The sequence below is a fragment of the Anaerosacchariphilus polymeriproducens genome (assembly GCF_003363435.1).
Lineage (GTDB): Bacteria > Bacillota > Clostridia > Lachnospirales > Lachnospiraceae > Anaerosacchariphilus > Anaerosacchariphilus polymeriproducens.
Map to the genome: position 1 here is coordinate 1 of NZ_QRCT01000012.1, position 230,686 is coordinate 230,686.

The 230,686-nt window shown below is 33.9% G+C and carries 239 protein-coding genes, 9 tRNA genes, 1 pseudogene, 1 riboswitch and 1 other annotated feature (1 of these 251 cut by a window edge); of the genes and pseudogenes, 196 read left to right on the top strand and 53 right to left on the bottom strand.

All coding sequences use genetic code 11. The features are described from left to right. Positions 1–119 precede the first annotated feature (119 nt). The 15 genes from DWV06_RS02750 (at position 120) to DWV06_RS02820 (ending at position 11,783) form a co-directional block, all read left to right on the top strand. Positions 120–191: transfer RNA gene (locus DWV06_RS02750), tRNA-Asn, on the top strand. 111 nt (positions 192–302) lie between these two features. Next, positions 303–374: transfer RNA gene (locus DWV06_RS02755), tRNA-Glu, on the top strand. A 36-nt stretch (positions 375–410) separates the two neighbouring features. After that, positions 411–482, top strand: a tRNA-Cys gene (locus tag DWV06_RS02760). 485 nt (positions 483–967) lie between these two features. Further along, positions 968–1,666: a LytR/AlgR family response regulator transcription factor gene (locus tag DWV06_RS02765; RefSeq protein ID WP_115480650.1), complete on the top strand. Its 699-nt coding sequence runs from the start codon at positions 968–970 to the stop codon at positions 1,664–1,666. Positions 1,667–1,852: 186 nt separating this feature from the next. Further along, complete coding sequence (locus DWV06_RS19075) at positions 1,853–1,996, top strand: LytTR family transcriptional regulator DNA-binding domain-containing protein (protein WP_408608132.1); 144 nt, start codon at positions 1,853–1,855, stop codon at positions 1,994–1,996. A 266-nt stretch (positions 1,997–2,262) separates the two neighbouring features. Next, positions 2,263–2,739, top strand: a complete 477-nt coding sequence (locus DWV06_RS02775) for a cysteine peptidase family C39 domain-containing protein (protein ID WP_115480652.1) — start codon at positions 2,263–2,265, stop codon at positions 2,737–2,739. Between the two features lie 434 nt (positions 2,740–3,173). Continuing rightward, complete coding sequence (locus DWV06_RS02780) at positions 3,174–3,377, top strand: hypothetical protein (RefSeq protein ID WP_115480653.1); 204 nt, start codon at positions 3,174–3,176, stop codon at positions 3,375–3,377. Between the two features lie 77 nt (positions 3,378–3,454). Then, on the top strand, positions 3,455–3,721 hold the full coding sequence (locus tag DWV06_RS02785; protein ID WP_115480654.1) for a hypothetical protein: 267 nt from the start codon (positions 3,455–3,457) through the stop codon (positions 3,719–3,721). A gap of 325 nt (positions 3,722–4,046) precedes the next feature. Continuing rightward, entirely contained in the window at positions 4,047–5,558 is a 1,512-nt protein-coding gene (locus DWV06_RS02790; protein WP_115480655.1) for a DUF6034 family protein, read from the top strand. Beyond that, positions 5,558–6,328, top strand: coding sequence for a hypothetical protein (locus DWV06_RS02795; protein ID WP_115480656.1), 771 nt, complete (start codon positions 5,558–5,560; stop codon positions 6,326–6,328). Before DWV06_RS02790 ends, DWV06_RS02795 begins: the two co-directional genes overlap by 1 nt. Before the next feature lie 10 nt (positions 6,329–6,338). Next, a complete protein-coding gene (locus DWV06_RS02800) occupies positions 6,339–7,247 on the top strand; it encodes a hypothetical protein (RefSeq protein ID WP_115480657.1) in 909 nt (302 codons plus the stop codon). Then, a complete protein-coding gene (locus DWV06_RS02805) occupies positions 7,247–7,882 on the top strand; it encodes an ABC transporter ATP-binding protein (protein WP_115480658.1) in 636 nt (211 codons plus the stop codon). Before DWV06_RS02800 ends, DWV06_RS02805 begins: the two co-directional genes overlap by 1 nt. Continuing rightward, positions 7,879–9,366 carry a COG1361 S-layer family protein gene (locus DWV06_RS02810; RefSeq protein ID WP_115480659.1) on the top strand — a complete coding sequence of 496 codons (1,488 nt, stop codon included), beginning with the start codon at positions 7,879–7,881 and terminating at the stop codon, positions 9,364–9,366. Before DWV06_RS02805 ends, DWV06_RS02810 begins: the two co-directional genes overlap by 4 nt. Before the next feature lie 148 nt (positions 9,367–9,514). After that, the gene (gene pdxA / locus DWV06_RS02815) at positions 9,515–10,540 is read left to right on the top strand and encodes a 4-hydroxythreonine-4-phosphate dehydrogenase PdxA (RefSeq protein ID WP_331463279.1); all 1,026 of its coding nucleotides are present in this window, start codon (positions 9,515–9,517) and stop codon (positions 10,538–10,540) included. 28 nt (positions 10,541–10,568) lie between these two features. Continuing rightward, the gene (locus DWV06_RS02820; RefSeq protein ID WP_115480660.1) at positions 10,569–11,783 is read left to right on the top strand and encodes a CapA family protein; all 1,215 of its coding nucleotides are present in this window, start codon (positions 10,569–10,571) and stop codon (positions 11,781–11,783) included. A gap of 17 nt (positions 11,784–11,800) precedes the next feature. Here the strand turns inward: DWV06_RS02820 and DWV06_RS02825 are convergent, their stop codons facing one another. The 8 genes from DWV06_RS02825 to DWV06_RS02860 all read right to left on the bottom strand — a co-directional run bounded on the left by DWV06_RS02825 (position 11,801) and on the right by DWV06_RS02860 (position 19,909). Then, the gene (locus tag DWV06_RS02825; RefSeq protein ID WP_115480661.1) at positions 11,801–13,237 is read right to left on the bottom strand and encodes a sensor histidine kinase; all 1,437 of its coding nucleotides are present in this window, start codon (positions 13,235–13,237) and stop codon (positions 11,801–11,803) included. A gap of 17 nt (positions 13,238–13,254) precedes the next feature. Beyond that, complete coding sequence (locus DWV06_RS02830) at positions 13,255–14,142, bottom strand: glycosyltransferase family 2 protein (protein ID WP_115480662.1); 888 nt, start codon at positions 14,140–14,142, stop codon at positions 13,255–13,257. A gap of 19 nt (positions 14,143–14,161) precedes the next feature. After that, the gene (locus tag DWV06_RS02835) at positions 14,162–15,136 is read right to left on the bottom strand and encodes a glycosyltransferase family 2 protein (protein WP_115480663.1); all 975 of its coding nucleotides are present in this window, start codon (positions 15,134–15,136) and stop codon (positions 14,162–14,164) included. Between the two features lie 11 nt (positions 15,137–15,147). Then, positions 15,148–16,128: a glycosyltransferase family 2 protein gene (locus tag DWV06_RS02840; RefSeq protein WP_162300553.1), complete on the bottom strand. Its 981-nt coding sequence runs from the start codon at positions 16,126–16,128 to the stop codon at positions 15,148–15,150. Positions 16,129–16,261: 133 nt separating this feature from the next. Continuing rightward, the gene (locus DWV06_RS02845; RefSeq protein ID WP_115480665.1) at positions 16,262–16,996 is read right to left on the bottom strand and encodes an amino acid ABC transporter ATP-binding protein; all 735 of its coding nucleotides are present in this window, start codon (positions 16,994–16,996) and stop codon (positions 16,262–16,264) included. Beyond that, positions 16,993–17,670, bottom strand: a complete 678-nt coding sequence (locus tag DWV06_RS02850) for an amino acid ABC transporter permease (RefSeq protein ID WP_115480666.1) — start codon at positions 17,668–17,670, stop codon at positions 16,993–16,995. Before DWV06_RS02850 ends, DWV06_RS02845 begins: the two co-directional genes overlap by 4 nt. A 28-nt stretch (positions 17,671–17,698) precedes the next feature. After that, positions 17,699–18,535 carry a transporter substrate-binding domain-containing protein gene (locus DWV06_RS02855; protein WP_235828882.1) on the bottom strand — a complete coding sequence of 279 codons (837 nt, stop codon included), beginning with the start codon at positions 18,533–18,535 and terminating at the stop codon, positions 17,699–17,701. Between the two features lie 219 nt (positions 18,536–18,754). Continuing rightward, positions 18,755–19,909, bottom strand: a complete 1,155-nt coding sequence (locus DWV06_RS02860; protein ID WP_115480667.1) for a PucR family transcriptional regulator — start codon at positions 19,907–19,909, stop codon at positions 18,755–18,757. A gap of 149 nt (positions 19,910–20,058) precedes the next feature. Here DWV06_RS02860 and DWV06_RS02865 point away from each other — a divergent pair, with 149 nt between their 5' ends. The 9 genes from DWV06_RS02865 to ablB all read left to right on the top strand — a co-directional run bounded on the left by DWV06_RS02865 (position 20,059) and on the right by ablB (position 30,858). Continuing rightward, entirely contained in the window at positions 20,059–21,033 is a 975-nt protein-coding gene (locus DWV06_RS02865; protein WP_115480668.1) for a glycosyltransferase, read from the top strand. Between the two features lie 4 nt (positions 21,034–21,037). Next, positions 21,038–22,597: a glycosyltransferase family 39 protein gene (locus DWV06_RS02870; RefSeq protein WP_115480669.1), complete on the top strand. Its 1,560-nt coding sequence runs from the start codon at positions 21,038–21,040 to the stop codon at positions 22,595–22,597. A gap of 89 nt (positions 22,598–22,686) precedes the next feature. After that, positions 22,687–23,793: a DegT/DnrJ/EryC1/StrS family aminotransferase gene (locus DWV06_RS02875; RefSeq protein ID WP_115480670.1), complete on the top strand. Its 1,107-nt coding sequence runs from the start codon at positions 22,687–22,689 to the stop codon at positions 23,791–23,793. 9 nt (positions 23,794–23,802) lie between these two features. Further along, a complete protein-coding gene (locus tag DWV06_RS02880) occupies positions 23,803–24,759 on the top strand; it encodes a glycosyltransferase (RefSeq protein ID WP_147289828.1) in 957 nt (318 codons plus the stop codon). Continuing rightward, a complete protein-coding gene (locus DWV06_RS02885; RefSeq protein ID WP_115480672.1) occupies positions 24,744–25,724 on the top strand; it encodes a glycosyltransferase family 2 protein in 981 nt (326 codons plus the stop codon). The genes DWV06_RS02880 and DWV06_RS02885 overlap by 16 nt, the downstream gene beginning before the upstream one ends. A gap of 12 nt (positions 25,725–25,736) precedes the next feature. Beyond that, a complete protein-coding gene (locus tag DWV06_RS02890) occupies positions 25,737–26,717 on the top strand; it encodes an ATP-grasp domain-containing protein (RefSeq protein ID WP_115480673.1) in 981 nt (326 codons plus the stop codon). A gap of 40 nt (positions 26,718–26,757) precedes the next feature. Then, positions 26,758–28,203 (top strand): lipopolysaccharide biosynthesis protein, encoded by a 1,446-nt coding sequence (locus tag DWV06_RS02895; RefSeq protein ID WP_115480674.1) that lies wholly within the window; start codon positions 26,758–26,760, stop codon positions 28,201–28,203. Positions 28,204–28,694: 491 nt separating this feature from the next. Then, the gene (gene kamA / locus DWV06_RS02900) at positions 28,695–29,981 is read left to right on the top strand and encodes a lysine 2,3-aminomutase (protein ID WP_205027747.1); all 1,287 of its coding nucleotides are present in this window, start codon (positions 28,695–28,697) and stop codon (positions 29,979–29,981) included. Between the two features lie 40 nt (positions 29,982–30,021). Beyond that, complete coding sequence (gene ablB / locus DWV06_RS02905) at positions 30,022–30,858, top strand: putative beta-lysine N-acetyltransferase (protein WP_115480675.1); 837 nt, start codon at positions 30,022–30,024, stop codon at positions 30,856–30,858. A 52-nt stretch (positions 30,859–30,910) separates the two neighbouring features. Here the strand turns inward: ablB and DWV06_RS02910 are convergent, their stop codons facing one another. Beyond that, complete coding sequence (locus DWV06_RS02910; protein ID WP_115480676.1) at positions 30,911–31,543, bottom strand: orotate phosphoribosyltransferase; 633 nt, start codon at positions 31,541–31,543, stop codon at positions 30,911–30,913. Positions 31,544–31,745: 202 nt separating this feature from the next. On the opposite strand from DWV06_RS02910, the gene DWV06_RS02915 reads away from it, so the two are divergent. Then, positions 31,746–31,819 (top strand) — tRNA-Met (locus DWV06_RS02915). Between the two features lie 585 nt (positions 31,820–32,404). On the opposite strand, the gene DWV06_RS02920 is transcribed toward DWV06_RS02915, so the two are convergent. After that, positions 32,405–34,009 (bottom strand): Ig-like domain-containing protein, encoded by a 1,605-nt coding sequence (locus DWV06_RS02920; protein WP_162300554.1) that lies wholly within the window; start codon positions 34,007–34,009, stop codon positions 32,405–32,407. Positions 34,010–34,289: 280 nt separating this feature from the next. Between DWV06_RS02920 and srtB the strand changes: the two genes are divergently transcribed. From srtB to DWV06_RS02970, 10 genes are all read left to right on the top strand, one after another. Then, on the top strand, positions 34,290–35,087 hold the full coding sequence (gene srtB, locus DWV06_RS02925; RefSeq protein WP_162300555.1) for a class B sortase: 798 nt from the start codon (positions 34,290–34,292) through the stop codon (positions 35,085–35,087). A 24-nt stretch (positions 35,088–35,111) separates the two neighbouring features. Beyond that, the gene (locus DWV06_RS02930) at positions 35,112–35,831 is read left to right on the top strand and encodes an NAD-dependent protein deacylase (RefSeq protein ID WP_115480679.1); all 720 of its coding nucleotides are present in this window, start codon (positions 35,112–35,114) and stop codon (positions 35,829–35,831) included. 21 nt (positions 35,832–35,852) lie between these two features. Next, on the top strand, positions 35,853–36,041 hold the full coding sequence (locus tag DWV06_RS02935; protein WP_115480680.1) for a DUF951 domain-containing protein: 189 nt from the start codon (positions 35,853–35,855) through the stop codon (positions 36,039–36,041). A gap of 97 nt (positions 36,042–36,138) precedes the next feature. Further along, entirely contained in the window at positions 36,139–36,426 is a 288-nt protein-coding gene (gene rpsF, locus DWV06_RS02940) for a 30S ribosomal protein S6 (RefSeq protein WP_115480681.1), read from the top strand. 22 nt (positions 36,427–36,448) lie between these two features. Continuing rightward, complete coding sequence (locus DWV06_RS02945; RefSeq protein ID WP_115480682.1) at positions 36,449–36,883, top strand: single-stranded DNA-binding protein; 435 nt, start codon at positions 36,449–36,451, stop codon at positions 36,881–36,883. A gap of 27 nt (positions 36,884–36,910) precedes the next feature. Next, positions 36,911–37,171 carry a 30S ribosomal protein S18 gene (gene rpsR, locus DWV06_RS02950; protein ID WP_115480683.1) on the top strand — a complete coding sequence of 87 codons (261 nt, stop codon included), beginning with the start codon at positions 36,911–36,913 and terminating at the stop codon, positions 37,169–37,171. A gap of 292 nt (positions 37,172–37,463) precedes the next feature. Continuing rightward, on the top strand, positions 37,464–39,503 hold the full coding sequence (locus tag DWV06_RS02955; RefSeq protein WP_115480978.1) for a DHH family phosphoesterase: 2,040 nt from the start codon (positions 37,464–37,466) through the stop codon (positions 39,501–39,503). Then, positions 39,500–39,946 carry a 50S ribosomal protein L9 gene (gene rplI, locus DWV06_RS02960; RefSeq protein ID WP_115480684.1) on the top strand — a complete coding sequence of 149 codons (447 nt, stop codon included), beginning with the start codon at positions 39,500–39,502 and terminating at the stop codon, positions 39,944–39,946. Before DWV06_RS02955 ends, rplI begins: the two co-directional genes overlap by 4 nt. 11 nt (positions 39,947–39,957) lie before the next feature. After that, positions 39,958–41,286, top strand: coding sequence for a replicative DNA helicase (gene dnaB / locus DWV06_RS02965; RefSeq protein WP_115480685.1), 1,329 nt, complete (start codon positions 39,958–39,960; stop codon positions 41,284–41,286). A 151-nt stretch (positions 41,287–41,437) separates the two neighbouring features. Continuing rightward, positions 41,438–42,037: a MerR family transcriptional regulator gene (locus DWV06_RS02970; RefSeq protein ID WP_115480686.1), complete on the top strand. Its 600-nt coding sequence runs from the start codon at positions 41,438–41,440 to the stop codon at positions 42,035–42,037. A gap of 58 nt (positions 42,038–42,095) precedes the next feature. Here the strand turns inward: DWV06_RS02970 and DWV06_RS02975 are convergent, their stop codons facing one another. Continuing rightward, a complete protein-coding gene (locus DWV06_RS02975) occupies positions 42,096–42,266 on the bottom strand; it encodes a DUF362 domain-containing protein (RefSeq protein WP_115480687.1) in 171 nt (56 codons plus the stop codon). A gap of 276 nt (positions 42,267–42,542) precedes the next feature. Between DWV06_RS02975 and DWV06_RS02980 the strand changes: the two genes are divergently transcribed. Next, a complete protein-coding gene (locus DWV06_RS02980) occupies positions 42,543–42,749 on the top strand; it encodes a DUF1858 domain-containing protein (protein ID WP_115480688.1) in 207 nt (68 codons plus the stop codon). A 103-nt stretch (positions 42,750–42,852) separates the two neighbouring features. Here DWV06_RS02980 and DWV06_RS02985 read toward each other — a convergent pair whose 3' ends face one another. Next, on the bottom strand, positions 42,853–43,653 hold the full coding sequence (locus tag DWV06_RS02985) for an adaptor protein MecA (RefSeq protein WP_115480689.1): 801 nt from the start codon (positions 43,651–43,653) through the stop codon (positions 42,853–42,855). A gap of 479 nt (positions 43,654–44,132) precedes the next feature. Here DWV06_RS02985 and DWV06_RS02990 point away from each other — a divergent pair, with 479 nt between their 5' ends. The 12 genes from DWV06_RS02990 (at position 44,133) to DWV06_RS03045 (ending at position 54,514) form a co-directional block, all read left to right on the top strand. Then, positions 44,133–44,348, top strand: a complete 216-nt coding sequence (locus DWV06_RS02990; protein ID WP_115480690.1) for a hypothetical protein — start codon at positions 44,133–44,135, stop codon at positions 44,346–44,348. Between the two features lie 239 nt (positions 44,349–44,587). After that, on the top strand, positions 44,588–46,354 hold the full coding sequence (locus DWV06_RS02995) for a glycosyl hydrolase family 18 protein (RefSeq protein ID WP_235828883.1): 1,767 nt from the start codon (positions 44,588–44,590) through the stop codon (positions 46,352–46,354). 92 nt (positions 46,355–46,446) lie between these two features. Next, positions 46,447–47,142, top strand: coding sequence for an N-acetylmuramoyl-L-alanine amidase (locus tag DWV06_RS03000; protein WP_235828884.1), 696 nt, complete (start codon positions 46,447–46,449; stop codon positions 47,140–47,142). 86 nt (positions 47,143–47,228) lie between these two features. Continuing rightward, positions 47,229–48,296, top strand: a complete 1,068-nt coding sequence (locus DWV06_RS03005; RefSeq protein WP_115480691.1) for an L-threonylcarbamoyladenylate synthase — start codon at positions 47,229–47,231, stop codon at positions 48,294–48,296. Positions 48,297–48,299: 3 nt separating this feature from the next. Next, a complete protein-coding gene (locus DWV06_RS03010) occupies positions 48,300–48,767 on the top strand; it encodes an arsenate reductase/protein-tyrosine-phosphatase family protein (protein WP_115480692.1) in 468 nt (155 codons plus the stop codon). Next, the gene (upp, locus tag DWV06_RS03015; RefSeq protein ID WP_115480693.1) at positions 48,755–49,384 is read left to right on the top strand and encodes a uracil phosphoribosyltransferase; all 630 of its coding nucleotides are present in this window, start codon (positions 48,755–48,757) and stop codon (positions 49,382–49,384) included. The genes DWV06_RS03010 and upp overlap by 13 nt, the downstream gene beginning before the upstream one ends. A 19-nt stretch (positions 49,385–49,403) precedes the next feature. Then, positions 49,404–49,889 carry a deoxycytidylate deaminase gene (locus DWV06_RS03020; RefSeq protein ID WP_456297931.1) on the top strand — a complete coding sequence of 162 codons (486 nt, stop codon included), beginning with the start codon at positions 49,404–49,406 and terminating at the stop codon, positions 49,887–49,889. 369 nt (positions 49,890–50,258) lie between these two features. Next, positions 50,259–51,416 carry a cell division protein FtsZ gene (gene ftsZ / locus DWV06_RS03025; RefSeq protein ID WP_115480695.1) on the top strand — a complete coding sequence of 386 codons (1,158 nt, stop codon included), beginning with the start codon at positions 50,259–50,261 and terminating at the stop codon, positions 51,414–51,416. A gap of 197 nt (positions 51,417–51,613) precedes the next feature. Beyond that, positions 51,614–52,345 carry a LytR/AlgR family response regulator transcription factor gene (locus DWV06_RS03030; protein WP_115480696.1) on the top strand — a complete coding sequence of 244 codons (732 nt, stop codon included), beginning with the start codon at positions 51,614–51,616 and terminating at the stop codon, positions 52,343–52,345. Beyond that, positions 52,332–53,612 (top strand): sensor histidine kinase, encoded by a 1,281-nt coding sequence (locus DWV06_RS03035; protein ID WP_115480697.1) that lies wholly within the window; start codon positions 52,332–52,334, stop codon positions 53,610–53,612. Before DWV06_RS03030 ends, DWV06_RS03035 begins: the two co-directional genes overlap by 14 nt. Positions 53,613–53,767: 155 nt before the next feature. After that, positions 53,768–53,914 carry a cyclic lactone autoinducer peptide gene (locus tag DWV06_RS03040; protein WP_115480698.1) on the top strand — a complete coding sequence of 49 codons (147 nt, stop codon included), beginning with the start codon at positions 53,768–53,770 and terminating at the stop codon, positions 53,912–53,914. 3 nt (positions 53,915–53,917) lie between these two features. Then, on the top strand, positions 53,918–54,514 hold the full coding sequence (locus DWV06_RS03045) for an accessory gene regulator B family protein (protein WP_115480699.1): 597 nt from the start codon (positions 53,918–53,920) through the stop codon (positions 54,512–54,514). 95 nt (positions 54,515–54,609) lie between these two features. Here DWV06_RS03045 and DWV06_RS03050 read toward each other — a convergent pair whose 3' ends face one another. Beyond that, positions 54,610–55,086, bottom strand: a complete 477-nt coding sequence (locus DWV06_RS03050; RefSeq protein ID WP_115480700.1) for a DUF402 domain-containing protein — start codon at positions 55,084–55,086, stop codon at positions 54,610–54,612. A gap of 169 nt (positions 55,087–55,255) precedes the next feature. On the opposite strand from DWV06_RS03050, the gene DWV06_RS03055 reads away from it, so the two are divergent. From DWV06_RS03055 to DWV06_RS03080, 6 genes are all read left to right on the top strand, one after another. Next, a complete protein-coding gene (locus DWV06_RS03055; RefSeq protein WP_115480701.1) occupies positions 55,256–55,606 on the top strand; it encodes a cupin domain-containing protein in 351 nt (116 codons plus the stop codon). Positions 55,607–55,726: 120 nt separating this feature from the next. After that, entirely contained in the window at positions 55,727–56,833 is a 1,107-nt protein-coding gene (locus DWV06_RS03060) for a DUF362 domain-containing protein (RefSeq protein WP_115480702.1), read from the top strand. A 144-nt stretch (positions 56,834–56,977) separates the two neighbouring features. Further along, entirely contained in the window at positions 56,978–58,471 is a 1,494-nt protein-coding gene (locus DWV06_RS03065) for a sensor histidine kinase (protein WP_115480703.1), read from the top strand. After that, positions 58,464–59,153: a response regulator transcription factor gene (locus DWV06_RS03070; protein ID WP_115480704.1), complete on the top strand. Its 690-nt coding sequence runs from the start codon at positions 58,464–58,466 to the stop codon at positions 59,151–59,153. Before DWV06_RS03065 ends, DWV06_RS03070 begins: the two co-directional genes overlap by 8 nt. Before the next feature lie 20 nt (positions 59,154–59,173). Further along, on the top strand, positions 59,174–59,869 hold the full coding sequence (locus DWV06_RS03075) for an RluA family pseudouridine synthase (protein WP_115480705.1): 696 nt from the start codon (positions 59,174–59,176) through the stop codon (positions 59,867–59,869). Positions 59,870–59,920: 51 nt separating this feature from the next. Beyond that, the gene (locus DWV06_RS03080) at positions 59,921–60,958 is read left to right on the top strand and encodes an AI-2E family transporter (RefSeq protein WP_115480706.1); all 1,038 of its coding nucleotides are present in this window, start codon (positions 59,921–59,923) and stop codon (positions 60,956–60,958) included. Between the two features lie 55 nt (positions 60,959–61,013). Here the strand turns inward: DWV06_RS03080 and DWV06_RS18770 are convergent, their stop codons facing one another. Further along, the gene (locus tag DWV06_RS18770; RefSeq protein WP_235828885.1) at positions 61,014–61,946 is read right to left on the bottom strand and encodes a L,D-transpeptidase family protein; all 933 of its coding nucleotides are present in this window, start codon (positions 61,944–61,946) and stop codon (positions 61,014–61,016) included. A 10-nt stretch (positions 61,947–61,956) separates the two neighbouring features. Then, positions 61,957–63,339, bottom strand: coding sequence for a fibronectin type III domain-containing protein (locus DWV06_RS03090; RefSeq protein WP_115480707.1), 1,383 nt, complete (start codon positions 63,337–63,339; stop codon positions 61,957–61,959). A 960-nt stretch (positions 63,340–64,299) separates the two neighbouring features. On the opposite strand from DWV06_RS03090, the gene DWV06_RS03095 reads away from it, so the two are divergent. The 4 genes from DWV06_RS03095 to DWV06_RS03110 all read left to right on the top strand — a co-directional run bounded on the left by DWV06_RS03095 (position 64,300) and on the right by DWV06_RS03110 (position 70,115). Further along, positions 64,300–65,223: a sensor histidine kinase gene (locus DWV06_RS03095; RefSeq protein ID WP_162300556.1), complete on the top strand. Its 924-nt coding sequence runs from the start codon at positions 64,300–64,302 to the stop codon at positions 65,221–65,223. A gap of 390 nt (positions 65,224–65,613) precedes the next feature. Next, positions 65,614–66,924 carry a sensor histidine kinase gene (locus DWV06_RS03100; RefSeq protein ID WP_162300557.1) on the top strand — a complete coding sequence of 437 codons (1,311 nt, stop codon included), beginning with the start codon at positions 65,614–65,616 and terminating at the stop codon, positions 66,922–66,924. Between the two features lie 118 nt (positions 66,925–67,042). Further along, positions 67,043–67,255, top strand: a binding site (T-box leader). Between the two features lie 64 nt (positions 67,256–67,319). Then, entirely contained in the window at positions 67,320–68,756 is a 1,437-nt protein-coding gene (gene proS, locus DWV06_RS03105; RefSeq protein WP_115480710.1) for a proline--tRNA ligase, read from the top strand. A 21-nt stretch (positions 68,757–68,777) separates the two neighbouring features. After that, a complete protein-coding gene (locus DWV06_RS03110; RefSeq protein ID WP_115480711.1) occupies positions 68,778–70,115 on the top strand; it encodes a CCA tRNA nucleotidyltransferase in 1,338 nt (445 codons plus the stop codon). A gap of 78 nt (positions 70,116–70,193) precedes the next feature. Here the strand turns inward: DWV06_RS03110 and DWV06_RS03115 are convergent, their stop codons facing one another. Genes DWV06_RS03115 through DWV06_RS03125 form a run of 3 tightly spaced genes read right to left on the bottom strand, consistent with a single transcriptional unit; the run spans position 70,194 to position 73,240 of the window. Then, positions 70,194–71,999, bottom strand: coding sequence for an FUSC family protein (locus DWV06_RS03115; RefSeq protein WP_115480712.1), 1,806 nt, complete (start codon positions 71,997–71,999; stop codon positions 70,194–70,196). Beyond that, positions 71,971–72,870, bottom strand: a complete 900-nt coding sequence (locus DWV06_RS03120; RefSeq protein ID WP_115480713.1) for an ABC transporter ATP-binding protein — start codon at positions 72,868–72,870, stop codon at positions 71,971–71,973. The genes DWV06_RS03115 and DWV06_RS03120 overlap by 29 nt, the downstream gene beginning before the upstream one ends. After that, positions 72,854–73,240: a GntR family transcriptional regulator gene (locus DWV06_RS03125; RefSeq protein ID WP_193725991.1), complete on the bottom strand. Its 387-nt coding sequence runs from the start codon at positions 73,238–73,240 to the stop codon at positions 72,854–72,856. The genes DWV06_RS03120 and DWV06_RS03125 overlap by 17 nt, the downstream gene beginning before the upstream one ends. Positions 73,241–73,410: 170 nt before the next feature. Here DWV06_RS03125 and DWV06_RS03130 point away from each other — a divergent pair, with 170 nt between their 5' ends. From DWV06_RS03130 to DWV06_RS03220, 19 genes are all read left to right on the top strand, one after another. Beyond that, entirely contained in the window at positions 73,411–74,403 is a 993-nt protein-coding gene (locus tag DWV06_RS03130; RefSeq protein ID WP_162300558.1) for a CotS family spore coat protein, read from the top strand. A gap of 158 nt (positions 74,404–74,561) precedes the next feature. Next, positions 74,562–76,013, top strand: a complete 1,452-nt coding sequence (locus DWV06_RS03135) for a PEGA domain-containing protein (RefSeq protein WP_147289829.1) — start codon at positions 74,562–74,564, stop codon at positions 76,011–76,013. Positions 76,014–76,023: 10 nt separating this feature from the next. Further along, positions 76,024–77,757 carry a phospho-sugar mutase gene (locus tag DWV06_RS03140; RefSeq protein WP_115480716.1) on the top strand — a complete coding sequence of 578 codons (1,734 nt, stop codon included), beginning with the start codon at positions 76,024–76,026 and terminating at the stop codon, positions 77,755–77,757. Positions 77,758–77,771: 14 nt separating this feature from the next. Next, entirely contained in the window at positions 77,772–78,455 is a 684-nt protein-coding gene (locus DWV06_RS03145) for a MazG family protein (protein ID WP_115480717.1), read from the top strand. 166 nt (positions 78,456–78,621) lie between these two features. Beyond that, positions 78,622–78,897, top strand: coding sequence for an HU family DNA-binding protein (locus DWV06_RS03150; RefSeq protein WP_115480718.1), 276 nt, complete (start codon positions 78,622–78,624; stop codon positions 78,895–78,897). A gap of 147 nt (positions 78,898–79,044) precedes the next feature. After that, the gene (locus DWV06_RS03155) at positions 79,045–79,284 is read left to right on the top strand and encodes an RNA-binding S4 domain-containing protein (RefSeq protein ID WP_115480719.1); all 240 of its coding nucleotides are present in this window, start codon (positions 79,045–79,047) and stop codon (positions 79,282–79,284) included. 105 nt (positions 79,285–79,389) lie between these two features. Continuing rightward, complete coding sequence (gene yabP / locus DWV06_RS03160; protein WP_115480720.1) at positions 79,390–79,674, top strand: sporulation protein YabP; 285 nt, start codon at positions 79,390–79,392, stop codon at positions 79,672–79,674. A gap of 3 nt (positions 79,675–79,677) precedes the next feature. Then, positions 79,678–80,118 carry a spore cortex biosynthesis protein YabQ gene (gene yabQ / locus DWV06_RS03165; RefSeq protein ID WP_115480721.1) on the top strand — a complete coding sequence of 147 codons (441 nt, stop codon included), beginning with the start codon at positions 79,678–79,680 and terminating at the stop codon, positions 80,116–80,118. Between the two features lie 41 nt (positions 80,119–80,159). Then, a complete protein-coding gene (locus DWV06_RS03170; RefSeq protein WP_115480722.1) occupies positions 80,160–80,480 on the top strand; it encodes a septum formation initiator family protein in 321 nt (106 codons plus the stop codon). A 189-nt stretch (positions 80,481–80,669) separates the two neighbouring features. Further along, on the top strand, positions 80,670–82,511 hold the full coding sequence (locus DWV06_RS03175; protein WP_115480723.1) for a SpoIIE family protein phosphatase: 1,842 nt from the start codon (positions 80,670–80,672) through the stop codon (positions 82,509–82,511). Between the two features lie 117 nt (positions 82,512–82,628). Further along, complete coding sequence (gene tilS, locus DWV06_RS03180; RefSeq protein ID WP_115480724.1) at positions 82,629–84,056, top strand: tRNA lysidine(34) synthetase TilS; 1,428 nt, start codon at positions 82,629–82,631, stop codon at positions 84,054–84,056. Then, complete coding sequence (gene hpt, locus DWV06_RS03185) at positions 84,040–84,564, top strand: hypoxanthine phosphoribosyltransferase (RefSeq protein ID WP_115480725.1); 525 nt, start codon at positions 84,040–84,042, stop codon at positions 84,562–84,564. The genes tilS and hpt overlap by 17 nt, the downstream gene beginning before the upstream one ends. 18 nt (positions 84,565–84,582) lie before the next feature. Then, positions 84,583–86,406, top strand: a complete 1,824-nt coding sequence (ftsH, locus tag DWV06_RS03190) for an ATP-dependent zinc metalloprotease FtsH (RefSeq protein ID WP_115480726.1) — start codon at positions 84,583–84,585, stop codon at positions 86,404–86,406. Between the two features lie 335 nt (positions 86,407–86,741). Further along, on the top strand, positions 86,742–88,862 hold the full coding sequence (locus DWV06_RS03195; protein ID WP_115480727.1) for a glycoside hydrolase family 13 protein: 2,121 nt from the start codon (positions 86,742–86,744) through the stop codon (positions 88,860–88,862). A 148-nt stretch (positions 88,863–89,010) separates the two neighbouring features. Next, positions 89,011–89,092 (top strand) — tRNA-Tyr (locus tag DWV06_RS03200). A gap of 19 nt (positions 89,093–89,111) precedes the next feature. Continuing rightward, positions 89,112–89,197: transfer RNA gene (locus tag DWV06_RS03205), tRNA-Leu, on the top strand. Between the two features lie 74 nt (positions 89,198–89,271). After that, positions 89,272–89,344: transfer RNA gene (locus DWV06_RS03210), tRNA-Phe, on the top strand. Between the two features lie 24 nt (positions 89,345–89,368). Next, positions 89,369–89,439, top strand: a tRNA-Gly gene (locus DWV06_RS03215). Positions 89,440–89,608: 169 nt separating this feature from the next. Continuing rightward, a tRNA-Gly gene (locus tag DWV06_RS03220) sits at positions 89,609–89,680 on the top strand. A gap of 536 nt (positions 89,681–90,216) precedes the next feature. Here the strand turns inward: DWV06_RS03220 and DWV06_RS03230 are convergent. The 8 genes from DWV06_RS03230 to DWV06_RS03265 form a co-directional block, all read right to left on the bottom strand. After that, complete coding sequence (locus tag DWV06_RS03230) at positions 90,217–91,800, bottom strand: carbohydrate-binding domain-containing protein (protein ID WP_115480728.1); 1,584 nt, start codon at positions 91,798–91,800, stop codon at positions 90,217–90,219. Positions 91,801–91,866: 66 nt separating this feature from the next. After that, positions 91,867–92,532 carry a DUF4956 domain-containing protein gene (locus tag DWV06_RS03235; protein WP_115480729.1) on the bottom strand — a complete coding sequence of 222 codons (666 nt, stop codon included), beginning with the start codon at positions 92,530–92,532 and terminating at the stop codon, positions 91,867–91,869. Then, positions 92,525–93,238, bottom strand: a complete 714-nt coding sequence (locus DWV06_RS03240; RefSeq protein WP_115480730.1) for a polyphosphate polymerase domain-containing protein — start codon at positions 93,236–93,238, stop codon at positions 92,525–92,527. Before DWV06_RS03240 ends, DWV06_RS03235 begins: the two co-directional genes overlap by 8 nt. 295 nt (positions 93,239–93,533) lie before the next feature. After that, entirely contained in the window at positions 93,534–94,817 is a 1,284-nt protein-coding gene (locus DWV06_RS03245; RefSeq protein ID WP_115480731.1) for a sensor histidine kinase, read from the bottom strand. Further along, on the bottom strand, positions 94,814–95,488 hold the full coding sequence (locus DWV06_RS03250) for a response regulator transcription factor (protein ID WP_115480732.1): 675 nt from the start codon (positions 95,486–95,488) through the stop codon (positions 94,814–94,816). Before DWV06_RS03250 ends, DWV06_RS03245 begins: the two co-directional genes overlap by 4 nt. Positions 95,489–95,674: 186 nt before the next feature. Then, complete coding sequence (locus DWV06_RS03255; protein WP_115480733.1) at positions 95,675–95,890, bottom strand: hypothetical protein; 216 nt, start codon at positions 95,888–95,890, stop codon at positions 95,675–95,677. 3 nt (positions 95,891–95,893) lie between these two features. Beyond that, a complete protein-coding gene (locus DWV06_RS03260) occupies positions 95,894–96,904 on the bottom strand; it encodes a phosphodiester glycosidase family protein (RefSeq protein ID WP_115480734.1) in 1,011 nt (336 codons plus the stop codon). Further along, complete coding sequence (locus DWV06_RS03265; RefSeq protein ID WP_115480735.1) at positions 96,901–97,959, bottom strand: bifunctional glycosyltransferase family 2/GtrA family protein; 1,059 nt, start codon at positions 97,957–97,959, stop codon at positions 96,901–96,903. The genes DWV06_RS03260 and DWV06_RS03265 overlap by 4 nt, the downstream gene beginning before the upstream one ends. A 238-nt stretch (positions 97,960–98,197) precedes the next feature. On the opposite strand from DWV06_RS03265, the gene DWV06_RS03270 reads away from it, so the two are divergent. From DWV06_RS03270 to DWV06_RS03295, 5 genes are all read left to right on the top strand, one after another. Next, entirely contained in the window at positions 98,198–98,782 is a 585-nt protein-coding gene (locus DWV06_RS03270; RefSeq protein ID WP_115480736.1) for a sugar O-acetyltransferase, read from the top strand. 126 nt (positions 98,783–98,908) lie between these two features. Next, the gene (locus DWV06_RS03275) at positions 98,909–99,496 is read left to right on the top strand and encodes an RICIN domain-containing protein (RefSeq protein ID WP_115480737.1); all 588 of its coding nucleotides are present in this window, start codon (positions 98,909–98,911) and stop codon (positions 99,494–99,496) included. A 549-nt stretch (positions 99,497–100,045) separates the two neighbouring features. Next, entirely contained in the window at positions 100,046–101,302 is a 1,257-nt protein-coding gene (locus DWV06_RS03285; protein ID WP_235828886.1) for an MFS transporter, read from the top strand. A 248-nt stretch (positions 101,303–101,550) separates the two neighbouring features. Then, positions 101,551–102,141 (top strand): RICIN domain-containing protein, encoded by a 591-nt coding sequence (locus DWV06_RS03290; RefSeq protein ID WP_115480738.1) that lies wholly within the window; start codon positions 101,551–101,553, stop codon positions 102,139–102,141. Between the two features lie 123 nt (positions 102,142–102,264). Further along, positions 102,265–102,852 carry an RICIN domain-containing protein gene (locus DWV06_RS03295; RefSeq protein ID WP_115480739.1) on the top strand — a complete coding sequence of 196 codons (588 nt, stop codon included), beginning with the start codon at positions 102,265–102,267 and terminating at the stop codon, positions 102,850–102,852. 112 nt (positions 102,853–102,964) lie between these two features. On the opposite strand, the gene DWV06_RS03300 is transcribed toward DWV06_RS03295, so the two are convergent. Both DWV06_RS03300 and DWV06_RS03305 read right to left on the bottom strand, forming a co-directional pair. Then, on the bottom strand, positions 102,965–103,882 hold the full coding sequence (locus DWV06_RS03300) for a DMT family transporter (protein ID WP_115480740.1): 918 nt from the start codon (positions 103,880–103,882) through the stop codon (positions 102,965–102,967). Positions 103,883–103,921: 39 nt separating this feature from the next. Continuing rightward, a pseudogene (locus DWV06_RS03305) lies at positions 103,922–104,511 on the bottom strand (HDIG domain-containing metalloprotein). 212 nt (positions 104,512–104,723) lie between these two features. Between DWV06_RS03305 and DWV06_RS03310 the strand changes: the two are divergent. From DWV06_RS03310 to DWV06_RS03350, 10 genes are all read left to right on the top strand, one after another. Beyond that, positions 104,724–105,683, top strand: coding sequence for an IS110 family RNA-guided transposase (locus tag DWV06_RS03310; RefSeq protein ID WP_235828887.1), 960 nt, complete (start codon positions 104,724–104,726; stop codon positions 105,681–105,683). 171 nt (positions 105,684–105,854) lie between these two features. Continuing rightward, on the top strand, positions 105,855–106,433 hold the full coding sequence (locus DWV06_RS18780; RefSeq protein WP_235828888.1) for a GntR family transcriptional regulator: 579 nt from the start codon (positions 105,855–105,857) through the stop codon (positions 106,431–106,433). A 384-nt stretch (positions 106,434–106,817) separates the two neighbouring features. Beyond that, positions 106,818–107,006, top strand: a complete 189-nt coding sequence (locus DWV06_RS18785) for a hypothetical protein (RefSeq protein ID WP_235828889.1) — start codon at positions 106,818–106,820, stop codon at positions 107,004–107,006. A gap of 62 nt (positions 107,007–107,068) precedes the next feature. After that, positions 107,069–107,185, top strand: a complete 117-nt coding sequence (locus DWV06_RS19000) for an ATP-binding cassette domain-containing protein (protein ID WP_235828893.1) — start codon at positions 107,069–107,071, stop codon at positions 107,183–107,185. Between the two features lie 928 nt (positions 107,186–108,113). Next, positions 108,114–108,506: a hypothetical protein gene (locus DWV06_RS03325; protein ID WP_115480741.1), complete on the top strand. Its 393-nt coding sequence runs from the start codon at positions 108,114–108,116 to the stop codon at positions 108,504–108,506. A gap of 82 nt (positions 108,507–108,588) precedes the next feature. Continuing rightward, on the top strand, positions 108,589–109,593 hold the full coding sequence (locus DWV06_RS03330) for a hypothetical protein (RefSeq protein WP_115480742.1): 1,005 nt from the start codon (positions 108,589–108,591) through the stop codon (positions 109,591–109,593). Between the two features lie 15 nt (positions 109,594–109,608). After that, entirely contained in the window at positions 109,609–110,388 is a 780-nt protein-coding gene (locus tag DWV06_RS03335; RefSeq protein ID WP_115480743.1) for a hypothetical protein, read from the top strand. Continuing rightward, positions 110,381–111,229, top strand: a complete 849-nt coding sequence (locus tag DWV06_RS03340; protein ID WP_115480744.1) for a hypothetical protein — start codon at positions 110,381–110,383, stop codon at positions 111,227–111,229. The genes DWV06_RS03335 and DWV06_RS03340 overlap by 8 nt, the downstream gene beginning before the upstream one ends. A gap of 20 nt (positions 111,230–111,249) precedes the next feature. Further along, positions 111,250–111,897, top strand: a complete 648-nt coding sequence (locus DWV06_RS03345) for an ATP-binding cassette domain-containing protein (protein ID WP_456297932.1) — start codon at positions 111,250–111,252, stop codon at positions 111,895–111,897. Positions 111,898–112,007: 110 nt separating this feature from the next. Then, the gene (locus DWV06_RS03350; protein ID WP_115480746.1) at positions 112,008–112,406 is read left to right on the top strand and encodes a hypothetical protein; all 399 of its coding nucleotides are present in this window, start codon (positions 112,008–112,010) and stop codon (positions 112,404–112,406) included. A 550-nt stretch (positions 112,407–112,956) separates the two neighbouring features. Here the strand turns inward: DWV06_RS03350 and DWV06_RS03355 are convergent. Continuing rightward, the gene (locus DWV06_RS03355) at positions 112,957–113,421 is read right to left on the bottom strand and encodes an IS110 family transposase (protein WP_331463282.1); all 465 of its coding nucleotides are present in this window, start codon (positions 113,419–113,421) and stop codon (positions 112,957–112,959) included. 267 nt (positions 113,422–113,688) lie between these two features. Here DWV06_RS03355 and DWV06_RS03360 point away from each other — a divergent pair, with 267 nt between their 5' ends. The 8 genes from DWV06_RS03360 (at position 113,689) to DWV06_RS03395 (ending at position 120,242) form a co-directional block, all read left to right on the top strand. Next, on the top strand, positions 113,689–114,252 hold the full coding sequence (locus DWV06_RS03360) for a TetR-like C-terminal domain-containing protein (RefSeq protein WP_115480747.1): 564 nt from the start codon (positions 113,689–113,691) through the stop codon (positions 114,250–114,252). A gap of 118 nt (positions 114,253–114,370) precedes the next feature. Beyond that, entirely contained in the window at positions 114,371–116,065 is a 1,695-nt protein-coding gene (locus tag DWV06_RS03365) for an oleate hydratase (RefSeq protein WP_115480748.1), read from the top strand. 150 nt (positions 116,066–116,215) lie between these two features. Continuing rightward, a complete protein-coding gene (lepB, locus tag DWV06_RS03370; protein ID WP_193725992.1) occupies positions 116,216–116,749 on the top strand; it encodes a signal peptidase I in 534 nt (177 codons plus the stop codon). A 200-nt stretch (positions 116,750–116,949) separates the two neighbouring features. Further along, on the top strand, positions 116,950–117,849 hold the full coding sequence (locus DWV06_RS03375) for a substrate-binding domain-containing protein (protein WP_115480750.1): 900 nt from the start codon (positions 116,950–116,952) through the stop codon (positions 117,847–117,849). A 27-nt stretch (positions 117,850–117,876) separates the two neighbouring features. Next, on the top strand, positions 117,877–118,422 hold the full coding sequence (locus DWV06_RS03380; protein ID WP_115480751.1) for a GNAT family N-acetyltransferase: 546 nt from the start codon (positions 117,877–117,879) through the stop codon (positions 118,420–118,422). An 84-nt stretch (positions 118,423–118,506) separates the two neighbouring features. Next, positions 118,507–119,247 (top strand): ATP-binding protein, encoded by a 741-nt coding sequence (locus tag DWV06_RS03385; RefSeq protein ID WP_115480752.1) that lies wholly within the window; start codon positions 118,507–118,509, stop codon positions 119,245–119,247. Between the two features lie 31 nt (positions 119,248–119,278). Further along, complete coding sequence (locus tag DWV06_RS03390) at positions 119,279–119,611, top strand: cupin domain-containing protein (RefSeq protein WP_115480985.1); 333 nt, start codon at positions 119,279–119,281, stop codon at positions 119,609–119,611. A gap of 169 nt (positions 119,612–119,780) precedes the next feature. Then, positions 119,781–120,242, top strand: coding sequence for an HD domain-containing protein (locus DWV06_RS03395; RefSeq protein WP_115480986.1), 462 nt, complete (start codon positions 119,781–119,783; stop codon positions 120,240–120,242). Between the two features lie 81 nt (positions 120,243–120,323). Here DWV06_RS03395 and DWV06_RS03400 read toward each other — a convergent pair whose 3' ends face one another. From DWV06_RS03400 to DWV06_RS03410, 3 genes are read right to left on the bottom strand one after another with little or no spacing between them, the layout of a single operon-like run. After that, positions 120,324–121,061: an aminotransferase class IV gene (locus DWV06_RS03400; protein ID WP_162300560.1), complete on the bottom strand. Its 738-nt coding sequence runs from the start codon at positions 121,059–121,061 to the stop codon at positions 120,324–120,326. Between the two features lie 14 nt (positions 121,062–121,075). Further along, positions 121,076–122,449, bottom strand: coding sequence for an aminodeoxychorismate synthase component I (pabB, locus tag DWV06_RS03405; RefSeq protein ID WP_115480754.1), 1,374 nt, complete (start codon positions 122,447–122,449; stop codon positions 121,076–121,078). Next, positions 122,446–123,051: an anthranilate synthase component II gene (locus DWV06_RS03410; protein WP_115480755.1), complete on the bottom strand. Its 606-nt coding sequence runs from the start codon at positions 123,049–123,051 to the stop codon at positions 122,446–122,448. Before DWV06_RS03410 ends, pabB begins: the two co-directional genes overlap by 4 nt. Before the next feature lie 1,162 nt (positions 123,052–124,213). Between DWV06_RS03410 and DWV06_RS03415 the strand changes: the two genes are divergently transcribed. Together DWV06_RS03415 and DWV06_RS03420 are read left to right on the top strand one after the other, a co-directional pair. Next, on the top strand, positions 124,214–125,458 hold the full coding sequence (locus DWV06_RS03415) for an ammonium transporter (protein ID WP_115480756.1): 1,245 nt from the start codon (positions 124,214–124,216) through the stop codon (positions 125,456–125,458). Between the two features lie 13 nt (positions 125,459–125,471). Continuing rightward, entirely contained in the window at positions 125,472–125,810 is a 339-nt protein-coding gene (locus DWV06_RS03420; protein WP_115480757.1) for a P-II family nitrogen regulator, read from the top strand. Between the two features lie 80 nt (positions 125,811–125,890). Here DWV06_RS03420 and DWV06_RS03425 read toward each other — a convergent pair whose 3' ends face one another. Then, positions 125,891–126,574, bottom strand: coding sequence for a Crp/Fnr family transcriptional regulator (locus DWV06_RS03425; RefSeq protein ID WP_115480758.1), 684 nt, complete (start codon positions 126,572–126,574; stop codon positions 125,891–125,893). Between the two features lie 493 nt (positions 126,575–127,067). Between DWV06_RS03425 and nadA (DWV06_RS03430) the strand changes: the two genes are divergently transcribed. The 3 genes from nadA (DWV06_RS03430) (at position 127,068) to DWV06_RS03440 (ending at position 129,785) form a co-directional block, all read left to right on the top strand. Next, positions 127,068–128,177 carry a quinolinate synthase NadA gene (nadA, locus tag DWV06_RS03430; protein ID WP_162300561.1) on the top strand — a complete coding sequence of 370 codons (1,110 nt, stop codon included), beginning with the start codon at positions 127,068–127,070 and terminating at the stop codon, positions 128,175–128,177. A gap of 81 nt (positions 128,178–128,258) precedes the next feature. Further along, positions 128,259–129,305, top strand: a complete 1,047-nt coding sequence (gene nadA, locus DWV06_RS03435; RefSeq protein ID WP_147289831.1) for a quinolinate synthase NadA — start codon at positions 128,259–128,261, stop codon at positions 129,303–129,305. Positions 129,306–129,326: 21 nt separating this feature from the next. Further along, positions 129,327–129,785: a PCC domain-containing protein gene (locus DWV06_RS03440; protein ID WP_115480761.1), complete on the top strand. Its 459-nt coding sequence runs from the start codon at positions 129,327–129,329 to the stop codon at positions 129,783–129,785. Positions 129,786–129,919: 134 nt separating this feature from the next. Here the strand turns inward: DWV06_RS03440 and DWV06_RS19080 are convergent, their stop codons facing one another. From DWV06_RS19080 to DWV06_RS03455, 3 genes are read right to left on the bottom strand one after another with little or no spacing between them, the layout of a single operon-like run. Then, the gene (locus tag DWV06_RS19080) at positions 129,920–130,168 is read right to left on the bottom strand and encodes a YgjV family protein (RefSeq protein ID WP_115480762.1); all 249 of its coding nucleotides are present in this window, start codon (positions 130,166–130,168) and stop codon (positions 129,920–129,922) included. A 6-nt stretch (positions 130,169–130,174) separates the two neighbouring features. Continuing rightward, complete coding sequence (locus tag DWV06_RS03450) at positions 130,175–130,579, bottom strand: NUDIX hydrolase (RefSeq protein WP_162300562.1); 405 nt, start codon at positions 130,577–130,579, stop codon at positions 130,175–130,177. A 21-nt stretch (positions 130,580–130,600) separates the two neighbouring features. Continuing rightward, complete coding sequence (locus DWV06_RS03455; RefSeq protein ID WP_115480764.1) at positions 130,601–131,269, bottom strand: hypothetical protein; 669 nt, start codon at positions 131,267–131,269, stop codon at positions 130,601–130,603. Between the two features lie 267 nt (positions 131,270–131,536). Then, positions 131,537–131,719, top strand: a riboswitch (cobalamin riboswitch). A 155-nt stretch (positions 131,720–131,874) separates the two neighbouring features. Between DWV06_RS03455 and cbiD the strand changes: the two genes are divergently transcribed. The 30 genes from cbiD to DWV06_RS03605 all read left to right on the top strand — a co-directional run bounded on the left by cbiD (position 131,875) and on the right by DWV06_RS03605 (position 159,692). After that, entirely contained in the window at positions 131,875–133,029 is a 1,155-nt protein-coding gene (gene cbiD, locus DWV06_RS03460; RefSeq protein ID WP_115480765.1) for a cobalt-precorrin-5B (C(1))-methyltransferase CbiD, read from the top strand. A gap of 10 nt (positions 133,030–133,039) precedes the next feature. After that, positions 133,040–133,726 (top strand): precorrin-2 C(20)-methyltransferase, encoded by a 687-nt coding sequence (cobI, locus tag DWV06_RS03465; protein WP_115480766.1) that lies wholly within the window; start codon positions 133,040–133,042, stop codon positions 133,724–133,726. Next, a complete protein-coding gene (cobM, locus tag DWV06_RS03470; RefSeq protein ID WP_115480767.1) occupies positions 133,723–134,484 on the top strand; it encodes a precorrin-4 C(11)-methyltransferase in 762 nt (253 codons plus the stop codon). Before cobI ends, cobM begins: the two co-directional genes overlap by 4 nt. Before the next feature lie 14 nt (positions 134,485–134,498). After that, the gene (locus DWV06_RS03475) at positions 134,499–135,548 is read left to right on the top strand and encodes a cobalt-precorrin 5A hydrolase (RefSeq protein ID WP_115480768.1); all 1,050 of its coding nucleotides are present in this window, start codon (positions 134,499–134,501) and stop codon (positions 135,546–135,548) included. Continuing rightward, a complete protein-coding gene (cobJ, locus tag DWV06_RS03480) occupies positions 135,541–136,272 on the top strand; it encodes a precorrin-3B C(17)-methyltransferase (protein ID WP_115480769.1) in 732 nt (243 codons plus the stop codon). Before DWV06_RS03475 ends, cobJ begins: the two co-directional genes overlap by 8 nt. After that, positions 136,265–138,271 (top strand): precorrin-6A reductase, encoded by a 2,007-nt coding sequence (gene cobK, locus DWV06_RS03485; RefSeq protein ID WP_115480770.1) that lies wholly within the window; start codon positions 136,265–136,267, stop codon positions 138,269–138,271. The genes cobJ and cobK overlap by 8 nt, the downstream gene beginning before the upstream one ends. Continuing rightward, entirely contained in the window at positions 138,268–139,623 is a 1,356-nt protein-coding gene (locus DWV06_RS03490; RefSeq protein ID WP_115480771.1) for a cobyrinate a,c-diamide synthase, read from the top strand. The genes cobK and DWV06_RS03490 overlap by 4 nt, the downstream gene beginning before the upstream one ends. Then, positions 139,613–140,662, top strand: coding sequence for a nicotinate-nucleotide--dimethylbenzimidazole phosphoribosyltransferase (gene cobT / locus DWV06_RS03495; RefSeq protein WP_115480772.1), 1,050 nt, complete (start codon positions 139,613–139,615; stop codon positions 140,660–140,662). Before DWV06_RS03490 ends, cobT begins: the two co-directional genes overlap by 11 nt. A gap of 17 nt (positions 140,663–140,679) precedes the next feature. After that, a complete protein-coding gene (locus DWV06_RS03500; protein ID WP_115480773.1) occupies positions 140,680–141,216 on the top strand; it encodes a bifunctional adenosylcobinamide kinase/adenosylcobinamide-phosphate guanylyltransferase in 537 nt (178 codons plus the stop codon). Further along, positions 141,213–142,007 carry an adenosylcobinamide-GDP ribazoletransferase gene (locus DWV06_RS03505; protein ID WP_115480774.1) on the top strand — a complete coding sequence of 265 codons (795 nt, stop codon included), beginning with the start codon at positions 141,213–141,215 and terminating at the stop codon, positions 142,005–142,007. The genes DWV06_RS03500 and DWV06_RS03505 overlap by 4 nt, the downstream gene beginning before the upstream one ends. Then, entirely contained in the window at positions 142,004–142,384 is a 381-nt protein-coding gene (locus tag DWV06_RS03510; RefSeq protein ID WP_115480775.1) for a bifunctional adenosylcobinamide kinase/adenosylcobinamide-phosphate guanylyltransferase, read from the top strand. Before DWV06_RS03505 ends, DWV06_RS03510 begins: the two co-directional genes overlap by 4 nt. Next, entirely contained in the window at positions 142,377–143,339 is a 963-nt protein-coding gene (cbiB, locus tag DWV06_RS03515) for an adenosylcobinamide-phosphate synthase CbiB (protein WP_115480776.1), read from the top strand. Before DWV06_RS03510 ends, cbiB begins: the two co-directional genes overlap by 8 nt. Before the next feature lie 13 nt (positions 143,340–143,352). Next, positions 143,353–144,399, top strand: coding sequence for a pyridoxal phosphate-dependent aminotransferase (locus DWV06_RS03520; protein ID WP_115480777.1), 1,047 nt, complete (start codon positions 143,353–143,355; stop codon positions 144,397–144,399). A 3-nt stretch (positions 144,400–144,402) separates the two neighbouring features. Then, positions 144,403–145,917 (top strand): cobyric acid synthase, encoded by a 1,515-nt coding sequence (locus DWV06_RS03525; protein WP_115480778.1) that lies wholly within the window; start codon positions 144,403–144,405, stop codon positions 145,915–145,917. A 15-nt stretch (positions 145,918–145,932) separates the two neighbouring features. Then, positions 145,933–146,565, top strand: a complete 633-nt coding sequence (locus DWV06_RS03530) for a precorrin-8X methylmutase (RefSeq protein ID WP_115480779.1) — start codon at positions 145,933–145,935, stop codon at positions 146,563–146,565. Between the two features lie 28 nt (positions 146,566–146,593). Beyond that, a complete protein-coding gene (locus tag DWV06_RS03535) occupies positions 146,594–147,382 on the top strand; it encodes a sirohydrochlorin cobaltochelatase (protein WP_115480780.1) in 789 nt (262 codons plus the stop codon). Positions 147,383–147,398: 16 nt separating this feature from the next. Next, entirely contained in the window at positions 147,399–148,631 is a 1,233-nt protein-coding gene (hemA, locus tag DWV06_RS03540) for a glutamyl-tRNA reductase (RefSeq protein ID WP_115480781.1), read from the top strand. Further along, positions 148,618–149,085 (top strand): precorrin-2 dehydrogenase/sirohydrochlorin ferrochelatase family protein, encoded by a 468-nt coding sequence (locus tag DWV06_RS03545; protein WP_115480782.1) that lies wholly within the window; start codon positions 148,618–148,620, stop codon positions 149,083–149,085. Before hemA ends, DWV06_RS03545 begins: the two co-directional genes overlap by 14 nt. 8 nt (positions 149,086–149,093) lie before the next feature. Next, positions 149,094–149,987: a hydroxymethylbilane synthase gene (hemC, locus tag DWV06_RS03550; protein WP_115480783.1), complete on the top strand. Its 894-nt coding sequence runs from the start codon at positions 149,094–149,096 to the stop codon at positions 149,985–149,987. Continuing rightward, positions 149,974–151,521, top strand: a complete 1,548-nt coding sequence (cobA, locus tag DWV06_RS03555) for a uroporphyrinogen-III C-methyltransferase (RefSeq protein ID WP_115480784.1) — start codon at positions 149,974–149,976, stop codon at positions 151,519–151,521. The genes hemC and cobA overlap by 14 nt, the downstream gene beginning before the upstream one ends. After that, positions 151,499–152,482, top strand: coding sequence for a porphobilinogen synthase (gene hemB, locus DWV06_RS03560; protein WP_115480785.1), 984 nt, complete (start codon positions 151,499–151,501; stop codon positions 152,480–152,482). Before cobA ends, hemB begins: the two co-directional genes overlap by 23 nt. Then, entirely contained in the window at positions 152,482–153,753 is a 1,272-nt protein-coding gene (gene hemL / locus DWV06_RS03565) for a glutamate-1-semialdehyde 2,1-aminomutase (protein WP_115480786.1), read from the top strand. Before hemB ends, hemL begins: the two co-directional genes overlap by 1 nt. A 365-nt stretch (positions 153,754–154,118) precedes the next feature. Further along, positions 154,119–155,192, top strand: coding sequence for an Ig-like domain-containing protein (locus DWV06_RS03570; RefSeq protein ID WP_162300563.1), 1,074 nt, complete (start codon positions 154,119–154,121; stop codon positions 155,190–155,192). Positions 155,193–155,535: 343 nt separating this feature from the next. Then, positions 155,536–156,201 carry a DUF4176 domain-containing protein gene (locus tag DWV06_RS03575; protein ID WP_115480788.1) on the top strand — a complete coding sequence of 222 codons (666 nt, stop codon included), beginning with the start codon at positions 155,536–155,538 and terminating at the stop codon, positions 156,199–156,201. After that, on the top strand, positions 156,194–156,499 hold the full coding sequence (locus DWV06_RS03580) for a hypothetical protein (RefSeq protein ID WP_115480789.1): 306 nt from the start codon (positions 156,194–156,196) through the stop codon (positions 156,497–156,499). Before DWV06_RS03575 ends, DWV06_RS03580 begins: the two co-directional genes overlap by 8 nt. A gap of 29 nt (positions 156,500–156,528) precedes the next feature. Continuing rightward, the gene (locus DWV06_RS03585; RefSeq protein WP_115480790.1) at positions 156,529–156,738 is read left to right on the top strand and encodes a hypothetical protein; all 210 of its coding nucleotides are present in this window, start codon (positions 156,529–156,531) and stop codon (positions 156,736–156,738) included. 11 nt (positions 156,739–156,749) lie between these two features. After that, positions 156,750–157,151, top strand: a complete 402-nt coding sequence (locus DWV06_RS03590) for a hypothetical protein (RefSeq protein WP_115480791.1) — start codon at positions 156,750–156,752, stop codon at positions 157,149–157,151. A 119-nt stretch (positions 157,152–157,270) separates the two neighbouring features. Beyond that, the gene (locus DWV06_RS03595) at positions 157,271–158,485 is read left to right on the top strand and encodes a hypothetical protein (protein WP_115480792.1); all 1,215 of its coding nucleotides are present in this window, start codon (positions 157,271–157,273) and stop codon (positions 158,483–158,485) included. 1 nt (position 158,486) lies between these two features. After that, positions 158,487–158,990, top strand: a complete 504-nt coding sequence (locus tag DWV06_RS03600; RefSeq protein ID WP_115480793.1) for a hypothetical protein — start codon at positions 158,487–158,489, stop codon at positions 158,988–158,990. Positions 158,991–159,485: 495 nt separating this feature from the next. After that, positions 159,486–159,692 carry a hypothetical protein gene (locus DWV06_RS03605; protein WP_115480794.1) on the top strand — a complete coding sequence of 69 codons (207 nt, stop codon included), beginning with the start codon at positions 159,486–159,488 and terminating at the stop codon, positions 159,690–159,692. Positions 159,693–159,767: 75 nt separating this feature from the next. Here the strand turns inward: DWV06_RS03605 and DWV06_RS03610 are convergent, their stop codons facing one another. Further along, on the bottom strand, positions 159,768–161,213 hold the full coding sequence (locus tag DWV06_RS03610; RefSeq protein WP_115480795.1) for a methyl-accepting chemotaxis protein: 1,446 nt from the start codon (positions 161,211–161,213) through the stop codon (positions 159,768–159,770). Positions 161,214–161,425: 212 nt separating this feature from the next. On the opposite strand from DWV06_RS03610, the gene DWV06_RS03615 reads away from it, so the two are divergent. Then, positions 161,426–161,740 (top strand): PadR family transcriptional regulator, encoded by a 315-nt coding sequence (locus DWV06_RS03615; protein ID WP_115480796.1) that lies wholly within the window; start codon positions 161,426–161,428, stop codon positions 161,738–161,740. A gap of 76 nt (positions 161,741–161,816) precedes the next feature. Further along, positions 161,817–163,181 carry a DUF2812 domain-containing protein gene (locus DWV06_RS03620; protein WP_115480797.1) on the top strand — a complete coding sequence of 455 codons (1,365 nt, stop codon included), beginning with the start codon at positions 161,817–161,819 and terminating at the stop codon, positions 163,179–163,181. Positions 163,182–163,220: 39 nt separating this feature from the next. On the opposite strand, the gene DWV06_RS03625 is transcribed toward DWV06_RS03620, so the two are convergent. After that, a complete protein-coding gene (locus tag DWV06_RS03625) occupies positions 163,221–164,276 on the bottom strand; it encodes a GGDEF domain-containing protein (RefSeq protein ID WP_115480798.1) in 1,056 nt (351 codons plus the stop codon). A gap of 247 nt (positions 164,277–164,523) precedes the next feature. Between DWV06_RS03625 and DWV06_RS03630 the strand changes: the two genes are divergently transcribed. Further along, positions 164,524–165,306, top strand: a complete 783-nt coding sequence (locus DWV06_RS03630; protein WP_115480799.1) for a leucine-rich repeat protein — start codon at positions 164,524–164,526, stop codon at positions 165,304–165,306. Between the two features lies 1 nt (position 165,307). Here DWV06_RS03630 and DWV06_RS03635 read toward each other — a convergent pair whose 3' ends face one another. Then, entirely contained in the window at positions 165,308–166,096 is a 789-nt protein-coding gene (locus tag DWV06_RS03635; protein ID WP_115480800.1) for an amidohydrolase family protein, read from the bottom strand. Positions 166,097–166,218: 122 nt separating this feature from the next. Between DWV06_RS03635 and DWV06_RS03640 the strand changes: the two genes are divergently transcribed. Beyond that, complete coding sequence (locus DWV06_RS03640; RefSeq protein WP_115480801.1) at positions 166,219–166,554, top strand: winged helix-turn-helix transcriptional regulator; 336 nt, start codon at positions 166,219–166,221, stop codon at positions 166,552–166,554. Positions 166,555–166,606: 52 nt separating this feature from the next. Here the strand turns inward: DWV06_RS03640 and DWV06_RS03645 are convergent, their stop codons facing one another. Then, positions 166,607–169,075: a S8 family peptidase gene (locus DWV06_RS03645; RefSeq protein ID WP_115480802.1), complete on the bottom strand. Its 2,469-nt coding sequence runs from the start codon at positions 169,073–169,075 to the stop codon at positions 166,607–166,609. 218 nt (positions 169,076–169,293) lie between these two features. Here DWV06_RS03645 and DWV06_RS03650 point away from each other — a divergent pair, with 218 nt between their 5' ends. The 3 genes from DWV06_RS03650 to DWV06_RS03660 are packed head-to-tail and all read left to right on the top strand — an operon-like array spanning position 169,294 to position 172,408. Then, positions 169,294–171,063 (top strand): B12-binding domain-containing radical SAM protein, encoded by a 1,770-nt coding sequence (locus DWV06_RS03650; RefSeq protein WP_115480803.1) that lies wholly within the window; start codon positions 169,294–169,296, stop codon positions 171,061–171,063. Next, positions 171,060–171,701 (top strand): endonuclease III, encoded by a 642-nt coding sequence (gene nth, locus DWV06_RS03655; RefSeq protein ID WP_115480804.1) that lies wholly within the window; start codon positions 171,060–171,062, stop codon positions 171,699–171,701. The genes DWV06_RS03650 and nth overlap by 4 nt, the downstream gene beginning before the upstream one ends. Next, on the top strand, positions 171,698–172,408 hold the full coding sequence (locus tag DWV06_RS03660) for a 3'-5' exonuclease (RefSeq protein WP_115480805.1): 711 nt from the start codon (positions 171,698–171,700) through the stop codon (positions 172,406–172,408). The genes nth and DWV06_RS03660 overlap by 4 nt, the downstream gene beginning before the upstream one ends. Here DWV06_RS03660 and DWV06_RS03665 read toward each other — a convergent pair. After that, the gene (locus DWV06_RS03665) at positions 172,385–172,993 is read right to left on the bottom strand and encodes a hypothetical protein (RefSeq protein WP_115480806.1); all 609 of its coding nucleotides are present in this window, start codon (positions 172,991–172,993) and stop codon (positions 172,385–172,387) included. The genes DWV06_RS03660 and DWV06_RS03665 overlap by 24 nt on opposite strands. Positions 172,994–173,349: 356 nt before the next feature. Between DWV06_RS03665 and DWV06_RS03670 the strand changes: the two genes are divergently transcribed. The 5 genes from DWV06_RS03670 (at position 173,350) to DWV06_RS03690 (ending at position 178,236) form a co-directional block, all read left to right on the top strand. Next, positions 173,350–174,969 (top strand): VanW family protein, encoded by a 1,620-nt coding sequence (locus tag DWV06_RS03670; protein ID WP_115480807.1) that lies wholly within the window; start codon positions 173,350–173,352, stop codon positions 174,967–174,969. Positions 174,970–175,053: 84 nt separating this feature from the next. Continuing rightward, positions 175,054–176,034: an AIR synthase family protein gene (locus DWV06_RS03675; RefSeq protein ID WP_115480808.1), complete on the top strand. Its 981-nt coding sequence runs from the start codon at positions 175,054–175,056 to the stop codon at positions 176,032–176,034. 53 nt (positions 176,035–176,087) lie between these two features. Continuing rightward, entirely contained in the window at positions 176,088–176,570 is a 483-nt protein-coding gene (locus DWV06_RS03680; protein ID WP_115480809.1) for an Lrp/AsnC family transcriptional regulator, read from the top strand. Continuing rightward, the gene (locus DWV06_RS03685; protein ID WP_115480810.1) at positions 176,567–177,736 is read left to right on the top strand and encodes an aminotransferase class I/II-fold pyridoxal phosphate-dependent enzyme; all 1,170 of its coding nucleotides are present in this window, start codon (positions 176,567–176,569) and stop codon (positions 177,734–177,736) included. The genes DWV06_RS03680 and DWV06_RS03685 overlap by 4 nt, the downstream gene beginning before the upstream one ends. Continuing rightward, positions 177,736–178,236 (top strand): tRNA (cytidine(34)-2'-O)-methyltransferase, encoded by a 501-nt coding sequence (locus tag DWV06_RS03690; RefSeq protein ID WP_115480811.1) that lies wholly within the window; start codon positions 177,736–177,738, stop codon positions 178,234–178,236. The genes DWV06_RS03685 and DWV06_RS03690 overlap by 1 nt, the downstream gene beginning before the upstream one ends. Before the next feature lie 2 nt (positions 178,237–178,238). On the opposite strand, the gene DWV06_RS03695 is transcribed toward DWV06_RS03690, so the two are convergent. The 3 genes from DWV06_RS03695 to DWV06_RS03705 are packed head-to-tail and all read right to left on the bottom strand — an operon-like array spanning position 178,239 to position 182,767. Continuing rightward, positions 178,239–179,666, bottom strand: a complete 1,428-nt coding sequence (locus tag DWV06_RS03695; protein WP_115480812.1) for a sensor histidine kinase — start codon at positions 179,664–179,666, stop codon at positions 178,239–178,241. Next, a complete protein-coding gene (locus DWV06_RS03700; protein ID WP_115480813.1) occupies positions 179,666–180,364 on the bottom strand; it encodes a response regulator transcription factor in 699 nt (232 codons plus the stop codon). Before DWV06_RS03700 ends, DWV06_RS03695 begins: the two co-directional genes overlap by 1 nt. A 24-nt stretch (positions 180,365–180,388) precedes the next feature. After that, positions 180,389–182,767 (bottom strand): endonuclease MutS2, encoded by a 2,379-nt coding sequence (locus tag DWV06_RS03705; protein WP_115480814.1) that lies wholly within the window; start codon positions 182,765–182,767, stop codon positions 180,389–180,391. Between the two features lie 236 nt (positions 182,768–183,003). Here DWV06_RS03705 and DWV06_RS03710 point away from each other — a divergent pair, with 236 nt between their 5' ends. From DWV06_RS03710 to DWV06_RS03785, 16 genes are all read left to right on the top strand, one after another. After that, positions 183,004–184,305, top strand: a complete 1,302-nt coding sequence (locus tag DWV06_RS03710) for a S1C family serine protease (RefSeq protein ID WP_115480815.1) — start codon at positions 183,004–183,006, stop codon at positions 184,303–184,305. A gap of 64 nt (positions 184,306–184,369) precedes the next feature. After that, positions 184,370–185,320, top strand: a complete 951-nt coding sequence (locus DWV06_RS03715; protein ID WP_115480816.1) for a 3'-5' exoribonuclease YhaM family protein — start codon at positions 184,370–184,372, stop codon at positions 185,318–185,320. A gap of 3 nt (positions 185,321–185,323) precedes the next feature. After that, the gene (rlmD, locus tag DWV06_RS03720; RefSeq protein WP_115480817.1) at positions 185,324–186,682 is read left to right on the top strand and encodes a 23S rRNA (uracil(1939)-C(5))-methyltransferase RlmD; all 1,359 of its coding nucleotides are present in this window, start codon (positions 185,324–185,326) and stop codon (positions 186,680–186,682) included. A gap of 257 nt (positions 186,683–186,939) precedes the next feature. Beyond that, the gene (locus DWV06_RS03725) at positions 186,940–187,185 is read left to right on the top strand and encodes a hypothetical protein (RefSeq protein ID WP_115480818.1); all 246 of its coding nucleotides are present in this window, start codon (positions 186,940–186,942) and stop codon (positions 187,183–187,185) included. Between the two features lie 9 nt (positions 187,186–187,194). Next, complete coding sequence (locus tag DWV06_RS03730; protein ID WP_115480819.1) at positions 187,195–187,455, top strand: abortive infection system toxin AbiGii family protein; 261 nt, start codon at positions 187,195–187,197, stop codon at positions 187,453–187,455. Between the two features lie 19 nt (positions 187,456–187,474). Then, complete coding sequence (locus DWV06_RS03735; RefSeq protein WP_162300564.1) at positions 187,475–187,777, top strand: hypothetical protein; 303 nt, start codon at positions 187,475–187,477, stop codon at positions 187,775–187,777. Beyond that, positions 187,746–187,979: a hypothetical protein gene (locus tag DWV06_RS03740; protein ID WP_115480821.1), complete on the top strand. Its 234-nt coding sequence runs from the start codon at positions 187,746–187,748 to the stop codon at positions 187,977–187,979. Before DWV06_RS03735 ends, DWV06_RS03740 begins: the two co-directional genes overlap by 32 nt. A gap of 82 nt (positions 187,980–188,061) precedes the next feature. After that, positions 188,062–188,361 (top strand): type II toxin-antitoxin system RelB/DinJ family antitoxin, encoded by a 300-nt coding sequence (locus DWV06_RS03745; RefSeq protein ID WP_115480822.1) that lies wholly within the window; start codon positions 188,062–188,064, stop codon positions 188,359–188,361. Continuing rightward, positions 188,351–188,665, top strand: a complete 315-nt coding sequence (locus DWV06_RS03750) for a type II toxin-antitoxin system RelE/ParE family toxin (protein ID WP_115480823.1) — start codon at positions 188,351–188,353, stop codon at positions 188,663–188,665. Before DWV06_RS03745 ends, DWV06_RS03750 begins: the two co-directional genes overlap by 11 nt. A 224-nt stretch (positions 188,666–188,889) precedes the next feature. Continuing rightward, entirely contained in the window at positions 188,890–189,363 is a 474-nt protein-coding gene (locus tag DWV06_RS03755) for a hypothetical protein (protein WP_115480824.1), read from the top strand. A gap of 50 nt (positions 189,364–189,413) precedes the next feature. Then, positions 189,414–189,824 carry a DUF3795 domain-containing protein gene (locus tag DWV06_RS03760; RefSeq protein ID WP_115480825.1) on the top strand — a complete coding sequence of 137 codons (411 nt, stop codon included), beginning with the start codon at positions 189,414–189,416 and terminating at the stop codon, positions 189,822–189,824. Between the two features lie 77 nt (positions 189,825–189,901). Continuing rightward, positions 189,902–190,429, top strand: a complete 528-nt coding sequence (locus DWV06_RS03765) for a GNAT family N-acetyltransferase (RefSeq protein WP_115480826.1) — start codon at positions 189,902–189,904, stop codon at positions 190,427–190,429. Positions 190,430–190,701: 272 nt separating this feature from the next. Further along, complete coding sequence (locus tag DWV06_RS03770) at positions 190,702–190,968, top strand: CD3324 family protein (protein WP_115480827.1); 267 nt, start codon at positions 190,702–190,704, stop codon at positions 190,966–190,968. Between the two features lie 243 nt (positions 190,969–191,211). After that, positions 191,212–191,802, top strand: coding sequence for a DUF1062 domain-containing protein (locus tag DWV06_RS03775; protein ID WP_115480828.1), 591 nt, complete (start codon positions 191,212–191,214; stop codon positions 191,800–191,802). Beyond that, the gene (locus tag DWV06_RS03780; RefSeq protein WP_115480829.1) at positions 191,792–192,688 is read left to right on the top strand and encodes a GNAT family N-acetyltransferase; all 897 of its coding nucleotides are present in this window, start codon (positions 191,792–191,794) and stop codon (positions 192,686–192,688) included. The genes DWV06_RS03775 and DWV06_RS03780 overlap by 11 nt, the downstream gene beginning before the upstream one ends. Before the next feature lie 330 nt (positions 192,689–193,018). Further along, entirely contained in the window at positions 193,019–194,323 is a 1,305-nt protein-coding gene (locus tag DWV06_RS03785) for an amidohydrolase family protein (RefSeq protein ID WP_115480830.1), read from the top strand. Positions 194,324–194,521: 198 nt separating this feature from the next. On the opposite strand, the gene DWV06_RS03790 is transcribed toward DWV06_RS03785, so the two are convergent. Then, positions 194,522–195,127: a TetR/AcrR family transcriptional regulator gene (locus DWV06_RS03790; RefSeq protein ID WP_162300565.1), complete on the bottom strand. Its 606-nt coding sequence runs from the start codon at positions 195,125–195,127 to the stop codon at positions 194,522–194,524. A 322-nt stretch (positions 195,128–195,449) separates the two neighbouring features. Between DWV06_RS03790 and DWV06_RS18885 the strand changes: the two genes are divergently transcribed. From DWV06_RS18885 to DWV06_RS18970, 6 genes are all read left to right on the top strand, one after another. After that, positions 195,450–195,578, top strand: coding sequence for a hypothetical protein (locus DWV06_RS18885; protein ID WP_268877867.1), 129 nt, complete (start codon positions 195,450–195,452; stop codon positions 195,576–195,578). Continuing rightward, positions 195,575–195,817, top strand: a complete 243-nt coding sequence (locus DWV06_RS19085; protein WP_408608133.1) for an SDR family NAD(P)-dependent oxidoreductase — start codon at positions 195,575–195,577, stop codon at positions 195,815–195,817. The genes DWV06_RS18885 and DWV06_RS19085 overlap by 4 nt, the downstream gene beginning before the upstream one ends. Continuing rightward, on the top strand, positions 195,775–195,957 hold the full coding sequence (locus DWV06_RS18235) for a hypothetical protein (RefSeq protein WP_147289832.1): 183 nt from the start codon (positions 195,775–195,777) through the stop codon (positions 195,955–195,957). The genes DWV06_RS19085 and DWV06_RS18235 overlap by 43 nt, the downstream gene beginning before the upstream one ends. After that, positions 195,947–197,191 carry an acyltransferase family protein gene (locus DWV06_RS03800; protein WP_115480833.1) on the top strand — a complete coding sequence of 415 codons (1,245 nt, stop codon included), beginning with the start codon at positions 195,947–195,949 and terminating at the stop codon, positions 197,189–197,191. Before DWV06_RS18235 ends, DWV06_RS03800 begins: the two co-directional genes overlap by 11 nt. 54 nt (positions 197,192–197,245) lie before the next feature. Then, complete coding sequence (locus DWV06_RS03805; protein WP_205027748.1) at positions 197,246–197,824, top strand: hypothetical protein; 579 nt, start codon at positions 197,246–197,248, stop codon at positions 197,822–197,824. Positions 197,825–197,990: 166 nt separating this feature from the next. Continuing rightward, a complete protein-coding gene (locus DWV06_RS18970; RefSeq protein WP_235828890.1) occupies positions 197,991–198,197 on the top strand; it encodes a DUF4143 domain-containing protein in 207 nt (68 codons plus the stop codon). Positions 198,198–198,536: 339 nt separating this feature from the next. Here the strand turns inward: DWV06_RS18970 and DWV06_RS03815 are convergent, their stop codons facing one another. Further along, the gene (locus tag DWV06_RS03815; protein ID WP_162300566.1) at positions 198,537–199,160 is read right to left on the bottom strand and encodes an HAD family hydrolase; all 624 of its coding nucleotides are present in this window, start codon (positions 199,158–199,160) and stop codon (positions 198,537–198,539) included. Positions 199,161–199,486: 326 nt separating this feature from the next. On the opposite strand from DWV06_RS03815, the gene DWV06_RS03820 reads away from it, so the two are divergent. The 5 genes from DWV06_RS03820 (at position 199,487) to DWV06_RS03840 (ending at position 203,401) form a co-directional block, all read left to right on the top strand. Further along, positions 199,487–200,413 carry a helix-turn-helix domain-containing protein gene (locus DWV06_RS03820; RefSeq protein ID WP_115480835.1) on the top strand — a complete coding sequence of 309 codons (927 nt, stop codon included), beginning with the start codon at positions 199,487–199,489 and terminating at the stop codon, positions 200,411–200,413. Between the two features lie 114 nt (positions 200,414–200,527). After that, a complete protein-coding gene (locus DWV06_RS03825; protein WP_115480836.1) occupies positions 200,528–201,169 on the top strand; it encodes a MerR family transcriptional regulator in 642 nt (213 codons plus the stop codon). Next, on the top strand, positions 201,150–201,467 hold the full coding sequence (locus DWV06_RS03830) for a YbjQ family protein (protein WP_115480837.1): 318 nt from the start codon (positions 201,150–201,152) through the stop codon (positions 201,465–201,467). Before DWV06_RS03825 ends, DWV06_RS03830 begins: the two co-directional genes overlap by 20 nt. Position 201,468: 1 nt before the next feature. After that, positions 201,469–202,275: a YhfC family intramembrane metalloprotease gene (locus DWV06_RS03835; RefSeq protein WP_115480838.1), complete on the top strand. Its 807-nt coding sequence runs from the start codon at positions 201,469–201,471 to the stop codon at positions 202,273–202,275. Between the two features lie 166 nt (positions 202,276–202,441). Next, positions 202,442–203,401 (top strand): carcinine hydrolase/isopenicillin-N N-acyltransferase family protein, encoded by a 960-nt coding sequence (locus tag DWV06_RS03840; RefSeq protein ID WP_115480839.1) that lies wholly within the window; start codon positions 202,442–202,444, stop codon positions 203,399–203,401. Positions 203,402–203,509: 108 nt separating this feature from the next. Here DWV06_RS03840 and DWV06_RS03845 read toward each other — a convergent pair whose 3' ends face one another. Further along, positions 203,510–204,376, bottom strand: coding sequence for an AraC family transcriptional regulator (locus DWV06_RS03845; protein WP_115480840.1), 867 nt, complete (start codon positions 204,374–204,376; stop codon positions 203,510–203,512). 138 nt (positions 204,377–204,514) lie between these two features. Between DWV06_RS03845 and DWV06_RS03850 the strand changes: the two genes are divergently transcribed. Continuing rightward, positions 204,515–205,075 carry a flavodoxin family protein gene (locus tag DWV06_RS03850; RefSeq protein WP_115480841.1) on the top strand — a complete coding sequence of 187 codons (561 nt, stop codon included), beginning with the start codon at positions 204,515–204,517 and terminating at the stop codon, positions 205,073–205,075. Between the two features lie 89 nt (positions 205,076–205,164). Here DWV06_RS03850 and DWV06_RS03855 read toward each other — a convergent pair whose 3' ends face one another. From DWV06_RS03855 to DWV06_RS18600, 3 genes are read right to left on the bottom strand one after another with little or no spacing between them, the layout of a single operon-like run. Next, entirely contained in the window at positions 205,165–206,199 is a 1,035-nt protein-coding gene (locus DWV06_RS03855; protein WP_115480842.1) for a TlpA family protein disulfide reductase, read from the bottom strand. Next, on the bottom strand, positions 206,177–207,055 hold the full coding sequence (locus tag DWV06_RS03860; RefSeq protein WP_235828891.1) for a 4Fe-4S binding protein: 879 nt from the start codon (positions 207,053–207,055) through the stop codon (positions 206,177–206,179). The genes DWV06_RS03855 and DWV06_RS03860 overlap by 23 nt, the downstream gene beginning before the upstream one ends. Beyond that, on the bottom strand, positions 207,048–207,197 hold the full coding sequence (locus DWV06_RS18600) for a CD1871A family CXXC motif-containing protein (protein ID WP_193725993.1): 150 nt from the start codon (positions 207,195–207,197) through the stop codon (positions 207,048–207,050). Before DWV06_RS18600 ends, DWV06_RS03860 begins: the two co-directional genes overlap by 8 nt. Before the next feature lie 293 nt (positions 207,198–207,490). Between DWV06_RS18600 and DWV06_RS03865 the strand changes: the two genes are divergently transcribed. From DWV06_RS03865 to DWV06_RS03885, 5 genes are all read left to right on the top strand, one after another. Continuing rightward, the gene (locus DWV06_RS03865; protein ID WP_115480843.1) at positions 207,491–208,144 is read left to right on the top strand and encodes a response regulator transcription factor; all 654 of its coding nucleotides are present in this window, start codon (positions 207,491–207,493) and stop codon (positions 208,142–208,144) included. Positions 208,145–208,147: 3 nt separating this feature from the next. Further along, positions 208,148–209,581 carry a sensor histidine kinase gene (locus DWV06_RS03870; protein ID WP_115480844.1) on the top strand — a complete coding sequence of 478 codons (1,434 nt, stop codon included), beginning with the start codon at positions 208,148–208,150 and terminating at the stop codon, positions 209,579–209,581. Continuing rightward, positions 209,574–210,338 carry a hypothetical protein gene (locus DWV06_RS03875; RefSeq protein ID WP_115480845.1) on the top strand — a complete coding sequence of 255 codons (765 nt, stop codon included), beginning with the start codon at positions 209,574–209,576 and terminating at the stop codon, positions 210,336–210,338. The genes DWV06_RS03870 and DWV06_RS03875 overlap by 8 nt, the downstream gene beginning before the upstream one ends. Before the next feature lie 52 nt (positions 210,339–210,390). Further along, on the top strand, positions 210,391–210,741 hold the full coding sequence (locus DWV06_RS03880) for a DUF2200 domain-containing protein (protein ID WP_115480846.1): 351 nt from the start codon (positions 210,391–210,393) through the stop codon (positions 210,739–210,741). A 118-nt stretch (positions 210,742–210,859) separates the two neighbouring features. Beyond that, positions 210,860–211,891, top strand: coding sequence for a transglutaminase domain-containing protein (locus DWV06_RS03885; protein WP_115480847.1), 1,032 nt, complete (start codon positions 210,860–210,862; stop codon positions 211,889–211,891). A 118-nt stretch (positions 211,892–212,009) separates the two neighbouring features. On the opposite strand, the gene DWV06_RS03890 is transcribed toward DWV06_RS03885, so the two are convergent. Then, the gene (locus tag DWV06_RS03890; protein WP_115480848.1) at positions 212,010–212,423 is read right to left on the bottom strand and encodes a CBS domain-containing protein; all 414 of its coding nucleotides are present in this window, start codon (positions 212,421–212,423) and stop codon (positions 212,010–212,012) included. Between the two features lie 209 nt (positions 212,424–212,632). Here DWV06_RS03890 and DWV06_RS03895 point away from each other — a divergent pair, with 209 nt between their 5' ends. The 16 genes from DWV06_RS03895 to DWV06_RS03970 all read left to right on the top strand — a co-directional run bounded on the left by DWV06_RS03895 (position 212,633) and on the right by DWV06_RS03970 (position 229,182). Next, entirely contained in the window at positions 212,633–214,591 is a 1,959-nt protein-coding gene (locus tag DWV06_RS03895; RefSeq protein ID WP_162300567.1) for a methyl-accepting chemotaxis protein, read from the top strand. Between the two features lie 163 nt (positions 214,592–214,754). Next, positions 214,755–214,970 (top strand): hypothetical protein, encoded by a 216-nt coding sequence (locus tag DWV06_RS03900; RefSeq protein ID WP_115480850.1) that lies wholly within the window; start codon positions 214,755–214,757, stop codon positions 214,968–214,970. Further along, positions 214,960–215,154, top strand: coding sequence for a helix-turn-helix transcriptional regulator (locus tag DWV06_RS03905; protein WP_115480851.1), 195 nt, complete (start codon positions 214,960–214,962; stop codon positions 215,152–215,154). Before DWV06_RS03900 ends, DWV06_RS03905 begins: the two co-directional genes overlap by 11 nt. Positions 215,155–215,224: 70 nt before the next feature. Then, complete coding sequence (locus DWV06_RS19005; RefSeq protein WP_115480852.1) at positions 215,225–215,590, top strand: YkvA family protein; 366 nt, start codon at positions 215,225–215,227, stop codon at positions 215,588–215,590. A 157-nt stretch (positions 215,591–215,747) separates the two neighbouring features. Further along, the gene (locus tag DWV06_RS03915) at positions 215,748–218,159 is read left to right on the top strand and encodes an AraC family transcriptional regulator (RefSeq protein WP_162300568.1); all 2,412 of its coding nucleotides are present in this window, start codon (positions 215,748–215,750) and stop codon (positions 218,157–218,159) included. A 225-nt stretch (positions 218,160–218,384) separates the two neighbouring features. Then, the gene (locus DWV06_RS03920) at positions 218,385–219,488 is read left to right on the top strand and encodes a Gfo/Idh/MocA family protein (protein WP_115480854.1); all 1,104 of its coding nucleotides are present in this window, start codon (positions 218,385–218,387) and stop codon (positions 219,486–219,488) included. Positions 219,489–219,500: 12 nt separating this feature from the next. Continuing rightward, the gene (locus DWV06_RS03925) at positions 219,501–219,929 is read left to right on the top strand and encodes a C-glycoside deglycosidase beta subunit domain-containing protein (protein ID WP_115480855.1); all 429 of its coding nucleotides are present in this window, start codon (positions 219,501–219,503) and stop codon (positions 219,927–219,929) included. A 9-nt stretch (positions 219,930–219,938) separates the two neighbouring features. Next, a complete protein-coding gene (locus DWV06_RS03930; RefSeq protein WP_115480856.1) occupies positions 219,939–220,925 on the top strand; it encodes a sugar phosphate isomerase/epimerase family protein in 987 nt (328 codons plus the stop codon). Positions 220,926–220,982: 57 nt separating this feature from the next. Next, positions 220,983–222,386, top strand: a complete 1,404-nt coding sequence (locus DWV06_RS03935) for a PTS transporter subunit EIIC (RefSeq protein ID WP_115480857.1) — start codon at positions 220,983–220,985, stop codon at positions 222,384–222,386. Then, positions 222,379–223,752, top strand: a complete 1,374-nt coding sequence (locus DWV06_RS03940; RefSeq protein WP_115480989.1) for a glycoside hydrolase family 1 protein — start codon at positions 222,379–222,381, stop codon at positions 223,750–223,752. The genes DWV06_RS03935 and DWV06_RS03940 overlap by 8 nt, the downstream gene beginning before the upstream one ends. Before the next feature lie 69 nt (positions 223,753–223,821). Further along, a complete protein-coding gene (locus DWV06_RS03945) occupies positions 223,822–224,742 on the top strand; it encodes a sugar phosphate isomerase/epimerase family protein (RefSeq protein WP_115480858.1) in 921 nt (306 codons plus the stop codon). A 39-nt stretch (positions 224,743–224,781) separates the two neighbouring features. Continuing rightward, a complete protein-coding gene (locus DWV06_RS03950) occupies positions 224,782–225,831 on the top strand; it encodes a Gfo/Idh/MocA family protein (protein WP_115480859.1) in 1,050 nt (349 codons plus the stop codon). Between the two features lie 16 nt (positions 225,832–225,847). Beyond that, on the top strand, positions 225,848–226,819 hold the full coding sequence (locus tag DWV06_RS03955; protein WP_115480860.1) for a flavodoxin family protein: 972 nt from the start codon (positions 225,848–225,850) through the stop codon (positions 226,817–226,819). A gap of 357 nt (positions 226,820–227,176) precedes the next feature. Then, on the top strand, positions 227,177–227,647 hold the full coding sequence (locus DWV06_RS03960) for a PTS sugar transporter subunit IIA (RefSeq protein WP_268877871.1): 471 nt from the start codon (positions 227,177–227,179) through the stop codon (positions 227,645–227,647). Positions 227,648–227,760: 113 nt separating this feature from the next. Next, positions 227,761–228,114, top strand: a complete 354-nt coding sequence (locus DWV06_RS03965) for a YkvA family protein (protein ID WP_115480862.1) — start codon at positions 227,761–227,763, stop codon at positions 228,112–228,114. A gap of 249 nt (positions 228,115–228,363) precedes the next feature. Beyond that, a complete protein-coding gene (locus DWV06_RS03970) occupies positions 228,364–229,182 on the top strand; it encodes an MBL fold metallo-hydrolase (RefSeq protein ID WP_115480863.1) in 819 nt (272 codons plus the stop codon). 53 nt (positions 229,183–229,235) lie between these two features. On the opposite strand, the gene DWV06_RS03975 is transcribed toward DWV06_RS03970, so the two are convergent. After that, positions 229,236–230,444, bottom strand: a complete 1,209-nt coding sequence (locus DWV06_RS03975; protein ID WP_115480864.1) for a M20 metallopeptidase family protein — start codon at positions 230,442–230,444, stop codon at positions 229,236–229,238. Positions 230,445–230,588: 144 nt separating this feature from the next. Then, positions 230,589–230,686 carry the end of a bifunctional metallophosphatase/5'-nucleotidase gene (locus DWV06_RS03980; protein WP_115480865.1) on the bottom strand. The gene runs 2,206 nt beyond the window's last position, so only the last 98 of its 2,304 coding nucleotides appear in the window; its start codon lies beyond the right edge, outside the window; its stop codon occupies positions 230,589–230,591.

Here is a 230,686-nt window from a genome sequence, read left to right on the forward strand (position 1 = left end):
TTGACCTAAGAAGGAGAGGAAGGATAAGATCCGGACTCGAATCAAGGTCTGACAGGCTAACGGATGCATGTCAATCTAGGAAATCCATGTGGAGTTTTGAAGGTATAAAAACCTTATGATCCTCGATAGCTCAATGGTAGAGCACACGGCTGTTAACCGTGGGGTTGTAGGTTCGAGCCCTACTCGGGGAGCTGATAACGTGTAAACGTGAATTAAGAATGCGAGAACCACACCCATACGGAGCTTAACAAATGATAAGGTTAAGAAAAAGTATAACAGTTGTCGTGATTTAAGAGTAATAAGGCTCCTTGGTCAAGCGGTTAAGACATCGCCCTTTCACGGCGGTAACACGGGTTCGATTCCCGTAGGAGTCATTTTTTATGGCAAAGTGTCAAATATAAAATTAATATGGCGCAGTAGCCAAGCGGTAAGGCAATGGTCTGCAACACCAGTACGCGCCGGTTCAAATCCGGCCTGCGCCTCGATAGTAAACCTAGAAAGTATATTTTCTAGGTTTTTTTATTATATATACAAAGGTTTAATAAGATAAAATTGAATATAATTTAGATGAAATGCTAAGTCCAGCTCTGAAAGGTTAATTTTTACCGACATAATAAAATATATTGATAGATGCTAAAAAATTCTTAAACAATCTCTGAGTTGAAAACCGTAGACATATTTATATATTTATGTTAATCTATTAACGCTGGTATATGATGGAATTAAGTATAAAATATATAATTAAATCTGTAAATTTATGGATACATAACTTATCTAATCTATGATCTTTCATCCTTTAAGGTTTCGTGAATTTCTTGATGTATCCGCCAGATACACCTGAGAAATCGCTGCAACCTTATAAATCAAATCTCATAAGGTTAGATAATCAATTTCCATTTTATAAACCTGGTTCAATGTTTTTTCGTAATGACATAAGTGAAAAGATATTACATAGGGAGGTAACATTTTGAGAATTGCAATTTGTGATGATGAAAAGGTTTGGATTGATATCTTAAAAAAAGTAGTAGAGGAGTATATGAATTCTTCTGATTATGCTGTGGAGATATTTTGTTTTAATTCGGGAGAATCATTGTTAAATACAAAAGAGAAATTTGATTTAATATTCTTAGATGAAGAAATGGAAGATCTAAATGGGTTAGAAACTGCTAAAAGACTAAGAAAATTTGATCAAGAGGTAAAAATTGTTTTTGTTACCTGTCATATGGAGGTTATGCAAAAAGGATTTCATGTAAATTCGTATCGTTTTTTAGAAAAAAGATTCTTAAAAGAGAGTGTTGTAGAATGTCTGAACGATTATCTTACAGAAATTAAAAACGATAAACAAATTGAAGTTGATTTTACTGGAACAATAGTTAAAATAAATCAAAAGGATATTATGTATATTTCAGCTATTAGGAATGGCACTTTTATATATTGTAACAATGAACAATTTGTTAGTAAACTTCCATTGAAAGATTATGAAAGTATGTTAGATAAAGAGTTATTTTATCGATGTCATAGAAATTGTATTGTAAATATTTCGTATATAGATTGGATTGATAAAAAGATTGTACTGTATAGAGGATATTCCGTTAGATATTCCAGAAGGAAGAAGGCTGAGTTAGTTGAATTATATGTCAAATTTATGACTGATAATAAAAGTTAATTAAAAAATTTAGAAGTATCGTTCAGCATCAAAAACAACCACTCAGCCTTCTGGTGGTTCTTTTTTGACATTTATTAAGGCTCTAAGTCAATAGTTAGGATATGACTCTCTGTATTACGCCTAAGGATTTCACTAATGGGTTTCGTTTTTTAGAAAAAAATTATTAAAGAGAGTGTTGTAGAATGTCTGAACGGTTATTTTACAGAAATTAAAAACGATAAACAAATTGTTAGTAAACTTCCTTTGAAAGATTATGAAAATATGTTAGATAAAGACTTATTTTATCGATGTCATAGAAATGCTATTTTAGATGTTTCTTATGTCGATTGAATTAATAAAGAGATTATACTATATAAGGACACCCAGTTAATTTCCATTTAAATACTTGTATTCTCTACTATGACCGTTTAGCATCAAAAACAACCACTCAGTCTTTTGAGGGTTGTTTTTATTTGTTCTATTTATTAATATAGTTGAAGAAGGAATATGAAAATGTACTTATTATTTATTTTAACAAGAATTTTCAATTAAAAATAGTTATTAACTTACCATAAAAAATTAATAAATTTGAAGAAAGCTTTGAAAGGAGTAACGGAATGAAATACACATTTGTAAAGCAGCATGATGCTACAGACTGTGGAGCGGCCTGTTTAGCAATGATTTGTCTGTACTACAAGAAAGAGACAACCATCACAAAGCTTAGAGATATGATGGTAACAGATTTAAAGGGGACTAATTTAATAGGATTAAGTAAATGTTGTGATGAACTCGGTTTTACGTCGCAGGCTGTTAGGGTAGATAGAGAGGGATTTCTTAGCAAATATACATTGCCAGCTATTGCTAATGTAATTACAAAAGAAGGATTAAGTCACTTTGTGGTGATTTTTAAAATAACGGATAAACACGTAATAATAGGGGATCCCGCAAAAGATTTAATGCGGATGGGAATTGATGAATTTTATATAGATTTCACGGGGACGCTATTTGTTTTAAGCCCTAATCAGAAGTTTTCAGAAGATAAAATAAAAAGTGAAAAAACATTTGATTATATTTCAAATAAACTATGGGAATGAGTTATGAGAGAGGAATAAGTATTTGTTTGTGGTGAAATCGGATGAGGTGTCTTTTTATAGAATATGAATTAGTTTTCTAATGTGTTAAAAAATTTTACAAACAAATGTGGAATATTTAATTAAGGATAAAAAATTGAACAATATATAAATAACTATAGGTGCCGCAATACTTAATACTGCTATTCGTTTGGCGTTAGGGGGGGTGTGTTGCTGGAGGTGTTGCCGCTTATATAAAAAGTAAAGGGAAAAAAGAAGTTGCAAAGCTCTTGTCCAAATGCTTGGATAGTAAATCAAAGGTTATTAGATAACTGACTTGAGCCCATAACTTTGAAAAATTAGCCGCCTGTTAAACTTATTCCACAAGTAATGTTCTAGAATTTCTTTAAACAGTAGAAAAAGAAAGTTTATCAGATTGAAAGGAATAGGGTGTTAATATGAATAGAAGAAAAGGTATCATACAAAAAAATAAAATTTTTATAATGATTTTATTTTTTTGTTTTTTATTTGCAATGAATTATATATTTGATTTATATATCAGACCTAATAACATTGATATAGTTAGAAATTGCAGTGTGGCATTTGGAATATCATTAGGAATAGGAATTGTATGGATAAAAAGTGATAAAAATAAAAATTAGTAACGAATACCTTTAATTTTTTGTGTAAGTGGGAAGTCAAGCAAAAAGTGTAATATATGTAAGGAGTTGAAAAAAGAATGAATATATTTGAAATAGTAGTTATATTTATAACGAGTATGTTATTGACAATTATTATGTCTAGTAGTATTAGATTATGGATAGAAAAGAATAGAAGACATTCAATAATTTTATTTATATTATTATGTGTTATTTATATTTTAGTAATATTAATAAGTGAAGTAAAAGGGTTATACTTTGAATTGATAATATTACCATTGTACTCGTGGTGGGAATATAGAAGTACTAAAAAGAAAATTGAAGAAATAGAAAATAATAGAAGATAAAGTTAACTAATCAGATAAAGAATTAATAATTTTAAGAAAATGTTAAGAGTGCAATAGTTGACATAATATGGCGAAACAGATACAATTTTAAGAGCGTTATTGAAGGGAAAATGATAGTGATATAAGGATATACAAAAGGATTATGGAGTATAAGTTTCTTTTGTGCTATAAAAGCACAGTCTTATAAATCGTTATTTGAAAGATAATCATAAATTTCTAAAAACATCAAAATTCCCAAACACAATATAGACTAGAATTATTCATGATACCATACAAAGAAATTTATTTGATTCTAGTAAAATATAAGCATAAGGAAGGATAAGACATGAAATTTAAAAATGTAAGTTTACTTTTAATGTGTATTTGCGCAGGGCTGTTATCAGGCTGCAAATCAACACCAAAGAAAGAGGCAATTTCTCAAAAACAAAGCATTGTAAAAGTTGTAGAAAAAAATAAGACAAAGGCAGGAAATAAGGAAATTCGTTCGGAGATAAATGCCCCCGAATCTGAAAAATTTGATGTGAAGTCAAAAGATGGTAAGACTACTATAAATGTAAATGCAAAAGTTAGTGTACCAGAAACGAAAAGTATTCCTGCAGTAAAAGTTGTAAACAGAGATTTATCAAAGTTAGATTTAAAAGGACTTTCTGATTTTTTCTTTGATGGAAAAGAGTATAGAAATATTATAAAGTATGAAGATATGTCAAAAGCACAATTGGCTGAATTAATTGAAAATCAAAAGAAAGAAATGGAAAAAGCAGATTATGAAGGAATGACGAAAGAAGAGAAAGAAATAATAATGAAATCTAGTCAGGATTTTCTTTTAGAACTGCAAGGATATTATGATAAGGCACCGGAAAAAGTAGAAGAAAAGCCTGTTGATTTTGTTCTCAAGGAAGATAAGACTGGTGAAATGGGTGAAAATGCGAAGAATTTTTCTGTTCAAAGTAAAAAAGAAGGAGATCAGAACATTTTTTCTGTCTCTACTGGAGAATACATGAATAGTGTGATTTATATTAGTAACAACGGCATGGGGATTTTTGAAGGTTATTTTGATGGATACGAAAATAAGTGTAAATATAGTGAGGAAGAAGCGAAACAAAAAGCAGAAGAGCTATTAAAAAAGTTAGGTGGTACAGAAGAATATAAACTGGTTAAATGTGTACCTACAGTTGCCAAGGATGATAAGACTTTTGAATCAAAAGATTATTATAATGGGTATCAGCTTATCTATAAAAGAGTCGTAAATGATGTAGAGGAGGCATATGATGCAACGCCTATTATGAATAAAGAAGCTATGAGTCAAGATCCGGAAAATTTTTCAATGGCATCTTTACCAAAACAATATGAATCTATGCAGATTATGTTTAGTGAAGAAGGGTTATCCACTTTTATGTGGAATGAGCCTATGACAGTGGATTCTATTTTAGCTGAAAATGTAAAATTAATTTCCTATGAAGAAGCAATAAAAATTTTTAAAGATAAAGTATTTTTGAATAGTAGTCTATTGTCTACAGATATAAGTGAAGGTAAAGAGCCAATAGAAACGGCAGATACAGAACCTTCAAGTAAGGAAGATTCTGATTTGAAAATGGCAGTAGGTGGGACTGAAAAACAAAAGGCTGATACTGAAAACATGAAGTGTAAAATCGATGAAATAAAATTAGGTCTTATGAGAGTTAAAAACCAAGACAGTGATGGAGAGTATACATTAGTTCCGGTATGGGATTTCTATGGTTCCTACAGCTATAATGAAAAAGGCCCTAATGAGCCGATGAGCTTCTTAACCATAAATGCGATGGATGGAAGTATTATTGATAGAGGATTAGGTTACTAATGAAAAAGTTATGGAATGTTTTAAGCGTAGATTTAGAATATGGGATTTTTTCAGTCCGTTTTTTCCTTGCTGTGATTGGAACGGCATTGGTGATTCTTTTAGGCGGAAGTCAGATGTTGTTTTTATCAAAAGATCAATTGAAACAAGGAATTGAAGCAGGGTATCATTTCAAAGTAGTTTTAGAAGGAGTGGGAGCGGAAAGTTTTGTTTTTGCTATTCCCATTTTAAGTACGATTGCTTTTGGAACACGTTTTTTAGAGGAACAAGGTCACGGATATTTGAAACATTATTTACCTAGATGTAATAGAAAAAACTACATTTTTTCAAAGGTTACTTCGACTGCATTTGGAAGTGGGCTTAGTGTGTTTTTAGGAACGTGGCTTAGTGCTGGAATTTTATTCCTGGCACTAAGCCCTTTAGAATTAACAAAAGCAAAAGGTGCTGAAAACTTTTTATGGCAAGTATCCAAAATTTCATTTTTGGCTTTTGCCTTAGGAATGTTATGGGGAACCATAGGGGCATGTTGTGCTATTGGATTTCATAATCGATATATGGCATATGGAGGTCCATTTTTAATTAGCTATCTATCAATCATACTTTTTACTAGATATTTCTCCGGAATCTATGTGATAAATCCAAGAGAGTGGGTAAGTCGGCAACATGATTGGGGAGATACCATTTTAAGTATTCTTGGAATTTTGGTAGAGCTTTCTGTGATTGCTGTAATGGTATATGCAACTTTGTTGAAACGTGACATTGATTGTGAGTAAGGAGAAAATAATGAAAAGTTTATATTTAATTTGGAAAGTATGTACCTATCATTTTTATCGATGGAAACGGAATAAACGTGTTGTTGTAAGTTTTTTACTGGCTGGAATTTTAAGTTTTTTGTTAACAGAAAAAATAATGAATTTTAGCTTTGAAAAAGGAACCGTGATTCAGATTGTAGAGCCTTTTGTTTGGAGTTTTGGAGATGGAACTTCCGTTTTATTAGTTTCTTTGATATTAATTTTATTATTTGCGGACATGCCTTTGTTAGATGGATCAGTGCCTTATGCATTGATAAGAACAAATGCCAGAATATGGACCTTAGGACAGATGTTATATTTGACATTGTCCTCTTTCTTATATATTTTATATATTTTTGTTATAACCACTCTTTTGTGTTGCAAAAATGCATTTATTGGAAATCAATGGAGTGATACAGCAGAGCTTTTAAGTTATACAGATTATAGTAAAGTATTATCGATTCCAGCAACGTTAAAAACAGCACAGATGTCTCGCCCGTATGAATGTATGATGACTATTTTTATTTTGATGCTTCTTTATATCTTGATATCTGTTTTTGTGATGCAATACATAATTATAAAAAAAGGAAAGACAGCAGGTGTAATCGGTATATTTATGTTTCATCTGGTAGGATTCTTATTAAAATCTGATTTTATTAGTGGTATTTTGGGGTTGAAGGATAAGTATAAGTTTATCGCAGTTATACTACGTGGTTGGATTTCGCCTTTGTCTCATGTGACGTTTCCTATGCACAACTTTGGATATGATAATCTGCCTCGTTTAAGAGATAGTTATCTTATTTTTGGAGGGGCCATTTTATTATTATTAATTATGATAATACATGCCATGCGCCGATATAATTTTATGTTTATAGGGGCAGAAAAACAGGAGGGTATTTAATGATAGAAATTTCAAAAGTAAGTAAAAAGTTTGGAGAGGATTTAGTTGTGAAAGAGTTATCTCACCATTTTAAGGCAGGACAGGTTCATGGAATTATTGGAAATAATGGTTCTGGAAAGACGGTATTGTTTAAATGCATCTGTGGTTTTTTAAAGCCTTCCACTGGTTTCATTAAAGTAGGAGGTAAGAGAGTTGGAAAAGATATAGATTTTCCGGAAAGCATCGGAATTATTATTGAAAGTCCGGGTTTTCTTCCATATGGAACAGGGTTTCAAAATCTACAAATATTAGCAAAGCTTAGAAATAAGATAAAAAAACAAAGAATAATTGATACCATAGAACGGGTAGGACTAGACCCTAAATTAAAAAAGCCTGTAACCAAATATTCTTTAGGAATGCGCCAAAGACTGGGAATTGCGCAGGCCATAATGGAGAATCCGGATTTACTAATTTTGGATGAGCCTTTTAACGGTCTGGACAAACATGGAGTAGCAGAGATTCGGAAGTTATTACTTGAATTAAAAGCAGAAGGAAAGACAATTTTATTAGCCAGCCATAATTCAGAAGATATTGATATATTGTGCGATACCGTATGTGAAATGGATGGTGGCATTTTTAAGGAGATAAGAACATGAGAAGAAAAATAAAAAGAATCGCATTATTAATTATTACAAATATCTTCGTACTGTTACAGTGTTTACCAGCAAATGCTACAGACGATTTAGTCAATCCGATGCAGACGTATTTATCGATCGAAACAAAACTAAAATATGAAAATATGATGCAGTCTTATCAGAAAGGTTATGAACCAATCGTTGAGGATGAAAAAGTAATATTAGTCTTACCTTTAAAAGTGGAAAAAGGAATAAAATTAGACAGTAATAAGTTAACAGCATCCATTAAAGTGAACGATGGAACAACAATACCATTTAAAATGCGAATTTATGAAAAAGTTTTTAACCTAGAAACAGTAAAGTCTAAATCAGGAAAAAGTCAAGAATTATATCTAGTGACGTTTTCTCTGCCCTTAGATGAGAATAGAATTAATGGCTCTTATCCGGTTAATATTCAGACGAAATATAAAGTAAAAGGTCAAAATGTAGTTCAAGATTTTGGCTTGTATATAAATATAAAAGATGGGACTGAAGCAGAAAGTAGTTCTAGTACGGATGCAATGAGAACGGAAAATAATTTGGAAGTACCAATGAGTGAACCTGCGGTTTCCCTAGGTGGAAATACAAGTGATACGACCGGAAGTGAAAATCAGGAAAACAGTGGGGCTCCTAAAATTGTAGTTACAAAATGTAGCGTTTCACCAGAAAAACCTATAGCAGGTCAAGAAATGACTTTCCAGTTAGTGTTAGAAAATAAAAGTAAAATGGAAGCAAAAAATCTAAAATTGTCGTTTGATAGTGAGTTAGGTGAAATAGTTCCGGTTGGAATGCAAAATAGTATTTTTATTGATACATTAAAAGCAGGTGGAAGCCAAACCGTTTCGTTTACAATGAAAGCACAAGAGGCAATCACAAAAGTAAATCAAAAGATAACATTATCGCTTAAATATGTAGATAAAAACGGAGCGGAACTTACAGATGATCAAATCTTATTTGTCAAATTAGGTCAGCCAATTTCCATATTAGTTGATAAGGCTGTTATTAATGCGGAAGTAGAAAGTGGTAAAAAAACAGATGTTACTATAAAAGTTTTTAATACTGGTAATACCACGATAAAAAACTGTATGTGTTCTTTAGACGTTGACGGGCTGACCGATGGGGGAATCACTTTTATCGGAGATATTGAGCCTGGTGCATCGAAACAAGGTAAGATTACTGCGGCAGTAACACAGAAATCATTAGGAAAAGAAGGGGCTACAGAAGACGAAAAATATGGTTCAACAGAAGGGACTCTAACGGTAACGTATGAAGATCCAAGTGGAACCAGTTATCAGGAAGAGCGTTCAGTAAGAACAAAAATTAAGAAGTCTTCCAAAGAAGATTCGGATGACAAAAAGTCAGTAAAAAGATCTTCTCAATGGAGTGTTTCACTTGTAATTGGGATGCTATTTATCTATATAATGACAGCCATTGTTCTTTTTATAAGGAAAAAAAGACAACCATAGTGAGTAATTGCTATGGTTGTTTTTTGAAATATGTATAATGAGACATCTCCAAAATAAATAGTTATTATGCTATAATTGTGAAGAAGATTATGTGTTAAGTGTGTTTGTTTTGACGATTATCTTATTTATAATAAAAAAGAAGGAAAGGATGAAAAGAATGTACGAAAAAGAAGAAAAACCGGTCATAGCGATTACTATGGGTGATCCATCAGGGATTGGACCTGAAATAGTAGTAAAGACTATGCTTTCACCAGAAGTTTTCAGATATTGTAGACCTTTTGTTATTGGAAGTACTGAAGTTCTGCTAAAAGCAGCCGATATATTACACAAAGAGATAAAATGTAATCAAATAGTTGATCCCCAAAAGGCAAAATTTGAAATAGGTACGTTAGATGTTTTAGAAACGGGAGTCTACGATATTGAAAAATTAGAGTGGGGAAAAGAACAAGGATTAGCAGGTCAAATGGCTATGGATTATATTTTAAAATCGATAGAATTGGGTTTGTCAAAAAAAATTAATGCGGTATCTACAGCGCCTATTCATAAAGGAGCCATTAAATTAGCTGGCGTATCACAGTCAGGTCATACGGAAATTTATCAAGAAAAGACAAATTCTCCGTATGCATTAACAATGTTTTCCTGTCATAAATTAAGAGTATTTTTTGTTAGCCGTCATATGTCGGTTATTGATGCTTGTAAGTATATTACAAAAGAAAAGCTTCTGGAAACAATGATTCACATAGATAAAGAGTTGAAAAAAGTTGGTATTCAAAAACCATACATTGCAGTAGCTGCGTTGAATCCTCATGGTGGAGATAATGGCTTATTTGGAAGGGAAGAAATAGATGAAATAATTCCAGCAATGAAAGAGGCACAGAAAATAGGAATAAATGCTGTGGGGCCTTGTCCGGCTGATTCTGTATTCCATAAAGGTAAATCAGGCGAGTATGATGCAATTTTATCTTTATATCATGATCAAGGACATATTGCATGTAAAACATTAGATTTTGATAAGTCAATTACATTGACATTTGGTCTTCCATTTATTAGAGGCTCTGTAGATCATGGAACAGCTTTTGATATTGCAGGTAAGGGTATGGCAAAACCTATAAGCCTAATTGAAGCAACCAAAATAGCAGCAGAGTATTCGAAAAAAGTAATGTTAAAAAATTAGCTGATCAGTTTTAGTTGAAAGGAGAACAATGGGGACGAAAAGAAACAGAAAACTACGAGAGAAACAAAAGAAAAGACGCCGTGTTCGTATGTTTTATAGAGTTTTAAGAATTATTATTGTTTTATTCTTATTAGGGATTACTTATTTATTGGTTCAAAAGTCTGCTAATCAGACAAAACAGAATAAGGAAGATACTTCCACTTCCCAAATTAGACAAGAAACTGATGTGAAAGATAATAAAAGTACAGATAAAAAGCCTGTAGAAAAGAATGATAATCCAGCTAAAACAAATGAAAAAGAAATTAAGGATTTTACAATACTTTTTACAGGGGATATACTATTTAGCCAGTATGTTCTAAATAATGAAAGCAATGCAGGAATCGATGGAATCATAGCAGATGATTTACAAAAAGAAATGCAGAATGCAGAGATCACAATGGTTAATCAGGAATTTCCATTTAGTACTAGGGGAGCACAGGCAGAGGACAAGCAGTTTACATTCCGTGTGAATCCTCAGAAGGTTGATTTATTTAAACAATTAGGAATTGATATTGTTACGTTAGCGAATAATCATAGTTTAGATTTTGGTGTAGATGCATTAGTGGATTCATTTGCCACATTGGATCAAGCCGGAATTAAATATGTAGGCGCAGGAGATTCCTTAGAGAGAGCAAAACAATTGGAGATTATAAATGCAGGAGGAAGGAAAGTGGGATTCCTTGCAGCTTCAAGAGTGATTCCCGAAGTTAGTTGGAATGTAGAAAATAAAACACCTGGAGTATTTTGTACTTATGATTCTACCATGCTGGTAAATGAGATTAAAGAGTCTAAGAAAAAATGCGATTATACAGTTGTTTATGTACATTGGGGAGTCGAAAGGAATAATACGCCGGAAGAGTATCAAAAACAATTGGCAAGAGAATATATTGATGCTGGTGCAGATATTGTTATTGGAAGTCATCCCCATGTTTTACAAGGAATCGAATATTATAACGGAAAGCCTATTATTTATAGCCTTGGGAATTTTATATTTGGTAGATCAATAGAAAAGACCGCAGCTTTAAAAGTAACAATAAATTCTAACCAGGAATCACAGTTACAAGTGATACCTTGTAGTGCTTCAAATGCCTATACAACAAAATTAGAGGATCAAAATGCACAGAATTTATATGATTACCTCGAAGGAATCTCCTATAGTATTTCGATTAATGAAGAAGGAAAAGTAATTAGAAATGAAGAATAAGCGTAAGGGTTACCCCCTTACGCTTTGCTATCTAATTCAAACCAAAATTCGACTCCGTTATCGTAATTAATTACGCCACATTCCCGATGGAAAGAATCCATAATCGCACGTACAATAGATAAACCGATGCCACTTCCACCATATTCACGGGTCCGGGCTTTATCTACTTTGTAAAATTTAATCCATATCTTATCTAAATCTTCTTCAGGTATGGGAGTTCCTGTATTGAAAACAGAGATACGAACAGTATCTTTTTCTTTCATGATTTTTACTTCAATAATATTTTCATTATCTACATAATGAATTGCATTACTGAGAAAGTTGGTAAGGACCTCTTCCACCTTAAACTCATCAGCCCAGACATAAATGGGAGATGGTTCATGAAATATGATCTTAGCATTCTTTTGTTCTGCCAATATTTGAGAGGCTTGAATCAATCCCTTTGTAAGACCAACGATATCAAAACGTTCCATGGTTATTGTGTCATTACCAAATTCGATTTGATTTAAAGTTAAAAGCTGTTTTACCATTTTGTTCATTTTATCCGCTTCGTCCATAATTACATTACAATAGAAATCGCGGCTTTCCGCATCATCATTGACACATTCTTTCAGACCTTCTGAGTAACCCTGAATAATAGCAATCGGTGTCTTCAATTCATGAGAGACATTAGAGAGAAATTCTTTTCTCATTTCATCAATCTGTTTTTTCTTTTCTATATCTTCAAGGAGCTCATTGTTAGCAGTTTTCAATTCAGAAATCGTGTGCTCCAATGAACTGGAGAGTTGGTTAATATTAGCACCCAATAGACCTATCTCGTTCTTAGTTTTATTTGTATACTTTGCATCGAAATCTAAGTTTGCCATTCTGGCAGAAATGGAGACTATTTCAAGTATAGGGTCGGTCAGCTTTTTCGTAACGAACCAGATGATAAATGCACTGATTCCGATGGCACAAAGACTGATATAAACTAGAAAACGGTTGGAAAGACTGGCACTTTCTTTAATACTCTCTATAGGAGTACGAAGCAGTATATAATCACCACTGTCTAATACACCATATAGTTCCAGAAAATCAGTACCTAATCGTGCATCTTTATCCTTCCCGACCACTACTTGAGAGTCAGATACATCAAATTCAAATTGATAATAACGCAAACGATATATTAAGTAATCACTGTCAGAATAGGAATGTTTGGTAATTCTGCCACTGGAATCGCAGATAACAAAACCGATATTTCCTTTCGAACAGGTACGTAGAAATTCAAAAGGAATACCGTAACCATTTAAATCAGTTGCTTTTATTTGGGCGAAGGCTTCTTTAAGAGTATTTTTCTTATTATTCTGATAATAATTAACTAAGAAAACGGCATTTACAAGAAGACACGAGAAAATAGTACCTGCGAATAACAAAATAAATACAGTTGCAATCTGCTTTTTTATTGAATGACGCATGAACAAAACTCCTTTCCTTAGATTTTACCTAATAGCATTAACAACCGCATGGAAATCTCAGACGCAAAGTCGGGACGCCAGCGTTTCGGATAACAAGCTTTTTTTAGTGAAGTAAGGAGCTGATATCGTTCTTTTGTAAAAAGAGATAAAATTGTTCTGTGTTCCAATGACAAATCTCGAAAAAATATTCTTTCAAATTCTAAGGCACGCTGCCGTATATCAGATTCTTTCTTGAAATTTTCAAAAAACCATTTTATTTTTTTGGAAAATGATATACGAGTTAAACTTTCACTGCTTCTTCGGTATTGGGCACTAATAGTAGAATCAAAATAAGATATGCCGAAGGCTTTTGCAATCATTTCCATCCACCAATCATGATAATCGATATTATCAGGTTTTCCTTTTAATAACAAATCTCTAGAGACATTATTAATAACGCAGGAAAATCCAGAATACCAGTTTTCAGTAATAGAACGCCTGAAATCAATGTTATAATTTGGTGGGAGGTAATCCTGTTTATGAATTAAATTTTCATCGACTATTTCATATGCCGATTGAAACAACAATGGTATTTGATTATTTTGTTTTTTCAACCAATCTACGGAAAGAGAAATTTTGTGAGGCAGCCAGACATCATCTTGATCACAAAAGGCCCAATAATCTCCGGAATCAGCAATTGATAACAACTCAAAAAAACTTTTCATGAAACCAATATTTTGCCCTTTCATTATGGATATAGGATATTTTGATGAAAAGTTTTCAAGAATAGAAAGAGTTCCATCGCTGGAACCATCGTCTCGAATATATAAGTGTATATTGGGGTAAGTCTGACGATTGATGCTTTCAAGTTGTTCCAGCAAATATTTCTCACCATTATAAGTTGATAGTAGTATATTAACAAGCAAAAGTGATACCTCCTATAGTTTAAGAAAACCTTTTAAAAAATTTCATAAGAAGACGTTTTTTCTTCATTGACATTTTAACCATAAGCCAAACAAACAGCCGTATAGATACTTGTTCACCCTTTGGTGAAAATACTCCCAACAACTGATTGGTCATGTAGCCAGGCAAATTTGAATCCAACCATTCAAAATATTGTTGCATTGACTCGTAAAGCTGATCTGTTGTAACTGTTTTAGCAATATGAGTCAGATGAAACATTAAATACTTAATGATAAAATAATCTAATTCATTTTTTGTGATGTTTCTACAAACTTCATTTCTATTCAGTAGCCCTTCTAGTAAAGGAAATGGATCAGAAACTGCTTGTTTCTGAACAGTATTAGAGACTGATTTTGGATGGTCGACCCAATGATAACCAATATAATCAGTAGTAACAATTTTGGGACTGGCATTGTAAGCAGAAATGGTAAAATAAGCATCTTCGCCTAGTACGAATTCACCAAATTTTAAATGATTTTCCAAAACAAAGCGTGTCCGCATAATACGTCCCCACGGTGTTGTCATTCTAAATTTTGACCAGGCATGTGCATTTAGCCGATGTTTAAAAATTGTTTTACCGGATTCAGTAACACGATGACATCCCCCCACTACCATATCGGAATCTGTTTTCTTTATTAGGTTTACCATAGTTTCAATATAATCCGGTGACATCGTGTCATCGTTGTCTGCAAACATCAAATAAGTTCCGACTGCATAGAGAATTCCACGATTTCTGGTAGCCCCTGTTCCCATATTTTCCTGATGATAAATGCGTATGATAGAAGGATGGTCTTTCTGTAATATTTCTAAAATCTGATATGAATTATCGGTAGAGCCATCATCTATTAAAATAATTTCAATATTTTTATAAGTTTGGTTTAAAATGCATTCCACACAGTCTTCAAGAAAAGCCTCGCTGTTGTATACAGGAATGACAATAGATACTTTCTCTGACATAAAAATCCCCTCTATTTTCTATACTTTATCGATAGCCAAAGATTCCAAATATTCCGGGTAAAGGTAATTCCAAATATGGAAGCGAAAGCAAGGCACCGGTAATCAAAAGCAGATGATTTATAAAATATAAATTTAAAACGATTCTTTCTAATAATTGACCAGGCAACAGCCACACAATCGTTTAGATCTGCCTGATCTTTTTTTGTCTTCAAAACGATTTCAAATGCAGCCGCAAATAACCGATATTCGGCTGGTAGAACGAAAGAAGGATAGTTTTCTTTCATAAAGGTGACAAGTTCCTTCGAAAAATATACAGAGTCCATATGTAATCTGGAAAATTTAGAATTTAATATACTTTGAGGACGCTGTATATAAAAATATTTTTCGGAGTCTCCATAAATAATACGATCTGCTTTTGCGACTAATTGATAAGTAGTCGCCAAATCTTCATATAAATGTCCTGCAGGATAAGAGATATCTTGAAATAATTCTTTGATAAATAACTTGCCCCAACAGGAATTATTTAATTTCTGATTAAAAAGAAGGTTGTAAAGAGCTTCCTTTCGGGAGTACTCAAAAACTTCTTCTGTAGCGGTGCAAGGAGTCAGACGCTTTCCGGTCAGATCAACGTTTTTCTGCCCGCATGCAGATATTTGTCCATTATATTTCGTAAGTAGATGATATAAATACTGTATGTAATCACTTGCAATATAATCGTCACTGTCAACAAAAGCTATGTAATCTCCAGTGCTATTTGCCAGACCGACGTTACGGGCATTAGCCACACCTGCATTTTCAATATGAAATACTTTGAATCGGGAATCTTTTTTGGCAAAATCATCGCAAATTTCAACGCTTCTGTCGGTTGAACCATCATCAATTAAGAGAATCTCTAAATTCCTATAGTTTTGTTCCATTATGCTAAAAAGACATTTTTCAAGATAGCGTTCCACTTGATTAATAGGAACGATAATACTAATTAAAGGTTTCAAGTCTATCTCCTTTCATGGCACAGCTGTGCGCTGTAGACATAGAGAAATTATAGCAATTTAATATGTGTTTGTAAACTTAAATCAATATGAAAGAAGCACTTAATTCAAGCTATAGAATTAAGTGCTTTCAAAATCAACTAAATGTCATACTATTTAAAAAACTTTGTAATCTTTCATTTTGGGGATGTTCAAATACTTCTTCCGGGGTACCTTCTTCAGCGATTTTTCCTTCATGGAGAAAAATAACTCGGTCGGATACTTCTTTTGCAAATCCCATTTCATGAGTTACAATCACCATAGTCATCCCTTCTTTTGCCATATCCTGCATAACAGAAAGAACTTCTGCGACTAACTCAGGATCAAGTGCAGAGGTAGGTTCATCAAAAAGAACTACATCCGGAGACATTGCCAATGCTCTGGCTATTGCGACTCTTTGTTGTTGGCCTCCGGATATTCTTGCTGGATATTCGTTTGCTTTATCTAACATACCAACTTTTTCTAATACTTCTTTTGCTGTTTCTTCGGCTTTTGTTTTTTCCATTTTGTTTACAATGCGTAATCCGCTCGCTACATTATCTAAAACTGTCATATTTTGAAACAAATTAAAACTTTGGAATACCATACCAACATGTTTTCTTAATTCAGTGATTGAGGAGGCCTTATTTTCCACTTTTTTTGACTGGTAGATAATATCTCCTTTATCTTTTTTCTCTAAGAAATTCAAACATCTTAGAAACGTACTTTTTCCAGAACCACTAGATCCAATAATACTGATTACCTGACCTTGTTCAATGGAAAAATCAATTCCTTTTAATACTTCTAATTTATGAAATTTTTTATGTAAATTTTTTGTTTCTAAAACTTTCATCGTTCATTCACCCTCAATCTTTTTTCAAGTTTTTTTAGTAAAAAACTAAGCGTATACGTTAAAACCATATATATACATGCGGCATCAAAATAAATTGGGAATATGGAAAATGTCGCCGTAGCTAACTGTCTTGCAAGCATCATAGTTTCTGTAATTGTAATTACACTTGCAAGAGAGGAATCCTTAATTGCCAGTAAGAATTGATTTCCCAAAGCAGGAACTGCATTTTTAAATGCCTGAGGGAAAATTACATGGCGGAATGATTGTAGTTTCGTCATACCAATAGCTTTCGCAGCTTCGCTTTGACCTTTAGGGATAGATAAAATGGCACCTCTGAATATTTCGCTGATATATGCACCATTGTGAAATGAAAGTCCTAATACTGCAGAAGTAAACCGGTCAAGATTAATTCCCATACGAGGAAGGCAATAAAACATAAAGAACAATTGTAATAGTAAAGGTGTTCCTCTTACTATTACAACATAAATGTCGGCTAATAAAACGAGCGGTCTTACTTTTGCCATTTTCATTAAATTCACAAGAATACCGATTAACGTTCCCCCAACAATTGATAAAATTGAAAGGAGTAAAGTTGCTATAATTCCTGGTAAAAAGTTAGGTAAATTTTTAAATGCGATCTCAAAAAATTCTGCTATACTATGTAAAAGTTCCATAATTGACTCCTGTCTATTGATTTTTACTCTATTCTTTATTTAGAATATTGGTACCAAAATATTTATTACTAATTTCTTCATAGGTACCATTCTTAATGATAGCAGCCAGTGCTTCATTTAATTTATCTAAGAACTGCTTATCCTCTTTTCTGACAGCAATAGCAATATCTTCGGAATATAATAGTTCACCAACAGGTACTAAGTTATACTTTTTTGGAGCCTGTAAACCAACGAAACGACTTGTGACCAAACCATCCGTATATTTATTTTGTACTGCCATAAAGTTTTCAATATCACTGGTGAATTGTAATACTTCAGATACGTTTGGATATTTCGCCAGCTCTTCCTGGAATGTAGTTCCGGTAACGACTCCTACTTTTCCATCTTTCATGTCTTTGATTGAAGTATATCCTTTTGATTTAGGTGCAAAAAACTGAGCGCCGTCGTAATAATAAGGGGAGGTAAAACTTACTTGTTTTTTTCGATCATCTGTAACAGCCATACTTCCAATGATACAATCAAAACGTTTACTTGTCAGACCTCCAAGAATTCCATCCCACTCAGTAGTAATTCCTTCTGCTTTTACCCCCATTTCTTTTGCTAAGGCATTGGCAATATCTACATCAAAACCAACTAATGAATGATCTTTTTCATCAATGTAGTTAAATGGTGGATAGCCTCCTGAACACGCATAAGTAAATGAACCATCTTTTTCAATTTTGCTCCAGGCAGCCTGTTCTTTTTTTGAACAGCCAATCATTGAAATTGTTATTACTCCTATAAGAGCTAAAATCATTAAAATTTTTATTTGACTGAACCTTGTTACAAATTTTGTCTTCTGAATCAGTTGCTTTTTAATTATCATATTCTTCTCCTTTAATTTACTTATTTTTGAGATTTTCAATTTAATAATAACGTACAATAGTTACTTGTAAAAAAGTCATTTTTAAATCAATAAAAAGATTTAAAAATGACACCTAGCCTTTTATTATTGTAGATTATTATTAAATTTATTAAATTATAACATTTCAGCATTTAAAAACAACCGATATTTGACCAAAACTATTTGTGCAATTGCACAGAGTTATAGTATTCTTTCAATTTTTAAAGCAAGCATGATCTTAAATAAATCCTCCATTTTACTTAAATCGTAGCCAATTAATTTTTTTATTTGTTTTAGCTTATAATTAATTGTATTTCGATGAACATATAGTTCGTCTGACAATTTTCGGATACTTCCATTATATTTGATATATATTTTGACAAATTCCACATAATCGGTTTTATTTATTTCATCAATGTTTTCAAGAGCGCCTATAGATTCTTGATAGATGTTAATTAATTCAGATTTTTTCCCATCAAGGAGAATTTTATAGATTCCGATATCTTCATAATTAATTATCTGTTTCTTCCATTTAGTAGCCAGCAATAGAGTTTCACGAGAACTCTCATAACTTTCAACGAGATTATTTAATTGAGGGATTATCTTACCAACACCAACTCTTATAGAAAGTGTATATGTAGTAGAAAAAAACTTTTTTATTTCATTGATAATTTCAGACAGTTGTTGTTTATTAACGTCACATAAAATTATGATGATCGTTTTGTTTTTTACAAAAACACTGTGATTAGCATAAGCTCTATTTAGAATTTGTATTACATTATTTTTTACAAATTTAGACTGATTAAAGGTAATTTGAGGTGTTCCGGAAACGATAGTCATGGATAGAGTACAATAACTTGAATCTGCATCATATCCAAATTCCTTTAACTCTTTACGATATTTTTCACTTTTAACAGAGGAAAACAGTATTTCTTTGAAGATAGTTGAAGCATTAAAATCTAACTGCTTATCCTTTACAATTAGACTGCAAATATCTTTTGTAATGTCAACTAAGTAAATGTTCCAGGGTATTGTAAATAGTGGAAAATGTTGCTTATTACAGTAATCAATAACATCTTTTGGAATTTCTTTAATATAAGGTCCAATGTTAATGGCTAACCCACTCGCATGAGAATTGTATAATCCTTTCACAAATTCAAGTAATCCAACTTTGTTCTCGAAGATTATTCCGGTAGTAAAAACAAACTCATTTCCTTTTACATAGCCATTTACGGAAACACTTTCCAGAATATGTACCCAGCTTATATGATTCTTTAGACCATCTTTTCCAGCCAGTAACTTCATATCATAATTTTTCTTTGAGTTCTTATAAACTTTTTCCACTTCTAGTTCCATTAATTTCCCTTCTTTCACTATTTGAGCTATAATTTACCAATAAGTATAACATAAGATATAGATATTGAAACCCTGCATTGACCTTTTAACGGCAGGTATGTATAATAAGAAGCGAAACTAGAAGATAAAGGAAAAGAAAGAGTTAATCTATGAAAGAATTAGTATCTGTCATTGTTCCCATATACAATGCAGAGTCTTATATGACAGCATGTATTGAGTCTGTTCGAAGCCAGACTTATACGAATATTGAGATAATATTGGTGGATGATGGTTCGTCAGATGGAGGACCATCTATTTGTGATACATATAAAGAATTGGATGCAAGAATTCAGGTCATACATAAAAATAATGGAGGGGTTTCATCAGCCAGAAATACAGGACTTAAAATGGCGAAAGGAACTTATATTTCGTTTATAGATGCAGATGATACGATAAGTCACCAGATGATAGAAAAATTAGTACAGGCATTAGAAGGAAATAGGGTAGAGTTGGCTGTTTGTGGTTTTTCTATGATAAATGAGGCAGGAGAGACTCTGCGCGAAACAGCGGTAAAAGAACTTCTATTATCAGAAGACGAAGCTCTATGTTATATGTTAGAAGATTATGATTTTCAAATGGCTGTTTGGAATAAATTATATATCCGTTCTATTATTGAAGAGAATCAGATTCGGTTTCAAGAACAGATAACGCATGGTGAGGATGGTTTATGGCTGTGTACTTATCTTACCAAATGCAAAAAAGTTTATTGGACTGGGGAACCTTATTATAAATACCTTCAGATAGAAAGTTCTGCAATGCATATGATGCAAAGTAGTAGGAAGTTTGATTATAGGCAGCTTAGTGTATTAGAGTCCTTAGATTTGACTTTAACTGAAATAAAAAATAAGCATAAAATCGTTTTAGATACATTTTGGGCACATTATGTAGGGATATCGGTAGGTCTTATGATTTATGCTCTTAAGTTTGCACCAGAAGACAAGCTTTTAATACAGAAATTAAAAAAAAATATTAAGAATTATCTACAAAATTTCTTAAAAAGTTCTAAGTATAGTAAGAAGGATAAGTTGACAGCCATATTGCTCAGTACTTGTCCGACTCTACTCAAAAGCTTTTTGAAAGGATAAGAAAATGACAATTAGAAAGAAAAGTTTACTATATATTAGTTTGATTATGATCATATTTGTACAAATGGGCATGATGGTATATTTTGGAACGAAAAAGACAGATTTCCATGAAGATGAATACTATACATATGGCTTGTCTAATGATCAAGGCACAGGATTTCTGCAGATTCCGGACAGAACATGGCAGGGCCCCGCTCTATTTGCTGATTATTTGACAGTCAATGAGAACCATCGTTTTGATTATCCAAACGTGTGGAAAAACCAGGGAAATGACGTGCATCCTCCTTTGTATTATGTGTTTATTCATACATTATGTTCGTTCACACCAAACGTTATGTCAAAATGGATAGGAATCAGTTTTAATCTTCTGATGTTCGTACTTTGTATGGGGGTTCTTTTTGGGACGGCCAAAAAGCTTACGAAGAGTGATTTGGCAGCATGGTTATCATGTGTCATGTTTGGATTTTCCATAGGAGCAGTTAGTGCAGTTATTTTTATTCGTATGTATATGCTGTTTACTTTATGGGTGTTGTGTGCGATGTACTTGATTATATGGCAGCTAGAGAGAAGACGGTGTGATCGTAGATTTTATCTATTGCTTTATGGAATTACAGTTTTAGGAGTGATGACACAATACTATTTTTTGATTTTTATGTTTTTTTTATCTGCTGCTTTTTGCATTCTTTTAATGTATCAAAAACGTTGGAAAGAATTTGCAGGGTATGTTCTTTCTATGGCAGCAGCAGGCGTTTCCTGTATTGTGATCTTTCCAAGTATGTTGAATCACATATTTTTTGGTTATCGGGGAACAGAAGCGATTACCAATGTCAAAAATACAAGTGGAATACTTAATGAATTGGTGCAAATGATAGCAACCGTAAATAATGAATTATTTGGAGGTTATTTACTTGGATTATTAGTGATCTTACTTATATGTTTAGGAATATTATTTGTTTTGAAAAGTAAGAATTATAAATTTTCCATGATTCTTACAAAGGCATGGCTTTTTACTTTCCTTCCCTGCTTTGGCTATTTTTTAGTAGTGACAAAAGTAGCTCCGTTTAAAACGGATCGATACATCTTTCCTATTTTTCCCTTGATCGTTTTGCTGTTCATAACAATAAGTTGTACAGTAGTAAATCTATTGGTCGAGAACAAAAAAATAGCAGCCGGGATTCTGGGAACTTTGGTCTTTATATTGACTGTTGTTGGGTTTACCACACAAAAAGTAAATTATATTTATGAAGACAGACAGATAAGACATGATGTGACAAAGGCTAATAAAGGGCTTAATACGGTTTATATTACAGATGGTGAAGGTTGGAAAGTGATTGGTTCATGTACAGAACTTATGAATACAGATAAGGTGTATTATGTTGACGGAACGAATAAAGAGCCTGTAACGGATGAAGAGTTGAATAGGGCAGAAGAATTATTAATTTATGTTGATTCTGGTTTTCAGGCTGAAGAGATAATAAAAAAACTATTTCAGAATAATAAATACTTGAAAAATTATGAACTTTTATATGAAGGATTTTATTCCAAGGTGTATCGAGTTTACTGATTGACACAAATAATTTTATTTTGTAAGATACACTAAAAGAATTGATTTTACCAGATTGTGACATGAGAGCACAAGTGAGAGGAGACAGTATGTCAGAGAAAAAATCTCCCATTTATGTAACCAAATCATCTATGCCCAAATACGAAGAATTTATCGAAGCGATTAAACCAATTTGGGATTCTGCATGGTTAACGAATATGGGTGAATTTCATAACCAGTTGAACCAGAAATTAATGGAATACTTAGGGGTGAAAAAGTTATCACTTTTTGTAAACGGACATATGGCGTTAGAGCTTACACTGCAGGCATTTGAATTAGAAGGGGAAGTGATTACAACACCGTTTACGTTTGCATCAACGACACATGCAATTGCACGAAATAATTTGACACCTGTTTTTTGTGATATTAATGAAGATGATTATACCATAGATGTAAAGAAACTTGAGAATTTGATTACGGACAAGACATCAGCTATTGTACCGGTACACGTATATGGAAATATTTGCAATATAGACGAGATAGATAGAATAGCAAAGAAATACAATTTAAAAGTAATATATGACGGAGCTCACGCATTTGGAGAAACGTTGAATGGAGTTGGTATTGGAAATTTCGGCGATGCTACGATGTTTAGTTTCCACGCGACCAAGGTATTCAATACCATAGAAGGCGGGGCGGTTGCATTTCGGGAAGAGAGGATAGAGACATTACTGTATTATTTGAAAAATTTTGGTATAACTGGAGAAGAAACGGTTGAATTTATAGGTGGAAATGCCAAAATGAATGAATTTCAGGCAGTAATGGGAGTATGTAATCTGATGCATATCGAAGAAGAAGTGGCGAAGAGAAAAGCAGTCGTAGATAAATATGAAGAGCTGCTTTCAGGAATAGAAGGAATACGGCTTAATGTCAGTCAGCAGGGTATAAAAAGAAATTACGCTTATTTCCCGGTTGTTTTTGAAGGTTATAAAAAGAATAGAGATGAAATTTATAATGAACTAGCCAGTCATAATATTTTTCCTAGAAAATATTTTTATCCTTTGACAAATAGTTTTGAATGTTATAAGAGTAATTTTCAGATACAGGAAACCCCTGTTGCAGAGCGTATTGCAGGTTCGATATTGACCCTGCCCTGTTATGCGGATCTAGCATTAGAAGATGTAGAACGTATTTGTTCTATTATAAAAGAGGGATAGGTGAGCGAAATGAATCCAATAGTTAGTATTAGTGTTCTGACCTATAACCATGAAAACTATATCAGACAGGCACTCGATAGTTTTTTAGTTCAGAAAACTAACTTTCCTTTTGAAATTTTAATCCATGATGATGCATCTACAGATAAAACTCAGGATATTATAAGAGAATACCAGGAAAAATATCCAGATAAGATTTTTCCGATCTGTCAGAATGAGAATCAATATAGTAAGGGGATTTTTACGGTAAGTGCAAATTTTAACTTTCCGAGGGCAAGAGGGAAGTATATTGCATTCTGTGAAGGAGATGATTACTGGATTGATATGGACAAGCTTCAAAAGCAGGTAGATTATATGGAGGGGCATGAGAAATGCAGTATGTATATACATGCGGCAGATTTAGTGACAGTCAATAACGAATATATTCGGGATTCAAGACCTTTCTTAAAGGATTGTGAATTGTTGATAGAGGATGTCATTGATGAAAGAGAATTATATCCTTCTGCATCTATGTTGTTCCGTACGGATTATGTGAAGACACTGCCGGATTTTTATTATCATGCTCCTGTCGGTGATATCCCTTTACATCTTTATATGTCTACAAAAGGTTATATTTATTATAAAAATGAAAAAATGTCAGCATACCGTTTAGGTGGAGCCGATTCATGGACTACCAATATTCTGGCAGACAAAACAAGAGAAAGAACAAGGCAGCACAATCTGAAATTGCAAAAAATGTTTGAGGAATTTGATGAATTTACTAGGTTTAAATACCATGAGATAGTGAATTATACAATAAAAAGGTTGCAATTAGGTTATCTTTTAGACGGGGAAGAATTTAGAAAAGCCCTATCCTCTAAATTTAAAGACCAGAGGAGAAAGGAATTAACGAAAAAAGAAATATTTTATATTTATTTTCGTTTATTGATTCCCAAGGAGGTATATAAGAGAATATGGAAAAGAAATTAGATAAAAAATCAAAGTTATTGTCTGTTATCGTCCCTTGTTATAATGAGGAGCAAATGGTTCCAATCTTCTTTAAAGAGATTTGTAAAACTGCAGAAGAGTTTAAAGAAAAAAACGTAGAGTTTGAATTTATATTTGTGGATGACGGATCAAAAGACAGAACGCTCGAAGAGTTGAAAAAGATTCGGAAACTGGATTCCAGAGTGAGATATTGTTCTTTTTCCAGAAATTTCGGAAAAGAGGCGGCGATATATGCAGGGTTACAAACTTCTAAAGGTGATTATGTGGTTTTAATGGATGCAGATCTGCAGGATCCTCCCGCTTATCTGATGCAAATGTATCAGGCGATTACAGAAGAAGGTTATGATTGTGCGGCGACCAGGCGTATGGACCGCAAAGGAGAAGCGAAATTACGCTCTTTCTTTGCTCGGTTATTCTATAGAATCATCAATAAAATTTCCAGTGCCGATATTATGGATGGTGCAAGAGATTATCGTTTGATGAAAAGGCAGGTCGTAGATGCGATTTTGTCTATGTGCGAATACAATCGTTTTACAAAAGGAATATTCGGATGGGTAGGATTTAAAACGAAATGGATTGCATATGAAAATGTGGAACGTGTTGCAGGTGATACGAAATGGTCATTCTGGAGCCTGTTAACATATGCTTTAGATGGAATTATTGCATTTTCTACTACACCATTAGCAATTGCCTCATTTTCCGGCGTTTTATTGTCAGGCATAGCGCTTCTTTTTATTATCGGGATAATTCTTAGGACGTTAATTCTGGGAGATCCGGTTGCAGGCTGGCCATCATTAGTTTGTATTATTTTATTGTTAAGCGGAATTCAATTACTTTGTATGGGAATTATTGGACAGTACCTTGCGAAAGCCTATATGGAGACCAAAAAACGTCCGGTCTATATTTGCCGCGAGACAGAAGAGACGGAAGAAGAAGAGGAAGATTAAAGGAGATTTTGCATGGAACGTATATTAGTGACGGCAATCGGTTCATTGTCTGCCGATATTACGATAAAGACATTGAAACAAATGGGATTTTTTGTTGTAGGATGTGATATTTATCCACAACCCTGGGTAGTTGATGCATATGAGGTCGATGTATTTGTACAGACCCCGGGAGTGAAAGAAGAATCTTATTTATCTTTTTTTGAGGAATTGTGCAGTCAGCAGCAGATTTCCTATATAATACCATTAATAGATTTGGAAGTTGATGTACTAAGTGTTCATAAAGAAAGATTTCAAAGTAAAGGAATTACGATATGTACTTTATCCGAAATTTGCGCAAAGCAGTGCAGGGACAAGTATCAGCTTCCGCGGCAATTGAGCAGTTTAGGTGAAAAATATGGAATCCGAATGCTAATGGGAAACCTGTTAAAAGATATTAATGTTGATGAACTGACTTTTCCTGTTATCGTAAAGCCGAGGAATGGGCGAAGCAGCCAAGGGTGTCAATTAATATATAACGAAAAAGGGATTGAATATTTATCTACAATTGATACAGAACAAAATTTATTAGTTCAAAATTATGTGAAAGGGCAAGTAATAACAGTAGATGTTGTCTGCGATAGTCAAAGGAAAGATGCTGTTGCAGTGGCAAGAAAGGAATTACTTAGAACAGCCAATGGTGCCGGAACGACTGTATCGATCATCAGAGAGCCTATAGTGGAAGAGTTCTGCAGACAGGCGGCTATCCATTTACAAATACAGGGAGCAGTAAATTTTGAATTTTTGGTTGATGAAGAAAAGAACTATTATTTTTTGGAAATCAATCCTCGTTTTTCGGGCGGTGTGGAATTTACACATTTAGCCGGTTATAATGTTATAAAAAATCATATGAATTGTTTTCGAAATGTGACAATCAATACATGCGAAGAGATTAAAGAGATGACCGTTGCAAGAAAATATGAAGAATACATTACAGAGGGGTCAGATAAGGTTTAAGGTTTGACTTCTTCTTTAAAACTTTAGTTTGGGAGATAACATGGAGAATAAATTGAAAAATAAAGTTCTTTCAGGTCTTTTTTGGAAGCTGATGGAGAACGGGGGGAATAACGGGATACAGCTAATTGTATCTATTGTTTTGACAAGATTGTTAGTTCCGGATGAGTATGCAGTAATAGCATTGCTTTCTATGTTTATTATGATTGCGAATGTATTTATTCAGAATGGTTTTACGACCGCATTGATACAGAAAAAAAATGCGGATGAAACTGATTTTTCATCCATATTTTATTTGAATTTGGTGGTTAGTTTCATACTATATGGAATACTATTTCTGGCAGCTCCATACATCGCAGAATTTTATCAACGTTCTGAGATAATACCAGGTCTTAGGGTTTTATCAATTGTTCTTATTATTGGTTCAGTGAATGCGATACAAAATGCAGTAGTGGTGAAGCAGTTAAAGTTCCGCCAATTATGTTACAGTGGTTTTGCATCCAGTATTCTTTCAGGTATTGTGGGAATTTCTATGGCTTATATAAAACCGGATTACTGGGCTTTGATTGCGCAGCAGATAGTTTATCAGTTGGTACTGGCAATTTTTCTTTGGGGATTTGTTAAGTGGAGGCCAAAATTATTATTCTCCACAGAGCGTGTTAAAACATTATTTCATTTTGGTGGAAAGTTATTATTATCATCTGTCATAGACACAATTTATACGAATATCTATGGTATGGTAATTGGAAAACGTTATTCCAGCTCACTGTCATTTTATAATAAAGGAGACAGCTATCCGTTATTTATTTCAAACAATGTCAATGGGGCGATTCAGTCAGTAATGCTGCCAGCATTATCTTTAGAGCAAAACAATATTAATAAATTAAAAAGTATGGTGCGCCGTTCTATTGTGACCAGTTCATTTATCATGTTTCCAATTATGATAGGACTTGCAGCAGTGGCAAAACCTCTTATAGCAATACTTTTGACAGATAAATGGCTTCCATGTGTGCCGTATATGCAGATCATGTGTTTCTCTTATGCATTATGGCCGATTCATACTGCAAATTTGCAAGCGATTAATGCAGTCGGAAGAAGTGATATATTCTTAAAATTAGAAATAGTAAAAATCATGATTGGTATCGTAGTATTATGTATCAGCCTGCCGTTTGGTATTATGGTGATGGTAGCATTTAAACCGGTAGTATCTCTTATTTCTAGTTTTATTAATGCATATCCAAATAAAAGGTTATTAAATTATAGTTTTGGTGAACAGTGGAAGGATATTTTCCCATCTTTTCTTTTAGCACTTATTATGGGAGCGTTGGTATATGCAGTTCAGTTCTTAGGACTGAATGTCTGGGCTACTTTGTTGATACAGATAGGAACAGGAGTAGTTATTTATATAGGATCTGCCTATTTAATTAAGATGGAATGCTTCTTTTATTTAATTAACACAATGAATGAATTAAGGGGAAAGAAACAGTAATTACAAGGGTCTCGTTTTCCGCCAATTTGACATATTATCTTTATTGTGTTATAATTTAAAAAAATTATATATGATTTTTTTAATGAAGTAGATAAGATGAGTAGCTGGTTTATGAGTTTGTTTACGTATTATATTATCTGATATAATATAATGTGGGAATGAATAAGTTTACCGAGATAGTGAAAATTTTATTGAAAAATAAGTATTAGAACTGGGGTTTGGTTAGGATCAGATGGTCATAACCTATACTATAATAATGGTATAAAGTGAACTGTTAAACAGGAAAGCTTAAGCACTCTAACTCTATTAAAGAGTTAGGGTGCATTTTTTAATTATAGGAAATACTTTGCTAGTTTAAGTGATAAAGTTTGTATTTCCTATAATTAAAATGCTCTGCAGGCTGTACAGTGCTTAAGGTGTTGTAAATCTAACCTAAAATCTATGTTCTAAAAAACATGTAAATTTATTTATTTGAAGGGAGATTTCTTATAATGAATCCTATGATTGAAGTGACAAAACAGAAATTAGATCAAGAGACACCGACAGATGAAGCATTAAAAAAGTGGAATGACTGGAAATGGCAAGAACAAAATCTGATAAAAGATGTAAAGACAGTAGAAAAAATATTGAACATAAAATTTACCGAGGAAGAAAGAAAAGATATTCAAGAGACGATTGACATATTTCCAATGTCTATCACGCCTTATTATCTTTCATTAATTGACTCAAAAGATTATAAAAATGATCCGATTTTTAAACAGGCGTTTCCTGATAAAAGAGAGCTGCATATAGCGAAATATGATATGTTAGATCCATTGGCGGAGGATAAAGATAGTCCGGTTTCTGGAATTACCCATCGTTATCCGGATCGTGTTTTATTTCATATCAGTAACGTCTGTGCAATGTATTGCCGACATTGCACCAGGAAAAGAAAAGTTGGTGATAAGGACTGTATTCCATCAAGGGAACAGATGGAACAAGGACTCGATTATATTAGAAACACACCGGTAATAAGAGATGTGCTCCTATCTGGTGGAGATCCTTTTATGCTTTCCGATGAGTTGCTAGACTGGATATTAGGGGAATTAAATAAAATAGAGCATGTTGAAGTGATTCGAATTGGAACAAGAATACCGGTAGTATTACCATTTAGAGTTACGGATAATTTGGTAAACATACTTAAAAAACATGGAACTGTTTGGATTAATACACATTTTAATCATCCTAAAGAAATAACCAATTCTGCCAAGGAAGCGTTAAGAAAACTGGCATTTGCGGGAATACCTCTTGGAAATCAATCTGTTTTATTAGCAGATATTAATGATTGTCCTAGGATTATGAAACGTTTGGTCCATAAGTTAGTTGAAAACAGAGTCAGACCATATTATTTATATCAATGTGATCTATCAGAAGGCTTAGAACATTTCAGAACTTCTGTTGGTAAGGGAATAGAAATAATGGAAAGCCTAAGAGGACATACCAGTGGTTTTGCAGTTCCTACCTATGTTATCGATGCTCCGGGCGGTGCAGGAAAGATACCAGTTATGCCAAATTACCTTATGTCTTGGTCTACGAATAAAGTAATTCTTAGAAATTATGAAGGTATGATCTCAACTTATCAAGAGCCAAGTGATTATAGACATGATGTTTGTGATTTGAATTGTGAGACATGTAATTTGCAGCTGAAATGCCAAGAAGGAGAAGAGAAAGAAGCAATCGGAATTGCAAAATTGATAGCAGATTATAATGAAGTTATAACATTAACACCAAGCGAATAATATTAAATTTGTTGAATAGATTTAAAGTAAGAGGAAGATTATGAATGACGTTATACAAAAAATAGGGAATTCTATTGTACATCATGGGAAACAAAGTAATAGAATTTATTTGATGTCTTTGGATTCTTCAGATACACCATCAATAGTAGATAGATTAAATGAATATGCACAAAAAGAGAACTATACAAAGATTATAGCCAAGGTGCCTTCAAGTGCTAAAGACACTTTTTTGAAAAATGAATATAAAGAAGAAGCAATGGTTCCTAATTTTTATCACGGAAAAGAAGATGGTTTGTTTTTAGTAAAATATCTGGATGAGAACCGGGCTGTGAATCAATTAGAAGAACAGTGCGATCATATTTTGAAACTTGCCGAATCTAAAGAAGTTTTGAAAGAAGGTATCCCTTTAGAGAAAGATTTTTGCTGTCGTAAAGCAGAAGAATCGGATATCGAAGATATGGTTGAGGTATATAAGAAAGTGTTTAAGACATACCCATTTCCTATCTATGATAAAAAATATATAGCAGAAACCATGAAAGATAATGTGATATATTTAGGAATTTGGTTTAAGGAAAAGTTAGTTGCAATCTCATCTATTGAAGCGGCATATAAATATTCTAATGCCGAGATGACAGATTTTGCAATACTAGAAGAATATAGAGGGAATGGATTTGCTGGATATCTCCTGAATGAAATGGAAAAGATTCTTAAAGATTTAGGAATAAAAATGGCATATACTATTGCAAGAGCAACTTCTGCAGGTATGAATATGACATTTTCGAAACATGGATATTTATATTCCGGCACATTGATTAATAATACTAATATAGCCGGACAGATAGAAAGTATGAATGTCTGGTACAAATTAATAATATAATATAATTACGAAAGCTGAAGTATCTTATACCTCAGCTTTTGTATATCTCATATTAAAATTTAGAACCGCTAAAGTTAATAATGCCGTCTAACGGAATTTTTTTCTTGCAGTAAGGACACTCATGATAAAAGTAAGTTTGATAATCAGGTATATCATTTAAATTAAAAAGACTATTGATAGAGATATTATTTATGGAATCAATAGCACTGAAAATGGCAGAGATTCCCATAACTTTTCCACCATGATAATCGATATATTCAAAAACTCTTCTAATGGTAGTGCCGGTGGTAGTAGTAGCTGTCAAAAGTAATATATTGTGGTTTTTAATTTGTGGCAGTAAAGTTTCATCAAAGATTGTCTGTCCATTAGAATTAAATTTTGGTGAGATTATAAATAATTCTTTTTGAGGGTCAATGGAAATCTTTTCAATTAACTCTTGGGCAAGATAAGTTCCGATAATCTCACAATAATCGATGCATACAATCGTTTGGATGTCGGTATCTATGCTGTAAGCTTCAGACATAGCTTTTGCAGCAGCTTTTGCGCCGACTGAACTTGTTTTTAAATAGGATAAATCAATGAAATAGTTTACGTGTGAGTTAGCGGTTGCAAAATGTCCAGGGGTAACATTTAATTCAAGTTTCTGTTTTCCCTTAGAATATATTTTCATCACCCGATTGCTCATAACCATTCCCCCTTTTATTTAAAAATTTAAATTACAACGTGTAGCTTTATTATAATATAAAACGAATAAAAATGTAATAAAAATCTGACTATTTTAGTGAGAAATTAAAAAATGGAAAATATTTCATCAAATAAGTAGAAAAGAAGTTCGAAAGAAATTTGACAAACCTAAGTAAGAGGCTTATAATAAAAGTAACAATTGACGCGGGGTGGAGCAGTCTGGAAGCTCGTCGGGCTCATAACCCGAAGGTCATAGGTTCAAATCCTGTCCCCGCTATTATGAAACCATTTTCATCAGAGATGAAATATCTTTGTTTGGAGATGGTTTTTCAGTTTTGGTTTTTATTAGTTTGATTTATTAGAAAGCAGAACTTACAGATAGATTTAAAATGTATTCCACAACGCTTGTCGTTAAAAAAGTGAATATGCTGTTGTTCAACAAAAAGCCTTTTGTTATAATAAGAACGTGCTAGCATTACGGTAGGCGGTTTGGTCCTCATCCAGAGGGCGCAAGTCCTCTGCTTCTATACATACTTCAAAAGAAGATGCTATTAAGGAGGAATTGCTATGGTGACATTTACGGATTTATTTCAATATACTATTGTGTTAGTCGCGATAGTAGGCATGACTTATAAATTGACCAAAAGAAAATAACCGCCCCCCTACCAAGGTTACGGTTATTTCAAATAATAATCTAAAAAGGGCTAGACCGTTTACTGATAGCACCTTTTTATTGTATTGTTTATCGAACTCAAGTAAATATCCTACAATTTAAGATGAATTATTATCTTTAAATATATATTATTCTTATCGTATATCTTTGTCAAGTATAATTTCTATACTATGTTCTTATGAACCAAATCTAAAACAACTTATTATCCGAAGTAATAATATCCACACCTGCAGTCTTTACAACTCTATAGGCGTCAGCATAAGAATTCACAGTATAAACGATAGATTTACGCCCATTTGCATGTAAGGTTGATACAAAAGAAGGATTTACATATCGATAATCACAGTTCAATTCAATTCGGTTTTCTATACAATATTTTACTGTGCTATCAACCGGGTTTTTAATTAAATATTGAAGAGAAACCGTATCACCACCTAATTGTTTCAGTGTACGTATGGTAGTAAGATTATTTGCTTTAAAGGAAATAATATTAACCCGATCCATCATATGATAGCTGTTAAGTAATTCTAATAAATGCGTTAATGATTCTTTACTTAAAGATTGTTTTATTTCTATGACAGGTCGTATATATGGATATTGAGCAAAGATATCTAATGCTTGTTTCAAAGCAGGAATCTTCTGATTCGGATAGGAAGAAACATTATTAGCATTAACTATTGTATAACTGGTCGCCTGCTCCAGAGTCAAATCAGTAACATTAACAGAAACGCCACATCTAGCCAGTAACGAGTTATTATGTGTTACTACAAATTCATGATCAATTGTTTCCCATATGTCAAGTTCAACGCCCCAGAAGTTGCTTTGACATGCTAACTGAAAAGCAGCAAGTGAATTTTCAGGTGCCATAGCGCTATAACCTCTGTGGGCGACTAGTTTGGTAGTGCTTGCATTCAAACAATCTACAATAATTTTAATCGTTGTGGATTTGTTGGATCCATCTGTAGAGAATGCTGTAATAAAAGTAACACCTGAATTTACTGCAGTTACAACACCTAAATTGTTTACTATAGCGACAGTAGGGTTACTGGAAGACCAGTTTAAAGTGGTTTTTGATGCAGTTTTGGGAAGAATAGAGGCGTTTAATGATAGCGTTGCACCTTTTTGTACCAGGGTATTTCCTGATGGCGAATATAAACAAACAGAAGAAACAGGAGTGAATACTTTGACTTTACATGTCTGCTTTTTATTTGTACCATCCGTTGAGCATACCGTTATTTTGGCAGTGCCGTTTCTTTTTGCTTTTACGACTCCGGAAGAAGAGACTTGAACAACAGAAGAATTGCTGGAAGTCCAAGAAAGTTTTTTATTGGATGCTGATGATGGTGAGATGGAAGCTTTGAGTTTATAAGTTGAACCTGCTTTTAAAACTGAAAGCTTTCGAGAATTTAAAAATTTTACAGATTTCACTTTTTTACCTACCGTTACTTTACATTTTATTTTTAGATTAGAGCCGTCTGTAGTTCGGGCTGAAATAGTGGATGTTCCTTTTTTTCTGCCGGTAACTACCCCATTTTTTGCAACAGAAACAACAGAGGGTCTGCTTGAAGTCCAAATGAGTTTCATATTCGCTGCATTGGAAGGCTTACGGGTGACTCTAAGCTTTTTAGATTCTTTTTTTGATACCGTAACCGTTTTACCGACTGTTTTAAATTTCAGTGATTTGATTTTCTTTATCTTCGCAGCTTCTACTTTATTGCTAGGATTACCGGTATAAAGTATTAGAAAGCAGAAAGATAATAAAATAAAAAATAGGTAGTTTTTCCTTTTTTTCATACTTATACACTCCATTCTTATTAGTTATTCATAACATTTATACGTAGATAAATAAAACGTAGTGTTAAATTCAGTTTAAATATAAATGTCCGCCCAAAGAGATTATGAAATAAAACCCATGAAATGTCAAATATTGGTGAAAATTGCAAACAACGGTTTTACTTGCCATAATTTAAAGAAATGATATAATGAAAAAAGAATTTATTAATGTTCACACTTCAGCTAACGTGAGGTGTTTTTTACATTAAGTACGCACAGTTTATTTAGGGGAGGGATAAGTGTGAAGAATCAAGACCGAGAAAAGAATAGAGAAATTTGCAGAGAAAGAATACGCAAACTAATTTTAGTAATAGCTTTGGCAGTTTTTTTAATCTCTGCTTACAAATTATATTCCATTTTTTCTGAATATCAGAAAGCAGTGGATGAATATGACAACTTACGTGATGAAGTAGTTATGGAACAGACTTCTGATGTTGAAGACAGAAAAGACAGGCAGACAGATACCTATAAAAAAATAGTGGATTTTGATAAGTTAAAAAAGATGAATGACAATATAAAAGGGTGGATTGAGTTTGAATTGATTCCAATTAGTTACCCAATAATGCAGGGCACTGATAACGACTATTATCTGCATCATACATACAGAAACACAGAAAATACATCCGGAAGCATTTTCTTGGATTATCAAAATAAAGAGTTATTCAAAGCTCAAAATACTTTTATTTATGGTCATAATATGAAAAATGGTACGATGTTCGGGAAATTGAAACAGTATGAACGGAAAGAGTTTTATGACAAAAATCAATATATTTGGATCTATACTCCAACAGCAAATTATCGATATCGCATTTTTTCCTGCTATATTGTTCGGTCAGATGGTGACAGTTATCAAACAGATTATAAGGATAAGAAAGAATATGAAAATTATCTTAAGATGATTCAAAATTACAGTAGTTATGATACTGGAATAAATTTGAGTACGGATGATTCCATAATTTCATTATCCACTTGTACCGCAAATCCGGATAACCGGTTTTTGGTACACGCAGTCAGAGTAGAAACTTATGAAGAAAAATAAGTAATTCGAAAGGAATGAGTGTTTATGGAGCAAATAAGATGTTTACAGGAAATCATTACAAACAGTGATAATATCGTTTTTTTTGGAGGTGCAGGTGTATCGACAGAAAGCGGACTTCCTGATTTTAGAAGTGTTGACGGTCTATATCATCAGGAATATGATGAACCTCCGGAAACAATTTTAAGTCATACTTATTTTATGAGAAAACCAGAAGAATTTTATCGGTTTTATAAGAAAAAAATGTTATATTTAGATGCAAAACCGAATGCAGCTCATCTAAAATTGGCTGAAATGGAGCGTTCCGGGAAATTAAAAGCGGTAATCACGCAGAATATAGACGGACTTCACCAACTGGCTGGAAGTCAGGAGGTATTGGAGCTGCATGGCTCTGTGCATAGAAACTATTGTCTAAAATGTCGTAAACAATATAATGCAGAGGATATTATTAATTTTCAGGGGGTTCCTGTCTGCAGTTGCGGAGGAATAATTAAACCTGATGTTGTATTATATGAGGAAGGTCTGAATGAAGAAACATTAAAAAGAGCAATCTACTATCTTCAGAAAGCAGACGCTGTTATTATTGGGGGAACTTCATTGGCGGTATATCCGGCAGCAGGTCTTATTCAATATTATAGTGGGAATAAACTTATATTAATCAACAAATCGACAACACCAATGGATCATGAAGCAGATTTATTAGTGCAAGGTAATATAGGAGAAATTTTAAAGCAGATTAGAATATAAAAAGAAGGAGTAAGAAGTCTAATGGAATATAATGTTGGTGATATTGTTACATTGAAAAAACCACATCCGTGTAAAAGTTATGATTGGGAAATTATGAGGGTAGGTGCAGACTTTCGTTTAAAATGTATGGGTTGTGGACATCAGATCATGATTTCAAGGAAATTAGTAGAGAAAAATACGAAAAAAATACGTAAAAAGCTTGATAACTAAGTAAAATTATGGTATCATTTTAACTTGTGATATATTATAATTCCTTGTTCCCTAACTAAGAGTAGGGGGCCAGAGACCAAAAGGAGGTACGATTAGCATGAACAAATATGAATTAGCACTTGTTGTTAATGCAAAGATCGAAGATGAAGCAAGAGTAGCGACCGTAGAAAAAGTGAAAGAATATATTTCTCGTTTCGGTGGTACAGTTACGAATGTTGATGAATGGGGTAAGAAAAGATTAGCTTACGAAATTCAGAAAATGAAAGAAGGTTTTTACTATTTCATTCAATTCGATTCAAATCCTGGTTGTCCAAGCGAAGTTGAAAAAAATATTCGTATTATGGAAAATGTAATCAGATATTTATGCATCAGACAAGAAGCATAGAGATAAGAAAAGAGGAGATCCGATGAATAAAGTAATTCTGATGGGACGTTTAACACGTGATCCGGAAGTAAGATATTCTCAAGGTGATAATGCAATGGCTATTGCAAGGTATACACTTGCTGTAGATAGACGGTTTAAAAGAGATGGAGATGCAACCGCTGATTTTATTGGATGTGTAGCATTTGGTAAACAAGGTGAGTTTGCAGAGAAATATTTTCGTCAAGGCACAAAGATTGCTGTAACAGGACGAATTCAGACGGGCAGTTACACCAACAAAGATGGTCAGAAAGTATATACGACCGATGTTGTTGTTGAAGAACAAGAATTTGCTGAAAGCAAAGCAGCTGCCAGTGAAGGCGGATACCAGCAGGCATCCAGACCCGCTCCTAGTGAAGCGGCAGGAGATGGCTTTATGAATATTCCAGATGGAATTGACGAAGAATTACCATTTAACTAAGAAAAATTAGGATTAGGAGGTAACATCATGGCATATAATAGAAATGATAGAGGTGATTCTCCAATGAAAAGAAGAGGCGGACGTAGAAGAAAAAAAGTTTGCGTTTTCTGTGGAAAAGATAGTTCTATTGAATATAAAGATGTAAATAAATTAAAAAGATATGTATCAGAAAGAGGGAAAATTCTTCCTAGAAGAATCACAGGTAACTGTGCGAAACATCAAAGAGCTCTTACTGTTGCAATTAAAAGAGCAAGACATATTGCTTTAATGCCATACGTAATGGATTAAATTTAATATTTATTGAATTATTTACCGTCATACCAGTGTTCTGGCATGGCGGTTTGTTATTATACTCAAAAATGCTCTTTAATCACTGTAAAATAAGTTTTGAATTTATATAAAAATTTGCGAGGGAGTACAAAAAATGATATTATATAAATAATTAGACAATGCTATTTAGAGGAGATATGAATGAAGGAACTAATCAATCGCAGAAAAACCTTTTCTATACTACATAAAAATGGTATAATATAATTGTTTGCGTATAATGATTTACTAATCCAAGGGGAAATTACAAGTGATGAATAAAAAAATCAAGTTAAAAGGTCAGTTAAAAGTATATATGCGTTGGCCATTGTTGCTGACAGCTTTATTAATTGCAATGAACATTTGGATTTATGCTATTGATATAAATGCAGGAATTCTTATGTCTCTTTTTGTTGTAATCTATGTGTTAGTTGTATTATTATTATATATTCAAAATAAGCCGACGATAATGAACGAACTTATTAACTTTGCAACACAATATGGTCAGGTACAAAAGCAATTATTGGCTGATTTGGACATTCCGTATGCTCTTTTAGATAACAAAGGAAAATTTTTATGGATGAACCATAGCTTTGCTAAAACAGTTAAAAAAGAAAAAAATTATTATAAATCTATTACAGCAATTTTTCCGAGCATTACTCAAGATGTATTGAAAAAAGAAGAACCAGTTCATTTTAAGTTCGGAGACAATTACTATCGTTTAAATATTACAAAGATTGCTGTTGATTTTGTGACTCAGAATACGGATTTGATAGAAACAGATATGAATGAAGATTATATAACAGCTGTGTATCTTTTCGATGAAACAGAACTTAACCATTGTATAAAAGAAAATCAAGATCAGAAGTTAGTTACGGCGCTTGTTTATCTGGATAATTATGAAGAAGCTTTAGAATCGGTTGAAGAAGTGAGACGTTCTTTATTAATAGCTTTAATTGAACGTAAAATAAGTAAATATTTTGTTAGTGTAGACGGACTTGTACGTAAAATCGAAAAAGATAAATTTTTTGTGGTTATTAAACAAAAGTATTTAGATACATTAGAAAAAGATAAATTTAGTATTTTGGAAGAAGTAAAAACGGTCAATATTGGAAACGAGATGGCGGTTACTTTAAGTATTGGAGTAGGTGTAAGCGGTGGAACTTATATCCAGAATTATGAATACTCTCGAATGGCAATTGATTTAGCATTAGGCAGAGGCGGGGACCAAGTCGTTATTAAGAATAATGAAAATATTTCATATTATGGAGGTAAGTCAAAACAGGTAGAGAAGAGCACTCGCGTAAAAGCAAGAGTAAAAGCCCATGCACTTCGTGAAATCATGGGAACAAAAGATAAAATTGTAGTTATGGGACATAGTATTGGAGATGTGGATTCCTTTGGAGCTTCCATTGGAGTTTATAGAGCAGCCGAAGAACTCGATAAAAAAGCATATATTGTGATCAACGAAGTAACCACTTCGGTGAGACCTTTGATGAATTGTTTTATTAATAATAAAGACTATAATGAGGAAATGTTTATCAACAGTAATGAGGCGATGGATATTGTAGATAACAATACCGTAGTAGTTGTGGTTGATGTGAACAGACCTAATTTTACGGAATGTAAAGAAATACTCACAAAATGTAAATCATTAGTTGTATTAGATCATCATAGACAGAGCAGTGAGACGATAGAGAATGCTACATTATCCTATATAGAGCCTTATGCCTCCTCTACTTGCGAAATGGTAGCTGAGGTACTTCAATATTTTTCCGAGAATATGAAACTCAGACAGGTAGAGGCAGATTGTCTTTATGCGGGAATTATGATTGATACGAATAATTTCATGACAAAAACAGGCGTCCGTACATTTGAAGCTGCAGCTTATTTAAGACGAAGTGGTGCGGATGTTACAAGGGTTAGAAAGATGTTCAGAAATGATATTACGGCCTATAAAGCAAGAGCAGAAGCGGTCCGAAGAGCTGAGATCTATAGGGATTCATTTGCTATCAGCATATGTCCAAGTGATGGGATTGAAAGTCCGACAATTGTTGGGGCACAGACAGCCAATGAATTGTTAAATATAATAGGGATACAAGCTTCGATTGTTTTTACCAATTATAATGGAGTTATTTATATTAGCGCAAGGTCAATTGATGAAGTGAATGTTCAATTAATCATGGAACGTATAGGTGGCGGCGGTCATATGACGATAGCAGGAGCACAGCTGTCAGGCTATACAATAGAAGATGCTGTTAACACTGTGAAGGATACGATAGACGACATGATGGAAGAAGGAGAGATAAAATGAAAGTAATTTTAATTGAAGATGTTAAATCTCTTGGTAAAAAAGGAGAATTAGTAAATGTTAATGATGGATATGCCAGAAATATGTTGTTTCCTAAAAAGTTAGCGATAGAGGCAACGTCAAAAAATTTAAATGATTTAAAATTACAAAAAGCAAATGAAGAAAAATTAGCTGCAGAACATTTGGCAGCTGCACAGGAAATCGCAAAAAAAGTTGAAGAAATAACAGTAGTATTATCCATAAAGACCGGAGAAGGTGGAAAGACATTTGGCTCTATTGCATCTAAAGAAATTGCAAAAGCAGTAAAAGATCAATTTAAGATGGATATTGACAAAAAGAAGCTGCAGTTGTCTGACACAATTAAAACATTGGGAATGCACCAAGTAACTGTTAAAATACATCCAAAGGTTTCAGCTGTCTTAAAAGTTAAAGTTATTGAAGAATAGGAGGAACCTATATGGAGGAAAATCTGATAAAACGTATACTACCGCATAGTATAGAGGCGGAGCAAGCGGTGATAGGTTCTATGATTATGGATAGAGAGGCAATTGTTATTGCCTCTGAAATCATTTTTAGAGATGATTTTTATCAGCAGCAGTATGGAGTATTATTCGAATCAATGGTAGAACTTTATAATGAGGGGAAACCGGTAGATTTAATAACGTTACAAAACCGGTTGAAGGAAAAAGATGTGCCTCCGGAAATCAGCAGTCTTGAATATGTTGGAGATTTGGTAACGAATGTGCCTACTTCTGCGAATATAAAGTATTATGCTAATATAGTAAGCGAAAAGGCAATGCTTCGTAGATTAATAAGAACAACGGAAGAGATTGCAAATCGTTGTTATCTGGATAAAGATCAGTTAGAAGTGATTTTGGATCAAACGGAAAAAGATGTATTTCATTTATTACAACGAAGAAGTACTGGAGATTATGTGCCAATTAAAGAAGTAGTTATTAATGCGTTAGAAAAGATTGAAAAGGCGTCAAAAACAAAAGGTACAGTAACCGGAATCCCAACAGGGTTTGTAGATTTGGATTACAAAATGTCCGGGCTGCAGCGTTCAGATTTGATTTTGGTTGCAGCGAGACCATCCATGGGAAAAACTGCGTTTGTATTAAATATTGCTCAGCATGTGGCTTTTCGTGCAAACCAGACTACGGCAATATTCAGCTTGGAAATGTCAAAGGAGCAATTAGTGAATCGTTTGTTTGCTTTAGAATCAAAAGTAGATTCACAATTGCTTCGAACCGGAAATTTAGGAGATTCTGATTGGGAAAAGCTGATTGAAGGAGCAGGTATCATTGGAAGGTCACAATTAATAATTGATGATACACCAGGAATCTCTATATCTGAGTTAAGGTCAAAATGCAGAAAGTATAAACTTGAACATCAATTAGACTTAGTAATCATTGATTATTTGCAGCTAATGTCTGGAAGCGGAAGAAGTGAGTCACGTCAACAGGAGATTTCAGATATTTCCCGTTCGTTAAAAGCATTAGCCAGAGAATTAAGTGTTCCGGTCATAGCGTTATCCCAGTTAAGCCGTGCAGTGGAACAAAGACCGGATCATCGTCCAATGTTGTCAGATTTACGTGAATCTGGAGCTATCGAGCAAGATGCCGATGTAGTTATGTTTCTGTATAGAGATGACTATTATAATAAAGACTCTGAGAATAAAAATATAGCAGAAGTAATAATAGCAAAACAAAGAAATGGTCCTATTGGGACTGTAAATTTAGTATGGTTACCAAATTATACAAAATTTGCAAATATGGAAAAATAGAAACTAAAAGCAGATGCTGTAAGTATGAGTCAGCGCCTGCTTTTTTTTGTCTCAAACCCACGATGACTAATGGTTGAAGCACGTATGCTCTATGATATAATATATACAATGAGAGTTAAATAGATTCCGAAAAAATATAAGGAGGAGCGATATGACAAAGGTACGTTATATGATTTCAGACGCAGCTAAGTTAGTAGATGTTGAAGCTCATGTACTACGTTACTGGGAAGAAGAATTAGAATTGGATATCCTTAGAAATGAAATGGGACACCGTTATTATACAGAAGAAAATATAAGGCAGTTTAAAAAGATAAAAGAATTAAAGGAGCAGGGTTTTCAATTAAAAGCGATAAAAATGCTTATTATAGAAAATGATTTATCAGTTCCGATGGAGAGTAAAAAAATGAAAAATAGCCCTAATGTAACAGCTGCTCAAAGTGACAAAATGAAACAATTTCAAGCTATGATGAATAGCATGATCGCAAAAGCTTTATTAGAGAATAGTGAACAATTGAGTAAAGAAGTTGGACAACATGTAAGCAGTCAGGTAATTAAAGAGATGGATTATTTGTTGAGGCTTCAGGATGAACAGGACGAAAAAAGATTTCAGAAAATTAACGAAGCGTTACATAGTAAAAAAGGTGAACAAGTAAAAAAAGAGGTTAAAAATTCTGTAGATGATGGAAAGAAAAAGAAAAAGTTTGGATTTCTTAGAAAAGAAGGTAAAGTTAAATCTGAGGCTATTTCATAATCAATTAGCCATTTAAAAGAGCTGTTACAAGAAGATGCAACAGCTCTTTATCTTTAAATTATTCAGCAGAAATTGCACCAGTTGGGCAACATCCTGCACATGAACCACAGTCGATGCATGTGTTAGCGTCAATTACATATTGTCCATCGCCGGCAGCAATTGCTCCTACTGGACATTCTCCTTCACATGATCCACAGCTTACGCAAGCGTCAGAAATTACATATGCCATAAATTTATCCTCCTTAAAAAATCTTACTATACGTCTAGCTTATGTAGACTTTATTTTATTTTAATACAAAAGCACTTTTAATACAAGTAAAATATTAGTTTTCGTGCTAATTATTTTCTGAAAAATTGTCAAAAATATAAAAGTAAAAATATTGTATTTAGTGTTATTAGAGTTAAAATAATTGATTTAGAATGTTTGACAAAAACATAAGAGAATGATAATATTTCACTTAGACGTTAGTTATGCGTTTTAATTCAAAAAAAAGGAGGCTATGTCATGGTACAAGTATCTAAAGATATGTTAATTGGAGAAGTTGTAAGAATGAGTCCGGTAATAGCACCGATTCTTATGGAGGCCGGAATGCATTGTTTGGGATGTCCATCTGCTCAAGCAGAATCAATTGAAGATGCAGCAGCAGTTCACGGTATGGATGCAGATGCGTTAGTTGCGAAAATTAATGAAGGTCTTGCAGCAGCTGAATAAATACCTGTTAGGGGTGCACAGCGCTGCCTATCTGCGGGTTGTGCATAAATAAAAGACCTACCGAATGCTATTCGATAGGTCTTGTTTCTGATAATCTAATTTTTCATAACGTTGCAAGTACTTGAAGAGCATTTTCGTTAATTAATACTTCAAGATGTTCTTGGAAAAATGCCTCGGTAGCTTTTGTATATTTTTCTTGTTGTGCATATTCTGATAGAATATTACAAATCTTATTAAACTCTTCTGGAGTGTGTGAATCCTTGTGAAGAACGAGATAATATATTCCTAAATCTCTATTTTTATATAATGTGTTAGTTCCGTCGTAATAAAAATTTAAGACATGAGCCAGTTTATTAACTTCTTCTAAATGGTTAAATGCATATAGTTTCGTCAAGTTAACAGGAACCAGTATATCTTCAGAAGCCTTTTCTTCCTCTGATGTTACAGAAGTTTTGGATAATGCTTCTTCAAGAGGAATAAATTCTTGCTGTTTTTTATCAGTCTCTTTCGCTTTTCGCTTTTTCTCATGGATTTTTTGAAATAATCCAAGTACATCATCCGCACCTTCAAAATTGAGTGAATCCATCATATCCTCTGTAGTATCAGAGTCATCGTTAGAAGGAGCAAACTTGGAAAAACGAGTATCTAATTCTTCTGGATATTCCACTTTCGTAATAATAAGTGTGATACAATCTGAGGACAAAGGTATTGCCTCAATCATTAAAGGAATGTCTTCTGCTTCAAAACCAAATTCAAAAGCGGCTTGCTGCATCATATCGCGAAAAAGTGTTTTTGCTTTTTCAGTACCATAAGCTAATTCGCTAAGTTTTAATTGACGATTGGCTAAATCTTCTCTGGTTAGTGTGCAACGTATTTGATTATCATTGACCTTTTCTATCTTCATATTATCACATCCTTACTTATCAAGAATAATAGAATACATAACTAGTTTACACTAGTTTAGATAATTATAAACAAAATTATATGGAATGTAAAGCAAATCCAATGAAAGTTTTTCTAAAGAATTCATAAAAAATTAAAAAATAAAAAGTCAAAATTTGTTGCAAAAAAGAAATAGGTTGTTTATAATGAGCTTGAAGCTTATGCCAGTGTCTTGCACAAAAGGGGTGAGGCATACATCAAAATTATAATTTTAACTTCTTAATTCAAAACAATGAAAATAATTCTAAAATTCTATATGACGCTTATCTGTCATAATTCCACGCAAATTCCAAATTAAACAAATCAAATAATTGCAGGTACATGTGGTGTGACTTCAAAGAATTTTTATTAAATTCATGAAATATAGAACTAATAATATATCACAACGTATCTCTTTTTATACATGTTCTAGTTTCATGGGAAAGGAGAGTAATGTCAATAATGAAAAAGAACAAAGGTAAAGAACGGCTTCAAATTGAGTTGGAAGCTGTGTCACGCAGAGGAATTACATTATGGCTTGGTGAAGAATTGAGCAACCCTGAAGAAATAGCAGAAGCTCACACAATTGCCGAGCCGGGGGAGTATATGCGTGATTACGTACAAAATAAAGATGGCAAAATTACAAAAATAAGATTTGATAAAATTAAAAATCAGTAGTTGATATTAAAGTATGCCATGATGTATTAAATTGAGAACAGGGAAATGGTAAATGAATAAGAAAAACAAAAGAGCCGAAAGATATACCTAGATAAATTCGTTTACTATATGGGTACTAGAGTTAATTACAGTGGAGGGAAATCTGTATCAATTTATTAAAAAAAGTATAAAAAGAGAAAAAAATGTAAGGAAGGAGTGTTAAACTGTGTTATAATATTACTTAATAAGGAGGAAATAGAATGAAAAAGAAAAAAAGAGCGAACAGACCGATCAAACAATCTGTGAAACCAATTTTGGCAGGAGTATTGTTTGTATTTATAGTGCTTCTGATAGCCTTATTGAGTAATATAATTAAAAAGTATACACCAACAAGTGAGCATATAAAGCTGGCAAAGTATTTCAATATAGAAACAGAAGACCAGGTAGGACTTGTAATACAAGATGAAATTATTGAAAAAAAAGCAAAGTTGATAGATGGAGTCGTGTATTTAGAGTACAATTTAGTTCGTGATAACTTGAATGAACGATTTTATTGGGATTCTAATGAGAATAAATTGCTATATGCGCTTCCGCAAGATTTGATTAGCGTAGATGTAGGAAGTAAAGACTATTATGTTGGTAAGAAAAAAAATACTAAGAATTATGCCATTATAAAAGTAGAAGGTGATACTGCTTATATTGCTGTTGATTTTATTAAAGAATATACAGATATGGATTATAACTTTTTTAAGGAACCTAATCATGTCATGATAGTGAATGAGTGGAACGAAGTATTGGAAACGTCCTTAAAGAAAGATTCAGAAATCAGATTGCTAGGTGGAATCAAAAGTCCAATTGTAGAAGATTTGAAAAAGGGCGAAACAGTAACACTGCTTGAAAAGGGTAAAACTTGGAGTAAAGTAAGAACGAAAAGTGGATTTTTAGGTTATATTAAAAATAATAAATTAAATCAAGCAAAAGAAGTAAAAGTAAACAGAGAATTTAAACAACCGGAATATACTAATATCAAAAAGGATTATACCATTAATATGGTATGGCATCAAATTACCAACGCGGATGCCAATGGTACACTTCTTGAAGCAATTGCAAAAACAAAAGGTGTTAATACAATTTCACCAACGTGGTTTGCGTTATCAGATGAAGAAGGCAATATATCTTCATTAGCAAGCCAAAGCTATGTCAATTATGCGCATCAGCTTGGCATAGAAGTTTGGGCTCTGGTTAGCAATTTTGAAGTAGAAGTTGATACGAATAAAGTGTTATCTTATACTTCAAAAAGAGAGAAATTAATTAATCAATTAATTGCAGAAGCCATTGAGTACAATTTGGATGGTATTAATGTAGATTTTGAAGAACTAAGTAAGGAGACAGGAGACGCTTTTCTACAGTTTATACGTGAGTTGTCTATTAAGTGTAGGAATAATGATATTGTATTATCGATAGATAATTATGTACCTATGAGTCATACAGCATTTTATAATAGAAAAGAGCAGGGAATCGTTGCAGATTATGTAGTAATTATGGGGTATGACGAACATTACGAAGGTTCAGAAGAAGGCTCCGTTGCTTCTAAAAGTTTTGTGGAAACGGGTATTATAAATACATTGAAGGAAGTACCGGCTGAAAAAGTGATTCTTGGTATACCTTTTTATACAAGAATCTGGAAAGAAACACCTAAGACAAAAGAAGAAATTGCAAAAGAAGACCCCAATACAGATTATGTTCCTTACAACTTGACAAGTGTACCAGCAGGTATGGAAACCGTAGAGAAGATGTTGAAAGGTTATAATGTAACACCTGTTTGGGATGAAAAACTTGGACAATATTATGCTCAGATATTAGAGAAGAATGAAGGTTGTACTTATAAAATCTGGCTTGAAGCAGGAAAATCTATAGAAGAGAAATTGAAGCTTATGAAGACTCATAAATTAGCAGGAGTTGCGGAATGGAAGTTAGGTCTTGAAAAAAGTGAAATTTGGGATATTATATTAAAGTATGTTAACTAAATTTTAAGTTTTGTTTTCTATTATATAAACTTTGAATAAAGAACCTCTCTCTGGCATATGTTTAAAGTGAAACATATTATTTGGAGGTTCTTTTGCTGCTCAATAAAAAATTAGAGATATGTATGGGAATTCTTATGATTCTCTGTATGAGCTTAATGGTGAAGCCAGGTATGAAAATTGTAGCAAAACTTAAAGGAGAAGAGAGTCAAAAGTTAACGATTGTAGTTGACGCCGGACATGGAGGAAAAGATCCGGGAAAAGTCGGAGTTAATGGTGCGCTTGAAAAAGACATTAATCTTAGTATAGCAAGAAAACTAAAAGCTTGTTTTGAAGAGGAAGACATAGAAGTTGTTTTGACCAGAAAAGATGATATGGGGCTTTATCAAGAGAATACTAGGAATAAAAAAGTAGAAGACATGCAAAATCGTTGTAAGATTATAAATAAAACGAAACCCGCTATAACGATAAGTTTACATCAGAATAGTTACCAGGAACCAAGCGTATGTGGTCCACAGGTCTTCTTTCATGGACAGTCAAAAGAAGGTGAAGAACTGGCTAATGTAATACAAGATACACTAATTCATGAGTTAAAGCCATCAAAAGAACGTTCCGCAAAAGCAAACGAAAGTTATTATCTGCTAACGAAAACAGGGGTTCCAACCGTTATAGTAGAGTGTGGGTTTTTAAGTAATAAACAAGAGGCAGATTTATTGATAGCAGAAGATTATCAGCAAAAAATGGCTGCAGCAATATGTTTGGGAGTTATGGAATATTTAGATAGTAAATAGAAAGGTTGTCTTTCTTTAAGAACGTGTTATAATAGTATTCATAGAACTATGGAAAATATTGAAAAAAGTACTTAACAGGGGTCATTATGAACACTCAGATAGTAAAAGTTGATATACAACATTTAGAAAAAGATATAGATAAAATTCAAGCTGCCGGAAATATTATTATGGAAGGCGGCTTAATTGCGTTTCCAACCGAAACAGTATATGGTTTAGGGGCGGATGGTCTGAAAAAAGAGGGCTCATCGAAAATATATGAAGCGAAAGGGCGCCCGTCTGATAATCCCTTGATTATTCATATTTCCAGAATACAGGACTTAGAAGAAATAGTTTTGGAAATGCCTGGTAAGGCTAAAGAGTTAGCGAAAGCATTTTGGCCGGGTCCTCTTACAATGGTTTTTAAAAAAAGTAAAAGAGTACCTTATGAGACAACAGGTGGATTGGAGACGGTAGCTGTACGCATGCCCAATCATCCGGTCGCATTGGCATTAATAGAACATGGAGGCGGATATATTGCAGCACCAAGTGCTAACACATCAGGAAAGCCAAGTCCGACGTTAGCATCTCATGTTGCAGACGATTTAAATGGTAAGATAGATATGATTTTGGATGGTGGACCGGTTGGTATAGGGATAGAATCAACAATTCTTGATATGACTACCGTGCCTCCTATCATTTTGCGTCCGGGATTTATTACAAAAAATATGATAGAAGAAGTGATTGGGTCGGTAGAAATTGATCCGGTGGTTTTGGGAGATACCAGCCAGGATTTCAAACCGAAAGCTCCTGGTATGAAGTATAAGCATTATGCACCAAAAGCCGATCTAATAATTCTTGAAGGAAATATGGAACATGTTATTAGTAAAATAAATCAGTTAATCGTAGAAAAGACAGAACAGAATATGAAAGTTGGAGTAATTGGAACAGATGAAACCATTTCTTTTTATACTGGAGGTCAAGTGAAAAGTATAGGGTCAAGAGAAGATGAAGAAACCATAGCAAGACGACTGTACCGTATTTTAAGGGAATTTGATAAATTGGATATAGATGTTATTTATTCAGAATCATTTTCTACACCTCAAATGGGACAGGCTATTATGAATCGTTTATTGAAAGCTGCGGGTCACCAGATTTTAAATGTTAAAGGAGTGTAAAGAATGAACGGTTTAAATCAAATTATATTCGTCTGTGCGAATGATACTTGCCGAGGGCCGATGGCTGCAGAAATCATGAAAAGTAAGTTTTTGCATAGTCCGGTAAAAATATGTTCTCGAGGTCTTGTTGTTCTATTTCCGGAGCCGCTTAATCAAAAGGCAGAGGCTGTAATGATTCGTAATGGTATTATGTTGGATAAACATGAATCAGTACAATTAAGAGAAGCAGATTTTGGAGAAGACCACTTAATTATAACGATGGATTTACAAGCAAAAGAAAAGATAATAGAAGAGTTTGAAGGTGCTCAAAACGTATATGTTTTAAATGAAGTCGTAGGTGAAGAAGGAGAAGTTCCGAATCCTTATGGAGGGCCACTAACTGATTATGGTAAATGTTACGACATTTTAAATAAATTAATTACAAAATTAGTAAAAAAACTAAACAAGGAGGAGCTGGAATGTCTAAAGTAAAGGTGATGGATCATCCATTGATTCAGCACAAAATAGGGATAATTAGAAGAAAGGATACAGGGACCAAAGATTTCCGACAGATGATTAGCGAAATTGCTATGCTTATGTGCTATGAAGCAACTAGGGAAATGAAACTGATTGATGTTGAAATTGAAACACCGATTATAAAAACGAAGGTGAAACAATTAAAAGGGAAAAAATTAGCAGTCATTCCAATTTTGCGGGCAGGCCTGGGAATGGTTGATGGTATGCTGCAAATGATTCCAGCAGCAAAAATTGGACATATTGGTTTGTATAGAGAACCCGAAACTTTGGAAGCAGTAGAGTACTATTGTAAATTACCGGAAGATTCCCATGAAAGAGAGATATTTGTGGTAGATCCTATGTTGGCTACTGGAAATTCAGCTGTTGCTGCGATTGAATTACTTAAAGAAAAAGGCGTAAAAAAAATTCATTTTATGTGCATTATAGCTGCACCGGAGGGTGTTGAAAAAATGCAAAAAGTTCATCCAGATGTGGATATTTATATAGGCGCATTAGATGAGAAATTAAACGATCATGGTTATATTGTTCCTGGTCTGGGAGATGCAGGAGATCGTATTTTTGGAACAAAATAAAGAAAGAGGGTATGTTTTTTTGGGAAATAAGAGAAAAGACTACATAACTTGGGACGAATATTTTATGGGAGTAGCGAAATTATCTGGTATGCGTTCAAAAGATCCAAGTACACAGGTAGGCGCTTGTATTGTAAGTGAAGATAATAAGATATTGTCAATGGGATATAATGGTTTTCCCAGAGGATGTATTGATGATGAATTCCCTTGGGGAAAAGAAGGGGATGAACTTAATACAAAGTATATGTATGTTACCCATAGTGAATTAAATGCGATATTAAATTATAGAGGGGGAAGCTTGGAAGGTGCTAAGATATATGTATCCTTGTTTCCCTGTAATGAATGTGCAAAAGCAATTATACAATCTGGAATCAAAACGATTGTCTATGAAAAAGATAAATATGCGACAACTCCTTCTGTTATTGCATCAAAAAGAATGCTGGATGCAGCCGGAGTAAGGTATTATGCATATAGTCATACAGGGCGGGAAATACATTTTGAACTTTAAAAAGAAGAAATGTTGCCCTCAGAATGCTAAAGTCTCATAAATTAATAAATTAAAATAAATAGCGTGTGAATTATTGGTAATAGAGATAACGTGTCTTTTATTGGATAATAATCGCACGTTATTTTTGTATAGCTAAAATATGATACAATATAAGTAAAAATACTATAAATTGACAATTATTTCATTGTATTTATCCACATATTATCAACATTTTGTGCATAAGATTGAGAAATGTCGGAAAATGAATAAAACAATAATAGTAGTTTACACGCTGAAAAAAGAAGTGTATACTTAAACGGAATAAAAAATTATGATAATTTTTGAAATATTTAAAAATAGATTAAGAAAATGTAGTAGGGAGGCATCCAAATGTTAGAATTATTTTCAAATGAAGCCAATAGTAATGCCAAAATCCTTGTGATAGGAGTTGGTGGTGGTGGAAATAACACAATTGACCGAATGATTGAAGAAAAAGTGGACGGAGTAGAATTTTATTGTATCAATACAGATAAGCAACAATTAAATAAATGTAAAACAGCAAATGTTATACAAATTGGTGCACAGGAGACCAGAGGTCTGGGAGCAGGTGCGAATCCGGAAGTGGGAGCAAAAGCTGCTATGGAGAGTGCTGAAGCGATTCAAGAAATAGTAAAGAATGCTGATATGGTTTTTGTGACATGTGGAATGGGTGGAGGCACCGGAACCGGAGCCGCTCCAGTAGTAGCAGAGATCGCCAAAAATAGTGGTGCGTTGACAATAGGTGTAGTGACAAAACCGTTTGCTTTTGAAGCCAGGACACGTATGAATAATGCACTTATGGGAATTGAGAAACTGAAGGAAAGTGTTGATACGTTAATAGTAGTTCCGAATGATAAATTATTACAAATTGTAGATAGAAAGACAACAATGCCCGATGCCTTGAAAAAAGCCGATGAAGTATTGCAGCAAGGCATACAGGGGATTACAGATTTAATAAATATTCCTGGATTAATAAACTTGGATTTTGCAGATGTCCGGACCGTAATGCAGGATAAAGGGATAGCCCATTTCGGTATCGGTGAGGCTTCAGGAGTTGATAAATGTATTGAGGCTGTTAAAAAAGCCGCCAACAGTCCATTATTAGAAACATCAATATCAAATGCAAGCCATGTAATAATAAATGTATCCGGTGATGTAAATCTTATTGATGCGAATGATGCAGCGGAATATGTACAACAGCTTGCAGGAGAAAATGCTAATATTATTTTTGGTGTAGTGTATGATGAAAGTGTTACTGATTCAGTAAGAATTACGATAATAGCAGCAGGATTGGAGAACAAGAATTTCGATAAACCGGTTTTTACCAGTGTTGTGCCGGGGAGAACGGAAGCGCCACATTATCAGACGACTTCACAAACAACTCAATTTGCTAAGCCAGAGAACAATACAAGAACGACATATACGAACATACAGGATAGACCGCAAATTCAACCCAAAAGAGAGTCAGCAGGAATTAGAATTCCGGATTTTTTGAAAGGAAATAATTAATTATATACATTTAAATTATTAAACGAAAGTTGCATTGGGGAGAATGAAGCTTTCGTTTTTAAGTTTAACTATACCTTATTCACATTTTTTATAGAGCAAATCATTTCACAATTTATATACCAAATACTAGAGCGTAAAAAGGAAGAGAAGCAAGCGGGATAATAAGTGTTTTGTTTGTTGTGAAAGGAGAGGTTACAATGTTACGCATAGCGGTTTGCGAAGATGATATAGCAATGTGCACATCTTTAGATAATTATTTATATAGTTTAAGAAGAAACTTAAAAATTGAAATTGATGTAGAGAGTTTTTTTACATACGATGGACTTTATGAGAGTTTAATGCGCGGAGAAAGATATGATATTGTATTTTTAGATATTGTGTTGGGAGACAAGAACGGCATAGATTTAGGCAAAATAATACGCGATAAGTTAAAGGATGAAGATACATATATTGTTTTTATTTCTTCGCAAGAATGCTATGCGATGGAATTGTTTGATGTAAGACCTTTTCATTTTTTAATTAAGCCGTTAAATAAAGACAGGGTCTTTGAGGTTGTAGAAAAAATCGTTGAATTATTAGACCATACAGAGAAGTATTTTATTTATAAAAAAGCAGGAGAAAGTTGTCGTGTACCAATAAATGACATCCTTTATTTTGAAAGTGAAAATAGAAAGATACACATTCATACCATCGATGGGATAAAAGATTTTTATGGAAAATTACCCGAAGTTTATGAAAAACTGGATAAGATGCAGTTTATTTATATTCATAAATCATATCTGGTTAATGATCATCAGATTGTCAAATTAGAATACGAACAGGTTACATTAAGTAATGGGGAAGTGTTGCGTATTAGTCAATCAAAAAGAAAAGAAGTTAGGGAAATACAAATGATGGTTGAGAGGAGGAGACGCATTGTTGGAAACTAAAGTATGTTTATTATATCTAGTCTCATGTGCTTTACATATATATACAATTTATTTGTACATAAGACTTTTCTTTGAAGGAAAGGCAAAGAGTCAGAAATATTGTGTTTTCTTTTATATTATTGCTTACATCAGTAATTATATTGCTTGCACTTTTATAAGAATACCTTTAGCTACATTGCTAATTAATTTTATTATTATCTTTCGAATGACTTATCAATATCATGCTAAGCTACAAAAAAGATTGTTAATAGTAATAAATACCCTTGCAATTTTACTTATAAGTGAATTGATTGTTACTGTATTATTGGGATATCTTAGTACTCATAATTATATAGTGCAGCAATATATAAGTCTACCAATTGCGGTACTAGCAAGGATTGTTTCATTAATTGGCGTTTTATTACTAAAGAGATTTAAACACATAAGAAATGAATTCCGCTTTTCAGCTAAATATTGGCTAGCACTTTGTATTATTCCAGTAAGTTCAATTTATTTGATTTTTATATTACTACTGACATCTGATTTAGGGAATATGAAAATAGTTTTTGGATTAATTTTTATTATGGTAATAGACTTATTTGCATTTTATTTATATGATGTGCTAAACCATTATTACAAAGAAAAAATGGAAAAAGTCTTATTAGGTGAACGGAATGTTTATTATGCAGAAAGAATTTTATCCATGAAAGATTCTGTACAATCAGTACGTAAGTTACAACATGATTGGAAAAATCATCTGATTGAACTTGGAATACTAATTCAACAGAACGAGAAAGAAAAAGCACTAGATTATTTAGAGAAAGTAAACGGAGCGATATATGCTGTTAAATCCTTTGTTAATACTGGGAATATGGATGTAGATGGAATCTTAAATTATAAATTGCAAGAAGCATATAACCAAGGGATACATATTGATTTTCAAACAAATATACCGGAAGAAATAAATATATCACCATTTGATTGTGCGATAATTTTAGGAAATTTATTAGATAATGCAATAGAGGCCGCAAAGGCAAGTGTTATTAAAAAATTTATAAAAGGACGGCTTAGTTTTAATAAGGGTTCGTTGTTTATATTATTAGAGAATTCGTACGCAGGGAATATCCAATGTAAGAACGATGAGATCATTACAACCAAAAGTAATAAAGAAAATCACGGATTAGGTTTAAAAAATGTAAAGACAGCAGTTGAAAAATATTCTGGAACACTTGATTTGTTCTATAATGCGTCTGTTTTTAGAGTTGAAATAATTTTATATTTAGGATAAATCTTGCTTAAGAAGTCGTTTTAATACAAACAATCCAAGGAAGTATTTAGTTTTTCAGATTTCTACAAAATAATATATAGATTTCAACCTTTTGTTGTAGAAATATTATTGTAATGCTAAACTAAATTATTAAAATGTATAGGGGGTGTTAAAATATGCAGAAAAATTTTAAAGAAAAAGTTGGACATGCGATTGTTTCTATTTCCAAGTTTATGGCCAGTGCGAATGTAAATTCCACTTGCGTAATGACCTCTCATCAGGAAAAAATACCAGAGACAGTTAAAAAATTGAGGAAATTTTAATTTATGGAGAAAGTATTTAATCGTTTTTTACAGAAACAGATTTTATATGGTAACATAACGGAAGAAGACAAGGAAATTTATTATTTTGGTCTAAAGCAGACAGTTATTTTTTTTATTAATGTAATTACAAGTATAATTGTTGGTTTATTGATGAAAAGTGTGTTAGAGGCTATCATAATTTTGCTATTCTTTATTCCATTAAGATGTTCGGCAGGAGGTTATCATACTAGACATAGGACTAGCTGTTATATCTTATCAACTCTGATGGTGGCTGGAATGATTTGGGGTGCAAAAGAGTCATCCTGGTCTGTAATCAGTATGGTTCTTATCAGTATAATCTGTGGAACTATTATATGGATGTTATGTCCAGTAGAAGATGAAAACAAACCGTTATGTGAGTTGGAATGCAAGGTCTATAGAAAAAGAACAAGAGTAATATTATTGCTGGAAATGCTTTTTATGATATTGATGAGTGTGTTTTTAGAAAATAAAAGCATAATTTTAGCAATAGAGTTTGTATTTATAGGGCTAACCGTGTCACTGGTTTTAGGAAAATTAAAAAATGTATTTAATAGTAAAAAGAACAACGAGGAATCTTAAAGTATTCAAACTCATAAACAAATTTGAAAAAGAAAAAGCTAAGTTATCTATCTAAACGAAATAACTTGGCTTTTTTCTTTTTATAAATTGATAGTTTATTCAAATTGTTCTAAAAACTTTATAGTCTGTTCAAATTTACCATTATAAATTCGTCCTAATAAGGTATCCAATGATGTCAAAGAATATTTAAGTTGTTCTATTGTTATGATATTTTGGTCCATAGCAATAGAAAGCTCGTCCAAATCCACAACTTTAACAAATCCATTGGGATAGATAATAACATCTGCTAATAAGTCGGTAAAGATATAAGTATTCTCCAGAGCATTATAATTTGTCTCAATGATATCACAATACCAGGACAAAAAAGTATTGTTTTTGTCATAGAATTTACTTACTTTATATCCATAATCCAAGTAATAACAGGAAATGCCATGATGTAAAGTTTTTTTGGGTTTCAGCGTATTCCAGTTTGTGACGATTTGATGCTCGTCTTGATATAAAATTGTATCGTCTTTCAGCCAGATACATTCTTCTGGAATAAGACGTTTCCGATATAATTTTATAGATTTCATAATGCGCCTTTCTTTGAAACTCATTATTAGCACTTTTCAAGATTATAGCAATTAAAAGTAATGAGGTCAATAAAATAATAGGAATATTATATGAAAGACTTCTCAAGGAAGGACATGTGGTGTAAAATGTAATAAATGAAAACATATGGAAAGGCAGGGAGAAAGATAAATGGTTAGAAAAGAAAAGGCAGTTATCGTAGATGGACTGGCAGGAGGTAAAGGCCAGGCAGAGGTTTATCATGTTGTATCAGAAGAAGAAATGATGGGACATGGAAGGTTATATGCCAGGGTAGTATTAAAACCCAATAGTTCGGTTGGATATCATCAGCATGTTGGAGAAACAGAACCATATTTAATTCTGAAAGGAAAAGGAACTTTTATTGATAATGATGGAAGCAGGACGGAAGTTGGGCCTGGTGATGTCTGTATTATTGATGTAGGTCACAGTCATGGTTTAGAAAACAATTCTGATGAAGATTTAGAGTTTATGGCATTGGTTTATATGGATGAAGTAAAATAAAATTAAAGTATTAAGAAAAAGGAGATTTGAAAGTCTTCTTTTTTTCTGGCTGTTTTTAGCAAATAGAACGTGTGCGATTTGTCATTTATGTTATAATTATTCTAAAAAGGGAGGGATTGGATGAGACAATCAAAGGTATATTATACAAACTTCAGAACAACATTTCAGGAAAATTTATTACAGAAATTAAGACGCTTAATTAAAACTGCAGGAATGGATCATATTGATTTTGAGAAGAAATATACAGCGATTAAAATACATTTTGGAGAAATGGGGAATCTAGCATATCTTAGGCCAAACTACGCAAAAGTTGTTGCTGATTTTGTCAAAGATATGGGTGGAAAAGTCTTTTTAACAGATTGCAATACTTTATACGTTGGAAGTAGAAAAAATGCTTTGGATCATTTGGATACAGCCTATGCAAACGGTTTCAGCCCTTTTTCTACAGGGTGTCATGTTGTTATTGCAGATGGTTTAAAGGGTACGGATGAAGCATTGGTATCTGTAGAAGGTGGCGAATATGTAAAAGAAGCCAAGATAGGACAGGCCGTTATGGATGCAGATATTTTCATTTCTTTAAATCACTTTAAAGGTCATGAGGCAACGGGATTTGGTGGAGCCTTAAAAAATATTGGAATGGGATGTGGTTCTAGAGCCGGAAAAATGGAGATGCATTCAGAAGGAAAAGCAGAAGTGAATCAAGACAGATGTATTGGTTGTGGAGCATGTATAAAGAATTGCGCTCATAGCGCAATACAGATTGAAAAGAAAAAAGCTTATATAGAACCCGATAAATGTGTGGGGTGTGGACGTTGTATAGGGGTCTGTCCGGTAGATGCGACACATTCGGGGAAATCGGACTCTAATGATGCGTTGAACAAAAAAATAGCAGAGTATTCCTATGCTGTTTTAAAGGATCGTCCACATTTTCATATTTCGTTAGTTGTAGATGTATCTCCATATTGCGATTGTCATGCTGAAAATGATGTACCAATTGTCCCTGATGTTGGAATGTTTGCTTCGTTTGACCCGGTTGCATTAGATATGGCTTGTGCCGATGCTGTTAATCGTCAGCCGGTTATTGAAGGCAGTATGCTAAGTGAAATGGAACACCACCATCACGATCATTTTACGAATACCCATCCTAGTACAAATTGGAAAGTTGCTTTAGAGCACGCTCAGAAACTTGGCATTGGGAATATGGAGTATGAATTAATACAAGTTTAAAGAAGGTTTGATTTAATTCTGTGTTTTTTCCAGAAGAACACTAGATTTTATGAAAAATTTAGAATTATTTAGAGGGATTCCATAGTATTCAATTTTCTCTGTGATATAATAATGACATAAATGAAAGAAAATGGAGAGAGTGAAATGAAATTAAAAACAAGGTTATTAGTCTCATTTCTTACAATTATTTTTGTGCCGGTGGTCTTGGTATTGATTGTGGTCTGGGGATTAGGTAAATATCAGCTCAAGTCTATTGAATCAAATTATGGAATAGAGAATACTACGTATGAATATCTATCGAACTCGATCCAGGTAATGAGTGAGTCTACAGAAAATATATTTAAGAGACTTCAACAGGAGACACGGAATGATCCGGATAAATTTATGGATTGCACATATCTGGATAGTATAAATAAAGAGTTAAGAGAAAAACAGTCTTTTCTGGTAATCCGCAAGGATGACGATATTATTTATACCGGAAGTAAGATTTTAGGGGAAAAACTCAAAGATACATTACCAAAATACGAAGGAAATCATGTTGGAAGTGATAGTGGAATTTATTTAGGCGGGAAGGTTCAGATGCTTGTGAAACAAGTTGATTTCAGAACACAGGATCAAAGTAAAATCAGTTTGTTCATTATTACTTCTACGAAAGAAATAGTTCCGCAAATCAAGTCATTAGTGCTGGATATTTTGATTTCAACGGTTGTAATTTTAATATTGACAAGCAGTATTCTTACCATGTGGATTTATCGTGGCATTGTAACTCCGTTACATAAGCTGCGGATGGCAACGACAAATATCAAAGAAGGAAATTTAGACTTTACATTAAGTGTAGAGCATGAGGACGAAATAGGCGAGTTATGTAGAGATTTTGAAGAGATGCGACACAGGTTAAAGGTTTCAGCTGAGGAGAAAATTGAGTTCGATCAGGGAAACAAGGAATTAATCAGTAATATCTCTCATGATTTGAAAACACCGATTACTGCAATTAAAGGATACGTCGAAGGAATTATGGATGGTGTTGCAGACACACCGGAAAAAATGGATCGTTATATCAAAACTATTTATAATAAGGCGAATGATATGGATCGTTTAATCAATGAGCTTACATTTTATTCAAAAATAGATACCGATCGTATTCCATATACATTCAACAAAATTAATGTGTCCAGTTATTTTGAAGATTGTATTGAAGAAGTCGGATTGGATTTAGAAGCGAAAAACATTAATTTGTCTTATTCTAATTATGTAGACGAAGGGGTTCAGATTATTGCGGATGCAGAGCAGTTAAGAAGAGTGATTAATAACATTATTGGAAATTCAGTTAAATACATGAATAAGCCCAATGGCTTTATCAATATAAGAATTCAGGATGTGGGCGATTTTATTCAGATTGAAATCGAAGATAATGGAAAAGGGATTGCACAGAAGGATATTTCTCTTATTTTTGATCGATTTTATCGGACAGATGCTTCCAGGAACTCATCACAAGGTGGAAGTGGAATCGGGTTGTCTATCGTCAAAAAAATCGTAGAAGATCACGGAGGGAAAATTTGGGCTACGAGCAAAGAAAATATCGGCACTGTTATGCATATTGTGATTAGAAAATATCAGGAGGTACCAGTTAATGAGTAGAATTTTAATTGTAGAAGATGAAGAAAGCATTGCAGATTTAGAGAAGGATTACTTGGAAATCAATGGTTATGAGGTTGAAATAGAAAACCGGGGTGATGCTGGATTAAAAAGAGCGTTGGAAGAAGATTTTGATTTATTTATTTTAGATTTAATGTTACCGGAAGTGGATGGATTTGAAATTTGCAAACAGGTTCGTCAAACTAAGAATATTCCAATTTTAATGGTATCTGCCAAAAAAGATGATATTGACAAAATCAGAGGCTTGGGTCTAGGGGCAGATGATTATATTACAAAACCGTTCAGCCCTAGTGAGCTGGTAGCAAGAGTCAAAGCACACTTGGCAAGGTATGAACGTTTGATAGGAACGAATGCACAGGAAAATGAAATGATTGAAATCCGCGGGATAAAAATTGACAAGACAGCAAGAAGAGTCTGGGTTAATAATGAAGAAAAGAGTTTTACTACAAAAGAGTTTGATTTACTGGCATTCCTGGCACAAAATCCAAATCATGTTTTTACAAAAGAAGAATTGTTTAGTAAAATCTGGGATATGGAATCAATAGGAGACATTGCAACAGTCACTGTTCATATCAAAAAAATAAGAGAGAAGATTGAATATAATACGGCAAAACCACAGTATATTGAAACAATATGGGGTGTTGGATATCGTTTTAAGGTTTAAGATGTGAAAGAGAGTAAAGAATGGCTAAATTAAATGTAATATTCGAAGATGATGCAATTTTAGTTTGTAAGAAAGAAGCAGGAATACCGACTCAAAGTGCTAAAGTAAGTGAAAAAGATATGGTAAGCATTGCGAAAGGGTATTTGTTTGAAAAGAACTTTCAAAAAGGGGAACCTTATTTAGGGTTAATTCATAGATTGGACCAACCGGTTGAAGGAATACTGCTTTTAGCTAAAACCCCTGAAAGTGCTAAGTTATTAAGCAGGCAGATTCAAGAAGGGAAAATGCAAAAAAAGTATCTTGCAGTAACATGTGGACATATTTCACAGAAAAAGGATGTGCTTACTAATTATCTGATAAAAGAGAATAGATCAAATTTGTCAAAAGTAGTGGGTGAAACGGTTAAAGATGCTAAATTAGCCAAATTAGAATATATAATATTAGAAGAAAAGGGCGAACAAAATTTAGTAGAGATTAATCTGTTTACAGGCAGACATCACCAAATACGTGTACAATTAGCTCATATTGGAATGCCGCTTTGGGGAGATACGAAGTATAATCCTTTATTTAAAGAGCGCAGTGGCTGGTTTCAAATTGCTTTATGTGCATATCAATTGGAATTTGAGCATCCCATAACAAATAAAAAAATGATTTTTAACATAATGCCCACATCGGATAGTTTTAAAAAATTCGATTTCATTAAAAAGAAGGAATAGAAGACACCTATATTTGCGAACAATAATGTAAAAGGCAAATGAGGTGAAAGGATGGATAAGAAGGGGCATTTACACAATGGTATAAAGATATTAGGGATTATCGCATCAGTGTATTTTGTAATGAAATATATTGTGCCGCTGATAATTCCTTTTTTGTTTGGTATTAGTTTGCTACTTATGACCAGACCTGCAATTTTATGGATTCATCGGCATATTCGAATATATAAAGGGGTGCTTGGATTTCTAATTATTGCAATATTTCTTGGATTATTATGTACCGCTATTTGTGTCTTGGTACATACCGCTTTTGTTCAGTTGCATGGATTGCTGGAACAGAAAGATGTAATTATAGAAAAATATTGTGGAACTTATGAATATTTATGCAATAAACTTTGCGGTATTATGGGTAAAAATAAAGAAGAAATTCATAAAATGTTAGAAATGTATTTTTGCCGTGCTTGTGATATGTTAAAAAAGACTTTATGGCCCAACTTGATGTCAAAGTCGATCGTTTGCTTAAAATTTTTATTGAAAATGATAGGTGTTTTTGTTATCGGTATTATTTCGTTTTTTTTACTATTAAAAGATTTTGATAATTTAAAAGAAAAAATGGAGCAAAATACTTATGGAAAAAAGGTGATTTCTATTAGTAAAAATATACTTAGTGGAATTACTGCTTATCTCAAAGCACAGGGAATTATTATGGTTATTATTGGTTCTATTTGTAGTATCGCACTATTTTTTATGGGAAGTTCCTATGCTATTTTGCTTGGAATCTTAATCGGTCTACTAGATGCATTACCTTTCATAGGGACAGGTATCATTTTGGTACCATGGGCAGTTTTTGTAATGATTCAGGGAAATTTTAGACAAGGGTTATCCTATCTTGGCTTGTATTTAGTATGTAGTTTCACAAGGGAATTTCTTGAAGCAAGATTAGTAGGAAATAAGTTAGGAGTTCCATCATTTATGATTTTGGTATCAATCTATGTAGGGGTTCAAATTTATGGAGCTGGAGGATTTTTCCTTGGCCCACTATCTTATATGATTATTTCAAGTATTATAAAAGAAGAGAAGATATATTTATAAATCAAAAAGCAGCCGTGTTACCTTAATGGTAATAGACTGCTTTTATGTTTTTTAATTAGTAAATCACAATTTTAGCATTTCTGTTCAGATGTCTAAGTACATACACCATACTGTTTTTTGGAATTGAAACACATCCTGCTGTTGTAGTTCCAGATATACAATGTAAAAAGATTGCAGATCCTTTGCCTGGGATGTTCTTAGGATTATATTTGATGTGAACAGCATAAGCATAAGCAATTGGATAATCAATAAGGTGTTCTGCAGAAGTCCAATCTATAGTAACATCTTTTGTGCTGACAAATTGATTATAGTATCTTGATTTTGAATCATCTACCCAATAATGAGAGCTATTTACTTTGGTATAAGTGATTTTTGTGCCGGGACTTGGATTTACTCCAAACGCTCTGCCGAAAGAATATATTCCAGCTGGTGTTTTTCCATCTCCTTCACGTGTTTTACCGATTCCATTACGTCCAACATAACCGTATGTTGACATAATTTGTTTCCATACACCTTTGGAATTGCGTTGGTGCATCGTAACAGTGGCCGAACTGCCGGAAGCTTTCACTACAATCAATTGATTCGTTCTTTGCGCTACTTTCCACTTGGCAACAAAAGAACCGGCATATTTGGTTCTTGCGGGGACTGTTTTAGAATATGGACCATATATATTTTTGCCGTCTATCTTTCTTACGGAACGTATTTTGTAATAATATATAGTACCAGCTTTTAAGTTTTTATCTTTATAACGTAATTTAGAAGTAGTAGCAATTTTTTTATATTTCCCTTTTTTGGAAGTACTTCGATAAATAAGATATTTCTTTGCACGGGAACTTTTTTTCCAGCTTAATTTAACAGAATGGAATGTTACAGTTGAAACAGAAGGTTTTACTTTAGCAGGCGCCAATGACGCAGCTTCTGATTCTGTACTAAAAGATAATAAAAATAGTACAATTAATAAAGCCGATGATATACTTTTCATTTTCATAACTCTCTCCTTAGTTCTTGAATAAATCTTTTAAAATTTTTGAAGCAGACATGGTTGTATATTTATCGGGGTCTGTCATAATACTTTTTCCGCTTATATCCCAGTGCATTTGACTATAATGGGATAAATAGGACAAACCTTTGCTGCAATTTGGATATTTTTTATACCATTTTGGATAATACTTTTTCATATATTTATTGGCAAGTTTAATTGCTTCACTTTTATAGCTTCCGCTGGGAGTTACAGTGCCATTTATTTGAACTCCGTCGGGACTTGAATGAACTAAAACTACACTTCTATCAGAACATGAGCCAAGTACGATCCAAACATGACCGCAACAAGTGCAGGCAGAACTCATAATATCACCTGCTTTATAATTTTTGACGCTGGATCGTGAAACATAAGTACCCCATCCACGTGATGCAAAATTTGAAGTGAATTCTCTGGATTTCATAACATAACCTTTTTTGCCGCTAGTTGTATTTAAAATATTATAAACAGTCCATCCAACATAGCCGGAACAATCCAGACCGTTCCCAAGTTGATATCGGGTATTATTATAATCATAGGATGATGTTTGTTTATTGAAAAACTTATGCCATTGAGGGCTTACACTTATTCTTGTAGCATCTTCTCCTGCACCGGTGTCTGCTTCATTCCAACCTCCACCCCAAATATACATAGTTGAGCCGACTGGTTGTAGAGCCGTTTTTAAAAAAGTTTTAATTGTTGAGACACCTGCTGTAGAAAGTGTAACAGAGGTTTTGCCGGAAAACCGGCTAAAATACGTTTTACCATCTACTTTTCTATAAGCTCTGATTCTAAATTGATAAGAATTACCCTTATCTAAATTTTTAACAGTGTAAGAATTTGTTTTTCTAGCTGTAATTGCTACATATTTTTTCTTTGTTGTATCATATTGATAGACTTTATATCCGGTGGCAAGATTTACCTTTGACCAAGTTAATCTTACCTTTTGCTTGATTCCGGTTGATAAAACTCCTTTTGGTCTATTCACGATTACAGTCGGGGTTGCATAAACTGCTTCAGTAAATTTGCTATAGTAGTTCTTTTTATTTACTCGCTTATATGAGCGAATTTTAAATTGATAGGAAACATCATTGGTCAGTTTCGCTATTTTAAATCTGGCTTCTTTCGTATAGCCTATTTTTTTAAAAGAATTTTTTTTCGAGTTATACTGAAAAATTTGATAACCTGTGGCATTTTCAACTAAGTTCCATTTCAAAGTAACAGTTTTGTTCCCGACAGCAGTTCTTAAGTTCTTTGGCTTTGCCGGCTTTTTATCAGAGGCAAATGCTGTTGTCGCAGCGGAACAAAACACGATTATAAAACATATTAGTACAGATAACATAGATAGCTTTAATTTCCTCATCTCTCATTTCCCTTCATAATAATATACGTAATTATATAGTAATTGTACCTTATTGTGAGTTAGGTGACAATAGAATTAAATATAGATACTTTATGATTATAATACAGCAAATAATATATGATCATATATTCAGCAAAGAAATTAATAACTGAAAATTATGTGATTATTCTTTGGATAACAATTAGTTTTAGTTTTATTTTAAATTACTTATATGCAGCGAAAAATAAAAGATTAAATAGTATATTAAAAAATAAGCATCATAAATTTTGCATGTTTTTTTGTATTATAGAAGGTACGATATTATAAATTATGATAGCCGTAGGGATAAGTAGTCAAAATTCTTGGATAGTAGGAAGTGAAAATGAAATATTACGGTATGCAGTAATTGGTGCAGGCGTAATGATAATACAGGCAACCATGTTAATTCCAAAAAAGATATAATAATAAAAGTTTAACTGTAATAATAGTTAGGCTTTTTTTACGTCATTTTTTGTGTCTAAAGTTGACAATAAAAATAGGTTGTAGTAAGATTTTACCATGATATCGTAAAGACTAGATATAAGTTAGGGGCATATGATGTTAGATATATTGTTAAGTTTTTCTACATTATTTGTAGAAGCATTTATTTATTATAGAATAATGAATTATAAATTAGAGTTTAAGTTTAAGAATAAGTATAGAATATTTGTGTTTCTGTTAAATTACGGAATGATGTGCCTGCGATATTTAGTTCTTAATCGAATCGATAATTTTACCTTAGAAATTATAATGCGCCTACTAATTTACGTTAATATTTTTGTTCTCTCTTATAGTTTCTATAAGGGTTCTATTCTTAAGAGAACAATATATCCTTTTCTATTTTTATTATTATTAACAAGCGTTGAACTAATCGTTTTTTGGATTTGGAGTATCATATTTGGAAAGTTGCCTACAGATATATTAAAAAACAGTAAAACAAATATGATTTTAATAATTTTCACAAAGCTCATTGAAATTATTATTACGGAGTTTTTAATTAGAAATAAGAAAGTTAGTATATCATTTCCAAAAAAGTTTATGAGAGAAACAACAGCTCTTGCTGGGATTGATTTAATTTTTATTATATTTGCTGTAGTTCTGTGGCATATGCCAAAGAATTCAAGTACGATTAACAATGAAGTTGTCATAAGCATTATGCTTGGTGTAGTGTTAAGCATTTCGTTTCTGACTTTTCTAATATTATATAAATTAACGAAAAGAGCAGAAAATGATATGGAAATAAATATGAGAATGCAGCATATTGAAATGTCAAATAAATTAAACCAGGATATGACCAGTGTGGTTGTTAGTTTAAGAAGTTTAAGGCATGATATGAATTCTCATATGGGAATAGTTAAAGGGTTACTGGAATTAGCCCAGTATGATGAGCTTTCTAAATATTTAGATTCAATCTATGAAGACTTAAATATATCCAATCATTTTATTATAATTAATAATAGGGTATTATCTGTGCTTATAAATGGAAAAATGTCTAAGGCTATGGATAGAGGGATTAATTTTCTCACCAGTATTTCTGTGAATAAAATAGTTATGTCAGAGAGAGACATGTGTGCGTTGATCAGTAATATCATTGAAAATGCAATTGAAGCGACAGATAAAGTTGATCAAAATAAGTATATAAAGTTAAGAATGAAAGAACAAGAAAATCAATGTCTTATATATTGTGAAAATACATATGCTGTAAAACCGATTATGAAAGGTGAAAATTTTCTAACAACTAAAACAGATAAGGGTTGGCATGGAATCGGGATAAAAACAATTAAGTCTATTGTTGAAAAATATAATGGATTAATGAAAGTAGAAGTAGAAAAATTATTTATTATTAGTATTATTATACCTGATTAGTATTGATATGCATTACATGATTCTGTTGCTTTAGAATGATTATCATATATTAAATAACCAGACTTGTATAAAATTTAAAAAGGTACTCAAAAATAAAAAAGTACGCAAATTTTTAAAAACATAAAAAGCTTGGAGCTTCCTATTTACAAGAGATTCCAAGCTTTTTGGGTATCATAACTGTCAAAGATGAGATAGTAATTGTACCTTATTGTGAGTTAGATGACAATAGAATTAAATAGAGAGATTTTTTGATTATAATACAGTAAATAAATATAGTGTTTAACAAATCAAACAAAATATGCAAGTGTTATATAGTTGAAAATAAAAATGTATTATAGTAAGATTTACCATAAAAATGGGGATTTTATAACAATAGTCAGGAGGGGTTTGATGTCAGATATACTGTTAAATTTTCTTACATCATTTGCAGATGCCTTTATTTATTATAGAATAATGAATTGTAAATTAGATTTTAAGTTTAAAAATAAGTATAGAATCTTTGTATTTCTGTCCCCTTTCGTAATGATGTGGCTTAGATATTTCATTCGAAAGAAAGTTGTTAATTTTACGTTAGAAATTATAATGTGCATAATAATTTATTTGAGTACTTTTATTCTCTCTTATAGTTTCTATAAGGGTTCTATCTTTAAGAGAACAATATATCCGTTTCTATACACATTATTTTTAATGAGTGTTGAAAATATCGCTTATTTGATTAGTAGTATTATTTTTGTAATGTTACCGACTGATATATTAAAAAGCAGTATAATAAATATGATTTTGGCAATATTCACAAAAACTTTTCAAATTATTATTATAGAACTTTTAGTTAGAAATAATAAAGTTAATTTTTCATTTCCAAAAAATTTTATGAGAGAAGCGATAGCACTTGTTTGTCTTGAGTATACTTTTATTATATTCTTTGTTTCTTTGTGGAATATGCAAAAGTATAATACGATATCAATTAGTATAGGTTTTGTGATAAGTGTTACAATTGTGGTAAGTTTAAGCATGAAATTTCTTACATTTTTGATATTATATAAATTAAAGAAAAGAGCTGACAATGATAAGGAAGAGAATTTGAGAATGCAGCAAATTGAAATGTCAAACAAATTAAATCAAGATATGACCAGTGTGGTTGATAGTTTAAGAAGTTTAAGGCATGATATGAATTCTCATATGGGAATTATTAAAGGGTTACTGGAATTAGCCCAGTATGATGAGCTTTCTAAATATCTAGATTCAATCTGTGAAGACTTAAATATATCCAATCATTTTATTATAATTAATAATAAGGTATTATCTGTGCTTATAAATGGAAAAGTGTCTAAGGCTATAGATAGAGGGATTGATTTTCTCACCAGTATTTCTGTGAATAAAATAGTTATGTCAGAGAGAGACATGTGCGCATTGATTAGTAATATCATTGAAAATGCAATTGAAGCGACAGATAAAGTTGATCAAAATAAGTATATAAAGTTTAGAATGAAAGAACAAGAAAATCAATGTCTTATATATTGTGAAAATACATATGCTGAAAAACCGATTATAAAAGGTGAAAATTTTCTAACAACTAAAACAGATAAGGGTTGGCATGGAATCGGGATAAAAACAATTAAGTCTATTGTTGAAAAATATAATGGATTAATGAAAGTAGAAGTAGAGAAATTATTTATTATTAGTATTATTATACCTAATTAGTATTGATAAGAGATAATGAGTTAGATACGTTTTCCGGCGCAGATTTTAATAAAAGTTAATAATTCACTATTTCCGTTGACAAACACCTCAATTTAGAATAAAATTAGCATGATTCATACAAAAGACCTTGAAGAGGAATAGTACATATGGGACGATTTACAGAGAAGAGATTATTGGTGTGAGATTTCTAATTGGAAAGTATGGAACCTACCTTGGAGTCTCCTATGAAAATAGGGCGTAAGCTGGCGTTAACAGCTTGAAAGAGAGTTTGTATCCGTAACGAAGAAACAGACTAATTAGGGTGGTACCGCCGAAGTATTCGGTCCCTTTGGGGATGATACTGAGGCTTTTTTTAGTTTAAAAATATTGTAAATAATAAAGAAGAGGAGAAAGAGATGGCTAAGGAAAAAAAATTAGTAGAAGCAATTACATCTATGGAGACTGATTTTGCGCAATGGTATACGGATGTAGTAAAAAAAGCAGAGTTGATTGATTATTCAAGTGTAAAAGGATGTATGATCTTAAAACCGGCAGGATATGCCATTTGGGAAAATATTCAGGCTGAATTGGATAGAAGATTTAAAGAAACAGGTGTAGAAAACGTATATATGCCAATGTTTATTCCAGAAAGTTTATTAGAAAAAGAAAAAGATCATGTGGAAGGTTTTGCACCTGAAGTAGCCTGGGTGACGCATGGGGGACTGAATCCATTGCAGGAAAGAATGTGTGTAAGACCGACTTCGGAAACACTTTTCTGTGATTTTTATGCGAATGATATTCAGTCCTATAGAGATCTTCCGAAGGTATATAATCAATGGTGCTCCGTTGTACGTTGGGAAAAAGAGACAAGACCTTTCCTTCGCTCTAGAGAGTTCTTATGGCAGGAAGGTCATACGGCTCATGCAACAGCAGAAGAAGCAGAAGAAAGAACGCAGCAAATGTTGAATCTGTATGCGGATTTTTGTGAAGAAGTATTGGCTATGCCTGTAATCAGGGGAAGAAAATCAGACAAAGAAAAATTCGCAGGTGCAGAAGCGACTTATACAATTGAAGCATTGATGCATGATGGAAAAGCTTTACAGTCAGGAACCAGTCATAATTTTGGAGACGGATTTGCAAAAGCTTTTGGAATTCAATATACAGACAAAGAAAATAAATTACAATATGTTCATCAGACCTCTTGGGGTATGACAACTCGTTTGATTGGTGCTGTTATCATGGTTCATGGTGATGATAGTGGATTAGTATTACCGCCTAAAATTGCGCCAACTCAAATAGCAGTTATTCCAATTATGCAAAAGAAAGAAGGCGTTCTTGATAAAGCATATGAATTAAAAGAACGTTTATCTGATTTCCGGGTAAAAGTGGATGCAAGTGACAAGAGTCCGGGTTGGAAATTTGCGGAACAGGAGATGAGAGGTATTCCGATTCGTATTGAATTGGGACCAAAAGACATTGAAGCAAATCAATGTGTAATTGTACGTCGTGATACGAGAGAAAAAGAAGTGGTTTCTCTTGACAATGTAGAAACAAAAGCAGGTGAAATTCTTGCTGCAATGCAGAGTGAAATGTTGGAACGTGCAAGAGCGCATCGCGATGCTCATATCAGTGAGGCGAGAAATTATGATGAGTTTAAAGATGCAGTTAATAATAAACCTGGTTTTATTAAAGCAATGTGGTGTGGAGATGAAGCCTGTGAAATAAAAATTAAAGAAGATACGACAGCAACCTCCCGGTGCATGCCGCTTAAAGAAGAACAACCGATATCAGATGTCTGTGTTTGCTGCGGGCGCCCAGCTAAAAAATTAGTTTACTGGGGCAAAGCATATTAAATTATATAGGACGGTGAACAAATGGTAGTAAAATTACCCCAAAAAGTGAAATACATTATAGATACCTTGACAGAACATGGATACGAAGCATATGCGGTAGGAGGGTGCGTTCGTGATTCCGTTTTGGGAAGAATTCCTGAGGATTGGGATATTACTACTTCGGCAAAGCCTGATCAGGTTAAAGAAATTTTTCGTAGAAGCATTGATACAGGTATTGTTCATGGAACTGTGACGGTAATAATTGCAAATGAAGGCTTTGAAGTAACGACTTATCGGATTGATGGTGAGTATGAAGACAGTCGGCATCCCAAAGAAGTCACTTTTACCGCTTGCTTGGAAGAAGATTTAAAACGAAGAGATTTTACAATTAATGCAATGGCTTATAACGAATCCCAGGGTATTGTAGACAAATTCGAAGGTCTGGAAGATTTGAAAAAAGGAATCATTCGCTGTGTTGGAAATGCAGAAGAAAGATTTCAGGAAGATGCACTTAGAATGCTGCGTGCTGTTCGCTTTAGCGCACAGCTGGGATTTGATATTGATGAAATGACAAAAGAAGCAATAAAATGTCTAGCGCCTGCATTAAGCAGGATTAGTGCAGAACGGATTCAGGTCGAGTTGGTTAAACTATTGATATCAGATCACCCGGAACAGATACTAACTGCTTACCAAACAGGAATTACAAAAGTAATTTTACCCGAATTTGATACGATGATGGAAACACCTCAGAATACTCCTCATCATAAATATTGCGTTGGAGAACATACAGTAAAAGCAATGCAGGGAATTAAAGCAGATAAAGTTTTGCGTTTGACGATGCTTCTGCATGATGTAGCAAAACCTGCGTGCCGGACTGTCGATAAAGCTGGGATTGATCATTTTTACAGACATCCTCAAAAAGGTTCTGAAATGGCAACGGAAATATTGAAGCGGTTAAAATTTGATAATGAAACGATACGTTATGTTTCAAAACTGGTTTATTGGCATGATGATCAGCCCAAATTAACAATGGCTGGAATTCGTAAAGCTATATACAAAGTCGGTGAAGATATTTTTCCATTACTATTTATGGTAAAGTTTGCAGATATACATGCACAAAGTGACTACCATCAGGAAGAAAAGCAATATGAAATAAAAAAGATGATGGAGATTTATGAAAAAATAATAGAGCAAAAAGACTGTATTTCTCTTAAAGATTTGGCTGTTTCTGGTAAAGACTTAATAGAAGAAGGAATAAAACCAGGAAAAGAAATTGGAAATTTATTAAATAAATTATTAATGATTGTAATAGAGGATCCATCTAAAAATGAGAGACAACAGTTGATTTCTTATGTGAGAGAATTAAATAAAGCAAAATAAAACACCGCCTGGCTAATTCGTTTAAGCCAGGCGGTGTATTTATACGGAAGGGGTTTATCCACCGTTTAATATCTATAATTAATTATAATCTGTATATGGTCTCAAATCATCAACAGATTTAAGATAACCGGTATCTACTAAAGCTTTTAAAGTATGTTTCGCATTATATGGAATTGTAAATGTGTTATTATAATAATTTTCTGATACACTTTCATCAAACTCAACCCAAATAGAACAGGAAGAAAGAGAGGATTCTTTATTCGTAGAATCGTAATTATTTTTTATAATTCCATCTTGTATATCTTTTATGATAGCATTGTATACAATAAGTGCATCTTTACCTGTAATAGAATGTGTTTTTACTTGTTGTTTTGTATTAAGATAATCAAGGTTGATTGCATCTAATTGTTTTGGACTTTGAATAGGTGGAAAGTTGGTAGCGATTATTTGTTCTGGTCTGTTAATAAATTTATCTATTTTACTATAGACAGAATTTTCCTCATAGTTCATATTTGGATCGACCATAAAACTATAATGACGAGATACTTTCTTTCCGTTTTTCAATTCATAAGTAAATGAGATATTGCTATTATAGGTAATTTCAGATTCTATGAATGCCTTTTTAGAATCCTTTATTATTTTATCTTTGTTTTCTATTATTGATTTATGAATATCTATAATATCTCGTGGATTTTCTGATTTATTAAATATATTACCATGTTCATAATTTATGTCATAAGAAACGGAAGAAATATCTTCGGCTTTCGGTATCCAAGAAGCAATTCCAAATATATCACTATTAATAAAAAACATGAAAGCGACAATAATGACAGAGTAACATATCCAGCCTCGAAATCCTTCCTTTATTACTCGGAAACTTTTTAATAAAATCATTTTTGCAATAAAATACCCAAAGAATCCGCCGATAAACATACAAATGACTAAAGGTATAATTGACTCATGTTCACTGCCTGAATTGAGTACCTTTAAGATAAAGAGAGAAAAACATATGGAAAAACAAAATGTAAATCCATAAAGGAAAATAGGTTTTACCCATTTAATACAAACATAGTCTCCTGCAGTTTCCAAGTTTCTTTTTTTATAAATAAAGAGAGAAATTAGAATTAGTACAACAGCAGCTATTGCATATATCCAAAGAAAATTCCAGTGGGTTTTATAGACTCCTGGCGAAGGATTTTCTATAAGCAAACGATTAAGAATATAATAACCCGGCGAAAACATATCTGTTTTTGTGCTGCCAATATTACTATAACCATATAAGAGGCCTGAGAATAGAAGCCCGACAATTGATTCTACGCTTACAGTCAAAAAGTTTAATATCATATAAAATATAGGCAATGCTAAAATATTTCCGGTAAACATTGCACAGAAAACAGCAAAAGAATAAAAGAAAATACTCATAAGTACAGTTGCTCCCAGCCAATGAGTCAAAACAGTCAAGTCAAGGCAATGAAAGAGAGAACCAATAATCATAATAAGAAAGAAAGTTAAAACTAAAGGAATTAATAAAAAACATAATCCTGAAAATAAATTAGAGAAAAATAGTTGTTCTCGGTTAACCGGAAGTGCATGATACATATTGCAGCTTCGACTCTGAAATAAATAGGAAAAAGTAATCATTGCAATTATAATAGCCGCTAAAACAATCAAAATAGAAAATGTGCCTTTTAGTACAATACCTTTAAAAGTGTCTGATAAGTCTATAGCGTTTCCCTGAGCAATTTTAATATTACTTAATCGATTATACAAAATAGTTGGAAGACTGATACACCAAAGTAATGTATAAGCAATTAATATCGGATAATATCTGGAAAAGTTATTTTTAATAATTGCACTATGGTAAAAGGATTTCTTTAACTTCATAATGTTCCCCTCCTAACTCATAAATAAAGATTTCTTCTAATGATAAAGGAATTGCATCTGCAAATACAGGTGAAACCGTAGAAATAAGTTTCTGGGCGATAGCAGGATTCCCTTTCACAATTAACGTATGGATACGACCGCTGATAGTACGGTTCAGAACTTCAAGTCCTTCGGGAATCTTCGGTTCTCCCTCATAAACCACTTGTAATTTTGTTATATTCCCTTGTAGTTCAGATAAAGAACGTTCCAAAAGAACTTTACCTTTGTTCATAATTCCAACATAATCGCAGATATCTTCCAGCTCTCGTAAGTTATGAGAAGATACCAGTACGGTAATTCCGTATTCTGCAACATCTGACATCAAAAGACTCCAAACCTGTCGTCTCATTACAGGATCCAGACCATCTACCGGTTCGTCTAAAACAATGATTTCAGGGTGTAAGCAGGTTAGAAGCCAGAAGCCGACCTGTTTTTGCATTCCTTTTGATAATTGGCGGATTGGACGTTTGGGGTTGATGGATTCAAAAACCTCTTTTAATTTATTGAAACGCGCCATATCAAATTTGGGGTAGATATTTTTGTAGAATTTCATCATATCTAAAATACTGGCTTGTGGAAAAAAGTAAATATCATCTGGAATATATCCTAATTTTTCTTTCACTTTCAGATTTTCAAAAATAGGTTCCCCATCAATTAAGACTTCATTTGATTTACTATGATATATTCCTGCAATATGTCGGATTATTGTAGATTTTCCAGCGCCATTGGCTCCGACCAAACCATAAATGCTTCCTTTTTGTACATGAAGACTGGCATTATCCAGCGCACAAAATTTATCGAAATATTTTGTAAGGTTATTCACCTGTATCATGTTGTTCGCTCCTTTCAGATAATTCATTAATTTTATGAATTAAATTAACTTTTTTTTCCCCCAAGTATAAAAGTTTTAACGTAACTTGTTCAAATTGTTTCATTAAGTCTGTGTGGAAATGTATGCTGAAGTCTGCTTTAGGAGCGGCAAAAGTGCCTTTCCCGGCGATCGTATATATATAACCTTCAGCTTCCAATTCTCGATACGCTCTTTGAATTGTATTGGGATTAATGGCTAGACTTGAAGCAAATTCCCGTACAGACGGAAGTTTCTCATTTTCTTTAATCGAACGTGTAATAATTAATTTTCGAAGTTCCTCCTTAACCTGTTCATAAATTGGTCGAGAATCCCGGTAATTAATTTGTATCATGGAATCACTCTCCTTACCTATTGCAATGCTCTTGTATTAAGTGTATTAATAGTAATAGTACAGTTATTATATTGTTTTGGAACGTGAATGTCAATATCAAAATTATAAAAAGTAATAATCATACTTCCATTCTGATTCACATATGATAGAAAGACATAGGAGGGGTTGCTGTGAATGATAGAGGAATCAGCGTATTGGAACAATATCCATTAAAAGTGTTTCAAACATATCGTGGCCGGGGAGCAATCATATGTGAGACGGATCAGGGCCTCAAACTTTTGAAGGAATATCAAGGTTCCAAACCAAAAGGAAAATTTATACACGAACTTTTACAGAATTTAAAACAGGAAGGCAACATATGGGTGGATGATTTCGTAGAAAATAAAGAAGGTGAAATTTTTTCTATACATCGAGATGACACAGTTTATGTTTTAAAAGATTGGTTCCCAGGGAGGGAATGTGATGTAAAAAGTTCAGGAGACATATTAGCTGCTTCAAGACAGCTGGCATATTTACATAATAGTATTAATCAATGCAAAATAGAAATCCCGGAATTTATGCAAACAGAAGAAAGTGAATTTTTAGATGAGTGTATCAGGCATCAAAGGGAGTTAAAGCGAGTTAGGAATTTTATCAGGGAAAGAAATCGGAAAACGGAATTTGAATTATTTTTTCTTAAAAGCTTTGAAGAATTATATCAAAGGGGAGAAGAGGTCATTTCTACATTATCAATAAGAAAACAAAATAACGAATTGAGTAATGCATCTGTCTTGAGAATATGTCATGGGGAATGTAACCAGCATAATTTCTGGTTTTGTGATAATCAAATTGTGATCACGAACTTTGATAGATGCATGATTGATTATCAAAGTGTGGATTTATACCACTTTATGAGAAAAATATTAGAAAAATACAATTGGAATTATGAATTAGGTACAGCTATTTTATCAGCATATCAAAAAGAGAGAAAACTGGAAGAAGAAGAAAAGGAAAATTTATATTTTCGATTTTATTACCCGGAAAAATTTTGGAAGGTAGCGAACCATTACTTTAATAGCAGGAAAGTCTGGGTCTCGGAACGAAGTATAGAAAAACTTCGTGGTGTACTGCTTCAAAATGATGCGGTATTAGGGTTTTTAAACCAAATGATACAAAAAATGTAAAAATTTTTTATGAAGGTTTCCTTTTTAAAAGAAATATTATATAATTGAATAGGTTGTTGAAAGAAAGTAGAACGGTGAGGTCACAGCCTCACCGTTGTTACGTCAGATGATAGAGTATATAAATTTAGAGAGACCAAAAGAAGAATTGAGGTGATCGTTTGAATAAGGATAAGTGTTACATGGTTCTTCGCATTTTATTACTAAGCATGTTATTCGTTATTTCAGGCTGCGGGAATTACTCAGATAATAATATTTCGAAAGATACGAAAGAAGCGCAGCAAGATGAAAGTGAAACAAAAGATGAAGATATATCCGATTATTATATCGTTATCAGTAAAAGTGAAACGGATAAGGTGATCACATTAAGTTCGGTAACGACCGGTCAGGAAGAGATCTTCCTTTATTCCGGCACAACGGATATTAAGGATAAATATAATGAAGCACTAAGCATGGAGCAGATTAATATTGGAGAAGTTATTACAATTGCTTATGAACGGGAAGATGATAAGAATTACAAGCTGACTGATATTAAGATACCGAAAGAGATATGGACTTATGATGAGGTAAGTGAAATTCAAGTGGACGAATTAAAACAGATGATAACAATAGGAAACAAGAAGTATCGGTATGGAGAAAATCTTCTTGTGTTATCGAATGGAGAAACAATAAAATTGAATGAGATCAATGATTTAGATATTATGTCCATAAAAGGGAATGGTAAATATGTATATTCTATAATCGTATCTCAAGGACATGGTTATATTCGCTTGAAAAATGATGATACTTATCTAGGGGGATGGATTGATGCCGGAGGTAAAGTGATTCAAGTCATTACAGACAAAATGTTATTGACAGTTCCGGAAGGCAGTCAAAAATTGACCGTAACAAAAGACGGGAAGTCTGCAAGTACTGATATTACCATAAAAAGAGATGAACAATTAGTGGTTGATATCGAAAGTATGCAGGATTCTATTACTGAAACAGGTAGAATTAATTTTAAAGTAACACCCAAGAAAGCCGTTTTGACGATTAATGGGAAAAAGACTGATTACAGTGAAGTTGTAGAACTTCCTTACGGTGCGTATTCTCTTATATTAAAGGCAAACGGTTATGAAACACTTTCTAAGAAGTTGGTAGTACAGAGTTCTTTTGCAACAATCGAATTAGATTTAAATAAGAAAGAAGAAGAATCAAATGACTCGAATGGAGCCGCATCAGGTGATTCAGGAACAGGCTCAGGAACTGCGAATACTACAAATAATTCCAATCCTACACAAGGCAGCCAAAATGCGGGTAGAAGCAATAATCCCACAAATTCGGAAAATGCAGAGCAACCAAACAATACATCAAATTCTGAGGAAGCTAAGGAGACTTCTTACAAAATATATATTCATGGTCCGGAAGACGCAGAAGTATATTTTGATGGAGTATATAAAGGAATCATTCCGGTGATTATGGAAAAAACGACGGGAAGCCATACGTTTTCAATAAGAAAAAGTGGGTATATCACGAAAAGTTATACGGTCGCCATTACGGACGATAATGAAGATACAAATCTCGTATTTCCAAACTTAACGAAGGAAACTAATAATACTAAGGGGAACAGATAGGAGGATAATAATGGATTACAAAAAAGCATACGAGGAATGGAGAACAAATTCCTATTTTGATCAAGAAACAAAAAACGAGTTAGAGAGTATTAAAGAAGATGAGAATGAAATTAAAGAAAGATTTTATACTGACTTAGAGTTTGGCACAGCTGGACTGCGTGGTGTAATAGGTGCCGGAACAAATCGGATGAATATTTATACAGTCAGACGTGCAACACAGGGACTTGCGAATTATATTCATAATGTAAATGGTCAGTCTAGAGGAGTTGCAATCGCCTATGATTCACGCCGGATGTCTCCTGAATTTGCAGATGAAGCAGCATTGTGTCTGGCAGCAAATGGAATTAAGGCATATGTTTTTGAATCTTTAAGACCAACACCGGAATTGTCTTATGCAGTTAGAAAATTAAATTGTATTGCAGGCATTAATATTACGGCCAGTCATAATCCACCGGAATATAATGGGTATAAAGTATATTGGGAAGATGGTGCACAGATTACACCACCTCATGATAATGGAATTATGGATGAAGTTAAAAAAGTAGTTGATTTTAATACAGTGAAAACTATGGAAAAAGAAGCAGCCAAGGCAGCAGGATTATATCAAGTAATTGGCAGAGAAATCGATGATTCTTATATGGAGGAATTGAAAAGTAATGTAATCCACTGGGATGCGATTCAGGAATCAGGGAAGGATATAAAAATAGTTTACAGTCCCCTTCATGGGACAGGCAATATCCCTGCAAGACGGATAATGAAAGAAATAGGATTTGAAAATGTTCACGTTGTAAAAGAACAGGAGTTACCAGATGGAGAGTTTCCAACTGTCAGCTATCCAAATCCGGAATCGGAAGAAGCATTTGTATTAGGTGTGAAGTTGGCGAAAGAAATTGATGCAGATTTGGTATTGGCTACGGATCCTGATGCAGATCGTCTCGGAGTCAGGGTAAAAGACTCAAAGACAGGTGAGTATCATGAGCTGACAGGGAATATGAGTGGTTGTCTGCTTGCGGATTATGAAATAGGTCAAAGAAAAGCAGTCAAAGGGCTTCCTGATGATGGTGCACTAATAAAAACCATTGTTACTACTAATATGGCTGATGCTATAGCAAAGCATTATGGAGTGACTGTGATTGAAGTGCTGACAGGATTCAAATTTATTGGTCAAAAAATTCTGGGATTTGAACAGAAACAGAAAGGAACTTATTTGTTTGGATTTGAAGAGAGTTATGGTTGTCTGATTGGAACCCATGCCAGGGACAAAGATGCAATTGTAGCGACTATGGCTTTATGTGAGGCGGCAGCTTATTATAAGACACAAGGAAAAACATTATGGGATGCTATGCTTGCTATGTATGAGAAATATGGATACTATAAAGATGATATACAGTCAATTACTTTAAAAGGAATAGAGGGGCTAGAAAAAATAAGTGTAATCATGGAGCAGTTAAGAAATGAAACGCCAAAGGAAATTGGTGGTTATAGAGTTTTGGCTGCCAGAGACTATAAAAAGGAAGAAGTCAAAAATCTTGAGACAGGAGAGAAAACCAGTACAGGTCTGCCTGCTTCTAATGTTTTATATTATGAACTCACAGATGAAGCTTGGCTTTGCGTAAGACCTTCAGGCACAGAACCTAAAGTGAAATTTTATTATGGAATTAAAGGAACCTCTATAGATGATGCAGAACGGAAATCAAAAGCTTTGGGAGAGGAAGTTCTTGCAATGATTGAAAAAATGCTTTAAGAAGGTGACTGATAGTGAAAAAAAAATATTCTTTTGAAGAATTTCAAGATATTATGAAACAGTTAAGAAGTGAAGATGGATGCCCTTGGGATCGGGTACAGACACACGAAACTTTGAAACCTTGTATCATTGAAGAAGCAGCTGAAGTCAATGCTGCGATTCGTATTCTACAAAAAACAGGCGACAGTGAGAATCTGTGTGAAGAATTAGGTGATGTGCTGCTTCAGGTGGTTATGCATAGTCAAATTGCACAAGATGCAGGAGAGTTTACTCTGGATGATGTGATTTCTATGGTAAGTGAGAAAATGATCCGCCGGCATCCTCATGTATTTGGACAAGTTATAGCAGAAAGCACTGATCAAGTATTAAATAATTGGGAAGAAATAAAAAAACAGGAAAAAAAGGAACAAAGTTGGATTACATCAGAATTAAGGGATATTCCGGTAGAATTTCCTGCATTAGTTCGTGGACAGAAGGTGCTTAAAAAAGCCGCGGGTACTTATAAAGTTAATAAAGCTTTAGAAGAATCTGTTAATAACATAAAGGAAAAAGCAAAAGTCTTAAAAAATTCTGAAGAAGTGGAGGCGGCGATTGGAGAAATTTTAATGGAAATTGCCAATATTGCACAGCTTTCAAAACTGAATGCAGAGATGATATTGCGGGATAAAATTGATGATTTTATAGAAAAATACGAATAGAATGTAAAAAATACTTTTATGACCCTTGTTTTTCTTTTGAATTGGAAGGAAATGCTTAAAATTCCTTGACAAACCTTGAAAAAACATATATAAATATGGGTGTAGGTAATCAAGAGAAAAATAGAAATATTTTTTAAGAAAGAAATTATTAGAGGAGGAATTACCCATGAACAAAGCAGAATTAGTAGCAGCTATTGCTGAACAATCAGAATTATCCAAGAAGGATGCAGAAAAAGCCTTGAAAGCGTTCACAGATGTTGTTGCTGAAGAGTTAAAAAAAGGAGAAAAAATTCAATTAGTTGGATTCGGTACATTCGAAGTTTCAGAAAGAGCTGAAAGAACAGGCAGAAATCCTCAAACAGGAAAAGAAATGACAATTCCAGCTTCTAAAGCACCAAAGTTTAAAGCAGGTAAAGCTCTTAAAGATATGATTAATGCATAATTATTTTTAATAGTGATAATGACCCCAAAGACTGTTGGATATTTCAGCAGTCTTTTTTATCTAATAAGGAGTATATAAATTTCTTATTAGATAAGAGAGGGCATAAGAATATTTATTTTGTATGTTAGGTACAGAAAGAAGGACATTATGAGGTTAGATAAATTTTTAAAGATATCCAGGTTAATTAAAAGAAGAACTGTAGCGAATGAAGCTTGTGATGCAGGACGTGTTATGGTTAATGGAAAAGTAGCAAAAGCTTCTGTAAATGTTAAGCAAGGGGATATTATTGAAATTCATTTTGGTACCAAAACTGTTAAAGTTGAGGTCCTTGACATACAGGAAACGATGAGAAAAGAAGAAGCAAAAGAACTTTACAGGTATTTATAGTTATTTTATGAATAGATTTAACAACTCTCTAATATATTTTATAAGGGACAATAGGTATATTATTTCGTCCCGTTTCATATCAGAATGTAAAATAGGAGGGTTCGTATGGAGGAAAGGTTAAGTCAAAAGTCACATAAATTAGTACTTAACAATCGTAAAAGCAGTAATATCACAGGAGTATCTGATGTAATATCATTTGATTTAAATGTAGTTTTACTTGAAACAGAACAAGGTATATTGACAATTAAAGGAAATGACTTACATGTAAACAGATTAACATTAGAAAAGGGTGAGATAGATATTACAGGAAGAGTAGATAGTTTTACTTATTCGGATGCCAATGGATATGGAAAAAAGGAAGAATCTTTTTTCGGAAGGCTATTCAAATAAAAAATGAGCCAGGGTATTCTCAAGGAAACCGTTTTTTTTCTGCATACCATTGGTGCAGGAGCATTTCTAATGTTTTTATATGATATACTTAGAATTATCAGGCGGTTAATGAAACATGAGAAATATTGGGTAGCATTTGAAGATATTGTTTATTGGTGTGTTTGCGGAGTGTTAATGTTTATATTAATTTTCCGTGAAAATAATGGTATTATACGTGGGTTTGCCATCGGTGGGATAATAGGAGGCATGATATTATATCATGAAACGGTTAGTAGTTATTTTGTACAAGGAGCATCTTTTTTATTAGGCAAGATATTACAATTTATTTTAAAGATATTTAAGATAATACTTAATCCTTTTAGAAAAATGGCGAAAAAAATCTATAAATTATTAGAAAAATTAAAAAATAAGTTGAAAAATTTATTCAAAAGAGGTAAAATATGACTATGTTAACTCTAAAATAAAAAAGAAATGAAGGTGAAAGCATGGCATTAAAAAGCCGTAATCGAAAATATAAACGTAGAAGAAGTTCCAATCGTTTTGGCATGCTTTCTATTACAGTAGTGGTTCTATTGTTGTTATTTGTGATAACTGTTAAAAGTATTAAACTGCATCAACAGAATAAAGATTACAGTGCTAAAGAAGAATATCTTTTAGCTAAAATAGATGAAGAATCAGATCGTAAGAAAGATTTAAAAGAACAAGAGGAATATTCGAAAACGAAAAAGTACATTGAAGATATTGCGAAATCTAAATTAGGTCTGGTATATGAGAATGAGATTATTTTTAAATCTGAAAATGAATAATGTGACCATAATGGGGCGTAAAGGATGATTAGTATCATAAAATCCTTTACGCCCCTTGAAATGTCAGGAAGCTTCAAAAGCAAAATATTCTGTCTAAAACTTTTTTAAAAATCAAAGCAATGTTTGACAAAGATTTTAAGTTGTTCGCTCTATAATAGCCATTACCGAAAAAAATGGAGGATAGAGAGAATGAAAAAAGGAAGTAGAAAAAAATTAATAATTTGTTTGATAGGAGGAATCATAGGAAATATTCCTGTGGCAGGATGTTATCCGTTGGGGCTTGCTTATTTTATTGCAGTTTATATGGAACAAATTAACCGAAGTATGATTTTACCAATTACTTTATTGGGAATGTCAATATGTTTGCAGCCGATTGAGGTGATTAAATACGGACTGTGTATGATAGTGACAATGATATTGGTAGGCCTGATTGAGGAAATTGATAAGACATGCAGTCGTTTTGTAGGTGCAGCCATTGGAGGCATCAGTATTAGCGTTTTAGCTTTTGCAGGTAATTTATTGCAAGAAAATCCTATTTTTCCGACCAGAGGTATTTTAGAAGGAATTTTCGTATTCTGTTTTGCAATTTTATTAGGAAGACTATTGCAATGGGTCGTATTTTCAAAGCAGGAAAATATGTTAGAGCTATTATCGGAAAATCAAAATAGAGAAAAGCTGAGAAGATATGCAGATTCCTATTTTAAGTTATCCAAAACGATATCTACAGAAGCAAAGTATAAACAAAGACTTACAAATGATGATATACATGTTATGTTCGAGGAACTTGCAGGAAAAGTGTGCCATAATTGCAATCAATGTGCTTTGTGCTGGGAAAAAAATTATCAAAGTACATATCAAAGGACCTTTGAACTATTAGAGCAGTTAGAACAATACGGAAGGGGGTGCAAAGAAAAGCTGAAACTGAAGTTAGGGGAATATTGTATTTGTCAGGATGTATTCATTGAGGAGGCGATTAGGATCTTTGAGCAGGCAAAACTTAATATGTCATGGTATAACCGATTAATAGAAAATAGGGAAATTATTGCAAAGCAACTAAGCGAAACAGCTGAAATGATGCTCTATTGCTCTAGAGGAAATAAAGATATTACTCAGCAGGAAAATCTTTTAGTGCAGCAAATAAAGAGACGGTTAGCTAGTAGATATATACAGGTAAAAGAAATTTCTATTATGGAAACAGATCAAAAAAGAAGAGAGATACATTTGACTGCATCGTCCAAAAGGGGAATCTGTATCCCGGTCAAAGATATTGCAGATGAAATATCAGATATTTGTCAGCTGGGACTGGTACCTTCCCTTAATAGTAAAACGATTTTAAATAAAACTTACACAGCTTTTGTTTTTGAGGAGGAACCTAAATATTATGTAGTACAGGGAGTAGCAAGGCGAGTTAAGGACGGAGAGCAGATTTCCGGAGATAATTTTTCTTTTATAGATGTCAGATTAGGTGAGAGTGTTATGAGTCTTTCGGATGGGATGGGTTCCGGAACCAGAGCATGTAAAGAAAGTGAAACGGTAATTGAGCTGTTAGAAAAGTTATTAGATGCAGGATTCGAAAAAGAAACTGCAATACAGATGATTAATTCTGCTATGGTATTACAAGGTGATGATGGATCTTTTTCAACAGTAGATTTGAGTGCTGTTAATCTTTACAGTGGTGTGTGTGAATTTCTTAAGATTGGTGCTTCAACAACATTTATCAGACGAAGAAACTGTGTGGAAGCAATACAGTCAACGAACCTTCCGATAGGAATTTTTCATCAGATCGAGGTAGAGAAAACTTTAAAAAAACTATATGGGGGAGAATATATTATTATGGTTTCGGATGGAGTCATTGAGGCAATACCAAGAAAAGAAAGAGAAATGGTAATGAAAGATATCATAGTTAACTCAAATGCGAACCACCCGAAGGAAATAGCAGAAATGATGATCGAGCAAGTTCTGGAATATTCAGAACAAAAAATTTTGGATGATATGACTGTACTCGTATGCGGTATTTGGGAAAAGGTATAATTTTTCTTGATTTTTCCATAAAAATTCAATATTATAATTAGAAAAAGTATTTTTTTGCGTAAATATCTAGTTCAAAAGAGGAATCTGGTAGTAGCATTAAAAAGATATGGAGAATATATGGTTAATAAAGTAGTCGATTATATGAAAAAATGGAATATGATAGAAGAAGGAGATGTTATTATCACAGGTGTATCCGGTGGAGCAGATTCCGTTTGTCTTCTTCATATTCTAAATAAACTTCAAAAAGATGATTCATTTTCTATTATAGTAGTTCATATTGAGCATGGTATACGAGGTTTGGAAAGCGAATTAGATGCTCAATTTGTAGAAAACTTGGCGATGGAATATAATCTTAAATACAGGCAATACTCCTATGAAGTAAGGAAGATAGCAAAAGAGCATCGCATATCCGAAGAAGAGGCGGGACGGAAAGTTCGTTATGAAGCATTTATGAATGCTTTGCATGAGTTTAAAGCAAATAAAATCGCAGTTGCTCATAATCAACAGGATAATGCGGAAACCATGTTAATGAATTTGTTTCGGGGCAGCGGACTTCAAGGCCTGGGAGGGATTCTTCCGGTGCGGGATCAGATTATTCGCCCATTACTTTGTTTAAGCAGAAAGGAAATTGAAAATTATCTAAAAAGTGAAGGAGTCCTTTATCGGACAGATAAAACGAATCTTTTAGAAGATTATACTAGAAATAAAGTAAGGAATCGAATCTTGCCATATATAACACAAGAAATAAATTTGAGGGCTGTCGAGCATATGGCTCAAACAGCCGACCAAATGCGAGAAGTATACCAGTATGTGGAAGAACAGGCGCAGATTGCGTTTCATAATTGTGTACAATTGAAAGAGGGGATTGTAGAGATTCCTATCGATTTATTTCATAAAGAAAATAATTTAATTCAGAAACAAATGATACGATTGGCAATACAATATCTTATACAACAGTTAAAAGATATATCTTCAGTGCATATTAACAGTATATATGAGCTGACGTTAAAATCAGTTAATAAAATAGTAGATTTACCATATTCATTAGTAGCGCAAAGATCTTATAAAAGTATAATAATTATGCATAAACAGAATCTAAGAAAAGAAAAAGTCAAAAAATCAGAAGAGTTAAATATTATAATTCAAGTCCCTGGGACATATCAAATAGAAGATGATGAAATAGAGATTGAATTTTCTTTAATAAAAGAAAAAAATTTGAAAAAAAATCTAATAATTCCAGAAAAAACATATACCAAATGGTTAGACTGTGATAGAATAAATAGTGCTTTGCAAATACGTCATCGCCAACCAGGTGATTATTTAATGATAAATGAGAAGTTTGGAAAAAAGAAATTGAAAGATTATTTTATTGAACAGAAAATTCCAAGAGAAGACAGAGAAAACATCGTATTGTTGGCGGATGGTTCTCATATATTGTGGATTATAGGTTATAGAATTAGTGAGTATTATAAAGTTACAAATACTACAAAAAATATATTGAAAGTACAAGTGAATGGAGGCAATATACATGAGCGAAGAAGTTAGAGTTTTATTATCTGAAGAGGAAGTGAAGATTAGGATAGAAGAGATTGGAGCTCAGATCAGCAAAGATTATGAAGGGAAAACGGTTCATCTGATTTGTATTTTAAAAGGGGGAGTTTTCTTTATGTGCGATTTGGCCAAAACAGTTTCTGTTCCCGTATCATTTGATTTTATGTCTGTATCAAGTTACGGTAATGGTACGGATTCGAGCGGAATCGTAAAAATAGTAAAAGATTTGGATGATTCAATTGAAGGGAAAGAAGTTCTTATTGTAGAAGATATTATAGATACAGGAAGAACATTAAATTATCTTATTGGAATTTTAGAAAAGAGGAATCCAAAGAGTATTCGGTTATGTACATTATTAGACAAACCGGAGCGTCGTGTTGTGGATGTGAAAGTTGATTATATTGGATTTAGCGTTCCAGATAAGTTTGTAGTAGGATATGGTTTGGACTATGAACAGAAATATAGAAATTTATCCTACATAGGGGTAGTAGAGAAAATATAAAACTGGAGGTATCTTAAATTGAATAAAAGATTTAGAGGATTTGGCTTCTATCTCGTTCTATTATTGTTAGTGGCACTTGCAGTGTATGTATTGTCACAACAGTCATTGAATAAGAATGCATATACCTATGCAGATTTTATAGAATCATTGAGTGAAAACGATATAGAATCAGTTGAGGTTAGTCAAAATTCAGCAGTTCCAACCGGAGTATTAAAAGTCAAAATAAAATCATCCGATCAAGAAAAGAAATTAAATGTATCGGATGTCAATGCGGTTCAAGAGCTGTTAAGAGATGAAAAATATGATGATGTGAAAGTTTATGTTAACAATGTAGAAAAAGAAGATGTTCTTTTTTCGATTATTGTACCGGTTGTCTTGATCATTGGAGGAATGTTCCTTCTGTTTATGATTATGAATAGTCAGGCTTCGGGAGGCGGTTCCGGAAATAAAGTGATGAATTTTGGTAAAAGCAGAGCCAAAATGATGGATAGTTCTCATAAAAGTGTTACGTTTAAAGATGTTGCCGGATTGGATGAAGAAAAAGAAGAGTTAGAAGAATTAGTGGACTTCTTAAAGGAACCCAGGAAGTATACCAAACTTGGTGCAAGGATACCAAAAGGTGTTATACTGGTTGGACCGCCGGGAACCGGTAAGACAATGCTTGCTAAAGCAGTGGCCGGAGAGGCAGGAGTACCATTTTTCAGTATTTCAGGTTCAGACTTTGTTGAGATGTTTGTCGGTGTTGGAGCATCTCGTGTAAGGGATTTGTTTGCAGAAGCGAAAAAAAATTCACCATGTATTATTTTTATCGATGAAATTGATGCTGTTGCACGTCGTAGAGGAACCGGTATGGGCGGTGGCCATGATGAAAGAGAACAGACATTGAACCAGTTATTAGTAGAGATGGATGGTTTTGGTGTAAATGAAGGAATTATCGTTATGGCGGCAACCAACCGTGTAGATATTTTAGATCCTGCAATTTTACGTCCCGGACGTTTTGACAGAAAAGTAGGAGTCGGAAGACCGGATATTAAAGGCCGTGAAGAAATTCTTAAAGTACATTCCCAAGGAAAGCCTTTAGGAGATGATGTTGATCTGGCACAAATTGCGCAGACAACATCAGGTTTTACAGGAGCAGATTTGGAAAACTTGTTAAATGAAGCAGCTATATATGCTGCGAAAGGTGACAGAGCCTATATTATCCAAGAAGATATTAACCGTTCATTTATTAAGATAGGGATTGGTTCGGAAAAGAAGAGCCGGGTTATTTCTGAGAAAGAGAAGCGGATCACGGCTTATCATGAGGCAGGTCACGCGATATTATTCCACTTACTTCCGGATGTGGGACCTGTATATACCGTATCTATCATACCTACCGGTATGGGTGCGGCAGGTTATACAATGCCGTTACCGGAAAAGGATGAAATGTTTAATACGAAGGGTCGTATGCTTCAGGATATCGTCGTTTCCTTAGGCGGACGTGTTGCAGAAGAACTTATTTTTGACGATATCACTACAGGTGCTTCACAAGATATCAAGCATGCTACAGGAATAGCAAAAGCTATGGTTACCAAATATGGAATGTCAGATCAGGTAGGATTAATTAATTATGATAATGACAGCGATGAAGTTTTTATTGGAAGAGATCTGGCTCATACAAGAGGTTACGGAGAAAATGTAGCAAGTGTTATTGATAAAGAAGTAAAAGTAATCATTGATCAATGTTATGAGAAAGCAAGAACGATTGTACGAGAAAATGAAAATATTTTACACAGATGCGCTGAGCTATTATTACAAAAAGAGAAAATAGGTAGAGAAGAGTTTGAAGCCTTATTTTTGTAAAATCTGCAGACGTATTTTGGTTGAGTAAAAGAACGGGATTGTGCAATACTAACAAAAACAATATAGTAAATATGCTAAATTTGTGCACACTTATTCTGTGCATAATGCTATAATTACTATTGTAAAACCCCCCAATACATTATATAGTTTTTGCTACACCCCATAAGAAAGAAATACCTTCTCCTAAAAAGACAGCAGATCGAAAGGCTGTCTTTTTTACTTTATAAGAATTTATGTTATGAAATAAATAGGTTGTTCCCTTTATATAAAACTTGATTTGGGTTATAATTAATAGAAACAACAAACTAGGAATAAACAGGACAGAGGGCGATATTATGAATTATCAATCATTTAGAGAGATAGAAATTAAAACATCATATATTATGAATGTCAGAATGCCATTGAACAAAAAGGCCATGTTCAGCGATGGGACATCAGAATATCGTAATCCGGAGGAACCGGAATGTTTTGAACATGTTGTTATAAAATTTAGAACAGCTAAGAATAACGTAGATCGTGTATGGATTGTTTGTGAAGGCGAACTGGTTCTAATGAAAAAGGCGGCTTCTCATGGTCTGTTTGATTATTATGAAGGAGCTCTTCAATTGACGGATCAGGTAGTTAGTTATTACTTTCAGATAGAATCCGGGAGTATGATTTGCTTTTATGATAGCAGAGGTGTAGTTATTGAGCCCACAGAACATTATTATTTTAGAATAGCACCAGGTTTTTCTGTGCCGAAATGGGCGAAAGGAGCTGTGATGTATCAAATTTTCACAGACCGTTTCTATAATGGAGATAAGTCTAATGATGTAGAGACCAGAGAATATGAATACATTGCAGATGGAACAATAAAGGTCGAGGACTGGAACAAGCCGCCTGCAATTATGGGAGTCCGTGAATTTTACGGAGGAGATTTGCAGGGGGTTTTAGATAAACTTGATTATTTGCAGGATTTAGGGATTGAAGCGATTTATTTTAATCCATTATTTGTATCACCGTCGAACCATAAATATGATATTCAAGATTATGATTATATAGATCCTCATTTTGGGAAAATAGTTAGTGATGGCGGAGATGTTCTGGAATACTGGGATAAAGAGAACAGACATGCAAGTAAATATATACAAAGAGTAACCAATAAAGCTAATTTGGAAGCTAGTAATCAATTATTTATAGAATTAGTCAATGAAGCTCATAAAAGAGGAATTAAGGTAATATTGGATGGTGTCTTCAATCATTGTGGTTCTTTTAATAAATGGCTGGATAGAGAGCGTATCTATGAAGGACAAGAAGGATATGAAAAGGGCGCATATATATCTGAGGATAGCCCTTACCGAAGTTTTTTTCGATTTCATGAACCAAACAATTGGCCTTATAATTGGAGTTATGATGGTTGGTGGGGACATGATACGTTACCTAAATTAAATTATGAAGAATCGGATGAGCTTTGTAAATATATTTTAGATATTGCTGCCAAATGGGTATCACCTCCATTTAATGCAGATGGCTGGAGACTTGATGTAGCTGCAGATTTAGGAATGACACAGGAATATAATCATTATTTTTGGCAGGAATTTCGAAGAGTAGTGAAAGAAAGTAATCCTCAGGCTATAATTTTGGCAGAACATTATGGAGATCCTTCCTCGTGGCTGCAGGGTGACCAATGGGATACGATTATGAACTACGATGCTTTTATGGAACCGTTGACTTGGTTTTTGACAGGGATGGAAAAGCATAGTGATGAATTCAGAGGAGATTTATTAGGAAATATACATCACTTTAAGGGTGCTATGCAATACCATATGAATAATATGATGGCGCCTTCACTTCATTGTTCCATGAATGAGATATCGAATCATGATCATTCCAGATTTTTAACGCGTACGAATCGTATTGTAGGAAGAGTGGGTTCATTAGGTTCAGATGCGGCTAGTGAAAATGTTGAGAAGTCTGTTTTGAAAGAAGCAGTTGTTATCCAGATGACTTGGCCTGGAGCTCCGACTATTTACTACGGAGATGAAGCCGGTGTTTGTGGATTTACGGATCCGGACAATCGCCGTACATACCCGTGGGGTCAGGAGGATTTGGAACTTATTGATTTTCATAAGGCAATGATTGCGATTCGACGTAAACATTCAGCTTTACGTAATGGTTCTTTCATGTTTTTGAAAGAAGATTATAATTTATTAGTCTATGGAAGATTTAATCGAATTGAACAGTTGGTGATAGCTGTTAATAATAATGACTACCAAATTTGTGTGGAAGTGGATGTCTGGCCGATTGGAATACCAGAAGAACCGGAAGTTATTATGCAGCAGATAATGCAGACGGACCAGTTTGGATATTCTAATGAGTCTATTGATGTCTTGGTACAAAGTGGAAAAGTAATTTTGGATTTAGACGAAAAGACAGCAGTAGTGTTGTATAGAAACAATGATAATATTTTGATTTAACAAATTATATTACCGTTCACGCTTCGGACAATGGGGCAATGTTGTAAAGAGGTAGTGAGTGGTAATAATTTTAATAAAAATACAAATTTGGACTTGCGTTCTAAGTAGAATTATGGTATAACTATATATTGTCAGGACAAAATGACATGGATGGGTTCCCGAGTGGCCAAAGGGGGCAGACTGTAAATCTGTTGGCATCGCCTTCGAAGGTTCGAATCCTTCTCCATCCATTTAAGTATCGCATCACTAGCCGGCGTGGCGGAACTGGCAGACGCACAGGACTTAAAATCCTGCGGGACTAATCTCCCGTACCGGTTCGATTCCGGTCGCCGGCATCGAATACATATTTTGTTAGTATTCTTGCTTGATAATAAATTGTGTATCTTTTATTTCTGAATTTTAGAAATAAGCCCAGATAGCTCAGTTGGTAGAGCAGAGGACTGAAAATCCTCGTGTCGCTGGTTCGATTCCGGCTCTGGGCATTGCCGAATAAGGCAAAATCATATGCGGGTGTAGTTCAATGGTAGAACACTAGCCTTCCAAGCTAGATACGTGGGTTCGATTCCCATCACCCGCTTGCATTGAGCACTTAACGAGGTATTTGCGAGTTTAGTGCGAAAGCACGCTTGGACACTTAGCGAAAACGAGCAAGGCGAAGTTTGAGGTTAGTGACCATAGTGTTACCCCGAAAGAGCACTTAACGAGGTATTTTCGAGTTTGGTGTTAGGTGGAATTTCATATGATATGCGCGAGTGGCTCAGCGGTGGAGCACCTCCTTGCCAAGGAGGGGGTCGCGGGTTCGATTCCCGTCTCGCGCTTTTTGATTATCGCTCAAACCTAGATTTTATAAGGGTTTGAGCGATTTTGCTTTTCGAAAAATTCAAGTATACTTGAGTACACTTTTAAGTTCGTTAACTTTTTAGGTCATAAGGTTAATTTAAGTTGTTTTAATGATTATTTGTATGTGAAGCAGAGATAAATTTTAAGCTACAAAGCAGGTATCATGCTTGCAGGTGCCAGTATATATTTTCCAAGGAAGGCATGACTATCAAACATCTTATGTAGTTGCAAAGGACTTTTTAACGGCACTAAAGGCGCCCATAAAAGGTTTTTACACATTTGAAAATTCTGCACACAGCCCTTGCTTTGAAGAGCCTAAAAAAATGTGCAATATTTTACGCATTGATGTTTTGCAAAATCAAGTAAGTTTATCTGACAAGATGCAAAATTTGCGGAGCTAACTCTTTTGTGTATCTTGCATTTTTTACTTTCTTATCTACTTTCATGGCTATATGGAGTTAGTTTACCGTCAGTCACAGATGTATGACTGACGGTTTTTTAATTTTATACTATCTTAATTCGAACTTCCAGAATCTGTTGTCTCAGAATTACCTGTTCCGCCCATATCTGGTGCTTGACCGCCATCTTGGAACTTCTTCATTCCTCTACCACCTTGGTCACCACCATGTCCACCAACGGATTGTTCTCCGCCACTGGTAATCACAGAAGAAAGAGTTATTTCTTCACTTTGAGAGCCGCTTGTTAAAGTATAGGTTGCATCTTTTTTGAGGTCTGGAGTACTGATTACGATAGATTGATACTGTTTTGTTGGTGTATAGGAATATATTTTGTTTCCATCTGCATCCGTTAAGCTCACTTCGGTACCTGCTTCGCTAACAGAAGAGAAGTTATAAAGGATAGAATATTGTGTAGAAGTATCAGAAAATCCTTGCGCCATTCCAGCACTTCCAGCAACTAATATGGTTCCTCCACTGATATCTGCAGTTCCATTATAATCAAAACCTGCATTACCGGAATTAGTAGGTCCATTTACAATCGTAGTACCACCAGATATTATTACGGAACCATTACTATCAATACCATCTCCAGAAGCATCTATGGTTATTGTTCCACCTGAGATAGAAAGGTAAACATTGGTATCATTTTCAAAGGTACCGCCGCCTTTTCCTCCAAAATCACCATCGCCTTTGCTTTCGCTAGTTGCATTAATTCCATCGTCATTAGCAACGATATCAATGGTACCATTTTCGATTAAGATAGCAGTTCCTTCAATCCCTTCTTGAGAGTTTTTGATATTGATTGTTCCATCACAAATATATACATACCCTTTTGTAGAATCATCTCCATTTTTAGATTGAATTCCATCTCCATCGGTTACAGATATGGTTATAGTACCATCTTTCACTTTAACGGCATCTTTTCCATTTAAGCCGTCTTTAACAGCAGTGATATTATAAGTACCGCTTGTAATAATAAGATCATCTTTTGATGCGATACCGTGTTTGTAATTACCAGTTATATTAAGTGTACCATTACCGTTAAGAGTTAAATCTGCCTTACTAAAGATTACCCCATCTACAGAGGTATCATCTGTTTGTACGTACTCAGAACCATCCGTTAGGCTATTATCAGTATTCTCGGCTAATGTGATAAATACTTTGTCTGCAGTTTTTACGTAGATTGGTGCATAATCTGATGAGGTGATAGTTACCCCGTTTAGCACGATCTGTATCTTTGCAGTATCATCTGCGTCTACTATAATATTTCCATCATTTAAAGTACCACTAATTACATAAGTACCTTCCTTTGTAATAGTAAGTGTGTTTTGAGCTATTGTTAAACCACTTTCGCTATCTGCTTCTATGCTGCTGTCATTTAATGTTATGTGAACAGCGTTACTGTCATCATAACTTGAATCTAAGTCCCTATCTGAGAATTCTTTATCTATCACTACTTGGGATGTAGAGAGTGACATCGCAGTAGCCGTTGTAGACGTCGTCGATGAAGATGTGCTTGAGTCTGTTACTGAGTTAGTAGAGCTTGTAGTAGTTCCGCTGGATTGTTTAGAGCCACATCCAGTTAATAAAGTAGCTATTATTGTAGTAATTATTACATATTTTTTCCATTGTATTCTCATATTAATACCTCATTTCTTTCTATGCTTATGAAAAATGATTCATAGTTTAATTTATATCTCTTTCATTTAGAGTTCTATATTTTCAAAACTGATTTTCCCACAAGTAATTTCTAAGTTACCATTTCTGCAACGAAGGGCATCAATAAATGCCTTTTCATTTTCAGGATTTCTTAATTGTATGTGATATTCTAGTTTATAAAGGCTTCCCATATTAGCTGTTTTAACACTTATTAATTCATTTTTGGTTGTATGTTTTTCAAATAAATCATTAAAGATTCCATTGTAATTTAATCCTTCTGGAATTGTAATCTTTAGTTCTTTGCTTTTTTGTTTGGGCTCACCGAATTTGGTTGTATTATATAATACATTAAATAGTTCAAATATTATGACGAAGATAACTGCTGCAACAATATATCCGGTTCCGGTTGCAAGACCAATTGTCATAGCTAAAAAGATACTGCTGATTTCTTTGGCATTACCAGGGATAGAACGGAAACGAACTAAACTAAATGCGCCCATAACTGCAACTCCAGTGCCAAGATTACCGTTAACGAGCATAATTACCATCTGTACAATTGCAGGCATTAAGGCAATGGTAATGATAAAACCTTTACTGCTGTTATTAAAACGGCTATGCAGCCAGGCAATTCCAGCTCCTAGTATTAGGGATGCAACAATACATATTAAAAATGTTTCCATTGAAAATGTAGTAGTTAAGATTGAATTAAGCATATTTAATTTCTCCTTTCGTTATCATTTCTTTGTATCCATTACCATATTTTGAAAAAGAAGTAGGATATATTTCTAATTCACTTAAGATATAGGAGAGCCAAATAGGCATTGCTCCGGGTATTTTTATCTCCATTAATCTTTGTCGTTCTTTTAGTAATGGCTTACCCCATATACCGGACTCCAGATATAGATCCTCTTCTCTATAGAGGATGTTACTATCAAAGGTTAATCTTAATTCTGGGTCTTCGGTTCCATACATGGCAGTACGGTTATAAGATATATACATGGAAGGTTCAAGATTTTTATAAAACTTCAGAAACCAATCAATCTCTTTTGTAATCTGTGTTTCCTTCTTTACAGGTTTATAGTTATATAAATAATCCTCAGCACTTGCTAAATCCATTTGTTCTCGACGTTTGTAAACAACTCCTTTGTATTTTTTCTTTAGTTCAATATAGACATTATCTTCAAGTGTTGGGATTCCATAACTTCTTAGCCTTAACTTTTCTTTGTAGATAGGCTTTTCTAGAGAGCTGCGAATAAGAAGACGATTTGGCGTATCAAAATATATATTACATATTGTTATATCACCATAATTATCTATCTTAAGTTGATTTTTGGTTTTTTCTTTGAGCTTAAAATATTGTTTGTCATTTAATAAATACTTTTTTTCATAACGTTTAAATGTGCCTTGATATGCATTCATTATAATTCCTCCTAAGTGTTTTCGGTTGTTATCTTATGAGTATATTGTAATAGGAAGACTTTAAATGAACTTAAAATTTTACCTTAAATTAACTTTAAAGTCACAGGATTTATACTTGGTAATGGTTGATTTGTTAATAGGTAATATAGATGTGTTGATCATATAATCAAAGAAAAATGATTTAGAAGATAAAATATACTAAAAAAATAGGTCAAAAGTCTTTTTCGTGTATGATGTTGTTATAAACACTCAATACACTAAATTTAGACTTTTAACCTATATATTAAGACTAATTCTATAAAATAACGGTAAATCTTATAGATTTTCCATCATTACTATTAATTGTAATCTTCCCATGGTGAGCCTCTACAATAGATTTTGCTATGGACAGACCGATACCATACCCCCCAGTTTCTCTTGATCTCGAGGAATCAGAACGATAAAAACGATCAAAGAGTTTATCTAAGTTATTCGCATCTATAGAATCTGTGGTATTGTAGACTTCGAGTTTAATTCCTTTTTTTGCTTGAGATAGAGAGATTTTAATCGTACCACCATCATTGGAATATTTGATAGCATTATCAGCCAGGGTGGATATTAATTGTTGGATACTGCTCTCATCCCCGTGAAGCTTTAGATCAGGTTTTATATCCATTACGAATTCCTTATTTTGCATATCTGCCATGGTAGCAAAAGGGCCAGCAGTTTCAGCAACAGTTCTGGAAATGTAAAAGGTATTGAATACCAGCTGAATATTGCCTTCATCCATTTTTGATAACATTAGCATATTTTTAACTAGTTTATCTAAGCGAGTTGTTTGATTACGAACACTAGTAATCCATTCGTTAGAGCCATGCATTAGTTCTAAAACATCAGCATTAGCGGATATAATTGCAATTGGAGTTTTGATCTCATGTCCTGCATCTGTGATAAACTGTTTTTGTTTATCCGTACTTTCAATGATTGGTTTAATTGCTTTTTTAGAGAATACGGACACTAATATAAATACAAGTAAGAGTGTGCCAGTTGCTACAACAAGGGTGATTAATAGTAGCGTTTCCGCGTTATCAATCTGCTCACCACAATCTAAAAATATTATCAGATACCCGGAAGAATCGGACTGTTTAACAATCTTATATTTATAGATACTAACAAAACCGGTTTCTTTTTCTGTGCTAAATACGGTTTCACCATAGCTAGTGGCATCATCAGCAGATACAGCTTTTATATGATCAACGTTATAACTGATAGCAGTACCATTTTCATCCACTGTTACTGTAAAATATCTTGTTCGAAAAGGCGTCTCTTCATTTATTTTAAATCCATAATTCATATTATTATCCATCTCGGAAGGCTTCTGGGGTTTTTCCAAATTATTTGGGTTTTCAGGAAAACCGGCTTTCTTCTTAGATGTTGGAAAATGTCCTTCGTTATCACATAATATTTGAAGTGTACCATTGATACTCTTAAACATTTGATACACGTTAATTCCGTTTATGGATATTACAATAATTACCATAACTAGTAATAATGAGCTCATGGTAATTATTATGAATTTTCTTTGTAATTTTTTTATCATTCGTATTCCTCCAATGTATAACCAATTCCTCTAACTGCTTTGATTTTTACATTAGCATCTAAAGATGAGAGCTTCTTACGCAAGTAGGAAATATATACCCAGACTACATTAATCTCAGCTTCTGCATCATAACCCCAGATTCGTTCCATAAATTGTTCCGTTGAGATTAATCGCTTGGGGTTCACCATAAGCATCTCTAGCAGCTGATATTCTTTATTACCAAGGTGTAAAGAAGTTTGTCCATTGGAAAGCTCATAATTCTCTTTGTTCAAACTGATATTACCAACTTCAATAAGATTTGGGGTAAATTCTGATTTTCTTCTTCCCATGGCACGTACTCTAGCTAGCAATTCTCCCATTGCAAATGGTTTACTAAGATAATCATCAGCTCCCATATCAAGCCCTTGAATACGGTCTTCTATCTCTGCTTTAGCCGTTAACATCAATATAGGTGTATGAATTTCTTTTTGTCTAAGCTTTTCTAATACCTCAAGGCCATTCATCTTTGGCATCATAATATCTAGAATAATAACATCATAATTCTCAGATAGACCATAATCGAGAGCATCCACACCATTATAAACAGGGTCTACTGAATAATTATTATGTTTTAAGATAGCTGCCAATGCATTAGATAACTCCTTTTCATCCTCAGCAAGTAAAATTCTCATCTTTTTTCCCAGCCTTTCTACATTTCTAAACAATAAAATAATAATCTTTCATCTAATATATTTCGTCGGTAAATCCGTTTCTTTTATCATATCTTATATATTTTGTAAATTCAAATCTGATGATGCAATTTAACGGAACATTTATTTTAATTCATTGATAGTCGGTCGTTTTATATTTAGAAATTATCATAATTTTTTATTTCTCCATGAATTACGATTCGATATTATATTTAAAATTGCATTCATAATTGATAAGATACAAAATACCCAAAACAGCTTAATAGAGATGGAGTTCGTTACAAAATTCATAGTCGGGTTGTAACTATTCAATATTAGAAAGACAATAAATATTCCTGATAATATGATAAGCATATGTGGTAAAAGACTTTTTACAGTATTCATGTTTTATTCTACCTCCTTAATTATAATACAGTCACTAATTTCTCTACCGCCATCCGCAGGCTGGTTAACAAAGGTATCGTTAAATGACATTTCTGATGACTTACCTCCATCGAGATTATAAGCAGCGGTACAACCAAGTTCTTCGAATAATTGAGAGAAATCTAATAAATCAAGTCCAATGGAATATCCACTTTGACGACCATCAACGACTACAAAACAGTAATGACCTGGTTCGTAATATCCAATTGCGCTTCTAGGATTTGTTTGGCTTACATGTCCATCTGCATTGAAAGATGTTTTACTATTTCCTGATTCATCTAACAATTCAGGTCCGAATGACCATGCTTGATAGGCTCCGTCAGCAATTGCTTGCTCAACATCAAACTCATCGGATGAATAGGTCTTCATAGTACCATCATAATATAATACACAAACATCAGAATCGTTGGTTGTTTCTCGATATACTTCACCATTACGAACGACTACGCCATTACTTCCATTTCCATAATAATCACCATTCATTGCAAGAAGAGCGTTAAATTCTTCATCCATACCCAGTACATCATCGGTATATCCTACGCCATATGTGTCATCAGCAAAGCCTGTTTGTAGATTATCTATACTTGCTAAATATACATCGGCTACATAGTATGTAACAATATTATTACCAGACCCTTGGGTACATTTATTAACGGTTATTGAAATATTGCTACTACTATAGGAACTATCGGTTGTAACAACGGTATCTGTGAACTTGTCAGCAAATTTTTCTGCCCAATTTTCAGAAGTTGTAGTGTTTGTAGTTTTCGATGAATCTGTGCTATCTGTTAAAGCACCTGTATTGTTTTCAGTGGAGGAGGAACTAGATTCCTGGGTTGTCTTAATTCCACTGCTTTCAAGTTGTCTTGGGGTTAAATAATAAAATGCATAAAATCCACCGGTATATGCGGCAATTATCAATAAATCAATTACTATAATTAGCCATACTGGCAACAATTTCTTTTTTTGCTTCATATAGAGACGATCTCCTTTTTTTTCTTTTTGAATATAACAAATTTTTGTATCGTAAAACTAACAGAGAACAATGCTGCTTCTGTTGTTAATTTAGCAAGTGCTTTATCCATTCCAACGAAATTATTTAAGAAATATAAGATTGCTGTATTTAACGCTAAGATGAAACAGGCGAGCAATGCGTAATTAGTAATTGATCTTAATCTATTTTCTTTATGACGGAATATGAAGGTACTGTTTAGATAATAATTAAATGCTCCACTAATGAGTCTTGCGCATATATTGGCACAAATTAAAGCAGTTCCTTCTATAAAAGAAAGATTAAATAATGGCACAAACAAAAAGAACAGTATATAATCTAATAAAAAACTAAATAGGGAAGAACACGAAAATGCAAGGATGTTACCATATATTCTTGCTGAATCCTGCACAGCACGAAAATGGGAGCAGGAGTTATTGCTATCGTGATATATGGTCGCAATGGGAACTTCCGTAATTGGAATCTTCTTTTTGGCACAGGTTAAAAGGACGTTCATCTCATATTCGTATCGTTTGCCAGATACTTTTAATAATTCTGGAACTATATCTATAGAAAATGCTCTTAAACCAGTTTGGGTATCGGACACCCATGTACCACTGAAGAGACGAAACACATACTTGGTCAAGGTGTTACCAAACAAGGAGCGAACGGGGATCTCTTCATCAAATCGCCGAACACCAAGAACCATTTTAGAATGATTTTCGTGTAAGGAATGTAATAAACGGAGAGCATCTACTGGGCGATGTTGACCGTCTGCATCTAGAATGACAATGCCTTCAACATCCTTTAAAGTGGATATAAAGGCCAATGCCGTCTTTATTGCAATTCCTTTTCCCTTATTTTCTTCATGAGTGAGGAGGATTACGTTATTCTCAATTTGTTTCCATATTTTTTGTGATTCCTTGGTACTTCCATCATCTACAACTACTATATATCGGATTCCTTTTTTGTGTAAATCATATACCAGACTTATTAATTTTTCATCTGGATCGAAAGCAGGAATAATTGCAATGTCCATATAAAAACTCCTTTCTTATAATTGCTTATTTAGGCGATGATAAATTAAAATTAATCATTGCCTATGGTTGTTATAAGAAGTATAAAAGAAGAACCTTAAATCAACTTTAAAGTTTTTATAAAGGAATTTTCTAAAACAAAATTTGCAATAATGGAAATAAATAGAAAAAGTGTAATTGAAAGATTAACATTCATGTGGTAATGTTTACATATAAAATAAATTAGATGAGGTACTTAGCATGAACTTAGAAGAACAACGGAGATTTATTATAACAGGTTCTATGTATAATGATTTGACGCAGGAGTTAGTTGAGGCGAGAAAAAAGACAGTTTTTCTCACGAATGAATATAATAATAGTTTTGGAAAATCAAATAATGAACGAGAAGAAATTCTTAGAAGTTTATTGAAATCAATAGGTACTGGTGTTTATTTTGAACCAACTTTTCGATGTGAGTTTGGCTACAATATATCCATTGGAAATAATTTTTATGCAAATTTTGATTGTGTTATGCTTGATGGTGGTGAAATTACAATTGGTGATAATGTACTATTTGGTCCAAGGGTTGGAATTTATACATCGAACCATGCTATTGATGCTGAAGAAAGAAGAAAAGGGGCATGTTATGCAAAACCTGTGAAAATTGGAAACAATGTCTGGGTTGGTGCAGGAGTTCATATAAACCAAGGAGTTACAATTGGAGATAATACGATTATTGGCTCAGGAAGTGTGCTCACTAAGGATATACCTGCGAATGTAATTGCAGCAGGAGTTCCGTGTAAAGTTATTAGAGAAATAACAGAAGCCGATAAAACAGGTTTTTGATAATCAATTTATAAGTCAAAAATAAAATTTATTTAATCTACTTTTTCTAACAAAATTCTCTTTATTTTTAAATTATAATATTTATGAAATGAATTTCAGATAATAAATTGAAAAGGAGAAGATTATATGGTTAAAAATATGAGAAAATTAGCTATTAGTACAGTATTGTCATTAACAGTATTAACATCGTTTGCAATGCCAAAATTTTTAGGAGGTATATCAAGTATAGCATATGCTGCTAGTACAGAAACATTATCTGATGAACCTATTGAAGAAGGAGTATATCAAATTGTTAGTGCTTCATGTTATAAAAATTTAGATGTTGAAGTATTTGGTAATAATGAAAATGGTGCTCAGGTTCAAATATACCATACAAATGGTACTTCTGCGCAAATTTGGAGAATTAAAAAAGAAAAATTTGGATGGTATAAAATTATCTCTTTACGAAGTGCTGAAAATAGATGCTTAGATATAGAGAATTCAAATATAAATAACTGTAGTAAAATACAAATATACGATGATAATGGTAGTGCTGCACAAAGATGGAAATTCTTAAAGAATAAAGATGGTTCTTACATAATAGTTTCAAAACTATCTGACAATTTAAAAGTATTAGATGTTTCATTAGGTAAGTGTGAGGATAGAAATAAAGTATGGTTACATGAATATAATGGTACTGTTGCTCAAAATTGGATTTTAGTTAAAGTTGGTTAATTAGTAAGCCTTTAGTTAAATATGAAATAGTGCTCAAACCTAGAATTTATCTTGATTTGAGCTTTTTTTGAAGTAGTTAATCATTGAAAGTCTATTAAATGATATGATAAGTTGATAGGTAAACTTTAATAAATGAATTATATAAGCGTTGTTAAAGAGTTGTAGCTATCTAAGCAGTATGTTCTATTTGATCCAAGGGTTGGAATTTATACATCGAACCATGCTATCGATGCGGCAGAAAGAAGAAAAGGGCATGTTGTACAGAACCTGTGGAAATTGGAAGCAATGTCTGGGTTGGTGCAGGAGTTCCGTGTAAAGTTATTAGAGAAATATATTAAATAATAAAGAAAGGAAGTCAGCAGTATGAACGGTTTAGGTTATATTCCTGTTTGCAGTAGCAGCAGTCAGTCAAAAACATGCATTTTAGCTATTTTACGGGATTACTGCGTTCTTTTTTAAGGTTTTTTCAGGTAAAATAGATTGAAGTAATTCCGATTACAGTTTAAACATATAAAATTTTAGTGCGGCGATTAGTCGAATGAGATTTATATGAATAGGCTGTTTTTTATTGCAATTTTTAAAGAGAAAAGCGAGGGATTACGTATGAATGGAAAAGATAAAATTATAAAACGATTAGATAGAAATATTAAATTGGACTACATATATACCCTGATAAGTAATTTGAATATGCAGAGTTCCATTTGGGTACTTTATTTGGGTTATTGTGATATGAACCTAATGCAAATTGGAGTTTTGGAGGGAATTTATCATGTAACAAGTATTATCTGTGAAGTTCCTTCAGGTGCGATGGCAGATTTACTTGGAAGACGAAAGAGCATGATTATTAGCCGTATTTTGATTGCATTATCCTGCATCATTATGTTGTTTTCTAAAAGTTTTTGGTTATTTGCATGTAGTTTTATTACGCAGGCTATGGGGAATAATTTTAATTCTGGTTCAGAGGAAGCATTTGTTTATGACAGCATGAAGCTGTTAGGAAAAGAGCAAGATTACATGCGCTTTAATGGAAGATTGAACGTAATCATTGAAATATCACAGGCAATTGCTACAGTAGCAGGAGGGGTTCTAGCTGAATTTTCTTATGTGTGGTGTTATAGTGCTTGTGTGATGATTGCGTTGCTGACGCTAATGCCATTATTATTTATGGTGGAGCCCCCAATACTTCATAAAAATGAGGGTAAAGCAAAGGAAAGTGGAAAAGAAAAAAGAATTTTGCAACACTTTAAAATGAGTGTACATATTTTGCAATCTAACAAAAAAATATTAAATATTGTTGGATACTACTCAGCCATTTTAGCAGCATATACATTACTATTTTTTTATAGCCAACAGTATTTTGCGAACCTTGGTTTAAATAAAATTGAGATTAGTTTTATTATGTTGCTGGCAGGTGGGGCGTCATGTTTGGGGGCTCTTAGTAGTGAGATGATGTATCAACTCTTGGAAACAAAATTAGTAAAGCTGAGTGCTGGGATTATTGCAGTTTCTATGGTTGCCTACGGTTTTGATATACTTTTCATTGCAGTAGTTTCATTTATAGTGGCAAGCTATTTCAGCTCCATGCTATATCCTGTACAATCTGCTTCGTTAAACAAATTGATTCCTTCCTCACAAAGAGCTACGTTAATATCAGTAAACAGTATGTTCTTTTCGATAACAATGCTTATTTTTTTCCCTATTGCAGGGGGGGTGGCAGATAATTTTGGTTTAGTGAAGGTATTTATGGGACTGGGTATTTTGATACTGGCAATCGTGGGTTTGACCGTGAAAATTAGATTGAAATAGACGTTAAAATAGTTTATGTTTTTTGGTATTTTGCTTGCAAGTTAAAATTAATATAGTAATGATTAGAGCAGTTTAAGAAAGAATGCCGAAACAAAATAGTGATATGTAAGATTCTTTCGCTAATAAGATAAAATTAAGAATTAAAAAAATAGTATTTACTTAATTTAACAAAATTCTCTAAGAATTTATATTATATTAATCTATGAAATGCATTTCAAATAATAGTAAAAAAAATAGGAGAGAATTGTATGAGTAAGAATATTAAAAAATTAGTAGTAAGTACGGTATTATCATTGACTGTATTAACGTCGTTTGCTATGCCGCAATTTATAGGAGTAAATTCAAATATCGCATATGCAGCTAATAATAAGGAGACGATAGAGACATTTCCGGAACAATATATTGAAGAGGGAGTTTATCAAATTATTAGTGTTTCCAGTTACAAAAATTTAGAGGTTGCTGGTTCTGTTGATGAAAATAATACACATGTTCAAATCTTTTATTCAAATGGTACTTCTGCTCAACGATGGAAAATAAAAAAAGCATTAGGAGGTTGGTATAAAATTATAGCTGAATGTAGTGCTAATAATAAATGTTTAGATGCACCACATACTAGGCTGCCTGAAATTATTATATATGATGATAATGCTGGATCTAATCAAAGATGGAAATTTTTTAAAAATAGTGAAGATGGTTCATATTTAATAGCATCAAAGGTTTCTGATAATTTAAAAGTCTTAGATGTCAGAGATGCAAAGAATGAAGATGGAACTATTGTACAGCTACAGAATTATAATGGTAATAATGCTCAGAAGTGGATTTTGGTTAAAGTAGGGTAATTATTAACCTTTTGTCGCTTACGTATAGAAGACGCTCAAACCTGGAATCTATCTGGGTTTGATTATAATAGTCTATGTAATGCATTTCATAAAGGTTTATAAATTGTAAAAAGGAGAGTTTGTATGATTAAAAATATAAAAAAATTATTTATTAGTACAGTATTATCGTTTACAGTATTAACATCGTTTGCTATGCCTCACTTTATAGGAGGTATTTCAAATATTGCATATGCTGCTGATTTGGAAACATTTCCTGAAGAACAGATTGAAGAAGGGGTGTATCAGATTATCAGTGCTAGTAGTCATAGAAATTTAGATGTTTATGATGCGAAAGATGAAAATGGAACTAAGATTCAAATAATGCATTCCAATGGTAATTCATCTCAAAAATTTAGAATAAAAAAAGCAATAGGTGGGTGGTATAAAGTTATAGCTATGTGCAGTGCTTCTAATAGATGTTTAGATGTTTATGATTCAAATTCTATCAATGGTAATAAGATACAAATATTTGATGATAATGCTACAGCTGCACAAAGATGGAAATTTTTAAATACTAATAATGATGGTTCCTACTTAATAGCTTCAAAGATTTGTGACAATTTAAAAGTTTTAGATGTCAGAGATGCAAATACTGAAGATGGAGCCATAGTGCAGTTAAACGATTATAATGGTAATAGAGCTCAAAAGTGGTATTTTGTAAAAGTTGGGTAACCGAAAAGCAATTTTATACATATAAAGAATCGCTTAAATCTAGTAATTATCTGGATTCAAGCGATTTTATTTGCTTAAGAATGAAATATATTAAAACCAATTATATAAATCGTTAGCATTTCTGTATAGCAGCTTTCTTTTTTTGTTTTAGATGTGTATTTTTTTTGTACTGTGCTTTTACTAAATAAACCCCTAACATAACAATTAGAATTCCACATACTTCTTTAACGGAAATTACTTCTGAAAAAATGAAAAATGAATAAACCGAAGCAATAGCAGGCTGTGTAAGACATATGATAGCTGATAAATTAACATTAATTTTTCCCTGGCAATGTGCAAGTAGATTATGTCCAATTACTTGTAAACAAATAGTTAATCCTATCAGTGGCCAGAGTTGATCAAGGCTATGAGGAATTTGATTACCCTCAACAAAAAAGGCGGTTATAAAAAGTGTTAAGGCACTTCCAAACCCACTTACGAACATAATAACACTGCTTTCGATTCTGTCTCGTAAACGATAAGAAATTAGTAGAAAACTTGCATAAAATAATGATGCGCATAATGCAAGAAAGTCTCCAAAATAGTTTGAAGGATTAGGGCTAACTTTACCTCCTAATAAGATATAGATACCAAATAAAGTAATTATTGTCCCAACAAAGAAAAATTTAGGTATTTTTTCTTTAAATAGAAAATAAGAAATTGGTATAACGGTGAAAGGTGTTAAGTTAGTTAATAGGTTTGCATTAGCGACAGAAGTATAACTAAATGAAAGATTCCAAAGTGCAACATCGCCAGCAAGGAAGCAGCCCGCTAAAAATAATATTAGTATATCTTTTTTTGTTAAATATTTTAAGTTTTTATAAGCCATAGGAAATAATAATGGTATTGAAAATAATACCCTATAAAACCCAGTGTTGATTGGAGATAGTGGGCTCAGTTTTACAAATATACCGCCGGTAGCAAGAAATGCAATTGCTACAAGTTCAAGGATTATATCTTTAGATTCGTTATTTCTTTCTATAACTTTCATTTTGTCATCTCTCCCTCCTCAAATTTAATTAAAAATTGATTATGATATTTTAGTCAAGTTATCTTTTATCCTATCTTCACAAGTGCTCATTGCTTGTAGTGTCTTGTTAAATAGTTCATCTAAGTCCCATCCTAACATTTGAGCACCTTGACTTATTACTTGACGTGAACAGCCAGAAGCAAAAGTTTTATCTTTAAATTTTTTCTTTAGACTAGAAACTTTCATATCGCAACAACTTTTTGAAGGACGCATTTTAGACGCTGCGCGCCGATCAAACCGGTAAGTTCATCTGTTGCATAAAGAACTTTTTCCATTTGATGAACTGGTTCAATATTACAACAAATCTGATAACCATGACTACAAACTGCATGGATTAATTCATCACTGCAATGATATTCTGACATTAATTCAGCAGCTTTTATGCAATGTTCATCAGGAGAACTTTCATAATCGACATCATGTAAAAGCCCTGCAATTCCCCAAAATTCTATATCTTTATCATAACCTAACTCTGTTGCAAAATATCGCATGACGGCTTCAACTGTTAAAGCGTGGGATAAATGAAACGATTCCTTGTTGTACTGTTTCAGTAGAGTAATGGCTTCTTCTCTTGTTACTCCTGCTTTCATAAAAATGCCTCCTTTAATTCAATCGATTTTTATAGTATGATATACTATTATTGGCACTTATAAAAGTACCACTAAACAAAAAAAATATAGTGCCACTGAGTAAGACAATATGAAGTGACCTCACAATTGTAGATTCGTGGATTTACCTGTAAAATATTAGTTGATGAAGACTAATGGTAACAGGGATTACCGCATACAATAGGAGGCCACATATGAATAGTATAGTTTACGTTGGAATGGATGTCCATAAGGAAAGTTACACAGTTTGTTGTTATAGTTTTGATACAGATAAAATTATGTATCAGCAAAAAATGCCATCGGATTACAAGCTGATTCTAAAATATTTAGAACAGCTCGGAAACCGTTTTACTGAGAAAATTGATTTTGTTTGTGGATACGAGGCAGGATGCCTAGGGTATTCACTCTATCATCAGCTTACAGACCATGGTGTGAAATGCATTATTTTAGCACCAACAACAATGGCAATAACGAATAACAATAGGGTGAAAACAGATAAAAGAGATGCTGGAAATATAGCGAGATGTCTTGCGTTTCATACTTATAGTGAGGTGTACATACCGACAGATGAGGATAATTCGATTAAAGAATATATCCGTATGAGAGATGATCAAAAACTGAATTTAAAGAAAACAAAACAGCAGATTTTGGCATTAGTGCTCCGTCTGGGGAAAAAATTTGAAGGTGGAAAATCTTATTGGACAATTACACACATGAAATGGTTGAAGTCATTAAATTTAGGAGGCGTATCACAAGAAACATTGGATGAATATCTTATTACTTACGAGTATTTCATAGAAAAAATAGAACGTCTTGACCAACGAATTGAGGAATTGGCATCAGGGGAAAGATATCAGGAAAAAGTGAAAAAACTTGGTTGCCTTATAGGTGTAAAAACGCACACATCGTTATCAATGATAGTAGAAGTTGGAGATTTCGAACGATTTGCGAAGCCCGAAAAGTTTGCAGCATTTCTTGGATTGGTACCAAGTGAAGATACAAGTGATGAAAAACGGAGTCAATACGGTATAACAAAAGCTGGAAATAGCCATCTAAGGAGATTGTTAGTAGAAGCTGCACAGGCTTACACTAGAGGAAAATTAAATACTGTGATTTCACGCTATAAGACAGTAGAGTTCACGGCGGACCATTGACCTGTTGGCAGGGAAACCTGATCCACGTATAACAGAGTGGCCAAGGCCGGGAACTGTTAAGTCTGAGGCTCTATCCATATGCTCCAGGCATTGGAACAATAAAAATATAGAAAAAGAAGGATTTCTTGAAATTAACACTTGACAAGAGGTCACTTCATAACAGGAGATATTATGATTTATTTAAATAAGGAAGATAAAGTACCATTATATATGCAAATATATGAGCAAGTAAAAACAGAAATTTTAAATGGAACACTAAGAGAAGGGCAGACTTTAACGGGTAGCAGAGGATTGGCTAAGACATTAAATATTAGTCGTAATACAGTTGATAATGCATATAGTCAGCTATTGGCAGAAGGATATGTTGAATCCAGAAAGGGTATAGGGTATATAGTAACGAAATTATCCGAATTAGATGCATTTAAAAACAAGGCGCCTCAAAATGTAATAAAAAAACAATTAATAAATGTGGAGCAAGGAGTTATTTATGATTTGACAAATAGCAGCTATACAAGTGACCTTTTTCCAAAACGAATGTGGAAGCGTTATACATTAGAAGCGTTGGAAATGTTGGAGAAGGAAGCTAAAATTTCAGTATATCATAATAAGCAGGGGGAATTATATTTACGACAAAATTTACTCAGATATTTGGAGCGGATTAGAGGAGTTCATTGTGTAGAGGATCAAATTATTGTTACCTGTGGGATTCAACAATCTTTAGATTATATATGTAAAATACTATTGAGCTAAAAAGAAACAATATTAATGGAAGACCCCGGTTTTAATAAAGCATTAGCAGTATTTTGAAATAATAACATAGATGTACAAACTGTTCCAGTTGATGAAAATGGTATTGTAGTTTCTAAGTTACCCAATAGTTCTAACGTAAGAGCAATATATTTAACCCCTTCACATCAATTTCCAACAGGAGCAACTTTTTCAATTGGCCGTAGATATGAATTACTTAAATGGGCTCAGAAAAATAATGTTTATATAATAGAGGATGATTTTGACAGTGAATTAAGGTATTATTTGAAACCAATACCGTCTTTACAATCAATAGATATAAATAGTTGTGATATATATATTGGGACATTCTCAAAAGCATTATCTCCATCAATAAGAGTGGGTTATATGATATTACCGCCTCATCTTTTAAAAGTTTATTTAAATAAATTCGAAAACTATAATAGTACAGTACCTTTATTAAATCAGTATGTAATTGCACGATTAATTGAAACTGGACAATATGATCGTCATGTAAGGCGTTTAAATAATACATTCCGAAAGCGGCTTGAATTCAAAAAAGTATTATTTACTTAATTTAACAAAATTCTCTAATAATAGATGTTTCTTTAGAAATAAAGCAAGGTGAGATATGTGGTATTGTTGGAAGAAATGGTTCCGGGAAAACAGTTCTATTTAAGTGTATATGTGGGTTTTTGAAACCAACTTCCGGGAAAATATTAGTAAGAAACCAGGAAAATAGGAAAGGATATTGATATTTTGTACAATTATATTGCATGGTTTAATCAGGTTGAGGCATATATGTAAGTGCACCATACGGTATCTGGAATTGCAACATCAAATTCACGATTTAGAATATTAGATTGCTGGAAGTCCCTTTTTTATAGCCTGTTTTTTTCTACGCACAATTGACCTAAGCCCTAATTCTATCATGTATAGGTGAATGGTAAGTGCAGAACGGACTATCCATTATCATTTTCTAGATAATCACGCATCATAAAACTTCGTTTTCACGATGATATTTTTCTGTCATTAACCTTTGTATGCGAGCCTTTTCACTACGATAAAAACTTTTTCTACTTTTTAAATAATTATAGTATGCATTTGGACAAATATTAAATTTTCTTAATAACCAACTGACGCCAAATTCAGAAAGGTATTTTTGGAGAACTGAAACTGTGCTAATCGATTTCCTTTGTAAAGAATACTGCCGCTTTTTTTAGAATTCATTTTCTTTTTTTGTTTATGAAAGCTCTTTTCGGAAGTGTAAAATTTCTTTTGATGTAGCATTTTCTTCTTGAAGTTTTGGATTGTTTTGGCATTCTTTGAGATGTTGATTTAATCAGTAAGTAAGTGTTCCGCGACCAAGATTATATTCCTCGGTAAGGCTTTTTTGTTCTTCCTTCTTATAAATAGAGATGTAAGACTTTTTCTCTGAGCTCAGGCTCATAACGATTACTTGACATATTGTAACTTCTCCTTTGATTTAAATTATTGTATCAAACTATCCCCAAGTGTTACAACTTTATTATGCAACGTCTATTCAAATTATAAGTGCTTAAGTAAGGTTAATAAATTCTTAAGAACAATATGGTAGACCATAACAAATACATATGTTAATATATAGTGGCATTGTTTAAATAATGTTAGTATGAATAATAGAAAAGAAAATGAGGAGTAAATATGATTAAAAGAAAAAAAATTGCAGCGTTATTAACTTGTATGGCAATATTGGGAAGTACAAATATTGCACATGCAGAAACTAAGGAGTTTTCATTTACAGTAAGTAATCGTATAGAAAAATCGGGTTATTATGCAAAGAAGGCTGATAATGAACAATTTGCTTATATTACAGCAACCTCATTTAAAGGAGGTAGAACTAATATAGCAGTGGGAGTAAAACAAGAGAAGGACAGTAGTGTTGAAACTGTAGCTTGGACTTTTACAAAACAAAATTATAAAAATAAGCAGAAAATAGAATATACTAGGTATGCTGCACCGAGACTTAGATATAAAGTATTTTGTGAAGGATTTGGCTCAGGAACAGGAACTATAGAAGGTCGTTATACACCATAAATAAACATTGTAATTAAATATAGTGGTAAATAACAATAATATAGTTTTTACCACTATATATTGTGATATCGTGAGGTAAATAATGAAAAAAGTTATATTATTAACTATGATAATATTAATAATGAGCGTACTTTGTTATGGTTGTAACAAAAGTAAAATGAATGAAGGAAGTAAATTTGAATGTCCAAGTGAAATAAATAAAAATTTAACCGATTATATTACAGTAAATGCAAAAGTGACTATACCTGAATCTGCAAAAGATGGAACTGTACAGGCCTTAGAGGTGAAACCACATGATTTTCCATCTCAAAAAGAGAAGATTCAGCAGCTGTTAGGAAATAACAAGTATTTTTACATAGAACCTGGATATATAGAATGGAGTTCGGATTATGCAATGAATGTGTTGAATACAATAAAGTCAGACCCCCAATATGACGATTATAATGCAGATTTATATTTAAAAGATAAGAATCTGGCGTTTATGTCACAAGCTGATGCATTTAACAAAGTAAAAAGTACGTTAAATAAATTAAATATAGAAGTAAGTGATAGATATGTATGTTATGTGATGGATTATCGCATAATGGAAGAGCAGGAAGATGTTAAGAATGCTTTTGGAGAAGAGAAAAAAGAAGAGAAAAAAGCACAATGGACAGAAGATGATAATCTTTATTATTTTAGAATACAACGGATTTATAATGATATTTTGATAGTAGGGGACGAAGTATTTGCAAATTCGCCAAATCAAAATATGTTAGTTATGTATAATAAGGGTGGGATACAAAAGATTACTATAATGGATTATTATGATATTACAGAAAAAGAAAATGAGATTAATTTAATTACAGTTGAAGATGCTATAGAGAAAATTAAACAAAAGTATGATGCTGTTATCTCTGAAGATAAAATTAGTATTACTAATATTGAACTTTGTATGAAAACAATTAATCAAGATACAAATGGTGGTAAGGCAATCATAGTTCCTGCATGGAAATTTCAAATTACTACAAAGGTGGAAGATCCGGAAATAGAACCTTATTCAGAAAATGTGTTAATTAATGCAGAGACTGGAAAAGAAATACTATAAGATATGGAGGCTATTATGGTTCGTAATATACAGATGGATATGAAGAGGGCAATATTTTCGTATAAAGTTATTTTTGCCTTATTTGGTATTATGTTGTTGTGGATTATTAACGGTAAAAGATTTTCTCAACCAGAAGATTTATTTTACTTGTTTGTTTATACCAAAGGTTTAACCATAACTACGCTTTTAGCAATTATAATAAGTAATGTTGGATATGGGACTAGCTTTTGTGAAGATTTTAAACATTATGCAATTCGTCCCATTGTAATAAGAACATCAGTAAAAAAATATGTTATATCAAAAATTATAGTATGCAGCATTGTAACAATGTTGATATATGTAGTAGGTACATTATTATTTGTTTTAATAATGATGAAAGATTTACCACTAACTACTTCTTCGAGCATGATGGTTGATAATATAAAAAGCGCAAGTTGCTTTGACTTTTTACTTCCAGAACATTCGTTTTTGGTTATATTAATACAGTGTATTTTAGATGGTATGTGTTGTTGTACAATGTCAGTTGTAGCATTAAGCTTATCTACTTTTATTCCAAATGAGTTTATTGTATTATGTATCCCTTTAGTTATATATTACCTTCAAATTTTTTTGTTTATTGATACTTTAAAATTACCAGCAATATTTGATTTTGAACAAGTGTTTATGGCTTGTTTTACAGATAATATAAGCATAGGACATTTCATTTTACGTGCATTATTGGTGTTCTTATTTTATCATATAGTATTTGGTGTGCTGATGTACTGGAAGGTGAAGAGGAGAGTTGCGAATGAGTGAGATAAAAAATATGTTTAGAATTTCCCTTTATCAAATGAAACAATGGACAAGTCATCCTAAAACATATGCTGTATTAATAAGTATGTTCATATTTATGCATTCTAAAGTATGGCCGGTTGATAATTTTATTAAAATGGTAAATGTGAAAGCCACACCATTTATTTTTCCATTTTTCTTTTCAGATCAGTTCTTGCTTATGCTAATGATGCTGGGAATTGTAGTACTATTTTGCGATGCTCCTTTTTTCGATAAAACTCAATTATTTATTGCCGTAAGATGTGGGAAAAAGGTATGGGCATGTGGTCAAGTTATATATTTATTCCTAGCAAGTATTATATATTTTATCATAATTTATATGATGAGTATTATTATGCTGTTACCAAACATAGTCTTAGAGAACAATTGGGGTAAAATCTGGAATACTCTTTCTCAAACAGATGCAGTAGTAACTGCAGAGATATACCTTGCTTTTCCATATAAAATAATTGTGGATTATACACCGGTAGAAGCAGTTTTGATCGTTTTTATATTAGGAGTTTTAGTTAGTTTGTTTTTGGGATTACTGCTGTTTTTTATCAATATTTATATTAATAAAGCAGTGAGTATATCAATAGCTATGGGATTCATACTTATCACAACAAGAGTGGCGTTTTTACCACCGATTGTAAAATATTTTTCGCCGGTTTCCTGGATGAGTTTAAATTTGATATCAAAAACAGCCTTTGGAAATGAGCTTTCAGTAGATAAAGTAATAGGCATACTTGTTATAATGATAATTATTCTTGTAATACTTTGTGTTAATGGAGTAAATAAGCGAGATTTGGATATACAGAATGTATAGTCTGGTTTGGAAGGAGTATTATTGTGAAAAGGGAGATAATTTCAGTAGAAAATGTAACAAAGCAATTCAAAGAACAAATAGTATTAAATGATGTGTCTATAGAAATAAAGCAAGGTGAGATATGTGGTATTGTTGGAAGAAATGGTTCTGGAAAAACAGTTCTATTTAAGTGTATATGTGGATTTTTGAAATCAACTTCAGGAAAAATATTTGTAAGAAATCAGGAAGTTGGAAAGGATATTGATATTCCTAGAAATTTAGGAGTAATCATAGAATCGCCTGGATTTTTAAATAATTATAGTGGATATCGAAATCTGGAATTGTTAGCTACATTGCAAAATAAAATATCAAAATCTGAAATATTAAAAGCGATACAAACAGTAGGGTTAGAAGGTTCTGAGAAAAAAAAGGTTGGTAAATACTCTATGGGTATGAGACAGAGATTAGGGATTGCACAAGCAATTATGGAAAATCAAGATATTTTAATTCTTGATGAACCAATGAATGGTCTTGATAAAAGTGGAGTTAATGAAGTCCGAAATTTATTGTTAGATTTAAAAAAGAAAGGTTATACAATCTTGCTTGCCAGTCATAACCAAGAAGATATAAATGTATTGTGCGATACAGTATTTGAAATGGATAATGGAAATATTTTAAAATTAAGTTAGTTATTTATAAATTTTAATATAAATTAATTTATATTTAAAAGGAGGGGGTATCAAAAAAATTTAATTTACGTAACGGGTTAATCAAAGATTTTAGAGGAAGAGGTAGAAAAATGATTAAAAGAGGGAAAAAAGGAATAGCGTTGTTATTAGGTTTGATGATTTTGGGAAGTACTAATTTAGTACATGCAGAAACTAAACAGTTTTCATTTACTGTAAAATATGGACAACAAAAATCAGACGGTTGTGCACAAAAAGCGGATCATGAACAAATAGCATATGTAACAGCAACATCATTTAGTGGTAATAGATCTAAAATTGCAGTTGGAGTACGTGGATTAGGTAACAGTGCTGATACGGGATGTTGGACTTTTACGAAACAAAATTACAAGAATAAGATGAAATTAGGATATGAATATGGAATTTATGCGTATCCAGGAAAAAATTTTGAAGCATATTGTGAAGGTTTTGGTTCAGGTGTAGGTACTGTTAAAGGACGTTATACACCATAAATTTAAGATTACATATTTAACTAATTTTTATCGTCAGTCACAAGATGACTGACGATAATTAGTTTGCCTTTGATGGAGTCTTATAGGTTTTTTATATGGAAAAAAGAGAAGTTTTTACTTTTTTATTTAGAATATATTTGTAGAATTTTAAATAGAAATATGTTAAAGTATTACATGATATTATAAAAAAGATTAATTAAATATTTTCTTACAACAGGAATAAATTTATAGTTGATAGAATTTATTAATAATAATAGTAAATTATTTTTAGTAACAGTTAGCTTATGTAAATATGCTGGCTGTTTTTCTAAATATAATAAATATTAATTATAGAAAGACTAACTATTAAATGTCAAGTGCTAAAGTGATATTTATTGAATGAATTGCAGAATTGCATTTCAGATAGATAAGAAACTAGAAACTAATTTTTGAACTTTGAAAACTGCATGATAAATAGAGCATCATTCCAGATACTCAAAAAGGAGATCTTTATATATTGATACCTAAGACGCTTTCATAAAAATCTGCCCTAATCTTTCAAGTTGATAGATTACTCTGACAAGTTTTTTTGCAGCATGAGAATGAGCTTTGCACGCTCTTTTACTTTATCAAAGCGATAACGAGTTAGTGACTTCAACTCTTCATTATGATAAGATGTGTCTGAGTAGGACTTTAAGTTCGCCTCAGACATGAGCATTGTAGCGATCGTATGGGCATCAACTTTATCCGTTTTCGTCTTTCTAAGGCTTAGACTTTTACTGTAAAGATTGGTATGTAACGGGTTGATAACAAAGGTGGTCAGGCCTTTATAAAGAAGATATCCCAAGGTGTTATAACTGTAGTGTCCAGTGGCTTCGAGGCCTACTTTTACTTTGGTTAAATCATCTGTAACGGACTTGATTTTCTGATAAAGCTCATCAAAACCATCTCGATTGTTTGGAATGGTAAATGATTTAAAAAGAATTTTACCATCTGAGTTCGTAATAAAGCAATTATGCTTATCTTTAAACAACAATTCTGTAAATCATATAATTCTCCTTTGAAAATGTATTAACACTGTTTGGAACCCCTGGTACTCCTTGCGATTGTACCTCGTTCTAAATAAACCGTCATGCGGTATCTAACTAATTAACAAATATACAAAGAGACTGTGGTTGGAGCCTTTCTAAAACCATCAAGTGGTAGGACGCGTGAACCAATCCACAGTGTCTTCAAAAGTATAGCATACAGTCCTTGGAGAGGGACTATAAACACTACTACTTTATAATACGAGGATTCGATTATGGCATCTACCTATTTGACAAAACTTGGAATGGCAGAAGTATTAAAAAATCTGATGTTAACAACACCTATCAATAAGATCCGTATTGTGGATATTACGGAGGGGTGTCATATTTCTCGCCATACTTTTTATAATCATTTTATAGATATTTATGACTTACTAGGGTGGATTTATAAAAATGAAATTATAGAGGATTTAGATGATTATTGCCATTACGACAAATGGAAAGATGGAATTCTAAGAGTTTTAGAATACACTCTGAAGAACAAGAAATTGTGTTTAAATACATATCGCTCTCTTGGAAGAGAGCATTTAGAAGAATTTTTATATAGTGTATTTTCCCACGTTTTGCTCGGTGTAATGGGAGAGATTCAGCAGAATATACATGTAACGGATTCCTTTAAAGAAGAAGCATCTGATTTTTATGCCAATGCTTTTGTTGGTTTATTTATGTCATGGTTAAAGACAGACTTGAAAGAATCTCCACAAGTCTTTGCCAATCGTGTGGATAGAATGCTTGAGGGAAATCTGGTCGCACTTTTTAAAAGAAATGAGATTGAATGACACATTTGTAGCTGAGTGTGTCATTTTTGCACATATGCAAGAACTGTTCATTGATAGACTTTTCTAAATTTGATAAAGTTTGCATAGGAATATAATTATTTAAGAAAGGACGATTTCTATGTACAATTATCAAAAAATTAATCCGAAAACTCCAGACAATATTAAAGAACGTCAGGCATATCTCCTCGGAGGAGGAATTGCTTCTTTATCAGCGGCAGCATTCTTGATTAGAGATGCACATATGCCGGGAGAGAATATACATATCTTGGAACAATTGGATGTGTTTGGAGGATCTATGGATGGGGCCGGTTTGGCTGAAACTGGTTATACTGCCCGCGGTGGACGTGAAATTGAAGAACATTTTGAATGTTTTATGGAACTATTTAGCTTTATTCCGTCTTTAAAGGATAAAACAGTGAGTGTACTTGATGAATTTAGACAATTAAACATAGAGGAACCTATCGAATCTCATTGTCGTTTGGTTCACAGGCAAGGAGAAAAATTAGATTTTTCATCTCTGGGTTTATCTACTGCGAATGCATTATCTCTTTCTAAACTGCATCTTTTAAAAGAAGAGGTTTTAGGTGCGATGACGATTGAAGAATTTTTTGATTCCAGTTTCTTTGAGACTAATTTCTGGTATTTCTGGGCATCAATGTTTGCTTTTGAGCCATGGCACAGTGTCGTTGAAGTGAAACGGTATATGGAACGTTTTATGCATCTTCTTGGTGGTATGAATTGCCTAAAAGGTATCTTACATACCGAGTATAATCAATATGATTCACTGATTTTACCTTTAATTACATGGTTGAAAGAGCAGGGGGTCAATTTTGAACCGGGATGTGAAGTGACGGATATTGAATTTGACTTTAAAGAGAATAAAAAGACTGCAACAGCGGTTCAATATTTGAAAGACGGTCAAACACAAGTTATTAACGTAAAAGAAACAGATATTGTATTATTTACGAATGGCTCTATGACAGAAAATACAACAAAAGGAGATCTCGAGCATCCGGCAATATTAGATCGTTCAGAGAATAAAGGATGTTTCAGCGTTTGGCAAAAGCTTGCTAAGAAATCATCTGATTTTGGACGTCCAGAAGTCTTTTGCAGTGATATTGACAAAACCAAATGGTTGTCTTTTACAATTACTCTAAAGGATGATGAAATAGTATTTCCCCATTTATACGATTTATCAGGTGATTTACCGGGCATGGGAGGTCTTGTTACCATTAAGGATTCGAAATGGTTTATGAGCTGGGTAGTTCCAAAACAGCCGCACTTTATAAATCAACCGGATAATGTAAAAGTACTTTGGGCTTACGCGTTAAATCTTGATGTACCGGGTGATTATGTGGATAAATCTATTTCTGAGTGTACAGGTAGAGAAATGTTCGAAGAACTTTTGTACCATATGGGATTGATAGATAAAAAGGATGAAATACTTGAGCACACGGTAAATGTCATACCATCTATCATGCCATATATTACTTCTCAATTTATGCCTCGTATCAAAGGAGACCGGCCGGAAGTGGTACCGGAAGGCAGTGTTAACTTTGGATTTTTGGGTCAATTCGCTGAGATTCCTAATGATTGTGTCTTCACGGTAGAATACTCCGTACGTGGTGGCATGATGGCGGTTTATCAATTAATGAATCTTGATAAGGAAGTAGATCCTGTATTTCCAAGCCAATACGATATAAGGGTGTTGACAGATGCGGCTAAAACATGTCTTGGTGTGGATAAAATTTCTTTAAAAGATGTTCCGTTAGGTACAATCTTTAAAAATACGGAATTAGATAAACTATTATAATTAAGGTCTCTATTTATAAATATTTAAGAATATATCCATAAATTAGTCAAAGATATATGTTATAGTAACATAAATTAATGTTTAAGTACATCAAGTTGTTATTAGACTACCATTATAAAGATACGTACCAGTTTAATTATGGAGGAAAATATGGATATAAAAGTAAATAGAAAAGAACTGTTTAAAGAAATTTTAAGCTATGCAAAAATTATTGTTGGTACATTTTTAATTGTTTTTATATTAAATACATGTATTATTGCTAATGCTCAGGTACCGACAGGATCAATGGAAACGACAGTTATGACAGGGGACAGAATCATAATTAATCGGTTGGCGTATAAATTTGAAGAACCTCATAGAGGAGATATAGTCTCCTTTATTTTTCCGGATGATGGGAAAACACCATATTTGAAACGAGTTATTGGCTTGCCGGGAGAAACAATAGAAGGTAAAAACGGAGATATTTACATTAATGGAGAATTGTTAAAAGCTAACTATACAGATGAAAAGAGTTATGATGACTTTGGTCCCTATAAAATACCAGATAAAAGTTATTTTATGATGGGAGATAATCGTAATAATTCATTTGACGCCAGATATTGGAACAATAAATTTGTAAAGCTGGATGATATTATTGGAAAGGCTTTGGTTAGTTATTTCCCTCATCCGCGTATTTTAAAATAGTTGTTGGTAAGAATGTTTAACGTGATATTTTATAAGAAGGTGCTTCAAAGATGATGTGTTATCTGATTTGAAGCACTTTTTGATTACTTTATTAAAGATAAATTAAGTAGGCAGATTTATTGAGGAAATATTATGAAACATAGAAGATAATATAAACAATTTGAATATAATAATAAAAATGAAATTAAGGGACTTGGCGCATGAATGCACTTGAAGAGAATATTATCGACCAAAATCCAAAAGAGTCTTATGTATTTGGAGGAACGTTTCGACGTTTGATAAATCCTTTTTTCACGAATATATATTATGGTATCAAAAGAATTGTTGATGAAAATGGAGATACTATAATTCCTTTTGATGCCGATGTAGATCAAGAAGTTCAGAATAAACAAATTGAAGAAATGATTGAAAGGGGAGTAGATGGTATCTTTGTGGCCCCTGTTTATTCTGAGAAAGTAGAACCAGCTATAAAAGCTGCAAACGAAGCTGGTATTCCAGTTTTTATCGTAGATTTGCCTTTAAAAGATGAAACCTTAGCAGTAAGTACTATAACCTCGGATAATAATAAATTAGGTGAGCTAATAGCAGATGATATTATGAGCAGAATGGATTCTGCCAAGATTCTAATTTTAGACTATCCATATATCAGTACAACACATGATAGAGTCATAAGAATCATAGATAGATTAAAAGAAAAAACAGAATATGAAGTTATAATCAAAAATTTAGGGAAACAAGATTATGAATATGTAAGAAACATTATTAAAGATGCGATTAAGGAAAATCCTGACATTAATGTTGTAGTACCTACATTTGACATTGCTGTATTGGGAGCGATTGCAGGACTAAGGGATATTGGGAAAGAAAAGGACGTAATCGTATATGGAATAGACGGTGCACCATTGATAAAGAATATGGTAAAAGAAGGGAAAATGATTGCAACTACAACCCAGTTACCAATAGAAATGGGGATGACGGCTGCAGAAACAGCTTACGCATATTTAGAAGGGTATCCGGTTACTAAAAAAATAATAATACCGGTAGCTTTAATTACAAAAGAAAATTTGGCTGAATTTGCAGATACTTATATAGAGGATTAACTGTAAAGAAATAGGAGAATGTTAAGAATGATATTAAATACGAACAGATTAGTTTTACGTCCATGGAAAGAGGATGAAGCAGAAGCGTTATTTAAATATGCGAAATGTCCGGAGGTTGGACCAGCTGCAGGATGGCCGGTCCATACGGATGTAGAAAATAGTCGTCAGATAATCAGAGATATTTTATCAGCGGAGGAGACCTATGCAGTTGTATTAAAAGGCGAAGATTCGCCAATTGGGAGTATAGGAATTTTAATTGGTGAAAAAAGTAATAAAACGAATGGTGCGGATGAAGGCGAAATTGGATATTGGATTGGGGTTCCGTATTGGGGACAGGGGTTAATCCCAGAAGCGGTTCGTGAACTAATGAGACATAGTTTTGACGATCTTAATTTAAAAAAAATCTGGTGTGGTTACTTTGATGGGAATGAAAAGTCTAAACGCGTTCAAGAAAAATGTGGATTCCAATATGATCATACAGAGAAGGATATAGAGTGGTCTCTTACCAATGATATTAGAACAGAACATATTACATGTATTACAAAAGAGGAATGGCAAAATATAAAATGGTAACATGCGTTACCGATATTTAAAAAATTATCTGCTATGATTACTTCATCGAAGAAAACAATTTGAAAGAAGAAGGAGTAGATAATTATGATAAGACAAATTATTAAAATTGATGAAGACAAATGTAATGGATGTGGTGCATGTGCAGCAGCTTGTCATGAAGGCGCTATTGCTATGATAGATGGAAAAGCAAAATTAATTCGGGATGATTACTGTGACGGACTTGGAAATTGTCTTCCGGCATGTCCTACAGGGGCAATTACATTTGAACAGCGTGAAGCTTTAGCTTATGATGAAGAAGCAGTTTTAAAAAATCAAGAAGCGAAGAAGAAAATGATGAAAGAACAGATGGCTGGAAACTGCCATACCGGAGGATGTCCAGGTTCTATGGCGAAATCACTGCAAAAAAAACAAAATAGTATAATAGCTGCCGAGAAATCAGAGCAGAATAATAATATAGAAAGTGAATTGATGCAATGGCCGGTACAAATAAAGTTAGTACCAGTGAATGCCCCTTATTTCGATAATGCAAATTTACTAATTGCAGCAGATTGTACCGCGTATGCTTACGCAAATTTCCATAAAGATTTTATTAGAAATCATGTAACTGTAATTGGCTGTCCCAAATTGGATGAAGGAGATTATTCAGAAAAACTGACAGAGATTATCAAAAATAATGATATCAAAAGTGTCAAGATTGTTAGAATGGAAGTTCCTTGCTGTGGAGGCATTCAAAATGCTGCGATACAAGCATTGAAAGATAGTGGAAAAATGATACCTTGGCAGGTAGTGACAATAACATGTGATGGTAAAATCAGAGAAAATTAAAAATCAAACAATTGAAAGAAAGGAAAAAGTTATGAAAGAGATAATGAAAAATATTTCAAAGGCAGAAGTATTGATGCTTAAAGAGCAAGTTTCCTATATGGATAATCAAGTAGTAAGTAAAACGTTGATTCAAAACGAAAAGGTAAGTGTTACATTGTTTGCTTTTGATAAAGAGGAAGAAATCAGTACACATGAGTCGAATGGAGATGCCTTTGTGCTATGTCTAGATGGTGTAGGGAAAATTACAATCGATGGGACTGAGAATATATTGAAAGAAGGTCAAAGTATTGTAATGCCTGCTCAAAAACCTCATGCAGTATTTGGACAAGAACGATTTAAAATGTTGTTAGTGGTAGTATTTTAAAATTGATATTATAAAAATTCATAGAATTTAATAATAATACTTGAATAATTTTGAAAAACTTGAAAATAAATATAGGTAGCAGCTAAACCGTATGATATAATATTCATGCGGTTTATTTTGGAAGAAAAAAAGGGAGTGATTTTGAGTGCATAATGAATTATTAAATAAAATGATTCACTACTACTCTGGGGATCCAAAAAGAATCCAGCATTTTATTAAAGTACATAGCTTTGTGAAGCTGCTTGGTGAGATGGAAGGATTAGATATAGAAAAACAAAATATTTTAGAGATTGCTGCGATTGTTCATGATATCGGTATTAAAGCTGCTGAGGAAAAATATGGGTCCTGTAATGGAAAACTGCAGGAACAAGAGGGACCTGCTATTGCTGAGAAAATATTACTGGAACTGGGATATGAGAACCATTTGGTTGAGAGAGTGTGCTATTTGGTAGGACATCATCATACTTACTCGAACATAGACGGCCTTGATTATCAGATTTTGGTAGAAGCAGATTTTCTTGTAAATTTATTTGAAGATAAGATAGAAGAGGCAGGAATAAAAAAAGCCTATTCAAATATTTTTCAAACAGAATCAGGAAAATTGATTTGTAGGGAAATGTTCGGATTGTAGTTATTAAAAATAAGGATAATGAGAAAGGCACAATTTATAAATGATATCATATAATGAATTGTGACTCTCTCAATTTATATGTTAAAAATATCTTGAAGCAAAATCTTTCATTATTAGCTGGGTCATTTCTCTTTCAGAAAATACAAATTTATTTATTTTGGAAACAGGCATGATCCCCATAAGTGAATTGGTTATAAACATCTCATCGTATTTTTTAATATCTTCAGGAAATATCACAAGTTCTCTGGCGCCATATTTTTCGAGAAGATAATCTCTTATGGTTCCAGGCAAAAGACCACATTCAATAGAAGGAGTATACAGTTTTTTGTCTTTGACGAAAAACAGGTTTGTAGTAGCACCTTCTGTAAGCATACCTTTTGAATTCAAAAAAACAGGTTCGTCAAATCCTTTTTTGATCGAGGTTTGCTTTTCGATCCAGTTATCTCCGTTATTTAAAGATTTGATGTAAGTGAAAATAGAGGTCTCGTTTTTTTGTACTGTACTAATATTTAGGGAGAATCCTTTTTGGTATTGATCTGGTGTGTAAGGAATATTACGCAATTTAAAAAGGAAATTCTTTGGAGAGACCACAACTTTTAATGCGGCTTTTTCTTTAAAGTTCTTTTTCAGATAGATGTCAGCTTTTTCAATTACAGTTTCAAAACTTGAAAAAGGAGGTTTAAACCCTAGTTTTTTGATTCCTTTTTCCATACGGTTCCAATGCCTGTCAGCCATTATTAATTTTCCGTTTATTACAGATATCGTTTCATATACGCCGATACCAAAATAAAATCCATTATCTATATTAAAGTTATTCATATTGGGTAATCCTTTCATTCTTCTTCCATTGCGTTTAAGAAGGCTTTTGCCTTCTGTAAAGTTTCTTCATATTCAAACGTAAGATCTGATTCGTAGGTAATACCGCCGCCAACTCCCAGATGATATACTCCATTATGGTGTAATGCAGTACGAATTACAATATTCAAATCACAAGCGCCATCAAAAGTAACATAACCTATGCTTCCTGTATAAAGCCCTCTTTGTGACTTTTCCAACTCATCAATAACTTCCATAGCTCTATATTTGGGAGCTCCTGTTATAGAGCCTCCTGGAAAGGCAGCATTCAAAATGTCAACGAAATCTGTATTTTTTCGCAGAATTCCTTGAATCGTAGAAACAAGGTGAAAGACTGTGGCGTAAGCTTCAATTTTGTAAAGTTCTGTTACTTTGACAGTATTAGGTTTACAAATACGATTTAAGTCATTGCGTTCCAGATCAACAATCATAAGAAGCTCACTTTTATCTTTTTCAGAACACTCTAGTTCTTTTCGGAGACTGATATCCTCCGCTTGTGTCTTGCCACGTTTCCGAGTACCTTTTATAGGCCGTGTTTCAATTTTTTGATTTCTGACTTTCAAAAAACGTTCCGGAGAGGCACTCACAACTTGGAAGTCTTGATAATTCAGATAACTTCCAAACGGAGATGGATTCTCTTTTCTAAGAGTTTGAAAGAGGTTATAAGGATGCTTGGAACTTTTTATTATTACCTGTTGGGTCATATTGGTAATATAAATATCCCCTTCTATAATATAATCGATAATCGAGCGGATTGCATCAATATATTTACTTTTTTTAAAATTAAATTGAATTTGTGTCTTTGTTCTGGAAGAAGAAATCTCACTTTTCTGGGTAAACTGGCAAACAGGCTTAGAATATTTTGAGATATTGGATAAGATTTCAGTTAATTTATCAGCTCCTTTTTCATTACGTACAGCAGCGTATATGCACTTTTTCTCGTTGTCTTCAATTAGTAAAAGGCTATAGAAAATAAGACGGGCGTCCGGTATATTGAGAATAGAAGAAGAATGCCTGCTTTTAACGCCAACAGTCTTTCTTCCAAAATCATACGTAAAATATCCGATTCCTCCGGATATGAGTGGTAGTTCTGTACGATTTATTTCTATATTCTTTTTTAAATACTTTTTAAGCCATTGAGTAAAACTTTCTTTTTGTTCTAAATTGTTTAAATATAATTTTCCATTTACTTCTTCCGCTTTTAAATATGGTAATAGTCCAACGATTGAAAATTTGCCATATTCATTTTGTAAAGAGGAATCTAAGAAAACAGCGTCTGCTTCTTGATGATAATCATTAAAAATTTCTGCTAACGATTTTATAGTTTTGATTTCTACTATTTTTGTTTTCATAGTTGGCTCCTCGAATTCCAATTATTACAAATGTCACAAAAGTTTTTAATAAGTTCATGCCCATATTCAGTAAGAATTGCTTCTGGATGAAACTGCACTCCATAAACAGGATATTTTTTATGCGAAATAGCCATAATTGTTCCATTCATATCATATGCATCCACTTCTAATGATGATGGGAGATTCTCGTTAGATACAATTAATGAATGATAACGTGTGACACTATAGTCAGAAACTAAGTTTTTAAATAAATTTTTACCGGAATTTTTAAGAAGCGTTACTTTTCCGTGCATTGGCCGTTCTCCTTTTGAGATATGTCCACCAAATACATGTGCGATTATTTGGTGTCCGAGGCAGACCCCTAGTATAGGAATTCTACCAGCAATATTTTTCACAATGTGTATAGAAGATTGGCAGTCTTTTGGGCGTTTAGGACCGGGTGAGATAATAATTCCTTTTATTTGCTTTGAGGTGATTAATTCTTCTAATTTTTCAATTTTTATGTTATCATTTCGAATAACTTGAATGTTTTCTCCTAGCTCACTAAAATAAGCAGCCAAGTTATAGACAAATGAATCATAATTATCAATCATAATATACATGTTAAATTCCTTTGCTCTGTGAGGTGATTATACTTATCTATTGCAAAATAAAAAACCGAAAACAAACAGGTTGAGATTCCTGTTTCTTTCCGGCAGTTTTCTATCATACAATCTAAATAATTTAGACGTCTAGACACACCTGTATTTATTTCAATTTCATTTTAACATTTAGTAATTAAAAAATCAATTTATTTTATTTTGTGGTACTTTATTTATTTAAGTGAGCATACATTTAGAAGGAATTATTTAACTGTGCTTTTTTATTTAATCGTTCGAAATAATATTACATTTGTCAAGAAATAATTTGACAAACATCAGATTCTTCTGCATAATTATAAAGTAATTTGTGAAGAAGTAAGGGTTTCATTGGTATTTGAAAGATTTCAAACGAATAAAGTATAATAGATGATTGACTTTCGTTAGAATTCAGATTATTATATAATCATAAAAGGTAGCCACGTTACATAAGTGACTCCATTTTTATGAGTGTAAAATAATCACCTGAGGCTTGGAGGCTAGGGTGATTATTTTTTTTTACCGTTATCCTTTGAATTTACATATATAAGAATCGATACTATTAACATAGCAACACCTTGGATTACCATTAATTCTTCATATGTATTCATTCGGCCCCACCACCTTTCGGAAGTGGAAATCACCCATGCAGTATGACTACCTTATTATCATTATAAGTAATAAAGTAAAAAGGAACAACCCAAAAAACTAACATTAAGATATAATTAAAATTTTACTTCTTCCATAGGGAGTTTCTTAAAAGAGATATAATCTTCTTTAGAAATATTTGTTTTGTCATTGAATTATATGAAATAGGTTGAATGGTTAGAATGGTTTTTTTGAAATTTTAAGTTTCTTGACAATACATATATTGAATTCTTATAATTTAGATAGATAAATAAATTTTATTGATTAATGAGATAAAAAACTCTATTGTTTCATTTACGGATTGTTTAAATTTTCCTTAAAAAAATACAAGCAGGGTATTGACAATTTATGATATAAGATGTTAACATGTTAGCGTAATCGATGGCGATTTGCATTTTAATGCAAATCGCTTTTTTTGTTTCATAAGACATTCTTATGGGACAAAGTACTTTGCAAGGTATCGTATATTATAAAAATTAATTGAAAAGGATGGATTGTGATGAGCATTAATTCAGGAGATTGTGCATTTATATTAATTTGTTCTGCCTTAGTATTCTTTATGACACCTGGACTGGCATTTTTTTATACAGGTATGGTAAGAAGGAAAAACGCACTTAATACATTGTTATCCTGTTTTTTTATATGTGGATTAGCTTCGCTTATGTGGATTATTATTGGATATTCTTTGTCGTTTGGTACAAATCATGCAGGAATTATAGGAGGGTTGAACCATTTATTTTTTAATGGGGTGGCTGGAATCAATCCCGAGTATTCTTCTACGATTCCGGAAAACCTTTTTGCTGCATATCAAATGATGTTTGCAATTATAACACCGGCTCTTATTTGTGGATCTTTAATTGGTAGAATGAAATTTTCGAAATTAGTTATATTTATTGCACTATGGTCATTGGTTGTATATTATCCGTTAGCTCATATGGTGTGGGGAACCGGAGGATTTTTAAAAGAGTTGGGAGCACTTGATTTTGCAGGTGGTAACGTAGTACATATCAGCTCAGGTGTGACAGGACTGATTGCCTGCATTTTACTTGGGAAACGTCGAGAATTTGGATTGACTTCTTACAAACCGCACAATATTCCGTTTGTCGTATTAGGTGCAGGAATATTATGGTTCGGGTGGTTCGGTTTTAATGCAGGAAGTGCTTTGGCTGCAGATGGTATAGCAGTCCATGCATTTTTGACTACAAATTTATCAGGAGCATCAGCATTATTGTCTTGGATGTTGATAGAGCAGATCATGCATAAAAAAACAACTGCATTAGGTGCAGCTACAGGAGCAGTTGTTGGTTTGGTCGCAATTACACCGGGAGCTGGATTTGTTCCAATATGGTCTGCCATTATTATAGGGGCGCTTGTTAGCCCAATTTGCTATTTCTTTATGTCAAAAGTGAAACATTTATTTAAATATGATGATGCGCTAGATGCATTTGGATGCCATGGTATTGGTGGTGTTTGGGGTGGAATAGCAACAGGAATATTTGCAAACAAGGATGTGAATCCACTTGTTTCTTCTAATGGACTCATTTATGGAGAAATGAAACTTTTTGTTGCACAGTTGATCAGTATTGGTATTACGATAGTAATTGCAGTAGCAGCTACATTTATTATTGTTTCTATCTTAAAAGCTTTTGGAGGTATCAGGGTTTCTGCTGAAGAAGAAGCACAGGGATTGGATGTTGCTATACATAGTGAAACTGCATATCCTGCATTTACAGGTTTGGATTAGTTGGAGGAATTATATGAAAAAAATTGAAGCAATTGTACGTCCCGAACAATTAGAGCCGTTGAAAGATGCTTTGTTAAAAGCTAAAATAAATGGAATTACCATAAATCAGGTTTTTGGATGTGGAAATCAATTCGGGTGGACAGAATATCATAGAGGTTCAGAAGTCATTATGAATACGTTGCCTAAAGTTGAATTTAAAATAGTAGTCTCGGATGATAGAGTGGAAGAAATTATAGGAATTATTATGGAAAGTTCACAAACAGGTGAAATGGGTGATGGAAAGATTTTTATTACAGAAGTTATTGACTGTATTCGTATTCGCTCTGGGGAACGGGGAATCGATGCGATTTAGATTTTTTAAATTAGTATAATAGAACATTCCGGTCAACGAGGTAAATTTACTGCCTTGGTTGCCGGGGTGTTTTTTATTTTTCATAATAAATTTTCAAGCACGTCTTTTTTTATAATGATAATGGTTCTATCATTTACTTTTAGAATATTTTTATCACATAGAATTTTCAACTCTCTACATAAAGATGGTCGGGAGACATTTAAATGTTCAGCCCAGGTTTTTTTGGAAAAAGGAAGAATGACAGTATCGTTTTTAATTGTAAACTCATATAAAAGTGAAAATGCTATTTTCTTCATAATAGAAGAATACGAATATAATTCAAGTCTTTTTTCGTATTCTAAAACTCTATTTGAAAAAAGATTCAATATATTCGAAACGATTAGAGGTTCCTTACATAAGGACTCTAAAATGGAATATTTGTGGATAAAAAGAATTTCGCTTTTTTCTTTTGCAATTACATCATACGGATAGGATGAAACACTGGAAAAAACAATTGCTCCACCAAATAATTCTCCTTTGTTTCTGTGAAAAACACTAACAGTATTTCCGGAAGTCAAAATTTTTTTAACCTCAACATACCCCGATATGATAATGCACATATAAAGAGAGTATTCATTAGCATGATATACGATGTCGTTTTTCTCATATCGTTTTGTTTTGTATTCAATTTGCTCTAAAATTGTTGATATACTTTCTCTGTTTAGTCCAAAGAAGATAGGACAGACTGATAAAGTATCTAAAATAATATCCATATTATCCATCATCTAGCCTTTCTCATTCGTAATCTTAATGATTTATGAAATATTACCGAGGTTCCCTCTTTTGTTTTATTTTGGCATATTATAGCATAATTTAAATGAGAATGAAATATAAAAAAGAAATAGAATTATTGAGATTTTATTAAGATAAAATAGCTTTTATCTATTTGTTTATTGAAATTGATTATAATTTCTTGTAAATCGCCCATTTATCATTCTCTGAAAATGAATGAAATGTTACGTGAATGTTTTTCAAAACATAATAACTAAAATCGAATTCTGTCGATTAGTAAGAAATAATGAATAAAGAATGAACAATCTGTAAAATTGTTGTGCTAGTATCTGTAGATACATGTTGGATGCATGTATTTGTGTTATAAATATACATGAAGCTAGTAATCTTCATACATCTTGTAACAAGCGAAAAAGAGGGCAGATAAATTTTTCGCAACATTCATTTATGCGGAAGCATAAAAAACTTCTTAAGGGGGTATGTATAATGCAAAAAGATTTTGCAACAATGCCAAGAAAGGAACTAATCAACTTTATTCAAAAAAGAAAGGAGGAATTAGGAGATAAGGTTACAATTTTAGCTCATAACTTTACAGCGGATGATTTAATACCATTTGCAGATGTGGTTGGAGATTCTTCAAAATTAACTAATGCAACAATGGAATCAAAGACAAAATACCTGCTTTTTACAGCAGCTAGATTTTTTACGGAGGCAGCATGTATTTTGGTTCCCGAAAAGACAATCATTCAGGCAAATATGCAGGCTAATTGTCCGTTGACTTATACAATAGATGAAAATGCTACAAGAGCTGCATTTGCAGAGATCAAAAAGAAATGCAAAAGTAGAGAGCCATTACCCATGGGCTATTTCACAGCTAGTTATCAACTAAAGAGTTTTTGCGGTGAAAATGATGGAACTGTCTGTACAGCTTCAAATTCGATAAAACTTATTGAATATTATCTTGAAAGAAATAAAGCTATTTTCTTTACGCCGATGAACAATATTGCTTTCAATGCAATAAAGGCATTGAAAATACCGGATTCGGATGTTTTCATCTTAGATGAAAATACACCATTAGACAGCATTCCGGGAGATAAGAAAATGTATGTTTGGAATGTTGGCTGTTACGTTCATTCTGCTTTTACAAAAGAAGATATTGATAGAGTAAAAGAACAGTATAAGGATAAAGGTATTAAAACCATTTCACATTTAGAATGTCTTCCAGAGGTTATTGAGGAATGTGATTATTCATCCTTTACAGACGGTATGCATGATTTAATAAAAGATTCTCCAGCAGGATCCTATTGGGGAATTGCAACGACCAATAACTATATTGTCAGAATGGCAAATACATATGAAGACAAAAATATAATTGCTATTCGTCCTGATTTGGTTTGCAAGGATATGGTAGTTACTGATCTGCATCATGTAGCTGAAAGTTTACAATCAATTATTGACTACGAGAATGGAGTAGGAGAATTGAAATATCAATTGAAGGTTCCTACCAAATATCGTATTAATGCTAAAAAGGCAATTGAGACGATGTTTGAAGTAAATAGTATTATGAATGTAGTTGATGAAGTTGTTAACTTCTAAATGATTAATTAGGGTGTTAAATGCACCCTAATTATCTTTAAAGAGCTGAAAGGAGTTGATTGGGTGAAGGATTTCTCTTCAATGACAAAATCAGAGTTAACTGATTTTATTTTAAAAAAAAAGAAGGAACTTGGTGAAAGGGTTCGTATTGTTGGCTATAAGGGACAATTTGATGATCTTTTAGAGTTTTCTGATATTATTGGGGATGCATATGAATTAGTAGATGCAGTTAAAAATACCAAAGCAGAATTTTTGGTTTTTACAGGATGGAGATTCTTTTCAGATATTGCATGTATTTTTGCGCCAGACAAAAAGGTGATTCAGGCTAATATTAAAAATGATTGTCCTCTGGCAGAAATAATAGATGAAAATGATATTAAGAAGGTTTATACATTACTTAAGGAAAGATGTACAGAAAAGGAAGTTATTCCAATCGGTTATGTGGCGGCGCATTATAAAATAAGAAGTTACTGCGGGGAAAATAACGGAACTACGTGTACACCGGCGAATGCTTTAAAAGTAATAGAGCATTATTTAAAAGAAAATAAGTCTATCTTTTTTATCCCGGCGAATGATGCCTTTAATATTATTACGGCATTAAATCTTCCGGAAGATGAAATTTTTGTAATTAAGAAAGATACAGATTTGGATACAATTCCAGCTAATAAGAAAATTTATGCATGGAATGTTGAATGCTATGTACATACACATTATAAGGTTGATGATATTAAGAAGTTAAAAGATCAAAATAAGGATATTAAAATTATAGGACATAAAGAGTGCGCTCCTGAGATCTTGGAACAGTGTGATTATACAGGATTTGTTGGTGATATTTATCAAATACTGAAGGAGGCTCCATCCGGGTCGAGCTGGGGAGTAGGAACTGTTGACACCTGGGTGAAACGAGCTGCTTATGAATATTCAGATAAAAATATTGTTTCTTTTAGAACCGATTTAGTTTGTCTGGATATGAAGATTACCGACTATCAGGATATTGCTGAAAGTTTGCAATCCATTGAAGATTATATCAATGGAGAAGGGGAATTAAAAACTCAAATAGATATTTCAGAGGAATATAGAGAGAATGCTGGAAAAGCACTTACTAGGATGTTTGAAATTTGTAAATAGAAAAATTAGGAGGAAATTGTTATGTTATCATCAGAAATGAAATTGGGAAGAGTGTTTGGAGTGACTTTTGAAGATGGGGAAGATTTTATGGAATCTCTTACTAAGTTTTTTAAAGAAAATAATATTAAACAGGCTTATATTCCTTCCTTTGTTGGAGGATTCAGTGAAATAAAATTGGTAGGTACGTGGGAAAATTTAGAAGATCCTGATAACCCTATATTCGGGCAAGTTGAACTTGAACGTGTAGAAGCTTTAGGCTGCGGTACTCTTGCTTATGATGAAAGAAAAGGGGTTGTAACACCTCATGTGCATGTAACAGTGGGAACTCGATTGGATTCATTAAAGGGATATACGGGACACTTATTAGGTGGAAAGATATTATTAGTGACAGAAATCTTATTGTTCGAAGTATTAGAACCGACTATGATGAGAGTGACAGAAGTACCACCTTTTAATGTATTAAAATATGTAAATGAATAATTAATAGTTTTATTGAAACCTTCAAACGTTTCGTTTGGAGGTTTTTTTAATTAATAAATAAGTTCAAAGGCACATAACGCGCAAGAGGAATATATTATTAATATAGCGTTTGTGCTAGAGTGTAAATGCATAATTTATGGGGTTTCCTGGTTCTCTTTATTACTATTTTTGTTTTGCCAAAGATAATGAATGTTTATGCTTATCACAAATAGATTAATGAAAGCAACAGGATAAGCATGAATGATAATACTGTAAATAACAAAACAGATAGAACCAATAATATTTACAAATCTAAGGGTCTTCATTGATTTCATTAGAAATGAAATGGCTACTAATATAGAAGCAAAATATCCGAAAATATCTATGAATTTAATCTTATTCACCTCCTACTACATTAAATTTAAAATAATAAGTTTTGGTACAATATATTTTGATAGGATGCTTCCCAATTGAATATTATTTTGTTCATAGTTTCTATCAATCCATATGTATTCTTTTATTTCGTTCATTGGAATAATACTGCCGTCTATATCACACGTATAAACGTTCATAGAAATCGGAATGTTTTCAAAGACTGCAATGTCACTATAAGAATCAAAATAATTCATGTCTAATAGATTTACATTTAATTCTTCTTTTAATTCTCTTTTTAAGGTATCTTCATCATTTTCTCCTTTTTCGCTTTTTCCTCCAGGAATTATAAATTCAGATCGGTTGTCTAATGTCTTTTTTCTGACCACTAATAATTTTTTTGAATTTAATATGATACCGCCAACTTTGTAAATTGAAAACATATTATGATCTCCTTTCATGTTTTAGATAGAATTGTTATATGCAAAATTTAATTTCCGATCAATATAGGTTTTACAATAGGTAATACGTTCATTAATGTATTTTTCTATATTTTCATCGGAAGATTCTGAAAATGTATTATTAAATAAGCAGGTATCTTCCATAGACTGAATGGAAATGCCATAATCTAAAAGTTTATATTTAACATTGTTCTTTTCTTTAATTTCCAGTACAGGGTTCATATAATCGATTTCATACTGTTCATATAACTTTCTAAACAAGGTTAGCGCTATACTGCTTTGCTCTGGAAAATGGCTTTGATAATGAATACTACCGTCCGCGACCATATGAATATTATTTTTCAACGCATAAATAATGGTTTCAACATGCATACTCATTCTACAGCCGAGGCATATCATGTTATTATGATATTTATTAAAGTCTTCTTCAATATTGGCTAAAGAAAGTTTTCTGAATAAACCGGGGATATTAAGCTCACTTAGAGTAATATTATCTTCGCCAAGTACTGCTTTTAATTCATTATATCTGACCCGGTACAGATAATTGGGAATACCGGTCCCGTTGGTATAATGAATCAGGTGAACTTTGTGTTTGGCTTCAATTAACAAGCAGGCGGCAAGGCTGCAGTCAATTCCTCCAGAGAATAGTAAGATTACATCGTTAGATTTCATTTTTTATCACTCCTTTCTTTTAATTTTTTCATTGTATTAAATAAAAAGAAATACTTATTTTTTAATTTAATTACGAATGAAATATTACTACTATACAATAAAGTTTTTAAATTTCTTATAACATTTTATGAAAACTTTACTAATTCATAAAAACTTAAGGAATATATTAGACTATACAAACAGTTGTTTTTGATTGACTATCTGAAAGATCTATGCTAGGATTTAAAAGAAAAATTCATATTTTTGTATTAAGTGATGCACAAGTTATCTTATTTTTATAATTAAGAAATTGCAATTGTGTATGAGAGGGAATTGAGTGAGAGTCTCAAGCGATCCGGTCACTGTAATTAGGGAATGATACCTGGGAAAACCATTGTATTTTAAATATGAGAAGGTAAGGTAGAGTATTGATCTAAAAGCCAGGAAACCTGCTTAATATATAGAATACGACTTCCGTGCAAAGTTAACATTCTAAAGCATGTAATGAAATAGTTTAAGGAACTATTTTATTTTAGTATTTATGTTTATAATGTCTGCCAAGTATGGTAGACATTTTTTTATTTCTATAAAAAATATATGCGCACCTCGCAGAGAGGAAGTTTTTTGTGGAACAGAGAAAAAAGTTAGAAGATTTTTATATTATTAAAAATGGGAAAAAACTTCATTATGGATATACAACCGGTTCTTGTGCAGCGGCAGCAGCCAAAGCAGCAGCCTTAATGCTTTTGACGGGGGAAGAAATCTCAAATGTAGAGTTGCTTACGCCAAAAGGTATATTACTGGATTTAAAGGTTTGTCAAATGAGACGAGAAGCAGATAATGTAACTTGTGCAATTAAAAAATATGCAGGAGATGATCCGGATGTGACAGATGGTATCCTTATATTTGCGAATGTAAAAAAGACGAAGAAAACCGGTATCGAGTTAGATGGTGGAGTTGGTGTTGGAAGAATAACGAAAAAAGGGTTAGGACAACCCATAGGAAGTGCTGCAATCAATAAAGTTCCAAGAAAAATGATTCTAGAAGCCGTTGAAATGATTTGCAATGAATATGATTATGAAGGCGGGATCAAGATACGAATTGAAGTACCAAAAGGGGTAGAGATTGCAAGGAAGACTTTTAATAAAAGATTGGGGATTGAAGGAGGCATTTCAATATTGGGAACGACAGGGATTGTAGTGCCAATGAGTGAAGAAGCTTTGATAAAGAGTATTGAAATGGAAATCAAGATGAGAATAGAAAATGGTGCCAAATATCTGCTTTTTACTCCCGGAAATTATGGGGAGAATTTTTTGAAAGAAGAACTTGAACTTGATGTTGAACAAAATATTAAGTGTAGTAATTTTATTGGAGAAGCTGTAGATATGGCAGTTAATCTGGAAGCAAGAGGACTGCTGCTTGTCGGTCATGTTGGGAAGCTTATTAAAGTGGCCGGAGGAATTATGAATACGCATTCCAGATGTGCGGATTCCAGAATGGAGATTTTGGGAGCCAATGCAATCAAAGCAGGAGCATCTTTAGAGACCGTAAAGGAAATACTGGATGCAGTTACTACAGAGCAGGGATTACAGATATTACAACATGAGAAACTATTAGAAAAGACAATGGGATATATAGTTGAAAAAATTGAGTTCTATATTAAGAACAGATCTTATGGACAATTGGAGATAGGAGTGATTTTATTTTCAAATGAATTAGGATTGTTGGGACAGTCGGAATCAGTCTGTTATTTAAAAGATATGTTTCGTTATAGGAGATAAAGGAGAAAGTATGAACGGGAAATTATATGGAATTGGAGTAGGTCCCGGAGATCCGGAGTTATTGACATTAAAAGCGCTTCGTATTATAAAAGCCAGTCATGTGGTGGCTTTTCCGGGTGAGCGGATGAAAGACAGCGTTGCCTGCCAAATAGTATTACAAGTCTATAAAGAACTGAAAGAGAAAGTGCTGATAGGAATTACTATGCCAATGACTAAAGATGCCGATAAATTGGAAGAAAGTCATAAGGAGGGGGCAGACCAGATAGAAGAATTGTTAAAGCAGGGGAAACAGGTCGCTTTTTTAACATTAGGAGACCCTACGGTGTATTCCACGTATCTTTATATTCATAAGAAAATCAAAGAGAGAGGATATGAGACAGAAATCGTCAGTGGAATTCCATCTTTTTGCGCAGTGTCGGCCAGACTTAATATAGGTTTGGTAGAAAAGGCAGAAGCGCTTCATATCATACCGGCGTCATATGAAATAGAAGAAGCTTTGGATCTTCCCGGAACAAAAGTACTTATGAAGGCCGGGAAGAATATGAAGGAAGTGAAGGATCAGTTAATTAGAAGAAATAAGAATGCTGTTATGATTGAAAAATGTGGGATGCCTGATGAAAAAATCTATACTAGCCCAGAAGAAATACCAGAAGAGAGCAGCTATTATTCATTGATTATTGTAAAGGAGACCATATGATTAGATTTGTTGGAGCAGGTCCCGGTGCCTCTGATTTAATTACTGTAAGAGGATTAAAAATTATAAAAGAGGCAGATGTGATTATTTATGCAGGTTCTTTAGTGAATAAAGAATTATTAGAATATGCAGGAAAAGAGTGTCAAATATTTAATAGTGCTGTTATGACGTTAGAAGAAGTGATTCAGGTCATGGTTGACAGTGAAGAAAAAGGACTTGATACGGTCAGACTGCATACTGGAGATCCATGTTTATATGGAGCGGTAAGAGAGCAGATGGATATTTTGGAACAAAAGAATATACCATATGAGAGCTGTCCGGGAGTCAGTTCATTCTGTGGTGCAGCTTCTGTATTAAATTTGGAATATACACTTCCGGGAGTCTCTCAAAGTGTGGTTATAACGAGAGTTTCCGGAAGAACTCCCGTACCGGACAAAGAAAGTATTGAGTCTTTTGCAGCACATCAGGCAACGATGGTAATCTTTTTAAGTACCGGGATGTTAGAGGAATTATCGAAAAGACTGATAGAAGGTGGCTATCAGGAAGATTCTCCGGCAGCTATCGTTTATAAGGCTACTTGGAAAGATGAGAAAACTTTTTTATGCACCGTTGGAAGTTTAGCTATGACAGCGGATGAAAATAAAATTTCAAAAACAGCACTAATCATAATTGGAGATGTTCTGTCCCGTGGTCGATATGAAAGATCGCAATTGTATCACCCCAATTTTTCGACGCAGTTTCGTAAAGGTGTCAGTGAGTAAAGGATAAAAGAAAAATGAAAATTGCCTTGATTAGTTTTACTTTAAATGGTCAGATTTTAGGAAAAGAAATAAGAGAAAAATTAAGAATAGATCATTATGAAGTCCAGTTATTTACAAAATGCAGGTACCAAAAGTCAAAAATGGCTATTTATGTGGAAGAATCCATAGAAATGTGGACTGGGAAGATGTTTCAACAAACAGAAGGAATTGTATTTGTAGGTGCCTGTGGTATTGCAGTCAGGAGTATTGCACCATTTTTGAAGGACAAAAAGAATGACCCGGCAGTCATAGTAGTTGATGATACAGGGAAATTTTGTATCTCTCTGTTATCTGGGCACATTGGAGGTGCCAATGAGTTGACTAATATATTGGCACGAAGAATTAGTGCAATACCTGTAATTACTACAGCGACAGATTTAAATCAAAAATTCGCAGTGGATGTTTTTGCAAAAAAAAATAATCTGGAGATGTCTGATAGCTGCCTTGCAAAAGAAATATCGGCTGTTTTGCTGGCAGGAAAAAAGGTGAACATTTTCAGTGAAAGTAACCTGCCTGAAAACCTCCCAGAAGGATTAGTGTTTGTGAAAGAAAATACATCATTTATCAATCTATATATAGGCATATATAGAAATAGAGGAAATTTTAATGATGCTACTTTATTTTTGACGCCTAAAGTAATAACTCTGGGAATTGGCTGTAAAAAAGAAACAAAGTCAGAAACAATTGAGCAATTTGTTGAACAGGTCTGTAAGGAAAATTATATTGATAAAAAAGCGATCAGGCAGGTGGTCAGTATTGATTTAAAAATACGAGAACCTGGAATCTTAGAATATTGTAACAAGTTTAATCTTTCATTTAGGTGTTTTACGAACGAGGAATTAAATAGGGTGAAGGGAGAGTTTTCCTCATCCTTATTCGTAGAAGCTATAACAGGTGTGGATAACGTTTGTGAAAGGAGCGCTGTTTTGGGGAGTAATCAGGGTAAGTTGATTTTGAAGAAAAAAGCGCATTATGGTGTAACGTTAGCGATGGCGGTAGAAGAATGGAGTGTTGATTTTGAATAAGGTTTTTATAGTAGGAATTGGACCGGGTGGTTATGAGCAGATGACGATACGTGCAGTCAGAGTATTAGAAACATGTGATGTGATTATTGGCTATACGGTTTATATTGATTTGATAAAAGAATATTTTCCGGATAAAGAATTCAAGTCGACACCGATGAAGAAGGAAATCGAGCGTTGCAGAATGGCTTTTGAAGAAGCATCGCAAGGCAGGCGGATCGCTATGATCTGCAGCGGCGATGCAGGAATATATGGGATGGCAGGTCTTATGTATGAGATTGGAGAGCATTTTCCCGCAGTACAGTTAGAAGTGATTACCGGGGTAACGGCAGCAACAGCAGGAGCGGCTGTTTTAGGAGCACCTTTGATGCATGATTTTTGCTTCATCAGTTTAAGTGATCTGTTAACTCCTTGGGAAAAAATAGGAAACCGTTTATTGAGAGCAGCACAAGCTGATTTTGTAATATGTCTATATAATCCGTCCAGCAGGAAGCGCTATGATTATCTTGAAAAAGCTTGTGATTTAGTGATGCAGTATAAAAAGGAAGATACCGTCTGCGGAATAGCAATAAATATAGGAAGAGAAAAGGAAGAGATAAAGATTATGAGCTTAAAAGAGTTGCGTAATACACAGGTAGATATGTTTTCGACGGTATTTATCGGAAACAGTCAGACCAAGAATCTAAATGGAAAAATGGTAACACCAAGAGGATATCAAAATGTATAAAAGAGCTGTTGTTTTTGCGGGAACTTTAGAAGGGCGTACAATTGCAGAATATTTAGCCGGTCGAGGTGTTGAGACTTTTGTTCGTGTTGCCACTGCCTATGGAGAAAGTCTGCTACCAAGGATGGAAAATTTAGTAATAAATTCTGATCGGCTTACAATGGAAGAAATGGTAGATTATTTAGAGAAAATCAGACCTCAGGTTGTTGTGGATGCAACACATCCGTATGCAGCAAAAGTAACAGAAAATATTAAAATGGCATGCAGTCATACGAATCTTCTCTATCTTAGGCTATTAAGGGGAAGTGGAAATTTAAGTGAATATGATAAGAAGAAAGATATATTTTATGCTCAAAATGTAATGGATGCAGTAGAGTATTTGGAAAAAAGCCAAGGAAATGTCTTGCTTACAACAGGAAGTAAAGATTTGAAAGAGTTCACGAAATTGAAGAATTACAAGGAACGTTTGTATGTAAGGGTACTTTCTTTGCTCAATGTCGTAAAGGAATGTGTTGATTTGGGTTTTGAAGGGAAACATTTAATCTGTATGCAGGGGCCTTTTTCTTATGAAATGAACAAAGGGATGATTCAACAGTTTGAAATCCGCTATTTAGTCACAAAAGAATCAGGCAGTCCCGGTGGATTTGTGGAAAAATGTCAGGCAGCAGTTGATTGTGGTGTAAAACTTATTATTATTGGAAGGCCGAGTCAGGAAAGCGGTCATGATTTTGCAAGTTGTAAAAGTTCTTTACAGAAGTTATTTCAAATAGAAAGCAGACCAAAAATTTCGCTTGTAGGAATTGGAATGGGAGCTAAGGAAACGATGACGTTAGAAGCAAGGAAAGCTTTGGATGAAGCAGAACTTTTAATTGGAGCAGGGAGAATGCTTGCGGCGGCGTCCAATGAGAACCAGGCAGTTTTTGAAGCATATGAGCCTGTCAGGATAAAAGAATATATTATGGAACATCCTGAGTTTGAAAAAATTGTTATCGCATTGTCAGGAGATATAGGGTTTTTCAGCGGAGCAAAGAAACTGTTGAAAGAATTAGAAGTTTTTGAACAGGCAGGTGAAATGATACAAGTAATTTGTGGAATTTCTTCGGCAGTTTATTTTTGCTCCAAGCTTAAAATTCCTTGGGATGATGTTAAGGTTTCGAGTCTTCATGGGAAAGATGAGAATATAATTGGATTGGTACAAAATCATAAAAAAGTATTTGTTATTGTTGGAAATCAAGATGAGATACAAAAACTTAGTCATAAATTTCTATATTATCAAATGGAAAAGGTGACTCTACATATTGGTGAACGCTTGTCATATCCGCAAGAAAAGATTATATCAGGCAGTCCGTATGATTTCATTGGATATAAAGGAGATCCTTTAAGCGTAGTTTTGATTGAAAATAAAGAAGCCGGGGAAAAAAATGTAACGAATGGAATTCCTGATGAGGAGTTTTTAAGAAATGAAATACCTATGACAAAACAAGAAGTTCGCAGCGTTTCGTTATCGAAACTACGCTTAAAAAAGGATTCTATTGTTTATGATATTGGAGCAGGAAGCGGTTCTGTCTCCGTTGAGATGGCTGGGTGTGTTATAGAAGGTAAGATTTATGCTATTGAGAAAAATGCTAAGGCTCTTCAGCTGATTCGGGAGAATAAGAAGAAGTTCGCAGCAGACAATATCGAAGTGATTGAAGGACTTGCGCCTGAAGCATTAGAAGGGCTGCCGGTACCAACTCATGCATTTATTGGGGGGACAGCAGGGCGTTTAAGGGAAATTGTTAACTTGTTATTAATGAAAAATCCAGAGATTAGAATCGTGTTGAATGCTATTACTTTGGAAACTCTGACAGAAACTTTAGTATGTTTAAAAGATAAAGCCTTAGTGGAAACAGAGATTGTAAATGTTCAAATTAGTAAAGCAAGAGATTTAAAAGAGTATCATTTGATGCAAGGACAAAATCCTGTATTTATTATTTCATTTACCGGAGGGAAACGATTATGAAAGTACCAAGAGTTCTAATAACAGCAGGAGCAAGCGGAAATGGCAAAACGATGATTACATGTGGGATTTTGCAGGCTTTGGTGAATCGAGGGCTTAAGACGGGTTCTTTTAAATGTGGTCCGGATTATATTGATCCTATCTTTCATAGCAGAGTCATAAAAACGAAAAGCCGGAATCTCGACAGTTTTTTGTCTAAGCCGGAGACGGTAAGGGATATATTAGCCATGAATGGAAGTCAGTGTGATATTTCAGTGTTGGAAGGAGTCATGGGTTATTATGATGGATTGGGCGGTACTCATACACAAGCCAGCACTTATGATATTGCAACGATTACGGAAACGCCTGTAATCTTAATTGTTAATTGTAAAGGTTTAAGTCTTTCTGCAGCAGCATATGTTCAAGGTTTTTTACACTTTAAGAACGACAGTAATATCAAGGGAGTGATCTTGAACCAACTGCCGGAAGTGCTTTATAAAAGCATGAAGGACTTAATAGAAGAAGCGGTAGGAGTCGAGGTTTATGGATATGTACCTAATATAGAAGATTTTCAGTTAGAAAGCCGTCATTTGGGGTTGATTTTGCCGGATGAAATAAAAGATATTCAAGAAAAATTAAATGAACTTGGCGGTTTATTTGAACATACTTTAGATATCGACAGCATATTGAGTCTGGCTGATAGTGCACCGGAATTGGAACAGCCTACAGAGATTAAAATTGAGAATAAGTTACGAAGATCTCTTCGAATTGGTGTGGCAAAAGATGAAGCATTTTGTTTTTTATATGAAGACAATTTGAAATATTTAAAAGATCATGGAGTTGAGATTGTCGAATTTTCTCCTATACACGATAAAGTGCTTCCTTCTAATCTTCAAGGTCTTATTCTTCATGGAGGGTACCCGGAACTTTATGTTTTGCAGTTAAGTGAGAATCAATCTATGAAGGAAAGTATTTATCATGCATTAAACAACAGAATGCCTTGTATTGCGGAATGCGGCGGTTTTATGTATCTGCATCAATGGCTGGAAGATAAGGATGGAAAAGATTATCCCATGGTAGGTATCATAGAGGGAAGAACTCATTATACTAATAAATTGTCCCATTTTGGATATATTACCTTATCGCAAGGAAAAGTATTTGGTAAGGAAGTTGGAGAGTTAAAAGCTCATGAATTTCATTATTATGAATCAACTGAATGTGGAGAAAGCTTTTTGGCTCAAAAATCATATAGCAGTCGGAGCTGGAGATGTATTCATTCAACAGATACATTGTTAGCAGGATTCCCACATCATTATTTTTATGGGAATTCTCGTTTGGCGGAAGCTTTTTTGGAGGTGTGTGAGAATGAAACTTAAACAAGTGATTGAAATGATACAGCCTGCAGATGAAAAATCAATGCAACTTTGCCGCAGAAGATGGGACTCTATTGCGAAACCATTGCATAGTCTGGGGAAAATGGAAGATATGTTGATTAAAATTGCAGGAATGACGAAGGATACAACGATGCATCTTGGAAAGAAGGCATTGATAGTCATGTGTGCGGACAATGGTGTGGTAGAGGAAGGCGTAACGCAGTCAGGGCAAGAAGTAACTGCGATTGTTTCAGAAAACTTTTGGAAAACAAAAGCAACTGCAAGTATTATGTGTAAAACGGTTGGTGCAGATATATTTCCTGTGGATATTGGAATTGCGGTAGATACGAATATTATTAATAAGAAGGTTGCTTATGGGACCAAAAATATGGCAAAAGAACCGGCGATGACCAAAGAGGAAGCGATCCGCGCCATAGAAGTCGGAATTGATATGGTAGAAACGCTAAAAGAAAAAGGTTATGGAATAATTGCTACAGGTGAGATGGGCATTGGAAATACGACGACCAGCAGCGCGATTGCAGCGATTCTTTTGGATAAAAAAGTAGAAGAAGTGACAGGAAGAGGGGCAGGGCTGTCAAGTGAAGGTCTGGGAAGAAAAATTACTTGTATTCAAAAAGCCATTCAGCTTCATGCCCCGGATAAAGAAGATGCGATTGACGTAATTCGTAAAGTCGGAGGTTTGGACATTGCAGGAATGACAGGCGTTTTTCTTGGAGGTGCAGCACTTGGAACGCCCATTATTATTGATGGATTTATATCTGCGGTCTCTGCATTATTGGCGGTCAAGCTCTGTCCACATACGAAAGATTATATGCTGGCTTCTCATATTTCAAATGAACCCGCTGCAGTTATGCTTTTGAAAGAATTAGGTTTGGAGGCTTCTCTTGTCTGCGATATGTGTCTGGGAGAGGGAACAGGAGCAATTAGTTTGTATCCCATTCTGGATATTGCCAATGCGGTTTATGAGGGAATGGCAACCTTTGATGCTGTTAATATAGAAAAATATCAACCATTAAGGTAGAAAAAAGGTAGAGAAAAATGTTACATATTATAACAGGTGGTAGTGGAAGTGGGAAATCTGTATATGCAGAGGATAAAATTCTAGCCTTATCCGGACAAGCTTCAAAAGCAAAGCGAATATATATTGCGACTATGTATCCGGTCGATGAAGAAAGTCATCAAAGAATAGAAAAACACCGTCGAATGCGAGAAAACAAAAATTTTGAAACGATTGAGTGCTTCACTAATCTTAAACAATTAGAGGTGCCGAACGATTCTTATGTCTTGCTAGAATGTATGTCGAATCTGGCAGCGAATGAAATGTATCTTGATTTTGGGGCAAAAGAGGATACCGTAAAAGCGGTGTTAGAAGGTATTGATTTACTTTTAAGAAATGTGAAAGAATTGGTTATCGTCACCAATGAAATTTTTTCTGACAGTGGTATTTATTTTGAGGCTACAAAATATTATCTGAGTTGCTTAGGAAATATTAATCAGGAACTCTCCAGAAAGGCAGAAAATGTAGTGGAAGTTGTTTATGGAATCCCGGTTATTTTGAAAGGTGGAAGTTTATGAACCAGATTTATCAAAGTTTTAAAATTGCAATTTCTATGTATTCCAAGATACCGGTAGGTAAAATTGAGTGGAGCAAAGAGAATATGCGTTATGCCATGTGCTTTTTCCCTTGGGTCGGCATAGTGATCGGGGGGTTAAGCTATGGGACATTTCGGTTATTTGTATATTTAAAGCAAATGGGGATTGTTTTTTCGGATTCTTTCATTACTATAGTTCTACTTTTGATACCTGTTTTCATATCAGGTGGAATTCATTTGGATGGTCTATTGGATACTGCAGATGCTCTAAGTTCTTATCAGGAGAAAGAACGTAGATTAGAAATATTAAAAGATGTACATGCAGGAGCTTTTGCCATTATAATTGGTATCGTTTATTTTTTACTTTACTATGGAGTTTATTCACAACTTACTCTGAGATCAATTACAATTATTAGTTTCGGATTTGTATTATCACGAACATTAAGCGGGCTTTCTATTGTTTGCTTTCCATTAGCGAAAGGAACAGGATTGGCAGCAGTTTTTGCAGATGGGGCACAAAAGAGAATCGTTAGAGTCATTATGATGATTTATTTATTTTTATTAGTGAGCGGAATGGTATTAGTAGGAAAGTTTTTAGGAGTAATAGGACTGGTATCGGCTGTTTATACTTATTTTTATTATTATGTAATGTCATTAAAAAAATTTGGAGGCATTACTGGAGATGTAGCAGGTTATTTTTTGCAAATTTGTGAATTAGTAATGGCAGCATGCATTGTGATAGCAGATGTCATTTTAAGGGGCGTGATCGGATGAAAATGATAATTGGAGGAGCATTTCAAGGAAAATATGAATATGCGCAGGAAAACTTCAAGCTTAAACAGTGGATTGATGGTGCGGTGTGTGAAGAGGATGAGATATTTCAGTGTCAGGGAATTAACCACTTCCATGATTATATTAAGAGGCAGTTATTAGAGGGAACCCCTGTAGAGAATCTGGCACAGGAACTAATTGTGAAGAACCCGGAGATTATTATTATTTCGGATGAAATTGGGTATGGAGTGGTTCCGTTGGATAGGTTCGAGAGAGAATATCGTGAAAAGGTAGGAAGAATCTGTACAGAATTGGCAGCGTTCTCTTTGGAGGTGCACAGGATAGTGTGTGGAGTAGGGGTGGTGATTAAACGTGTTTGAAGCATTGCTGCTTGGATTTTTATTGGATCTATGTATCGGTGATCCTGAATGGTTGTATCATCCTGTACGTATGATAGGAAAAGAGATTATTTTTTTAGAAAAATTTCTAAGGAAAGTTTTTAAGCATACACCGACAGGGGAAAGGATAGCAGGGGGACTTTTGGTATTACTGATAGTAGCTGTCAATACGTTAATACCTGTAGTGATTTTATTTTTGGGATATCAGTATCATTTTTGGTTGGGATTCGCAATAGAAACGATTATGTGTTATCAATTAGTAGCAACAAAATCCTTGAAAACGGAAAGTATGAAGGTCTATAAAAAATTAAAGAAATGTGATATAGAAGGAGCACGTTACGCTGTGTCTAGGATTGTAGGAAGAGATACAAAAGAGCTTTCAGAAGAAGGGATTATAAAAGCAACGGTTGAGACGGTCGCTGAAAATTCCTCAGATGGTGTGATAGCTCCACTTTTCTTTATGATGATTGGTGGAGCCGGATTAGGATTTTGTTATAAAACAATTAATACACTTGATTCCATGGTTGGGTACAAAAATGAAAAATACCAATATTTTGGAACCGCTGCCGCTAAGTTAGATGATATTGTCAATTTTGTGCCAGCCAGATTAGCTGCCATGCTAATGCTTGTGTCCACTTTTTTACTGGAATTGGATTTAATAGGAGCAGTAAGGATATTTAAACGGGATCGTTATAATCATGCAAGTCCAAATTCCGCACAGACAGAATCCGTTATGGCCGGAGCTTTGCAGATACAATTAGCTGGTGATGCTTATTATTTTGGAAAACTTTGTAAGAAAAAGACAATCGGAGATAACATCCGGCCAATCTGCAATGAGGATATTGTATTAAGCAACAGGCTGCTTTATGTAACGGCTATGATAGGAATTCTGGTGTATGCAGCAGGATATTTTTGTTTAAGAGTAATAGGAATATAGGAAGGGATGCGTTATGAAAAATCAGATACATGGAGGAGATATTTATAGAAATCAAGGGGTGTTAGATTTTTCAACGAATACCAACCCTTTAGGAATTCCTAAGGCTTTATATGGCGTATTGGCGAATTCCATTCATAAGATTGAACATTATCCGGATATTGCCTGTGAAAGACTTCGGGACGAGCTGGAACGTGTTGAGGGAATTAAAAAAGAGCAGATTATTTGTGGAAATGGAGCAGCAGAGTTAATTTATTCTCTGGTATACGGAGTAAAACCCAAGAAAGCTCTGATACAGTCTCCAACATTTTTAGAATATGAACAGGCGTTGAAAAGTGTGGACTGCCAGATTGAAGTGTTCGAATCTAAAAGGGAGAATGAGTTCCGCCTGGATGAAAAAGTATTGGATAGAATCCATGAAGGCCTGGATATGATGTTTTTGTGTAACCCAAATAATCCAACCGGAATCTTGGTAAATCCCCAATTGATGATAGAAATAGGTAAGAGATGTAAAGAAAACGAAGTCATTTTAGTTTTAGATGAGTGTTTTATTGAATTTGTGAAAGAGCCGGAAAAGTATTCTATGAAACAATATTTAGGGAGAAACCCTTGGATATTTATATTAAAAGCTTTTACCAAGACCTATGCTATGGCAGGATTACGTTTGGGATATGGAATGACCGGTGATATAAATTTAATTGATAAAATAAATAGGGTAACACAACCCTGGACTGTTTCGGTTCTTGCTCAAGAAGCAGGAGTTGCGGCATTAAAGGAAGTTTCTTATATAAAAGAAAGCAGGGAACTGGTAGAAAGGGAGAGGACTTATTTAAAGAAGAGTATGAAGCAAATTGGTTTTAAAGTACTTGATTCTCAAGCAAATTATATTTTCTTTCAAGGTCCGGATAACCTTTATGACAAATGTCTGGAAAGAGGGTTTCTAATTCGTGATTGCAGTAATTATAGAGGACTAGGAAAAGGATATTATCGTATCGCAGTGAAAACAACAAAGGAAAATGAAAAATTGTTAAAAGCTTTTATGGAGTTGACCAAGGAGGAGTAAAAAATGGCTAAGGCTATCATGATTCAGGGGACGATGTCAAATGCAGGTAAAAGTTTGATGGCTGCAGGGCTGTGTCGGATTTTTAAACAAGATGGATATAAAGTGGCCCCATTTAAATCACAGAATATGGCTTTGAATTCTTTTATTACAGAAGAAGGTCTTGAAATGGGAAGGGCACAGGTCATGCAGGCAGAAGCTGCCGGGATTAAACCTTTGGTTTGTATGAATCCTATTTTATTAAAACCCATGAATGATTCAGGTTCCCAAGTAATTATAAACGGAGAAGTTTTTAAGACTATGGAGGCAAGAGACTATTTTACCTACAAAAAGCAGTTAATTCCTGAAATTAGAAAAGCTTATAAAATACTGGATGAAGAATACGATATCATTGTAATTGAGGGGGCAGGGAGTCCGGCGGAAATCAACTTGAAAAAAGAGGATATTGTAAATATGGGGATGGCAAAAATGGCAAAAGCACCTGTACTTTTGGTAGGAGACATTGACCGTGGGGGTGTATTTGCACAATTGGTAGGTACCATTATGTTATTAGAAGAAGATGAAAAATCTATGATAAAAGGTATGATTATTAATAAGTTTCGCGGTGACAAAACAATTTTGGAACCAGGAGTCAAAATGTTAGAAGAAAAATGCCAAATACCTGTAGTAGGATTGGCTCCGTATCTTCAAATCGAAATAGAAGATGAGGATAGCCTGACAGAAAGGTTTGATTCAAAACAGAAGATAAATGATATTGATATTGCAGTCATTCGATTTCCAAGAATTTCGAATTTTACTGATTTTAATCCATTAGAAAATATGGAAGGTGTGTCTCTTCGTTATGTTAAGAACGTTCATCAATTGAAAAATCCGGATATGATTCTTTTACCGGGAACCAAAAATACAATGGAAGATTTATTATGGATGCGGCAGAATGGTTTAGAAGCAGCAATTCTAAAAGCAGCTATGAATCAAAAGATTATTTTTGGAATCTGTGGAGGATATCAGATGTTAGGTGAAAATTTATCGGATCCTTATCATGTAGAAACAGGAGGACAGATGAAAGGTATGGGACTTCTGCCTATAGATACGGCTTTTTCAAAAGAAAAGATCAGAACCCGTGTGTACGGAAAGTTCATGAATATGGAAGGTGTCTTGAAAAAACTGGAAGGTGTGGAACTGGAAGGGTATGAAATCCATATGGGCAATAGTTTGCTGAAAGAAGGATTAAAGCCGATGGTTACTATTAATGACAAGGTTACCAATACCAACAAGCAAGAGGGGGCTGGAAGGTATAATATTTATGGAACCTATGTACATGGTGTCTTTGATAAAGACGAGGTGGTGCAAACAATCTTAACGTCCATTGGAGAGCAGAAAGGATTAGATGTAAACAACATGAAATCGATAAATTTCCAAGAATTCAAAGAAACGCAATATGATTTGCTGGCAGCAAAAATGCGGGAACATCTTAATATAGAAAAAATTTATGAAATCTTAATGGAAGGGATAGTGGATTAGAGTGAGGCAGAAGAAATGAAAGAGATATTTGAAAAAGTCGAACCGAAAGAAATAGAAGCACGTAGTTTTGAAATCATTACAGAAGAATTGGGAGATACTTTGCTTATACCCGGAACAGAACCGATTGTAAAAAGATGTATTCATACAAGTGCAGACTTTGATTATGCTGCGAATCTTTGTTTCTCGGATGGGGTAGTAGAAAAAGCATTAGAGGCTATAAAACAAGGGGCGTGTATTGTTACTGACACGCAAATGGTTAAAGCCGGAATCAATAAAAGAGAATTGGAGAAGTATGGAGGTGAAGTATATTGTTTCATTTCAGACGAAGATGTAGCGATGACAGCCAAAGAGCATGCTTCTACCAGAGCAGCAGCCAGTATGGAAAAAGCAATGCAATTAGACAGACCACTTATTTTTGCAATTGGTAATGCACCTACAGCTCTTATAAAACTTTATGAATTAATGGAAGAAAGAAAATATTATCCCAAATTAGTGATTGGAGTTCCAGTAGGTTTTGTAAATGTTGTACAGTCAAAAGAATTAATTATGAAGTCAGAAAATCCTTATATTGTGGCAAAAGGTAGAAAAGGCGGCAGCAATATAGCGGCATGTATATGCAATGCCTTGCTGTATATGATAGATAGATAATTTAATAAGATCAAGGAGGAGTATAAGAATGAACAGTAATGAGAGAACAGCAATTTTAATCGTAAGTTTTGGAACTACATATAATGATACGCGGATGGTTACCATAGATGCCATTGAAAAGGAGGTTCGGAACGCTTATCCGGATTATCAGGTTTACCGTGCGTGGACCAGTAAAATCATCAGAGATAAAGTTTTCCAACGGGACGGTGTTAAAATCATGAGTGTTACGGAAGCTATGGAGACAATGATAAAAGATGGAATAATGGATGTAATAATTCAACCGACGCACGTAATTAACGGAATTGAAAATGATTCTATGAAAGAAGAAGCATCTGTGTTTCAGAAAGAATTTCATTCAATAAAATTTGGGAATCCATTATTGACGGATGAGATGGATCACGATACCGTGATTCAAATTATAGCTGAAGAATTCCAATACTTAAAACAGGATGAAGTTTTGGTTCTGATGGGACATGGAACACCACATTATGTGAATTCAATTTATGCAGCGTTAGATTATAAGTTCAAGGATAAAGGACATTCGAATATTTTTATTGGAACGGTTGAGGCTTATCCAAGTATCGAGACATTGTTAAATAAAGTTGCAGACTATTCTCCAAAAAAAGTAATACTGACACCATTTATGATTGTAGCAGGAGATCATGCAAATGAAGATATGTCTGGTCAAGAAGAAGATTCGTGGTATAATCAATTTAAAAACGCAGGTTATGAAGTCAATTGTATTTTAAAAGGATTAGGAGAATATCCTGCGATCCGTCAATTGTTTGTTCAACATATTGCGGATGTGATGGGATAAACGGAGGAGCTGGAAGATGAATATATGTATGGCAGGTATTGATCATAACCATGCCACAATAGATGTACGGGAACTATTTGCTTTTACACAGAAAAATAAGCTTACATTTTTAGCACAGTTAAATAAAATGGATGGGATACAAGGTTGTATTATATTATCGACTTGCAATCGAATGGAACTATGGGCAAGTGTAAAAGATGATTTTAAAGGTTCACTTTATGAAATACTATGTCAGGTAAAAGAGATTGCTCCCAAACAGTATAGAGGCTATTTCTGCGAGTTAAGAGGTAAAGAAGCAGTGAATCACCTATTTCATCTGGCGTGCGGGCTTAAATCCCAGATTATGGGTGAGGATCAAATCGTTACACAAGTGGGGGAAGCATTAAGTTTTGCACGAGAGAATCAATTCAGTGATAGTATTTTAGAAGTATTATTTCGAAAAGCGGTGACCGCTGGAAAAAAAGTTAAGACAGAAGTAATATTTCCAAAAGGAAATGAATCGTCCATTAACCAAGCAATTCATAAGTTGAAGAGTCAAAGGCTGGTTATCAGAAACAAAAACTGTATGGTGATTGGGAATGGGCAGATGGGAAAAATAGCAGCCCAAGCCTTTGTAGAAGCAGGAGCCAATGTATTTGTTACGATAAGACAATATCGTCATGGATGTGTGGAAATACCCAAAGATTGTATGGGAATTTCCTATAGCGATCGAGAAGAGTATCTGCCTATTTGTGATTATATCGTTAGTGCGACTACCAGTCCTCATCAGACGGTGACGAAATGTATGCTTGAAAAATATCAGCCTGGCAGGTCTCAGATATTGATTGATTTGGCAGTGCCCCGGGATATTGATATGCAAGTAGTTCAGATAGAGGGAATAACACTTATGAACATTGATGATTTCAAAACGTCAGAACAAGATGCCGCTATGAAAATAGCAGTTGATAAAGCTGAGAAAATACTTAAAGTTCAGATAGAAGAATTTTATCAATGGCTTGGGGGACATAAGGTCATGCCTAGAATTCAATATATTAAAGAGGAAGCAGTCAACGACTTGAATCTTCGTATTGAAAAATCCCTTAAAAGTTGTTCTCTAGAAGATGCAGAGAAACTGAATTTAATTCAAACGATTTCAAAAGCTGCAGATAAAGTTGTTAACAAAATGATTTTTAGTTTAAGAGATGACTTAAGAGAAGAAGAATTTATCAGTTGTATTGATAGTTGGGAGCAGCTATATGAAGAATCATAAATTTTTTCCAATGTTCGTAGATATATCTCAAAAGAGAATTTTAGTTATAGGTGCAGGTAAAATTGCAACAAGACGTATTAAAATTCTTACTGATTTTGCAAATAAAATTACAGTAGTGTCACCACATATTAGTGATGAGATTCAAAAACTAATGAAACAAGGTCTGATAAATGTAAGAAAAAGAGAATTTTGTGAAAGTGATCTTCAAGATGCAGATATCGTTTTAGCAGCTACGAATGATCGAGAATTAAATGAGAAGGTCGGGAAAAGCTGTTTGAAAAATGGTATTCCTGTTAGTGTGGCAAGTCATAAAGAACTATGCAGTTTTTATTTCCCAGGTATTATAAAAAAGGATGAGCTGGTGATTGGTATCACCGCCAGTGGGGAGGATCATAAAAAAGCTAAAAGTATCCGGGAAAAAATTAATGAGAATTTGAATCAATGGATAGAATGAGGTGTTTGATGAAAAAGGCAATTGTGATTGGAAGTCGAGAAAGTAAATTGGCTGTTATTCAAAGTCAGATGGTGATTTCCTATTTAGAAGAGAAACGACCGGATCTAGAACTTAAACTACTTACTATGAAAACCACCGGAGATAAAATATTAGATCAGACATTAGACAAGATCGGTGGAAAAGGGCTTTTTGTAAAAGAATTAGATAAAGCATTGCTAGATAAAAAAAGTGATGTTTCCGTTCACAGCCTGAAAGACATGCCAATGCAGATACCAAAGGAACTTCCCATCATTGGCTTTTCCAAAAGGGAAGATCCAAGAGATGTTTTGATTCTCCCCAAAGGCAGAAAGCAACTAGACTTTAAAGATCCAATCGGCTGTTCCAGCAGGCGCCGTATGCTGCAGTTAAAAGAACTTTTTCCAAAGGCTCAATTTCAAAGTATCCGTGGAAATGTGCTGACTCGTCTGGAGAAGCTGGATCATGGAAAATATGGAGCATTGATATTGGCTGCGGCAGGTATGAAAAGATTAGGATTAGAAGAGAGGATCAGCCGGTATTTTACGATTGAAGAAATACTTCCGGCCCCAGGACAGGGAATTCTGGCATTGCAGGGGCGAGAAGGAGAAGATTATAGTTACTTAGATGATTTTTTAGACCAAGAATCTGCTTATGCAGCAATTGCTGAAAGAGCTTTTGTAAAGGAACTTGATGGAGGCTGCTCCTCTCCTACGGCAGCGTATGCACAGGTTACTGGCGACCGGATTTTTTTGACCGGGCTTTATTATAATGAGGAAAGTAAAAAATATTATAAAGGAAGTATGGAAGATAAGGTAGAGAATGCCAAAATATTGGGAATTCGTTTGGCGGAATGTTTGGGAGGCAAGAAAGATGGGCATAGGTAAAGTATGGCTGTTGGGGGCAGGACCCGGTGATACAGGTCTATTTACAATAAAAGGAAGACAGGTATTGGAAGAAGCTGACGTAGTTATCTATGACCGTTTAGTAGGACAGGGAATCTTGGCCATGGCACCGAAAAACGCACGTTTCATTGATGCTGGGAAATGTGCAGGAAACCATACCTTACCACAGGAAAAGATAAACCGGATCTTAGTGGAAGAGGCTCGAAAGGGAAACAAAGTCGTTCGATTAAAAGGCGGGGATCCATTTCTCTTCGGAAGAGGAGGAGAAGAACTAGAATTATTAGTTAAGAATCATATTCCTTACGAAGTGGTACCCGGAGTCACTTCATCTATTGCTGTTCCGGCTTACAATGGTATTCCTGTGACACATAGGGATTTTTGTTCTTCCCTTCATATCATTACAGGACATAAAAAAGCAGGACAGACTTATCATATAGATTTTGAAGCTTTGGTACGTACAGAAGGAACGTTAGTTTTTTTAATGGGCGTTTCGTCTTTGAACGATATTTGTAAGGGATTGATTGAGGCTGGAATGAATCCAATGATGCCTGCAGCAATTTTACAAAAAGGGACAACAGCAGGACAGAGACGTATCGTAGCAACGGTCTCTACTTTATATCAAGAAATTCTGAAGCAGGGAATTCAGACACCGGCGATTATTATTGTTGGTCAGGTATGTCAACTGGCAGATGAATTCGCATGGTATGAAGCATTACCATTAGCCGGATATAAGGTATTAGTGACAAGACCAAAAGATTTGATTTCTTCTATGGCAGAAAAATTAAGGCAGAATGGGGCAGAAGTAATAGAATTGCCTTCTATCTTCACGGAACGAATTGAAAAGAACCAAAAACTTAAGAATGCATTTGAGCATATACACGAATATCAATGGTTGGTATTGACAAGTCCTACCGGTGCAAACGTGTTTTTCCAAGAATTAAAAGAGGCGGAACTCGATATAAGAAAACTACATCATTTAAAAATTGCTGTAATCGGTTCTGGAACACAGAAAGTATTAGAAGAAAAAGGTCTTTTTGCAGACTTAATTCCTGAAGTTTTTGACGGAGTATCGTTAGGGAATCAATTGGCAAAAAATTGCCAGTCGGGTGAAAAAGTAATGTTGCCTAGGGCAAGTCTGGGTGGTAAGGAATTAGTAGAAGAACTTGAAAAAGCAAACATTATCGTAGATGATATTGCTACTTATGTGACAAAGTATCAAACACAAGATTTCTATCAATCAGCTGTGAAATTTGATGAAGGAGAGATTGATTGTGTGGTATTTACCAGTGCCTCGACAGTCAGAGGATTTGTGAATTCAGTTGAGGGAATTGATTTTTCAAAAGTGAAAGCTGCCTGTATTGGAAAACAGACAAAAGCGCAGGCAGATTCTTATGGAATGGAGACCTATGTGGCGAAGGAAGCTTCTATTGACAGTCTGATCGAATTGGTAATACAATTGAAAAATATTAGAAAAGATAGTGGAGGAAGTCAGTATGGAGATGTTAAAAAGACCTAGAAGATTGAGATATAAAGAAGGTTTACGCAAAATGGTCAGAGAAACCAGAATGGACAAATCTTCTCTAATCTATCCACTTTTTGTGAAAGATGGAACGCAGATTCAAGAAGAAATTCCTTCAATGGTGGGTCAATACCGCTTTAGTGTGGATTGTCTGCCTTTTGAATTGGAACGTCTTTCAAAAGCAGGTATCAGTTCTGTAATGCTGTTTGGTATTCCAGAAGAGAAAGATGAAGCAGGGAGCCAGGCTTATCAGGAGAACGGCATCATACAAAGAGCTCTTAACGAAGCGAAAAAGCAGTTTCCCAATTTATATTACATTACGGATGTATGTCTATGTGAATATACATCAAATGGTCACTGTGGTCTGTTAAAAGGTGAAGAGGTTGATAATGATTCGACTTTAAGTTTATTAAGCAAAATAGCTCTTTCTCACGTAGAGGCTGGCGCAGATATGGTCGCACCATCTGATATGATGGATGGAAGAGTCTTGGCAATCCGCAGAACATTAGATAAATATCATTATACCAGAGTTCCAATTTTATCGTATGCAGTGAAATATGCTTCTGCATTTTATGGGCCCTTCCGTGAAGCTGCTGGTTCGGCTCCTTCTTTTGGAGACCGTAAGAGTTATCAGATGGATTATCATAACCGTCGTGAAGGGATCAAAGAAGCGCTTCTGGATGTAGAAGAGGGGGCAGATATCATTATGGTGAAACCGGCTCTTTCATATCTAGATATTATTTCAGAAGTGTCCAAAGTAACAACAATACCGATTGCAGCTTATAGTGTGAGTGGAGAATATGCAATGGTAAAAGCAGCATCCCAAATGGGATGGATGGAAGAAGATAAGATGATTTGTGAAATGGCAGTCAGTACTTTCCGCGCCGGAGCATCGGTCTATCTCACATATTTTGCTAAGGAATTGGCTCAATTTATGGACGAAGGGAGAATTGGTTAATGAAATCAGAAGAATTATTTGAGAAAGCGGTACAATTTATCCCCGGAGGTGTGAACAGTCCGGTACGTGCTTTTGGATCTGTTGGGGAGATCCCTCGTTTCATTAAAAAAGCAAAAGGTGCTTACGTCTATGATGTGGATCATAATAAATACTTAGATTACGTAGGTTCGTGGGGACCTATGATTCTAGGACATAATCGACCTGAGATCCTGGAAAGTGTAATCAAAGCCAGTGAAAGTGGTCTGAGTTTCGGAGCTGCCACAGCAAGAGAAGTAGAGATGGCGGAATTTATTTGTGAAAATATTCCTTCTATCGAGATGGTTCGCATGGTCAATTCAGGAACAGAAGCAGTAATGAGTGCCATCCGAGTGGCGAGAGGCTATACAGGAAAAGATAAAATCATCAAATTTGAAGGCTGCTATCATGGACATTGCGATGCTATGCTGGTCAAAGCAGGTTCGGGTGTCATGACGAGCGGAGTACCGGATAGTGCAGGAGTACCTGTCGGTTGTGCGCAGGACACATTGACCGGAGTTTATAATGATTTGGCGAGCGTGCAACGTTTGATGGAAGAAAATGAAGGTTCCGTGGCGGCCTTGATTCTAGAACCGGTAGGAGCCAATATGGGGTTGGTTCCTCCCAAGGAAGGTTTTCTTCAAGGGGTAAGAGCCCTTTGCGATAAGCATAACGTGATTTTGATATTTGACGAAGTGATTAGCGGATTTCGTTTAGGTTTTACCGGAGCGCAGGGATTCTATCAGGTAGTGCCTGACCTTACTACGTATGGAAAAATTATTGGTGCTGGTATGCCGGTGGGAGCTTATGGAGGGAAAAAAGAAATTATGGAAATGGTTGCTCCTTTAGGCAACGTCTATCAGGCAGGCACATTGAGTGGAAACCCAATTGCAATGGCAGCAGGGCTTACCCAGTTAAAATTACTTCACAAACGTCCTCAAATATACAAAAGATTAGAAGAGCTGGGTGAAAAACTTTTTGGTGGAATTCAGAAAATTTTACAAGAATGTGAGGTGCCTTGTACTGTTAACTTTATAGGTTCTTTAGGATGCCTTTTCTTTACAGAAGAAATAGTGGTTGATTATACAACGGCAAAAAATTCAGACACGAAGTTGTTTTCCGAATTTTTTAAATATATGCTGGGACATAAGATTTATTTAGCACCATCGCAGTTCGAAGCTATGTTTATATCTTATGCTCATTCTGAAAAAGATGTGGATAAAACATTGGATTGTATACACAAATATTTTAAGTAGGCAAGTTCCCCATCTGTTTTCTCTTTGGTTTCATGTATTAAGGGAATCTAAGTTCTGCTTCCGGATGCAAAATACGTGTCTGGAAATCCCAAACTCGAGCAAGCTCTCAAACAGGTGGGATTTCCAGACAAATGCATCCAGATGCAGAACTAAGATTCCCTAAATACATTCAAGAAGGCGAGAAACAGATGGGGAACTTGCTTTCAATGGATTTTGGTTCCGCTTATTTTCTTAGTATACTCAACAACATTTTTCACTAACGCTATGGCATTTTAATTACTATTCGTTTACATCTATTGGTAAATATTGTATACTGTGATTGTTCAAAATAGGGGAGATATAATCAGAAAGGGATTTAAATGAATATGAAAAGGATAAAGAGACTTATTATTACAACTTTTATGATTCTTGCTATAGTGGCACCCGCAGTCATGGTTTTGGAGGGAACATCCATCACTACTTATGCGAAAAGTGCAAAACTAAGCAAAAAGAAAGCCACTCTTAAAGTTGGGAATTCTATGACACTAAAACTACGAAACTGCAAACATAAAATAAAATGGACTTCATCAAACAGTAAGATTGTAAAGGTGAATGCACGTGGTAAAATATTTGCAAAAGGCGCTGGAACAGCTAAAATTAAGGCCAAAGTTGGGAAGTCTAATTATACATGCAAGGTAAAGGTAAATTTTAAAGACATTTCACTAACAACCGGTCAAAAATCCAAACTAAAAGTTAATGGCATTAATGCGAGTAAGGTAGCATGGAGTTCAAGTAACAAATCTATCGTTACAGTAAGGAATGGGAAAATTACTGCAAAAGCTGTAGGAACTTCAATTATTACTGCCAAAGTAGGAAAAAATAAGTACAAGGCCAAAATAAATGTTAGGAAAAAACAACCTGAATGGAAATCAAATTTTACTCTTGACGAAGTAGTTGATACTCCTGATGGACTTCTAATAAAGGCAACTAGCTTAAAAGCAATTAAAAATGTTATGGCCAAAGTTGATTATTATAATTCAAATGGTAAACTTGTTTCTTACAATTGTAATGATCAGGTATTTTGCGTCGCTTCAGGTGAAACTTTTTACTTGACAATTCCACATCCTATCGGTGAAAGTTATTCCAGTTGGAAAATAAATTTCATAATATATAATCTTCCGGGTGAATATAAAAGTCAAAAATCTAGTTTATCACTATTTAACCAATGGAAAAAAGATAATTATGAAGGAGTATCTGTTAGAAATAGTTCTAATAATAAAATTACTTTTGATCTCATTACAATCTATAAATATAAAGGGAAAATTGTTGGATTTTATAAAGATATAATGCGAGATATCGAAGCAAAATCGGTAAAGAGCTATGATCATTTGATTTCTACCAAAGGATCTGTGTTTGATGAAACAGAATTTGTAATTACTGATACTGCATTAAGCGATTAAACCTCGATAAGTGAAAGTGAAACATTACCCCCTTAATGAACAAAATTTTATTTATATATAAACCAAAATCCCTTCTATGCAGATGAAAAATGCGTATAGAAGGGTTTTTGTATTTTGAATTTTATATTTTAATAATCAACTTTCTTACATTTAATGTAAATTTAGCGCTGCCATAAAACAGATTTAACACAGGTTAAAATTATAAAACAAAAGAGTCTGGTACTTTAGTCCCATTGACAGAATTAGCCTATTATAGGAAAATATATATAATTGTGTAGATTAAAATCTAACCCAAATTTACAAATATTTAAAGAATTCTAAGGTTAATGAGGAGGATTATAAAGTGACGAAGGAACAACAGATGACATTATTGATTCAAGTGTTAGATAAAAAAGAGTATTTACCTGGAAAAATGAAGACAGGGCTTTATCATGTAGGAAATCGTTATTGGGGAAAAACTGATTATCTTTATCGTATGTATAAAGCTTTGCTTCAGCAGAAGCCAGAGTTTAGAGAGAATAATGAATTTATCTCATATGAGACAAGAGAGGATGGTTTATACTTTATTTGTGAAGAAGAGGAATTGCCAATTACCAGAAGAAAGTTAAAAAATCTACTTATCAGTTATATAGATGTGTGCGAAAAAATATTACCATTGGGAACGTTAGTTGAGTTGAAGTCTGAATTTATGAAAGAAGCAGCACCACAAGGAAGTGATAATTTAAAAATTATCATAACACATCGTTTCCTAGATTATACAGATTCTACCTATTTTCATTATGCAGGAGTACCATATCCGACAGGAATGCTGGGGAGTCAAAATGTGATTCATTTGAGTTCTGCATTGATTCAAAGTGTTATCCAGGAAGGATTTGCAGATGAGATGGAGGAGACCTATGTCCATCTTATGAAAGAGGAATTTTTGGTAGACAGGGACATGCATTCTGTAGGATTTGCAACGGAAGAAGAAAAGAATGAGTTAAGAGAAAGGATGGAATCAAATGAGTGAGACAAAGAATACTAGATTAGATGTGACGGCGATGAATGAAGCAATCACACAATTAAGTCAGGCGTTAGAGGAGTTCAAAGGATATGATAAGAGTTATTTGAGAGAAATGGGAGAGGAACTTGATAGTTTCCAATCTGATTTTGCATCAAAAGCACAGGATTTATTAAAAAGTATGGAAGATACAGTTGCACCAAAGATGCTAGATAAAATGACGAAGTTTCGGGACGGATTGAAAGTAGTCAGAGATTTATTGGTAAATGTTGATGACGCATCAGCAAAAGCGATGACAAAGCAGTAAATGAGGATTAAGAAAGAAGGGGCGAAAAAATGGGATTATATACAAAAGCGTATGCGGAAAGAATTGTGGAAGATTGTAAAAGTAATATAACTTCAGTAAAACAGAATATAAGGAAGAATTTCAATGATATGGACTTCGAAAATGCGGTTCAAAAAGATCAAGTCGAATCCTATATAGCTAGTATGGAAGCGGAATGTAATAACCTGATAGCAAAATTGGAAGGTTATAGTTTTGAATAAGGGGAGAAGTCATGAAAAGAGACTTGAAGTTATATTTTGGAAAAACAGAGGCTATCGCATCGGATTTAAATGAATACTTAAGAGCAGTTACTACGATGGAAAAAGCATTAAGTAACGTTTGTAAGAAGTTAAAAAACTGTGAAGGTAAGTCTATTGATGCGATATTGAATACCCAAGAGGATTTAGAAAAAGATATTAATAAGTGTAAAAGTGAAATTAAAGATCTCTATGAGTTATTTCAAGGTTATAACACGGACATGCAGAATATTATGTGGCCAAAGAACAAGGAAAACATGATGCGAGTAGACCGTAATGACATTTGGTGGAACAAATATCAGATTAGCCAGCAAGTAGAAGTCATACATAATTTAAAAATTTCAATGCGAATTCCCAAGGGTATGCCTATGGTGTAAATGAACTGACAGGGAATGAAGATGATGAGGATATCAAAAAACAGCAAAGAAACGGTGCTAAAATAGATCAGATTTTTGATATTGTAGTACCTGCCAGTTACAATGTCTTGAAACAATACATGAATAACCTCGACAGTTTCCATGAAAATAAAGTAATTCCTTTTGAAAATATGGATGATACCTATGCAGCAAAAGCGGGAAAACTATTAAAGACATATGAAGGAAATTTGGAGTGGTTTGTTAGAATTGTAGGGAAAGTCATGAAGGCAAGGGCTGATTTTGAAAATGGCGTAAGGAAGGCTCTTTGGGATTTGTTAGAAGGTCTAGTGACTCTTGGAGCAGGCTTGATTGTATTTAATGCATCGGTCAACGTTTTAGCAGTCTGCAAGTTGTTAGATATGGATCCGCCTAAGTGGGCGTCTCACGCATACGAAAAAGGAATAGAATCAGCAAAAATGTTTGTCAGTCTCGAATGGATTCCGGCCATGGGTCAACAGATCATGGATTCTATCGAAGAAGATGGGATATTCTATGCAGCAGGTTATACAGTCGGTTCCATAATAGGTGCAAAAGGTCTGGATAAACTGGGAAAAGCTGCTAAAGTAGCTGCGAGGGGTACCAAAACTGCTTCCATTTTAGAAACCGCTACCTGTGCAGATGACTTACTGAATGCAGGGCTAAATACAGTGGATGATTTATTAAATGCAGGCGTGAAGTCGCTTGATGATTTGGTTAAAGTTGGAGTCAAATCGCTTGATGATTTGGCCAAAATCGGAATTAAATCTATTGATGATTTAGTAAAGATTGGTGTGAATTCTGCAGATGACCTTGTAAAGATAGGAGTCACTTCGGTGGAACAACTGAAGAAACTGGGAATAAATTCCATGGATGATTTAGCGAAGCTTGGTATTACATCAAATAAGGATTTGGCTAAGGTTGGTGTGAAGTCGGCGGAGGATTTTGTTAAGGGTGGCAGTAAGGCTAATATTGGTAATAAATTAGACTATTTATTTGGAAAAGCAAGGGGGAATAAGCATAATATTGAAAGAGCTAAAGCAATGAAGAAGGAATTGAGTAAAATAGGGATTCATGATACATCTTCTGGGAGAGAATATGTATCAAATCATTTGAAGAGTTTATTAAATGATTCTACTAATATTAGTAAAGTAGAAACTAGAAGTTATGTAGCAAAGGAACTGCCAGGTAAACCCGTTGTACAATATAATGCCACCACTAGGGAAAGTCTTCTAATGGGTCCAGGCGGAGCAGTTATGGTTGAGTCTGTTTGGGATGGAAACAGATTATTGACTGTTATAGTAAAAGGAGGGCATTAATATGACAGAGATAGATATTCAAGTTTTTAGAGTTAGTAGTTTGGAAGAATTAGAAGAAACAGTTGATAAAGTTAATATATTTAAGTATGATGATGTACAGAACGAATTTAATGTTCTTACTATAGGTAAAGAAAAAAAAATTGGGATAACTTATTATAATTATGGAATAGATCCAGAAATTGTATGCGATAAGGATAATAAGGTTATATATGTTGGATTTGGGAAAAATCTTATGGTTATAAATACATCTGATGGTAAAGTATTGTCAGATGATAACTTGCAATCAATATTTTATGAATTCTTAACAGATTCAAAAGGAGAAAGAATATATATAATATGTGAATTGGATGTATATTGTTATAATTTAAATGCGGTACTTTGGAATATTGGCTTTAAAGATATTATTAATGATTATAGTATAGTGGATGATAAAAGAATTTATATTTCATGTGATGATGGTACAGATATATATCTTTCATTAGATAATGGTAGTGTGTTAGAATAATTACTTTATTAATTGAATGATAGAATAAATATTGAAGAAATATGCATATTACTTATAACGGGATGACTTGGCCAAATATTACATCAATATGAAATGCTATTTTCGTTCAAGATACAGCAAAAGAATTTATTAATACAGCCAGAAAAATATTTTATAATAAGATGGAAGGGATTGTGTTGTACTTAATTTTGATAGAGGACATTTTGGATGTTATATATCTAATGGTGATGATGCAATTTCAGTAGAATGAAATCAACATTGGGACGATAATATTAATCTGACTGAGTTTTGGTCAGATATTGATCAACAATTAAAGCTGAGAATACCTGATAAATTTATAGAAGCTAATGGTTGGAAATAGAAAATTAATTTAAATCAAAATTGTCTGTGAAAGCCGTCTTGTTGAATATAAAAATATAAGTTAGTAATTTTATTATTTAAGCAGTTTATTTAGCTATCTAATTCGATATTATTGAAAGCTTTAGGAGGTTTAAAATGAAGCGATATTTAATTATAGGAGTACTGTTACTGATTTGTGGATTAGGATTTATTTACTATTCAAAATTTATACAAAATATAGAGTTACCATGGCATGGAAGGACTATTTTGCCAGAGGGAGCATATATTATTGTAACTATTACTATGTTTTTACGTTATTTTCAAACAAGAAAAAAAGCCATTCAAACAAAATATAATCATTAATAATAAATATAATGTAAATTTCAATAAAGTACACCCCAAACGTTAGACAAAGTTTCTAACATCTGGGGTGTTTTCCTACTTACAAATTTCTTGTGCTGTATTTAACATGCAGTCTAAAGAGTCAGCAATTTCTTTTGATTTAGTGATTCCGTCTTCTTGAAGTTTGACAACGGATGTAGCTTGTGCGGCTACTTCTTCGCTCATAGAAGAAAGAGTACAGATATGTTCTGCAATTCCGGTGTTAGATTGAATCAATTCTTCACATTTTTTATTTAAGACAAATACACTTTGTCCAGTATCTTCCAAGTCTTCTGCCATAGTATGAAAACTCTCACTGGCAGTATGAACATATTCCATTTCTTGTTTCATGAGATCTACGGTGTCGAGGACAGACTTTGTAGAACTTGAGATGGAAGAGATAAATTCATTTAGTAATTCTTCAATTTTAATCGTCGAATTACGAGTTTCATCAGAAAGTCCTCGTATTTCGTCTGCAACCACTGCAAATCCGCGGCCTGCATCACCGGCGCGGGCAGCTTCAATAGAAGCATTTAAAGAAAGAAGATTTGTTTGAGAAGATATACTTTCAATGGTGCCGGTTATTCCGCGGATATTTTGAACGTGGTTTTCTAGCGTTTTGATTTCATTGACAACGACGTTGTTTTGATTTTCTATTGTTTTTGTATACGTTGTTAGCGAATCCATAACCTCCCGCCCTTTTTTAGAGACATCAACAGAATGATTTACCTTTTTTTCAATATCGATTACAATGTTTTTTAAATCTTCTACAATAATATTGATTTCATTCGTAAGATGTGTCTGCGTTTGAATACTGTTGGCAGTATCCGTTGTGCTGGCAGATATTTCAGCCACAGCAATATGAGAATCTTTCATTTTACTACTAAGCTCCTGCGATAACTTATTAGCATTTTCAATTAATTTTTCTAGTTCGAAAGATGCACCGCTCAAAAATTTTATTCTATTCTCCTGGGTAGATTCTTGTGTTCTAATTGTTTTACTATCTTCCATAGTATATCGTTTTTGCTGAAGATTTATAGTAATCCATGTTACGATATAAATAATAAAAAAGAGTACGCCAATTATAGAATTTCTCCATTCCATAGTACCAATGAAACCTCGGACAATACAAACAAGACTGCAGGACAGCCCTGTAATGCCGGTTAAGATAAGAGTATATGTAAGGTCATGATATAGAACAATTATGGAGGCAGCTATAAATGTAAAAGCAAAAGCCATTAAATTATTGGTAAAGATTAACCAAATAAGATAACCTATGCCAAAAATTGCACCAAAAGCATAGCGAATTAAAATAGTTTCAGGATTCTTCATGTTTAAGTATCCTAAAACAGCACCTAAAAGAATACTGCTTATAACAGATGCGTATACAGGCAAAATATTACCACCTGATTTCCAGTCTAAAATGGTCATTAAAATTAAACATAAATTCATACCAAAAATAATAACTGATAAAAGCTTATTTGTTTGTATTGTCCGACTCATAGGAAGGCCCTCCTCGTTGTTGATTGTAAAATTGTATAAATATAGAATATTATCTCATAAAATGTAGATATGGTCAATTTTGTAAGTAAAAATAAAAAGTAAATTATATATTGCAAATCTTACTTCTTAAAAGCACTATACCTTGACAAAGTTTTTTTTATTATTTATAATATCGATATTCGATAAGGTGTTTTATAGAAAGAAGGAATTATATGGCCAGAGAGAAGTTTCAAACTTTAACGGAACAGATGTTTTATATATTGATCGCATTATTAGATGAGTGTTGTGGTGTTGATATTATGGAAAAAGTCGAAAGGATAACAAATGGCAGAGTTTCAGTAGGTCCCGGAACCCTATATAGTCTTCTTAATAGTTTTGAAAAGGAAGGGATGATAGAAGAAACAATGGTTAATGGGAGAAAAAGAAGCTATAAAATTACTGTCTCTGGAAGAGAATTATTAGAATCAGAATTTCAGAGGTTAAAACTTTTAATAGCAGATTATCAAGAAATAAATAATAGGAAGTAAATCGGGTAATTCGGTATCTGCTTTACGTTTTGGTATAAAAATACGAAAAGGTAGTAATACAAGAGAGGGATGTCATATGAATAGGGAGTTACAAATCAGATTTTATAATTGTCAGTTAAATGAATTAGACAGTTTGAAGGAATATTTAGAAAAGAAAGCGGCACAAGGCTGGATGTTGGAAAAGCGGAAAGGCTCAATCTGCTATTTTAGAAAATGCAAGCCCAAGAAAGTCAAATTTTCAGTAGAAATATTTGATAAGGCCTCTGAATTTATGGTTGATTATAATGCAACGAACGAAGAATATATTGAATACTGCAAAGCGGCGGGGTGGAATTTTGTTAGTGCAGAAGGAAAGGTGCAAATTTTTTACACAGAGGATAAATCTGCAATTCCGATAGAAACGGATCCCCAACAGAAATTTGAAACGGTACATAAGAGTATTTTCAAACAATACATTAAGAATTGGTTTATTGGGATTATTTTAGGGCTATTGTATTTAATTAAGTTAAGTGATGGAATTGTAGAGATATTCTCCAGCTATATGTCGTTTTCAATAATTTTACTTGGGATAAGTATGGTGATTTTGAATACATTTCAGGTAATTATATATTATCGATGGTTTCATAAAATAAAAGAGAAAATTAAAAATGGAGAAGAGTTTTATTACTATAAAAATCTTGGGAGTTTAGTTAGTAAAATTATGGTTGCTTGTATTGGGACAGCTTGGTTCGTGGGAGTGTTGGTTGTAAGCTATTTATCAGGCGATAAGGTTTTAATGTTTATATTACTAATTTTCGTATCTGTTCCGATATTTTTGTTTGGCTCAAGTATTTTAAGTGTTTTAACCCAAAAAAATGGTATTATGAAAGAAATGAAACAAACGATCTATTATAAAGTAATTATTATAATTACGTTTGCTGTAACAGGGGGTATCATAATATTTTTTATAGCTGTAGAATTCTTTGGCTTGGGAAATAAGAATATAAAAAATACAAAGTATATTGATACTGATGGAACAATTTCTTGGGAAGCTAAACATAATGATTCTTTAATATTTACGTTAGAAGATATGGGAATAAAACTTCAAGGAGAATATAATAAAAATGCGGAAAAAGGCGATAGTTTTATCATAAGTAAAGAGAATTATTATGAGGAGCCATTGGGTGAAGATACAGAAAAGGATTATCTTGCTTATACTATTTATCGAGTAAAGAATAAATGGCTGTATGACAAGGTAGTGAAAGAAGTGACAAAAGACAACGAATTTGATTTTAATAAATTAGAGATGATTCATATACAGGGATATAAGGTGTATCATACAGAAGATGCGATGCATTATCATTCATACTTGTTACTTATGGATAATTTGGTTCTAGATTTACAGACGAATTTAAAGTTAAATGAGAAACAGTTACAAATCGTTATAAACAAATTAGATTAAATTTATAAAAAGCTAATGGCTTACATAGTCACTAGCTTTTTATTTTACAACTACTTGATTCTTTCCTGAATATTTTCCGATATATAAGCAATCATCCGCTTTTTTGATTAGAGAATCAATGGATAGGTAGGGACTATAAGTAGCTAATCCGCAGGTAACCGTTATGTGAAAGGACTTTTTTTCATAAAAAAAAGTAGTGGCATTTATTTTTTCACGTAATTTACGAATCATTTCAATACAACTTTTTTCCATATTCGTATATGTTTGAAGGATTAAAAATTCTTCACCGCCCCAACGGCTTACGATTAATTCTTCCGAGGACATTTCTTTTAAAATGGAAGCAACTTTTTTTAAAACAAAATCTCCCCCATTGTGACCGTATGTATCATTTATTAATTTAAAATTGTCAATATCTAAAATTGTGATACAAAACTTTTTACTGCTTTTTTGAGCGTTTAAATAAGCAGTATTTAGTAGGTTCTTTATTTTATGACGATTATATATTTGTGTTAGTTCGTCATAACTGGCTATTTTTTGTAACAAATTTTCTGATTTAGAAACTACATTGTTAAAGTTAATTAGATATAGGATAAAAAAAACAAAAACAATGATAGAATTAATTATGTAAATTACAAGTTTTGTAGATTCTTGTGTATTATATATAGGAAAGTAATAAAAGGAGTAAAATCGAATTATTAAAAAAGCGATTATAGTTAATATACTAGGTAACAGTGGATAAATTTTTGGTTTTGATTGCTGTCTTAATAAATAGTTAGAATAGTAGATATTCGGTATTATGAAAAAGGAATATAATTGGAAACCATAACCCCAGCCCATTATAATAGATGCAAGTAGCATGTGAATCAAAATTTCAATATAAACCATGCGTAAAAAAATAATATACCACTTTTTTCTTATAACATAAAAAGCAATTGTATAAATCGTAATGCTGACAATATTAACATAAGCCATGATAGATGCTTTTAAATACATAAACAGAAGAAATAGTAAAATATGAATGATCAAAAGTGTAAGATTAATATTTTTAGCGTTAGAATAACTCAATTCTTTCTTATATTGCAAATCGTTTTCCATTGATATCCTCCTAATAATAAATCAATAGAATTATTTTATCCCTTTTTTATTATATTGTCTACTTGCATGGTTAAAAAATGATAGGAAATACTAGACTCAATTGTCGAATAAGAGTACTTTATATAGTATTTTTTGTCCATAATTATAGATTTTTTCTAGTACTAAAGTCTCATTGACTGGATTAATTAAATATGTGAAAATATAAATTGGGTAATTAAGATAATGTAAAGAAAGGATAGAAGGGGAAATGAAAAAAATATTAAAAGGTGTAGTACTGCTTGTTCTTTTTTGGGTTACTATTTTACCGTTCCATGTAAATGCAGCGGTTGGAAAAGTACCAAAGATAGAGAGAACCTGCGATTACAGGACGAAAGAATTAGAATTTTATATATGTAATTGTTTTCAGACTAGCAATTCGAATACGGCATCGAATCACAATACTGTAAAAGTAGCGATTCGAAACACTACGAAACAAGTTAAGATACCTGAAGAAGTTAGTATAAAAGGAATTCGATATACAGTAACGGGCATTGTTCCCAATGCAAAAGAATACAGTATGTATTATGCGGATAAATATATTGATTTAAATAGAGATATAAAGATTTATAGGAAGAATACAAAGACTCAAGTGATTTCAATTCCTAAAACAGTAATCACAATAGAGGATGGATCTTTTAACCGTTTTACCAAATTAAAAAAGTTCAAAGTTTCAAGTGGAAATAAAAAATTCAAAACAGTAAAAGGTACGCTTTTATCTAAGAGTGGTAAAATATTATACGCAGGTGTATCAACAAAAGGAACATATTATGTGCCCGCAGGGGTACAATCTATAGCAAAGAGAGCATTTGCATATAGTACAGTCAAAAGAATAGTACTTCCGAAGTCTTGCAAAAAAATTGATAGCAGAGCTTTTTATAAATGCATGAAACTAAAAAAAATTAATTTAAAGCAAGTAAATCAATATGGAGCAAATGCTTTCTTTAAGACTAAAATCAAAAAAATTGATAGATTTGGGAATCTTTTTAAATAATTTATAGATTAAGTAAAACTGCTATATTTTCGCCTAATACAGCTTTGGTAACATCGTTGCTATTTGATAGTTTTCTTACGGCATCTAGGGATAACTGTAAATCTCCATAGGGCATATCTACTCCAAAAATACATTTTAAAGGCAATTCGTTAATTATGATTTTTAAAACAAATGTAGAGAAATAGGCTGAGATGTCTAAGTATAAATTAGGAGTTTCTTTGACCAGATCGACAGTTTCAAGCCAGTTGCTCCCACCTAAATGCCCTATGATAACTGGAACTGAGGGAAATTCTTTCGCAAATTGGGAAATTTGTTTAATATCCGGTAAGGTTAATGGATGAAATGCATGAATCCATAATGGAAGATTTCCAAAATTTGCGGAAGATTTAAAAATAGGTCTGAGCGTTTGAATAAAACCTGAAGGTAATGTAAATTCACCTAATCCTACGAACCCGTTCCCTATCACTTCTTTTTCAATATATTCGTTGCGTTCAAAATCAGTAAGAGAACCAGGGATGGATCCAAAGCCAATAAATCTTGATGGATATAAAGAGATTGCATCTTTTTGTTCTTTTAAGCCTTGAATTCTGGCTTTAGTAGATAAATTGGTATCGCCGGCAACGTTTTCTTTCAAGCGTTGCATTTCTTTTTTTACATCTGCAAAATTTGAGGCTGTTTCTGGATGAATACTTGTGTAAAATAAAACTGTTTTGTCAACTCCTGCTTTATCCATTAAATGAATGTGTTTTTCTACAGGTAAGCAAACATGAGAATGTCCGTCAATAATCAAAATAATCAAATCCTTTCTATATCTTACTTGTTTTTAAGAGTCTATATCAATTATAATCACCTTATAAAAAAATAGAAGAATGCACTTTTTTGTAACATACTAACCCCAAGGAGAGTATAAATATGTCAAATAAACTATGTATTGTGAGAAATAAAGAACCGTTTGAGTATACATTATCGATTATAAGTGGAAAGTGGAACTTGAAAATAATTTATGTATTGGTCTGTATGGGAACCGTCCGTTATAATATTCTTAAAAAAAACATTGAAGGTATTACTCATAAAATGCTTAGTTCTCAGCTAAAACAATTAGAGCAAAAGAATATTGTAATACGTAAAGAATACCCACAAATACCACCAAAAGTTGAATATTCTCTTTCAAAAAAGGGAGAAAGTTTGATACCACTGGTGCAAAGTATTTGTGACTGGGGGATGGAACATCTGGAAGGAATAAAATGAAAAATAACGTATGATTATACTCCATAAAATTGGAGATAATCATACGTTATTTTTATTTGGTTTTACTAGAAATAATTTTACTAGCGTAGCTTTTGTAGTTTTTATTTTTGTATTTTCGTACAGCTACAATTTTATAATAATATCTCTTTCTCGATTTTAAAGATTTACTATAAAATTTTGTTGCTGTTGTTTTTCCGATGTATTTATATTTACCTTTTTTAGAGGTGGCTCTATAAATTCTGTAAAATGTAGTACCGTAGACTTTTTTCCAAGTCAATTTAATTTTGTTTTTAGATAGTGTTCTTGCCTTTAGTGTACTTACTTTAGCGACCCTTGGGGTAGATTTAAAACTAGAACTTGTATTTGTTTTCGTAATGCTTCCATTAACACCGACGGCTTTGATTTTATAATAATATTTTTTGCCTAACTTTAATTTACTGTTTTTATAAGTTCTTCCGGTTGTAGTTTTAATTGGTTTATATTTACCATATTTAGAAATAGCACGATAAATGATATATTTGGTTGCACCGGCTATGGTATTCCACCTTAATGTTACACTTTTATAGGTCGTAGATTTCAGAGCCAGTTTTGGTTTTGCAAGTGTGGTAGTGATTACACATGTGGCTTTTTTGCCTGAACCGGTAATCGCAGTAATCACAGCAGTCCCAATTTTTTTGGCAGTGATCACACCCGTGGTACTATTTACTGCTACAATAGAGGAATCAGAGCTTGTCCATGTCACAGTATCTAAAGAATAGCTTGGCGTTAGAACTGCACTTAATTTTTTGGAAGTACCGCAATTTAAAGAGGTGTTTGTTAATTTAACCCCGGTTGATACGCTTGCATTCATAGCAGCTGTCACAGCTTTATATGCATTTACAACACCCCATCCGGTTTGACGATCCCAGCCAGCTCCGGTAGAAGTGACATCTGTTGCGGTAGAATACAAAATAGATTTGAGTGCCGTAGGTGTCAAATTCGGTTTTACCGATAAAGCCATAGCAGCGACTCCAACTACAATGGGAGAAGCCATTGAGGTACCATATTCATATTCGTATTTTGAATTAGGAAATGTACTATAAATATAATAACCGGGAGCAGATATATCTTTAGCATCTCCATAATTTGAATAGAAGGCACGGTTGTTATTTTGATCCGTAGCAATAACAGAAATTACAGCATTGTAATCTGATGGGTAAAATGGCAGGTTTTTATCATCGTATCCCCAACCGCCTGAGTCCTCATCTCCATTTCCGGCAGCACAGATAACCAAGGAGCCTTTACTGCTAACGGAGTTAATAGTATCTTTCAGGGATTGATCATCCCAGCTTAATCCTAAGCTTAGATTTATGATTCTGGCGCCGTTGCTTTGGGCATATTTAAGTCCCCGTACAACACTGGAAGTAGAGGCCCAGATTTCATCGCCGCTTTTTGAAAAAACATCGACGACCATTAGGTCAACTATATCATTAGATGCGCCGGCAGCAACACCCGAAATTCCTAAGCTATTATTTGATGTAGCGGCTATGATTCCCGAAACATGAGTACCGTGACCATCATCATCAGTGGTACATTTGGTAGTGGTGACGCTTGTAGTGTCTGCGCATAAGTTTTTATTCAAATTTGCCTGCAGATCAGGATGGTTCGTATCTACACCAGTATCTAATACTGCGACCCGTATTTTCGTTCGTGTGAATTTTTGTATAAAATCCCATGCAGAACCTGCTCCGATTTTGTTCAGATACCATTGGTTTGAAATTTTGGGATCATTGGGTAAGGAGGCTGTAGTTATAGAGGAGGCAGATAATTGATCGTCAGGTAACGAATAGAGATAATTGGGCTGCACATAAGCAACGCCCGCTTCTTTTTCAATTTCGTCAATGGCATCTTCTACCGTTTGCTCTAAAGGAATTTCGACAACTCCCACTTCTGTGTCATTGGCAGTTTGTGTTTCCGGCGAAATCATTTGCAGACTTGCCCCCTGTTTCTGCTCGATTTCTTCTGTAGTTTCAGCTGTATCTGCATTTTCATCAAAGACTACAATGACTTCGCCCGGTATATAGTTCAACTGACCTTCTTTAGAACGTTCCAAGGCAGCTTCTTTGTAGTTCTTCACGATTTCGTCTGCCCGAGTATCGATTGTTTCTATAAAAGCATTCAATTGATTATTGGAATCTTGTGAATAGTATTGATCTAATACTTGACGGACACCGTCTTCAAACGCTTCTAAATCAGCATATGTATTCAAATATGTAGCAGCTTGTTTTCCATCAGTTGCTGCGATTACCAAAATTTCCGCAATTGTTTTTTGGGGAGTATCTGTTTTTTCGGTAGATGGAATGGTATCATTAGTTTGAGAATCTTGTGTAGTTATTACAGTTTGGTTAGATTCTGAAATTTCAGTTGTATCTACTTCCGTTGCATAAACAATGGTAGATGTCCCTAGTTGTGCTGTGAAAACCGCAATTGCAACTATCCAGGATAATATTTGCAACTTACGCTTTTTTAAAGCGTTTTTCATAGTTAGAACCTTCTTTCAATTAAATTATATATATATGTTAATTTTACAGAAAAATCTCCTAATTGTCAATGAATTCGGGGGCATTCTAAATTTATCCAACTTGAAAATTACTGTAATATCCTGATAAAACGACTCCCACTTTTCTTAAAAGTGTGGTATGATAAAAATTAAACTGAATCAATTTAATTACTTCAGTCAATGATAGAAAGAGGAGCATCATGAATTTTTTATTAGTAGCGATTAATGCAAAATACATTCATTCAAATCTGGCTGTATACAGCCTGAAAGCTTATGCAAAGGAATATAGAGATTCGATAGAAATTGCAGAATATACTATAAATCATTATCAGGAATATATTTTAACGGAAATTTACAAAAAGAAACCGGATGTGATTGCATTTTCCTGTTATATATGGAACTTTCAGTATGTTAAGGAGATTATTGAAGATTTGCGGCAATTGTTTCCTGATTTACCTATATGGGTGGGCGGTCCGGAGGTCTCGTTTGAAGTGAAAGAGTTTCTGGAAGAAAATACAGCTGTTACCGGTGTAATGTATGGAGAAGGAGAAGTTATTTTTAAGAATCTTGTGAAATATTATGATAGTCAACAAAAGGGTGGATACAGTAAGTGCCTGGATATGGAACAGATCAAAGGGATTGCTTATCGTAATTTATCTGAGCAGATTATTGTAAATGAACCTCAAGCGCTGATTGATATGAGTGAAATTCCATTTTGCTATGAAGATATGGAGAATTTTCAGAACAGAATCGTGTATTATGAGACAAGCCGTGGCTGTCCGTTTTCTTGCAGTTATTGTTTGTCATCGGTAGAAAAGAAAGTCCGATTTAGAGATTTGGATTTAGTGAAACAGGAATTACAGTTTTTTATTGATCATAAGGTTCCTCAAGTGAAATTTGTAGATAGAACTTTTAACTGCAGGCATTCCCATGTTATGGAAATCTGGAACTATATTAAAGAGCATGATCAGGGAATTACCAATTTTCATTTTGAAATATCAGCTGACTTGCTGAATAATGAAGAACTTGCATTAATGAAAACACTACGCCCAGGACTGATACAATTAGAAATAGGTGTACAGTCAACAAATCTGCCTACCATTCATGAAATCAACAGAACTATGGATTTTGAGAAGTTGAAAGAGATTGTGTTAGAGATTAAAAGGGGTAAGAATATTCATCAGCATTTAGATTTGATTGCAGGTCTGCCGTTTGAAGATTATAATTGTTTTACCCGGTCTTTTGATGATGTTTACAGGTTGAAACCGGAGCAACTACAGTTAGGCTTTTTAAAAGTATTAAAAGGTTCAGAAATGTATCAAAAGGCAAAAGAGTATGAAATTGTTTATAAAATAAGGCCGACATACGAAGTAATGTATACGAAGTGGCTTTCTTATCAAGAATTACTTGAAATTAAAAAAGTGGAAGAAATGGTTGAAGTTTATTATAACAGTGGACAGTTTGAAACGACTCTTAAGCTTATAGAAGCTGCATTTTCGAGTCCGTTCCAATTGTATAAAAAGTTAGGCGATTATTATGAAGAGAATGAATTGACAGGTATAAGTCATTCCAGACTTAAGCGTTATGAAATTTTACTCGATTTTGCCAAAGCTTATACTGGGGCAGATTCATTTATTTATCAAGAGAGTCTTCTTTATGATTGGTATTTAAGGGAAAACTCAAAGAGCAGACCTGAATGGGTTAGTGATTTGACTGAATATAAGAAAGAGATACAAGATTTTTATTTTAGAGAAGTACAGGAATTTTCTTATTTAGATAAAGAAGATTATCAGGATTATACTGCAAGACAGCTTCGAAAAATGACGCATATTGAGATGTTTCACTGGAATCTGTTAACTGGAGAGAAATCGAGAAACTATTTTGTACTCTTTGATTACAAGAACAGAGATCCTCTTACCAATGCTGCCAAGGTAACTCAAATAGATTTAATGGAGAAGTCGGAATCATGACAAAAAGAGTCAAAGAAATATTAACTTTGCTGGATGAAGAATATACGACGGAATATAAATGTTATTTAAATTATGAAACGCCGTGGCAATTATTGATTGCAACTATTTTAAGTGCCCAGTGTACCGATGAAAGAGTCAATATAGTTACGAAAGACTTATTTCAGAAATATACGACATTAGAGGCGTTTGCAAAGGCTGATTTAAAAGAATTGGAGCGAGATATTCATTCCACTGGTTTTTATCATAATAAAGCCAAGAATATTATTGCTTGTACCAAAACACTGCTTGAAAAATATAACGGGCAGGTCCCACAATCAATAGAAGAACTCACAAAACTAGCCGGAGTTGGAAGGAAAACAGCAAATGTGATCCGAGGTAATATTTTTCACGAACCAAGTATTGTAGTAGACACGCATGTCAAACGTATTTCGAAACGATTGGGACTGGCGAAAGAAGAGAATCCGGATAAAATAGAGTTTGAATTAATGAAAGTCCTTCCCAAAGAGCATTGGATACTTTATAATATTCAGATAATAGCTTTTGGAAGAAGTATTTGTTTTGCGCGTTCTCCAAAATGCAAGGAATGTTTTTTAAAAGGATATTGTATAGAATATAAACGAAAGCAGGGAAAGAAATGACACGTTCCTATGTAGCAGTTGATTTGGAAACTACGGGTTTAAATCCAAAATACAGCCGCATCCTCGAAATTGGAGCCGTAAAGGTAATTGATGGTCAGATAAAAGAAACATATAAAACATTTGTTAAACCGGATATGCGGATTCCTTTTAAAATTCAGGAGCTGACCGGGATTACCAACGAAATGGCAGACAATGGGAAAGATGGGGAAAAGGCAGTTGAAGAATTGATAGATTTTTGTGAGGATTACCCATTATTGGGGCATAATCTTATATTTGATTACAGTTTTTTGAAGAAATATGCTGTCAATCAAAAATTAGAATTTAAAAAATATGGCGTAGATACTTTAAAAATTGCAAGGAAGACATTACCAGATGTTAAATCACGTTCCTTAGAGTATTTATGTGAGTTTTTTGAAATTGAACATCAAGATAAGCACAGAGCATATTGTGATGCCCAAGCTACTGTAACTTTGTATGAGCTGCTTCAAAGCAGGTTTGGAAAACAGCAGCCGGATATTTTCTGCCCATTTGAACTTATTTATCAAGTAAAAAGACAAAGCCCGATTACCCCAAGACAAAAAGTTTACTTGAATGATTTAATAAAATATCATAAAATAGACTTTGAGGTAGATATTTCAAGTCTGACGAAAAGTGAGGCATCAAGGTACATAGACAAATTTATATTAAATTATGGTAGAATTCTTTAAATAAGCTAATATAGAATCTTTTAAAAGAGAATTAATCTTATTTGCTTCTTTGATAAGAGCATTAATTTTCTCAGACTGGCAGGTATCGTGATAGATATTTGCAAGTAAGATATAATGGGTGCGGATGTCGGTACCACAGGATATCCCATATTCAAGTATTTTCTGTGCTTCTTTCACATAATTCGCTTGATAAAGAAAATGCCCAAGTTTATTTAAAGTACGTATTAGCTCTGTGTAATTAGCATCGTATTCACTCAGTGTGGATAGATTTGCTGCTCCGTATTTGAGTTTTAAATCAGTATTAGTGAATTGTGATAGATTTACAATTTTTTGAGTTGAAAGCTGGTATAGAGTGTTTTTCAATTCTTCAAAATTTTGATCATTAATATCAGGCATTTCAAATTCATCAATAGGTACTTGAATATATGGTAATTGAGATACATCCTGTTTTCTGACCTGATTAGCCTGTGTTTCACGATTCCAAAATCGCTCCGTTTTCAGAGCTTCTTCTTTATCGGATAACTTTATTTTAATCCGGAGAAATATTATAAATACAATAAATATAGTTAAAAAAGGGAAAAACATAAAAAGAACACATCCTTCCGGTCTTATTAGTGAAAATATTTATAGAAATTGAGGTGAATGGTATGAATTTTTTGCATAATCCAAAAATAAAGAGAATCATAGTTGCAGTAATAGCACTTTTTTTGATTTTATCGATGGTAATCACTACTTTTTTTGCAGCGTTCAGTTAAAAGTATTCTATAGTAATAATATACAGAACATAGATAGAATTGTCAATTATATTAGCACTTATGTATCTTGAAAAAGAGAAAAAATATGGTAAAATAAATTTTAATGTACTTTTTTAGAAATATAAAAATTTTATGGGAGAACATATGTAAAAGTTTTACAAGAATTATGGAAAGGGAAGAGTATACATGAAAAAGAAACTAGGACTTATATTCTTGGCATGTTTCATTATAATTGTTGGCGGAGCCATAACATTGAAAACATTTGCCCAGAGTGGGTCAAATGATACGATTAACAAAGGCATTCAAATCGAAAATATGGATGTATCAGGATTAACGCAGGATGAAGCACAGAAAAAGGTTGAACAATATGTTTCAGATATGCAGAATAAAAGCATTACATTAAAGGTTGGTTCTAATACCGTCGGTGTTGCTGCGAATGAACTGGGGCTGACCTGGACGAATACAGGTCTGGTCAAGAAGGCTTTCACATTGGGCAGAACCGGAAATATTATTAAAAGATATAAGGATTTGAAAGATTTAGAGAATGAGCCGAAAAATTTTAAAATTGAATATTCCTTAGATAATGAAAAAATAAAGGCTGTTATTCAAGAAAAATGTATTCCATTTTGTCAAGAGGCTGTCGACGCGAAAATAGAAAGAACAGCAAGCGGATTTTCGATTACGCCCGAAAAGGAAGGTATTACTGTAAATGTAGACAAGTCTATTGAGGCGATAACAAAATTTGTGAAGGAATCCTGGGATGGGACCAATGGGAACGTAGAAGTTTCTGTAGAAGTTTCGAAACCCAAAGTATTAGCTGCTGATCTGCAAAATATTAAAGATTCATTGGGAAGTTTTTCAACAAACTATCATACAGGGACCGGAAGAGCTCAGAATGTTGCCAATGGTGCAAGCAAAGTGAACGGTTCGGTTGTTTATCCGGGAGAAGAATTTTCAGTATATAAAGCAGTTAGTCCATTTAGTGCAGAGAATGGCTATGAATTAGCAGGTTCTTATGAAAATGGTTCGATTGTTCAAACATATGGAGGAGGAATCTGTCAAGTATCTACTACTCTTTATAATGCGGCTATACGTGCAGAAATGAAGATTACGGAACGTTCTCCTCATTCAATGATTGTAGATTATGTTCAGCCTTCTATGGATGCAGCTATATCAGGCACATGGAAGGATTTAAAGTTTGTCAATAATACAGATACACCGATTTATATTGAAGGTTACACAGGTGGAGGCCAGATAACATTCAGTATTTTTGGAAAAGAGACAAGACCTGCGAACCGTAGAATAGAATATCAAAGTGAAACATTGACGGTATCTGAACCTGGAACTTCAATCGTATCTGTGGGTGAAGCAGTAGGGTATGTTCAAGAAACACAGAAAGCGCATACTGGCAAGACAGCGAAGTTATGGAAAGTCGTTTATGAGAACGATAAAGTAGTAAGTAGAGAAGAATTTAATTCGAGTACTTATCAGGCATCACCAAGAATCATAAGTGTTGGTGTAAGTTCTGCGAATCCGGAAGCTGTAGCAGCAATGCAGGCAGCAATTGCTTCTCAAAATGAAGATATGTGCCGTCAGGCGGCGAGCCAATGGAATGATGCTGCATTGGCAGCAGCTGCAGAGGCAAAAGCACAACAGGAAGCAGCGGAAGAGGCGGCGAAAAAAGAGAATGAAAAAGACAAAGAGTCTAAAAAAGATGCTTCAAAAAAAGATAAACCGAATGATGACAAAGCATCAGATGACAATACAAAAACCGATGATACCAATACAGAAGAACCGGTTGAATAACATGAAATATTAAAATATTAGGAAGTCTGATTTTTTTATTGGGCTTCCTAAACCATATATTGACGTATAAGAAGAGGGAATTGAATGAAAGTTGGGAAAGTATCGGAAGCTGTATTAAAGCGTTCTATATTAAAACAAGTAAAAACAAAAAGAGAGGAAGTAATTGTTGGTGCAGGAATCGGTGAAGATTGTACGGTTTTGCGATTGGAACCGGGAGAAGTTTTTGTGCTGTCAACAGATCCGATTACAGGTACGGTTGAGGATATAGGAACGTTATCCATCCATGTAACAGCCAATGATTTGGCGGCATCGGGAGCAGAACCTATAGGTGTTCTTGTTACGCTTCTTCTGCCTGAAAGCATCTATGAATCAGATATTAAAGAAATTATGCAGCAAATAGAAGCAGTATGTAATAGTTTAAATATGCAGGTTATGGGAGGACATACAGAAGTTACGAAAGCAGTGAATCAACCTATTATTTCTATAACCGGCGTAGGGAAGGCTAAGGAAGGTGCTGTTATACTCACATCAGGTGCCAGACCAGGGCAGGATATTGTTGTGACCAAATGGATCGCAATGGAAGGGACCTCCATTGTAGCGAAAGAAAAGGAAAAGGAACTTTTGGAGAGATTTCCGGAGTCGTTTGTGAAAACGGCACAGGGTTTCGATCAGTATTTGTCAGTTGTCAAAGAGGCTGCTACTGCCGTCAAGTCTAACGTTAGTGCAATGCATGATATAACAGAGGGTGGGATTTTTGGCGCTCTTTGGGAAATGGCAGAAGCATCTGGCGTTGGACTAGAAATAGAGTTGAAGAAAATACCAATCAGACAGGAAACAGTTGAAATTTGTGAGGTATATGATTTAAATCCATATTGCTTAATCTCTAGCGGAAGTATGTTGATTGCTGCCGATAATGGATTTGATTTAGTTAGAGACTTAGAGAAGGCAGGTATTTCGGGAACTGTTATAGGAAAAGCTGTTTCGGGCAATGACAGGGTACTGATAAATGATGATGAAAGACGTTATTTAGAACCGCCAAAATCGGATGAGATTTATAAGCTGTAAGAATGTAATTAGAAGCTGTCAAACACATATCAAAATGAATGGAGAGAGGAAAATTGAGAGAGAAAATTTTAACATTTATTGAAAAGAATAGCCGCATTGATTTAAAGGAATTATCAATTATTCTGGGTGTGGACGAAATAGCAGTAGCTAATGAATTGGCTGAAATGGAAAAAGAAAATATTATTTGCGGTTATCATACATTAATTGATTGGGATAAAACGACAGTGGATAAGGTGACTGCACTGATTGAGGTTAGAGTGACTCCTCAAAGAGGTCAGGGGTTTGATAATATTGCAGAAAGAATTTATAACTATTCAGAAGTAACATCTGTTTATTTGATTTCGGGTGGCTATGATTTAATGGTAACATTAGAGGGAAAAAGTCTCCGGGATATATCACAATTCGTATCAGATAAACTTTCTACGTTAGATACGGTACTTAGTACGGCAACACATTTTATTTTGAAAAAGTATAAAGACCACGGTACTATTATGGACAAGAAAAATAAAGATGAAAGGATGCTGGTGTCGCCATGAGAAACCCACTTTCAGAGACAATTGTAAAAATACCGCCATCCGGTATTCGTAAATTTTTCGATATTGTTAGTGAGATGAAGGATGCCATATCTTTAGGAGTAGGTGAGCCGGATTTTGATACGCCATGGCACATTCGTGACGAAGGAATTTATTCGTTGGAAAAAGGGAAGACATTTTATACTTCAAATGCGGGGCTAAAGGAGTTAAAACAGGAAATTACTCGGTATATGGAGCGTAGATGTAAAGTTACTTATGATTCTGATGAGGAAGTAATTGTTACAGTTGGAGGAAGCGAAGCGATTGATATAGCGTTACGGGCTATGTTGGATCCGGGTGATGAAGTAATTATTCCACAACCAAGTTATGTTTCGTATCTTCCCTGTGCGATTTTGGCAAATGGCGTACCTTCCGTTATTGAACTGAAAGCGGAGAATGAGTTCCGTTTAACGAAGGAAGAACTTTTAAATGCAATTACGCCTAAAACCAAAGTATTGATCTTGCCTTTCCCCAATAATCCAACAGGAGCTATTATGGAACGAAAGGACTTAGAGGATATTGCACAAATTATATTGGAAAAAGATTTATTTGTAATCTCGGATGAAATATATTCAGAACTGACATACAAAGGGGAACATGTAACGATTGCAGAACTACCCGGTATGAAGGAGAGGACAATCCTGATTAATGGATTTTCAAAATCTTATGCGATGACTGGATGGAGGCTGGGATATGCCTGTGGTCCGCGGGAAATCATTGAACAAATGATTAAGATTCATCAGTTTGCCATTATGTGTGCTCCTACCAATAGCCAATATGCAGCGATAGAAGCATTGAAAAATGGAGATGAAGATGTAGCATACATGAGAGAAACATATAACGGAAGACGCCGATTTTTAATGAATGCTTTTAAAGAAATGGGATTGGAATGTTTTGAACCTTATGGAGCTTTTTATGTATTTCCAAGTATTAAAAAATTTGAAATGACTTCTGAAGAATTTGCAACACGTTTCCTTAAGGAAGAAAAAGTAGCAGTAGTTCCGGGAACAGCTTTTGGTGACAGTGGAGAGGGATATTTAAGAATTTCTTATGCATATTCTTTAGAAAATTTGAAGATTGCATTAGAACGCTTAAATAGATTTGTAATACGTTTGCGTGAGGAGAAATAATGGCAGATTTAAATATTGTACTTTTTGAACCTGAAATTCCGGCTAATACAGGAAATATTGGAAGAACCTGTGTGGCTACAGGGACTAGGCTTCATTTGATTGAACCTTTAGGTTTTCGTTTGAATGAGAAATCCATTAAGCGTGCAGGAATGGATTATTGGGATGACTTAGACGTCACGAGATATATTAATTATCAGGATTTTTTGGAAAAGAATCCGGGTGCCAAGATATATATGGCAACGACAAAGGCGAAACATATATATACAGAAGTTCAATATGAATCCGACTGTTATATTATGTTTGGCAAAGAAAGTGCCGGAATTCCGGAAGAAATTCTTGTGCAGAACCCGGATACCTCTATCCGCATTCCGATGATAGGAGATATTCGTTCTTTGAATCTTTCCAATTCGGTTGCGATTGTGCTATATGAGGCTCTGCGTCAGAATCGTTTTAATCACATGCAGTTAGAAGGGGATCTACATCGTCTGCAGTGGAAATAGTACTAAGGATTTTTGGGACGGTTTTTTGATTTGAGAAGAGTAAAAATAAACTCAGTACCTACCCCTTCTGTGCTGATTACATTAATATTTTCATTATGGGATTGGACAATTTCTTTCACGATTGAAAGGCCGAGTCCGGTCCCTTTCTTGTCTTTTCCACGAGATAAGTCAGTTTTATAAAAACGTTCAAATATTTTCTTTAGACTGTCTTTCGGTATTCCAATACCGCTATCCTTTACAGACAGAAAGACTTTTTCATATTTAGTAGTAGTTTCAATTGTTATTACAGAGTTGTCATGACTGAATTTGATGGCATTGTCAATCAAATTGTAAAGTACCTGCTGGATTTTCCCCATATCAGCGGAAACATATAAAGTTTTATCGGCAAATAGAAGTTCGATAGATATCTTTTTCTTTTTGCAGGTGCCTTCAAAAGTTTCTGCCGTTTGTTTAATGATTCGGTTAATATCAAAATCAGTTATCTCTAACATATTCTTTTTGGAATCTATATTATTTAACGTTAATAAGCTTTGAGTTAACTTAGTAAGCCTTTCTGTTTCGTACAAAACAGTATTCAGGTATTTTTCATGATATTCGGGTGGGATCGTGCCATCTGCGATTGCTTCAATATACCCTTTGATTGAAGTCAAAGGGGAACGGAAGTCATGAGAAATATTTGCTACAAATTTCTTCTGATAATCTTCTAAGGTATTTAATTCTTTTGCCATATAGCTAAGAGAAACCCCCAGATACCCCAATTCATCATTTTTAGGGACTGGTAATTTGTATTCAAAATTCCCATCCGTATATTCTTTTGCAGCTTTGATTAGTCTTGTAAGTGGTAAGTAAATTTGCCAGAAAAATATAATAAATATGATAAGAGAGCACAGGAAAATAATACCATAAGTTATATATACTGTATTGACCAGTTCTGAAGCTGATCTATAGATACTGCTGATAGGGTAATGAATCACTAAATAATTTGCTATTTTATAATTTGATATTACCGGAACAGTGACACTTAACATACTTTTCTTAAAACTGTTATAATAATTTCCGATTTGATACCAATTGCTTCCCTGAGCATTAGGATTAAAGTCTGAGATAATTGACATTGTGCTTGAAGTTTCACTGGGATTGGTATTTAAAATAATGGTTCCATTTGTTCCTAAAAACCAAATATCTGATTCCAGATAATCTGCTATAATTGAAAAGTGATATTTCAAATCGTCTTGTGTAACGTGTTTATTATAATAATTAATGACATATTTACCTGCAATCAAATTAGCCTCTCGATAAAGAGCGTGTGCTTGTTTATTAATAAAGTACCGCTCAATTAACCGGGAAGAAAATGTGGAAACGGTTATAAATCCCAAAATTCCAAATATTATATATCCAATTATAAATTTCGGAAGAAGATTCCGTTTCATTATTTCACCTCAAATTTGTATCCGATCCCCCATACGGTAGAAATACTCCAATCGTGATGGTCCTTGATTTTTTCGCGGAGCCGCTTAATATGTACATCAACTGTCCGAGTATCGCCGATGTATTCATACCCCCATATATGATCTAATAATTGTTCTCTTGTAAATACCTGATTGGGAGAAGATGCCAAAAAATATAAAAGTTCTAATTCTTTTGGCGGCATATCCACTACATTGCCAAAATAAATTACGGAATAATTTGTTTGATTCACTATCAAGTCAGGATATTCAACTAGTTTTGCCGCATGTGAAGATGGTGTAGATTTGTTAGGCTGATATCGCCTAAGAACAGCCTTTACCCGAGCTACTAGTTCTTTTGAATCAAAAGGTTTAATGATGTAATCATCCGCACCAAGTTCTAATCCTAGAACAGTATCAAAGATTTCTCCCTTTGCTGAAAGCATTATTATAGGTACTGTTGATTTGGCTCTTATTTCTCTGCATACCTGATAACCATCAATGCCCGGAAGCATCAAGTCTAATAGAATAAGGTTAGGCTGATACTGCTTAAAACAATCTAATGCTTCTTCTCCATCGTGTACCAAATAAGTATCGAAACATTCTTTTGTTAAATAGAGTGAAATTAATTCAGCAATATTTACATCGTCATCAACAATTAATATTTTTTGTTTATTTACCATTAGATTTCCTCCTTCATAAGTGGATTAAGTAAACTCCACAATCGTTACCCCTGCTTCCCCTTCGCCAAAGGCACCAAGTCGAAATGACTTTACATATTTTAACCGTTTTAAATGTTTATGAACTGCGGCCCGCAAAGCTCCGGTTCCTTTACCATGGACAATTCTGACGGAAGGAACATGCGCCAGATAGGCATCATCTAAATATTTATCTAATAGTGCAATCGCTTCATCGGTAGTTTTTCCAATAAGATTTATCTCGGTAGAAATAGAAGCTGATTTTGACATTTTGATTTTGCCGGAACTTGATTTTTGAATATTTGGTCCCGTAATAGTTGGTTCGTCCAGGATGACCAGATCGCTGATATGAACACAAGAGCGAAGGATTCCCATTTGGACAAATAATTGTCCCTTGGCATCCGGCAGGCTGCTCACAGTTCCTTTTAAGTTTAAGCTTAAAACTTTAACAGAATCCCCTAATTTAAAATCAGATGGTTTATGATTTTTTTTGAAAGTCTGTTTGGTTTTATAGGCAAGTTTCTTTTCTGTGTCAGATAGTTTGCCCCGTAATTGATTACGAGCATTTTCCATATTTTTAGAAGCATCGGACTGCTGATTCATTTTATTGAAATTACGAATGGTATTATCTGCATATTCTTTGGCTTCATTTAAAATGGCATATGCCTTTTCATTGGCTTCTCGCAATATTGTTTCTTTTTTGCTATTGAATTTCTCTTGTTTTTCTTCTAGCTTTTTCTTAAGCGTCTCTATTTCTTCTTTGTACTTTTGTATTTCTAAACGTTCATTCTCTATGGCTGTACGGCTTGTTTCCAAATCTGCGATTAAATCTTCCAGATTTTCAGTTTCTTCGCTTATCTTTGATTTTGCACTTTCAATAATAAAATCGGGTAAACCTAATTTGCTGGAGATGGCAAAAGCATTACTTTTACCTGGGATACCTATTAATAAACGATATGTGGGACGCAGTGTCTCAACATCGAACTCGCAGCAAGCGTTTTCGACTCCCGGTGTAGAAAGAGCATATACCTTTAATTCGCTGTAATGAGTCGTAGCCATTGTACGGATCCCCATATTATGCAGATGGGAAAGTATAGCAGTAGCTAAAGCCGCCCCTTCCACAGGATCGGTACCGGCACCTAGTTCATCAAATAAGACCAGTGATTTTTCATTTGCTTCTTTTAGAATCGTCACAATCTTTGTCATATGGGAAGAAAAGGTACTCAGACTTTGTTCAATGCTTTGCTCATCCCCGATATCTGCATATATTTCTTCAAATACAGAAAGTTCAGAACGATCATTTGCAGGAATATGAAGTCCGGATTGTCCCATAAGTGTGAAAAGGCCGACTGTTTTTAACGAAACTGTTTTACCACCGGTATTTGGTCCGGTAACAATTAATAAATTGAATTCGTCACCAAGATGAATATCAATTGGGACAACGGTATGTTTATCTAAAAGAGGATGTCGTCCCTGACGGATACGGATGTATCCATGCTGATTGAAAATAGGCTTTGAGCCATTATATAACTTTGCAAGCTGACCTCTTGCAAAAATAAAGTCCAAAGAAGTCAGTATATGAAAATTCTCTTCAATCGCTTCGATTTCTTCAGAAACCAAGGAACTTAAGGTTTTTAGTACAGCCTCAATTTCTTCTTGTTCTTTTAAGGTTAATTCCTTAATTTCATTGTTTAATTTCACAATGACCATTGGTTCTATAAAAATAGTAGAACCAGTGGATGACTGATCGTGTATCATACCCGGTACTTTGCTTCTGTGTTCTGCTTTAACAGGGAGACAATATCTCCCATTACGCATAGTAACAACTGCATCCTGTAGATACGTACGGGTGGTAGATTGATTTACCATAGAAGTTAATTGGGTATGGATACGGTCATTGATTAATTTCATGGAACGGCGTATGTGCTTTAAGCCGGGGCTTGCATCATCACTGATTTCATTTTCAGACAAAATACATCTGCGGATTTCATTGGATATGGGAGTCAGCGGCTTTAATGAACGAAACATATCATCTAACGAATCATCTTTAATATCTTCTCTATCTTTTTTTGAATAAGATCTTGCACGATTAGCAGCCTCTAATAAAGCTGCAATGTGTAACAGCTCTTCAATCCCTATAGATCCTCCAAGCTCAAGATGACGTAGTGATTCACGAACGTCATAGGTCCCTGAAAAAGAGAGACTGCCCTTCTTGAATATTCTTGTAAGAGCATCTGCAGTTTCTTGTTGGGCATGTTGAATTTCCTCCAAATCTGTAGAGGGAATAAGGTTTTTACATAGTTCTTTGCCGGACTTTGAAGTGGCAAGATCTTTCAGTTGATTTATAATCTTATAAAACTCCAATGTTTGAAGTGATTTATTATTCATAATAGTACTCCGTTTATCTAAATATTTATATTTTACATTTTACCCTATTCTCTTTGATAATACAAGAATTCATCTATTGCAAAATTTGCGGAAATATGATAAAAACTAGGGAGGGCTTAAATTTACATATATGACATAGTTTGTTCACATGTTTTTGTTAAAATTGCTTTGTGCGTTGGACCTTTGGATATGCTTCAGATGAAAGGCAGGAGGCCTAAGAAAAGGAGATTGTTCTTATGTCAGATAAGATAGAAAAGAATCAAGATGACACAGAAGGATTTGACTTTATACGAGAAAAGATAAAAGAAAAACCAATTAATAGGAAAAAGGTTTTGATAGGATTTGGTTTGAACCTTATATTTGCTATTGTCTTTGGTTTGGTAGCATGTACAACATTTCTGCTTGCTAAACCATACATTAATAAATTAATTAACAAAACAGAAAATCCTACGATCAGTATACCGCAAGATAAAATGGATGATGAAATTACGGAAGAAACACCGGATCAGACCGAGCAGGAGAAATCTGTACCGGAACAAGTAATTATTACAAATACCCAACAATTGCAAACTGTGGATTATGAGAATCTGCAATCAGAAATTTATGATATCGGAGCTGAGGCCAACAGGTCAGTCGTGACCGTGACAGGTTTAAGAAAGGAAACGGATTTATTTGATGCAGCATATCAAAACGAGTTCAAGACTACTGGTGTGATAATAGCTGTTAATCAGCATGAAATTTTAATTGTAACGGATAAAAGTATTGTTGAGAATATAGATTCCATCATTGTTACATTTTCAAATGATAAATGTGTAAATGCTGAGATAAAGAAGTATGATACAACTCTTGGAATTACAGTATTGAGGGTTCCGATGGAAAAAATATCAGAAGAAGTGAAAGAAGGCATTAAGGCTGCTACATTAGGAAATTCTTATGTTGTAAGACAGGGAACAACAGTTATGGCAGTAGGTAATTTTTGTGGAACTACGCATGCAATAGCGCAAGGAAATGTAACAGCATCGAGTGGAAAAGTTTCAGTCGTGGATGCGAATCTTACAGTTCTATCCACTAATATTCCTGGCGATTCCAAATCAAGCGGAGTTTTGATCAATATGAAGGGAGAAGTAATCGGACTCATTTTGAAAAATTATTCTGCCCTAAACTCAGGCAATACAACGGCAGCGGTATCAATATCTGATTTGAAGGCGTATATTGAGTGCTTATCAAATGGTCAGGATGTTCCACGTTTAGGAATATCTGCACTCACAGTCTCTGAAGAAGCAGAGCATCAATATCAAGTGACGAAAGGAGTCTATGTTTCTGATGTAGCACTTGATTCTCCGTCAATGATAGCTGGTGTTCAAAGAGGAGACGTCATAATTAAATTTAATGGTGAAAAAATTTTAAATATGAACCACTATAAGGAAGCATTATTTAAGTGTCCGCTGGAAGGGCAGGCCAAAATCACAGTAATGCGGTATGGTCCCGAAGGCAGTACACAAATTGAATGCAATGCAATAGTAAAAGCGTTAAAATAAAACATCAAAGAAAGGTTTAAAGAGCTGTTACATTTGCTGTGACAGCTTTTAAAAGAGTAAAAATATGAAATACATAGAAACGTTACGTGAAGGCGAGAGAGTCAGTAATATTTATCTGTGCAAATCAAAACAGACTGCATTGACAAAAAACGGAAAACCATATGAAAATCTAATATTACAAGACAAAACAGGAACCATCGATGCAAAGATCTGGGATCCTAATTCACAAGGAATCGATGATTTTGATTCTCTAGATTACATTGATGTAGTTGCGGATGTCACAACATTTCAAGGTGCATCACAACTTAATGTCAAAAGGGTACGAAAAGTGCAAGAGGGAGAATATGACCCGAAAGATTATCTTCCTGTAAGTGAAAAAAATATTGATGAAATGATGAGCGAACTGACTCAGTATATTCAATCAATTAAGAATCCATATTTAAAAGAATTATTAGCAAGCTTTTTTGTGAAGGATACCGATTTTATAAAGCGTTTTAAATTTCATTCAGCAGCCAAAAGTGTTCATCATGGTTTCGTTGGAGGTCTGCTGGAGCATACCTTAAATGTGACTAAGATATGTGATTTTTTTGCAGGAATGTATCCATTGATTCAAAGAGATTTATTGTTGGCGGCAGCAATCTTTCATGACATTGGAAAACTTGAGGAACTTTCAGTGTTCCCGGAAAATGATTATACGGATGAAGGACAGTTGTTAGGGCATATTATGATTGGAGCTGAAATGGTTGGCGAACGGATTCGCACAATAAATGATTTTCCGAAAAAAATTTCAAACGAATTAAAACATTGTATTCTTGCTCACCATGGAGAACTGGAATACGGTTCTCCCAAAAAACCGGCACTTATGGAAGCGATAGCTTTAAGCTTTGCAGACAATACGGACGCCAAAATTCAGACGATGAAAGAAGTATTTAGTACGGTGCCACAGGGAAATACAGAGTGGCAAGGTTACAATCGTTTATTTGAATCTAATATTCGAAAAACGAGTGAGGTTTAATCAATGAAGAAAAATGATCTTGTTCAGGTAAGAATTGAAGACATGGGAGTTAATGGCGAAGGCATCGGGAAAATCGATGGCTTCGCTTTATTTGTCAAAGATGCTGTTATCGGTGACTTGGTAGAAGTTAAGATTATGAAACCCAAGAAAAATTATGCGTATGCCAGACTGGAAAGAATCCTAGAACCATCTCCTCATAGAGTAGAACCTTTATGTAAAATGCATCGTCAGTGTGGAGGATGTCAGATTCAAGTTCTGGATTATCAGGAACAATTACGGTTCAAAGAAAATAAGGTGAAAAATCATCTAAAAAGAATAGGCGGCTTTGCTGATATTTCAGTACTTCCCATAATAGGAATGGAGACACCTTATTATTACCGAAACAAGGCGCAGTTTCCTTTTGGTACAGATAAAGCGGGGAATCCGATTACCGGTTTCTATGCAGGCAGGACTCATTCCATCATTCCGAATACCCAATGTTATCTGGGAGTTGACAAAAATCAAATCATTCTTGAAAAAATTTTAGACTATATGAAACAAAATCATGTAAAAGCCTATGACGAAGTTAGTGGATCAGGGCTTATTCGCCATGTACTGATTCGTGTTGGTTTTGTAACGAAAGAAATTATGGTATGTCTTGTTATTAACGGAAGGAATCTTCCCCAAACGGATAAGTTGGTAAAAAGTTTGTGTGAGATAGAAGGAATGACGAGTATATCATTGAATGTGAATCAAGAGAAGACGAATGTAATATTGGGTCAGGAACTGATTTACTTATGGGGTGAAGATTATATCACCGACTTTATTGGTGACATTAAATATCAAATTTCTCCGCTTTCCTTTTATCAGGTAAACCCGGTTCAAACGGAAAAGTTATATAAAAGCGCCTTGGAATATGCAGGTTTGACTGGAAAAGAGACGGTTTGGGATTTGTATTGCGGAATCGGAACGATATCCTTATTCCTTGCACAACGGGCAAAGGAAGTCTATGGCGTTGAGCTGGTACCGCAAGCGATTGAGGACGCAAGGAAAAATGCAGCCTTAAATGGAATTGATAATGTGAAGTTTTTTGTTGGAAAGGCAGAGGAAGTGCTCCCGGAACAATATGAGACTAATTATGTGTATGCGGATGTTATCGTTGTCGATCCACCGCGTAAGGGCTGCGACGAGACTTTGCTGAATACGATTGTACAAATGCAGCCGCTGCGTGTGGTTTATGTAAGTTGCGATAGCGCTACGTTAGCAAGAGATTTACGGTATTTGGTGGATCGAGGGTATGAGTTAAAGAGGGTTCAGCCAGTGGATATGTTTCCGGCGACGGTGCACGTTGAAACGGTATGTTTGCTGTCAAAGGTGAAATAATAAAGGCTTTTCAGACTTCGAGTGGGGTGTAGAAAGGTTGAGTTTAAGCGGAATAGCAGGGGGTAATGCGCAATGTCATTAAGTTAAGATGACTAATTAAGATCTCTATATCAGAAATGGTATGGGGGTCTTTTTTTGTAAAAATAGTTGACATTATGATTCAAATGTGCGGCAGCTCTCGTTACTGATTAATTTAATAAGTTGCGAGAGCTGCCCTTGTAATTAAGAAACAGCTTAATTGCAAGGAGGAATACATTATGTCAGACTTTATTGAAACTACTACAAAGTCACTTGAAACAGTGATATCAGAAATAGCAGATAATCCGTCACTTTTTCTTAGAAATCCCAGTGCTGATTTTTCAAGAAAAAGAAAAATAGATTTTAAAACTTTGATTGGAATAACTATGAATTCTGGGGGCTACACAATGAGTAAAGAATTACTACTGATTGGGAGTTGTGAAGATTTCTGGTCGGCTTTTTTAGTGAAGTTGTTCAGATGGTAAAATAGCAGTATGGGAACACTATGGACATATTTATATAATTCACAGCAAAAAGTAGAATTGTTACCTGATAAAGACGGATATTATCTAATCAATGGAAATAAAGTGAGAGCAGATGAATTGGTGGTAGCACCATTTAAGAATACAATTTTGAAGGAATCTACTCGATTCTACTTGGTTCCTCCAAATTTTCCAGAACCGCATACCTTAGAGATTTGTCAAAAAAAATTAAACAATTATGAGATTTCAAAGACAACCATCAAATATTATTAATATTCTAAAGTATATGTCTGTGGATATAGAAGCATTAAGAATAAGTTTTAATATTAATAATGTGACAGGCAAGGTTGATTTTACCATTAGCGTCAATGAAAATGAAGCTAAAAGCATTGAGGATATTGTGATAGCAAATAAAAAATCAGATGAGGTTATTTCTTTTTGGGAAAAAGTGTTGGAATTAGAAAGATTTTTTGGAGTGAAATTTATTCCAGATAAAGAAGTAACAATCGAACTTCTAAATTCAGTAGAGGGTAGGCCGTACAAAAAATACGAAACTTACGAGAATGTATCTTTATCAGGTTGTTGGAATTTTTAATGCAATAGTTGTTGAACAAACATTAGCGGCAGATGAAGAATTAAGTGATTTTCATATAAAGTTAAAGGGAAAAGAAGGAGATAAAATGTATTCTGGTAATATGCTTTTTCAGAATGAAAAAGATATGGAAAAATATAGAGCACGGGAAGGGCATATAGAAGAATTACAGAAAGCAGAAGAGATTGATTTTTATACAAAATAAAAAATGACATTACATTTGTATTGACGTAGCAATGATTTTGCAGTAATATTGGATATAATAAAACAAAGATGGAGGTGGAATTATGGCAAGTACCATACAGGTTCGAGTAGACGATGATTTGAAAACAAAATCAGATGCCCTGTTCAAAGAGTTGGGAACAGACACTACATCAGCAATCAGGATGTTTTTAACGCAGGCAGTTGCAAATAACGGATTTCCATTTGAGATAAAAAGGACTGTGGCAGAGTACAATCCTTATGCACCATTGACAGAGGAAGAACTTTTTGCAAAGTTGGAAGTATCAAGACAACATGCAAGTCAGGGAAAATACAGAGGTGCAGATGAAGTTGCTTCTGATATGAGGGCAAAATATGGATTATAAAGTTGTATTGACAGAAGATGCAGAAGCTGATCTTGACCAATTTGTAAGATACCTGTTGTTTGTAAAGAAAAGTGAGCAGGCAGCAGGTAATCTGCTGGATGATTTCGTAGCAACAAAAAGAAGTCTTGCACAGGTAGCAGGAAGCCTGCGTGATTGTGCCAATCCAAGATTAAAGGAACTTGGATATAAGCGGATTAATTTTTTGAGTCATAGATACTTCATGCTATATCGAATTGAGGGATATAAAGCTGTGGTAGATAGTATTTTCCATGAATTACAGGATTATGAAAACCACATGGGCTGATCATATTTTAACATTGCAACATCCGAATTAACTTGACTCTTTTGAATTTGTGAATGATTATAATAAGAAAAAAGGAGTAATCGTTTTTTAATAATGAAAAACTTGATGATACCTATACTGAGTTGTAAAATAAAGTTATCTCTGCTTTAGTTTCTCAATTTTACATGTTATACTTGATCAAATAGACAGGAATCCAAATTCAATGCGATTTGAAGGAGGAAAGTATGACTAAAGATGAGGTGGTAGTATTGTTAAAAGAATATTTATATTATTTTGTCATTACTCTAAAAGTTGGGCTGTCATCTATCAAGGAATATAATAGTTGGTTGGATAATATTTTTCTTAACGAAGTGGATAATGACTTCCTGATTGAGTTAGAATTTTCATCAAACGATATAAATTCCACTATTCATATCATTGATAGTTTTATAGATCCTAATATATCAAGGCTGGACTTTGATTTTATTGGAAAGCTATTGTTTAAAGCATTTGAAGCAAAATATCATCAAGATACTTGTACGCTGGAAGATTTAGCTCATCAGGCATATAACATATGGAATATTTTACCCGATAATATTGCGAATAAGGAGCCATTTTTTACTTTATGTTATATTGATGACCCTCTTAGCTATGGAGATGAAAAACAAACAAGAGAACTATTTCATAAGCTATTTAATTATTATAGGGTTAATCATTGACAAATAGCAATCAGAACCCTAAACAAAAATTTGAAAGGGAGGCGTGCAGTATGAAAATGCCCGATATAATTGAAACTACTATGTTTGCACCCTGTGGAATGAACTGCTTGGTATGTTATAAACATTGTTATCATAAGAAACCTTGTGCTGGTTGTTTGAATGGAGATAATGGAAAGCCAGAGCATTGCCGGAAATGTAAAATAAAAGTTTGTGCTGAAGAAAAGGGATTTTCTTATTGCTTCGAATGTACAGAACACCCATGTAAGCAAATCAAATCACTTGAAAAAAGTTATAACTCCCGTTACAATGCAAGTCTTGTGAAAAACAGCAGTACAGCAAAAGTAATAGGACTTGTGGATTTTATGAAGTTACAGCAGAAAGAGTATACCTGTTCTGCTTGTGGCGGTATAATCTCGATTCATGACGCTGAATGTAGCGAGTGCCAGATAAAAAGCAAATGAATTAATTTGGATGGAAAAACATCGGATTACGTTAATCGTATTTTTGAACAGTTGAGCAAAGCGAGGAGTGTTTGCAGATGATTATTGAGACAGAACGGCTGCTAATTCGCCCATTTATAATGGACGATGTATTTGATATGCATGATTTGTTTATTCTTTCTGATGTGATGCAACCAGTGGGAATGGCTCCTGCTTTTAAAAAGATTGAAGAAAGTAGGGAGAGGATATCTAGATGGATCAAAAAAGGCATACATCATGCGATTGTTTTGAAAGGAACAGACAAAGTAATTGGTTATATCGTAATCAAACCGGATTCGGAAGACGATTGTAAAGACACAAGAGAATTAGGTTTTGCAATAAACCCCAAATATCAGCATCATGCATATATGACTGAAACAGTAAAAGCAGTGACTGAATATCTGAGAGTTGAGGGTATTCGCTTTGTTTGGGCTTGTTGTTTTAAAGATAATCTATCGTCAAAGAACTTAATTGAGCGATGCGGGTTTGAATTTCAAAATAGTGGAGAATATTTTGTTGAAACCGAGCAGCACACCTATCAATCCTTAGAATTTAGAATGGATCTTCAAATAAATGGAAATATTTAACGTCAAAAGAGACTAGGGCTTGTTTCGAAAAAATGCTAGTTCTTTAATTTTAAAAGTGTCTGTGGTACAATGTCTCATAAAGAATTAACTTTAATATTGTTATAGGTAAAATATTAAAGAAGAGAGCATTAAATTTTCAAATATTTTTATAGGAGGGTTTTATTATATGAGAAAATTAATTATTTTTGCATAGCACTAGCTATTGCAATTCATAATATTAGATTTGTTATAGCTATTGCGAACCTAAAAGATGAATCATTTAGGAGGCAAATATGAGCTATAGAAAAGCAGAAGATATTCTGCCATTGGAAATAATAGAGTTAATACAAAAATACGTGGATGGGGAAAATATTTATATTCCAAGAAAAGAAAATCAGAGAAAAAAATGGGGCAATAATACTTTAATACGTCAAGAATTGGAAAAGAGAAATGTTCAGATTTTTACTGATTTTCAAAAAGGTTATAAAGTTCAGGATCTATCAATTAAGTATTTTTTATCAGAGAAAAGTATTCAACGTATTTTACGAAAAATGAAATGATTTTTATTATGATGAACCAATTACAAATATACCGTGATTGGCTCATCTTTTTTTATAAAAATTTTCAAGGTAGAAATTATTTAGTATTTTATTTAATATTAGATAAGATTAATATTTAGGAGGAATAGTATATATGACTACACCAGTTTATTTTGCATAGCAAAGGCTATTGCAAATAAAAAATCAGAAGTTTATGTAATAGCACTTTGCAAATCCATTCATAAATAATTTAGGAGATGCAGAATGAGCTATTTAAGAAAAATAGAATATACGATAATACCAGAGGAATCTTTTAAAATTTTAAGAAACTGTTCGAGTTGTGGATGTAAAACATTATTTGAAAATACAAACAGTTTTCGCGTAAATGCAAATGGAAATAAGATAGATGTGTGGTTGATTTATCAATGTATAAAATGTAAACATACTAATAATTTGACAATTTATAAAAGGTGTAGACCAGATACTCTTATAAAAGAGGATTATGAGGGATATTTAAATAATTCAAGCAAATTAGCATTTGAATACGGAACTAATAATCGATTTTTTGCCAGAAATAGAGTTGAAATTGATTGGTCAAAAGTTAAGTATATTGTTAGATGCAACAATGATATGCAGGTTGGAACAGAAAATTGCTTTTATAAAGGTGACATATTAGTGGTTAACAACAGTTATGCATTGAAAATAAGAAGAGATAAAGTAATATCGGAAATATTAAATATTACCAGATCCAGACTTAAAGAATTGGAAAAAGCAGGTATTATTATCGTGACCGAAGAAAAACTAGAACATAAAATGATTATTGAAATTATGGGAGAGTTATGTAATGATAGATAAATTTGAAGTAGTAAAAGGTTATCGACATAATGGGACTTTAAGGAAAAGCTTTAATGAGTTGGCAAAAAAGATCTTTGGAATTAATTTTGAAGATTGGTATAAAAATGGATACTGGACGGATAAATACAATCCATATTCAATTATTGTTGAGAATAAAGTTGTATCAAATGTTTCAGTTAATATTATGGAATTTGTGGCTAATGAAAAAAGTACAAAATATTTGCAGCTTGGAACTGTTATGACAGCGGAAAAATATCGCAATAATGGATTTATAAGTAGAATTATGGAGGAGATTGAAAAAGATTACAATAATATTGTTGAGGGTATGTATCTTTTTGCTAACGACAGCGTATTGGAGTTTTATCCTAAATTTGGATACAGAAAAACTACAGAATATCAGTACTCAAAAGTAATTTGTAGTAAATGCAATGAAGTTAAATTGAAGAAGGACAATCAGGCTCAAAATATTCAAATGAATAATATGAAAGATTGGTTATTATTGGAGAAAGCAATTGAAGACTCTGTAAAAAACTGTGGGTTTGAAATGAAAAATAACAAAGAACTAATTATGTTTTATATTACCCAATTTATGCAAAACAATGTTTACTATATTGAAAGTGAAGGGGCGTATGTAATTGCAGAAATTAACGGAGATGAGTTGTTTTTACATAATATCTTTTCTGAAAAAGTTGTAAACATAGATACAATTGCCAACTCATTCAGTGAATATATTAAAAAGGTAGTATTTGGTTTTGTGCCATTAAACAATCAAGGGTATAAAGTTGAGAAGTTATGTAAAGAAAATACAACACTATTATTGAAAGGCAAGGGCTTTGATTTGTTTGAACAAGATAAATGTATATTTCCAACTTTATCTCATGCGTAGAATAGAAAATTAGTCAGATATTGCTATATATCTATATTTCAAACAGCTAAATTTATTTGACATATAAAATTATAATTGCTAATATTTAAGAGATATGAGACAAATGTCTGATCCACGCTTGTTAGGGGAAATTATTTTCCTAGCAGGCGTTTTTTACACCAATTGATTTTAGAAAAAATATAGATTGTGAGGGAAGTATATGCTAAAAGTATTTTTTGTCCGCCACGCCCAGCCAGAACATGATTGGGAAGATGATAGAACAAGACCGCCTGGTGTATGGATTTTTTTAAAGTAGCTTTATCATCTGTTTTTTAGGAAAAGAGGTCAATTATGAAAAAAGAAACATCATTTATTTTGAGGGGAGACATTGTATATAGTAAAGCCCCATTGGAAATTGTCGTGAATGAAGACTCTTATCTGGTATGTATGAACGGAGAAGTGGAAGGGGTATATACTTCAATTCCGAAGGAATTTTATAAATTAAGACTGTATAATTATGAAGGCTGTCTGATTATTCCGGGAATGGCAGACCTGCATTTACATGCTCCTCAATATTCATTTCGTGGATTAAATATGGATTTGGAATTAATTCAGTGGTTAGAGCAGGTTGCATTTCCAGAAGAGTCAAAGTATTCTGAATTGATTTACGCTAATGAGGCATATGATTATTTTGTTGAAGATTTAAAGAAAAGTGCAACGACACGTGCGTGCGTTTTTGCGACACTTCATCCACAATCTACTATTTTACTAATGGAAAAACTGGAAAAAACGGGACTTCATTGTATGGTGGGAAAGGTCAATATGGATCGAAATAGCCCTGACTATCTGGTTGAAGGTACAAAAGATTCTATTACCAGAACAAAAAAGTGGATAACTAGTGTAAAAGACAAGTACCAGAATGTTATTCCTATTATTACACCACGGTTTTTACCTTCTTGTACGGACGAATTAATGATAGAACTAGGAAATATATGTCGAGAATATCAATTGCCTTTGCAGTCTCATCTATCAGAGAATAAAGGAGAGATTAAGTGGGTCAAGGAACTATTTCCTTCTGCAGATAGTTATTCTGCTGCATACGAACAGCTAGGAACATTTGGCGGAGACATACATACGGTTATGGCTCATTGTTTATATATAGATAAATATGAAATGGATTTAATGAAAAAAAATGGAGTTTATATGGCGCATTGTCCATCCTCTAACACTAATATTTTATCTGGAATTGCACCTTTGAGAACCTATCTGGATTACAAAATTCAGATAGGTCTTGGTTCTGATATTGGAGCAGGAGATAATTTATCCTTATTCAATGTTATGGCCGAGGCAATTAAGGTCTCTAAATTATATACATGTTTAGTAAAGGCAGAACTCAAACCGATTACAAGCAGGGAAGCGTTTTATCTTGCTACGAAAGGAGGCGGAAGTTTTTTTGGCAAGGTAGGTAGTTTTGAAGTGGGCTATGAATTAGATGCCATTATCATTAAAGATTATAGTCAAGGACAACCTCGAGATTTTCAGGTGGAAGAACGATTGGAACGATTAATCTATTCAGCAAAAGAAAATGATATCGTTGCCAAGTATTGTAAAGGAACACAAATTTTCGATTGTTATAAATCTAATTCATTATTATAGTAAGCTTACTGAAGAACCTTCTGCAACCTAATCAAATTAAAAACATTAGCAATCAGCTTATTGCGCTAATGTATGGAGTTCCTATACAAACTCATATTATGCGAATGGAAGATATGTGTCCATTTTATGAGATGGGGGTGAAAAGCATATTAAAAAACAGATAAACAAGGGCACAATTATTGAACAATGTAGTGGTTTTTATGGATTCAAACCATGACGCATGAATGAGTAATAATGTTTCAGCACATCCTTTTTCTTCTGTAAATCATCATCATCTTGAAAAGTAAAAATATTATCAAATTCACTAAATAAATGTGTAAGCAATTGAATTGTAAAGTCTATTGGATAGTCATTGTTAATGTCACCCTTATCATAAGCCTCTTTGATCATTTTTTCCAGAATATCAATTCCAGAACCACCAATATGTTTTAATGCAGTCGTGTAAATGGGGGTACCTTTTTCTTTTAGAAGCATTCCCCCTAGCTGATGGTATTTAGGGTGTTCATTGGCAAACTCGATACTTATTTCTGTCTGATAAAGAAATTGGTCGAAAATATTTAAAGAGCTATAATCTTGGTTGCTTGTACGCTCTTTAATGTATTTCCATTTTTTGTTAGTGGCGTCTTCAAGAACCGCAATATAAAGAGATTCTTTATTTTTGAAGTGATAATAAAAAACTCCTTTGCTCAAATTTGCATTTTTAATGATTGTATTTAGCGAAGCTTTTTCATAATTTTTGTCAATAAATTCATCGAGTGCTGCTGCGATGAGTTGATCTTTGCGATCAAAAGTTTTTGAGTTCATAGATACCTCCATTGTTATTTGTTAAAAAAAATACCATCTACATAGGAAATGATTAGACTTTTTGAAAAAATTCCAACCAACCGTTCCTATATATTATAAGCATCAAAACTAATAATTTTATCTTTCATAGATTCCTTTTTTATAATTTCTAATCGTAGTATCAGGCTAATTATTATTTTTTGTACAAATTGAGTTTATCATAAATAAAATCATATAGCACTAAGTTTAAAATATAAATTGACAGAATAATTGGTTAGTGATATATTTATAGCATAGACCGCATGGTCTACTAAGTCAATAAAATAATTTGAGAGGTAAATATATGAAGAAAACATGTTTTATAACTGGTGCCAAATCTGGAATTGGTCTAGAAGCAGCTATACAGATTGCAAAAAAGGATACCATGTCATTATTGGGTGTAGAAGTTTATCAAGAGGTAAAGAGGCTCTGAAATATATAAAAGAAAAAAGTCAATCTGAGGAGATTAGCTTAGTAACCGTTGATATGAGCTTATTTAACTCCATAAAAAATTGCTCGATTTATTTACAAACTCACTTTGACCGTATCGATGTGCTCATTCATAATGCAGCTATATTTAATATTTCTCAAAAAGAAGCAATGGTTACATCAGAAGGATATGAAACTGTATGGATGACAAATCATATTGGTCCAGTGGAGTTTCTTTGTTAAAAGGTGTTACTGGAAAGTACTTTAATGAACATGATCAGATAATTTCTTCAGGAAAGTATACAAATAATCCAGAGGCTATTGATAAAGCAATAGAATTGACGTTTCATTACATAAAGCGAGGTGAAAATATTGATCAATAATGACACAAATGTGACAATAGCCAAGAGAAATATGAGGATTGATTATTTTAGAGCTTTTCTAATGGTTCTCGTTGTGTGGCACCATGCTACGCTGGCATACAGCACAACAGGATCAGGGGTTTTGATAACCGATGATAGTACGTTCATGGGATTTGACTTGATTGCATTATTTAATGACTCGTTTTTTATGTTCGCTTTTTTCTTTGTATCAGGGTTATTTTCTTATAAATCGTTGTTAAAAAAGGGAATTAAAAATTTTTTTGAAGAGCGTTTAATTCGATTGTTATTGCCATTTGCATTTGCTACGTTACTGATTAATCCCATTGCTCACTATTTTAGCTCCTTGAACAAGAATGGTGGTTCATTCTCAATAGTTGGTTATTTTCAGTTCTTAATCAATACGTTTGGCAAAACGGAATCAAATCATCTTTGGTTCTTGTGGGTTCTATTCTTTTTTTCTCTGATACTTGCGATATATCATCTGGTTCAAAAAGTATTTAGCATTACTATTAGACGAAGCCAAGAAAAATACTTAACGAAAGCATGGACATTTACAGTTGTTATGGTTATTTTAGGTACATTATGCTATCTGCCAATGTGCAATATTGGAGAAGGAGGATTTGTAACGCTGCTTAAGCCTTTTAATATGCAGGTTTCACGAGTGTTAATATACTTTCTATATTTCGTTGCAGGTAATGTTATTGGTATGTATGGCATCCAAAGGAGCTTTTTATATAAAGAAAAATTTCAAAAAAAATGGTGGCTTTGGCTTAGTCTATCTCTTGCTACTACAGTTTTAAATATAGTTGTTCATGTTGTACAGGAGAATATGGAAATTGGTATATTAAAAAACACTATTATAGTTGTTGATCAAGGTATGATTGTTGTCATAAGTCTCTTTGCTCTGTTTGGTTTCATAAGCTTTTTTACCTTACATATCAAAGAAGATAATAAAGTTATTAATCTGTTGTCTAAAGAAGCTATGGGTATCTATATCATTCATTATGCTGTTGTTACAGCTTTACAATATGCTTTTACGTTTGTTGAGTTATCTGCTGTCGAAAAAGGAATCACGACAACATTGATGACCATGATTATCTCCTTGAGTCTTGTTATAGCCCTTAAAAAAGTACCTGTTATCGGCTGCGTTTTTGGTAAAGCATATAACCATAAATATGATAGAGGACTTATCATCTTAACCTTGATCATGATGCTATTATTAATATTTCTATAAATAAACTTAAAAAATATAAATTCACTTATTAAAATAAAAAAAGAGGTATAAAAAATGAATACGATAAATGAAAGTGAAATGAGGAAGCGTTTTGATAAAAAAGTAGCTGTTTTATTTGCAGTCTTGTCTATGGCGTTTATATTCTTGATGGGAACAGATCATGAATTCTTTGAATGGGCATTTTCAAGACATCAAAATATTTTAAGTTGGTATATACGACCGATTTTCATGATTCCAATTTGTTATTTTGCTTTTAAGAGAAATGCAACAGGGATTAGTGCAACTATTTTTTTATTATTAATCAGTATGTTTTGGTTTCCTAGACCGGATGCAATTGATCCAAAAGTGGCAGATTTTTTGGCGATGGAAAGAGAATATTTAACAGAAAATTGGACAGCTGCTAAAATTATGGTCACTAGTATTGTGCCGATTTCGATGGGATTATTAATATGGGGGTTATGGAAACGGAACATAAAAGCAGGAATTGGTGTACTCATAGGGATAGCTGTTGGTAAAATCATGTGGAGTGTCGTTGAAGGTGGAACATCTGGAGCAAAAGTTATTATTCCAGCGGTTGTAGGTCTGGGTATATGCTTAGTGGCAATTATTTGGTGGTATAAGAGTGATTGCTGAGGAAGAAGGATATGGAATGCGTAAAACCCATTATTAATTCAGGAATAGTGTTGATTGGTAAAGAAGAATTATAATTATAAGGAGATAACAGAAAGAAAGGCCAAATATTTTTTATCAAATAGACAATATTGGTAATATGTGTTCTTCTACTAAGATATCGAACGCAATGACTTCAAAGCAGTACCTTGCAACAGGCTCTAAATATTATGTGGCGGATGTTGGGCTTCGCTATTTTATTTTGGGAACAAAGCAAACTGATATTGGACATATTTTAGAAAATATTGTTTATCTTGAATTGTTAAGAAGAGGCTATGAGGTTCATATAGGAAAGGTCGGAGATGCTGAGGTGGATTTTATTGCCATAGGTGCTTAGGGAGAAGAATACTATCAAGTATCTCAGACAGTTATGGAAGAGCAGACATTAAAGCGTGAGCTTTCGTCACTTGATTCAATAAAGGATCACAATCCGAAATATCTTCTTACGATGGACTATGCACCGATGATTTCTCACAATGGTATCAAGTAGATCAATGTTCTCGATTGGCTTCTTAAGGAGAGATGATTATGGAGAAAGATATATATGCTGTGCGCGCTATTGTTCTGAAATCTACCACAATAAAACTTAGATACAGGTAAATAGTTTGGAGAAGGAGGGAATAGATTTTGTGAAATTGAGTAAGGTCGAACGAAACCCTCCTTATTTATGTACGATCTATATATTGTACAACTTCAGCAGCTCCTCAGGCGATGAAAAAATATAATCTGCATCAGTCTTTAAAACAGATGAATGGCTCCAGGTCACAAGTCCAGAAGCAAAGCCAGCGGCATTTGCAGATGCAATATCTGTCGGCATATCGCCGATATAGATGCAGGAATCGGGGGTCGTACCGGATTTTTGTGCATAATAAAGAAGCGGTTCAGGATTCGGTTTGTGCTGTAGTGTATCGTCTGCACAGACAATTAGATCAAATATTTGCTCCAGGTTGAATTTGCTGAAATAGCTTTTATATTCTGTTTTTTTTCTTGAAGTGACAACCCCAAGATGAATTCCACTCTTTTTGATAAATTGAAGTATGTCATAAGCACCGGGAAAAAATACGGTCTGGGCTGAGAACTTGCTGTAATTATGTATCCACTTATATTCAAAATTCTGATCTACAGATGCATCAAGTAGTTCAAGGGCATCAAAAGTAGGGATTCCCAACACGATTCGCAGTTTTTCAAGAGAGTATTCTAAACCATATGTTTCAAGTGTGTACCGCCAGGTATTCAAAACGGCATTTTCGGTATCAATTAGTGTTCCATCCAAATCAAATACGATATGATTATATTGCATAAGTTTCTCCTTTGTGGTGAGTTCAATCAGTTGCAGTGCATAATTAAGATATAACTTTCGATAAATGTAACATTTGCAGTCTTGAGCCAGATATATCAAATTTGAAATCATAGTGTGGCTGGCACAGCAATGTATGATAGGTAAAGACATCAGTTAATACCTCCTTTTAATAAGGCGCCGGTATCGGCAACAGCAGTAACAGAAAGGTTATCAAGTATAATTATAGCGAATAAAATTGATTGCGTCTTTCTGATGTGCGACATATAATATAATTATTACGACAAACAAGGATTCGAGCTGGATATGGGAAAAGGAGATGACGAAACATGCTGTCAACTATTAATACAATTCTTTTGAACAATGAAAGAAAAGAAACCGTGAAGCGTGGAACACCAGGTTTTCCTTGCAATGCTTACATCGGTGATATTCATAATTATATCGTAGGTGAAATATCGCTGCATTGGCATAGTGAGCTTGAAATATTTGTGTTAGATGAGGGCATGGTGCAGATTATATTTGCAGATCATTCATATGTTTTGCGACCGGGGGAGGGGTATTTCGTGAATGCAGATGTCCTGCATGGAATAATCTGCAATACTGATCAGCCCTGCCGATACCGTTCTGTTGTATTTGACCAGTCTGTTATATCAGGATGTACTGGAAGCGTTTTTGATAAAAAATATGTAAACCCTTTTGTAAAGAGAGGCGCATCATCCTGGGTACTTAATCTGAGAGATACAGGTAGTGCGGCAGTGATTTCTCTTTTTAATGTAGCGTTCTATGCCTGTGAAATGGAGCCGGAAGGCTATGAATTTACAGTAAGGGATGCAATGTCGAAAATTATCATGTTATTGAACGGACACAAGGAAGAGAAGGCAGTCAGGGTTGAGACGATGCAGGAACAGCGCCTGAAGCAGATGCTGAATTGGATTGATGAACATTACATGGATAAAGTAACAGTTAGACTTATTGCGGATGCAGCCGGAGTATGTGAACGTGAATGTCAAAGGACATTTGCAAAAGTTATAAAGGATACGCCGATAAGATATTTGATGCGAAGGAGAATTGCTATTGCAGCTGATATGTTGAAGTCATCAAACGCTTCTAATAGTGAGATATGTGCACTGTGTGGTTTTGAAAGTCAGAGCTATTTTACAAAACAGTTTCGGCTTATTATGGGAGTTACTCCTAAACAGTATCAGAGAAATATACGTACTAATATGCTAAAATTAGACAGATACAATAATAAATAAAAAAAATATAATATAATTACTTTTTTCTATTGACCTTCCACCTTGTGGAAGCTGTATAAAAAGAGGGTACATCAACAATCCGGATAATATTGATGGCCATGGAGGATAGTTTTTATGAAAATCAAGCAAGTTGAGGAACTGGTAGGAATCACCAGTAAGAATATTAGATTCTATGAGGCTCAGGGTTTACTTACTCCAGACAGAGCTGAAAATGGCTATAGGGAGTATCGCCAAAATAATATCGATACATTAAAGCAGATAAAGCTTCTAAGGAAATTCGGGGTACCTGTGGAGGAAATTAAATCAGTATTTAACAAATCCCAATCTCTTGATGATTGTTTGGAGGAGCATCTGGTTGTTCTTAAAAAGGAACGTGAGAATTTTCTCAAAATGCAAAAGCTTGTAGAAGCTATCCTAAAGAAATCTACCACAATAGAAACTTTAGAGACCGATAAATGGTTGGAGGAAGTGGAGAAGTTGGAGAAGGAGGGAATAGATTTTGTGAATTTGAGCAAAATTGATATTCATATGAAGAAAAAAGCTGGTGCCTTTGTAGGCGGAATTGTTATGATTATTTTTATGCTATTTATCATGGGGTTAACCCTTTGGGGAAATAGTGTGGATCCAGCACCTTTTGGAATCTTAATGGCGTTGATTGGAATTCCGGGTGTTGTAATTATTGGTATTATAGTCGCAATGAAAATTAGGTTTAAGGAAATTGAAGGAGGAGAAGAGGATGAAGCTTCTAAGTATTGAGTATATTCCAGGCGAAGAGATTGAAGCGTTAGGAATGGTTAAGGGAACAATTGTACAGACCAAAAACATTGGTCGTGATTTTATGGCAGGAATGAAGACCTTGGTAGGCGGGGAAATCGTTGGCTACACAGAGATGTTAAATGAGGCTCGCCAGATTGCAGTCAAAAGAATGGTGGATGAGGCCAAGGAGTTAGGTGCTGATGCTATTATCGGAGTAAAATATGGCTCATCTCAGGTTATGGCAGGTGCTGCAGAAATAATTGCTTATGGTACGGCAGTGAAGATAGTGAGGAAATAATATGGAATTAGGACATGTTAGCGCAGCCACAATGGTTGCAATAGTGATAGTAATGATCATAGCTTTTGCGCTTCCTATTGGTTTACTTATCTATGGTAAAGTCAAACTGAAAGGAAGAATATCCTCATTTTTTATAGGTTGTGGAGTTTTCTTTGTAATGGTTTTAGTTTTAGAAAGGATATTACATTCAGTAGTTCTTGGAACTTTAGGATTCACCATTACAGGAAATATATGGATATATGCGCTTTATGGAGGTTTTGCGGCTGCAATATTTGAGGAGACGGGAAGATTTATTGCAATGAAATTCTTCCTAAAGAAAAATCTCAATTTTCAAAATGCATTTATGTATGGAGCCGGACACGGAGGATGTGAGGCCATAATCATTATAGGAGTCTCATATTTCAGCAATCTGATCACAGCAATCATGGTCAATAATGGAAGTATGAACGCAACCCTCCAGTTACTGAATGGCGATACGCAGAAGCAGACATATGATTCAATTTCTGCACTCTGGACTACCCCAACGTATCAGTTTTATTTGGCAGGAGTAGAGAGAATATTTGCTATCGCATTACAGATTGCTTTTTCTATAATTATGTATCAGGCGGTTAAGAACGGTAAAAAGGCATATATAGCTGTTGCTTATCTTGCGCATTTTATCGTGGATTTTGTTTCGGTACTGGTCAATAATTATGCCGGAGTTATTGTAACAGAATTTATCGTAGCAGTGATGGCTGCGCTGCTCCTATTTATTGCATACAAGATTAGTAAAAAAGACAGTTGTATAGAAAAGATTCATCTATCTTGAAAGATACAGGATTAAAATAGATTTTGAACTCTACGAAGCGTAGGTTTCCAACAGCCTATAAATAATATAATCTATTTTTAGCGTTGAAAGGCTAGAAAATGCAGAAGTTTGTTATATGCATAGGGATAAGCGTAGACTGTATTTAAGAAATATGGAGGTAGAGTAAATGTGTACAATATTTGCAGGAGTAGAAAATACGACGACAGTATTAGCCAAAAACTATGATTGTTTTGTTGATGGAGGAATGATATTTACGAATCGTAGAAATATGAGTAAAAAGTCATTGGTTATGCCACCAGAAAAAGAATTTTCATGGATATCCAAGTATGGCAGTGTTACTTTCTCGCAATCAGGTAAAGGGATGCCTTCTTGTGGAATCAATGAAAAAGGACTTATTGTGGAACAGGCAACACTTCCTGCAACAAAATATCAAGAAAAGGATGAAAGAGCGGAGGTTAACTGTTTGGAAGCGATACAGTATTTGCTGGATGTTTGCGAAACTGTATCGCAGGCTGTTGAAAAATTTCAAAATTTCAGAATTAGTAATAACTCCGTTAAAATACACTACTTTTTAATGGATAAAGGTGGAAATAAAGGTGTAATTGAATTTCTGAATGGTGCCATAAATTATATCTTAGGGAAAGATATTCTTCCCATTATTACAAACAGTATTTATAGAGATAATTGTACCTACAAGGGAACGTATTCTTCAGAATACGAAGAAAATTCTTTTATACGGTTTGAAATTGTAAAATCTGAACTGCTAAAAAGAGGGATAATGACTGTAGACCGCGCATTTACAATATTGGAAAAGGCAAAGAGGACCGATACAATCTGGAGTATTGTATATGATTTAAAGTTGCACAAAATATATTTTAAATATGGAAAACAAAGGAAGAAGATGATAGACTTAAACGTTATCGATTATGGACAAACAGCAGAATCTTATTTATTTGACATGGAGTCTGAAGAAGAATTTTGCTGGCAGCCTTATTGTAGAGAAATGAATCGAAAAAATATAGAACGATTCTATAGGAACCAGAAGATATTGAAATTATTAGAGCTGCCAGATGCAAAGTTTGTGATTAATTCTATTGATAATCATGTAAATCAGCTTGAAGAATGAAAAAATTATTGAATTTGTTATTTATAATAATTAACAGCAAAGTTTTAGGTCAGCCTAGACTGACTACAGACTTTGCTGTTTTTATTTTTAGAATGCAGATTTTTATATTTAAAGAAAATAAGGTTTGTCATTTTTAAGATAGCTATTGGGGGACTGCTTCATGTACTTTTTGAAGACACGAGAAAAATAGTTAATGTCATCAAATCCAACTGACATTGCTGCTTCAGTTACGTTACAAATTCCTTGATTTAAAAGAAAAACAGATTTTTCAATTCTAAGTCGATTAACATAATCTGTTAATGACCTGCCGGTACATTGCTTGAACATTCGGCAGAAATAGCCTTTGGACATGTGAGCTTGTTTAGCTGCATCAGCAAGTGAAATAACTTGAGAGTAATTTTTTTCGATGTAATTAAATACATTGGCAAACCGCTTTGTCTTTTTCATCAAGATTTCTGCATTCTGGTACGAGTATGTTTTCCCACGATAATGCAGGTATAATTCGGCAAGTAGACTGAAAATATCGGATATAATTTTTAATTCATACCCTTCTAATCGTTCTCTATATTCTAAAATAATTTGTTCTAATAATGTTTTTATATAATCTGATTTAATGCAATTTTGAAATAAAACCAGGTTTTTTTCCAAAGGAAGCAGATATTTTTCAGTACATGGGGAAATGTTGTATGATAAAAGCATTCTTAAATCTATACGGAATACGAAATATAAAAGGTCTTTAGAATTATTTTCTCCATAGTGTAGTTCGTTTTTGTTGATTAGTAAAATATCTGGAGAACTAATTTCACAGGCAGTTTTATGATAGTACATTTTTGCTTTTCCATGAATAAAATAAAATATTTGAAGATAATGTTCGTGAAGGTGCGTTTCAAACAGTGAGCCGGGTTTGAGTTTTCGATGTTCAATTATGGAAAGAGGAAATGAAGTATCGGTGAGTGTTAAAAGCATATTATTCATTTAAATACTCCTTATATGTCAAAATTATGCTACTTCAGAGAAATATATTTCATGTAAAAAACGGTAAAATTGTTTATATTAATTATATACTATGGTATATCAGTTATCAAATTAGCAAAATAGTGTGGAGGAAATTATATGAAATGTTTAATTTTATATTGGAGTGCTGGAGGTAATACTGAAAAGATAGCAGAAGAAATCAACTCAGTGATGCTAGAACAAAGTATTTCAGTTGATTTAATAAAAATTACAGAAGATTTAAATATTGATCTATTCGATTATGACTTGGTCTTTTTAGGAGCGCCATCTTATCAATGGATTCCTCCTGTACCGGTACAAAAATTTATTAAAAATACAATGGAACGATATCGAGGTGGTATTCGTCCTATCGGAGCACCAAAGAAAAGTGGGAAATTTGGAGTTGTGTTCTGCACCTTTTGCGGGGTACATACTGGATTAAAAGAAGGAAATGTTGCTGGTAAATATATGGCTCAGTTTTTTGAACATATTGGTATTTTTGTTCTGGATGAATGGTACACACCTGGAAAATTCCACGGATGGGATGAAGGCAATCGGTTTGGTAAAATGGGAGATATTTCAAACAGACCGGATGAAAAGGACCTGACTATTATTAGGAATAATACAATGGAACTTCTTCTTGGGTTAAATTTTTACCAAGAAACTGATAAGAGAATTTGAAAAAGAGCATAACATTGGCCCTATACTCTATAAAAGAGAGGGCCGATGTTATTTGCTCGTAATGTTCTATGAAAAGAGTCCTATCTATGTTATGGACCGACTTGAGCCAATCTTTCATTCAAGATTTCTTTGTATACAGACATATCCCGTTCGCCAATGATAGGTTCTCCTACAATTTTTCCTGATGAGTCTACAAATAATGTGGTCGGATAAGCAACCATATTTTTATCAAGGTACTGCTTCAGTGGTTTGTCAGGTATGATGTTTGTATAAGAGACACCTTTGTCCTTAAGAATTTGTTGGGCAAGTTTTAAGAGTTTATCATCATCTGCGTCCCCTACTATGGATAGCAGCTGGGTGCCCTCCGGCATGTTCTCACTCATTTTCTGCAAATCAGGCAGTTCCTTAATACATGGCCGGCAGAAGGTAGCCCATATATTGATCATTGTCAGTTTGTGACCTGAAAAGATTGAGTTATCAACAGCTTTTCCATTGAGATCTTTGGTAGAAAACGTACCCAAGTCTCCCATGGTGCTTGCCTTTGCTTTAATACTTGCTCTTATGGCTGGAAGCATTTTTACGATTTCCTCATAACTTGCCTTATTTTTTGAATCAAGGGTCGATGTGTCAACTGTGGGCTGGTCATATATGTAAACGGTTCCGTCCTTTCGGCTGATTTCTTCTGAAACTGAGCTACCCGTAATGTCTGTAGCTTTTTTACCGGAATTCATCCAATTATCCCACTTATCAGAGGGATATGCCAAAATCCTGAATAAGCAGTACTCGCCCTTCTGAGGCATGTAGAAGAGATCCATATGCTCTGTAGGGTCAGTTTCAGATTTGGGAGTATCTTTCCCTAACTGAGAAATGTCGCCAAACATAATTTCATATTTTCCAGGTATAATAGTTTCGTTATTAAGATATTTGCTTGGAAGCTTCAATGTTATGCCTAAACTATCTTCTGTATAGTCCTCAAAACCTGTATAATCATAGTCTTTTTCCTGATTTCCTGAGTTTTTGCCAGTATTTGATTTTTTACTTTGTGTGCAACCGGCTAAAAGTAAAGTGATTATGAAGGTGCACAATAAAGCAGCAGTGATTTTACTTTTTATAAATTTTTTCATAATGTTCCTCCTTAAAGTTTCTAATTTTTTTTACTTGAATTGCATTTTGTGTACATTTATTTTTACACATACCACAACGGATGCATTCTGCATGATTTGGAGTTTTCATAGTTTCCACATTCATGGGGCAGACCTTGCTGCATAGCCCGCAGCCTGTACATTTGTTCTGAATTATGTAATAGCGATAAAAACTAAAGCGATTGAACAGTGCGTAAAAAGCACCTAACGGGCACAAATATTTACAAAATGGTCGATATATCATCATGGATGTTAGAATAACAACAGCTAAAACAAACATCTTCCATGAGAATAACCAGCCAACGGTGGCTTGCAGAGGCTTATTCATACTGACCAGAGGAATACCACCCTCCAAGCTGCCTGCCGGACATAGATACTTGCAGAAATATGGGATTGTAGACCCGTAGGAGTCTGCAAACAATAACGGCAGCAACAATACAAGGAAAGCTAGTACCAAATATTTACCAAACCGCATGCCCCGGTCTAACTTTTGTGGGATTCTCAGTTTTGGGAAAGGAATTTTGTATAAAAGATCCTGTATAAATCCGAAAGGGCAGAGGAAACCACACAATAGCCTTCCGAATAAAACTCCCATAAGAACTAAAAAACCAAGGACGTAGAAAGATATGCCATAAGTTGAACATCCTGCCGATACTTGGAGTGAGCCTATAGGGCAAGCACCAAGGGCTCCGGGACAGGAATAGCAGTTTAAAATAGGCAGGCAGAGGTTTTTACTTTTCCCGGTGTAAATCTTACCTCTCCAAAACCCTGCGATATTAGCATTCATTAAAATTGAAGATAAGCATTGAACGATTGAGCGTTTAAATTTTTTAACCAATACCGATACACTCCAGACATATGTTTATAGCTTTATTAAATACTGATTCATACTCCTGGTTTATAATACCAATCACCATAATAATAACAGCCAAAAAAAGTATAGAACATTGCATAAATTGTAATTTCATTTTAGTTATCATAAATACCTCCTTCTATTTCATCAATTCGTTATTTTGCACTTCTCGTCGTCCCTGTTCCATAATGCCATCAAAGAATAACAGATAGATGTTAGATTGTTGTCAATTAGTTGTATCAAAGATGTGAAATTTTCTATGTAATAACGAAATTTCTGGATTATAATAAAATCATCTCAGGGTGCAAAAAAATGTAAATAGCATTAAAATAAGCAAATACTTATGTTATAATTAAAAATAAGTTTGTTCAAAAGCTGTAAGTAATTATTTTTGATACATGGAGAGGATGGTGAATCTTTTTGCTTAATATTCTGATTGTAGAAGACGAGCAGGCGATTAATAAATTGATTTATGTAAATTTGAACGATGAAGGATATAACTGCACGTGTGCTTTTGATGGGAAGGAAGCTGCTGATTTTATTGAAAATAATAACTATGATTTGATTTTATTGGATATCATGCTGCCTGAAATAAATGGATATGAATTAATTGATTATATACGCCCATTGGGAACACCAGTAATTTTCATCACTGCCAAAAATGAAATCAATGATCGAATCCGAGGTTTGAAACTTGGAGCTGATGATTACATTTCTAAGCCGTTTCAGGTAGGAGAACTTTTGGCGCGGGTGGAGGCAGTTCTTAGACGTTTTGGAAAAAGTGAAAAGAAAATTCAGTTGTATGGTGTAACGATTGATTTAAATTCACGTGAGGTACAAAAAGATGGGGAGCTTATAGAGTTGACCACAAAAGAGTTTGAACTGCTGATTCAGTTAATTCAAAATAAAAATGTTGCACTTCGACGCAGCTGGCTGTATGAACGGGTGTGGGAAAGCGAATTCACCGGTGAGACACGGACACTTGATACTCATATACAACGATTAAGAAAAAAGCTGGAATGGGAAGATCATATCAAGACCGTATTCCGAATCGGCTATCGTCTTGAGGTATAACATATGAAACTATTTGTGAAAATCTTTCTCTTCTCGATGATCGTTCTCAGTGCAGCGCTTTCTTTGTCCGGTTATCTGCTTATAATGTCTTCATACAAAAATGCGGTTGTTCAGGAAACACAACGAGCAATGGATCAATATCAATTTATAAAGTTTTTGATTCAATCAGATATCATAAACCAACAGGATGAAACAGATAAAAACAATCTATCTGATCTTATCTCTGCAAGCTTATCGAATATGGAAAATCAGAATTTGACCGGTTTATCAAATGGTATAAATTACGTTTCTGTTTTCAGTAAAGGTCAGAAGTCCATATATTCCACCTTCCCATCTGATTTGGATTTTAAAATATCCGACTATGATGTTAATCAAAAAATCATTAACAAAATTGAGCAAATACAGGGCAGGGCCTATGTGGAGGTGCTAGGTAAAATTACCCAGAGCGGCCAAGCGGTCTATCTACTGACTGCGACTGATATTCAGAGTGTTATTGATCAAAAGGAAGGGATGGTGCGAAATTTTGGAACGATTTATTTCATTACGATTGGCATCGGTATCGTTCTAGTTATCATCTTTTCCACTTTACTTACCAGACCGCTCCGAAAAATGTCGGCCGCTGCAGGAAGAATCGCTGACGGGAACTATAGCGAACGTTTGAGGGTTTTATCTAATGATGAAATTGGAGAACTTTCAAAAATGTTTAATATGATGGCGGAGACGATTGAGGAGAGGATTTTTGAGCTTTCAAATGCCGCAAAGCAGAAGGAGGATTTTGTCTCTAATTTTGCACATGAGTTGAAGACACCTTTGACATCGGTCATAGGATATGCGGATATGATCTATCAAAAGCCATTATCCCGGGAGGATACCAAAAATGCAGCTGCCTATATTTTGGATGAAGGTCTCCGTCTTGAGGCACTCTCTATTAAGTTGATGGACCTAATTGTTTTAAACCGACAGGATTTTGTTCTGGAAGAACTGCCCGCAGACGAGCTCATGCAAAGTATAGCGGGTACGCTGAAGCCCTTATTATCAAATGAAAAAATAAAGTTTAAAATGGAAGTGGTAAAAGCTTATATAAAAGTCGATTATGATCTGTTTAAAACACTACTGCTCAATCTAATAGACAATGCAGTGAAGGCAGGAAGCACAGAAATTTCCCTGATTGGGGAAATTATGCAGAAAAATTACCGGGTGAGTATTTCAGATAATGGGTGTGGTATTTCAGCAGATGAGATTGAACGCATCACGGAAGCTTTTTATATGGTAGACAAGTCTCGAGCCAGAAAACAGCATGGTGCCGGACTCGGTCTTTCACTTGCTTCAAAAGTAGCCGAAATACACGGTACCCGCTTGGAATTTATAAGCACACCGGGCAAGGGGACGGTGGTATCGCTTTCATTACCGTTGGAAGGTGGTGGTGTAAGTGTTTAAGCAACGTATATTGGCCACAGTTGTTGCCCTATTTTCGCTCTTTATTGTGTTTGGGGGCTGGTTTTTGACAAATGAGCTACTAGACCGGCAGCATGTTAAATTGATGAATAAAGTGAATTCTATCGATTTTAATGAGAAATTGGATGTAGAGCCAGGCGCTGGAAGGACAAAGACTTCTCTAAGTACAAAGGAAATAGCAAATATCTTAAAAGTCTGGACTTCAGACCGGATTCGGCATTATCATGAGCCATATGAAGGGCAGTTGACGATGGAGGAAGCAATCAATGCAGCAAATTCATGGTTGTCTTATTTTTGTAAAAACGACATTCTGCCAAAAGAGATTCTTGAAAGTGACTTCACGCAAACCAATGCATTTCTATATGATACGAATCCTGTTAGTCAAGTTCCTGCGATGATTACTCCTGCTCCCGACCCGGCTTATAGTTTCTGGTCAGTTAATCTGATAAATCGTGAAGTTTCGGTACAGCTTATGATTAATGCGTTAACGGGCGAAATATGGATGGTGGATATCAGTTCATCTTCGCTTGAGGTTAATTTTGACAATATAAAAGTCTGGGATGTGCTTGAGCAATATGAAAAATATTTCGGTCTTTTCAGTAGCGATGAACCAAAGAGAGAGGAAGCTTACGCGTCCAAAAGCTACGAAAATAATCAGATTGGGATAACTGTGTATAAAAAAGCTGGAGAATCAGGACACTATGGAACGATACATTTTTCTTTGACATCAACACATTAGCTGACATCTTGGACACGTTTGTATATCTTAAATATTAGGAGGAATGGTTGTAATGTCTAAATATAAAATTTATACAATGAGTTTTGCAAGTGTATATCCCCTTTATATTTCAAAGGCGGAGAAAAAAGGACATACTAAGTCAGAAGTTGATGAAATCATTCACTGGCTCACTGGCTATACTCAGGCTGATGTTGAGGAACATTTAAAGAAACAAACAGACTTTGAGACATTTTTTAAAGCTGCTCCTTTTCTAAATCCATCAAGAACACTAATAAAGGGAGTTATTTGCGGTGTCAGGGTAGAAGATATAAAAGAGCCGACGATGCAGGAAATTCGATACTTGGATAAGCTGATTGATGAATTGGCTAAAGGTAAATCTATGGATAAAATACTTCGAAAGTAGAATTTTTCTCAATGTAGTTATATATATCAAAACGGTAACCAAAGATGAGACATTAATAAGTACATTTATTAAAAATAATTATAAAAGCTAGAAAAGATGATGACACCGGAGGATAATTATGAAAAAATTTTTATTATTAACAATGATTTGTATAGGGGTTATGATAGGGGGGTGCAGTCAAGTAAAGAAAGGAACGATATCAAGTTCTGCTAAAGAAGAAACTGGATCAGATATAAAGATAAGTGAAGATGTGAATAGCCAGAATACAAAGTATGATTTCAAATATAATCCCTATGTATTATCTAAAGAGTTTCTAATTAAATATGGGAAAGAATATTTTGATTTTTATAAAAACTTTGTAGATGCATACCTAAATTATGAATCAAGTTGCTCTTGTCCGAAAGAAGAATATTCATATGAGGTTGATTTTCTGACAAATAGTAATTTTTTAATGTTTAATGCAGATGCTTATTTTGATAATGAAAAAAGTATCTATGATGAGGAGACCAAGACTATTCATTGGGTGTATGAATCTAATAGTAAGAAAGAGCATGACAGAAAAATAAAAGAATTTGAAAATCAAGTAGCCACATATATGTGTTGTCTACAAAAGGGTGATAATGATTTTGAAAAAACAATCGCGTTGTATAAAGAATTTAATAGTAGAATGAAATATAATAAAAATCTGGATGATGAAAGCCCATATCATGCACTAATGGAGGGAACTGGAAAATGTACTAGTTTTTCAGGTGCTTATTGTCATTTGTTATTACAAGTAGGAGTAGATTCTTTGACCAACGGGGGATTTAGTCAGAAAAGTGGAGGACATTCTTGGAATATTGTCCATTTGGATGATAAGGATTATTTTATGGATACTACTTATGAGGTTGGATCTAAGGGTAGCGCTGGAAAAGGATTATTGTATTTTGGAATGAGTAAAGAGGAAAGAGAAGAAATTGGCGGATTTAGTATTTATAATTCTCAGTATGGGGATGTGAATGATTTAAAGATTCAGGATTATCTTGATTCCGGTAACCGTTACTCTATATTTCGTAATTGTGTTAATTTTGAATTGAAACGAAATCGTGGATGTGTTGTGTATTATAACAAAGGTAATTGTGAGCCAAAGGAATTTTATTATAAAAAGTAAATTAAATAGAATATATTTGCATGTTCATGGTTTGTTAAAAAGAAAAGGGAGCTTTTGATCCATAGATTACGCATCTATTTTGCAAAAGCTCCTTTGTCTGCAGCCTGATGGTTTTATATTAAGGCTTAGAAATATTTTTTAAAGCATTCTCTGCACTGCTCTGTGAAGAAGGTTCAAGTGAAATGTCACCTAATGCAACAATACCTACTAAGTTATTGTTTTCTACAATAGGAAGACGGCGAATTTGTCTTTCGCTCATCATCTGAGCAGCATCATTTACATTCATATCCGGGCTGCCTACCGTACAATCAGTCGACATAACAGAACTTACTTGCTGCTGCCTTGCATCCTGATCACTGGCTACGGATCTTAATGCAATATCTCGGTCTGTAACAATTCCAACTAAAGAATTTTGGTTGCATACAGGAATTGAACCAACATTATGTTGTTTCATTAATTGTGCTGCCTTTTCAACTGAATCATCCGAGCGGACCCAAGCAACATCTGTAGACATAATATCTTTTACTATCATATAAACACCTCCGTTTATAGATTGCCTATAAATCAGTAAAATATAAGTAAATTGAATAAATAATTTTAATATTTCTAAGAATAATATTCTAAAAAATTAAACTCTAAATAAATAATTTTACACCAAGCGATATGAAGTTCAAAATAAGGGTATATTATCGTATAGGAGGTGTTAAAATGAAATTTAAAAGTATATCAACGCAATTGCAAATGACATTCCTTGTGATTGTTTTTATATTTGTATTAATTCTTTCAATACTTACATTTACCAGTGTTAATCAATTGAAGCACCAAGCCAAAAATGAATTAGATGATTCTGTAACATTACTTAATGAGTTGATGTCATTAAAAAGCGAAGATGCCTTGGCATTTGCTGGTTCTTATGCTCAGGACGAGAGAATTATTAATGCTCTAAAAACGAAGGATCGTGGGAATATGGAGAATATTGTAGATCCTATTTTTAAAGAATATAATTCTGTAATAGGGTTATCAGTTTTTGAGATTGGCGATTCAAATGGAGTAGTATTTTATCGTGGACATAAGCCTGATGAGTATGGTGATGACAAAAGTGAAAAAGCAACAATTAGTGCTGCTTTAGCAGGACGGACTATTACAGGAACAGAAACAGGATCCAGCGGTATCGCTATTAGAGCTTTTGTACCTATCTACGACGGTGATAAAATAATCGGTACAATGCAGATTGGTTTTGGAGGAACATTCTTTGAAACATATAAGAACGTTTCTAATCAAGAGGTTAACCTATTTGGTGATGAAGGCCTGCTCTATTCTACATCTGAAGATATGCAAAGTGAATTAGGTAAGAGCATAGATGAAGCGCCAGATTCAGGAACACTTAAAAAAGTTCTGACAGATAAGGAACTCCAAGTAGAAACTAGTAAAAAAATTATCCAATATCAACCGGTATATGAACCTGTAAATAACGAAGTTATTGGTGTACTTAAGATTATTTATGATATGAGTAAAATTAATAGAACCATAATTAGTACAGTAACCATAAACACCATTCTAATAGCAAGTATTATAGTCTTTATTGTAGTTATAACGCAAAGTTTTAAAAAGAATCTTACAAAACCGGTTGACGAATTCAGTAGTATCCTCGAACAAATGTCTCAAAACGACTTATCAAATATAGAAATCAAAAATAAGCATTGCCTTAACAGAAAAGATGAAACGGGTAAACTTTCAAGGGCTATTCTTAATTTATCTAAAACATTCAGTGATGTAATCGGTACAATGAAAGATTCTTCTGATCAACTTCACGAACGTGCATCTGTTCTTGCCAACGAAGCATTGACTGGAGCAAAAACTATCAGAGAAGTAAGTGAAGGATTTGGAAATTTTGCAGAAGGTGTACAAGAACAGGCCTATGACGTCTCCCAGAGTGTTGAGGATATGTATCAATTATCAGAACATATTGGAAAAAATAAAGAGACATCTCAGAAGATTTTCGAAGGAACGAAAAAAATTGATGAAAATCATAAAAAATCAAGTATTAGTTTAAATGTGATGACTAAAAGTTTTACAGAAAGTCTGGAATCAACTACCTCACTTAATTTGACCGTTGATCTACTATTAGCTAGTTCCAATGAAATTAATGATATTTTAGTAGTTATTCAAAGTATTGCTGAACAAACAAATTTATTGGCATTAAATGCTTCCATTGAAGCTGCTAGAGCAGGTGAGCACGGTAAAGGCTTCGCTGTTGTTGCAGAGGAAATAAGAGAATTAGCAGAACAAACATCCGAATCAACCGAAAATATAGCAAATATAACTACAACTATTGTATCTAATATAAATGATGTGAAAAGTGGTATGGATAGCTCAACAGAGAAACTTATGAATGCGGAAAATAAGCTTGAAGAAGTTAACGAAGCGCTTAAATCAATTGCTGTGAAAGTATCAGATACATTTGGACATGTTAATACTCTAATCAGTATAAATGACGAAATAGAAAAAAATAAAGATAGTACGCTAAAGGCTCTAGAAGCTATCTCCTCTGTTACAGAAGAGAGTGCAGCCACTGCTGAAGAAATCTCAGCAAGTTTGGATACTCAAGATGCAATGATTAACAAAATCAGCGATCAATCTAAAGATTTAAGTAACATATCTGACAAACTTCATGATATTACGAATCAATTTAAATTGTAAAATTCGTAACAGTTAAAATACTAGATAAAGCGCATTTACTTTTCTTACAGACAGTCAAAAAATGTAAAAGTAATTTGACATTACAAATAGTATATGTTATAGTATGAATGTAAATAGAATTTGACATTAAATTATTGATACAAGGAGTGCAAGGAGTGATAATTTGAGGAAGATGGATGAAATGGAAATGAGTATAAGTTTAAACTCAATAAAAGCAGCATATGTGTATACAGTTATTTTTATATTTGTTTGGTGGATTTATGATTTTGTAAAGACCGGATCTAATGGGTTACCATTTATTCTTTTGATGTCTCAAAATTTGGTCTTACTTGGAATTCAACTTTTCTTGAAATGGAAACTTGGAAAAGATGAAAAATAATATAAAGGCTTTAAGAAAAGAACTAGGACTTAGACAAGAAGATATGGCAAATACGCTTGGAGTTACAAGGCAGACCATCAATGCGATTGAAAATGAAAAGTATAATCCTACACTTGAATTAGCTATGAAACTTGCAAGACTTTTAAATACAACAATAGAGGAACTGTTTATACTTGACTTATAAAAAATGATATAAATCGTTTTGTGGTCTTTCTTCATAGATTAAAATTTATCATAAAAAGGAGATTTAATTAGTGGACTTGAAAGCACGAGCAAGACAACTAAAGACTGATATTCCAGCTTTGTTTTTATGTTTGAAAAGTAAAGATACGCCTGTAATAGCTAAAATTCTTGCCGGAATTACAGTAGTTTACGCCTTGTCACCGATTGATTTGATTCCTGATTTTATACCGGTCCTAGGATATCTTGATGATGTTGTTTTGCTTCCAGCGTTAATTGCTCTTACTATCAAACTAATTCCAAAAGAAACGTTTGCTTTATACAGGAAAAAAGCAGAAGGTCTATGGATAAATGGAAAGCCTAAAAGATGGTACTATGCAATTCCAATTCTTATAGTTTGGGCAATTATTGTTTGGATGGTTATCATAGTCGTGTTCTAAAGAACTAGTTGAAAAATAGTTGGATATGAATTAATTGAGTATTGATATTACGAAATTGGAGAAGTGAAATGTATAATAATCTAAAATTGCATCCCCAAAATCGATAATGCCGAAGATGAAGCTATATCTGTCAAATTACAAGGAGGAGGACTCAATCTTGTTAAGCGTCAATGAAAACGGAATAAAATTAACTATCGAGTTTTTAAAGCATGAATCCATACATTTCCATAGAGAGATTGAATTGTTGTATCTTTTGGATGGAGAAGCAGATTTCTATGTGACAGATGATGTGTTCCATCTAAAAAAAGAAGAAATAATCCTGATAAATAATGAGAAAAAGCATTCAATTGTTCCCATAACCGAAGGGATAATCTGTCGAATTTTAATTGATTTTTCGTTATTAAGTTCTTATTTAAGTAGCACTTTATTTTGGTTTTGGTGCAATTCGACGATGGAAAATCAGAAGAATTATGAAGAGTTACGAAAAGTACTCCGAAAAATTTTGGCATATCATCTACAGTATCAAGGAGAAATGGATTTTGGACAGACAGCGAATTTATACCAACTTATGGATTTACTGATAAAAAATTTTATGATTGATAAGAAAGATATCCGGTTCCAAAAGAATAATGATGTATTTGCAGAACGCATTCATCAAATTTTAGATTACATTATGGGAAATTATAAAAAAGACCTGAGATTGAATGAACTGGCGGAGAAGCTTTATTTATCTAATGCCTATTTATCCCGTTTTTTTAAAAAGAATTTCGGAATGAATTTTAAAGACTATTTAACTAATATTCGCCTTCATTATGCGGTGGATGATATATTAAATACAGAAAAAACGCTGACAAAAGTAGCAATGGATAATGGATTTGCAAGTGTGTCTAGATTTAACCAAATTTTCAAAGAAACTTATCAAATCTCACCTTCTGCTTATCGTGAAAGCAGCAAGCAGAAGGACGAAAAAGACGAAAAAGAACTTCAAAAAGAGCAAAAAGAAGTATTCTTAAAACTGCAATCCTATATGAAGGAATATGAAGACAGCTTTGAGAATGAGAAAAAAGAAGAATATCATATTATTTATGTGACGCAAACAAAGCCATGCCACAAAAACTGGAATCGAATCATTAATATAGGTACTATGGAATATCTGCTGCAGGCCGAAGTACAGAAATATGTTCTTCAGCTACATGAAGAATTGGGATATACATATATCCGCTTGTGGAATATATTTTCAGATGGAATCGTTTCCTTGCAGAAAGTCGACTGCTATAATTTTGATAAGATGGATAGGGTACTGGACTTTCTGCTTAAAAGTGGGATTCAGCCTTTTCTTGTGCTTGGCGCAAAACCAAGGATTGTTATAAAAACGATTACCAATAACATAATTGATCAACAGTCGTCAGAAACGGAATTTTTCAAAGATCCTCAAAAGTGGGAAGGACTTTTCCGGTCTTGGTTGGAACATATTGCAGAACGATATGGAAAGGAAGTTGTTTCTAAATGGGTTTTTGAACTTTGGAAACCAAACGAGTGGGATAATGTTTATGAACAAGACTATTTGTCAAAATGGTATGTAGAATGGTTTGAAATCACGTTACGTCTTATAAAAAAATATTTTCCACAAGTTTTAATTGGTGGATGTGAGTTCCCCGCCATTGGAAATGACAACTGGAAAACAGATATCATACAACTACAGAAATGTTGGCAGCGAATTAATTTTGTTCCGGATTTTCTGTCAATTGCTGTATACCCTTATACGGCAGGAAATCTTTCAGCGGAATGGGAATATCTAAATAAATCTATTTCCTATGCGCGAGAAATTTTTGATGAAATAGGTTATGATAATATACCACTAATGGTAACGGAATGGAATTTAACGCTTTCAAACCGAAATATACTTAATGATAGTTGTTTTAAAGGAAGCTATATTATCCGTAATATGCTGCAAAACATTAGCTGTGCCGACAAAATTATTTACTGGATGGGAACCGATCAATTTTCAGAATATGCAGATTCAAGTCTTCTATTATTCGGCGCTTCCGGACTTCTTACTAAGACAGGAATTCGTAAGCCGTCATTTTATGCATTCTTATTTTTGAATCGTTTGCTTAGGTATCAGATTGCAAAGACAGAACAGTTCATCGCTACAACAGACGGCGAACAGAATTATGTGATTTTATTCCAGAATGAAAAGCGGATGGGGCATTCCTATTTTATGAGTAAAAACCGCTGGGATGACCTGACGACAGAAAATTATGAAAACTACTTTCTGGATTTAAAATCCTTAGAGTTAAAAGTGCAGTTAAAGAATATTGAGCCTGGAAGCTACCGCATGCGAAACTATACGGTAAGTCAAGAGCACGGAAGTATCCTGGATGAATGGAAAAGCTGGGACTGCCTGAGTAATTTAAAGCAGGCAGAGATGGATTATTTAAAGCAGATTTGTCAGCCAAAGTTTGTCATGCGTAAGGTAAATTCGCAAAAGGACGAATTGAATTTTGAAATTAATATTCCAGCAAATGCATTTACATTAGTAGAACTGACACATATTCAAATATTTTGAAAAGGATAATGCAGTAGTTGGATTGGCAGAACAGCATGAAAATTATAATTAATAAAATTAGAAGCAGGTCAAAAAATGTTACTTATTTTTGACCTGCTTATTGCTTTGCTATTATAAATCAAAAAAACAGGTCAAAAAATAACTGAAATTACGAAAAAAGAAAGAAAGTATAAAGCTTTTTTTTCTTTTATAATAGCACTATAGAAATCGAAAGGAGGCAAAGAAATGAAAAAACTTAAAATTGGCATAATTGGTTGTGGCGGGATTGCAAATCAAAAGCACTTTCCAGCATTAAAAGCGAATGGTGAGTTAAACGAAATCGTAGCTTTTTGTGATATTGCAACAGAAAGAGCAGAACAAGCTGCAAAAGAATATGGTACGAAAGCAGCTTCTGTTTATTCAGACTATAAAGAATTGCTAAAGGATGTGAATGTGGAAGTCATTCATATTTGTACGCCGAATGTTTCCCACAGTAAAATTGCAGTGGCAGCTTTCGAAGCGGGAAAGCACGTATACTGTGAAAAACCAATGTCACATAGTACGATAGAAGCAGAAAAAATGCTTGCGGCATGGAAAAAGTCAGGAAAGAAATTTACAGTCGGATACCAGAACCGTTTTCGAGAAGAAGTACAGAACTTACATGCATCCTGTGAAAAAGGTGAACTTGGCGAAGTTTATTATGGAAAGGCACATGCAGTCAGAAGAAGAGGTGTTCCAACCTGGGGCGTTTTCCCTGATAAATCCCAGCAAGGAGGTGGACCGTTAATCGATATAGGAACCCATGCTCTGGATATTACCTTATGGTGTATGAATAATTATGAAATAGATCGTGTATCAGGTTCTGTATTTTATAAGCTGGGGCATTTGCAGCAGGCAACAGAAGGAAACTTATTCGGAGCATGGGATCCCAATACTTATGAAGTAGAAGACTCTGCAATGGGTTTTATCCATATGAAAGACGGTGCAACGATTCATTTAGAAGCTAGTTGGGCATTGAATTTATTAGAGTCTAGAGAAGCATCTACAACGCTTTGCGGAACTTTGGGCGGAGCCGAGATTCATTCCGGTATGAGTCATTCAAAGAATGAGTTGATTTACAATCGCGGAAGAAACGGACAGCTAATGGAAGAAAAACTCTCTCCGGTTGGTGGTGTTGCATACTTTGGTGGCGGTGGTGGAGAAGAAGGCGTAATTGACTGCAAACAGTGGTTAATCGCAATTTTAGAAGACAAAGAGCCATTGGTACAGCCTAATGAAGCTTTTACTGTAACAAAAATCCTTGAAGCAATCTATCAGTCAGCTGAAAAAGGAAAAGAAATCAAATTTTAGGGGGGAAGGAACATGGCATTTGCAATGAGGATTAATTTCGTCGATGTTGTATGTGAAGATAGTCTGAAAACTTGTTATGCAAACGGAAAAAGGACAGGCTTTCAGTTCGATATCAGACTAAGTTATTACAGAGGACAGTTTCTTTCTGTTATAGATACATTTGGTGTGAAAGTAGATGGAAGAGAAATTTCCGAGGAAGCCATTCGCTTTTGTGTAAACGGAAAAGAATTTGGAATCAGTCAGCTGCATGATCAAGTGTCTGAATTCTGGAATATTATTGAATCGGCCACGATTAAGATTTTTCAACCTGGTGGTTTGACAGAAGGGGGGCATGAAATCGGTGTGACACTCATGTTTCATTCTCCTTACATGCCGATCAGCGATACACAATACATGCCAATCGATGGCTGCGGGAAAAAAGTATTAAGACTGTTGACATAGGAGGAAGTCATGAGTGAAATAAAACTTGGAATTACACTTTACTGTTTTACGAAAGAATATTGTTGTGGAGAGATGTCACTAGAGGATTGCATACGGACTGCCAAGGAATTGGGTGCGGAAGGTTATGAAATTGTTGCATCGCAGATGATTCCTTCTTATCCCTATGTAAGTGATAAATTTTTAGGAGAAATTAATTCTATTTCTCATTATTATGACATCAAACCAATTTGCTACTCAGCAAATATGGACAGAGGATTGCGCGGGGACAGAAATTTGTCCGAAGATGAGATGCTTGCTATGGCAATCAACGATGTAAAAAGTGCGCACAAAATGGGATGTAAAGTAATGCGTGAGCAGTATTTATTAAGCGCAAATGCGATGAAACGTTTGGCACCATATGCAGAAGACTATGATGTGAAGGTCGGCATAGAGATACACAATCCGGAAACACCAAATACGCCGATTATGCGTGAATACTTAGAAGCTTTTAAAGAGTCCGGTTCAAAATATCTTGGATTCATTCCTGATTTTGGTTTATTTGCATGTAGACCAAATAAACCGATGTGGGATGCGGCACTGGCAGCTGGGACACCACTGGAAATACTTGAAATGGGAAAAGAGATGCGGTTAAATGAAGTTCCATTAGAAGACGCAATCGAAGAGTTTAAAAAAGCTGGAGCATCGGGGGTTGCTTTAGCTGCGTTGCAAGGAATGTATGGTTTTGTACAATTTAGAAGAGACTGTAAAAATGAGCTAGAAGGATTAAAAGAAATTATGTCATATTGTTTCCATATGCATGGAAAGTTCCACTATTTAGATGAAAACTGTCATGAGGCAAGTATTCCATATAATGAAATTATACCAGTTATTGGGAACTCTGATTATAAAGGCTTTATTGTATCAGAATATGAGGATCATGCATCAGGTAAAGCACTTGAAATGACGAAACGCCATTTAATAATGATGAATAAATTATTAGCCAAAATAAAAAATTAGTTAACAAATAAACATTAAGCGCAAACGCGATACACGGTATCAATGGAGGTAATTGGTATGTCTAAAAAATATGAAGGTTTAGCGAAAAATATTTTAGAAAATGTTGGTGGTAAAGAAAATGTAACATATCTAATGCATTGTGCAACACGCTTAAGATTTCAGTTAAAAGATATGGAAGAGGCCAATAAGGAAAAGATAGAATCATTACAAGGAGTTATTAAAGTTATTATACAGAATGGTCAATTTCAAGTATGTATAGGCCCTCATGTTAATGAAATATATGAGGAAGTAATCAAGTTAGGTGATTTAACGGGTTCAAAAGATAAAGGTGATATGGAACAGAAAAAATCGATTATTAACAGATTTTTTGAAGTGGTTTCAGGAATTTTCACCCCAGTTGTACCCGTACTTATTGCAGCTGGTATGGTTGGCGCTGTTCTGGCACTATTGTCAGGTCTTGGAATTGTGAGTACAACAGATCCTACTTATTATACCTTTAATATTATAAAAGAAGCAGGTTTTTATTTTCTCCCTATTTATCTTGGATTTACTTCTGCAAAGAAATTTAATGCAAATCTATATATGGGAATGTTGTTAGGCGCAATTTTGCTTCACCCAAATTTAACTAATTTCACTAGTTTGGGTGATACTGTTACACATTTAAATTTATTTGGAATTACTGTACCTACGGTTAGTTATGGTTCAGCAGTTGTACCTATAATTTTATCTGTATGGGCATATTCATATTTAGAAAAGTTATTTAATAAAATATTCCATCCGGTTGTACGCGCTTTTATGACACCAATGGTATCAGCTTTCGTTATGTTACCGCTAATGTTATTAATCATTGGTCCTGCAGGGAATTATATGGGAGAATACCTTGGTAAATTTATTGTTTTCTTTGGAAATACATTTGGTTTTGTTGCTGTAGCGGCATTAGGTGCATTTATGCCAATTATTATTGTTACGGGGATGCATTCTTTTATTTTCCCACTTATTGTTTCTACACTTACAGCTACCGGAAGTGAGGGATTAATGGTTCCTGCTATGCTTGCAGAAAATCTTGCGATGGCTGGAGCAGCTTTTGCAGTATCAATCATAATCAAGGATCAGGAAAAAAGAGCTGAAGCTAGAGCTGCCTCTTTATCATCTTCGCTTGGAATTTCTGAGCCTGCTATGTATGGCATCAATTTACCACTGAAAGTTCCGTTTTATGGAGCTATAATAGGTGGAGGAGTTGGAGGTTTATTTGCTGGAATCTTTAAACTAAAATTTTATGCTATAGTATCAGCCAGCTTAGTAGGATTACCGGGTACTCTGGGTAACGACCAAGGATTTTCAAATTTAATTGTAGCAGTTGGTACAATGCTTATTTCCTTTATAACGGCTTTTGTGGTTACTAAAATTTTGTGGAAGAAGTCTAATATAGTGTTTGAAAGTGATGGTGATAAAAATGAATAAAAATTTTTTATGGGGAGGATCGACTTCCGCATTCCAATTTGAAGGAGGAGCAAAAGAGGGTGGAAAAGGAGAATCATTATATGACTTTTTTTCTAAAACAAAAGAAGGTGTTGATTATAGTGTAACATCTGATTTTTATCATCATTATGAAGAGGATATAGAGTTGATGGCTGAAATGGGGTTTAATTGCTTTCGAATGTCAATCGCATGGACAAGACTTTATCCTAATGGTGATGATGCGTGCTACAATCAGTCAGGTGTAGATTTTTATAACAGAGTAATTAATAAATTATTGCATCATAATATTCAACCGGTTGTAACTTTATTCCATTGGGATATGCCATATCATCTTATAGAAAAATACGATGGTTGGAATGGAAAGGAGACAGTAGATGCTTTTATAAAATACTGTCGTACTTGTTTTGAGTTGTTTGGAGACAGAGTAAAATATTGGCTTACATTGAATGAAAATAATTTATGTAAACTAATACCTTTTATGCATACGAAAACCAAACTAAAATCCGATGAAGAAGGATATGAACAGTTTAAATTGAAAGTTTATCACAATACTAATGTAGCGCATTTTAAAGCTGTAAAACTTTGTCATGACCTTGTAGAAGATGGGAAGATTGGATGTATGATAGCAAGTTCTCTTGCATATCCAATGACTTCGCACCCAAAAGATGTATTTGCGGCGATGCGTCATGAACACTCCAAGATGTATAATTACTTAGATTTACTTGTAAAAGGAAAGTATAATCATCGTGAATGTGCTGAGTTCTCGGCAGCCGGAATGAGTATACATCAAGATGAAGAATTTTTATTACTTAGTTCAGAGAAAAAAGCAAAAATTGATTTTATCTCTTTTAGCTATTATTTTTCAATATGCATGCATGATAATGATGTGAAAATAGAGAGTCAAGCAAAAACCATGCAGATGATGTATGCTGCATATGAAAATCCAATGCTTGAAAAATCAAGTTTTGGATGGACAATTGATCCGTTGGGCTTAAGAATATTTTTAAATGATATTTATGATCGCTATAATTTACCACTTCTCATTGTAGAAAATGGACTTGGAGTAGAAGATGATGTTCTTGAAACGGATTATTCTGTGCACGATGATTATCGAATTAAATATTTAAAACAACATATTATACAGATGAAGAAGGCAATTGAAGAAGATCAAATAGATTGTTTTGGTTTTCTGCCATGGGGATGTATTGATTTATATAGTGCATCTGGAAATAAAAACAAAAGATATGGCTTTGTTTTTGTTGATTATGATGATAATTATAAAAGATATAAAAAAGACAGCTTTTATTGGTACAAAAAAGTAATAGAATCTAATGCGGAAGAATTATAATTGTTTCAAACTATAAGTATATGTCTTTGTATACTTTATACTTACAGTTTTACATTAAGGAGGTTAAAAATGAAACTAGGTTTTGTTAGTGCAATTTTAGAGAAATATAATTTTGAAGAAACTTTGGATTTTGCAGCTGAACATGGGTTTGCCTGTTTGGAGGTTGCTTGCTGGCCAGTGGGAAAGGCAGAAAGACGTTATGCGGGAGTAAGTCATATTGATGTAGAAAAAGTAATTTATGACAATGCTTACGCAAATCATATTATAACCTATGCTAAAAATAAGAAGGTAGAAATATCTTCTCTAGCTTATTATCCGAATATATTGGATACAAATTTGGAAAAGAGAGAAAAAGCTGTATCACATTTAAAAAATGTCATACTAGCAAGTTCAAAACTTAAGGTCAATCTGGTGACAACTTTTATTGGACGTGATCAAACAAAAACGGTTGACAAAAATTTAGAATTGGTAGCTCAGATTTGGCCGGAAATCATTAAATTAGCAGAAGAAAATAACGTAAAAGTTGCAATAGAAAATTGTCCGATGCTATTTGATGAAGACCAATGGCCAGGTGGACAAAACTTAATGACTACACCAGTAATTTGGCAAAAAGTTTTTGATATTTTAAAAAGCGAAAATCTTGGTATCAATTATGATCCTTCTCATTTTGTATGGCAGATGATTGACTATATCCAGCCGATTTATGATTTCCGGGATAAAATTTTCCATGTGCACTATAAAGATATCAAAATCTATCAAGAGAAGCTTAATCAGGTAGGTATTATGGCTTATCCGTTAGAGTTTATGTCACCAAAGCTCCCTGGACTCGGTGATATAAATTGGGGAAAGTATTTGTCTGCTCTGACGGATATCGGATATAAAGGATATAGCTGTATTGAAATTGAGGATAAGGCTTTTGAAGGAAGCGAGGAAGAGGTAAGAAACTCGCTGATTTTAAGCAAACGTTATTTACAGCAGTTTGTAATTTAGGCTAAATGGTAAGTAAATTAATGATAGGATGTGAATTAAATGAAAGTAAAATTAGGAATCATTGGATATGGCGGTATGGGAAAATGGCATGCCCAAAATGCTCCGCGCGCAGGCGTTAGGATTGCCGCTGTTTGCGATATTGAAGATGAGAAAATTAAGCAGGCAAAAGAAGATGGGTTCGTTACATATGATTCTGCAGAGGCATTATTGCAAGATGAAGATGTGAATACTGTTGTCTTGACTGTGCCAAACCACTTACATAAGGAAATGTGTATAAAGGCTGCGAAAGCAGGCAAACACATAGTTACAGAAAAACCAGCGGCTCTTGACATTGTGGAACTGGATGAGATGGAGTTGGCGTGCAAGAAGGCAGGAGTGTTTTTGACAGTGCATCAGAACCGTCGCTGGGACAAAGACATGCTTATAGTAAAAAAAGCTTATGAGGAAGGACTCCTTGGTAATATTTTTACTATTGAATCAAAACTTCATTCGGCTAATGGATATATGCATGAGTGGCATTTATATAAAAAATATGGCGGTGGAATGATTTATGATTGGGGAGTGCATTTAATCGACCAAATTTTGTTCATGATGCCTGATGCAAAAATCAACAGTGTTTATGCAGATATAAAAAATGTATTACACGATGAAGTCGATGATTATTTTAAAATCATTTTAAAAATGAATAATGGTGTCACTGCTCATATTGAGCTATCTACCTATATTTTAAACTATGCACCCCGCTGGCTTGTTGGTGGTGATAAAGGTACCATGGTTATAAAAACTTTTGCCGGAGAAGGTGCGGTTTACAAAACAGGCGTGATGCTGAGTAAACTTCCAGCACAGATTACAGAAACTGTAGCAGGGCCGACAAGACAATTTGCTCCAGTTCCACCAGGGGGCATTGTAGAAGAACCATTACCAGAAGTTGAAACAGATTGGATAGATTTCTATCGCAATGTCACAGATGTGCTAAATAACAAAGCGGAATCGAAAATAAAAATTGCACAAGTAAGACGTGTACTTGGAGTTATGGAGGCCGCTCGCAAGTCAGCTGAGAGTGGTAAGTCTATTTTATTGGAACAGTAGAAACAGGAGGGACGAAATGAATATATTAGGATTATCTTTTGGAAGAAAAATGGGAAATACCGATATCCTTGTAAAGGAAGCTTTATATGGTGCAAAAGAGGCAGCACTAAATGCAAATATACGATTTATTAATACAGTAAAATTAGAAATTGGAAGGTGCATAGGCTGTGGTGCCTGCTCAGATTCATTGAGTAAAGGAGGAGACAACAACTGTATTGTAAAAGATGATTTTGATTATGTTGAAGAAGCAATACGACAGGCAGATGTAATCATTGTTGGAGCACCTGTCTATGTATTACAGCCGGTTGGTCAGTTTAAAAATGTTGTAGATCGGTTTTCATGTCGCCATGACAATGCAGCAATTGAATATCAGATGGAACGCCGTAGAAAAGGGGAAGTGGATGCACCGGCTGTATTTCCCGAAGAGCGCTTAAAACAACGATATGTTTCCTACATTTCTGTAGGTGGAGCTAGTACAGATGACTGGGTATCTATGGGAACAGCCAGTATGCATCTGTTTGGTTTTCCGAATCTGATGAAAACCATAGGCAATATGGACGTGCATCATATGGGAACAACAGGAAACCCGGTTTTAAATCGAGAACTAATGAACAATGTCCATGAAATGGGCAGACAGACGGTTCAAGCGTATGGTAAACCGCTTGAAGAAATTAAATGGTTTGGTGATGAAGGAACTTGTCCCGTATGTCATCAAAATTTGATGTTACTTTCAAAAACAACTAAAGTTACCTGCCCTATTTGTGGAATTCATGGAACACTGTCTATTGAAAAGGATGAGGTGAAGGTAACTTTTTCAAATGAACAAAAAGCGCGTGCCAGAGGTACGTTTGCAGGAAACAAGGAACACACGGATGAAATCCAGAACTTTGGAATCATAGCTGAGCCTAAGATGAAAAAAGTAAAGGATGAGTTACCTAGAATGTTAGAAAAATATAAGAACTTTGAAACATGTATATTAGAAAATTAATTAGCATCAGCGGAGTTCTTTGTTAGATAGAAAAGGAAGAATAGTGTGAAATAGACGTTTGGATTCGAGAACTGAGACATATCAATACCTATTTCGGAGATGATAGTGATTGAACTATTAAGTTTAACACCCGGAATGGTACAGAGAAACTGGATTTAACCCATTCACTGTTTGAATTCAAGAATAGAATTGTTAAAAGTAGAATCTAATGACTGTTCAGCCACACAATTAAACAAAAGAGTTAAAAAAATGTACGGTCTTATAGAGCCGCTTATTTGTGCCGCCGCTTGGCGGCGGAATGGAGATTAGTATGGGAATATTAAATCAGATTATAAAAAAAAATCGGAAAAGGATAATATAACATTAGAAACAACTCCAGGTCGGTTTTATTCACCGCTAAAGGGGAAAATTATAACCTTGCAGGAGATACCTGATGACGTTTTTTCACAGGGTATATTAGGAGTAGGGTGCGGGATTGAGCCAGAATCAGAAACTGTAGTTGCGCCTGTGAATGGGGTGATCTGCATGATAGCTGAAACAAAGCATGCGATTGGTATCAGTTCAGATGATGGAATGGAAATTCTTATACATGTTGGGATTGATACGGTGTTGATGGGGGGAGATGGCTTTGATGTCAAAGTCAAGGAGGGCCAAAGGATTGAATGTGGCCAGAAATTAATAGTTTTTAGTAGGAATAAAATAAAAGAAGCGGGTTATCCTACAACGACTGCATTTTTAATAACAAATTCAGAAGAGTGTCTTACTGTTCAATTTAAAATTGGCAAAGACGTAATGACTTTGGAGGACTTTGGAGGTATTGTAAAATAATTGATTAAAATGAGGAATTTTTCGTCAAATAGTAAAAACTATTTGACAAAAAAAGTAGGAGTGATAATATGAGGAATATGGATGAATAGATTTAAAAAAGGGTGATTTAATTAGTGGACTTGAAAGCACGAGCAAGACAACTAAAGACTGATATTCCAGCTTTGTTTTTATGTTTGAAAAGTAAAGATACGCCTGTAATAGCTAAAATTCTTGCCGGAATTACAGTAGTTTACGCCTTGTCACCGATTGATTTGATTCCTGATTTTATACCGGTTCTAGGATATCTTGATGATGCGATTTTGCTTCCAGCGTTAATTGCTCTTACTATCAAACTAATTCCAAAAGAAACGTTTGCTTTATACAGGAAAAAAGCAGAAGGTCTATGGATAAATGGAAAGCCTAAAAGATGGTTCTATGCAATTCCAATTCTTATAGTTTGGGCAATTATTGTTTGGATGTTTTCATAGTTGTGTTCTAAAGAACTAGTTGAAAAATAGTTGGATATGAATTGAGTATTAGTATTACGAAATTGGAGAAGTGAAATGTATAATAATCTAAAATTACATCCCAAAAATCAAGTTATCTCTGTATAAGCAAATAATGATGAAACATTGTACAGAGTATTAGAGTATAAAAACTTTCGTTTCATCGAAAAGAAGAAGTAAAAAAATTGATCTTTTAAAGTTTACTAATTTGATTTAAAGGAGTTAATGGGAATGACTAGATTAAATAAACCCAAAATAACGATAGATACAATAAAAGCAATGGAAGATATGTCTTTTTTTACACATGCACTAATATTTGATGATTTGTTGATAGTTGCACAGAAAGAAACCAATTGTTTTGTGTTAAAATCAACAGAAGGACTTATCGTGATAGATGCAATATGGCCAAGAGAAGAGGCTTTTAACGCTATTGTTTTAGCAATACAGGAGGTTGGATGGAATCCTGAGGATATAAAAAAATTGGTGCTTACACATGGACATGTAGACCATACAGGGTGTGGAAAATGGATAGTAGATGCGTATCATGCAAAGACATATTTATCAGAACGTGATGATATTTTCTGGAGAGACGAGCCTGTAAAAAAGAATCGTCCTGAAACTTGGAAAGATTATTCGATAGATTATTACATAAGTGATGGTGATAAAGTCGTACTAGGAGATAAGACACTATTTGTATATTCAACACCTGGGCATACGCCAGGAGGGTTAAGTTTTATTTTTCCAGTACATGAAGAAGGCAAGGAATATATGGCAGCTTTGTGGGGAGGTTCCAATCCACCAATAGAGCTAAATGGTATCAGACAGTACTTGAAATCTCTAGATCATTTTATGAAAAAAGCTGAAGAGAAAAATGTGCAAGTAGCTTTGAGTAATCATACCTCTCTTGATTGTGGTTTAGAACGAATAGAATATTCAAGAAAAAGAATGTCTTATATGCCAAACATCTATGTGATTGGAGAAGTAGGTTTTAGAAACTATTGTCAGCTGTTTCGAAATCTCTGCTATGACAGGCTGGAGGAACATATTTAAAAAGTCTAAATAAAGCTATTGAATTTTTAACGAAATTCAATAGCTTTTGGATTTTACATATTATTCTTTAGCCATTCGATCGCTGTATTTGCATATAGTGCAGCACCTATATAAAGTGGATCTTCATTAAAAACAGCTTTTGGGTGATGTAAAGGGTATATATATTCAGGTTTTTCAGAAGTAGTGCCAAGTAAAGTCATAACACTTGGAACCAATTCACTAACAAATGCAAAATCCTCAGACCCCGTAAACTTTGAAAATGCTTCTCCTGCAACATCAGTAGCATTAACCGTTTGTTGGGAACCTAAAAGTTCTCTGGAGTATCTATTAAACTGATTATTTAGATCTTCATTATTGATTACAGAGGGGCATCCCGATAAGAATTCAACTTCAGCTTCTCCTCTAAAAGTTGAAGCGATTCCTTTAGAGATTTCTTCAAGACGTTTTTTTATAAATTCTCTTTTCTCTTGGGAAAAGGTTCTTATGGTCCCGGATAAAAAAGCTGAATCAGGAATAACATTGGCGGCATTACCACCACACATATGCCCAATGGTGAGTACGGCATTGTCACCTGATGCTATTTCCCTGGCATTAATTGACTGAAGTGCTATATGTATATGAGATATAATGTTTAAGGGATCAATACTCAAGTTAGGTATGGCTCCATGCCCACCTTTTCCTTGAACGGTGACTTTAAACCAATCGGAAGAAGCAGAAACGATACCGGAATCTGTTACTACGACAAGTCCGGCTGGAGCGGGAACCCCTGTAAATACATGTATCATCATAGCTGCATCCACTTTAGGATTTTCAAGAAGTCCTGCATCAATCATATCCTTTGCACCGCCCATTGTTTCTTCGGCTGGTTGGAACATTAGTTTTACCTGACCTTCTAGTTCATCTTCGTGATCTTTAAGTAATTGTGCAGCACCAAGTAACATAGCTGTATGTAAATCGTGCCCACATGCATGCATATTATTGGTTTTTGATTTAAAAGGCAAATTAGTTTCCTCCATAATAGGCAGGGCATCCATATCAGCTCGGAGCATAAATGTCTTACCAGTTTTTTGCTTTCCGGCTATCGCAACTATTCCTGATTTACATATTTCTATTGGTTCATATCCCATGTCTTTTAAGTTTTTTATTACATACTTGGTAGTTAAAGGAAGGTTAATACTAATTTCAGCATTTTCATGCATATACCTTCTATGTGATACGATGGTGTCTTGTAGTTTTTTTGCTTCATCCAATAAAATTTTCATACTAGATTTCTCCTTTCTTAATTAATATATATTTAATAACAGTTCATACGATTCATATTTACATAATATCACAACCTACACATGTGAACAAATATTATAAACAAAAAAGCCTTGAGAGTTTCTCGAGACTTTTTTGTGCAAAATTTATTTATTTTTCTTAATATATATAATGAGTATACATATTGCTGTAATAATATTAATTAGAATAAGCAGGAAAATGAACGAATTGTTTACTGTAACAT

What these genes read in the sequence shown, in the direction of transcription:
- DWV06_RS02850 (WP_115480666.1), bottom strand. Translation starts at nt 17,670, where the DNA reads ATGGAACTTTTACATAGTATAGCAGAATTTTTTGAGATCGCATTTAAA.
- DWV06_RS03845 (WP_115480840.1), bottom strand. Translation starts at nt 204,376, where the DNA reads ATGAATAATATGCTTTTAACACTCACCGATACTTCATTTCCTCTTTCC.
- rpsR (WP_115480683.1), top strand. Translation starts at nt 36,911, where the DNA reads ATGGCATATAATAGAAATGATAGAGGTGATTCTCCAATGAAAAGAAGA.
- DWV06_RS03050 (WP_115480700.1), bottom strand. Translation starts at nt 55,086, where the DNA reads ATGAAATCTATAAAATTATATCGGAAACGTCTTATTCCAGAAGAATGT.
- DWV06_RS02785 (WP_115480654.1), top strand. Translation starts at nt 3,455, where the DNA reads ATGAATATATTTGAAATAGTAGTTATATTTATAACGAGTATGTTATTG.
- DWV06_RS03710 (WP_115480815.1), top strand. Translation starts at nt 183,004, where the DNA reads ATGTCAGATAAGATAGAAAAGAATCAAGATGACACAGAAGGATTTGAC.
- DWV06_RS03325 (WP_115480741.1), top strand. Translation starts at nt 108,114, where the DNA reads ATGATTAAAAGAAAAAAAATTGCAGCGTTATTAACTTGTATGGCAATA.
- DWV06_RS02970 (WP_115480686.1), top strand. Translation starts at nt 41,438, where the DNA reads ATGACAAAGGTACGTTATATGATTTCAGACGCAGCTAAGTTAGTAGAT.
- DWV06_RS03610 (WP_115480795.1), bottom strand. Translation starts at nt 161,213, where the DNA reads ATGAGTCGGACAATACAAACAAATAAGCTTTTATCAGTTATTATTTTT.
- DWV06_RS03630 (WP_115480799.1), top strand. Translation starts at nt 164,524, where the DNA reads ATGAAAAAAATATTAAAAGGTGTAGTACTGCTTGTTCTTTTTTGGGTT.
- DWV06_RS02825 (WP_115480661.1), bottom strand. Translation starts at nt 13,237, where the DNA reads ATGCGTCATTCAATAAAAAAGCAGATTGCAACTGTATTTATTTTGTTA.
- DWV06_RS03170 (WP_115480722.1), top strand. Translation starts at nt 80,160, where the DNA reads ATGGCATTAAAAAGCCGTAATCGAAAATATAAACGTAGAAGAAGTTCC.
- DWV06_RS03350 (WP_115480746.1), top strand. Translation starts at nt 112,008, where the DNA reads ATGATTAAAAGAGGGAAAAAAGGAATAGCGTTGTTATTAGGTTTGATG.
- ftsZ (WP_115480695.1), top strand. Translation starts at nt 50,259, where the DNA reads ATGTTAGAATTATTTTCAAATGAAGCCAATAGTAATGCCAAAATCCTT.
- rpsF (WP_115480681.1), top strand. Translation starts at nt 36,139, where the DNA reads ATGAACAAATATGAATTAGCACTTGTTGTTAATGCAAAGATCGAAGAT.
- DWV06_RS03265 (WP_115480735.1), bottom strand. Translation starts at nt 97,959, where the DNA reads ATGGACATTGCAATTATTCCTGCTTTCGATCCAGATGAAAAATTAATA.
- DWV06_RS02945 (WP_115480682.1), top strand. Translation starts at nt 36,449, where the DNA reads ATGAATAAAGTAATTCTGATGGGACGTTTAACACGTGATCCGGAAGTA.
- ablB (WP_115480675.1), top strand. Translation starts at nt 30,022, where the DNA reads ATGAATGACGTTATACAAAAAATAGGGAATTCTATTGTACATCATGGG.
- DWV06_RS03490 (WP_115480771.1), top strand. Translation starts at nt 138,268, where the DNA reads ATGAAAGTACCAAGAGTTCTAATAACAGCAGGAGCAAGCGGAAATGGC.
- DWV06_RS03670 (WP_115480807.1), top strand. Translation starts at nt 173,350, where the DNA reads ATGAAAAAGAAACTAGGACTTATATTCTTGGCATGTTTCATTATAATT.
- DWV06_RS03595 (WP_115480792.1), top strand. Translation starts at nt 157,271, where the DNA reads ATGAATAACCTCGACAGTTTCCATGAAAATAAAGTAATTCCTTTTGAA.
- DWV06_RS03905 (WP_115480851.1), top strand. Translation starts at nt 214,960, where the DNA reads ATGAAAAATAATATAAAGGCTTTAAGAAAAGAACTAGGACTTAGACAA.
- cobM (WP_115480767.1), top strand. Translation starts at nt 133,723, where the DNA reads ATGATTAGATTTGTTGGAGCAGGTCCCGGTGCCTCTGATTTAATTACT.
- DWV06_RS03830 (WP_115480837.1), top strand. Translation starts at nt 201,150, where the DNA reads ATGAAGCTTCTAAGTATTGAGTATATTCCAGGCGAAGAGATTGAAGCG.
- DWV06_RS03525 (WP_115480778.1), top strand. Translation starts at nt 144,403, where the DNA reads ATGGCTAAGGCTATCATGATTCAGGGGACGATGTCAAATGCAGGTAAA.
- DWV06_RS03760 (WP_115480825.1), top strand. Translation starts at nt 189,414, where the DNA reads ATGAAAATGCCCGATATAATTGAAACTACTATGTTTGCACCCTGTGGA.
- proS (WP_115480710.1), top strand. Translation starts at nt 67,320, where the DNA reads ATGGCTAAGGAAAAAAAATTAGTAGAAGCAATTACATCTATGGAGACT.
- DWV06_RS03825 (WP_115480836.1), top strand. Translation starts at nt 200,528, where the DNA reads ATGAAAATCAAGCAAGTTGAGGAACTGGTAGGAATCACCAGTAAGAAT.
- DWV06_RS03600 (WP_115480793.1), top strand. Translation starts at nt 158,487, where the DNA reads ATGACAGAGATAGATATTCAAGTTTTTAGAGTTAGTAGTTTGGAAGAA.
- DWV06_RS03790 (WP_162300565.1), bottom strand. Translation starts at nt 195,127, where the DNA reads ATGAACTCAAAAACTTTTGATCGCAAAGATCAACTCATCGCAGCAGCA.
- DWV06_RS03090 (WP_115480707.1), bottom strand. Translation starts at nt 63,339, where the DNA reads ATGAGGAAATTAAAGCTATCTATGTTATCTGTACTAATATGTTTTATA.
- DWV06_RS02870 (WP_115480669.1), top strand. Translation starts at nt 21,038, where the DNA reads ATGACAATTAGAAAGAAAAGTTTACTATATATTAGTTTGATTATGATC.
- DWV06_RS03725 (WP_115480818.1), top strand. Translation starts at nt 186,940, where the DNA reads ATGTCAGACTTTATTGAAACTACTACAAAGTCACTTGAAACAGTGATA.
- DWV06_RS03415 (WP_115480756.1), top strand. Translation starts at nt 124,214, where the DNA reads ATGAGCATTAATTCAGGAGATTGTGCATTTATATTAATTTGTTCTGCC.
- hemL (WP_115480786.1), top strand. Translation starts at nt 152,482, where the DNA reads ATGAAATCAGAAGAATTATTTGAGAAAGCGGTACAATTTATCCCCGGA.
- DWV06_RS03260 (WP_115480734.1), bottom strand. Translation starts at nt 96,904, where the DNA reads ATGAAGCAAAAAAAGAAATTGTTGCCAGTATGGCTAATTATAGTAATT.
- DWV06_RS03625 (WP_115480798.1), bottom strand. Translation starts at nt 164,276, where the DNA reads ATGGAAAACGATTTGCAATATAAGAAAGAATTGAGTTATTCTAACGCT.
- DWV06_RS02995 (WP_235828883.1), top strand. Translation starts at nt 44,588, where the DNA reads ATGAAAAAGAAAAAAAGAGCGAACAGACCGATCAAACAATCTGTGAAA.
- DWV06_RS02805 (WP_115480658.1), top strand. Translation starts at nt 7,247, where the DNA reads ATGATAGAAATTTCAAAAGTAAGTAAAAAGTTTGGAGAGGATTTAGTT.
- DWV06_RS03075 (WP_115480705.1), top strand. Translation starts at nt 59,174, where the DNA reads ATGGCTAAATTAAATGTAATATTCGAAGATGATGCAATTTTAGTTTGT.
- DWV06_RS03065 (WP_115480703.1), top strand. Translation starts at nt 56,978, where the DNA reads ATGAAATTAAAAACAAGGTTATTAGTCTCATTTCTTACAATTATTTTT.
- DWV06_RS03420 (WP_115480757.1), top strand. Translation starts at nt 125,472, where the DNA reads ATGAAAAAAATTGAAGCAATTGTACGTCCCGAACAATTAGAGCCGTTG.
- DWV06_RS03820 (WP_115480835.1), top strand. Translation starts at nt 199,487, where the DNA reads ATGCTGTCAACTATTAATACAATTCTTTTGAACAATGAAAGAAAAGAA.
- DWV06_RS03945 (WP_115480858.1), top strand. Translation starts at nt 223,822, where the DNA reads ATGAAACTAGGTTTTGTTAGTGCAATTTTAGAGAAATATAATTTTGAA.
- DWV06_RS03895 (WP_162300567.1), top strand. Translation starts at nt 212,633, where the DNA reads ATGACATTCCTTGTGATTGTTTTTATATTTGTATTAATTCTTTCAATA.
- DWV06_RS03230 (WP_115480728.1), bottom strand. Translation starts at nt 91,800, where the DNA reads ATGAGAATACAATGGAAAAAATATGTAATAATTACTACAATAATAGCT.
- DWV06_RS03240 (WP_115480730.1), bottom strand. Translation starts at nt 93,238, where the DNA reads ATGAATGCATATCAAGGCACATTTAAACGTTATGAAAAAAAGTATTTA.
- DWV06_RS03940 (WP_115480989.1), top strand. Translation starts at nt 222,379, where the DNA reads ATGAATAAAAATTTTTTATGGGGAGGATCGACTTCCGCATTCCAATTT.
- DWV06_RS03285 (WP_235828886.1), top strand. Translation starts at nt 100,046, where the DNA reads ATGAATAGGCTGTTTTTTATTGCAATTTTTAAAGAGAAAAGCGAGGGA.
- DWV06_RS03100 (WP_162300557.1), top strand. Translation starts at nt 65,614, where the DNA reads ATGTCAGATATACTGTTAAATTTTCTTACATCATTTGCAGATGCCTTT.
- DWV06_RS03060 (WP_115480702.1), top strand. Translation starts at nt 55,727, where the DNA reads ATGAGACAATCAAAGGTATATTATACAAACTTCAGAACAACATTTCAG.
- lepB (WP_193725992.1), top strand. Translation starts at nt 116,216, where the DNA reads ATGGATATAAAAGTAAATAGAAAAGAACTGTTTAAAGAAATTTTAAGC.
- DWV06_RS03500 (WP_115480773.1), top strand. Translation starts at nt 140,680, where the DNA reads ATGTTACATATTATAACAGGTGGTAGTGGAAGTGGGAAATCTGTATAT.
- DWV06_RS03030 (WP_115480696.1), top strand. Translation starts at nt 51,614, where the DNA reads ATGTTACGCATAGCGGTTTGCGAAGATGATATAGCAATGTGCACATCT.
- yabQ (WP_115480721.1), top strand. Translation starts at nt 79,678, where the DNA reads ATGAGCCAGGGTATTCTCAAGGAAACCGTTTTTTTTCTGCATACCATT.
- DWV06_RS03745 (WP_115480822.1), top strand. Translation starts at nt 188,062, where the DNA reads ATGGCAAGTACCATACAGGTTCGAGTAGACGATGATTTGAAAACAAAA.
- DWV06_RS03545 (WP_115480782.1), top strand. Translation starts at nt 148,618, where the DNA reads ATGAAGAATCATAAATTTTTTCCAATGTTCGTAGATATATCTCAAAAG.
- DWV06_RS02835 (WP_115480663.1), bottom strand. Translation starts at nt 15,136, where the DNA reads ATGTCAGAGAAAGTATCTATTGTCATTCCTGTATACAACAGCGAGGCT.
- DWV06_RS03110 (WP_115480711.1), top strand. Translation starts at nt 68,778, where the DNA reads ATGGTAGTAAAATTACCCCAAAAAGTGAAATACATTATAGATACCTTG.
- rlmD (WP_115480817.1), top strand. Translation starts at nt 185,324, where the DNA reads ATGAAGAAAAATGATCTTGTTCAGGTAAGAATTGAAGACATGGGAGTT.
- DWV06_RS02790 (WP_115480655.1), top strand. Translation starts at nt 4,047, where the DNA reads ATGAAATTTAAAAATGTAAGTTTACTTTTAATGTGTATTTGCGCAGGG.
- DWV06_RS03295 (WP_115480739.1), top strand. Translation starts at nt 102,265, where the DNA reads ATGATTAAAAATATAAAAAAATTATTTATTAGTACAGTATTATCGTTT.
- DWV06_RS03660 (WP_115480805.1), top strand. Translation starts at nt 171,698, where the DNA reads ATGACACGTTCCTATGTAGCAGTTGATTTGGAAACTACGGGTTTAAAT.
- DWV06_RS18885 (WP_268877867.1), top strand. Translation starts at nt 195,450, where the DNA reads ATGAAGAAAACATGTTTTATAACTGGTGCCAAATCTGGAATTGGTCTA.
- kamA (WP_205027747.1), top strand. Translation starts at nt 28,695, where the DNA reads ATGAATCCTATGATTGAAGTGACAAAACAGAAATTAGATCAAGAGACA.
- DWV06_RS02795 (WP_115480656.1), top strand. Translation starts at nt 5,558, where the DNA reads ATGAAAAAGTTATGGAATGTTTTAAGCGTAGATTTAGAATATGGGATT.
- DWV06_RS03750 (WP_115480823.1), top strand. Translation starts at nt 188,351, where the DNA reads ATGGATTATAAAGTTGTATTGACAGAAGATGCAGAAGCTGATCTTGAC.
- DWV06_RS03755 (WP_115480824.1), top strand. Translation starts at nt 188,890, where the DNA reads ATGACTAAAGATGAGGTGGTAGTATTGTTAAAAGAATATTTATATTAT.
- DWV06_RS03890 (WP_115480848.1), bottom strand. Translation starts at nt 212,423, where the DNA reads ATGATAGTAAAAGATATTATGTCTACAGATGTTGCTTGGGTCCGCTCG.
- DWV06_RS03255 (WP_115480733.1), bottom strand. Translation starts at nt 95,890, where the DNA reads ATGAATACTGTAAAAAGTCTTTTACCACATATGCTTATCATATTATCA.
- DWV06_RS02865 (WP_115480668.1), top strand. Translation starts at nt 20,059, where the DNA reads ATGAAAGAATTAGTATCTGTCATTGTTCCCATATACAATGCAGAGTCT.
- DWV06_RS03885 (WP_115480847.1), top strand. Translation starts at nt 210,860, where the DNA reads ATGAAAAAATTTTTATTATTAACAATGATTTGTATAGGGGTTATGATA.
- DWV06_RS02980 (WP_115480688.1), top strand. Translation starts at nt 42,543, where the DNA reads ATGGTACAAGTATCTAAAGATATGTTAATTGGAGAAGTTGTAAGAATG.
- hemB (WP_115480785.1), top strand. Translation starts at nt 151,499, where the DNA reads ATGGAGATGTTAAAAAGACCTAGAAGATTGAGATATAAAGAAGGTTTA.
- DWV06_RS03300 (WP_115480740.1), bottom strand. Translation starts at nt 103,882, where the DNA reads ATGAAAGTTATAGAAAGAAATAACGAATCTAAAGATATAATCCTTGAA.
- DWV06_RS02975 (WP_115480687.1), bottom strand. Translation starts at nt 42,266, where the DNA reads ATGGCATATGTAATTTCTGACGCTTGCGTAAGCTGTGGATCATGTGAA.
- DWV06_RS03535 (WP_115480780.1), top strand. Translation starts at nt 146,594, where the DNA reads ATGAACAGTAATGAGAGAACAGCAATTTTAATCGTAAGTTTTGGAACT.
- DWV06_RS03250 (WP_115480732.1), bottom strand. Translation starts at nt 95,488, where the DNA reads ATGAGAATTTTACTTGCTGAGGATGAAAAGGAGTTATCTAATGCATTG.
- DWV06_RS03650 (WP_115480803.1), top strand. Translation starts at nt 169,294, where the DNA reads ATGAATTTTTTATTAGTAGCGATTAATGCAAAATACATTCATTCAAAT.
- DWV06_RS03520 (WP_115480777.1), top strand. Translation starts at nt 143,353, where the DNA reads ATGAAAAATCAGATACATGGAGGAGATATTTATAGAAATCAAGGGGTG.
- DWV06_RS02810 (WP_115480659.1), top strand. Translation starts at nt 7,879, where the DNA reads ATGAGAAGAAAAATAAAAAGAATCGCATTATTAATTATTACAAATATC.
- DWV06_RS03005 (WP_115480691.1), top strand. Translation starts at nt 47,229, where the DNA reads ATGAACACTCAGATAGTAAAAGTTGATATACAACATTTAGAAAAAGAT.
- DWV06_RS02920 (WP_162300554.1), bottom strand. Translation starts at nt 34,009, where the DNA reads ATGAAAAAAAGGAAAAACTACCTATTTTTTATTTTATTATCTTTCTGC.
- pabB (WP_115480754.1), bottom strand. Translation starts at nt 122,449, where the DNA reads ATGAAAACAAAAATAGTAGAAATCAAAACTATAAAATCGTTAGCAGAA.
- dnaB (WP_115480685.1), top strand. Translation starts at nt 39,958, where the DNA reads ATGGAGGAAAATCTGATAAAACGTATACTACCGCATAGTATAGAGGCG.
- DWV06_RS03530 (WP_115480779.1), top strand. Translation starts at nt 145,933, where the DNA reads ATGAAAGAGATATTTGAAAAAGTCGAACCGAAAGAAATAGAAGCACGT.
- DWV06_RS03140 (WP_115480716.1), top strand. Translation starts at nt 76,024, where the DNA reads ATGGATTACAAAAAAGCATACGAGGAATGGAGAACAAATTCCTATTTT.
- tilS (WP_115480724.1), top strand. Translation starts at nt 82,629, where the DNA reads ATGGTTAATAAAGTAGTCGATTATATGAAAAAATGGAATATGATAGAA.
- DWV06_RS03410 (WP_115480755.1), bottom strand. Translation starts at nt 123,051, where the DNA reads ATGTATATTATGATTGATAATTATGATTCATTTGTCTATAACTTGGCT.
- DWV06_RS03585 (WP_115480790.1), top strand. Translation starts at nt 156,529, where the DNA reads ATGGGATTATATACAAAAGCGTATGCGGAAAGAATTGTGGAAGATTGT.
- DWV06_RS03120 (WP_115480713.1), bottom strand. Translation starts at nt 72,870, where the DNA reads ATGATACAGGTGAATAACCTTACAAAATATTTCGATAAATTTTGTGCG.
- DWV06_RS03815 (WP_162300566.1), bottom strand. Translation starts at nt 199,160, where the DNA reads ATGCAATATAATCATATCGTATTTGATTTGGATGGAACACTAATTGAT.
- DWV06_RS03715 (WP_115480816.1), top strand. Translation starts at nt 184,370, where the DNA reads ATGAAATACATAGAAACGTTACGTGAAGGCGAGAGAGTCAGTAATATT.
- DWV06_RS03040 (WP_115480698.1), top strand. Translation starts at nt 53,768, where the DNA reads ATGCAGAAAAATTTTAAAGAAAAAGTTGGACATGCGATTGTTTCTATT.
- DWV06_RS03730 (WP_115480819.1), top strand. Translation starts at nt 187,195, where the DNA reads ATGGGAACACTATGGACATATTTATATAATTCACAGCAAAAAGTAGAA.
- DWV06_RS03380 (WP_115480751.1), top strand. Translation starts at nt 117,877, where the DNA reads ATGATATTAAATACGAACAGATTAGTTTTACGTCCATGGAAAGAGGAT.
- DWV06_RS03740 (WP_115480821.1), top strand. Translation starts at nt 187,746, where the DNA reads ATGTATCTTTATCAGGTTGTTGGAATTTTTAATGCAATAGTTGTTGAA.
- DWV06_RS02885 (WP_115480672.1), top strand. Translation starts at nt 24,744, where the DNA reads ATGGAAAAGAAATTAGATAAAAAATCAAAGTTATTGTCTGTTATCGTC.
- DWV06_RS03880 (WP_115480846.1), top strand. Translation starts at nt 210,391, where the DNA reads ATGTCTAAATATAAAATTTATACAATGAGTTTTGCAAGTGTATATCCC.
- upp (WP_115480693.1), top strand. Translation starts at nt 48,755, where the DNA reads ATGTCTAAAGTAAAGGTGATGGATCATCCATTGATTCAGCACAAAATA.
- DWV06_RS03700 (WP_115480813.1), bottom strand. Translation starts at nt 180,364, where the DNA reads ATGGTAAATAAACAAAAAATATTAATTGTTGATGACGATGTAAATATT.
- DWV06_RS03450 (WP_162300562.1), bottom strand. Translation starts at nt 130,579, where the DNA reads ATGTTTTCAATTTACAAAGTTGGCGGTATCATATTAAATTCAAAAAAA.
- DWV06_RS03950 (WP_115480859.1), top strand. Translation starts at nt 224,782, where the DNA reads ATGAAAGTAAAATTAGGAATCATTGGATATGGCGGTATGGGAAAATGG.
- DWV06_RS02910 (WP_115480676.1), bottom strand. Translation starts at nt 31,543, where the DNA reads ATGAGCAATCGGGTGATGAAAATATATTCTAAGGGAAAACAGAAACTT.
- DWV06_RS03235 (WP_115480729.1), bottom strand. Translation starts at nt 92,532, where the DNA reads ATGCTTAATTCAATCTTAACTACTACATTTTCAATGGAAACATTTTTA.
- DWV06_RS03175 (WP_115480723.1), top strand. Translation starts at nt 80,670, where the DNA reads ATGAAAAAAGGAAGTAGAAAAAAATTAATAATTTGTTTGATAGGAGGA.
- DWV06_RS02855 (WP_235828882.1), bottom strand. Translation starts at nt 18,535, where the DNA reads ATGATAATTAAAAAGCAACTGATTCAGAAGACAAAATTTGTAACAAGG.
- DWV06_RS03640 (WP_115480801.1), top strand. Translation starts at nt 166,219, where the DNA reads ATGTCAAATAAACTATGTATTGTGAGAAATAAAGAACCGTTTGAGTAT.
- DWV06_RS03125 (WP_193725991.1), bottom strand. Translation starts at nt 73,240, where the DNA reads ATGATACAAATTAATTACCGGGATTCTCGACCAATTTATGAACAGGTT.
- DWV06_RS02930 (WP_115480679.1), top strand. Translation starts at nt 35,112, where the DNA reads ATGGAGCAAATAAGATGTTTACAGGAAATCATTACAAACAGTGATAAT.
- cobI (WP_115480766.1), top strand. Translation starts at nt 133,040, where the DNA reads ATGAACGGGAAATTATATGGAATTGGAGTAGGTCCCGGAGATCCGGAG.
- DWV06_RS03080 (WP_115480706.1), top strand. Translation starts at nt 59,921, where the DNA reads ATGGATAAGAAGGGGCATTTACACAATGGTATAAAGATATTAGGGATT.
- DWV06_RS03310 (WP_235828887.1), top strand. Translation starts at nt 104,724, where the DNA reads ATGAATAGTATAGTTTACGTTGGAATGGATGTCCATAAGGAAAGTTAC.
- DWV06_RS03870 (WP_115480844.1), top strand. Translation starts at nt 208,148, where the DNA reads ATGAAACTATTTGTGAAAATCTTTCTCTTCTCGATGATCGTTCTCAGT.
- DWV06_RS18970 (WP_235828890.1), top strand. Translation starts at nt 197,991, where the DNA reads ATGACTTCAAAGCAGTACCTTGCAACAGGCTCTAAATATTATGTGGCG.
- DWV06_RS02780 (WP_115480653.1), top strand. Translation starts at nt 3,174, where the DNA reads ATGAATAGAAGAAAAGGTATCATACAAAAAAATAAAATTTTTATAATG.
- DWV06_RS03570 (WP_162300563.1), top strand. Translation starts at nt 154,119, where the DNA reads ATGAAAAGGATAAAGAGACTTATTATTACAACTTTTATGATTCTTGCT.
- DWV06_RS03095 (WP_162300556.1), top strand. Translation starts at nt 64,300, where the DNA reads ATGATTTTAATAATTTTCACAAAGCTCATTGAAATTATTATTACGGAG.
- DWV06_RS03510 (WP_115480775.1), top strand. Translation starts at nt 142,004, where the DNA reads ATGAAAATGATAATTGGAGGAGCATTTCAAGGAAAATATGAATATGCG.
- DWV06_RS03195 (WP_115480727.1), top strand. Translation starts at nt 86,742, where the DNA reads ATGAATTATCAATCATTTAGAGAGATAGAAATTAAAACATCATATATT.
- DWV06_RS03070 (WP_115480704.1), top strand. Translation starts at nt 58,464, where the DNA reads ATGAGTAGAATTTTAATTGTAGAAGATGAAGAAAGCATTGCAGATTTA.
- nadA (WP_147289831.1), top strand. Translation starts at nt 128,259, where the DNA reads ATGACAAAATCAGAGTTAACTGATTTTATTTTAAAAAAAAAGAAGGAA.
- DWV06_RS03785 (WP_115480830.1), top strand. Translation starts at nt 193,019, where the DNA reads ATGAAAAAAGAAACATCATTTATTTTGAGGGGAGACATTGTATATAGT.
- hemA (WP_115480781.1), top strand. Translation starts at nt 147,399, where the DNA reads ATGAATATATGTATGGCAGGTATTGATCATAACCATGCCACAATAGAT.
- DWV06_RS03475 (WP_115480768.1), top strand. Translation starts at nt 134,499, where the DNA reads ATGAAAATTGCCTTGATTAGTTTTACTTTAAATGGTCAGATTTTAGGA.
- DWV06_RS03340 (WP_115480744.1), top strand. Translation starts at nt 110,381, where the DNA reads ATGAGTGAGATAAAAAATATGTTTAGAATTTCCCTTTATCAAATGAAA.
- DWV06_RS02800 (WP_115480657.1), top strand. Translation starts at nt 6,339, where the DNA reads ATGAAAAGTTTATATTTAATTTGGAAAGTATGTACCTATCATTTTTAT.
- DWV06_RS03055 (WP_115480701.1), top strand. Translation starts at nt 55,256, where the DNA reads ATGGTTAGAAAAGAAAAGGCAGTTATCGTAGATGGACTGGCAGGAGGT.
- DWV06_RS03385 (WP_115480752.1), top strand. Translation starts at nt 118,507, where the DNA reads ATGATAAGACAAATTATTAAAATTGATGAAGACAAATGTAATGGATGT.
- DWV06_RS03150 (WP_115480718.1), top strand. Translation starts at nt 78,622, where the DNA reads ATGAACAAAGCAGAATTAGTAGCAGCTATTGCTGAACAATCAGAATTA.
- DWV06_RS03930 (WP_115480856.1), top strand. Translation starts at nt 219,939, where the DNA reads ATGAGTGAAATAAAACTTGGAATTACACTTTACTGTTTTACGAAAGAA.
- DWV06_RS03505 (WP_115480774.1), top strand. Translation starts at nt 141,213, where the DNA reads ATGAACCAGATTTATCAAAGTTTTAAAATTGCAATTTCTATGTATTCC.
- DWV06_RS02875 (WP_115480670.1), top strand. Translation starts at nt 22,687, where the DNA reads ATGTCAGAGAAAAAATCTCCCATTTATGTAACCAAATCATCTATGCCC.
- DWV06_RS03705 (WP_115480814.1), bottom strand. Translation starts at nt 182,767, where the DNA reads ATGAATAATAAATCACTTCAAACATTGGAGTTTTATAAGATTATAAAT.
- DWV06_RS03440 (WP_115480761.1), top strand. Translation starts at nt 129,327, where the DNA reads ATGTTATCATCAGAAATGAAATTGGGAAGAGTGTTTGGAGTGACTTTT.
- DWV06_RS03245 (WP_115480731.1), bottom strand. Translation starts at nt 94,817, where the DNA reads ATGATAAAAAAATTACAAAGAAAATTCATAATAATTACCATGAGCTCA.
- DWV06_RS03365 (WP_115480748.1), top strand. Translation starts at nt 114,371, where the DNA reads ATGTACAATTATCAAAAAATTAATCCGAAAACTCCAGACAATATTAAA.
- DWV06_RS03360 (WP_115480747.1), top strand. Translation starts at nt 113,689, where the DNA reads ATGGCATCTACCTATTTGACAAAACTTGGAATGGCAGAAGTATTAAAA.
- DWV06_RS03835 (WP_115480838.1), top strand. Translation starts at nt 201,469, where the DNA reads ATGGAATTAGGACATGTTAGCGCAGCCACAATGGTTGCAATAGTGATA.
- hpt (WP_115480725.1), top strand. Translation starts at nt 84,040, where the DNA reads ATGAGCGAAGAAGTTAGAGTTTTATTATCTGAAGAGGAAGTGAAGATT.
- cobA (WP_115480784.1), top strand. Translation starts at nt 149,974, where the DNA reads ATGGGCATAGGTAAAGTATGGCTGTTGGGGGCAGGACCCGGTGATACA.
- DWV06_RS18780 (WP_235828888.1), top strand. Translation starts at nt 105,855, where the DNA reads ATGATTTATTTAAATAAGGAAGATAAAGTACCATTATATATGCAAATA.
- DWV06_RS02845 (WP_115480665.1), bottom strand. Translation starts at nt 16,996, where the DNA reads ATGAAAGTTTTAGAAACAAAAAATTTACATAAAAAATTTCATAAATTA.
- DWV06_RS03925 (WP_115480855.1), top strand. Translation starts at nt 219,501, where the DNA reads ATGGCATTTGCAATGAGGATTAATTTCGTCGATGTTGTATGTGAAGAT.
- DWV06_RS03690 (WP_115480811.1), top strand. Translation starts at nt 177,736, where the DNA reads ATGGCAGATTTAAATATTGTACTTTTTGAACCTGAAATTCCGGCTAAT.
- DWV06_RS03770 (WP_115480827.1), top strand. Translation starts at nt 190,702, where the DNA reads ATGAGCTATAGAAAAGCAGAAGATATTCTGCCATTGGAAATAATAGAG.
- DWV06_RS03290 (WP_115480738.1), top strand. Translation starts at nt 101,551, where the DNA reads ATGAGTAAGAATATTAAAAAATTAGTAGTAAGTACGGTATTATCATTG.
- DWV06_RS03375 (WP_115480750.1), top strand. Translation starts at nt 116,950, where the DNA reads ATGAATGCACTTGAAGAGAATATTATCGACCAAAATCCAAAAGAGTCT.
- DWV06_RS03605 (WP_115480794.1), top strand. Translation starts at nt 159,486, where the DNA reads ATGAAGCGATATTTAATTATAGGAGTACTGTTACTGATTTGTGGATTA.
- DWV06_RS03775 (WP_115480828.1), top strand. Translation starts at nt 191,212, where the DNA reads ATGAGCTATTTAAGAAAAATAGAATATACGATAATACCAGAGGAATCT.
- pdxA (WP_331463279.1), top strand. Translation starts at nt 9,515, where the DNA reads ATGAAAAGAATGTACGAAAAAGAAGAAAAACCGGTCATAGCGATTACT.
- DWV06_RS03620 (WP_115480797.1), top strand. Translation starts at nt 161,817, where the DNA reads ATGAATAGGGAGTTACAAATCAGATTTTATAATTGTCAGTTAAATGAA.
- DWV06_RS02860 (WP_115480667.1), bottom strand. Translation starts at nt 19,909, where the DNA reads ATGGAACTAGAAGTGGAAAAAGTTTATAAGAACTCAAAGAAAAATTAT.
- DWV06_RS03665 (WP_115480806.1), bottom strand. Translation starts at nt 172,993, where the DNA reads ATGTTTTTCCCTTTTTTAACTATATTTATTGTATTTATAATATTTCTC.
- DWV06_RS02935 (WP_115480680.1), top strand. Translation starts at nt 35,853, where the DNA reads ATGGAATATAATGTTGGTGATATTGTTACATTGAAAAAACCACATCCG.
- DWV06_RS03855 (WP_115480842.1), bottom strand. Translation starts at nt 206,199, where the DNA reads ATGAAAAAATTTATAAAAAGTAAAATCACTGCTGCTTTATTGTGCACC.
- hemC (WP_115480783.1), top strand. Translation starts at nt 149,094, where the DNA reads ATGAAAAAGGCAATTGTGATTGGAAGTCGAGAAAGTAAATTGGCTGTT.
- DWV06_RS03390 (WP_115480985.1), top strand. Translation starts at nt 119,279, where the DNA reads ATGAAAGAGATAATGAAAAATATTTCAAAGGCAGAAGTATTGATGCTT.
- nth (WP_115480804.1), top strand. Translation starts at nt 171,060, where the DNA reads ATGACAAAAAGAGTCAAAGAAATATTAACTTTGCTGGATGAAGAATAT.
- DWV06_RS03335 (WP_115480743.1), top strand. Translation starts at nt 109,609, where the DNA reads ATGGTTCGTAATATACAGATGGATATGAAGAGGGCAATATTTTCGTAT.
- DWV06_RS03400 (WP_162300560.1), bottom strand. Translation starts at nt 121,061, where the DNA reads ATGAATAACTTTAATATAGATAATGGATTTTATTTTGGTATCGGCGTA.
- DWV06_RS03780 (WP_115480829.1), top strand. Translation starts at nt 191,792, where the DNA reads ATGATAGATAAATTTGAAGTAGTAAAAGGTTATCGACATAATGGGACT.
- nadA (WP_162300561.1), top strand. Translation starts at nt 127,068, where the DNA reads ATGCAAAAAGATTTTGCAACAATGCCAAGAAAGGAACTAATCAACTTT.
- DWV06_RS03920 (WP_115480854.1), top strand. Translation starts at nt 218,385, where the DNA reads ATGAAAAAACTTAAAATTGGCATAATTGGTTGTGGCGGGATTGCAAAT.
- DWV06_RS02820 (WP_115480660.1), top strand. Translation starts at nt 10,569, where the DNA reads ATGGGGACGAAAAGAAACAGAAAACTACGAGAGAAACAAAAGAAAAGA.
- DWV06_RS03850 (WP_115480841.1), top strand. Translation starts at nt 204,515, where the DNA reads ATGAAATGTTTAATTTTATATTGGAGTGCTGGAGGTAATACTGAAAAG.
- DWV06_RS03970 (WP_115480863.1), top strand. Translation starts at nt 228,364, where the DNA reads ATGACTAGATTAAATAAACCCAAAATAACGATAGATACAATAAAAGCA.
- DWV06_RS03975 (WP_115480864.1), bottom strand. Translation starts at nt 230,444, where the DNA reads ATGAAAATTTTATTGGATGAAGCAAAAAAACTACAAGACACCATCGTA.
- DWV06_RS03805 (WP_205027748.1), top strand. Translation starts at nt 197,246, where the DNA reads ATGAATACGATAAATGAAAGTGAAATGAGGAAGCGTTTTGATAAAAAA.
- DWV06_RS03010 (WP_115480692.1), top strand. Translation starts at nt 48,300, where the DNA reads ATGAACGGTTTAAATCAAATTATATTCGTCTGTGCGAATGATACTTGC.
- DWV06_RS03935 (WP_115480857.1), top strand. Translation starts at nt 220,983, where the DNA reads ATGTCTAAAAAATATGAAGGTTTAGCGAAAAATATTTTAGAAAATGTT.
- DWV06_RS03685 (WP_115480810.1), top strand. Translation starts at nt 176,567, where the DNA reads ATGAGAAACCCACTTTCAGAGACAATTGTAAAAATACCGCCATCCGGT.
- DWV06_RS02985 (WP_115480689.1), bottom strand. Translation starts at nt 43,653, where the DNA reads ATGAAGATAGAAAAGGTCAATGATAATCAAATACGTTGCACACTAACC.
- DWV06_RS02890 (WP_115480673.1), top strand. Translation starts at nt 25,737, where the DNA reads ATGGAACGTATATTAGTGACGGCAATCGGTTCATTGTCTGCCGATATT.
- DWV06_RS03115 (WP_115480712.1), bottom strand. Translation starts at nt 71,999, where the DNA reads ATGAAGTTAAAGAAATCCTTTTACCATAGTGCAATTATTAAAAATAAC.
- DWV06_RS03580 (WP_115480789.1), top strand. Translation starts at nt 156,194, where the DNA reads ATGAGTGAGACAAAGAATACTAGATTAGATGTGACGGCGATGAATGAA.
- DWV06_RS02990 (WP_115480690.1), top strand. Translation starts at nt 44,133, where the DNA reads ATGAAAAAGAACAAAGGTAAAGAACGGCTTCAAATTGAGTTGGAAGCT.
- rplI (WP_115480684.1), top strand. Translation starts at nt 39,500, where the DNA reads ATGAAAGTAATTTTAATTGAAGATGTTAAATCTCTTGGTAAAAAAGGA.
- DWV06_RS03765 (WP_115480826.1), top strand. Translation starts at nt 189,902, where the DNA reads ATGATTATTGAGACAGAACGGCTGCTAATTCGCCCATTTATAATGGAC.
- DWV06_RS03395 (WP_115480986.1), top strand. Translation starts at nt 119,781, where the DNA reads ATGATTCACTACTACTCTGGGGATCCAAAAAGAATCCAGCATTTTATT.
- DWV06_RS03155 (WP_115480719.1), top strand. Translation starts at nt 79,045, where the DNA reads ATGAGGTTAGATAAATTTTTAAAGATATCCAGGTTAATTAAAAGAAGA.
- DWV06_RS03425 (WP_115480758.1), bottom strand. Translation starts at nt 126,574, where the DNA reads ATGATGGATAATATGGATATTATTTTAGATACTTTATCAGTCTGTCCT.
- DWV06_RS02880 (WP_147289828.1), top strand. Translation starts at nt 23,803, where the DNA reads ATGAATCCAATAGTTAGTATTAGTGTTCTGACCTATAACCATGAAAAC.
- DWV06_RS02775 (WP_115480652.1), top strand. Translation starts at nt 2,263, where the DNA reads ATGAAATACACATTTGTAAAGCAGCATGATGCTACAGACTGTGGAGCG.
- DWV06_RS02895 (WP_115480674.1), top strand. Translation starts at nt 26,758, where the DNA reads ATGGAGAATAAATTGAAAAATAAAGTTCTTTCAGGTCTTTTTTGGAAG.
- DWV06_RS18235 (WP_147289832.1), top strand. Translation starts at nt 195,775, where the DNA reads ATGGATGACAAATCATATTGGTCCAGTGGAGTTTCTTTGTTAAAAGGT.
- DWV06_RS03590 (WP_115480791.1), top strand. Translation starts at nt 156,750, where the DNA reads ATGAAAAGAGACTTGAAGTTATATTTTGGAAAAACAGAGGCTATCGCA.
- cobT (WP_115480772.1), top strand. Translation starts at nt 139,613, where the DNA reads ATGAAACTTAAACAAGTGATTGAAATGATACAGCCTGCAGATGAAAAA.
- yabP (WP_115480720.1), top strand. Translation starts at nt 79,390, where the DNA reads ATGGAGGAAAGGTTAAGTCAAAAGTCACATAAATTAGTACTTAACAAT.
- DWV06_RS03695 (WP_115480812.1), bottom strand. Translation starts at nt 179,666, where the DNA reads ATGAAACGGAATCTTCTTCCGAAATTTATAATTGGATATATAATATTT.
- DWV06_RS18770 (WP_235828885.1), bottom strand. Translation starts at nt 61,946, where the DNA reads ATGAAAATGAAAAGTATATCATCGGCTTTATTAATTGTACTATTTTTA.
- DWV06_RS03455 (WP_115480764.1), bottom strand. Translation starts at nt 131,269, where the DNA reads ATGAAATCTAACGATGTAATCTTACTATTCTCTGGAGGAATTGACTGC.
- cobK (WP_115480770.1), top strand. Translation starts at nt 136,265, where the DNA reads ATGTATAAAAGAGCTGTTGTTTTTGCGGGAACTTTAGAAGGGCGTACA.
- DWV06_RS03675 (WP_115480808.1), top strand. Translation starts at nt 175,054, where the DNA reads ATGAAAGTTGGGAAAGTATCGGAAGCTGTATTAAAGCGTTCTATATTA.
- DWV06_RS18600 (WP_193725993.1), bottom strand. Translation starts at nt 207,197, where the DNA reads ATGATAACTAAAATGAAATTACAATTTATGCAATGTTCTATACTTTTT.
- DWV06_RS03615 (WP_115480796.1), top strand. Translation starts at nt 161,426, where the DNA reads ATGGCCAGAGAGAAGTTTCAAACTTTAACGGAACAGATGTTTTATATA.
- DWV06_RS02955 (WP_115480978.1), top strand. Translation starts at nt 37,464, where the DNA reads ATGAATAAAAAAATCAAGTTAAAAGGTCAGTTAAAAGTATATATGCGT.
- DWV06_RS18785 (WP_235828889.1), top strand. Translation starts at nt 106,818, where the DNA reads ATGATATTACCGCCTCATCTTTTAAAAGTTTATTTAAATAAATTCGAA.
- DWV06_RS03270 (WP_115480736.1), top strand. Translation starts at nt 98,198, where the DNA reads ATGAACTTAGAAGAACAACGGAGATTTATTATAACAGGTTCTATGTAT.
- DWV06_RS03045 (WP_115480699.1), top strand. Translation starts at nt 53,918, where the DNA reads ATGGAGAAAGTATTTAATCGTTTTTTACAGAAACAGATTTTATATGGT.
- DWV06_RS03275 (WP_115480737.1), top strand. Translation starts at nt 98,909, where the DNA reads ATGGTTAAAAATATGAGAAAATTAGCTATTAGTACAGTATTGTCATTA.
- DWV06_RS03330 (WP_115480742.1), top strand. Translation starts at nt 108,589, where the DNA reads ATGAAAAAAGTTATATTATTAACTATGATAATATTAATAATGAGCGTA.
- DWV06_RS03840 (WP_115480839.1), top strand. Translation starts at nt 202,442, where the DNA reads ATGTGTACAATATTTGCAGGAGTAGAAAATACGACGACAGTATTAGCC.
- DWV06_RS03955 (WP_115480860.1), top strand. Translation starts at nt 225,848, where the DNA reads ATGAATATATTAGGATTATCTTTTGGAAGAAAAATGGGAAATACCGAT.
- DWV06_RS03645 (WP_115480802.1), bottom strand. Translation starts at nt 169,075, where the DNA reads ATGAAAAACGCTTTAAAAAAGCGTAAGTTGCAAATATTATCCTGGATA.